We start from the raw sequence: 225,724 nt of genomic DNA on the forward strand, positions 1-225,724 counted from the left end.
CTCCGTCCGCGCGACCCCAGGACTCACCTGGGTCAGCGTCTGCCTGGGCCTCCCGGCGGTGGCGCTGTCGTTGCTCGACGCGTTCAACCCGACCGAACCGGTCGTCGCGATCTCCGGCGCCCTGCACGCGGCGTTCTACTTCTACGCGGCGTACTGCCTGCTCCGCTACATGCTCTCCGACCACGAGGTCAGCGTCGACGAACTCTTCGCGACGGGTGCCACGTTCACCTTGGTGGCTTGGGGTTTTGCCTACCTGTACGTGTTCGTCCAGGTCCTGGTCCCAGGCAGCTTCACCGCAGCCGTTGACCCAGCCAACGATCGCACCTGGATGGAACTGCTGTTCCTGAGTTTCACCACGCTGTCGAGCACCGGACTGAGCGACATCGTCCCGATCACGTCCTGGGGACGCTCGGTCGTGATGCTCGAACAGCTCGCCGGCCTCGCGTACGTCGCCATGGTCGTGTCCCGCCTCGTCGGTCTGACCATCACCAGGCGGAGCAACACCTAGCCGGACAACACCTAGCCGGACAACACCTAGCCGGACAACACCTAGCCGGACAACACCTAGACCCGAGGCCACCCGGCCAGCAGATCGGCGGCCGCGCGAGCCGCGACCTCGGGCGCCGAGGTCATCGCCGCGACCCGGTAGCTGACCAGCGCGCCCTCGTGGAGCAACAGCAGCCGATCGGCCAGCTCACCCGCGTCCGCGAGTCCCGCGGCCTTCGCCTGCGCCTCGAACTCGGACCGCATCCATCGCTTCTGGCCGACGATCACCGGCATCGCCGGATGGTCCGGCGCGGCCAGCTCCACGCTCGCGTTGATGAATCCGCACCCGTTGCGCGATCCGGCCAGCCAGTCCGTCAGCGCGGCGAACAGCACCAGGATCACCGCCTCGGGCGTGGCCGGATTCCGCGCGGCGAGTTGTTCGTCCAGGAATCGGTGCCAGGCGCGGTCCCGCTCCTCCAGGTACGCCGCGATCAGCCGATCCTTCGACCCGAAACGGTCGTACAACGTCTTCTTCGTCACGTCCGCGGCCGCGGCGATCGCATCGACTCCGATGGTCCGGATCCCCTGCTCGTAGAACAGCGTCGACGCGGCCGCCAGGATGCGCTCGCCGGCCGGGGTCAGCCGGGGCGCCGCGCGGTCCTCGCGGTCCACGATCAGTCTCACCTGGTGGTCGAGCATACTGACAGTATACCGACCGGTATGGTTACCGTCTTCCATGACCAAGCACAGGGCGCTCACGCTGGCTGCCGGGACCGGGTTCGTCGTGTTCTGGAGCTGCGGCTTCATCGGCGCGCGCTGGGGGACGCAGTACACGAACGCGTTCGACCTGCTCGCCTGGCGGTTCCTGGTCGCGGGCGCGATCGCCGCCGCGGTGCTGGCGGTCCGGCGGCCGCGGATCTCCCGCCGGGACCTCGTGAGCCAGGTGTGGATGGCGGTCCTCACCCAGTTCGTCTACCTGGGCCTGATCTTCACCGGAATCGAGCACGGCATCACGGCCGGCGTCACCGCACTCATCGGATCGCTCCAGCCGATCCTGATCGCGACCGTCGCGGGGCCGCTGCTCGGGGAACGGGTCAGCGGGCGCCAATGGCTGGGACTGCTCCTCGGTCTGCTCGGCGTCGGTCTGGTCGTGGCCGACGACCTCGGTGCGGGCCACGGTTCACCGCTCCTCTTCCTGGTCCCGATCAGCGGTCTGCTCGGCCTGGTCGCGGGGACCTGCCTGGATCGCCATCGAAAGCCGGCGACGAACTCGCTGGACGCGCTGGCGATCCAGAGCCTCGTGTCAGCAGTCCTCTTCACCGCATTGGCCGCGTCGACCCAGCGACTGACCGTGCCTGAGCAGCCGGGCTTCTACGGGGCGGTGCTCTGGCTGGTGCTGTTGGCAACCGGCGGCGGCTGGGGGCTGTACCTGGTCAACCTCAAGCTCTCCGGCGCCACGCGCATCAGTTCGCTGCTCTATCTGGTGCCGCCGACCACGATGGTGTTCGCGTTCCTGCTGTTCCACGAGACGATCGGCGCGCTCGCCGTCGCCGGCATGCTGGTGTGTGCGGCCGCCGTACTGCTGATCCGGCTCGGTGAACCAGTACGCTGCGTGGATGGCGGAACCCCGGTGGCTGGACCAGACAGAGGCGCAGGCCTGGCGTGCGTACATCGCGGCGCAGCGCGTAGTGAGCAGCCGGATCGAGCAGCAACTGCAGCGCGACGCCGGAATTCCGCACACGTACTACGAGATTCTCGTCCGGCTGTCCGAGGCGCCTGCCAACCGGCTGCGGATGAGTGAACTCGCAGTCGCCACCCAGGGCTCCCGCAGCCGGCTCTCGCACGCGGTCAACCGGCTCGAGCAGAACGGCTGGGTGAAGCGCGAGGGCATCGAGTCCGACCGTCGCGGCCAGGTCGCGATCCTGACCGAGCTCGGCCGGCAGAAGCTGGTCGACACGGCACCCGGTCATGTCGAGGAGGTCCGCAAGGCGATCTTCGACGCGCTCAGCCCCGAGCAGGTCGAGCACCTGTACGACGTCTGCGCGACACTGGCCCGGCATTCCGGTGACACCATCGACCGCGCGGCGTGGGAGCGAAACTGAGATGAGGCGTCCGGTCACGCTGATCGCGCTGACTGCCCTCGCCGCGACCGGCTGTGGTGACAGTGGTTCCCCGACCGCCGGGCCGAGCACAGCGCCGTCGTCCTCGATCTCGGTGACCGGCCCGAGCTCTCCGGCGGCCACACCTACCGATACACCTACAGACACACCCACGGATACGCCCAGCGACACAGCGACTCCGGCCGAGCCGCCGACCTCGAAACCGCCGTCCAGCGCGGCGGGCTGCGTCGACCAGAAGCTGCAGGCCCTGACCCTGCGAGAGAAGGCCGCGCAGCTGATCATGACCGGGATCAACTCCACCGGTATGACATCCGCCCAGCGTGCCGTCGTACGGCAGGAGAAGTCCGGCAGCGTGTTCCTGATCGGCGCCGGCGGCAGCCTCTCGCACACCCGTACGGCGATGGCCGCGGTGAACACGGCCGCGACGGTGAAGGGCGTCCGCCCGCTGATCGCCGCGGACCAGGAGGGCGGCCAGATCCAGCGCCTCAAGGGCTCCGGGTTCGACCGCATCCCGGCGGCCACGGTGCAGGGCACCTGGTCGAGCTCCAAGCTCACCGCACAGGCCGAGCACTGGGGCAGTCAGCTCAAGGAAGCCGGCATCAACGTCGACCTCGCGCCGGTCGCCGACGTCGTACCCAGCTCGCTCAAGTCGCAGAACGCACCGATCGGCCAGTTGGACCGTGAGTACGGCGACACGCCCGAGGAGGCCGGTCAGGGAGTAGAAGCGTTCGTCCAGGGCATGCGCAACGCGGGGATCGCGACGTCGGTCAAGCACTTCCCTGGACTCGGGCGCGTGCGCGGCAACACCGACTTCTCCTCCGGGGTCGTCGACAACGTCACCGTCCGCGGCGACGCCGGCCTGCAGCCGTTCGCGGACGGGATCAAGGCCGGTACGTCGATGGTGATGATCTCGACCGTGACGTACACGAAGATCGATCCGAAGAACCGCGCGGTGTTCTCGCCGACCGTCATCCAGGGCATGGTGCGCGGCGATCTCGGCTGGCGTGGAGTCGTGATCACCGACGACGTCGGCGCCGCGGCGGAGGTCGCCGCGGTTCCGGCCGGTGACCGCGCCACGCGGTTCGTGGCGGCCGGAGGCGACATTGTCATCAACGCCAAGGCCGGGCTGACCGGGGAGATGGTGTCGGCGCTGGTTGCCAAGGCCGAGCAGGACGAGTCCTTCGCTGCGCAGCTGACGAGTAGCGTGCGCCGTGTGCTGATACTGAAACAGGACCACGGCCTGGTGAGCTGCGGATGACGGAGGACGAGCCCGACTACCGCTTCACCCTGGCGAACGAACGCACCTACCTGGCGTACCTGCGGACCTCCCTCGCCTGTTACGCCGGCGGACTGTCCGCGGTCCAGTTCCTCGATCTCGGGCCGGACCGCTGGCCGGCCCGGATCATCGGCATCGTCCTGGTGATCGCCGGAATCGTCACGACCGCAGGAGCGTTCCGGCGCTGGCAGCTCAACCTGACCGCGATCCGTCGCGGCGGCGCACTCCCCGTGACCAAGTTGCCGTTGATGCTCGGAGCAACGATCGCCGTGGTCGGCCTGATCGGCCTGCTGTTCTCGCTCTGGCGGTGAATGTGGCGATGAGCACACCGGATCCAGGCCGCCAGCCGGAGCGAACCCTGCTCGCGTGGCGGCGTACGGCGCTCGGACTGATTGCCAACGGCGTCCTGCTACTTGCCTCCGGCCACGGCTCGTCGGACGTCCGGACCGGTCTCGGGATCGTTGTTCTCGTGCTGTCGATGGCCTGCTGGGCGGCGGTGAGCGCCGTCTACCGCCGTACCAAGGGAGGTGCGGTCCATGCTCTGGGCCACCAGAACGTGCTCCGGGTCGCGGCCGGTCTGGTGCTCGTGGTCGGGCTCTTCGACCTGTACGCCGTGATCACACGCTGAAACCGATCGGTTACTAGCCGTGCGCCGCGGAAACGCGGTTCACCCCGACGCGCTACGTTGATCGGGGCGGATGCCGCGTCAACCGCTGGTTCCCCCTAGCATGTTCACGGTTTGTCCCTCGTTCATCCGGAGCTTGAAGTGCCGTTACGTCTGCGTCCGAACGACCCGACGTTCTACGACCTTTTCACCGAGTCCGCGAACCACCTCGTCGAGGGATCGCGGATCCTGGCGGAATTGCTCGGCAGTACGGCGGGGACCGGGCTCTCGTCCAGCCACCAGATCGCTGCCCAGATGAAGGACGCGGAGCATGCGGCTGACGAGACGACCCACTCGATCATCCGCCGAGTCAACTCCACCTTCGTCACGCCGTTCGACCGCGAGGACATCTACCGGCTGGCCTCCGACCTCGACGACGTCATGGACTTCATGGAGGAGGCCGTCGACGCCGTCCACCTGTTCAACCTGGAGAAGCTGCCGGAGGAGGTGGCCGAGCAGATCGAGGTGCTGCAGCGGGCCGCCCAGCTGACCGCAGAGAACATGCCCAAGCTGCGGACCATGAAGGACCTGGCGGAGTACTGGATCGAGATCAACCGGTTGGAGAACACCGGTGACGCGGTCCACCGCCGGCTCATCGCGAAGCTGTTCAGCGGCGAGTTCGACGCGCTGACGGTGATGAAGTTCAAGACCGTGGTCGACCTGCTGGAGGAGGCGGTCGACGCCTTCGAGCACGTCGCCAACACGGTCGAGCAGATCGCCGTCAAGGAGAGCTGAGCGTGGAGTTCACGCTCGTCATCGCCGTCGTCGTCATCGCGCTCGCGTTCGACTACACCAACGGCTTCCACGACGCCGCCAACGCGATCGCGACGTCGGTGTCCACCCGGGCGCTGACGCCGCGGGTCGCGCTGGTGCTGGCCGCGGCGTGCAACTTCCTCGGCGCGTTGGCCGGCACCGAGGTGGCCGAGACGATCGGCAAGGGCATCATCACCGCACCGGCCGGTCAGCACGGCCTGGTCATCGTGATCGCGGCCCTGATCGGCGCCATCACCTGGAACCTGATCACCTGGTACTTCGGCCTGCCCAGCTCCTCGTCGCACGCGTTGATCGGCGGCCTGGTCGGGGCCGGCCTGGCCTCGACCAGCACGGTGCTGTGGTCCGGCATCGTCGACAAGGTCGTCATCCCGATGGTGCTGTCGCCGGCTGTCGGCTTTTTCGGCGCGTTCCTGCTGATGATCGCGATCCTCTGGCTGTTCCGGCACCGGAACCCGGGCAAGACCACTCGCGGCTTCCGGATGGCGCAGTCGGTGTCGGCGGCCGCGATGGCGCTCGGGCACGGTCTGCAGGACGCGCAGAAGACGATGGGCGTGATCTTCCTGGCGCTGCTCACCACGGGCCACGTGCAGAAGGGCGACGGCATTCCGCTGTGGGTGAAGATCTCGGCCGCGACCGCGATCTCGCTCGGCACGTACTCCGGCGGCTGGCGGATCATGCGGACCCTCGGCCGCCGGATCATCCACCTCGACCCGGCTCGCGGGTTCGCCTCCGAGGCGGTCGCCGCCACCGTGCTGTACGTGATGGCGATCGGCCTGCACGCCCCGGTCTCCACCACCCACACGATCACCTCCGCGGTGATGGGCGCCGGCGCTACCAAGCGCCTGTCCGCCGTGCGCTGGGGCGTCGCCAAGGGCATCGTCACCGCGTGGATCCTGACCATCCCCGCCGCCGGCATCGTCGCCGCCGGCGTCTACTGGTTGGCCCACCTGATCCTCGAGTAATCTCCCGAACCGGTTCATTTCGAGTTCACCCACCCGGCCTACGGTCGATCGACGCCGCCGATCGTCCGCGCTAGGGAAGTGGTCGCTATGGACCTTTCGTTCCTCGTCGTCGTGGTGATCGTCACCGCGCTGGTGTTCGACTTCACCAACGGGTTCCACGACACCGCCAACGCGATGGCGACCTCGATCGCCACCGGCGCCCTGAAACCGAAGATCGCGGTCGCGCTGTCCGCCGTCCTGAACCTCGTCGGCGCCTTCATCTCCACCGAGGTGGCCAAGACCATCTCCAGCGGCATCGTGGACGACGCCAAGGTGACCGTGCCGGTGATCTTCGGCGGGCTCGTCGGAGCGATCCTCTGGAACCTGCTGACCTGGTACCTCGGTCTGCCGAGCTCCTCGTCGCACGCGCTGTTCGGCGGCCTGATCGGCGCCACCTGGATCGCGTCCGGGAGCAGCGCCGTACATTTCGGCACCGTCGTCCAGAAGATCATCGTCCCGGCGATCGCGGCCCCGGTGGTGGCCGGTGCGGTCGCGCTGCTCGGGACCTACCTGGCCTACAAGATCACCGCACGGGCGCGGAAGAAGTCGGTCGACGACGGGTTCCGGGCCGGGCAGATCGCGTCCGCGTCGCTGGTCTCGCTCGCGCACGGCACCGGCGACGCGCAGAAGACGATGGGCGTCATCACGCTGGTGCTGATCACCTCCGGCAGCCTCGCCTCCGGGTCGCGGCCGCCGCTGTGGGTGATCCTGGCGGCCGGCTTGGCAATCGCGGCGGGCACCTACCTGGGCGGCTGGCGGATCATCCGGACGATGGGCAAGGGCCTGGCCGAAATCGAGTCGCCGCAGGGCTTCTCCGCGGAGACGAGCTCGACCGCCGTGCTGCTGGCGTCGTCCCACCTGGGCTTCCCGCTGTCCACCACTCAGGTCTGCTCCGGCAGCATCCTCGGCGCCGGCCTCGGCAAGCGGCTGGCCGAGGTGCGCTGGACCGTCGCCGGCCGGATGGCCGTGGCCTGGCTGCTGACGCTGCCGGCCGCTGCGATCGTGGGTGCGCTGTCCGGCCGGGTCGCCGACTCCGGCAACCTCGGTGTCGTCATCATCGCGGTCCTCGCGGTCGCGGCCGGTGGCGGCATCTACGCCGCGTCCCGGCGCCGCCCGGTGACCTCCGAGAACGTCAACGAGTACCCGAGCTCCACCACACCGTCCACCACCGCCGCTGCGGCCTGAGAGGAGTACGGCGATGCATATCAACTGGAGTGCCCTCGGTGAGGTCGCACTGGTCAGCCTGCTCTTCGGTGTCTGCCTGGCGGTGCTGTTCGCGTTCGGTGTGACCGCTATGTCGCGGCGGGCCGTGGCGATTGACGAGAAGCGGCAACCGTCCTTCGTGGACACAGGTGTGGCTGCACTGTGTTTCGCGGCCTGTCTGGCAGCAGTCCTCTACGGGCTGTACCTGATCATCCCGCAGTTCCATTGAGCTGTACGACGGGCGGTCTGGCGGCTGCCCGTCGTACAGCGGTCTTTTAGCGGTTCCAGCGGCGTACGGACTTGGCCACGTCCTTGGCGCGGATGGAGCCGAGGTTGTACTCCCAGGCGGCCAGGAGGCGGTCGCCGAGGACCTCTGGGTCCAGGTAGGTGCGTGGGCGGACAGCGACCGCCCAGGTGGCCGCGGCCGCGTGGCCTTGCTGGTGGAGCAGGTGGTCGACGGTCGCCTCGATGCGGCTCGCCTGGTTGCCACCAAGGCCGTCCGTGGCCCACACCTGCACGATCCGCGCGTCGTCGGCCGTCATCCGGGCCAGATAGGTCAGTGGGCCACGCCAGAACCCCTTGCGGCCGATGGTGTCCAGCGACTCGAGCGGGAACCAGCCGTTCTGGTTGCGCCGGCCGTTCACTGCCGACTCGATCTCCCGGGCGCGCTCCGCGGACAGCCCGCGAGTCGCCCAGTCGACGAAGAACGCCCCGGCGTCCGGGATGTGCTCGGACACGTGCGGGGCGGGTGTCAGCGCCCCCGGGTCGAACAAGTGCAGTTCTTCCGATGAATCGAACAAAACCATCCCCGCCAGCTCTAGTACGCGAGCCACCGCAGCCGCCCGCCGCACAGGGACCCCCCAGGTTCCTGTTCCGTCAACGACAGACTTCGTACCCTCGTACCGGCCCGAGGGTCAAGGTCTGGTCCGGTTTACTGACGTTTCGCTGCCCGCCGGGCGAGTTCCTCGGCGTCCAGCCGTTGGGCCTCCTCGGGAGTCGGCGCGCTGCCGCCGTACGCGGCCGGCAACCACCAGGCACCGGCCGGTTGTTCGGGGTAGGCGCGGATCGTCTCGTCCAGCATCCCCGCCATCGTGGACCGTAGGTGCGCGGTCGCCTCGGCCGGGTCGTCGTCACGCGTCACGGTGATCGGCGCGCCGATGCTGATCGAGATCGGCCGGTGCCGGGTGAAGTCCCGCGGGTGGTCCTTGGTGAACATCCGCTGCGTGCCCCACAGGATCATCGGCAGCACCGGTACGCCGGCCTCCGCCGCCATCCGCACCGTGCCGGACTTGAACTCCTTGAGCTCGAACGACCGGCTGATCGTCGCCTCCGGGAACACGCCGACGACCTCGCCCGCGGCGAGATGGTCCAGGGCGTGCTGGTACGACGCGGCACCCGCGTCCCGGTCCACCGGGATGTGATGCATTCCGCGCATCAACGGGCCGGAGTACCGGTTGCGGAACAGCACCTCCTTCGCCATGAACCGGACGAGCCGCTTGGCCGGAAGTGCGCCGTACCCGCCGAGGATGAAGTCGACGTAGCTGATGTGGTTGAGCGCGATCAGCGCCCCGCCGGTGCGCGGCACGTGCTCGATCCCGGTCCGACGGATCTTCAGGTCCAGCACCTTGAACGCGGTCTTCGCGAAAGCGACGACGGGCGGATACACAAGATCTCGCATCTCTAGAACTTACAGGCCCCGTCCATGGCATGGCCTAGGGTGTGCGGTGACAACTGGAGATCGCGGGAGCTCGCACCGTAGTGGGCTGAGAGGGCGGCTGGGATTCGAACCCGGCGCCGCCGACCGCCGAACCTGTCCGGGTAATTCCGGCGTAGGGAGCAGCAGCATGGTGAATGTCAGCACGATCCGTCCGGCCGTCACCACGGGCCCGATCTCGGGCTCGGAGAAGATCTATCGCGGAGAGCTCGGGGTACCGGCGCGCCGCGTGAATCTCACCAACGGCGAGCACTTCGACCTGTACGACACGTCCGGTCCGTACACCGACGCGTCGGCGCGGATCGACGTCCAGGCCGGTCTGCCCGCGTTGCGGCGCGAGTGGATCGCCGGACGCGAGTCGCGGACCCAGGTCGGGCACGCACGGGCCGGGGTGATCACCGAGGAGATGCGGTACGTCGCGTTGCGGGAAGGGCTCGATCCGGAGTTCGTCCGGGCGGAGGTGGCGCGCGGACGCGCGGTGATCCCGGCGAACCGGCAGCACCCGGAGAGCGAGCCGATGATCATCGGGAAGAAGTTCCTGGTGAAGGTCAACGCGAACATCGGCAACTCCGCGGTCAGCAGCTCGGTCGAGGAAGAGGTGGAGAAACTCGTCTGGGCGACCCGGTGGGGTGCGGACACCGTGATGGACCTGTCCACCGGGAAGAACATCCACGAGACGCGGGAGTGGATCCTGCGGAACTCGCCGGTGCCGATCGGGACGGTGCCGCTGTACCAGGCGCTGGAGAAGGTGAAGGGCGATCCGGCGGCGCTGTCGTGGGAGGTGTACCGCGACACCGTGATCGAGCAGTGCGAGCAGGGCGTGGACTACATGACCGTGCACGCCGGCGTACTGCTGCGGTACGTGCCGCTCACCGCGCGGCGGATCACCGGCATCGTGTCGCGCGGCGGGTCGATCATGGCCGCGTGGTGCCTGGCGCACCACCAGGAGTCCTTCCTCTACACGCATTTCGCGGAGCTGTGCGAGATTCTCCGCGAGTACGACGTGACGTTCTCGCTCGGGGACGGGTTGCGGCCGGGGTGTATCGCGGACGCCAACGACGAGGCGCAGTTCGCCGAGCTGCGGACGCTGGGGGAGCTGACGCGGATCGCCTGGGAGCACGACGTACAGGTGATGATCGAAGGCCCGGGACACGTGCCGATGCACAAGATCGCGGAGAACGTCCGGCTCGAGGAGGAGCTCTGTGGGGAGGCGCCGTTCTACACCTTGGGGCCGTTGGCAACCGATGTGGCACCGGCGTACGACCACATCACGTCGGCGATCGGCGCGGCCCAGATCGGCTGGCTGGGTACGGCGATGCTCTGCTACGTCACGCCCAAGGAGCATCTCGGCCTGCCCGATCGTGACGACGTGAAGACCGGTGTGATCACGTACAAGATCGCCGCCCACGCGGCCGATCTGGCCAAGGGGCATCCGGGCGCGCAGGCCTGGGACGACACGTTGTCCAAGGCAAGGTTCGAGTTTCGCTGGGAGGACCAGTTCAACCTCTCGCTGGATCCGGACACGGCTCGGTCCTTCCACGACGAGACGTTGCCGGCCGAGCCCGCGAAGACCGCGCACTTCTGCTCGATGTGCGGCCCGAAGTTCTGCTCGATGCGGATCACCGCCGACATCCGCGCGTACGCCGAGGAACACGGCCTGACGTCGGCGGACGCCATCGAGGCCGGCTTCGCGGAGATGTCGGAGACCTTCAAGGCAGGCGACCAGAAGCTCTACCTGCCGATCACGGACTGAGTACGGAACCCGTCCGGCCCGGCGTGAACCTGGCTCCGGGCCGGACACGGGGAGTAACTGGCTGAACCGATTCAGGTTTTGGCCTTCACTCTACGTGAATAAGACTGTAGCCTTAAGCCGTTCGGAAGGAGGTGCAGGGCATGGTCTTCGTTCTCACGGTAGATCAGCGCGGCAGCCGAAGCACGAGCGATCTCGTACCCGAGCTACTCAACTCCCTGAACCGCCGGCCGCGGCGGACCGGACTGCTGCGGAAGTTCGAGCGGACCGCCGGCGACGAGGTGCAGGGCGTGCTGTCCGAGGCCCGTCCGACCATCGACGTGATCGTCGAACTGCTCCGGTCGGACAACTGGTACGTCGGACTCGGCGTCGGTGAGGTCACCGAGCCGCTGCCACGCAGTACCCGGGCCGGAAGTGGCGACGCGTTCGTGTTCGCGCGAGAAGCGGTGACGCGGGCGAAGTCCAGTCAGCACCACGTGAACGTGGTCGGAGCGGACTCACGCAGGGCAGAGCAGGTAGAGACGGTGCTGTGGCTGATGGCGTCCGTGCTGCGGCGTCGCAGTGAACGTGGCTGGGCAGTGGCCGACCTGTTGGGCGAAGGACTCACGAGGCGGGAGATCGGCGTGAAACTCGGCATCAGCCAGTCGGCGGTGACGCAACGCGCCCAGGCCGCGGGCTTCGCCGAGGAACAGCGTGGACGGGTGCTCGCCGCGGATCTCCTCGGCGCCGGGGCAGCTGCGTGACGGCGCTGGTCCTGTCGCTGACCGGTGCCGCCCTGGTCCTCGCCGTACTCGCCTGGGTGCCCAGGTCGTCCGGCTCCACCCTCGAGATCGTCATCAGCGGGCTCATGCTGGCCTGCCTGGCCGCTGTAGGCGTGCTGCTGCTCGCCGGGCATGGCGTGTCCGGCTGGCCCGAGCGCTGGTGGAACGTACTGCTCCTGCTGGCGGGAGCGTTGGCGGTGACGGGCGGCGGGCCGCTGACGACCTCTGTGATGGCGCTGGCGGACCGAGGGAACACGCGAGCCCAGTCGACGCAGAAGGCCGGTGAGGTACTGCGTGGCGGCGCTCTGATCGGTGCACTCGAGCGAATGGCCATCTACGCTTCACTGGTCGCCGGCTGGCCGGAAGGCATCGCTGTGGTGCTGGCGATCAAGGGACTGGCCAGGTACCCCGAGCTCCGCAGTCCCGATCAGCCTGCCTCGGTCACCCCGCAAGCCGTTGCCGAACGCTTCATCATCGGCACCTTCAGCAGTGTGCTGTGGGCAGTGGCCTGCGCCGGTCTCCTACGCTCGCACTGACGTCAGGTGCGCACCACGTAGGTGTTCACGACCTTGTCGTGCCACGTCTGCCGCTGCTCGTCCCACAAGGGCCACAGCAGGTTCAGGAAGCAGGCGGTGTTGAAGAGGCTGCTGAGGAAGTCGCGAAGGAAGGAACGGCCGGCGCCGATCGGCTCTCCGGTCACGGCGTCGATCAGCTTGATGTTCAGCGCGCTCTTGCCCACGCTCTGGCCGGACTTTCCCTGCCGGAAGACCCGGTTCCACAGGCTGAGCACGATGCTGGCGACGCAGCCCACCAGGAAGAGGATGATCGCCCACCATTGCGGGTTGTCGTCCGGGTAGGGGTTGCCTTCGCGCGCCGCGACGTTCGCGATCAGAGCGCCGAACCCGATCAGGAGCGGCGCCACTGAGATCAGGCTGTCGATCAGCGACGCAGCGACCCGAGGGCCCCAGTCCGCCAGGGGAGGCATCGGCGCGCCGTAGCCGTAGCCGTAGGCGCCGTAGGGCTGCTGGCCGTAGCCGGAGCCGTACGGCTGCCCGTAGCCCGGCCCGTACGGCGCCTGCTGAGGATGGTGCTGCGACTGCTGCCCGTATCCGTAGCCTGGCTGCTGCTGACCGTACCCGTATCCCGGCTGGGCGTTTCCGTACGGCTGGTCCTGCGGCCGGTTGTCGTCAGGCGGCGTCGGTGTGCTCATCGCAATCCGTCTCCCAGTCGATCGATGCCACCGTATCGCGGGTACCGTTGGAGCGTGACCTTCGCGGTGATGCCCCGTCCATCAGGACCGGTGAAGCCTGTCGATCGCCGCGTCTGGGGCCTGGCCGGAGTGGGGATCGGCGGCTTCGCGCTGGCCGGGATCTACCGGCTGTCCGGCCTGGGTATCCCGTGCCCCCTGCACACGCTGACGGGTCTCGACTGCCCGTTCTGCGGCGCGACCAGAATGGCCGCGGCACTCCTCGAAGGCGATCTGAACGCCGCCTGGCACTTCAACGCCGCGGTCCTGATCCTCGGCCCGCTCATTGGTGTTGCCATCGGCTACGAGGTCGTCGCCTGGTTGCTGTCCCGCGCCGGCTGGCTCAACCTGCCCCGGCAGCGCCTCAGCCCACGGGCGGTGGCAATTCTCACAAAGGTTGCTCTGGGCGCCTTGCTGATCTTCGGCGTACTACGGAATTTCTGAGGCCGATCACCTGATCAGGCCGGCGCGCTGCCACGCGGCCTGCACGAAGGGCGGGACGACGAGATCGATCCGCCGGCCGAAGGCCACGTAGTTCAACATGACGTCGAACCAGACCGGCCGCGGCACCCGCAGCTTGTACTGAGTGTCCCCGTACGCGAGGACGGTCCCGTCATGCTCGGTCCACATGCGGGTCACGGCAGCCAGGCCGAAAACCTGCTGGCCGTAGCGGTTGAGCAGCAGCACCCGGTGCCGCGTCAGGACCGCCGTACCGTTGTCGATCGTGCGCCACTGCGCTGCCGCCGCATAGCCGTGGGAGTTCCCGATGGCGAGCCGGACGCCGTCGAACCGTTGCACCTCGCAAGGTTCGACCGCGTGGGCGGTCTCGCCGGGCTCCAGCGGCACCGGCGGCGGGAGAGGCTGCAACTGAACCCCCTGGCCCAATGCGCTCCACAGATTCCACGCATCCCACCAGTCCTGCTCGAACGGATTCAGCACAGCCCCTCCCCAGTCCTCAGCCGACTACCGAAGCCCGATCACCAGCGTGTTCGCGGCCTTGTCGTGCCAGCCCTGCACCCGCCCGGAGCTGTCGAACAGCGGCGACAGGTAGACGAGCAGCGCGCCGATACCACAGATGGCCGCACCGATGATCGGCAGCAGCCAGCGCATGAAGGCCGGACCGAAGCCTGGCAGTTGTCCGTCGGCGGACTTGACGACCTTGATGCCCATGATCATCTTGCCGACCGTTTGCCCCTTGAAGGCGGTCATGAGGAGTTCGTAGCCGATCGTCAACAGGCCTGTGAGCCACCACACGGTGAACAGCGCGCCGAAGAATCCGCCGAGTGCGGCCCCGGACTCCTCCGGTGAGGCGTCACTGAGTCCCTTGCTCGCGCCCCCGATGATCACGGTAGCGAGGATGGAGACGACGATGCCGAGAATCACCGAGTCGATGATGCGGGCGAGCGCCCGGGACCCGAGGGTCGCGACCTTCACCGTCCCGAGGCCGGGGATCTGGACGAGGCCGCTCTGAGCCTGAGCGACCTGGCCGTACTCGGGACCCTGCGGGTATCCACCGGGCTGGCCCGGCTGCTGGCCGTACTGCGGTTGGCCGTAACCGGGCTGGCCCGGCTGCTGGCCGTACTGCGGTTGGCCGTAACCCGGCTGACCGGGCTGCTGGCCGTAACCAGGCTGGCCGGGCTGACCGCCAGGCTGCTGGCCGTACTGACCCGGAGCGCCGTAACCCGGCTGACCGGGCTGGCCCGGCGGGGTCGCACCCGGGGTGCCGTACGGGTTCTGTCCGGGGCCTTGGGCGCCCTGTCCATAGGACGGCTGCCCACCCGGCGCGCCCGGTCCCTGGTTCCGGCCGTCCTCCGGTCCGGTGCCCGGGGGTACGTTCTGGTCGCTCACGATGGTCCTTTCGTCACAGTTCACCCGCGTTTACTGGGCAAAGGCTAGCGGTCGGAGGGCCACAGCGGTGGGCATGGCAGACGCGAAACGCCCGATCTGTGGACAGTTGCACCAATTGACATCAAATACAGCTGCGGACCGGCGATTCGCCGGCCCGCAGCTGTGGATAACTCGTACGACGATCAGACAGGATCTAGCCGAAGCGGCCGGTGATGTAGTCCTCGGTGGCCTTTTCGGCCGGGTTGGAGAAGATCTGCTTGGTCGGCGCCATCTCGATCAGCCGGCCGGGCTTGCCGGTCGCGGCCAGGTTGAAGAAGGCCGTCTGGTCCGAGACCCGGGCCGCCTGCTGCATGTTGTGCGTGACGATCACAACAGTGAAACGGTCCTTGAGTTTCTCGATCAGGTCCTCGATCGCCAGCGTGGAGATCGGGTCCAGTGCCGAGCACGGCTCGTCCATCAGGATCACCTCCGGCTCGACCGCGATCGCCCGGGCGATGCAGAGTCGTTGCTGCTGGCCACCGGACAGACCCGCGCCCGGCTTGTCGAGCCGGTCCTTCACCTCGTTCCAGAGGTTCGCGCCCTTGAGCGACGACTCGACGACCTCGGTGAGCTTCTTGCGGTCCTTGACGCCGTTCAGCTTCAGGCCGGACGCGACGTTGTCGAAGATCGACATCGTCGGGAACGGGTTCGGCCGCTGGAACACCATGCCGACAACCCGCCGTACCGCGACCGGGTCGATGCCCGCGCCGTACAGGTCCTGCTGGTCCAGCATCACCTTGCCCTCGACGCGGGCGCCGGGGATCACCTCGTGCATCCGGTTCAAGGTGCGCAGGAACGTGGACTTGCCGCAGCCGGACGGGCCGATGAACGCGGTGACCGAACGGGGCTCGACCGTCATCGACACGTCCTCGACGGCCTTGAAGTCGCCGTAGTAGACGTTGAGGCCGCTGACCTCGATGCGCTTAGCCATATCGACTCAGAACCTCTCGACTATTTCGACTTGATGGCGCTGAACCGGGCGATCAGCCGGGCCAGCAGGTTGAGGGCAAGGACCAGCAGGATCAGGGTGAGCGCTGCCGCCCAGACCCGGTCCGCGGCGTTCGGCAACGCCAACTCGGTCCGGTCCTGGTTGATCATCGTCGGCAGCGCGCCCATGAAGCCGTTGAACGGGTTCAGGTTGATGTTCTTGGAGTAGCCGACCAGGATCAGCAGCGGCGCGGTCTCGCCCATCACCCGGGCCAGACCGAGCATCACGCCGGTGATGATGCCGCCGAACGCCGTCGGTACGACGACCTTCAGGATCGTCTTCCACTTCGGTACGCCGAGTGCGTACGACGCCTCGCGCAACTCGTCCGGCACGAGTTTCAGCATCTCCTCGGTGGACCGCAGTACGACGGGAAGCATCAGCAGCACCAGCGACAGTGACACCGCGAATCCCACGCGGTTGAAGCCGAACACGGTGATCCAGACTGCGTAGACGAACAGCGCGGCGACGATCGACGGGACACCGGTGAGGATGTCGATCATGAAGCTCACGACCTTGGCGGCTCGCGTGCCCTTGCCGTACTCGACCAGGTAGATCGCGCCGAGAATCGCGATCGGGACCGCGATCACGGCGGTGATCAGGGCCATGATCAGCGTGCCCATGATCGCGTGGTACGCGCCGCCGCCGGCCCGCCGGACCGTGATGCCACGCTGCGACTGGCTCCACCAGTCCGCGCTCAGCAGCAGGTGATAACCCTTGCTGACCACGGTGAACAGGATCCACAGCAGCGGGATCATCGCGACCGCGAAGGCCAGCACGATCAGCACGGTGGCCAGCGTGTTCTTGAAGGCCCGGGCGCCCGACTTCCCGGTCAGGTCCAGGACCTTCCCGTCGTACGCCGGCTTGTTCTCTGCTACCGCGGTCATGCTGAGGCTCCTTCCGTGGCGGCGCCGGCGCGGCGGTTGCGCCGGGGCCGCTTGGTGCCGGGGGCGCTGCGGTCGACGATGATCCGCGCCGCGGAGTTGACCAGGAACGTGACGACGAACAGCACCAGGCCGGCCGCGATGTACGCGCCGGTCTTCTCCGGCGAGTCGAACTCGGCGGCGTTGTTGGCGATCTTCGACGCGAACGTCTCGCCACCGGCGAAGATCGACGAGTTCCACGGGTCGTTGCCGTTCGGCACCGACAGGATGATCAGTACGGCGACGGTTTCACCGAGCGCCCGGCCGAGACCGAGCATCGAGGCGCTGACCACACCGGAACGCCCGTACGGCAGCACCGACAGCCGGATCATCTCCCAGCGGGTGGCCCCGAGCGCCAGCGCGCCTTCGCGGTGCGCGATCGGCGTCTGCGCGAAGATCTCCCGGCTGATCGCGGTGACCACCGGAAGGATCATGATCGCCAGCACCACCGACGCGGTGAAGACCACGCCGACGTTGTCGCCCGGCGGCTTCTCGAACAGCGGGATCCAGCCGAGCGCCGTGGACAGTCCGTTGATCACGGGGCGCAGGATCGGCGCGAAGAACAGGATGCCCCACAGGCCGTAGATGATCGACGGTACGGCGGCCAGCAGGTCGACCGCGTGCGCGACCGGTGCGGCCAGCCGTTTCGGGGCGTAGTAAGTGACGAACAGCGCGACCCCGATCGCGATCGGGACCGCGATCAGCATCGCGATGATCGAGCTGATCACGGTGGTGTAGAACAGCGCCGCGATGCCGAACCGCGGCTGGTCGCCGCCCGGCTCCCAGATCCGGGAGAACAAGAAGTTGCTCTTGTCATCGATCAGCGCCGGGATCGCCAGCGCCAGCAGGAAGATGCCGACGAACGCGACGATCAGGACCACCAGGCCGCCGGAGCCGCGGGCGAGCCCGCCGAACAGCCGGTCGCCGAGATGCCCGACCGGGCCGAGCTCGAGCTTGCCGCCGGTCTCCGTCGGGGTCACAGGCGCGGTCGTCGTACCCGCATCCTCGACACCGGACTCGGTCATCACCTCGGCGTCCGCCGCGGCCGCCTCGTGCTCGGCGTGCTCCGAGGCCAGGCCGCCGAACCGCGGGGTCGGGCCGGCGTCCTCATGAACCAGATCCTCGATCCTCGGTTCTTCGGCGGCTGTGCCGTCCGGCCGGTCGGGCGGTGCCGTGCCGTCTGGACTACTCATTTCGATGCTGCTCCAAGCGCCTGAGTCGTGATGTCACGTATCGGTCTCACGAGGCGAGCCCCGGCGTGCTCCGATGACTCGGATCGGCCGGGGCTCGCATCAGTACTGCGTCTCGATCAGCTGATCGCCTGGATGGCGGCCTCGACCTTGGTCTGGATCTCGGCCGGGAGCGGCGCGTAGTTCAGGTCGGTCAGCGACGCCTGGCCGTCCTTGCTGACGAAGTAGCTCAGGAAGCTCTTCACCAGCGCGGTCTTCTCGGCCGGGAGGCCCTTGGTGCAGGCGATCTCGTAGGTGACCAGGATGATCGGGTACGCACCCGGGGCCTTGGTCGCGTAGTCCAGCTTCAGGGCCAGGTCGGACCCGGTGCCGGCCGGCTTCGCGGCGGCCAGCGCCTTGCCGGCGGAGTCGGCGGACAGCTCGACCGGGGTGCCCGAGCCGGTCTCGATCTGGGCGACGCCGAGCTTGTTGTCGACGGCGTACGACCACTCGACGTACGTGATCGAGTTCTTGCTGCTCTTCACACCCTCGGCGACACCCGCCGACTTCTCCTTGCCGGCGCCGGTGCCGGTCCACTTCTTGGCCGGCTCGCCGGTCCAGGCGCCGCCACCGGCCGCCTTCAGGTACTTGGTGAAGTTCTCGGTGGTGCCGGACTCGTCGGAGCGGAAGAACACCGAGATCGGTGCCGACGGCAACGTGACGCCCGCGTTCAGCTTGGCGATCGCCGGGTCGTTCCAGGTCTTGATCGTGCCCTGGAAGATCTTCGCGGCGGTCGGGCCGTCGAGGACCAGCTTGGTCACACCGTCGACGTTGTAGGCGATCGCGACCGGGCCGATGACCATCGGCAGGTCGACGGCCGCGTTACCCGCGCAGCGCTTCGTGGCCGCGGTCATCTCGGCCGGCTTCAGGGCCGAGTCGGAGCCGGCGAAGTCGACCTGGCCCGCGTTGAACTGCTTGATCCCCGCGCCGGAGCCGGTCGGGTTGTAGTTCACCGTGACGTCGGCGCACTTCTCGTTGTACTTGCTGATGACTTCCTCGATGGCGTTCTTCTGCGCCGAGGAACCCTCGGCGTTCAGGGTGCCCTTCGGGCACTCGGCACCGGCCGACGAGGTCGAGGAGTCGGGGCTCGACGAACCGGCCGGCTCGGGGTCACTGCCACAGGCGCTCAGGGCGAGGACGCCGAGGGAGGCCACGGCGACGGAGCCGACGCGGAACAGGCGATTGACGGACACGAGAGTGTTGCCCTTCTGCGGGAATCAGACTTCTGAACTTCCACAGACGGTAGGGAGACCAGGTGACCGACCGGTCCGTCGCTGGTGAACGAGCGGTGAACGGTTCCGGTAGCGTGCGCGACGCCTGGCGTGCCGACAGGCAGCCATTAGATGAACTGAGTTAAGAGCCATTACTCTCCGTCGATGTAAACGGCTGTTGGCTCACGTTTCGGTAACGCACAGCGCACCGGCACGGTGAACGGTAGTACCTCGTCGTGCCATCCCAAGCCGACGGGCGTCAGCTGGAGAAGTCCTCCGGGGCGACGCCGTCGAGGAACTGCCGGAAGCGTTCCAGCTCGGCCTGCTCCTCCTCGGGGGTCGCGACGCCGGCCTCGCGCAGTACCTCTTCGGTGCAGCGGATCGGCGTACCGAGACGGACCGCGAGCGCGACCGAGTCGCTCGGTCGGGCCGAGACCCGCGCGCCGTTGGCCAGCACGAGTTCGGCGTAGAACACGGCGTCGCGCAGTTCGACGATCTCGACGGCTTCGATATGCACACCGAACGCCTCGATCAGGTCGCGCATCAGGTCATGGGTGAGCGGTCGCGACGGACGCAGGCCCTGCTCCTCGTAGGCGATCGCGGTCGCCTCGACCGAGCCGATCGAGATCGGCAGGTAGCGGTAGCCCTCGGTCTCCCGCAGCATCATCACCGGGGCCCGGTTGGGCGATTCCATCCGGATCCCGATCAGTGTCAGTTCTCGCATCATCGTCATGGTGCGCCCCGAACCTCTCCTCAGACCTGCACCCGGTGGGGCGCCGGTTCCTCGGGTAGGAACATACCCGTCACCTCCAGTGTCACCCGGGTACCCCGTCGGCTGTGCCTGGATCGTCACCGAGCCGTGTCGCGGCGGCCACTCGGTGCTTCAGGGTGGCCCGAATCGCTCGTGCACCAGCCGGCCGTCGGCCAGCCGATGGGCGACCAGAAACGCACCTGTGGAGAACTTGCCGACCTTCAGCCCCAGCTCCCGCGCCAGGGCAGGCAGGACTGGCCGGTGCGAGCAGACGACCGTCACCTTGCCCGGTTTCCACACCCGCTCGGCCAGACCGCGCAGTGCGTCCGGGTCGGCGTCGTACCCGCGTTCGGAGATCTCCGGCCACAGGTGGATGCGCCGGTCCAGCAAGGCGGCGTACGGCGCGACTGTCGCGGCACACCGTTCCGCGTCGCTGCTGATGATCCGGTTGGCGCCCAGTGCCGCCAGTACGCCGGTCATTCGCTGCGCGACCGCCGTACCGTCGCTGGTGAGTGGACGGAGAGTGTCCTTGCCGTCCCAGTCCTTCCGCTTCAGAGCCTCCGCGTGCCGCACCACGACCACGGTGGCGACAACCGGCACCGCCTGCTCCAGCGCGTCCAGGATGTCCACGTCACGCGGGTAGCTGAGCTTGCCGCGGGCCTTGTCGACCGGGAGCCAGCTGACCTGGTCCACCTCGTCGTTCGGCTCGAAGTCGCTGTCACTGACAGGTACGGCGGACCAGTAGTGCACCAGCTTCTGGGCGGTCCCGCCGTTCTTGCGGATCGCGTACCGCTGCACGCCGAGCGGGGGACCGAGTGTGACCTGCAGTCCGGTCTCCTCCTCGATCTCCCGGCGTGCACCGAGCAGCACGTGCTCGTGCGCGTTGAGCTTGCCCTTCGGGAGGGACCAGTCGTCGTACCGGGGACGGTGCACCAGCAGCACCTGCCGGGTGCCGCGGCGCTCTCGCCACACGACACCACCCGCGGCGATAACCGTCGCCGGGTTACTCATGGAATCACCCTAAGACGTGGCTAACCGATCGGTTCGGACGCCCGCCGCCGCCCGCGGGTTGCGATCAGCCGTTCCTGCATGTCCCGCAGCGGCTCACCGTCCGGCCCACTGAGCCGCGCCTGCCAGGTGTCGTCCGCCTGCAGCCACCAGGAGCCGGTGCCGTCGTCCAGCGCCAGGTCGAACATCTCACCGAGCTCGTTGACGTGGTCCTGCTGCCTCAACTGCACCAGCACCTCCACCCGGCGGTCCAGGTTGCGGTGCATCAGGTCGGCCGAGCCGATCCACACCTCCGGCTCACCGCCGTTCTCGAACAGGAACACCCGGCTGTGCTCAAGGAATCGGCCCAGGATGCTGCGGACCTGGATGTTCTCCGACAGACCGGGTACGCCGGGCCGGATCGTGCAGATACCCCGGATCCACAGGTCGACGGGTACGCCGGCCTGTGACGCCCGGTACAGCGCGTCGCACAGGGCCTCGTCGACCAGGCTGTTCACCTTGATCCGGATCCGCGCCGGGCGGCCGGCGTGGTGGTGCTGCACCTCGCGGTCGATCCGATCGAGGAGCCCCCGCCGTACCGACTGGGGAGCCACCAGGATCCGCCGGTAGCCGGCGCTGCGACCGAAGCCGGACAGGTGGTTGAAGAGGAGCGCGACGTCCTCGGTGACCACCTTGTCGCTGGTCAGCAGGCCCAGGTCCTCGTAGAGCCGGGCCGTCTTCGGGTGGTAGTTGCCGGTGCCGATGTGCGCGTACCGGCGCAGGCCGTCCGGCTCGTCACGGACCACCAGCGACAGCTTGCAGTGCGTCTTGAGGCCGATCACGCCGTACACCACGTGGCAGCCGGCGTGCTCGAGCTGACGAGCCCACTTGATGTTCGCCTGCTCGTCGAAGCGCGCCTGGATCTCTACGAGGACCAGCACCTGCTTGCCGGCCTCGGCGGCGTCGATGAGCGCGTCGACGATCGGGGAATCACCACTGGTCCGGTAGAGCGTCTGCTTGATCGCCAGGACGTGCGGGTCCGCGGCCGCCTGCTCGATGAAGCGCTGGACGCTGGTGGAGAACGAGTCGTACGGATGGTGGACGAGTACGTCGCGCTGCTTGAGCGCGTGGAACATGTCCGCCGGGTTGGAGGTCTCCACCTCGGCGAGGTGCGGATGCGTCGACGGTACGAACGCGGGGTACTTCAGCTCGGCCCGGTCCAGGCCGGCGATGGTGAAGAGACCACGCAGGTCCAGCGGGCCCGGGAGCTCGAACACTTCCGCCTCGGTGACGCCCAGCTCGGACAGCAGCAGCGCCTTCACCTGCGGATCGATCGACTCCTCCACCTCGAGCCGGACCGGCGGACCGAACCGGCGGCGCAGCAGCTCCTTCTCGAGCGCGGCCAGCAGGTTCTCGGCGTCGTCCTCCTCGACCTCGAGGTCCTCGTTGCGGGTCACCCGGAACGTGTGGTGCTGGGTGACCTCCATCCCCGGGAACAGCTGGCCGAGGTGGGTGGCGATCACGTCCTCGAGCGGCACGAACCGGCCGTCGGCAACCTTCACGAAGCGCGGCAGCAGCGGCGGCACCTTCACCCGGGCGAAGTGCTCACCGCCGGTGTCCGGGTTGCGGACCACGACTGCGAGATTCAGGCTCAGGCCGGAGATGTACGGGAACGGGTGCGACGGGTCGACCGCCAGCGGCGTCAGCACCGGGAACACGCGCTCCCGGAAGAACCGGGTCATGTCCTCGCGCTCGCTGTGCTCCAGCTCGTCCCAGCGCAGGATGTCGATGCCCTGCTCGGTCAGCGCCGGCTGCACCGACTTCCGCCACGTCTCCGCCTGCCGGTCCATCAGCTCCCGGCTCCTCGCCAGGCTGCGGTCGAGAACCTCGCGGGGGAGCAGGCCGCTGGCCGCCTTCACCGCGACCCCGGCCGCGATCCGGCGCTTCAGACCCGCGATCCGGACCATGTAGAACTCGTCCAGGTTGCTGGCGAAGATGGCGAGGAACTTGGCCCGCTCGAGCAGCGGGATCCGGTCGTTCTCGGCGAGCTCCAGGACCCGCTGGTTGAACGCGAGCCAGCTCAGTTCCCGGTCGGAGAACCGGTCCGCGGGGAGGTCACCGACCGCACTGATGTCGTACGGCGGTTCAACGTCGTACTCCCTGTTGTGCGATGCCAGCAAGTCTCCAGCCACACCGCTCAGCATCCCACCCTTTGGTTAACAACGGGTAGCCGTCCGCGCGTTGCCGGATGTGACCTTTTCGAAGTCCGTCAACCGGCTCCGGGGACCGTTTCGGGCACCTGGTTGCTCCCTGGTTGCTAGCGTCACACCTTGTGAACCTACGACTGGACTCGGTACTGCGTGACACGGTGGCCGCCGCACAAGCGAACGCCCTCATCCCGCTGTACGCGCTGCCCGCCGCTGTCCGCCGACGGCTGGCCGGCGCCCCGATCCAGATCGACGGCACCACCCTGGATCCCGACGTGCAGCTGCTCCTGCGTATCGACAACCTGTTGCCACGCACAACCAAGACCGACGCGGCGACCGCCCGGACGCGCTTCCGCAACCTCTGCAAACTGATCACCGGCACCCCCGCCGACATGCTCCGGGTCACCGACCTGACCGTCCGCGGCGCCGCGGGTCAGCTGGAGGCCCGCCTCTACATCCCCCGTGGCGACGCAGGCCGTGGGCTGCTGGTGTACCTCCATGGGGGCGGCTGGGTGGTCGGCGACCTCGGTACCCATGACGCGCTGTCCCGCGCGATCGCCGCCGATGCCGGCGTACGCGTCCTCTCCGTCGACTACCGCCTCGCCCCCGAAGCCCCCGCCCCGACCGCCGCCGAGGACGCGATCGCCGCGTTCACCTGGGCCGTCGACCACGCCGAGGACCTCGGCGCGGATCCCAGCCTGGTAGCCGTCGGCGGCGACAGCGCAGGCGGCAACCTGGCCGCCGTCGTCGCCCAGCAGACGGTACGCCGCGGCCTCCCACAGCCGGCGCTCCAGGTCCTTCTCTACCCAGCCGTCGACCTGGTCGCGCGCCGCCCCAGCCGAGACCTGTTCTCCGAGGGCTTCATCCTCACCGAGGAGGACATCATCTGGTACCGCGACCTCTACACCCCGGACCCCACGCTCCGCCCTGACCCGATCGTCTCGCCCCTCCGCGCCGAAGACCTCACCGGTCTCCCACCCACCTACCTCACCACCGCCGGCTTCGACCCCCTCCGAGACGAAGGTCGCGAATACGCCACCGCCCTGACCAAAGCCGGCAACGACCTGACCCACGCCCACCACCCCACCCTCCCCCACGGCCACGCCAACCTACTAACCGTCCCCGGCGCAACCCGCCAAGCCCACACCCACCTCACAAACCACCTAAGGCAAACCCTCCACTAGCCGCCCGTGGAGAGCCGCCCGTCCGCCGAGCGCCCCCCGCTTCCTGAGCCGGGGTTGGGGAGGATTTCCTACCCAATCCAGGCAGAAACCCTCCCCAACCCGCGTTCCCCTGGCGAGAACGAAATCAGCGGCCGGGGTCGACGAGAACGGGGATGGCCTCGCGCACCTGCAGCGCGGTGGTCGGACCGGTCACCGGAATCGTGCCGGCGACGTACTGCCAGCCGGTGCCGGCAACGTTGAAACGGGCGGCGTAACTGGTCGTCAGGGTGAGCCCGACGGTGCCACGCTTCATGTACTTGTGGGTGATCTCCTTCGACGGGTACGGCTTGCCAGGCGTGCTCGTGGTGAGCGCCGGGCTACCGTCCCCGAAGTTCCAGGTGTAACTGATCGGCGTAGCCTCGACGACCACGGGGAATCCGAGCAGGGTGACAGTCGCGGTCGAAACCTTGCTGTCGTCGGTGTAGACGATGGTGTCCAGATTCACCAGAGTCCGCCCATTAGGCTGCACCTTCACCGAGAGCCCTGGGAAGGTCAGGTCCTTCGCCTCCGACCGGACCTGCTCCCACCTGACATCCTGTGGCCGCGGCACTACTACCAGGCGCGGCAACACCCGTCTCGTCGTTTTCGTGTCGTCCGGCTTGTCGGGGGTGCAGACATTAGGCCCCTCGACTTTTCCTCGCATATCCCCGGGTTTGCACATGCCGGCGTTCATTCGGAGGTCGCGTCGTGCGTCAGGTCCGCCCCGGTCTTCCTTCTGTGGCCTCTTATGCGTTGTCGTAGACGTGGGCGTCGTAGCTCCGGGTTTTTGCAGAACACTGCCGAGCCGTGATCGTTGCTCCCGCTCCGAGGCTGCGATGCGTAGTCGGTCCCGCTCCGTCGAGGCCGTGGTTTTAGGTGCCTTCTTCGTCGGTTTCGCCTTGGCCGGTTTCGGCGCTGGGGCGGCGGCGACGAGGCCGGGTGACCGTTCCAGCGTCGCGTGTGCCGCGTTCCCTATCAGGAACGTCGGCGCAGCCAGGACGCCCACAAGTAGAACGCTCGTATTACGCATCATCGGCGATCTTGGAGCTCGATCTCAAACATGACCCAGTTCCCCTTGCTCGGAGAAAGTGCGACCTGTTCCGTGTATTTCGCCGCCTTGCTGGTCGCAGGAACAGCCGATGGCGAGTCTTTGGTCGTGTACACACCGACCGTGACAGCCGCTGAGCCACGCAGACGGCCACCGTTTCCGCGAATCAATTCGCTGACCTCGGCTACACGCTCCAGGTAGTCCCCGCTAAGGCCACCATTCGCGGCGTTGACCTTCGTCGCGAAGCTCGCATATTGCTTGCAGCCCACGCAGCCAGCATCGCTCGCGGCGAGCAGTGGCGCTGCATTACCAGTCTGAGACGCATAGTTCATCAGGTCGATGTAATGACGAATGAACTCTTCCGCAGCCGCTAGCGAGAGTCCGTTCGCTGTTGTCGGCCGTACCGGCGGGGCCGGCGGAACGGTACTTGCTGGGGTGCTTGCCTGTGTAACCGACGTGGTTTGCGAGGGAGCCGTGCCTGCCGAGGACGTCTGTGGTGGGGTCGTGTTGGGGTGGCCGGCTTCGGGGCTGGCTTGGGTGCAGGAAGCGAGTAGCGCGGTGGTGGCTAGGCAGGCTAGTAGTGCGAGTGTTGGCCTGTTGCGGTGTGTCACGTTTGTCAGCCCTCCGTAGTCGACACGATCGTAACGGCGGGGTGGGGCTGGGTTCGATGTCAAAAGATGCAGTTGTGGATAACGGGTTTGAGGGCCAGGAGCCGTCCGGCTGGGGGGTTAGAGGCTCGGACGGCTCCTGGTTGATGGTGGGACGGGGTGGAGCGGGGTTTATGACGTGGAGTGAGCGGGTGACTTCGTTGTGATGTCGTTCACAGGGGGTCAGGCGGGGGCGTACTGGACGTCCAGGGCAGCGGTTTCGAAGCCCAGGGTGTTGTAGAGGGCTCGGGCTGCGGTGTTCGTGCCGTCTACGTAGAGGACTATCTGGTCCAGGTTTCGGGTGGTTTGGAGGTGGTGGAGGCCCTGGAGGGTGAGGGCCTTGCCGAGGCCTTGGCCCTGGTGGGTGGGGGAGACGCCTACTACGTACACCTCGCCTATGCCGTCTTCGACCTTGGTCCAGTGGAAGCCGGCGATCGCGCCGGTGGTGGAGTCGACGGCGAGGAAGAAGCCGTTGGGGTCGAACCACGGTTGCTGGAGGCGCTCTGCCAGGTCGGCGGCGGTCCAGCTGCCCTGCTCGGGGTGGTCGGCGAAGGCGGCCGCGTTGACCTTCAGCCACGCGGCGTCGTCCTGGCCGGGGACGAACGTCCGTACGTCGATGCCGTCGGGCCAGACGGGTTCTGGCAGCTCGACCCTGGTACGGCGGAGGAAGTAGAGCTCCCGGGTGACTTCGAGGTTGAGGCGGTGGGCCAGTTCGTCCGAACCGGGGAGGCGGCCGTGGGCCCAGACACGAGTACGGGCACCACCGTGGTCGAGGAGCATGCGGAGGAGCGCCGTACCGAAGCCTTGGCGGCGGGCGGATGGGGTGACGAAGAGTTCGGCGGAGCCGTCGGGGGACAGTGCGCCGTACCCGACCAGGTTGCGGGCGCTCTGCAGGCCGCTCACCTCGATGGTGCCCGGATCGCCTTCGTAGGCGAGGACGTGGACGTCGCCGGGGTGTTCGCCGTCGAGGTGCAGGAGGGTGCGTTCGGAGAGCGGATTGACGCCGTCGCTGTGTGCTGCGGCGCGGGCGAGTTCCGTGACGGCGGCGGCGGTGGCCGAGGGCAACGGTGAGGGTACGGCTTCGAGGGTCACCTGAATACCGTAAAAGGTCCGGTTCAGTTCATGCTCAGGTCCTGGCGAGGGCGCGTCGTCACGGGTAACTTTCCCGGAACCGCGGAGGATTTCGCGGCACCGCTACAGCGGTGACCGAGACGACGGAGTAGATATGGCCATCACAGCACGAGGCAGGGCACGGTTGGGGGGACGGCGGGCGGTCGGACTGCTCGTCACCGGGACGGCCGTGGCGCTCGCGTTGGCCGCGGGGGGATCCGTGAGCCAGGCAGGAGCCGCGACCCAGGACGCGACGCAGGCGAACAAGCCGAAGCCGACGCACAGCCAGATCCAGTTGCTCGCGATCAACGACTTCCACGGCAACCTGGAGCCCGCGACGGGGTCCAGCGGCAACATCAACGGCATCCCGGCGGGCGGCGCGGCGTACCTTGCCACCCATCTGAAGCAGCTCCGGGCGGCCGCGGAGGCGAAGGGCCAGGACTCGGTGACGGTCGCCGCGGGTGACCTGATCGGCGCCTCGCCGCTGCTGTCGGCCGCGTTCCACGACGAGCCGACGGTCGAAGCGCTGAACGGGATGGGACTCGAGGCTGCGTCGGTGGGCAACCACGAGTTCGACGAGGGCTGGCACGAGCTGCTCCGGATGCAGACCGGCGGCTGCCTGCCGGACGGCGACGGGGCGAACAACCAGAACTCCTGCCCGGACGCGGCGCACCCGTTCGAGGGCGCGAAGTACAAGTACCTGTCCGCGAACGTGTTCTTCGAGAACACCCGCAAGACGCTGTTCGCGCCGTACACGATCAAGACCTTCAAGGACGGCAAGAAGGTCGGCTTCATCGGTATGACGCTGGAGAACACCCCGAACATCGTGACCAAGGCCGGCGTCGAGGGGCTGACCTTCAAGGACGAGGTCGACACCGCGAACGCGCTGGTCCCGGTGCTGAAGAAGAAGGGCGTGGAGTCGATCGTCGTGCTGCTGCACGAGGGCGGCTTCCCGGTCGACGCGAAGGCGTACAACAGCTGCCCGGGCATCTCCGGCCCGATCGTCGACATCAACGCCGGCCTGGACCCGGAGATCGACGCGATCATCTCCGGCCACACCCACCAGGGGTACAACTGCTCCCTGCCGGACAAGGACAAGAACCCCCGCCTCGTCACCAGCGCCTCGTCGTTCGGCCGGCTGGTGACCGATGTCCGGTTGAGCATCGACAACGCGACCGGCGACGTCGACCGGGTGAACACGCTGGCCAACAACCAGATCATCACCCAGGACGTCGTGCAGGACCCGAAGACGGCGGCCCTGATCGCGAAGTACAAGCAGCTCGTCGCCCCGATCGAGAACAAGGTGATCGGTCACCTCACCACGCCGTCGGTGGTGCGGACACCCGACGACTCGCTCGAGTCGCCGCTGGGCAACCTGATCGCCGACGCGCAGCTCGCCGACCCGAGCGTCGTGACCGGAGGGAAGACGCCGGTCGTGGCGTTCATGAACCCGGGCGGTATCCGCGCGGACCTGGCGTCGAACAACGGTGAGGTCACGTACGGCAAGGCGTTCAGCGTGCAGCCGTTCAACAACTTCCTGGTCTCGATGGACATGACCGGGACGCAGATCAAGGCCCTGCTGGAGCAGCAGTTCTCCGGGGTGAACGGCCCGGACGCGCCGAAGTTCAAGGTGCTCCAGGTCGCGGGCATCACCTACACCTGGAACCCGGCCGCCGCGGCGGGCTCGAAGGTGGTGGCCGGCTCGATCAAGATCGGCGGGCAGCCGCTCGTCGACGGTACGACGTACCGCATCGTCACGAACAACTTCCTGTCGGACGGCGGTGACGGCTTCCCGGCCTTCACCACCGCGACGAACAAGTTCTTCGGTGGGCTGGACATCGACGCGTTCGCCAACTACCTGACCGCGCACGACCCGTACACGCCGGTCGCGACCGACCGCATCTCCGTCGGTTCCTGACCGCAACGGTGGACTGAACGAGAGCCGGTACGTCGCCTCCCAGGCGGCGTACCGGCTTTTTCTTCTCGTCAGTGATCCTGGTACCTTGCGTACTCAGGCACTTACGGAAGGTGAGCGATGGCGCACGTTGCTCCGACCTCGCACCGGCGGGCTCCCAGGACTTCGCATCGCGGGCATCGCAGCGCGGACGGGCCGGTGCAGATCACCAGCTGGCTCGGGCTGACGGTGGCATTCGTGGTGGGGCTGATCCTGACGGCTCAGTCGCACGTCGGGGTTCACGCGGCCGGCGTCACCCTGCTGGTGATGCTGGTGCCGATCACCGTCGGGGTGTTCGTGGCGGCGTTCCGGCAGGGCGTCGGGTCCTGGAAAGCGGCCCTCAGCACGGCGGCCGCGCTGGCCTTCACCCTGCTGAAGTTCTTCTTCTGACCAGCAACCTCAGGACTTCACTTCGGCAGGCTCGCGCGATGTGGGCGCCGGCGGGACCACGAAGCGGTAGCCGACGTTCCGGACGGTGCCGATCAGGGCCTCGTGCTCGGGGCCGAGCTTCGCGCGCAGGCGCCGTACGTGCACGTCGACCGTCCGTGTGCCGCCGAAGTAGTCGTAGCCCCAGACCTCCTGGAGCAACTGCTCCCGGGTGAACACCCGGCCCGGGTGCTGCGCGAGGAACTTGAAGAGCTCGAACTCCTTGTACGTCAGGTCGAGCGCCCGGCCGTTGAGCTTCGCGGTGTACGACGCCTCGTCGATCACGACGTCGCCGCTCCGGATCAGCGTGGACTCGGGCTCGTCGTTGCGGGTCGCGGCGAGACGGCCGATGACGAGCCGCAGCCGCGCCTCGATCTCGGCCGGGCCGGCGGTGTCGAGCAGTACGTCGTCCGCACCCCAGTCGGCGTTGACGGCGGTCAGGCCGCCCTCGGTGACGACCAGGATCAGCGGTACGTCGATACCGGTCGTGCGGATCAGCCGGGAGGCGCTCCGGACGGCGACCAGGTCGCGGCGGGCGTCGAGCAGCACGGCGTCGGCGTCCGGAGCGTCGACCAGCGCGGAGACCTCGGTCGGCAGGATCCGGATCTGGTGGGGGAGCAGAGCGAGCGACGGCAGGACCTCGGTGGAGGCCTGCAGGGCGTTCGTCAGCAGAAGCAACGTGCTCACGCTGTCTCCTTGTGCTGATCATCGGATCCGGTGGCTGCGATCCGGGCCTCGTGCACGGCAGGCCCCGGCGGCGTCGTTGCCGGGGGCCTGGGACACACTGGGTCTAACAGCAAGCTGACATAATAGCCGAGACTTAACCGATTAGTGAGGCGCGGACCAGATGCCGGAAGTGACCATCAGGTACTTCGCTGCCGCACGCTCGGCCGCCGGGGAGTCGTCGGCGACCGCCGAGGCGGGCTCGATCCGCGACCTGGTCACGACGGTGTCGGCCGACCGGCCGGAGCTGGCGCGGGTGCTGTCGATCTGCACCTTCCTCCTGGACGGAGAGCGTGCCGAGCCGGGCACACCGCTCACCCAGGGCGCCCTCGTCGACGCCCTCCCACCCTTCGCCGGCGGCTGAGCAAGGCCAGGCACGAGGACAGGCAGAAGGCCAGGCACTAGGACTCCTCGCCGGGTACATTCGTCGCCGTGGCGATGGAGTCGGGGACGCTGCTCACTACGGTGGGGCGTGCGGGGGTTCTGTTCGGGAAGGCGTGGCCGCGCCTTCTGGCGGTGTTTCTGGTGGCCCAGCTGGCGCACCGCGGCTTGCAGTGGGTAGCCGTCCAGGCAGGCGCCAGAGCTGAGGCAGCCGGCATCGCTGTACTGGCGCTGCTCGTAGTCGTCTCGCTGGCGATGTACGTGACGATGTTCCTGGTCCTCCGCGGAGAACTGCCTTTCCACCGCAGGGCAGTAGCCGAGGGCATGCTTGCCCCGGACGGTGTGGAGCCCGGCTATGAACACAGGGCGCTCGATGCGCTCGCTGCGGCGCTCCTCCCGTTCCTGGCCTTCTACGCCGCCTACAAGTTCCTGCAGAACGAGGCGCTCGACTACGAGTACCAACTGGCCGTCCACAAGGTCAACGAGACCGCCGCCACCATCCTCGGCGGCGGTACGGTTCCGCAGCCGTCGGAGGGTCTGCAGTCGCTGTCCACCTGGTTGTTCGTCGGCCTGGGCGTCACGGCGTACCTGCTCCGCTTCGCGTTCAAGAGGTGGCGGAAGGACAAGGAGGGTCCGGTCCGCAAGCTGTTCGTCACGTACCTCGAGGCGCTGTGGATCTTCGTCGTCGCGTACCAGGCCACGTCGGTGATCCCGCCGCCGATGACCTGGCTGAAGGAGCGCCAGGTCTGGCAGTGGCTGCACGACGGATACACCTGGGTGCTCGACCACGTGCTGGGCGTCAACCAGGTCCGTGAGGTCTGGGACGCCGTCACCGGGTTCCTCTCCGCCGGTATCGCCGACCTCTGGGACGCCGCGGTGCTTCCGCTGATGTGGATCACCATGACGGCGATCATCTACGGCCGCGTCGTGCGGAAGCTCGACAAACCGCGCTGGCGGTTCGACCGCATCACGCACCGCTGGCAGCAGACGCCGCGGATCGTCCGCGTCGCCGGGAACTCGGTGATGGCCGACTGGAAGGACCGCTGGACCCCTGTCCTGGAGGCGTTCCGGCTGGTGGTCCGCTCCGGCCTGCGGCCGATGCTCGGGTACTTCCTGGCCTGGGCGGTCGTCACCTTCGCCGCGAGCGGCGTGTGGATCGCCCTGAAGGTGTGGGTTCTCGGACCGCACACGCTGCAGTTCTGGCAGGTCATCGACGAGCCGCTGAACCTGATCACCGACGGCCTGAAGATCATGCTGCAGGTCAGCCTGCTCGCCGCCGCCTACGACCGGATGATCGGCGGCCTGGCCGGCTACCTGACCCCGCGGACCCGCGCGGTCCACGAGCAGCCGGCCGGCGACCACGGTGTCACCGACCTCAGCGCCGCTACCTCGGGAATGCCAGGTACTGAGGCAGTTTCGTAGCCCACGTGATCGTCGGCTGCACGCTGCCGGTGACGGACGACGGTACGACGAACACCGCGACCGTCTCGAACGGCTTCCCGGCGACCGGCTTCAGGTAGTACGGCGCCGCGGTGCCACGCCAGCTCGACGGCTTGTCGTCGGAGCCGCCAGTGCAGCCGGTCGGACGATTCTGGTAGTCGTCGGCGATCCTGGTCTCGTCCCAGATCCGGCCGTCCGGCGCCCGCAGATGGACCTGGCAGCCGCCGAGCCCTTCGAGCGCGGACAGGTCGTCGACCTGCAGCCGGAAGTACACCCGGATCCGCGTGGTGCCTTCGGGTAGCGCGTCCTGATCGAGACCCTTCTCGGACGGCTGCGGGTTCTCCTCGACGCTGGCGGCGTACCAAGTGGCTCCGTTGTACGACGTACCGCCCGCGGAGACCGTGACGGGATCGCGCGGCTCGTTGCTGTACCAGGACTTGTAGTCGCTGCGCGTGGTCCACCACCCGGCGAGCGGGATCGCCACCACGAGCGTCGCGAGCGCGGCCGTGTTCTTCCGGAACCACCCACGGCGAGCCCGGCGCGCGCCACTCACGTTTCGCTCGCAGCGGTCAGATCTACGACGTCCTGCAGTTGAGGGTCGTCGTCGCCGAGTGGCACGGTGACCTGTGGCTCGAGGTCGTTCAGGATCGACTTCTCCGTCACCAGCAATGTTGCCCCGGGCACCTTGTCGGCGGGCATCTCGACCACGAACGAGCCGCGGACCGGGATGCCGGGCGCGAACTCGGTGCCGGTCAGGTCGACCCGGTCGAGTCCGCTGCGGTTGGAGCCGAGGTACGTGATGCCGTCGGCGGACCGGATCTTGACGCCGAAGATGTGCATCGGCTCCCGTTTCGCGGTGACGCCGGCGTCGACGACCACGAAGGCGGTCAGCGAGTCGCGGTCCGGCGTGGAATGCGGGATCCGGAGCTTCTTCCCGACCCGTACGTCGTCGACGGTCAGGTCGAAGCGCGGCGTCTGCACCGCGCGTCCGACGATGCCCTTCACGGATGTCGGCTGCTGGATGTCCTGCTGTGTCGGCGTGAACCGGTACAGGCCGACGATCGCTACCAGTACGGCGAGCGTGAGGCCGACGTTCAGCAGCTTCTTCCGGGTCAGTACGGTCATTTGGCCTTCACCGCGACTGTGCTTTCGGCGGCGATCGTGTCCGGCAGCCACTTCTCGTGGTGGTCGAGGATCGACTCGTCCTCGTGCTTGTAGCCCTGCACGGTCAGCTTGACCTCGGTCGGGAACCGGCTCGCCTTCGGCAGTTTCCAGACGTACGCGACGTCCTCGGCGGCGTCCGGGGTGAGCACCGGGCTCATGGTCGCGTCGCGGAGGTTCGTGGTGCCGAGTGGCGGGTCGGTGTCCTGCACCCCGGGTACGCCGATCAGCCGGATCAGGTCCGACGGAGGTGTCGTGCCGGCGTCGTCGGTGACCTTGAGCTTGGTCACGACCGCGATCAGCACCCCGCCGTCGTCCGGGGTGAACAACGGCTTCAGGTCCTTCACGGTGACGACCCGCTGGACGGTGACCTCGAACTGGCCGGTGTCGATCGCGGTACCGGCGTCCACCTGCGGAGTCTCGTCAGCGGCCTTCTTCAGCCCGCCGAAGGCCGCCGAGATCACCAGCAGTACGGCGCCGGCGCTGATCGCCCACGTCCGCACCGAGCGGCCCCGCACCTTGAGATCCTGGAACTCCGGAAGCTCCTCCGGTTCCTGCCCCCCGCTCCCCGTTTCCTGCACGCGCGCAAGCGTATCCAGCCAAAGGGCCGAGTCAGTCGTCCGGCCGTCCGCGGAGCCGCTTGGTCTCGCCGCGGCGCTTCTTGTTGTCGAGCCGGCGCCGTACGGACCCCTTGCTCGGCTTGGTCGGCCGCCGCTTCCGGGGTGGCGGAGCGATCGCCTCCCGGATCAGCACGGCCAGCCGTTCCCGGGCGGCCTCGCGGTTGCGCCACTGCGACTTGTACTCCGACGCGGCGATCGTCACCACCCCGTCGACCAGCCGCGACTGGAGCCGCTCAAGCGCTCGGGTCTTCAGTACGTCGCTCAACGCCGACGTACCCGCCACGTCGAAGCTCAGCTCGACCCGGCTGTCCGTGGTGTTCACGGACTGCCCGCCCGGTCCGCTCGACCGTGAGAACCGCCACGCCAACTCCGCCTCGGGAATCACCACCCCCGCCCGCACAGTCACTCCACTCTCCACAGCTCCATTAGACCGGAGCACAATCACCAGATGGATGCCTGTGTCTTCTGCGGCCTGATCTCTGCCGACTCGGCCCGCTGGATCGCCAAAGAGGACGCAGCGGTCGCGTTCCTCCCGCTGCCCGGCGAGGAGATCTCCCCGGGGCACACCCTGGTTGTGCCGCGGCGTCACACCACCGCAGGTCTCCTGGACGCGCAGCCGGGCGACCTGACTCTGGTGATGGACCTGGCTCAGCGCATCGCGCAGAAGATGGTGGCCAGGCTCGGAGCGACCGGTGTGTGCGTGCTGAACGCCAGTGGGCCCGGCTCCGGCCGCAGTGTCGACCACCTCCACCTGCACGTGGTCCCGCGGTACCCGGGCGACGGTGACGACTGCCTGCCTTGGCCGACCGGGCGTTCGGTCCACCGCCTCGCTGTGGATCCGCAGGTGCTTCTCAGCACGTGAAACGGGCGGTTGAACCGTGAACGGCGCGACGTACCGTGGGTAGCTGTGAGCCTGGGCCTGTGGGTACTCGTCGCGGCGGTAGTGGCCGGCGTGGGGCTCAGTGTGCTCAAGGCCTGGGTCGACGGGCGGTTTCGCGGGAAGAGTGAGGACGACGTGGAGCGCGTGACGGCCGCGGACTTGGGTGGGGAGCTGGGCGAGCGGGCGACGCTGCTGCAGTTCTCGTCGGCGTTCTGTGCGCCGTGCCGCGTCACGCGGCGGACGCTCGCCGAGGTCGAGTGCATGGTCGACGGCGTACGTCACGTGGAGTTGGACGCCGAGTCCCACCTGGAGCTGGTACGCCGGCTCGACATCCTGCGTACGCCGACGACGCTGGTGCTCGACAGCACCGGAGCCGTCGTGAAGCGCGCCAGCGGAGCACCGCGGAAGCCGGACGTGATTGCCGCGCTGGCCGTCGCGATCGACCGCCAGCCGAGCTGACAACGTCCGGTACGTGTCACCGGATGGCCAATGAACCGGGACTTAGGCAAGACTCTCCCGGTGAGCTCCCAAGTAGCAGGTTGGTACGACGACCCTGAGGACCCGACCCAGCAGCGGTACTGGGACGGCAACGCCTGGACGGATCAGCGTCGCCCGCAGGAGGGCCCACCCCCGTTCCAGGGGCAGTTCGGCCAGCCGAAGACGCAGGACTTCCCGAAGTACGGGCAGGCCGCGGAGCACGGACAGGTGTACGGCGGCGGATCGGCCCAGTCGCCGGGTCAGTCACCGTCGCAGTTCGGCCAGCAGGCCCCGCAACAGGGCGGCTACCCGGCGTACCCGCAGAGCAGCCAGGGCTTTGGCTACCAGGCCCAGGGTTCCGGCACCACCCCGGACGGTCAGATGCTGTCCGGTTGGTGGCGCCGTGTGTTCGCGCGCATCATCGACTCGATCCTCGCCTGGTTCATCGCCTTGCCGCTGACCGGCTACTTCTACTACCAGTCCAGCAAGGTGATGAACGCCTGGGTGGAGGACGTGCTGGACGCCGCTCGTGCCGGTAGCTCGACTCCGGTCTCCGTGCCGCCCGAGGTGTTCAAGTGGGCCATCCCGGCGTCCCTGCTCGGGGCTCTGGTCATGTTCGTCTACGAGTACCTGTTCCTGGTCGCGAAGGGCCGCACTCCCGGCAAGATGGCGACGGGGATCGCGGTCCGGCTGCGGGATGCGCCGGGCAAGCCGCCGCGCGGGGCCGCCGCGAAGCGATCTGCGCTCCTCCTGGTGCTGACCATGGCGGGCTCGATCCCGGTTGTCGGCCTCTTCGCCTCCCTCGCGCTGCTGCTCAACTACCTCTGGCCGCTGTGGGACGACAAGAAGCAAGCGCTGCACGACAAGATCGCCGCGACGAACGTGGTCCGCGTCTGAATCCACGGCACGCGTCCACAGTTTGATCAGTTGTCTCACGTGATGGGACCACGGGTGGTGTGCCCGCCGAGGTTCCGTAGTCTCGTTGCGTGGTTTACACGACATGGCTGACGAAGCGACGGGCAGTGGACAACTGCCGCGTCCGCTCTTCGCTGTGTCGTCGCCGCTGACCAGGCGGCGTCCCGAGCGCTGCGGAACCGGTCGCTGAGCACGGTTCCGCGTACGTCGCCTCCCGCAGACCCGGGCGGGTTCCGGCTCGACATCCTCCTTCACCGGGAGTCGTCATGTCCGAACAACAGACGGCACAACAGGTCGATCCGCGCGGTCTCCGGTTCGCGGCCGGCGTGACCACGGTCGTCCTGGCGCTGACGCTCGTACTGAACAACCCCTGGCCGCTCGCGGTGCAAGCCGTGGTGTTCGCGATCTCGGTCGCGTTCGGCGTGAGCGCGTCGCCGTACGGGTTGCTGTTCAAGCGGCTGGTCCGGCCCCGGCTGGGCCCGCCGAAGGAGCTGGAGGACGCGGCCCCGCCGCGGTTCGCCCAGTTGGTCGGCCTCGTCTTCGCGGTCGTCGGTCTGGTCGGGTACCTGACCGGCGTGACCGTCCTGGGAGTGGTCGCCACCGGATTCGCCCTGGTCGCCGCGTTCGTGAACGCGGCCGTCGGGCTCTGCCTCGGCTGCGAGGCCTATCTGCTGATCCACCGCATTCGTACGCCAACCACCGCTACCAACTGAGAGGCAGCACACATGAGCAGGGAATCCGCGCTCGTCTCGGCCGACTGGGTCGAGGAACACAAGAACGACGCCGGTGTCGTCCTGATCGAGGTCGACGAAGACGTCTCGGCGTACGACGCCGGCCACATCGCCGGAGCGATCAAGCTGGACTGGAAGGACGACCTGCAGGACCCGGTCCGGCGGGACTTCGTCAACAAGGACCAGTTCCAGGCGCTGCTGTCCGATCGCGGCGTCAAGAACGAGGACACGGTCGTGCTGTACGGCGGCAACAACAACTGGTTCGCGGCGTACGCGTACTGGTACTTCAAGCTCTACGGCCACGGTGACGTGAAGCTGCTCGACGGCGGCCGCAAGCGCTGGGAGCTGGACAGCCGCGAGCTGACCGACGAGGTCGTGAAGCGCGAAGCCACGGAGTACAAGGCGAAGGACCCGGACCTGACCATCCGCGCCTTCCGCGACGAGGTCAACGAGGCCATCGGCGTGAAGAACCTCGTCGATGTGCGGAGCCCGGACGAGTACGCCGGCCGGCTGCTCGCGCCGGCGCACCTCCCGCAGGAGCAGGCGCAGCGCGCGGGCCACATCCCGACCGCGGCGAACATCCCGTGGAGCAAGGCGGCCAACGACGACGGCACCTTCCGCGCCGACGACGAGCTCAAGCAGCTGTACGCCGACGCCGGCGTCGACTTCGGCAAGGACACGATCGCGTACTGCCGGATCGGTGAGCGCTCGGCGCACACCTGGTTCGTGCTGCACGAGATCCTCGGCCAGGAGAACGTGAAGAACTATGACGGTTCCTGGACCGAGTGGGGTTCGCTGGTCGGCGTACCCGTTGCTCTCGGCGACGAGCCCGGGGAGGCCTGACATGTGCGGAGCGAAGCAGGGCGGACTCGACCTCAAGGGCGTGGACGTCGACAAGGAGGCCGTGATCCAGGGCCAGGTGCTGCGTGGCGAGGAGCCGGTCGGCGGCGCGTACGTGCGGCTGCTGGATTCCACTGGTGAGTTCACGGCCGAGGTGCCGACCTCGGCGACCGGGCACTTCCGGTTCTTCGCGGCGCCGGGCAGCTGGACGCTGCGGACGCTGGCCCCGAAGGCCGACCCGGTCGACCGTCAGGTGGTCGCGCAGTACGGCGAGGTCGCGGAAGTGGCCGTCACTGTCTGAGCAGTCGATCGTTACTGATGGTGCCACCCCCACCCGACGGTGGCCCACCCTGAAGTAAGCACCGAAGGGCCCGGACCTTGCGCGTCCGGGCCCTTCGGCATGCCCGGATCGCCTGCCGGTCAAGGATTTCCGGGTCATCGCGGCCGGGTTACGGGTGGGACCGGGAAATCTCGTGGAACGAGCGACGATGTAACGGTTTGGTCTCGGAGCGCGGTCGTCTCGTCACCTACCGCAGTCGGCTGAGTTGTGTCTGTGTCCTGACCCGCACTTCGGGTCACGTCATCACTCAGGGAGGAGGGGTCAATGCGACCCCGCATCGGATACAAGAAGCTCGCCGCCGTCGGAGTTGCGGCGGTAGTCGGCGTGGCTTCTACGATTGCGCTGACGTCGGGTTCCGCGTCCGCCTCGCCGGTTTTCGGCTACAGCGGCTACGCGTACGGGACCGACGTTCAATCCGGGCTGGCGAACAGTGGCCCGCAGGTGATCAGCAAGTTCGGTTGCACCACGGACGCCAACAAGGCTGACAAGAACGACATCGCCACGGCGAACGTGAACGGGCAGGCGATCGCGCGCTCGGTGAAGACCGACACGCACAGCTTCAACAACGCCAGCGGCACCGGCGTCACCAGCAACGCGGTGGCCGCCGACATCCGCGTCGGCAACCTGCTCACGCTGACCGGCGTGAAGACCACCACCACGTCGAAGTACTCGAAGGGCCAGCTGTCCTACACCGGCAGCACCACCTTCGCGGGCGTGCGGATCGGCGCGGTCACGGTGCCGTCGCTGCTGAACCCGAAGCCGAACACCAAGGTCGCCGTACCGGGCCTGGGCTACATTGTTCTGAACCGTGTCGGCGGCGTGAAGACCGCGTCCGGCATGTACTCGTACGCGCAGGCGGTCGTGCTGCACGCGACGGTGAAGAACCAGTACATCCCGCAGGGCGTCGACGTCGCGGTGCTGAAGACCCGCGCGGAGATCTCGAAGCCGGCGACCGCACTGGTCATCGGTTCGGCGTACGGCACCAAGGCCTGGGCCGACAAGCTGGTCGTCTCCGACGCCACGTCCCTTCAGACCACCTGCCAGGGCACTGAGGGCAAGACGGTCCGGGTCGCGGTCGGCGAGCTGAACATCCCGAAGGTCGCCTACGTCGGCGGTGTCTACACCACCAAGAACGGCGCCATCGGCGAGGGCAAGTCCTACATCAACTTCACCTCGCACGTCGCGGGCGTGAAGGTCGGCAGCCTGTCGATCGGCGCCATCGAGTCCTCGGCCTCCGCGTGGAAGACCAAGGACGGCAAGGCCGGCGTCAGCTCGTCCTCGACGATCGCCTCCATCAGGGTCGGCGGCAAGAGCTACGCCGTCCCGACCGGCGAGAACAAGACCCTGGACATCCCGGGTGTTGCTCGCCTGACCTTCAACCAGGTCATGCGCCAGAAGCGCTACATCGAGGTCAACGCGCTGGTTGTCGACGTCTACAGCCTGAACACCAAGGTTGTCGTCGCTCACTCGGCCGCCGGCGTCGTCAGCTGATCTCAGCAGACACGCTCTGAGTCGAACCTCACCGACCCAGAACCCCCGGCCCCCGGATCCCGCACGGATCCGGGGGCCGGTTCTTTTATGCGTCGAGGATCAGGGTCACGGGTCCGTCGTTGGTGAGGGCAACGTCCATGTGGGCTCCGAAGACGCCGCGTTCGACCTTGGCGCCCAGGGACTCGAGGGCGGTGCAGAAAGAGTTGTAGAGGGGCTCGGAGACCGGGCCGGGGGCGGCGGCGTTCCAGGAGGGGCGGCGGCCCTTGCGGGTGTCGGCGTACAGGGTGAACTGGCTGATGGCGAGGATCGGGGCCTGTTCGTCGGCGGCGGAGCGTTCGTCGTGGAGGATGCGGAGGGTCCAGATCTTCGCGGCCAGCGCGGCGGCCTTCTCGGGGGTGTCGTCGTGGGTGACGCCGAGCAGGACCACCAGCCCGGGCCCGTCGATCGCCCCGACCACCTCGCCGTCCACCGTGACCGACGCCCGGCTGACTCGCTGTACTACGGCTCTCATGACCACATCTTCTCGTGCGGGAGATCGTCCGGTCATCGGACCCTCCGACCGGCAAATATCCGTTTCGAGATGCGATCTGGCAGGATTCGTCCATGGCGTCGACTCTGATCACTGTTGCTCCCACCGGTGCCGAGACCGCGAAGGCGGACTGTCAGGCGTTGCCGACCACGCTCGACGAGCTGGTCGAGACGGCGAAGCGCTGCGAGGCCGCGGGGGCGGCGATGATCCACATCCACATTCGCGACGGTGAGCACAAGCCCACGCTGGACCTCGGCCGGCTGACCGAGACCGTCGCGGCGGTCCGGGAGAACACCGCGCTGATCGTGCAGCTCTCGACGGGCGGTGCCGTCACCGATCCGTACGAGGATCGCCTCCGCGTGCTGGACGCCGTACCCGACTCCTGCTCGCTGACCATGGGCACGGTCAACTTCGGCGACGACGTGTTCATGAACCCGTGGCCGTTCGTCACGCAGCTGTTCCAGCTCACGCAGGAGCGCGAGGTCGTTCCCGAGTTCGAGCTGTTCGACCTCGGCCACGTCGCCGCACTGCACCGGCTCCTCGACAAGTACGGCCTGCCGTACGGCGGACGCGTGCACTGCGACCTGGTGATGGGCGTCCCCGGCGGCATGCCCGGTACGGCGGACGCACTCGTCGCCGCCGTCAACGCGCTCCCCGACGCCGTCACATCCTGGTCCGCCACCGGCATCGGCCGTACGTCGTTGACCGTCGCGCTGGCCGCACTGTCGAAGGGCGGCAACCTCCGCGTCGGCATGGAGGACACGCTGACGCTGGCGAAGGGGCACCCGGTCACGCACAACGCCGAACTGGTCGAACGCGCCGCCGCCCTGGCGACCCTCGCTCAGCGCCCGCCGATGTCCCCGGACGAGGCCCGCGACCTTCTCAAGGTGAAGAAGTAGCCGGCGATCCCGGTCACGATGATCGTTGCCTCCAGCAATAGCCAGTCGCGGAGGTAGTCGCGGGCGAGCACGGTCGAGTTCGTACCTTTGCCCTGCCGCAGTAGTAGCGGCACGGCGATCAGGCTGGTGATCCCGACGTACAGCAAGGTCGTCCGCACCGCGCCGACCGTTCGGTGCCGATCGGGCCCGGCCGACCATCGAACGAAGAGCCAGCCGACGCCGACGGTCAGCGGCACCAGGAAGAAGTCGTCGGCCACGACGGCCCCGCCCAGCCAGATCGGCAGTCGGATCAGCGCTGGTAGCTCCAGGGCGCTGAGCAGCAGCCAGAGTCCCCACAGTCCGACACCGACACCGGCGACGGCCAAACCGATCCGGGTCTTCACGAGATGACCTCCAGTCGATGCACCCACTTGCTCTGCAGGACCCCGGGCCGATTGGGCGCGATGACTCGCGCAGGGAACCCGTGGTCGAGCGCAAGCTCACCGCCGTTCAGCCGGAGCGCGAGCAGTGTCAGCGGATCAGCGGCGAAATCCGGTGGCAGCTCGCTCGTCGCGTAGAACCCGCCCTTCTCCATCGAGACGACCCGCACTCTCGAATGCGCCGGGGCTCCGGACAGTTCGAGCAGGTCCCGGATCCGGATGCCCTCCCAGCGGGCGCCTTGGCTCCAGCCCTCGACGCAGGCGATCGGCAGCTCGGAGCGGCTCTGCGGCAGCGCCCGTAGTTCGTCCAGCGCGTAGGAGAGCTGCTGCGGTCCCGTGATCATGAAGCGCCAGTTCTCGTCGATTCCGGTGACGCCGGCGGCTTCCGCCGTACGGTTCACCGGCAGGCCTTGGGGTCCGATGTTCGGCTTCCGCGGCGCCAGGACGGCGACCGGACCGAACGCCGGGACCGACTGCCCGACCGACGTGATGCCGACGAGGGTCGCGGCGCCGGCCACCGTCCGGAACAGCCCGCGCCGGGTGAGCCCGGTGATTGCCGGCGGCAATGAGTCAGGCACCTTCTCGGCCGTACGCCGCCAGTTCGCGCGGATCAACGGGAGCTTGACGGCGAGGTGGACCAGCAGGGCGCCGACGATGATCCACGCCAGCGCGTAGTGGGTCTGCCGGAACGGGAACGGCCACGGGTACCACTGCAGGGTGTTGATGAAGCCGATGAACAACTCGAGTGCCATCGCCGAAACCAGCACCAGGATCGACGCCCGCTCCAGCATCGTCGCGAGCGCCTTTCGGCTCGGCGGCCACGGCGGCTTCGCGAACAGCTTCGGGTAGACCGTCCACAACTTCGCCAGCAGCAACGGAACCGCGACGGTCCCGCTCAGCACGTGCAGTCCCTGAGTCACGCGGTACAGCGAGGCCGGACGGCTGGGGATCGGCAGCCAGCTCGGGGTGTCCTGGGCGAAGTGGCTGTAGAGACCGGTCAGGAAGCAGATCGTCACAGCGACCGCGAGCCAGCGGCCGATGACCGTCGCCACCCGCGGGTGGTGCAGCGGCGACGGGAACGACTTCTCCGTCGGAGGTGCCGGGAGCTTCATGTTTCTACTACAACCCAGCCGGAGACGTGTGGACGGCGTACGGCGGTTACTGCTCGCGAACGGCGTACCCGGAACCAGTTATCCACAGGTCTGCGTCTGTACCGGAGTTGGTGGCACCGGTCGGGGCATACTCTGGGCAAACTTGATGGAAGGAGTGGCGGAGTGAAGACGCAGGAGCGGTCGTTCGACGATGACGAGCGGGCGATGGCCGATCTGGCCGAGGTCGTCGACTGGCGACCGATCTGGGGGCCGCCGGCCACCGGCATGGACGCGATCCGTGCCCTGGTCAACCGCGTCACCGATGCCACCGGCTGGCGTCCCTGGGCGCCGGGGACCATCGATCCTGATCGGTACACCTGGGGCCTGGTCACCCAGCGCGAGACGGTGATGCTCGTGCTGCCGGACGCCGTACTGCCGGAGTCGCCGCGGAGCGGCTGGTCGGCGTACGAGATCGGTTCGTCGGAGCTGCCGCAGGCCGAGGAAGGCCTCGACGCGCACTGGCCCGGCCAGCTCGAGATCGCCCGTCGCTACTGGGGTCCGCCGGTGTACGTCGGGCCCGGCGACGACCTACGCATTCCGCCGGAGTGGCGCGGCCGCCGCCGGCACTTGGCGGTCTGGCTGCGGCCCGGAGCCGAGTTCCACCTGTACGCGTCCCAGCCGGGGCCGGAGGACACCGCGGCCGGTTTCGGATATTCCGTCTATGCCAACGAGGTGGCCTGATGGCTGAGGATCAACTTGAAGCGGAAGACCTCCTGCGCATTCTGGTCAGGGAGTTCAAGCGCTACAAGGACTTCGGGCAGAACGTCTGGAACCGCCTGACGTCGCGGCAGCGACGCCGGGTGGGGATCGAGACGGGAGTCATCCGGGACCGCTGGGGCCCCGACCCTCGGTCGAACGAAGATCCCCGTGATCGCACCGCCCGGTTGGAGCGCGAGGCCGCGCGGGCGGAGGAACAGGTCCGCGATCTCGAGTCGCAGAACGAGAACCTGCGCGGCGACGTCGACCGCCTGCAGCAGCAGAACCGGGACCGCGACCAGGACCTGAACAACGACCGCGACCGGGACGGGATCGACGATCGGGTCGAGAACCGGACCGATCTCGATCGCGACCACCGCGACGACGCGACCGAGCGGCGGGACGAGGCCGCCGAGGAGCTCGACAACGCGAACGACCGCGACGGCGACGGCGTCGACGACTCGGTCGAGCGCCGCGAGGACGAACGCGCACGCGAGGACGACGAGCGCCGTAAGCGGGAAGAACGGGAGAGCCAACAGGATCGCGCGGACGGAGTCGACCCGGTCACCGCTGGGGCGGCAGCCGGCGCGGTGGCCGGGGCCTCGGAACTCGCCGACGAACAGAACGCTGGTGACCGGCAGGAGGACCTCGAGGCGGACAGGCAGTCGACGGTCGACGCGGACAACGCGCTCGACGAGTCGACGGTCGATGCGGACAACGCGGTGGACGATCCGTCGGCCGAGGCGGACAACGTGCGTCAGACGGAGCCTGCTGCGGAGCAGGAGGGCGTCGATCCGCACGTGGCGGAGGAGGGGGCGCTCGGCAACGACGAACGGTTCCAGCAGAACGACCTCGAGCAGGCCGGCCAGCAGACGGCCCCCACCCTCGACGCGGACAACGAGCTCAACGAGCCGGCAGCCGACGCGGACAACGCGCTCGACGAGTCGACGGTCGATGCGGACAACGCGGTGGACGATCCGTCGGCCGAGGCGGACAACGTGCGCCAGACCGAGCCTGCTGCGGAGGAGACCGACGTCGATCAGTCAGCCGAACAGAGCTCGCCCGGCGCGACCAACGAGCGGGTGGTCGAGTGGGACACCGAGCGGGACGGTTCGCACATTGAGCTGGACTCCGACCAGGAGTGGGACGGGACCGTCTACCAGACCGGCGAGAACGGTCCGAGTGTGACCATCAACGGCGGGCAGCAGGGACAGGAGCAGTCCGCCCCGGATGTAGAAGGCCAGGAGCAGGGCGGATCCCAGTCGGCGGAGGCGGTCAACCTCGACCGGGTCGAGGGGCAGACCTTCACCGTCGGACAGAACGGAGTCCAGTTCGCGGACCAGAACCAAGCGTCCCCCGCCACCGAGGGCCCATCGACCAGCCAGGCGCAGGGCACGCAGTGGCGTCCGCCGGAGCGGGCAGCCGAGGACCCGGCGATCGCCGAGGCACGAGAGACCCAGGGGGACAAGCAGCAGCGCGGTCCCGGCAAGGATCTCCCGCCACACGAGCAGGCGCAGTTCCACCACACTCGAGGAGACCAGGAGCCGCTCAGCAAGGTCGACCCCAAGAACGCGGCTCTCGCAACCAACGACCGCCCCGGCACTCCAGCCGCGCAACGCGGCCAGGACCGCGACCGCGGCGGCCGAGGCAACGACGGCCGAGGCGGCGACGGCGGCCGCGACTTCCGATGACCCAGCTACAACAACAGCAAGGTCCGCGGGCTATCGGCGTCCGCGGACCGTGCTGTCAGTAGACGATTGCTTGGGTGTTGTCCGTGAGGATTTCTTCGGTGAAGGCGGGGGCGCCGGCGATGCGGGTGCCGGGGCGGAGGTCGGAGTCGGTGAGGTCGCGGCGCTTGGCGCACTGGGTGCAGACGGTGAGTTGACCGCCTTCGAGGACTGCGGTGAGCAGGTCGGCGAGGGGCGCAGCGTGCGGGAGTTCGAAGGCTTCCGCGCGCCCGGGGACGGCGAACCAAACGGCCTCACCGGTCAGCCACAGGGAGACCGTGGCACCGGTCGCGACCGCGGTGGCGGCGACGGTGAAGGCCTGGTTGGCGCGCTCGGGCTCCTCGGCGCCTGCGGTCAGTTTGATCACCAGCGTGCGGGACATCACGCCACCGTAGCCGAAACCGCCGTACCCATCCTCTAGACTGACCAACGTGCTGCACGTCGTCTTCACCACGCTGCTGGTCCTGGTCTGTGTGTTCATGGGCTGGTTCTCGGCATTCGTCGTCTACCGGCTGTATCGCGGCCGTAGTGCGAACTGAGTGACCCCATGGCGTTCGAGATCCCGCAGGACCTGCACCCCGATCTGATCCCGCTCGCGTGGCTGCTCGGTCGCTGGGAGGGCCGGGGGCACGGTGACTACCCGACCATCGAGAAGTTCGAGTTCGGGCAGCAGATCGACTTCACCCACAACGGCAAGCCGTACCTGCACTACGTCAGCCAGACCTTCGTGGTCGGCGAGGACGGCACCAAGGAGCGTCCGCTCGCCGTCGAGACCGGGTTCTGGCGTCCGCAGCCGGACAACAAGGTCGAGGTCATCCTCGCGCACCCGACAGGCATCGCCGAGATCTGGTACGGCGACATCGACGGCGCGAAGATCGAGCTGCAGACCGATGTGGTGGCGCGCACCGTCACGGCCAAGGAAGTCACCGCCGGCCACCGCCTCTACGGTCTCGTCAACGGCGAGCTCCTGTGGGCCTACGACATGGCCGCCGAAGGCCAGGCCCTGCAGCCCCACCTCTGGGCGACCCTCGTCCGGTCCTAACTCTCCGACACCCAGGAGTACTCGACTTTCGGGCGGCCGCTGCGGCCGTCGTAGCGCTGCGTACGGAGCGCCTGCCCTTGATCGGCGAGGTGTTCCAGGTACCTGCGGGCGGTGATCCGCGAGGTGCCGAGCGACGTCGCCACCTCCTCCGCGGTCCAGCCCTCGCGATCGGCGAGGAGCTGTACGACGCGGTCGAGCACACCTCCCGCGAGACCCTTCGGTACCGACGAGGTCGTTGCTGGATGCAACAGCCGGTCCACCTCGTCCTGATCCGCGACGACCTGGCCGGCCTCGGCAGCGCGGCGTTGGCGTGCGTACGCCGACAGCCGGTCCCGCAAGGTCTCGAACGCGAACGGCTTCAGCACGTACTGAACGACCCCGATCCGTGCGGCCGCCTGCACCGCCGCGACCTCGCGCGCCGACGTCACCGCGACCACGTCCGTTTGATTGCCAAGGGCCCGCATCCGCCGTACGACGTCCAGCCCGTGCCCGTCCGGCAGGTGCATGTCGAGCAGTACGACGTCGACGTTGCCCCGCGCAAGCACCTGCAGTGCGCGCCCCGCCGTACCGGAGACTCCCACGCAGGTGAAGCCGGGCAGGCGTTCGACGTACGTGCGATGTGCTTCCGCTGCGACCGGATCGTCCTCGACGACGAGTACGCGTAGGTCAGGCACTCGCGCCCACCGCCCGCGGCAACCGGACCCGCACGGTCAGTGCGGGTACTTCGTCCAGCTCGGAATCCGGATCGACCATCAGTGAACCCTGCCACCGCTCGACCGTGCTCCGCACCAGCACGAGCCCCAGTCCGTGTCCCGGCTCCGCCTTCGTCGTCCACCCACGCTCGAACATGTGCGCCAACTCCACCGACCCCAACTCGGCACCCGTGTTCGTCACGATCAGGTCCACTGCGTCCGCGGTCGTCGCCGCCCGGAACTCGACCTTCCGCGGCGCCGGACCGCCCCGCGCCGCCTCGATCGCGTTGTCCAGCAGGTTCCCGACCACGGTCACCACGTCCTGCGCCGGCAGCCGGGTGTTCAGCGCTTCGTGCCCGAGGTCGAGGGTCAGTACGACGCCGCGCTCCTGCGCCTGCGACAGCTTCGCCAGCAACAGCGAGGCCAGCACCGGATCGCCGACCGTGCCGACGACCCGATCCGTCATCGCCTGTGCGAACTGCAGCTCCGACACCGCGAACTCCCGCGCCCGTTCCGGTTTCCCGATCTCGATCAGGCTGACCACGGTGTGCAGCCGATTCGACGCCTCATGATTCTGTGCCTGCAGCGATTCCGCCAAACTCCGTACGGCGTCCAGCTCGCCGAGCAGCCGCTGCAACTGGGTGTGGTCCCGCAGCGTGACGATCCGCCCGCGCCCGGACGGCTGCTGGTTCACGACGACGACTCCTTGCGCGCCGAGGTGCAGCTCGTCGTACGCCGTCCGCCCGGTCCCTAGCAACTCGGCCAGAGCTGCACCGAGAGGGAGCTCCTCCAACGGCGTACCGGGTGCAACTTCGCGCAACCCGAGGAGCTGCAGCGCCTCGTCGTTCGCGAGCTGGACCCGGCCGTCGAGGTCCAGCAGGATCAGCCCTTCGCGGGCCGCGTGCAGGACGCCTTCGTAGAAGTCGAGCATCCGCGCCAGCGACTGCGTGCCCATGCCGCGCGTCGCGCGACGGACGCGCCAGGTGACGAGCGCGTTACCCGCGATCGCGACCCCGAGCATCAGGCTCGCGATCCCTAGCATCGAGCGCAGGTCGAGCCGGGCCAGCTCCCACCAGCTCGGTGCGGCCAGGCCGGTGGCCGCCGCGTCCCGGAGCGCCTGGGCGCGGGACCGGCTGACCATCACGATCCAGACCATCGCGATCAGGACCGCGACCGTGACGCTCTGCAGCCAGAGAACCTGGCGGCGCAGCTCCCACGGACGGTGTCGCATGCGGACAGTTTGCCCCCAATCCGCCCCTGACTCGCACTGCGAACGATATGAACGAAATGCGCACTTCTCCTGTGCGTCACGTCACAGTTACCCACAACCCCTCCGCCAGGCCGATAAGGGAGTCCCACCAATGTCGAGCCCGACCGAACCTCGTCCGACTCCGGTCCGCAACGACCGGACCCATTTCCTCTACATCGCCGTCATCGTCGCCGTCGCACTCGGCATCGGTGTCGGTCTGCTGTTCCCGGACTTCGCCGTCGAGCTGAAACCGCTCGGCGTCGGATTCGTCAACCTGATCAAGATGATGATCAGCCCGATCATCTTCTGCACGCTGGTGCTCGGCATCGGATCGGTCCGTCAGGCCGCCCGTGTCGGCAGGGTCGGCGGTCTCGCGCTCGTCTACTTCCTGGTGATGTCGACGGTCGCTCTCGGTATCGGGCTGGTGGTCGGCAACCTCGTCCACCCGGGCTCCGGACTGAACCTGACCGAAAAGCTGCGTGAGTCGGGCCAGAAGCAAGCGGCCGGCGCGCACGCCAGTACGTCGGACTTCCTGCTCGGCATCATCCCGAAGACGATCGTCTCCTCGCTGACCGAGGGCCAGGTGCTGCAAACGGTGTTCGTGGCGCTGCTGGTCGGCTTCGCGCTGCAGGCGATGGGCTCCAAGGGCCAGCCGGTCCTGGACGGCATCACCCATCTGCAGCGGCTGGTGTTCAAGGTGCTGTCGATGATCATGTGGGCGGCGCCGATCGGTGCCTTCGGCGCGATCGCCAACGTCGTCGGCGCGACCGGCACGGATGCCCTGGTCAGCCTGGGCAAGATCATGCTGGCGTTCTACATCACCTGTCTGATCTTCGTGGTGGTCGTCCTCGGCACCATCCTGCGAGTGGTCACCGGGATCTCGATCTTCCAGTTGCTGCGCTACCTGGGCCGCGAGTTCCTGCTGATCGTGTCCACGTCGTCGTCGGAATCGGCGCTGCCGCGGCTGATCGGGAAGATGGAACACCTCGGCGTCGACAAGTCCGTTGTCGGTATCACCGTTCCGACCGGCTACTCGTTCAACCTCGACGGTACGGCGATCTACCTGACGATGGCGTCGCTGTTCATCGCGGAGGCGATGGACCAGCCGTTCTCCCTCGGCCAGCAGATCTCCCTGCTGCTGTTCATGATCGTCGCGTCGAAGGGTGCCGCCGGTGTCACCGGTGCGGGCCTGGCGACGCTGGCCGGCGGTCTGCAGTCGCACCGGCCGGAACTGCTCGACGGCGTCGGTCTGATCGTCGGCATCGACCGGTTCATGTCCGAGGCCCGTGCGCTGACGAACTTCGCCGGCAACGCGGTCGCGACCGTCCTGGTCGGCCACTGGGTCGGCGAGTTCGACAAGAACCAGGCCGAGCAGGTGTTCGCCGGCAACGACCCGTTCGACGAGGTCGCCTTCGCCGCCGGCGACACCCACGCCGGCGACGTCCCGGCCGCGGTGGAGTCCCGCTCAGCTGACGCCTGACCCGCCCCTCCACCCCCACGCACTGCCTGCCGGCCACAGACCGGCGGGCAGCGCGCTGTTCTTTGTGCCCCGATCAATCACTGGCCGGCTTCTTTGAGCACCCATCAACCATTTCCGGACCGGATTTTTGGTTGATCGGTGCTCAAAGTCGGCGGGCAGGGCCTTACTACTTGCCGTCCAGCAGTTCGATGACCCGTGCGAAGTCCTCCAGGTAGCCCGAATTGACGCTGATGTAGCTGGCGCCGATCTGGTCGCGGCGGCGCAGGAGTTCGTCGGCCATCTCCTGCGGAGTGCCGCGGAGCAGCATCAACGAGTCCATCGCCTCGAGCTCGTCGGGGTCGACGCCGGAGGCGCGCTTGGTCCAGGGCGGCAGCGGGCGGGTGCCGGCGGCGAGCAGGTTCATCGCGAGCTCGATGTCGTCGGCGCGGGAGCCGGCCAACTCACGCAACTCGCGCGCGACGGCCGCAACCTCCGCGCGAGGAGTGGTCGCGTCCTTGGCCAGCGAGACGATGTCGGCCCGCTCGGCCGCGAGCGCGAGCGCCTTCGGCCCGCCGGCGGCCAGCATGATCGGCGTACGGCGGTCGCCGTCGAGCTCGCGCAGCAGGTCGAGGGTCTCGATGACCTGCTCGCGCCGCTCCCGCGCCGTTCCCCATCGCAGACCGACCTCGGCCGTCTGCTGCTCCGCGACCGGACGGCCGGTGCCGATGCCGAACTCGAACCGCCCGTCGGTGAGCACGGTCAGGGTGTGCGCCTCCCAGGCGGTCTGTCGCGGCGTCCGCAACGGCGCGGCGGCGACGAAGGTGCCGACCCGGATGTCGGCGACCGCGGCCGCCATCGCCAGCGAGGAGAACGGCGCCGGGAGCTGCAGTCCGTCCGGCATCAGCACGGTCTGGAAACCGAGATCCGCCGCCTGCCGAACCGTCTTCACCCACTCCTCACCGGTCGTCGGACTTCCCGCCACACCGAACCGGAACTGCCTCGCGTTCATCGCCCTGCTCCCTCCGTCGTTGGATGACTCCAGCCTCGCGGCCGATGGGGTCTGTCCACATCCCACGAGGGGAGGCGTTCGCCGTACGCCGACCGACGTACTCTGGTGACATGTCACGTATGCGCAGCCCCCTGCTGGACCGGCCCGGCGCGGTCGAGGCCGACGGACTCGACGCCGGCGTCGCGGCGCACTATGGCTCGGACCTGCGCGAGCAACGGGCCCTGGTCGCGGGTGAGGCGTTCGTCGATCTGTCGCACCGCGACGTGGTCACGATCACCGGCCCGGACCGACTGACCTGGCTGCACGCACTGACGACGCAGTACTTCGAAGGCCTCAAACCCGGTACGTCGACGACCGCGCTGCTGCTGTCTCCGACCGGGCACGTCGAGCACGTGATGTACGGCGTCGACGACGGCGAGACGTTCTGGCTGCACACCGAGCCGGGCGCGGCCGCCGCGTTGGTGGAGTGGCTGCAGAAGATGGTGTTCATGTCCCGCGTCGAGATCGCGGACGTGACCGACGACTACGCGATCATCTGGCGGCCGGGCGCTCCCGAAGGCGAGCATCTGACCCGTAGCGGTGATGACTCGCTGGGTGGGCACGAGGTGTTCCTGCCGCGCGCCGAGCTGGCTGGGCTGGAGGGCGCCGCGGCCGGGATCTGGGCGTACGAGGCGCTCCGGATCGAGGCGGGCGCGCCGCGGTTCGGGCTCGACACGGACGAGCGCGCGATCCCGAACGAGCTCGGATGGCTCGGTGTCGGCGTACATCTGGAGAAGGGCTGCTACCGCGGCCAGGAGACCGTCGCGCGGGTCCACAACCTCGGCCGCCCGCCGCGCCGCATCGTCCGCCTGCTGCTCGACGGCTCCGTCGACCACCTGCCGGCGCACGGGTACGCCGTCCGCGTGGGGGACAAGCAGGTCGGCGTCATCGGCTCCGCGGCCCGCCACCACGAGCTCGGCCCGATCGCCCTCGCCCTGATCAAGCGCAACGTCGACCCCAGCGCCGTACTGGAGATCGTCGCTGAGGACCAGCCGACCGTGACCGCGACCCAAGAGCTCTTGGTCGACCCCGAGGCCGGCCTGCACGTCCGCGCCCGGCTGTAAGCCGCAAAACTAGACGGGTGAGCGGAGGCGGCGGCCAGGGGACGGGATGCTGGCGGGGCTGGCCAGGCCCAGAGTGCCCAGGAACCGTTCGAGGCTGAACGCGGCCATGCCGAGCGCGACCGGATTGCCGGGAACGCGGGACGCCTCGACGGTGAGGTTGGGCAGGGACCCCGGCAGGACGTGATCCGGCAGCTCTGCGCGGACCGCGGGGATCAGCCAGTCGCCCAAGGCCGCTGTGGTCCACCCGGTCAGCGTGATGTGCGCGATGTTCAGCAAATTCACCAGGTCGCCGAGCGACGCCGCCAGGTAGTGAGAGGTACGGCGGGCAAGCTCGTCCAGCGCACTGTCACCACGCGCCAGCCCGTCGGCGACGGCATCCACGAACCCGCGCTGCTGCGGCTCCCGCAGCGCGGCATGATCCTGGTCGATCTCCGACAGTGTGGTCTGCAGTCCCTGCACGCCCAGGTACGCCTCGACGCAGCCGAGCCGGCCGCACCGGCAGCGCCGGCCGTCCAGCTGGAGCAAGGTGTGGCCCCACTCGCCCGCGTTGTTCGCCTCCCCGCGGAGCAGGGACCTGTCGATCACGATGCCGGCGCCGACCCCGGTGCCGAGATTGACCACCGCCATGCTCTTGGTCACCCGGCCGACGCCGAACCACAGTTCCGACAGCGCGACGGCCTTCAGCGGGTTGTCGACGTACACCGGCAGGCCGAGGCGTTCCGCGAGCAACGCCTCGATCGTGACGTCGTGCCAGTCCCAGTTCGGTGCGAAGACCGAAACCCCGGCGTCCGGCCGGACCTGGCCGGGCATGCTCACGCCGGCGCCGATGATCTGGTCGCGCTTGATGCCGTCCGCCCCGACCGCCGCGTCGACGGCCCGGACGATGCCGTCGACGACGTACGCCGGTCCGCTCTCGTGCTCGTCGAGCGCGACCTGATGCTGTGCGAGCGGCTGGAGAGTGACGTCGTACACCGTGGCGTCGACGTACGTCTCGGCCACGTCGATGCCGAGGATGCGGCCGCGGTCGGGGTCGATCGTCAGCCGCTCGTACGGGCGGCCGACCGTGTTCTGCTCGACCGTCGCGATCCGCAGCACACCCTCGGCCAGGAACTGCGTGACGAGGGTGGCGACGGTCGCCGGGCTCAACCCCGTGCGCCGCGAGATCTCCTGCCTGGTGGACGGCCCCAGGGCGAACAGTGCGTGCAGCACCTCGAACCGGCTCTCGTTGCGCAGGTCACGAGACGTCTGCCGCGGCACGTTCATCCCCTAGGTGTTCTCGATCCGTACTGCCTGAAGCTCCGGCCTGGCCGGTCCGTCGACGCCCCGCACCAGCAGCGTCAGTCCGGACCATCCCGGCGGGATCCACAGTACGTCGGGATCGCCGCCCGAGAACGCCGGCCGGTCACCGAGCCAGACGCGTCCGAGACACTCCCCGCCGGCCCAGCCGGTGATCCGGACCTGAGTCCCCTCCGGCCGCACCAGCACCCCATTCTCCAACGTTGGAAGCTCCACGTCGAGCCAGGCCTCCTCGCCTGGCGCGAGGGTCAGCGGGAGCTCGATCTCGGGCCCGGACTCGCGGCGGAGCGCGAACGCGGTCAGCAGTTCGTCGTCCTGTACGGCGCAGGTCCAGTCCAGGATCGGGCCCAGTATGAGCAGCTCGGCACGGAGACCGCCGCCGCTCGGATTGTGCGGAACGGTGACGGAGATCTGCTGGGTCCCCGCGGGCAGGATCACCCACGGGTCCTCGGAGTGGACAGTGAGTGGCCGGCCGTCGTCCACAGTCACGGAGACGGGTTCGCGAACGCCTTCCAGATGCAGGGCCGCGGGCGTTTCCGTGTGGAGCTGGCGCGTGTAGGTGATCGGCGTGCCGACGCGCGTGCTGCTCCAGCCGGTCAGGCTCCGCAGCGGGGCCGGCTCGCCGGCCCAGTGCCCGTGGACTGTCCAGAGTGCCGAGATGTCGCGCGTCTCGATGACGGTCCACAGTGACCCGAGGCCGCGCAGCGCGCCGAGCCGCAGGGACGGCAGCCGGGTGTCGTCGAAGTTCGCGTGGCCCCAGATCTCGACGGTTGCCTGGATCTGTCCGGTGAGCCCGCGGACGTCGATGCGTTCCGTCGCACCGAAGGCCGCCAGCGTGTGGACGCGACCGCCGATCGACAGGTCCACGATGTCCGCGGCGCCCACGAGCAGCAGGTCGCCGGTCAGATCGGTGGTCGTCGTGTAGGTTCCGCGCCCGCGGTAGACGCCGAGAGACTCCAGCGTCGGCGGGAGCTCGTGAGTCCCCGCCGGCGTCGAGGGCGCGGCCGACGTACGTCGCCGGACGGTCACCGCATCGGAGACCTCGGAGACCTCGGGAACGTCGGTCTCCGGTTGCGGCTCGACGGTGACCACGACACCTTCGACGATCCGCGACGACCCGACCGGGATCTCCTCCGTGGTGCTGCCGATGACCACAGTCACCGGCACGGAGGAGCAGAACAGCAGGCCCTGCTTCGTGTCCATCAGGTCGGCCGATGCCAGCCGGAGCGTGGTGTCGCCGAGCGGCAGGTCGAGCACCATCAGCGGGCACGAGTCCGCCGCCACCGCGACCGGGATTCCCGCGACGATCGCCTGTCCGTCCTCGGCGCCGAGGTTCGGTACGGCGACCAGTCGGCCACCGCCCTCCAGGTCCAGCACCGAGTGCGACGAGCTGGTCGGAAAGTCGGTGGTCACCTTGACCGGCTCACCCAGCTTCGCCGACGCGAGCCGTGGTCCGAGCGCCTCCAGCACCCAGGCCAGCGTCTGCGCCTGAGCGAATTCCGGTCGCTCCACTCCTGTGGACGACACATATCCACCGAAGTCGTAGCCGTGGCTCATGAAGTTTCCGGGCCGGCCCCAGTTCCCGCTCGACGGGGTGTAACCGAAGTTCCATCCCGACGACTGCAGGTAGGGCGCGATCAGCGACGCGCCACTGGCCAGCAGGCGCCGCAGCGTCCGGTGCCGCCGGTTCGTCTCGGTGATCAGCAGCGGCAGCCCGCGATCAGCGAGCAGCCGTGCGTACCGCCGTACCTCTTCCTCGATGAACGGCGAGTCGTCATCGGGGTAGAAGTTGCACGCCGGTACGACGCCTTCCACGTCGCCGGTGGCGCCGAAGAGATCTCCTTGCCCGGAGCAAGCAATCAGCGGTACGCCGAGACCGTGCTTCAGCGCCTGTTGACGCAAAGCGGTGAGGTATCCGGGCCGGTCCTCGCAGTCGAAGAAGTCGAGCTCGTTCTCCAACTGGACCATGATGACGGCGCCACCGGCGCCGTACTGACGTGCGGCCAGGATCGGCAGCACCTGGTCGAACCAGTCCGTCACCTGAGCGAGGAACCGCGACTCGTTCTGCCGGACGCGCAGCGCGGGGTCCAGCCCCAGCCACGCCGGCAGCGCACCGCCGTCCCACTCCGAGCAGATGTACGGACCGGGCCGGGCGATGACGTGCAGCCCGAGCTCGAACGCGAGATCCAGGAACGCAGCGACGTCACGACGGCCCTCGAACGACCAGCGGCCGGGGGAGAGCTCGTGGAAGTTCCACGGCAGGTACACGTCGACACACGTGTAACCGGACCGGCGGACCTGCTCGAGCCGTGCCCGCCACTGCTCCGGCGGCAACCGGAAGTAGAACAGCGACGCGCACAGCAGCACCCGCGGCTCGCCGTCGATCCGGATCCCGCGCGCGTCCATTTCGACCGTCACTTGACCCCCGCACTCCCGCCGCTGATGTCCATCTCGTACAGGTACCGCTGTCCCAGGTAGTAGACCAGGATCATCGGCAAGGTGAGCAGGATCGACCCGACCATCACCAGGTTCCACGGTGGCGCCTGCAGTGCTTGCGACGTACTGGTGATGTACTGCACGCCCAGCGCCAGCGGCATCTTGGTCTCGTCGTTGAGGTAGATCAACGGGCCCATGAAATCACCCCAGGTCGCGGTCAGGGTGAAGATACCGATCGCGATCAGCACCGGGGCGAGCATCGGCAGCATGATCCGGCGGTAGATGCCGAAGAAGCCGAGGCCGTCCACCATGGCGGCCTCGTCGATCTCGCTCGGCAGCCGGGACACGAACTGCCGGACCAGGAAGACGTTGAACGCGTTGGAGAAGAAGTTCGGCACGATCAGCGGCAGGAAGGTGTTCACCCAGCCGAGTTCCTTGAACAGGATGAACTGCGGGATCATCGTGATCTGCGCCGGGATCATCATGGTCGCCAGTACGACGATGAACAGCGCGTTCTTGCCCGGCGCCCGCAACCGTGCGAACGCGTAACCGACCAGCCCGCTGGACAGCATCTGCCCGATCACCGCGCCAGTCGAGATGATCACCGAGTTCAGCAGGAACCGCTGCATCGGCAGGTCGGTGCTGAACACCCGGGTGAAGTTGTCCCAGTGGAACTCGCGGGGGAGGATCGTGAAGGTGTTCGCGTTGACGGTCTGGTCGCTGGACAGCGCGATCGACACCACGAACACCAGCGGGACACACAGCACCGCCGACACGATGATCAACGTGGCATAGGTGAACGGCGTCGCCCGGAACACGCCCATGACCCGATCGCGGCTCGGGGTCCGCTCCGGTCCCGGCTGTGGCTCCTGCTGCGGTGGTGCGGCAGCGGAGATGACGGTGGCCATCACTTCACCTCGGTCTCGTAGAACACCCAGCGCCGGGCGGTGCGGAAGGCGAGCAGCGTGAACACCAGGATGACGGCGAACAACAGCCACGACAGCGCCGACGCGTAACCCATGTGGTAGAAGGAGAACGCCTCGTTGAACAGCAGCGGAACCATCATCTGGCTGGCGTTGTCCGGCCCGCCCTTGGTCAGGATGTAGACCTGGGAGAACACCTGGAACGCGCCGATCAGCCCCATGATCAGGTTGAAGAAGATGATCGGGGTCAGCTGCGGGAAGGTGATGCTCCAGAACTGCCGGAACGCTCCCGCACCGTCCACCTCGGCCGCTTCGTAGAGCTCCCGCGGGATGCCCTTCATGGCCGCGAGTAACAGGACGGTCGCGCCGCCGGCGCCCCAGACGGACAGCAGGATCAGCGCCGGTTTCACCCAGATCGATTCCAGCAGCCACGACGGGCCCGGGATGCTGAACACCCCGAGCACGTCGTTCAGCGGGCCGGACGGGGCCAGCACCATCTTGAAGATCATCGCCGTCGCGACCAGTGGCACCAGCGTCGGCAGGTAGATCAGCGTCCGGAAAACCTTGCGGAGGCGAACCTGTTTGTTCAGCAGGTTCGCCAGCCACAGGCCGATCCCGAGGCCGAGCGGCACCGAGATCGCGGCGTAGAAGAACGTGTTCCACAACGCCTTCCAGAACACCGGATCCTCGGTCAGCAGCCGGGTGTAGTTCTCCAGCCCGACGAACTTCGGCGGGGTGAACGAGTCCCAGTCGGTCAGCGAGATGTAGATCGACGCGATCATCGGCCCGAGCAGGAACACGACGAACCCGATGATCCACGGCGACGCGAACAGGTAGAACCACAACGCCTCGCGGCGGCGTAACCTCGACATCAGGCCGGCTTGACGATGGACTCGAGTCGCTTCTGGACCGCGGTCAGCGCGGTGCGCGCGTCCTGCTTGCCCAGCCAGAAGTCGGCCAGCCCGTCGTCGAACGCCTTCTGCATCTCGTTCCAGGCCGGGATGAAGGGCGCCCGGTAGACGAAGTCGCTGGACTCGCCGAACACGTTCATGTTCACCGGCTTGGTCATCCAGGCCGGCTTCAGGAACGCCTGGCTCTTCTGCACCTCGAGGTTGGCCGGCACGTCCTGGCCGGTGGCGATGATCTGCTGCTGCGCCTCCGGCGAGGTGAAGAAGTCGATCGCCTTGAGGGCGGCATCCGGGTTCTTCGCCGTCCGGGAGACTGCCAGGCCGCTGCCGAACGCGGTCACCGCCTGCTGCTTGCCCTTCCACAGCGGCGCGATGTCCCACTCGATCTTGCTCTTCGCCAGACCGCCGATCGCCCAGAACCCGGTGGTGTTCACCGCGACCTTGCCATTGGCGAACGCCTGGTCGCCGCCGACGTCCGCGCCCATGTCGGCGTACTGCTTCTTGGTCGGTACGACGCCGTGCTTGAACACCAGGTCGCCGGTCCACTGCAACGCCTCGATCACCTCGTCGGTGGCGACCGCGGGCTTGCCGCTGTCGTCGATGATCTTGCCGCCGTTCTGGTACACGAAGCTCCACCACTGGGCCCACCAGCCGCCGCCGGCATAGCCCCACTGCTTACCCGGAACAGTCAGTTCCTTGAACGCGCCGAGCGCGTCGTCCCAGGTCCAGTCCGCGCTCGGGGCCTTGATGCCCTTGGCGTCGAACAGCGTCTTGTTGTAGTACACGATCATCGCGCCGGAGCGGTCCGGGATCGCGTAGACCTTGTCCTGGTACGAGTACAGCTTGCCGATCGAGCCGAACCGCTTCTCCAGGTCGATCCCGGCCTTCGACGCCAGGTCGTCCAGCGGCAGGAGCTGGTTCTTGCTCGAGTAGACGTTGACGCTCTCGGCCACCTGCATGATGTCGGGGCCCTTGCCGCCGGCAATCATCGTCTGGACCTTCTGCGCGTACCCGTCACCCGGGATCAGCTGCAGCGTCACCTTCAGCTCGGGGAACTTCTTGACCAGCAGGTCGATCCGCTTCTGGTACGCCGTCTTGTCGGCGTCTCCGCCCCACACCGCCATCACCAGGTTGGCGGCGGTGGCGTTACCCGACGTACTGCCCTTGGTGTCACTGTCCGCACCGCACGCGGTGAGCGTGATGACACCCGCGGCCAGACTCATCCCGAGAAATCCCCGACGCGAAACCTGCGCCTTGTCCATCGCCATCGCGCTGACCTTCCCTACGTGTTGAACCCTGAGGATTTGTGTTGATCCCTGAGGGTTTGGGTGCCGGTTAAACTAATCATTGGAATAACCCTTGGCAAGACCCCGATCCTTGAAATGCCAAACCGTGACCGGGGGCTTCTGGGGTCGGCGTGCGGGCCTGCGAGGGGAATCATTCGCAACCCGGTGTTTTGCACCTGTACAGTTCAGCCGTGACCGAACCTGTGATCCTGGCCGACGTCGTCCGTAGCGACTTCGTCGAAGGCCACCACCGCGGCTCCGTCGTCGTGACCAATCCCGACGGCACCGTCGACTGGTCCGCCGGCATCGTGGACCAGCCGATGTTTCCACGCTCGTCCAACAAGCCCATGCAGGCCCTTGGCATGCTCCGCAACGGCCTCCCGCTGACCGGCAAGCTGCTCGCGCTCGCGGGTGCCTCGCACTCCGGTGAGCAGTTCCACGTCGACGGCGTACGGCAGATCCTCGCGACCGCCGGCCTCGACGAGACTGCGTTGCAGACGCCGGTCGCGTACCCGCTGGACGACGACACCCGGGACGCCTGGGTCAAGGCCGGTCACGGCAAGGAGCGGGTCGTGATGAACTGCTCCGGCAAGCACGCCGCGATGTTGCTGACCAGCACGCTCAACGACTGGGATCTCGAGACCTACCGCTCGCCGGATCACCCGCTGCAGAAGGAGATCCGCGCCGCGATCGAGGACGCCGCGGGCGAGAAGGTCTCGTACGTCGCGATCGACGGTTGCGGCGCCCCGATCTTCGCGCTCACGCTCTCCGGCCTGGCCCGCTCATTTGGGCTGTTCGCGGCTGCGGCCGCGGACTCCCAGGAGGGGCGGATCGCCCAGGCCTTCCGCGAGTACCCGGAGTACGCCAGCGGAAGTACGCGCGACGAGGCCGAGCTGATGCGAGCCGTCAACGGCCTGTTCTGCAAGGCCGGCGCCGAGGGCGTGTACGCCGTCGGTCTCGCGGACGGCACCGGTATCGCGCTGAAGCTCGAGGACGGTACGCCGCGCGCCCGCAAGGTCGTGATGGCGGCGACCCTCCAGCGCCTCGGCATCACGAACGAGACGATCGAGAACCACCTCCACTTCGACCTCACCGGCGGAGACAACGTGGTCGGCGCAGTCCGTCCGCACGCACCGACGTTCGCCTGACCCCCCAGCCCCGTCGTTCCGGAAAGGCGGTCACCCGCGCGACACCCGGTGTTCCTAAGGTGGATGTGTGGATGCGGCGATCGTGGTCGGAGCGGGGATCGGCGGAGTGGCAGCCGCTGGGGCCTTGAGGCGGGCCGGGTGGCGCGTGCGGGTGTTGGAGAGTGCGCCCGAGCTGGGCGAGGTCGGCGCAGGCCTCGTTGTGACTGTCAACGGACAGCGGGCGGCCGAGGAGCTCGGTGCCGCGGAGCGGATCCGGCGGAGTGGGTACGACGTGCGCGCGGCCGGGACCCGGCGGTGGGACGGGAAATGGTTGCTCAAAGCGCCTGATGGTGGTGACACCGGGATGATCGGGATCCATCGGCAGCGGTTGCACCAGGCGCTGGTCGAGGCGCAGGACGCCGACCTGGTGACCGGTGCTCGGGTCACTGCGGTCGAACCCGGAGCGGTGGGTGGTGAGCGAGCCCGGGTGACGTGGGAGTCGGCGGACGGGACTCACAGTGCGCGGGCCGATCTGGTGGTCGGTGCGGACGGGATCCGCAGTACGACCAGGAACGCCTTGTTCTCCACGCGTCTGCGCTACAGCGGCTTCAGTTGCTGGCGTGCGGCGACACCCGACACCACGGTCGACGACCGGTTCGCGATGACGTGGGGGCCGCGCGCCGAGTTCGGGGCGCTGCGGATCAGCGCCGACGATGTCTATTGGTACGGGTACGTCGCGATGCCGAGCGGCCGGCCGATCGGGGACGAGGTGCGGGCGGTCCGCGAGTACTTCGCCGCGTGGGCTCCCGACGTACGGGCGTTGACCGAGACGACGGACGAGGTGATCCGGCACGACGTGTGGGTGCTGGAGCGGCCGCTGCCGCGGTACACGATCGGGCGGACCGTGCTGATCGGAGACGCGGCGCATCCGATGCTGCCGACGCTCGGGCAGGGCGCGAACTCGGCGCTCGAGGACGCGGTGACGCTCGGGCTGGTGATTCCGGCCGGTGGCGAGCTGGCGGCCGGGCTGCGGGAGTACGAGTCGCAGCGGTATCGGCGTACACAGAGGATTGTCAGCCGGTCGGCGTGGATGGGGCGGACGGGCGCGGAGGTCGGTCCGCGTGGTCAGTGGTTGCGGAACGCGATGCTGCGGATCACCCCGCCACGGGCCGCGCTCAGGAACGGCACACGGATCTTCGACTGGACTCCGCCCGGGTCATTTGGCACGCAAGCGGTCGACCGCGGGTGAGGCGATCGGAAGCGGGGCGGTCGGCGCGGGCAGGTCGTAGCCGGCGTACAGGCGGGTGCGGATCGCCTCCAGGGGGAAGGTCTCGCGGTAGATCGCGAGTTTGACGGTCACCCCCTCCAAGGTTGCTCTGAGCAACATCTCCTCGACGGCCGGGTCGGCGGCGCCGCGGGCCGCGAACACGTCGCGGATCGCGTCCTCGACCAGCGACAGGCGGCCGGATTTGGCCTGCTCGACGCGGGCGAACACGTCGTGGGTGGTCGGCTGCATCATCAGCGTGATCGCGAGCCGCTGGATCGGGAGCGTGGTCGCGGCCGCCATCAGGGCGCCGTCGATGATGCCGGCCAGTCGTTCGTCCGGAGTTCCCTGGATGTTCAGGATCCCCGCGATGCCGTCCAGCCAGCGGTCCAGGAGCTCGGCGGCCAGTTGTTCCTTGGTGGCGAAGTAGTACGAGACCAGGCCGCGGGAGACGCCCGCGGCGGCGGTGATGTCGGAGATCGACGCGGCCTCGTAGCCCTTGGCGGCGAAGGTCTCCAGCGCCGCGGACAGGATGCGTTCCCGGGAGCGCTCCCGCAGCTCCCGGTTGACGGTCGCCGATCGCGGCACTGATTCCTCTCCCGGTCGAAGCCTGAAGCGCCGGGCAACCCCCCATTCGCGTGCCCGGCGCCTCGGGCTGACCCCCCGTTGTTCCGGCCCCTCCCCAGGCGCCGTTTATAGACTGGACGTCCAGTCAACAAACGTCAAGCATCTTGCCGTTTTCTGGACACGAGCCGTGACGGGTAGACTGAAAGGGCTGCGCCCTGTGTCGAGTGGCACGTGAAACCAGCCGTAGCCACCGCCTACACACCCTCTGATGACTGGAGCGCTCCTTCATGCCTGTCCGTAACGACCTGCGCAACGTCGCGATCGTGGCCCACGTCGACCACGGGAAGACCACCCTCGTCGACGCGATGCTGTGGCAGTCCGGCGCCTTCGGAGCCCATCAGCACGTGGATGAGCGGGCGATGGACTCCGGCGACCTGGAACGTGAGAAGGGCATCACGATCCTCGCCAAGAACACCGCCGTACGGCACAAGATGGCCAACGGGGAGCAGATGACGATCAACATCATCGACACCCCCGGTCACGCCGACTTCGGCGGCGAGGTCGAGCGCGGCCTGTCGATGGTGGACGCGATCGTGCTGCTGGTGGACGCCTCCGAGGGCCCGCTGCCGCAGACCCGGTTCGTGCTCCGCAAGGCGCTGGCCCGGCAGATGCCGGTGATCCTGGTGGTCAACAAGGTCGACCGTCCGGACGCCCGGATCTCCGAGGTCGTCGACGAGACGTACGAGTTGTTCCTCGACCTGCTCGACCACGACGCCGACCAGTCCGCCCTGGACTTCCCGGTCGTCTACGCCTCGGCCCGGGCCGGCCGCGCCTCGCTGAACCAGCCCGCCGACGGCGGTATGCCGGACTCCGAGGACCTCGAGCCGCTGTTCGAGACGATTCTGAACAACGTGCCCGCCCCGGAGTACACCGAGGACGCGCCGCTGCAGGCGCACGTCACCAACCTGGACGCCTCGCCGTTCCTCGGCCGGCTCGCGCTGGTCCGGGTGCACGAGGGCACCCTGAAGAAGGGCGCGCAGGTCGCCTGGTGCCGCCACGACGGCACGATCCAGAAGGTCAAGATCACCGAGCTGCTGGTCACCGAGGCGCTCGAGCGCGTCCCCGGCGACTCGGCCGGCCCGGGTGACATCGTCGCGATCGCGGGCATTCCGGAGATCATGATCGGCGACACCCTGACCGACCCGGACAACCCCAAGCCGCTGCCGCTCATCACCGTGGACGAGCCGGCCATCTCGATGACGATCGGCACCAACACCTCGCCGCTGGCCGGCCGGACCAAGGGCACCAAGGTCACCGCCCGCCTGGTCAAGGACCGGCTCGACCGCGAGCTGGTCGGCAACGTGTCGCTGAAGGTGCTCCCGACCGAGCGCCCGGACGCGTGGGAGGTTCAGGGCCGTGGTGAGCTGGCGCTGGCCATCCTGGTCGAGCAGATGCGCCGCGAGGGCTACGAGTTGACCGTCGGCAAGCCGCAGGTGGTCACCCGCGAGATCGACGGCAAGCGGCACGAGCCGGTCGAGCGTCTGACGATCGACTGCCCGGAGGAGTACCTCGGTACCGTCACCCAGCTGCTCGCGGTCCGGAAGGGCCGGATGGAGCAGATGACCAACCACGGCACCGGCTGGGTCCGGATGGAGTTCCTGGTCCCGGCCCGCGGGCTGATCGGGTTCCGCACCGAGTTCCTCACCGACACCCGTGGTACCGGCATCGCGCACCACGTCTTCGAGGGGTACGAGCCGTGGTTCGGCGAGCTGCGTACGCGGCCGTCCGGTTCGCTCGTGTCCGACCGGGCCGGCGCGGCCACGTCGTACGCGATGATCAACCTGCAGGAGCGCGGCACCATGTTCGTGGAGCCGGCCACCGAGGTGTACGAGGGCATGATCGTCGGCGAGAACTCGCGCTCGGACGACATGGACGTCAACATCACCAAGGAAAAGAAGATGACGAACGTCCGCTCGAACGCCGACGAGTTCGAGAAGCTGGTGCCGGCCCGCAAGCTGTCGCTGGAGCAGTCGCTGGAGTTCTGCCGCGAGGACGAGTGCGTCGAGGTCACGCCGGACGCGATCCGGATGCGCAAGGTCGCCCTCACCCAGATCGAGCGCGCCAAGCTCGGCCGTAAGTCGAAGAGCTGATGATGCTGGAGCGTGCCGTGATCGACGGGCTGTTCCCGAGTGACCTCCCCGAGCCGCAGTACTGGGAGGACCGGTATCCGCAGCGGGAGCTGCCCGAGGGGGCGAAGGTCACGCGGCTCGGCCCGTCGCCGACCGGGTTCATCCACATCGGCGGCGTGTACGTCGGGATGATCGACCGCGACATCTCGTCGAACACCGGCGGGGTGTACCTGGTCCGCGTCGAGGACACCGACCAGTCGCGGGAGGTCGAGGGCGCGCTCGAGCAGTTCGCGCGGGCGTTCGAGTACTTCGGTATCAGCTCCGACGAGGACAAGGACCACGGCGCGTACGGGCCGTACCTGCAGTCCGAGCGCGAGCAGATCTACCTGACCTACGTGCGGCACCTGCTCCGGCAGGGCAAGGCGTACCTGTGCTTCGCGACGAAGGACGAGCTCGCCGACATCACCTCCCGCCAGCAGGCGTCCAAGGTCCCGACCGGGTACTACGGCAAGTGGGCGACCTGGCGCGACGCGGACCCGTCCGCCGTCGCGGCCAAGCTCGCGGAGGGTGCGCCGTACGTCGTGCGCTTCCGGACGCCGGATGACGCCGACGGGCAGCGGACCAGCTTCGTCGACGCGATCCGCGGGCGGCTCGAGCACGAGGCGAATCGCAACGACGCGGTCATCCTGAAGGCGTCGGACCAGTCGCCGCGACTCCCGACGTACCACTTCGCGCACGCGGTCGACGACCACCTGATGCGGGTGAACCTGGTGATCCGCGGCGACGAGTGGATCTCCTCGGTGCCGCTGCATCAGCAGCTGTTCGCGGCGCTGGAGTTCGAGCCGATCACCTACGCGCACATCGCGCCGCTGATGAAGCAGATCCCGGGCGGCAAGCGCAAGCTGTCGAAGCGCAAGGATCCCGAGGCGGGCGTCGACTTCTACATCGGCGCCGGCTACCCGGCCGACGCGGTCCTGTACTACCTGCGCGGCCTGGCCAACGGACGGCTCGCGGAGCTGCCGCTGGCGGAGGCCCTGACGACGCCGATCGACCTCAGCCTGTGCGGGGTCGCCGGTCCGTTGGTCGACCTGGTGAAGCTCGAGGACATCAGCGCCGACCACATCGCGACGCTGAGTGGACAGCAGATCCTCGACGCGGTGCGCGCCTGGGCCGTGGAGTACGACGCGGAACTCGTTCCCGTGCTCGACAAAGAGAAGGACCTCGCGCTGCGGGCGCTCGCGGTCGAGCGCGACGGCGTCGAGAACCCGCGCAAGGACCTGCGGAAGTGGTCGGACTTCCGGCCGGCGTACGGCTTCTTCTTCACCGAGCTGTTCGTCCCGGTGGACGGGCCGGCCGACGAGCGGCTGGTTCTGCTCGGCGTCGCGGCGGACGTCGTCACGGCGTTTGCGGCGGATCTCGTGGCGAACTACGAGCATCTCGGCGACCCGCAGGCGTGGTTCGACCAGATCCGTACTCTCGCCGGTAAGCACCGGTTCGCGCCCAACGCCAAGGAGTACAAGAAGGATCCGGAGGCGTACGTCGGCTCGATCCGCGAGGCCTCGCAGCTCGTGCGCGTCGCGATCACCGGCGCCACCCGCAGCCCCGATCTGCACGCGACCGCGCAGGCGCTCGGAGCTCCTGAGGTCCTGCGCCGGTTGCGCGCGCTGGCCTCGTAGAGCACGAACTGGAAACGGTGGCTGACGGAGCGTGCCCTGGGCTCCGTCGGTGTGATACACCATTGCTCGGCCACTGGTGGGGCAGAGGTCGGGGGAAGAAAGTTTTGATTCGTTACCAACCAGACGTGAAGTACCGACGTCTGTTCTTGTGGAAGCACTCTTTGGGGGAAGGACAAGGGAAACATGGGGATTCTGCGTAAGATCGGCGCTACCCTGACGGCCGCCGCGTTCGTGGGCGTCGGCGCTCTGTCGGCGACCACTTCGGCCGAGGCCGCGCCTCAGGTTACGGCGTCGGCGCAGAAGTCGACGACGGCTCCGGCTCCGGTGGGTCTGCCGCCGAAGGCGGCGGTCAAGACCACCGCTGCGACGTCCACGAGCAAGCTCATCGCCAAGTACAGGATCGACCGGCGGTGCCTGACCAAGGGCCGGGTCCTCTGCATCAACAAGAAGACCCGCAAGCTGGTGTACGTCGTGAACGGCAAGCCGATCCAGGTCATGGACGTCCGGTTCGGCGCGATGAAGACGCCGACCCGCAGCGGCGTCTTCAAGGTCTACCGCAAGTCGAAGAACCACGTCTCGTCGCTGTACCACTCGAAGATGCCGTACGCGATGTTCTTCAGCGGCGGTCAGGCCGTCCACTACTCGTCGGACTTCAAGGCCCGTGGCTACAACGGCGCCTCGCACGGCTGCGTGAACGTCCGCGACAAGAAGAAGATCGCCTGGGTGTTCTCCCGGGTGCACGTCGGCGACAAGGTTGTCGTCTACAGCAAGTGAGCTGAATTTCGGGCAGCGGCCGGGGAACTACTCCCCGGCCGCTGTCGCGTTCCGGAACGCCTCGTACAGTCGCGGCTCCACCAGACAGAAGGTGCCCTGGGCAACATTGGTCGGCGTACGTCGCAACGTCTGGACGGCGATGTCCGCGGCGGACTGTGCGGGCCACCCGTAGATCCCCGCCGAGACCGCGGGCAGCGTCATCGTCCGTACGCCGAGCTCGTCCGCGATCCGCAGCGCGTTGCGGTAGCACGACTCGAGCAGCGCCGGATCCCGTTGTCCCGCGGTGTAGTTCGGCCCGACCACATGGATCACGTACGTCGCCGGTAGTGCGCCGGCCGTGGTCCACACCGCCGTACCCGTGGGAGTGCCGTTCGGGTACCGCTCGATGAGCTCCGCGAGGATCTCGCGGCCGCCCGCCCGGTGGATCGCCCCGTCGACACCACCACCGCCGCGCAAGGCGTGATGAGCGGCGTTCACGATCGCGTCCGCGGGCACCGTCGTGATGTCCGCCGTGCTGAGTGCGATCTCCATGTGGAGTTCCCTCCGGTACGCTGAGGGGCCAACCGAAACGTCAGTGGGGACGTCCTACAAGTGTAGGAACGGGGCGACCGAAGGGGTGTCCGATGCGCGGGCTGTTGATTCGCAAGGTGCTGAGCGGGCTGGTTGCGGGAGGCGCGATTGCTGCACTCCTGAGTTCCGGAACGACTGCGACCGCGGCCACGCAGGACCTGAAGACGGTGCCGTTCGAGGTCAGCGGGGAGCTGCCGATCTACCCGAAGGCGCTGTGGAAGAACGGCTCCAGCGGGACGAACGTCCGCAAGGTCGAGGCGCGGCTGGTGCAGCTGAAGCTGCTCGAGAAGCGCTACCTGGACAACGAGTTCGGGACCATGACCCGGTCCGCGGTGAAGAAGTTCCAGAAGTCGAAGGGCATTCCCCAGCTCGGGTATCTCGACCAGTTCACCTGGGACCAGTTGGTGAAGGTCACGCATGAGCCGACCCAGACAGAGCTGTACCCGCCGGTGCCAGTGGTGAACGGCAAGAAGCTCGACGCGCGCTGCGCGACCGGGGTGGCGCTGTGCATCGACAAGACCACCCGCAAGCTGCGGTACGTCGTCGACGGTGTGGTGAAGATGCAGATGGACGTCCGGTTCGGCGCAGTGAAGACCGCGACCCGGGAAGGCAGCTTCACGGTCGGCTGGAAGAGCCGGAACCACGTCTCGAAGCTGTACGACTCGGCGATGCCGTACGCGATGTTCTTCAGCGGCGGCCAGGCCGTGCACTACTCGTCGGACTTCGCGGCCCGCGGGTACAACGGCGCGTCCCACGGCTGCGTGAACGTCCGCGACCTGGCCAAGATCAAGGTCCTCTTCGGCGAGGTCCACGTCGGCGACAAGGTCATCGTCTACCGCTCGTAGTTCTTACAGCGGGCGAGGGCCTCGGCGGCGGCGGATGGCGCCCCAGCCGCCGCGGCCACGGCCGGTGGCGGCGCGGAGAGCGGGACGGGCGTCCACCAGGTACACGGCGGAGGCGACGATGCCGATCAGGCCGAAGAAGCTCAGCCAGCCCTGGAACACCTGACTCAGCGTGAACACCACCAGGATCAGCACCCAGCCTGGCTTGGTGAGCTTGTCGGCGGCGATGAACACCGCCCGTGGCCGAAAGACCGCGTCGGCGAGCGCGACCAGCTTGATCGCAAGCAGCACCCACCAGACGACCGACAGCGGATCGTCGAACCCGGGGATCAGGCTCCGGAAGGTGATCATGCTACGAGCCTAACCGACAGACCGGGCGGCCCACCTCTGCTCAGTCGCAGCTGTGGACCGCCCGGTCCCAGGATTCACCCGGAGGTGGGTGAGTCATTACTGTCTGTCGTGACCAGGAAGCTCAGTCGCCGACCTTGTCCGCGGCCGACTCGGCAGCCTTGGCGGCGGCCTTCGCGGTCTTGCGGGCGCTGGTCGCGGTCGCCTTGACGTTGCGGGTCGCGCTCGTGGCGGTCTTCTTCGCGGTGGTGCGAGTGGCCTTGGCCTTGCTCACCGTGGTCTTGGCGGTGCTGACCAGGTCCTCGGTGGCCTGCTGGTGGCGGATCCGCTCGACCAGGTCCTTGCCGCGGCCGGCCAGGTCCTCGTAGGTCTCCTCGGCCTGGCCGAGGACGGTGGTGAAACCGGCCTGCGCGGTCTTCGGGAGCTCACGCAGCTTGGCCGGGGCGGTGCGCGCGTCGGCGACGATCGCCTCGAAGCGCTTGGTCAGCTCGGCCTGCGCCTTGGTCAGCTCCTTGGTGAGCCCCTGAGCGAGCTCGGTCTGCAGGTTCTTCTGGTCGAGCTTGGCGAACCGGGCGGTCACGTCCTCGCCGACGGCGCGGACCTTCTCGACCGCGAGGTCGCCGGCGCCGGCGATCGCGTAGAACGGGGTAACAGGCGTACGGGTAGCCATCAGGCTTCTCCTCGGGTGTTTTCAGCAGGTTCGTTCAGTCGGTGCTGCGTTTGCGAGCCGTGGACTTCTTCGCTGGGGGCTCTTCAGGGGTGTTCTCGCGGACGAACGACGTGTAGACGTCCAGCAGCACGCGCTTCTGGCGCTCGGTCAGTGCGGGGTCGAGCAGGACGGCGTCGACCACACCCGTGCCCTGCCGGCCGCCATCGGCGTCGTCGTCCGGATCGAGAATGCCGGCCCGTACGTAGAGGGTCTCCGCGGAGATCCGCAACGCCTTCGCGAGTTGCTGCAGTACGTCGGCCGACGGCTTCCGCAGGCCGCGCTCGATCTGGCTCAGGTACGGGTTCGACACTCCGGCCAAGTCGGACAACTGCCGCAACGACAGCTGCGCGTGCCGCCGCTGCTCGGCGAGGTACTCCCCGACGGAGCCCACCGCCCCAGCCGCCCGATCACTCAACTTGGCCATACCCTCAGTGTGCTAGCAAGCTGCTTGCAATTGCAAGCACCCACCCCGTGAGCCGCCTCACTCGTGTCCCGGGCAACTGGCTCAGGACTCGCGGTGGACCTTGTGCTGGGCGGCTTGGGCTCGGGGGCGGACCGTGATGCGGTCGATGTTGACGTGGGCTGGGCGAGTCGCGATCCAGGCGACGATGTCGGCGACGTCCTCAGAAGTCAGGGGCTCCCGTACGCCGGCGTACACGGCGTCGGCCTTGGACTGGTCGCCGTTGAAGCGGGTCAGGGCGAAGCCTTCGCTCCGGACCATGCCGGGGGCGATCTCGCTGACCCGGACCGGCTGGTCGTACAGCTCCAGGCGGAGCGTGTCGACGACGGCCTTCGCGCCGTGCTTCGCAGCGACGTACCCGCCGCCGCCCTCGTACGCGACCTGGCCGGCCGTCGACCCCATCACGATGATCGTGCCGCGCCCGGCGATCAGTGCCGGAAGCAACGACTTGGTGACCGCGGCGACCGCGATCACGTTCACCTCGTACATCCGCCGCCAGGCGTCCAGATCGGCGTCGGCCACCGGCTCCAGACCGAACGCCCCGCCGGCGTTGTTCACCAGCACCTGCAGCTCGTCCCCGACCGCCGCGGTGAGTGCGGCGACGTCCTCGGCGGACGTGACGTCGCACTGCACCGCGCGGCCGTCGATCTCCTTGGCCAGCGCCTCGATCCGGTCCAGCCGCCGCGCGGCGCAGATCACCTCGAACCCCTCACGGGCGAGGTACCGCGCCGACGCGGCCCCGATCCCGCTGCTAGCACCCGTCACCACGGCCAACCGACGATCGCTCGAAGTCATACCCCAAGTTTCTCAAAAGCCTCGGTGTGCTCGGCCGGGAGTCTCATGGGCCGTCGGGCTGACGCGATCACTCCGGCGAGCGCGACCAGACTCACCGCCAGGAACCCGCCCAGCAGACCAAGCGTCTGTACGTCGGGGTGGATCAAAGCCTGCCCGCGGAACGCCTGCACCGCCACGGTGATCATCACGCCGGTGTACCCGAACGCCGCGACGCCGACCAGGCGGTGGCGGACGCGCTCCGGCCGCAGCCACTCGACCCGCGCGGCCAGCACGCTCAGCGCGAGGACCGTCAGCAGCAGGAAGTGGATCGCGTGCAGTCCGACGAAGTGCGGGATCCGCAGGTCGCCACCGACAGTGCTCCAGTTCGTCAACGGCATACCAGGCCCGCCCACCTCGACGCCGATACCGTGGCTGCCTGCCAACGTGACCGGGTGACCGTACGCGTCCGTGACCTCTTGACGCTGACCCTGCGAGCCGACCAGGTAGAACGCGAGTGCCATACCGGCGACCGCCAGCCCGATGCCGACCCGGATTGCCCGGTTCAGCGGGGCGTCGCCGATCCGCTGGAACAGCAGCATGATCGCGACCACCAGACTGGCGCCGAACAGCCCCATGACCCCTGACATGAAGACCTTCTGCCCGACCTGGTTGAACGTGTCGGAGTTGTCGTTGAAGTGGCTGAACGTCCCGCGCGCGGCCTGTACGGCGATGAACCCGACGTCGACGATCCCGGTGATCGCGAACACGGTGCCGGTCCACCAGCCGAAGCGTTTCGCCTTACGCAGCTTGGAGAGCAGCCACGCGAGCGTCGCGCCGTACAGGACGAACGACAGGCCGAACTTGAACGGCTTGAGCCACACGGACTCGTGGAGGATCTCCCGGCCGTCGACCGCGAGACCGATGCCTGCGGTCAGGACGAGACCGGACATGACGAGCACCATCAGCATCAGCGGGCGATGCCAGGACTTCACTTCTTCGAGGACTGTACGCATGTGTTCAATGCTTTCGGCGGACGGCCCGGACCACAGTGGGCCGAGTCCGCCAATGGGGGTGGACGTAGACCCACCAAACGTCACGCCTGGCGGGTCGGTAGCGCGATGATCTGGCGGAGGTTGACCTCCCGCCGCCGGCTCACCGTGAACGTGACGACGTCGGCGATGTCCTCCGCGTGCAGCGCGCCGATCTGCTCGTTCATCGAGGCGATCAGCTCCTGACCCGGGGCGTCCAGGTGCGTCGCCAGTTCGGTGTCGGTCAGCCCGGGCTCGAGGTTCGTCACGCGGACGTCGTACGGCGAGAGGTCGGCGCGCAACGATGCGGACAGGTGCGTCAGCGCTGCCTTCGTCGCGCCGTAGACGGCGTACCCGGGGAAGACGACGTGCGCCCCGATCGACGAGATGTTCACCAGGTCGGCGGTGCGCCCCGCCTCGGCTGCCGCGATCAGGTCGGGTGTGAAGGCCCGGACCAGTCGCAGTACGCCGGTCAGGTTGGTGTCGATCATCCGGGTCCAGTCGTCGAGGCGCCCGTCCGCGATCGGCGCGGCCAGCATCACGCCCGCGGCATTCACGACCAGGTCGACGCTGCCGAGCCGCTCGTGGATCCGTGCGACTCCGGCGTCCGCGGAGTCCTGCGAGGTGACGTTCAGGCCGACGCCGAAGGTCCGCGGTCCGAGCTTGCCGGCCAGGTCGTCGAGGCGGTCCTGCCGCCGCGCGACCAGCGCGACCGCGGCGCCGGCCTCGGCCAGTTGGGTGGCGATCGCGGCCCCGATACCGCTCGCGGCGCCGGTGACCACTGCCTTGCGAATCTGTAGATCAGTCATGTCACCGATCGTGGAGCGGTCGCGGAGGCTTACCCAGTGGTCTGCTGAGCCTGGTTCTGCCAGGACCAGGTTGCGGTTCCGGGCGGCCTGGATACTGGAGGGCATGGATCGTCGCGCGGAGCTGACCGAGTTCCTCACCTCACGCCGTGCGCGGGTGCGGCCCGAGGACCTCGGCATCAAGGTGTACGGCGGGCGACGCCGAGTCCCCGGCCTGCGCCGCGAGGAGCTCGCCCAGGCGGCCGGCGTCAGCGCCGACTACTACGTCCGCCTCGAACAGGGCCGCGCCGAGAACGTGTCCCAGGAGATCCTGGACGCCGTCGCCGACGTCCTCAAGTTGACCGAGGACGAGCAGAAACACCTTGCTCTGCTGGCGAAACCGGCTCGTCGGCGGGCGAAACGGCGTACGGCGCAGCGGATGCGACCCGGCCTGCAACGGCTGCTCGACTCGATGACCGACGTACCGGCGTTCGTCCTCGGTCGCCGGATGGACGTCCTGGGGTGGAACCGGCTCGCCGCGGCCCTGATCGCGGACTTCGACAGCATGGACCCCAAGGACCGCAACATTCCGCGGATGGTCTTCCTCGATCCGGCGTCGCGCGACTTCTACCCGGACTGGGACGCGGTCGCGGAGGAGACCGTCGGCTACCTGCGGCTGTACGCCGGCCGCTACCCGGACGACCCGGAACTCGCCGAGCTGATCGGGGAACTGTCCATCCGGAGTCCTGAGTTCCGCGTGCTGTGGGCACGGCACGACGTGAAGGACAAGACCTTCGGGACGAAGACGCAGCACCACTCACTCGTCGGCGACATCACCGTGGGGTACGAGACCCTGCAGCCTCCCGGCGAGCCGGACCAGCTGCTGGTCACCTACACCGTCGATCCCGGGTCGCCGTCCGAGCAGAATCTGCGGCTGCTGGCCAGCTGGACGGCGGCGGATAGGGAGAAGTCCCGATTCCCGGCCGAAGCCCCGGAGTTACCCTGACCGGGTGACCGATTCCCCCGACCGTCCACTCCGGCGGGTTGCGATGATCAGCCTGCACACCTCACCGCTCGACCAGCCGGGGACCGGGGACGCCGGCGGGATGAACGTGTACGTCGTGGAGCTCTCCAAGCAACTGGCCGGCCTGGGGATCGAGGTCGACGTCTTCACCCGGGCGACCGCCTCGGCACTGCCGGCCCGGGTCGAGCTGATGCCCGGCGTGATGGTCCGCAACGTCGCCGCCGGCCCGTACGAGGGCCTGACGAAGAACGAGCTCCCCGCCCAGTTGTGCACGTTCGCCCGTGCCGTCCTGCGCGCCGAGGCGATCCACGAGCCCGGCTGGTACGACGTGATCCACTCGCACTACTGGTTGTCCGGCCAGGTCGGCCTGCTCGCCCGCGATCGTTGGGCGGTCCCACTGGTCCACACCATGCACACGATGGCCAAGGTGAAGAACGCCAGCCTCGCGGACGACGACGTACCCGAGCCGCCCGCGCGGCTGATCGGTGAGGAGCAGGTCGTCGAGGCCGCGGATCGGCTGCTGGCCAACACCGACGACGAGGCCCGCGAGCTGATCGACCTGTACGGCGCCCGGCCCGCGAAGGTCGGGGTGGTGAATCCGGGGGTCGATCTGGAGCTCTTCAGTCCCGGCTCGCAGATGGCCGCGCGACAGGAGGTCGGGTTGCCGGCCGATGCCGTCGTACTGGCGTTCGTCGGCCGGATCCAGCCGTTGAAGGCGCCCGATCTGCTGATCCGGGCGGCGGCGCGGATGCTCGAGCGGGACCCGTCGCTGCGGTCGCGGCTGGTGGTCGCGATCATCGGCGGGCCGTCGGGCAACGGGATGGAGCACCCGGAGTCGCACGCCGAGCTGGCGCGGGCGCTCGGGATCGACGACGTGACCCGGTTCGTGAAGCCGATGGAGCGCGCTCGGCTGGCCGACTGGTACCGGGCGGCGTCCGTCGTGTGTGTCCCGTCGTACTCGGAGTCCTTCGGGCTGGTCGCGCTGGAGGCCCAGGCCTGCGGTACGCCGGTGGTCGCGGCGGCTGTCGGCGGTCTGAGTACGGCGGTGCTGGACGGGCGGACCGGGTTCCTGGTGCGCGGGCACGCGGTGGACGACTTCGCCGACGCGCTGGCGCGGATCGCGACGGATCCGGCCGTCCGCGAGAGCATGAGCCACGCGGCGGTCGGGCACGCACGGGGGTTCGGCTGGGAGCTGACCGCGCGGAAGACGCTGGCGGCGTACCGGACCGCCGCGGAGACGATGGCGACGGAGATCGCCGCGGAGGTAGCCGGGTGAGAGTTTCTGCGGCGGACGTGATCCGCCAGGTGCTGACCGAGAACGAGCTCGAGTTCACCGAGAGTGAGCCGGGCGTCTTCAGCGCGGACCTGCCGGGGGAGCGGAAGCTGAAGACCACGGTCTCGCTGACGGTCGGCGCGCAGGCGGTGCAGGTGCACGCGTTCGTCGCGCGGCACCCCGACGAGAACCATGCGGCCGTGTACCGGTGGCTGCTGGAGCGGAACCTGAAGATGTACGGCGTCGCGTTCGCCGTCGACCACTTGGGTGACATCCACCTGGACGGACGGGTCCCGCTGCACGCGATCACACCTGGTGAGGTCGATCGTTTGCTCGGGGCGGTGCTGGAGTACGCCGACTCGTCGTTCAACACGATCCTCGAACTGGGGTTCGCGTCGTCGATCCGGCGTGAGTACGAATGGCGAGTGTCGCGCGGCGAGTCCACCCGGAATCTGGACGCGTTCAAGGGCTGGCTGGAGCCTCGATAGCATGCGGGTATGACCTATCGCCTGATCCTGCTCCGCCACGGCCACAGCGACTGGAACGCCAAGAACCTGTTCACCGGCTGGGTCGACGTCGACCTGAACGCCCAGGGTGTCGAGGAGGCGCACCGCGGCGGCCAGTTGCTGCTGGAGCGTGAACTGCTGCCCGACGTACTGCACACGTCGGTGCTGCGCCGCGCCATCCGTACCGCGAACATCGCGCTCGAGGAGGCCGGGCGCCAGTGGATCGACGTACGGCGCTCCTGGCGGCTGAACGAGCGGCACTACGGCGGCCTGCAGGGCAAGGACAAGAAGCAGACCCTCGAGGAGCTCGGCGAGGAGCAGTTCATGCTCTTCCGCCGCTCGTACGACACGCCGCCGCCGGCGATCGAGCGCGGCTCCGAGTACGACCAGGCCGGCGACCCGCGGTACGCCGGGCTGCCGCCGGAGATCCTGCCCGCGACCGAGTGCCTGAAGGACGTCGTCGAGCGGATGCTGCCCTACTGGTACGACGCGATCGTGCCGGACCTGCGCGCCGGCAAGACCGTCCTCGTCACCGCCCACGGCAACTCGCTCCGCGCCCTGGTCAAGCACCTCGACAACCTCGACGAGAAGACCATCGTCGGCCTGAACATCCCCACCGGTATCCCCCTGTACTACGAGCTCGACGACAACTTCAAGCCCGTCACCCCCGGCGGCGAATACCTCGACCCCGCCGCAGCCAAGGCCGCCATCGAAGCCGTCAAGAACCAGGGCCGCTGAGCTCCTCGAGGTCGAGCGTGCGGAGGTAGTCGAGCCTGTCCCGCAGCTGGGAATTCTGGGCGACTACCTCCGGACTGCCTTCGAGCAGCGCAAGCTCGGACCGCTGCAGATACTTCATGTGCTGGTCCACGGCCTCGAGATGCGCACGCAACTCGAGGCCGCTCAACGCTGACACGTCGGTGTTGACCAGGCGGTCGGTCAGGGATTCGTCGGGCATGGGGTGAAGATACGCGCCCGGCAGAAGTGGTGGTTACTCGCCGCGCATCGGGTCGTAGTGGTAGCCCAGGCGTACGGAGTTGACGCCGTTGAAGACGACGCCGGGGATCTTGCCGTAGCCGGTGAGGGCGGTGGCTGCGCCGTTCGCCTTGCTCATCGCATAGAGCGTGCCGGTCTGGGTGTTGTTGTCGACGCCAACGATGAGGACGCCGCCGCGGGTGCCGCAGTTCTCGACGACCAGCGACTCGAAGTTCTGCCAGCCGCCGCTGCGGATCCGCTTGAGGATCGGCTTGGTCGATGCAGCGACCGGGATCCGGACGGTCCACAGGGCACCCGCGGTCGTGGTCATCAACAGGGTGTCGTAGGTCATGGTCTCGCTGATGACCGTCATCGTCTTGAAGCCCTTGAAGCCAGGGAACGAGCCGAGGCCCCTGATGACGCCGCGGACGATCGAGTACCGGTACAGGCTGCCGTTGCTGTTCAGGCCGTACAGGTACGCGTGGCTCGGGCCGTCGACGCTGTCGTTCGACGTGGCGATGGTCTTGAAGCTCGTCCAGCCGCTGCCGACCTTCTTGAAGGTGGCGACCGGCGGGCGGTACGGGTACACGTAGGTGGTGTGCCGGTACAGGTTCCCGCCCTGCAGCAGCAGGCCGTAGTAGTAGAACTGGGTGCCCGCCGCGTTGGCGGCCATGTACCAGGTCGCGTTCGCGCGGGTGCCGACGAACTTGAACGACTCGTACGGCGCACCCTGCGGCGGCTTGCCGGCCAGGACGTCGGCTGCCTCCATGGTGCCGGCCGCGGTCGGGTAGCCGGTCGAGATCCCGCAGGCCTCGGTGGCAGCCTTCGCGGAGTTCGACTGCTTGGTCAGGTCGGACCACGGCTTCGGGTCGGTCTTGCCGGCGTTGGCAGGCGCAGAAACGACGGACGCAGCGAGCAGGCCCATCCCTGCCATCGCGAGGGCGAGTCGTTGCATTCGCATAGCGAATCCTCTTTCACGAGATGTCTTCTCGGGGGCGGATCCGAGATCGGGTCACTTCCCGTCCCATCGCGCGCCGCACACCTCGCGTTACATCGATCACCGAACGTAATCAGATCGAGATCCACCGCGTGCCGCAGGCGTGTGCTTTTGCCTCACGTCCACAGGACAAAAAAGTAGCCCGCAGCAACTTTCTGGTTGCTGCGGGCTACTTGTCGAACGTCAGTTGCCGTTGGGGTTGGGGGCGGAGGCGCCGGCGCCGGAGCCGGCGGCGGTGCCGCCGATGGCTACCGGGAGTTCGCCGGTGACGAGGTAGACGACGCGGCGGGCCATCGCGACCGCGTGGTCGGAGATGCGCTCGTAGTAGCGGCTGAGCAGCGCCATGTCGACGGCGACCTCGACGCCGTGCGGCCACTCCTCGTCCATCATCAGGCGGAACTGGTTCGAGCGCAGCTTGTCCATCTCGTCGTCGCTGGCCTCGAGCCGCCCGGCCGCCTCGACGTCGCGGGACGCGATCACGTCGCCGGCGGCGTCGACCATCTTCCCGGCCACGGACCCCATCGACTCGATCACGTCGTGCAGTTCGGCCGGGATCGCCGGCGCCGGGTACCGCATCCGGGCGATCTTCGACACGTGCGCGGCCAGGTCGCCCATCCGCTCCAGGTCGGCGACCATCCGCAGCGCGGCGACCAGCATCCGCAGCTCGTTGGCGACCGGCGACTGCCGCGCCATCAGTTCGAAGACCTTCTCCTCGACACCCTCACCGGCGGCATCGAGCTGGATGTCGGCCGCGATGACCTCTTCGGCTTTGCGGATGTCCGCCTCCAGCAGGGCCGATGTCGACCGGCGTACGGCGGTGGACACCGTCCGCGTCATCCGCTCCAGCTCGGCGAGGATGTCGTCGAGCTGCTCGTGGTACGTGTCACGCATGGTGTTCGAATCCGATCTGTGGTGTCCGGTGCCGCGGAGGGGACCAGCACGGTACCCCGCCCACCGGTGACCGTATGCCGTCGAGGTTGCCGGATGGCGACGAGTGGTGAACGACCGATGAACAGTTAGGTCGTGTCCCGGTCATCCGGTGCTCATTCGGTCTTTCCCTGCTGGTCGCCCGCGTAGCATCGTTGCCGTGGACCCCACGCTGGCTGCGGTGCTGGGCGGCGTCATCGGCGCGGCCCTGGCTCTGCTTTCGCTCGGCGCGATGATGCTTTCCGAGCGGGCCCAGCGAAAGATCCCGGAGTCCCCGGAGCCTGCGGTGCCGTCGGGCGTCGCCACGGTGCTGTCGGTACTGCGGTCCTCGGCGGTCGTGATGGGACCCGAGGACCAGGTGCTGCAGGCCAGCGCCCCCGCGCACGTGCTCGGCATCGTCCGCGGTGAGCGGCTCGTGGTCGACGACATCCTGACCATGGTTCGCCAGGTCCGCCGCGACGGCGAAATCCGCCAGCAGGACCTGGAGATCGTCCGGGGCCGGCTGGGCGCAACGCAGTACGTCAGTGCCCGAGTGGCGCCGCTGGGCAGCCAGCTCGTACTGGTGCTGGTCGAGGACCGTACGCGCGAGCGCCGCCTGGACGCGATCCGGCGGGACTTCACCGTCAACGTCAGCCACGAGCTGAAGACCCCGGTCGGCGCACTGATCCTGCTCGCCGACGCGGTCTCGGAGGCGTCCGACGACCCGGAGGCGGTGCAGCGGTTCTCGGACCGGATGCGGATCGAGGCCTCCCGGCTGAGCCGGCTGGTCAAGGAGATCATCGAGCTGTCCCGGTTGCAGGGCGACGACCCGCTGGAAAACCCCGGCCCGGTGGACATCAACGGGGTCATCGAGACCGCGGTGGACCGCTGCCGGATCGACGCCGAGGACCGGGACATCAAGATCGTGGTGAAGACCGAGCCCGAGCTCGAGGTGCTGGGCAGCGAGGACCAGCTCGCGATGGCGATCGGCAACCTCGTCGAGAACGCCATCAACTACAGCCCGGACGGCACCCGGGTCGCGGTTGCCGCGCACCCGATCGGGGATCTCGTCGAGGTCACCGTGTCCGACCAGGGCGTAGGCATCCCGAGCAGCGACCTGGAACGCGTGTTCGAGCGCTTCTACCGGGTCGACAGGGCCCGCAGCCGGGAGACCGGCGGCACCGGTCTCGGCCTCTCGATCGTCAAGCACATCGCCTCGATCCATGGCGGCGACGTACGGGTCTGGAGCGTCGAGGGCCAAGGTTCCACCTTCACCGTGAGACTCCCGTTGCGGCTCGAACCCGCACCGGGCCAGACCGACTCCACCAGCCAGGAGGAGCCGGCCGTTCCCCTGACGCCTACCCCGTCAGGTCAGAAGACAAAGGAGACAGCTTCGTGACCCGAGTGCTGGTCGTCGAAGACGAAGAGAGCTACAGCGACGCGCTGTCGTACGTACTGCGCAAGGAAGGGTTCGAGGTCGCCGTCGCGGAGACCGGGCCGGACGCGCTGGACGAGTACGACCGTGCCGGTGCGGACATCGTCCTGCTCGACCTGATGCTGCCGGGTCTGTCCGGCACGGAGGTCTGCCGGGCGCTCCGCAGCCGGGGCAACGTCCCGGTGATCATCGTCAGCGCCAAGGACACCGAGGTCGACAAGGTCGTCGGGCTGGAGCTCGGCGCGGACGACTACGTGACCAAGCCGTACAGCCCGCGGGAGCTGCTGGCCCGTGTCCGCGCCGTACTGCGTCGCGGTCAGGACGTCGAGCTGCTGCCGGACACCCTCGAGGCCGGTCCGGTCCGGATGGACGTCGAGCGGCACGTGGTGACGGTGTCCGGGACCGAGATCCGGCTCCCGCTGAAGGAGTTCGAGCTGCTCGAGATGCTGCTGCGGAACACCGGCCGGGTGCTCACCCGCGGTCAGCTGATCGACCGGATCTGGGGCGCCGACTACGTGGGCGACACCAAGACCCTGGACGTGCACGTGAAGCGGTTGCGTTCGAAGCTCGAGAAGGACCCGTCGAACCCGCAGCACCTGGTCACCGTGCGTGGCCTGGGCTACAAGTTCGAGTCCTGAGTCACACTCCCGCAGGTCGCGATGGCCTGTGGGGTTAGCTTAGGCTCTCCTTAGTTGAGGCAATCTAAGGAGAGCACTACATGTCCTGGTCCCGTTCCAAGGTCGTCAGTGCGGTCACCGCCGTACTGCTCGCCACGACCGCGCTGGCCGCCTGCGGCAGTGACGGCGACAAGCAGGCCGACGCCGGCGCGAGTACGGCGGATGCCGGGTTCCCGGTCACGCTGAAGAACACGTTCGGCGACACGACGATCACCAAGAAGCCGGAGCGGATCGTCACGCTCGGCTGGAACGCCCAGGACGTGGTCTACGCGCTCGGCGAGACCCCGGTCGGGATGCCGAAGGTCACCTACGGCCCGACCGCCGACGGTGTCACCGCGTGGGACGCGGACAAGTTCGACAAGTCGAAGACGACTTTGCTGGACACCGGCGACAAGTACCCGTTCGAGAAGATCGCGGCGCTGAAGCCGGACGTCATCCTGGCCCCGTACGAGGGCTTCGACGAGGCGACGTACAAGACCCTGAGCGGGATCGCACCGACCGTCGCGTACCCGGGTGCGCCGTGGCAGACCACCTGGCAGGACCAGACGCTGCTGGTCGGTGAGGCGCTCGGCAAGAAGGCCGACGCGGAGAAGCTGATCACCGGGATCCAGGACAAGATCAAGCAGGTCGCGACCGAGCACCCGGAGTTCAAGGACAAGACCATCACGGTCGGCTCGTTCGGCGCCGAGAACTACGTCTACATGCCGGGTGACCCGCGCGTGCAGATCCTGAACGAGATGGGCTTCAAGAACGCGCCGGGGGTGGAGGCGCTGGAGAAGACCAACACCAAGAAGGAGTTCTCGCTGGCGATCAGCAAGGAGAAGGTCGCGGACGTCGACGCCGACGTGCTGATCGCGTACGTCGACGGGATCGGGACGCAGAAGTTCCTGGCCGACCCGGTCTACTCGTCGCTGAAGGCGGTCAAGAGCGGGGGCGCGTACGCGCTGCAGGACCAGCAGGTGATCTCCGGCATGAGCGCAGTAAGTGTCCTGAGCGTCCCGTGGGTCCTCGACAAGGTGCTCCCGGGCCTCTCGAAGGCAGCCTCAGCAAGCAAGAACTAAGAGCTGGTACGGCGAACCACGGCCACTGGCTCGCCGTGCCAAGCAGAACGGGCCGTCCCGCGTCGGGGCGGCCCGTTCTGTCGTTCTGGAGGTCTACTCGGCGGCGGCCGGGGATGGCGTGTAGTGGTCGTCGGTGAGGACCGGGACGTAGGCGGAGACCGGCGCCGCGGTGCCGAAGGTGATGGTCACGTTGACCATCTGGCCCGGCTTCGCGCCGGTCACGATGATCGCCGGACCGGCCTCCTCGGCGCCCGGGGTCGGGGTCTCGGTCGGGGTTGCCGACGGCGTCGTGCTCGGGCTGGTCTCGGCGGCCGGCGCCTCGGTCCCGGTGCCCGGCAGGACGATCGCGGTGTGCGGCTCCAGCTCCAGCGGCTTGGTGAGCCCGGTGAACTTGACCTCGCTCGGCTGGTCGGAGCCGGCCTGGCCGTCGGCCGTCCCTGGTGCGGCCTGCTCGATGCTGACCACGGTCTCCGGGGCATCGCCGTTGTTGACGATCACGCTGTGCAGTTCACCCTTGCCGTCCGCGTCGGCCAGCACCAGCATGTTGCGGACCTTGACCTGGCCGGACTCGAAGTTGGTGCCCTCCGCGGCCTGGTACGGCTGCAGGGTCGGCGCGGAGAAGCTCGCGCTGCACGCCGCCAGCGCGATACTGAGAGTGGCGGCGGCACCCGCCAGCGCGGTACGCCGGGCGAACCGCGAGGACAACGTGATCGGCACTGGAATCCCTCTCGTGCAAGCTTTTCGGACCTGTCGCGGCACTGGTGTGCGGCGACTGCGGGCCGACTGTGGACCGACTGTGGACACCGTCAGGCAGCGGCCTCCGGCGCCCCACAGCGTAGCCCTCGGGGTGGGCGAGCCGGACGCCGGGATGCCGCCGGAAGGGTGCCGGAGCGATGTCCAGAGCTTCGGTGCGCGCGCGCACGAGGCATGTGAAACAGCGTTTGTCAAGGCAGGAAGTGGGCCCTGACCAGCGCAAACGCCCCGGCCAGGCCAGCGACTGCGTGGTAGTATTGGTCTTGGAAAGGGGCACGTGACATATGACTTTCACAGTCGGCGAGACGGTTGTTTACCCCAATCATGGTGCGGCCGTCATCGAGGACATCGAGACCCGCAAGATCAAAGGTGAGGACAAGGCCTATCTGGTCTTGAGGATCGTCGCACAGCACGACCTGGTCGTCCGGGTCCCCGCGTGCAACCTCGATCTCGTCGGCGTGCGTGACGTCGTGGATCAGGCTGGCCTGGAGCGCGTCTTCGACGTGCTCCGTGCACCGCACACGGAGGAGCCGACCAACTGGTCGCGACGCTACAAGGCGAACCTGGAGAAACTGCACTCCGGTGACGTGCTGAAGGTGGCAGAGGTCGTCCGCGACCTGTGGCGCCGTGAGCGTGACCGCGGTCTGTCCGCCGGTGAGAAGCGGATGCTGGCGAAGGCTCGCCAGATCCTGGTCTCCGAGCTGGCCCTGGCCGAGCACACCAACGAGGACAAGGCGGAAGCCATCCTCGACGAGGTCCTCGCTTCGTAGTCGAATCCCATGAGTAGCGCGGTCGTGATTCCCGCGGCCGGGCTAGGGCTGCGACTGGGTGGTGAGACCCCGAAGGCATTTCGAGAGGTCGGTGGCGATTCGCTGCTGGTCCACGCGGTGCGTGGACTGAAGGCAGCGACCGCCGCCGACCTCGTCTGTTTCGTGGTCGCCGTGCCGCCCGGCTCCGAGGAGACGGTCGGCAAGGAGCTCACGCCGTACGTCGGGGATGCGCGACTGATCGTGGTGGCCGGCGGTGCGGAGCGGCCTGCCTCGGTGCGAGCAGCTCTGGACGTGGTGCCGATCGACGGGATCGACTGCATCCTGGTCCACGACGCGGCGCGGGCGTTCGTCCCGGCCGATGCGATCGAGCGCGTCGTGGCGGCGGTGCGAGCCGGCGCCGAGGCCGTCGTACCGGTGGTGCCGGTGACGGACACGATCAAGCGGGTCGGGCCGACCGGTGACGTGGTCGACACGCCCGATCGGTCGACGCTGGTGGCCGTACAGACGCCGCAAGGGTTCGCTCCTGACGTACTGCGGCGCGCACATGCGGCTGGTGCCGACGCGGCCGTGACCGATGACGCGATGATGTGTGAGCGGATCGGGGTCACGGTGCGGACGGTCGAAGGTTCGCCGGACGCGTTCAAGGTGACCCGGCCGCAGGACCTGCTGCTCGCCGAGGCACTGCTCGCGGAGCGGAGGATCTCGTGAAGGTTCCACGGGTCGGCAACGGCGTCGACGTACACCCGCTGGAGGAAGGCCGCCCGATGTGGCTGGCCGGCCTGCACTGGCCGGACGAGCCGGCCGGGCTGTCAGGTCATTCCGATGGCGACGCGGCGGCACACGCTATCTGTACGGCGCTGCTCACCGCCGCGAAGCTGGGTGACCTGGGATCGAACTTCGGTACTGCCGAGCCCGAATGGGCTGGTGCGGCTGGGGTTGTGCTGGTGGCAGAGGCCGCGCGCCGGGTCCGGGCCGCCGGGTTCGAGATCGGGAACGTCGCGGTGCAGATCGTCTGCAACCGCCCGCGGATCGGCACTCGTCGCGAGGAGGCGGAGAAGGTTCTCTCCGCCGCGTGCGACGCCGAGGTTTCGGTGAGCGCGGCAACGACCGACGGCCTCGGCTTCCCCGGCCGCGGCGAAGGCATCACCGCCATCGCCACCGCCCTCATCTACTGACCCCAACCCCTCTTTGAGCACGCACCAACCAAATTCGCGCGCGATTTATGGTTGGTGGGGGCTCAAAGATGCCACGGGATCCGGAGAGAAGCGGGCGGCTCGGGGATCCAGTTCGTTGCCTTGGCGTTGGGTGATCGGGGCATAGAGCTCGGGGCGGCGGCCGCGGAGCCAGCGGCGGCCGGTCGCGAGGGGCACCAGCTCGAGGTCGAGGTCCGCAACCACCACAGCCTCGGCAGGGACCGGGGTCTCCGCGACGATGCGGCCGTACGGGTCGAGGATCATCGCGTTCCCGGTGCGCAGTTCGTCGTCGTCCCGGCCGACACCGTTGCTGAACAGCAGGAACATCCCGTTGTCGTGCGCGCGTGCCGGCAACCACCGCATCAGCCATTCCCGCCCGCTCGGCCCGTTGAAGGCCTCCTCGATCGCCGCGCGGTCCCCGCTCGTCCACACCTCGAGCGGGATCGGCTTCATCCCGTGCGGGCTGCGCGAGTTCGTCCCGCCGGTCTGGTGCGGCGCGATCAGGACCGTTGCGCCGAGCAACGCGGTGATCCGGACGTTCTCGACCAGGTTGTTGTCCCAGCAGATCAGTACGCCGGCCCGGAAGCCCCACGGCGTGTCGAACACCGTGTACGACGATCCGCTCGCGATCTCCTCGTGCTCGAACGCATGCAGCTTCCGGTGCACGTGGACGGTTCCGTCCGGCAAGCAGACGGCGTACGCGTTGAACAACGTGCCCTCGGCATCCTCGAGGAACCCGACCCCGATCCCGGCGTCCAGTTCCTTGGCGAGAGCAACAACCCGGCTGACCAGCGGTCCATCTGCAGGCTGGGCGAGTTCGTGCAGCCGGACGGGAGTGTGTCGCCGGAGATGCCAGTAGCCGAGCAAGCACATCTCCGGGAACACGATCAGCCGGGCGCCGTCGCCGACTGCCTGCCGGGCGAGACGCTCGACCGTCGCGAGATTGGCCGAGGGCTGGTCAGGGGTCGGCTCGAACTGCACGACAGCGGCGCGAAAGGACGTCATACGACCATCGAAACGCCGAGGCACCTATGACGTCCAATAGCGGTTCGCAGAGGTTCCATATCCTGGGGTTATGGATCTCCGTCTGCTGCGGGCGTTCGTCACGGTGGCCAGGCTGCGGAACTTCGGGGCCGCGGCCGTTGAGTTGTCGACCAGTCAGCCCGCGCTGACCAAGCAGATCCAGGTGCTGGAGCGCAGGGTCGGCTCGGTGCTGTTCAGCCGCGGCAGGCACGGCGCGCGGTTGACCCCGGCCGGGGAACTGCTGCTCCCTGACGCTCTGGAGTTGCTGGACCGGTCAGAGGCCTTCGAGCGACGGGCCGTTCAGGTGGCGTCCGGGACCGAGGGCTCGCTGGCGATCGGGTTCGGGTTGTCGGGGATCGAGCTGGCGCCGCGGGCGGTTGCGCTGTTCCGGAGCCGGTGGCCGGGAGTGACGATCTCGCTCGAGAACATGTCCTCGGCGGTGCAGTGCGAGCGGCTGCTGGCCGGGAGCCTGCAGATCGGGTTCGTACGGTTGCCGGTGCCGGCCGGCCTCGAGCACCTTCGGTTACGACGGGATCGCCTCACCCTCGCCGTACCGGCCGACCAGCAGCTGCCGCGTGATCTGGCCGGCTGGATCGACGGGCGGCCGCTGGTCCGCCTGACACCGGATCGTGGACCGGGACTGACCGCTCAGATCAACACGCTGTACGCCGAACTTGGTTGCCACCCGCAAATACTCCAAGAGGCCGGCGACCTGCAGACCGTCCTCGCCCTGACGGCAGCCGGTGCCGGGCCGGCCGTCGTACCGCAGACCGCCGAGCGGATCGCGCCGCCCGAGGTCCGCCTCGTCCCACTCCCCGGCCGCGCGGCCACCTGGTGGATCGGTACCGCCTGGGCCACCAGAACCCCGCTCACCGAACGCTTCGTGAAAGCCGCCGCCGAGGTGGCACGCAACCGCTGATCAGCGTCGTCTGGGGAGTGGTGGGAGTTCGTAGGAGTCCAGCCAGGCGGCGAACAGGTGGCGTAGGGACTGCTCGTCGGGGCTGAACGTGGTGGCGAGGGCGATGAAGTCGGCTGTGGTGACCGACCCGTGCCGGTGCGTCTTGGTCCAGGTACGGAGGAGGTCGAAGAACGCGTCGTCGCCGAGGTGCTTGCGCAGTACGTGCAGGGTGAGCGCGCCGCGCTTGTAGAGGCGGTCGTCGAACATCAGGTCCGGGCCTGGGTCCGACAGCATCAGGTCCTGTGGCAGGCCCTTCAACCGCGTGTGCGCCTTGGCTGCTTGCTGGTCGGCGGAGAGTCCGCGTGACTCCTCCGACCACAGCCACTCGGCGTAGCAGGCGAAGCCCTCGTTCAGCCAGATGTGCTGCCAGTTCGCCGGGGTCAGGCTGTTCCCGAACCACTGGTGCGCCAGCTCGTGCGCGACCAGCCGCTCCGACCCGTTCCGGCCGTCGACGTGGTTGCTGCCGAACACCGAGATGCCCTGCGCCTCGAGCGGGATCTCCAGCGGATCGTCGGTCACCACGACCGTGTACCCACCGAACGGGTACGGCCCGAACTGCTTGCAGAACAGCTTCATCATGTCCTGCTGGCGCCCGAAGTCGTGCCGGAACTCGCGGTTCCGCGCGGCCGGCAGCACGCCGCGGATCGTCACAGGCGACGCGGCCAGGTCCACCTCGTCGTACCGCCCGATCTGCACGGTCGCGAGGTACGTCGCCATCGGCGCGGCCTGATCGAAAACCCACGTCGTACGGCTCGCCTTCACCCGGCGTGACACCAGCCGCCCGTTCGCGACGACCTGGTACGGCGAGTCCGTGGTGATCGAGATCCGGTAGTGCGCCTTGTCGCCGGGGTGGTCGTTGCACGGGAACCAGGTGGCCGCACCGCTCGGCTGGCTGGCGACGATCACGCCCTCGGTGAGCTCTTCCCAACCGAGCTCGCCCCACGGGCTGTCCTCGGGCCTCGGGTTCCCGTTGTACTGGACGTCGACCGAGAACTCGGCGCCGTCCGGGATCGTCGTCGCCGGGGTGATGTGCAGCTTGCCGCCACGATGGACGTACCGCTGCGGCCGGCGGCCGTTCACCGACACCTTCGACACCCGGAGCCCGGACAGGTCGAGGCTGAGGCGCGAGAGCGCCTGGGTGGCGAATGCCGTGATCGTCGCCTTGCCGGTCAGCCGGTTGCTGCTGACCCGGTAGTCCAGGTCCAGCTCGTACGACTCGACCTTGTAGTCGTTGCTTCCGTGGCTGGGCACATACGGGTCAACCATCAGTCCTGCCAGGGACCGATCGGGTTCCCGGCCCACCGGGTACCCGCCGGCACACCTTCACCACGCATCACGAGAGACACCGGCCCGATGGTAGCTCCTGCTCCTACCTCGGCCGCCGGAAGGACGATGCCGTGCGGGCCGAGGGTTGCCCCGGCCCCGAAGGTGACTGTGTTCATGGAGAGAACTCGATCATGAAACAGGTGCGTTTGCAGCACACAACCGCGATTCACCGTGGCCCCGTCGCCCAGGGTGACCAGATCTGCCTCCGGCAACCAGTACGTCTCGCACCAGACGCCCTTGCCGATCTTCGCTCCGAGTGACCGCAGCCAGAGCGTGAGGACCGGCGTGCCGGCGGCGGCGTTCGCGAACCACGGCGCGGCGACCAGCTCGACGAAGCTGTCGACCACCTCGTTGCGCCAGACGAACGAGCTCCACAACGGGTACTCGACGGCTCTCGTCCGGCCGACGATGACCCATTTCGCGACCGTCGCCATCCCGCCCGCGACCGCGCCGGCCGCGAGGATGACCGCGCCGGACAGCAGCATCGTCCACCACGGACCCAGCCAGAGGTCGAGCGCCTGCAGCGCGAACAGCACGCCGAGGGCGATGAGCACCGTGCACATCATCGGGACGAACCGGCACAGCTCGACGAGCGCGCGGGCGACCTTGAGCTTGTACGGCGGGTTGAACGTGCGGCTCTGATCACCCGAGACGGTCTGCCGGCGCAGCTTCACCGGTGGCGAACCGAGCCACGACGTACCGGCCTTGGACTTCTTCGGGGCCGCGGACAGCACGGCGACCAGGCCGTTCTTCGGGACGCTCCGCCCGGGCGCGGTCATCCCGGAGTTGCCGAGGAAGGCACGCTTGCCGACCTTCGCGCCGGCCACGTGCAGCCAGCCGCCGCCGAGCTCGTACGACGCGATCATTGTGTCGTCGGCCAGGAACGCGCCCTCGCCGACGGTGGTCATCTTCGGCAGCAGCAGGACCGTCGACGCCTCGACGTCGCGGCCGATCTTCGCGCCCAGCGCGCGCAGCCACCACGGGGTCAGCAGGCTCGCGTACAGCGGGAAGAGCAGTGTGCGCGCGGAGTCGAGGAGCCGCTCGGTCGCCCAGACCTGCCACCCGATCCGGCTGCGGACCGGGTAGTGGCCGGGCTTGATCCCGATGCCGAGGAGCCGTACGCCGATCAGCGTGAGGACCGTGATGGTGGCGAACCCGACCAGCGTCATCAACGGGATCGCGCCCAGCGCGTGCAGCGCCGCGTCCGGCAGTGTCTGGGTGCCGCGCAGCGCGTAGCCGAGGACGACGAACGCCGTAGCGGCCCCCGCGACCGGGATCAGGGACATGAGCGCGGACTGGGCGCCGTACGCCGCAACCCACCACGGAGCGCGCGCGGGACGGTGGTCCGGCCACGGGTGCCGCGCGCGACCGATCCTTGCCGCGGGCGAGCCGGACCAGCGCTCGTTGTCGGGCACCTTGCCGGAGACGGCCGAGCCGGCCATGATCTCGGCGCTCCGGCCGATCTCTGCGCCCGGGAGCAGCGTGCTGCGGGAACCGACGACCGCATCGGGGCCGACGGAGATGTGTCCGACGTGCAGCCGATCGCCGTCGATCCAGTAGCCGGCCAGGTCGACCTCGGGCTCGATCGAGGCGCCGCGGCCCATGGTGAGCATGCCGGTCACCGGTGGCAGCGTGTGCAGGTCGACGCCGCGGCCGACCTTCGCGCCGAGCGCGCGGGCGTAGTAGGCGATCCAGGGCGCGCCTGCCAGATTGGCGGCGCCGGCCGCGTCGGCGAGGTTCTCGGCGGCCCAGAGCCGGACGTGGACGCTGCCGCCTCGTGGATAGGTGCCCGGTTTCAGGCCGCGGAGCAGGATCCGGGCGCCGACGACCGCGATGCCCATCCGGCCCGCCGGGCTGATCAGGATCAGCCAGCCGGCCAGGATCCACCACCAGGACACGGTCCGCGCCCAGGGGAGCGGCTCGATCAGCGCGGCGAGGAGGTTGTTCAGCGTGAACACGTAGACCAGCCAGCGGACACCGACGACGGTCTGCAGGATCAGCGTCAGCGCGGTCTGCAGGAGTTGCGTGCTCTTCGGCGTCGGCCGGATCTCCCGCAGCTCGACCGGCTCGAGGGCTGCGGGCTTGAAGTCGTCGAGCCGCTCGGCGAGCGCCCCTAGGCGCGGGTACTCATAGATGTCGCCGACCGTGACGTCCGGAAACCGCTCGCGGAGCGCCGAGACCAGCTGCGCCGCGGCGAGGCTTCCGCCGCCGTGCAGGAAGAAGTCGTTGTCGGGTCCGGTGACCTTGGCGCCAAGGATCTTCGTCCAGCGTTCGGCCAGCCAGCCTGCGGTGCCGTCCAGCTCGACGGCCGGGCTGTCGCCGTCCATTCCGGGCAGTGGCCAGGGGAGCGCGTTGCGGTCGACCTTGCCGGAGGTCCGGGTCGGCAGTGTGTCGACGACCGCCAGCAGCGGCACGAGCGCGGCGGGCAGCGCTTCACGCAGACGCTCGGTGGCCTTCGCGTTGTCGAAGGTGGCGGCCTCGTCCGGTACGACGTACCCGACGAGGAGCTGATTGCCCGCGGCGCTGTTGCGTACGGCGGCCGCGGCGCCGGAGACACCAGGGAGGGCCTGCAGAGCGGCGTCGACCTCGCCGAGCTCGATCCGGCGGCCGCCGAGCTTGACCTGCTCGTCGGCGCGTCCCTGGAACAGCAGGCCCAACGGGTCGGACCGCACCAGGTCGCCGCTGCGGTAGGCGCGGTCCCAGCCGAGGGCCGGCATCGGGGCGAACTTCTCGGCGTCCTTGGCCGGGTCGAGATACCGGGCCAGGCCGACGCCGCCGATGATCAACTCACCGATCTCCCCGTCGGCGACTTCATTGCCTGCGGCATCTACAACGGCGAGGTCCCAGCCGTCCAGCGGGAGGCCGATCCGGACCGGCCCTTCGCCGGTGAGGCGGGCGGCGCACGCCACCACGGTGGCCTCGGTCGGGCCGTAGGTGTTCCAGACCTCGCGGCCTTCGATCGCCAGGCGTTCGGCCAGCTCCGGCGGGCAGGCCTCACCGCCGAAGATCAGCAGCCGGACCTGATCCAGGGCGTCCGGTGGCCAGAGCGCGGCCAGCGTCGGCACGGTCGAGACGATAGTGATGCCCTGGGCAACCAACCACGGGCCGAGGTCCATACCGGTGCGAACCAGTGAACGTGGTGCGGGCACGAGGCAGGCGCCGTACCGCCAGGCCAGCCACATCTCCTCGCAGGACGCGTCGAACGCGACGGACAGGCCGGCCAGGACCCGGTCGTCGGGCCCGATCGGCTCGTCCTGCAGGAACAGGCGGGCCTCGGCGTCGACGAACGCGGCCGCCGATCGGTGCGTGACGGCGACACCTTTCGGTACGCCGGTCGAGCCCGAGGTGAAGATGATCCACGCGTCGTCGGTCGGCTCCGGGCCGGTGCTGCCGCGCGGCGAATTCGTCGTACTCGTGGCATCCATGCGAGCCGAGTACGGATAGTCGAAGGCGCCGTTGGCCGCGTCGTTGTCGGCCAGCGGCGCCTGCTGCGGACGGGTGATCGTGAGCTCGAGCTCGTCGCCGACCGTGGCCGCGACGGCTGCCTCACCGAAAACGAGTTCGGCACGCTCCTCCGGGTCGTCGGCGTCGACCGGGACGTACGCCGCGCCTGCTTGCAGGGTGCCGAGAATCGCGACGTACAGGTCGTTGTGCCCCGACGAGATCCGGATCCCGACGCGATCGCCGGGTCCGATACCCGAGGCGGTCAACCGGCCCGCGAACTTGGTGGTCTGCGCCAGCAGTTCGCGATAACTCAGGCTGACGCTGCCGTCGTCGAGTGCGGGTTCGTCAGCGTACTTGGCGGCTGTCTCCTCGAGCACATCCACCAACGTCCGCGAGGCTGTCGCCAGGTCCCCGCGTCGCAACGTCACGGGCGGATACTACGCCGCCCAGTTACGGCTTGGATAACTCGAAGCGAACACGTGGGGATGCCCATCAATCGCTTGCTCACACCCAGGAGTGCCTCACACGGGGACGTTGATGGAGTTGTCGCGGGTCGTGGTGCGGGGCGGCTTGGTCATGCCGGCGACGGTAAGTCCGGTCGCCGGGGACCCCTCCCGAACTCAGTCCAGTAGGTCGAGGTCCGCGGGGACCAGTGTGGTGCTCAGCAGCAGTTCCCGGAACATGTTGTCGTTCAGGGCGTTGCCGACCGGCTCACCGACCTCTTCACGAGTCAGGCCGGGTACGCCGTCCCGCGACAGCCGACTGCGGACGTTCGAGACCAGGTGCTCGACCCGCTTGGCGGTCCAGCTCTCCGTCGGCTGCAGCTCGGCCAGCTGGTCCGCGGCCTGTCGCCAGGACAGCGGCAGCGGGTGCAGGTCGTGCAGCAGGTAGCGCTGGCCGACCACGATCAACGCGAGCTTCTCAGCCGGAGACAGCTGCCAGACGCGCGGCGGGTGCGTTGACTCACGTGGCCGCGGTACGGGGCGAGTCCCGCTGTCGCCCACGACGTACACCTCCAGGAGGTGCTCGCGCCCGCTGGAGCCCTGTACGAACAGCGGTGTGTAACCAGCCGCGAGAGGTATCGGGTCCTCGCCGGCGAACAGCGTCCGCTGACGTGGGAACCGCACGGGCAGTCGCCCGGTCACTGCGACGTACCACTGACCGCTGCGGTGGCTGATCGAGCCGTGCATCCGGCTGACGCGCGGATCGTCCTCGCCGATGCAGACATGCACCTCGGGACGGTTGCGTCCGAACAGGATCGTCCGGTGTGGTCCGGCGTCGAGGCTGACACCACCTGCGACGCTCAGCACGAAGATGGTGCCCGGCTTCGCATCAGGTACGCCGCGGGACAGGCTGGCCTGGTTCGGAGGGAGACGCTCCATCTCAGGCCTTCGGCAGCTTCGTCGCGACTGCTTGACCTAGCTTCGTGGCCAGTCCGCACAATGAGGTCTGCGTACCGGGGCCTCTCGCGATGACGGTCACCAGTTCGACAGTATCGGCGTACTGCCGGAACACGATCAGCACCGCACAGGTCCCCGGGCCGTCGTCCTCGCTCGAGACGAACGCGGACCGGCCGGACATCGTCGCCGGGCGCCCGTCCGACGCGTCCAGCGGCTGGTCCCGGTCGAACCGGACGTCCACCGACAGATCGCTGGTCGTACTCTCCCAACCGCACGACCAGCCGCCGAACGACGTGTCCGGATGCTTCGCGTCCACCGCCGGGATCAGCTCGAGCGCCTGGTTGTCCAGCAGCGTGCAGGCGTCGAGATGCGCCAGCGACGCGGCCGGCAACGGCTGCGCACGGCGGGGGATCGGCCCGGCCTTCATGACCCCGATCGCCTTCTGCGTCACGGCTTCCGCCATCGCGCACACGTCCATCCCGGACCCGTCGGTGTGCCGGGCCTCGACCACTACATGCGTACCGTCCGACAGCACGAGTACGCGTTCGCAGTCGCCGTCGCCGGCCCGCCCACGGACGACCTTGTTCAGGTTGCCGGTCAACTTCTCCACCGCACCCTGAGGCAGTTCGTTGTCTGCTTCGTCGAGTTCCGCCCGTACGTCGACCTGCTGGCCGCCGCTGCCGTTCACCACCACGTCACACCGGTCGAAGTTCCCGTACGCCGGTTCCAGCGTCGCCTCCCCGAACTTGCTCAGCGACGCCGCGTCGATCAACGCACAGGGATCCGCCGTCAACGGATCACCCACCGGACCGGCGACAGCCGTCGTGGGCGCGGCCGACGGCTCCGACGGCCCCGACACCGCCCGTCCGATCAGAACCGCCAGTACGGCGACCACCGCGACACCGGCAGCCGCCGCGGGGATCACCCATCGTCTGCGTCGCCTGTTGACGGGCGCGGCCGCCGTACCGCCGAGTTCGTTCACGACCTCGGCGACCGACGGGCGGTCGGCTGGTTCTACAGCGAGCATCCGCGTGATCAGCGGCGTCAGCTCGCCACCGCGCCGCAACGGCTCCAGTTCACCGCGTGCAGCGCGCCGCAGGACCGCCAGCGGGTTCGGGTCGTCGCCGAACGGCGAGTGGCCCTCCAGCGCCGTGTAGAGCACCGCGCCCAACGAGAACACGTCGGAGGCGGTCGTCGGTTCGTTGCCGTTGGCTACTTCCGGTGCCAGGTGGGCCGGCGTACCGACGGTCGAGCTGTCCGTCAGCGTCGCCTCGGCCCACAGTCGCCGCGAGATGCCGAAGTCCGCGAGTTTCGCCGTACCGTCCGCGGTGACCAGGATGTTGGCCGGCTTGAGGTCCCGGTGGATGATGCCTGCCGCGTGCACGGCCTGCAGCGCCGACGCGATCTGTCCGCCGATCCGCGCGACCTGGTCGGGTGGCAGCTTGCCCAGTTCGTCCAGGCTCCGCGACGGCAGGTACTCCAGGACCAGCCAGTGCTCGTCCCCGTCCGTCACCACGTCGAAGATCGTCACCACGTGCGGGTCGTGCAGCCGGGCACCGGTCCGCGCCTCACGGCGCAGCCGGCGTCCGTCCGGGTCGTCCACCCCGGGATGCGCGCGTTTCAGCGCGACCACCCGGTCCAGCTGCTGGTCGTGGGCACGCCACACCGAGCCCATACCGCCCGAGCCGAGCGGTTCCCCCAACAGGTAGCGGCCCCCGATCAGCCGGGTCGTCACTTCACCAGGTCCGCCGATACCGCGAAGGTGTCACAGGCCTTGTTCTCACCGATGTTGAAGCCGTTCTGGATCCAGAAGCCCTGGCTGGTCGCCAGACCGTGCGTCCGCTCGTCCTCCGGTGTGTCGGCCGACTCACCGAAGCTGTTGCTGGACTGCTCCTTGAACTCCTGCAGCCGGTCGGTCAGCGGGTACGACTTCGCCACGGCCTTGCTGAACACACCGGCGAAGCAGGACGCCTGCAGTTCGTTACGCCGCGAGCTCTCCAGCTTCTGCTCCGGATGGTCCTGCACATACACGGCACGGGCGTAGAACAGCCCGGTGACGCCCTGGACGTGGTGGCCGTACTCGTGCGCGATCGTCATCAGGTACGCCAGGTCCTGCTGCGGACCGAAGGCACGGTTCATCTGCTTCACGTCGGTGTACATCACCTGGTTGCCGTAGCAGTAGAACGCCAGCACCCGTCCCGACAGCGGTGCGAAGTTGCCGCACGGCGTCTGGACCGGCTGGTCGAACACGACCAGGCCCGGGTCCGGCTTCTCCTCGCCGAGCTCCTTGAAGATCGGCCGCCACGCGTCGTTCAGACACTTGAAGAGCCGCTGGTAGTAGACCTTCTGCGACGCCAGGCTGCCGCTGCCGAGGTTGGCCGCCGGGCAGTTCTGCTGCGGCAGCGCACCCGTGCGGTAGATGTCGGCGTTCAGCAGGAAGTCCTCGGCGGTGCCCTTCTCGGGTGTGGTCGTCGGCGTCGGCACGATCGACGGCCCGGTCACCTTGGGCTCGGCCGTGTCCGTGGTGCTGTCGGAGCCCAGCAGGGCGGCCAGCACGGCCACCGACACACCGATGAAGGTGAGGAAGATGAAGCTGACCAGGACCAGGCGCAGCGCGCCGCCGCGCTTCCGTGGCGGCTGGAACCCGTTGAACTGACCCGGACCGCCGTAGTACGGCTGGAACTGACCTGGGAACTGCTGACCCTGGTACTGCTGCCCTTGATACTGCTGCCCTTGGTACTGCTGACCGGGGTACGGCCGGCCCGGGTACGGCGTACCTTGCGCCGGACCCTGCGGATACTGACCCTGCTGCGGCGGCCACGGCGCGGCCTGCGGTGGTGGCAGCACACCAGGCGGCGGGCCGAGTGGCCGGCCCTGCGGTGCACCCTGCGGTGGGCCGCTGTACCCGTACGGGCTGCTCACAGGTCTGGCCTCCAGTGGTCGGGTCACGCGGTCGGTCGAGTTCGCTGCACGAACCGGCACGAGACTACCCTCGACCCATGTCACCGAAGCGCCGCCTCCTCCCGGCTGCCCTGCTGATGTCCCTGACCGCCCCGTTGTTCGTTGCCCTGAGCACTGTGGCCGCCGACGCGGTGGCCCCGATGGCAGGGGACCAGATCACCGCGTACTCCGCGGACGCGACGCTCACCAAGGACGGTGAGCTGCAGGTCAAGGAGACGGTCGACCTGACCGCAGGCGGTACGACGTTCAGCCGCACGCTGGCCACCCGGGTCCGGTCGGACTCCGAGCGGGACCGCACGTACGAGCTGAAGGACGTGTCCGCGACCGTCAACGGACAGCCTGCCCAGGGCTTCCAGAACGACAGCACCGACGACGGCCGCAAGCTGACGCTGAACGTGTCCGGGCAGTCGAAGATCGTCTACAGCTACACCGTGGACAACGTCGTCGCCGACTCGACCGAGGGCCGCCAGGTGAGCTGGCCGATCGTGCAGGGCTTCGCCACCTCGATCCCGAAGGCAAGCCTGACCGTCGGCGTCCCGTTCGCGACCTGGGTGACCTGCTTCGCCGGCCGCACCGGTTCGAGTCTTCCGTGTACGTCGTCCCAGCTCGCCGAGTCGGCCGCGCTGCAGATCGAGCAGAACGGCGTACCCGCCGGTGGCCGGGTGACGTTCCTGACCGGGCTGAGCGACCAGGCGACCGTGCAGGCGAACGCGCAGTACTCCACCCGGTGGACGCTCGGGAGGGCGTTCACGGTCGACAAGACCACCGTCGGGCTGGCAGTGATCGTGTTCGGGCTCGGACTGCTCGGTGCGGTCGGCCTGTGGTTCTTCCGCGGCCGGGACGCCGCGAAGGTCGGTGACGGAGCGCCGGAGCGCCCGGTGCTCGACAGCGCCGACGGCCCGCAGTTCGCCGCTCCTGACGGGATCCGGCCCGGCCAGGTCGGCACCGTGGTGGACGAGACGGCCGACGTCGTCGACATCACCGCAACTTTGCTGGACCTTGCCGTGCGCAACTACCTGACGATCGTCGAGCAGCCGCGCGAGTCACACTTCGGCAAGCTCGACTGGGAGCTGCGGCGGCTGCACCCGGGCGGTCCGGAGCTGCTGGCGTACGAGAAGGCCCTGCTGGACGCGGTGTTCGCGGACGGCGACTCGGTGCTCGTCTCCGCGCTCGGCCCGTCGCTGCGGCCGCGTCTCAACCTGGTCCGCGAGCAGCTGTACGCCGACGTCGTCACGCAGGGCTGGTTCAACAACCGCCCGGACGCGGTCCGGAACCGGTGGACCACCGCTGGCGTGGTGCTACTCGGTGCTGGCGTCGTACTGACCATCGTGCTCGCGATCGTCAGCAAGTTCGCCCTGGTCGGTTTCGCCGTCATGGCGGCCGGTCTGGTGCTCGCTCTAGTCGGGCAGGCCGCACCGGCTCGCACCGCGCGCGGTGCCGCCGTACTGGGCCGCGTGGCCGGTCTGCAGAACTACCTGGCCAACGAGACCTCGTCCGACCTGCCGCAGAGCCACCGGCTCGAGTTCGCGTCCCGCTGCCTCCCGTACGCCGCTGTGCTCGGAATGACCGAGAAGTGGGCGCTGGAGATCGCCGCCACCGATGACGACGACGACCCGGACGAGGGCATCGGCTGGTACTCCGGTCCGGAGAACTGGCACCTGTCCGACATCGGAGAATCGCTCAGCAACTTCGTCACCTCCTTCGGCGGCACCCTGACCACCGCCCGCCGCCTCTTCGGCTGACACCGCCGACCCGGCCCCACAGCAACCACCCCGCCCACACGCCCGCACCGCCCACCGCGCACCGGAACGGATAACCCCCCGGGTGCAGGGTTCTCTGCTCGTGTAGCAGTAGAGAACCCCCAACGCGAGGGGATAACCGGCACTGCTGTCCGATGTGTGGGCGGCGCGCCGGCCGGCGTACGCCGTCGTGGCGGGAAAGAAACCGTCGCTAGGTGCAAGTTTGTTTCCCCGCTGTCCGAGGCCGACCCGGATCGGGCAGCAAAGCGACAGCCCAAGGTCTCCACCCACCACGTCCCGGGCAGCAGAGCTCCCCAAACCAGTTTGGGGACGATTCACCTGCCGTTTCCGGGATGCACGGCTCCCCAGTCCCGGACGAAACGCTCCCCAAACCGGTTTGGGGAGCCACAGCAGCCAGGAGCTTGCGGGTGGTGGTCAGCTCGACAGGTAGAGCACCGGCCAGACACCGTACGCACGACCACACTCACGCTCGGGTGCACTACCCAGCCACCCGGCACCTCCTGTCGAGACTGCATACCCAGCCGTTCACCACCCGCCCCGGCACACAACCACCCACACATCAGCCACAAGAGCCGGAGAGCCCGTCGTAGGCTCGACGGGCGGTGGCTCTTCGGCGGGACGGCTGGTAGGTGGGGAGTGGGGGCAGTCGCTGGTGGCTGGAGACAGGTAATAACAGGTGGCAACCCACCATTACTTGTCTCGCGGGTTAGTTCACTCGGACGTCGGCTGCGGTGAAGGTGTTGCAGGAGTCCGGCTTCTTGGTGTTGTAGCCGGTGATCGACCACTGGTAGTTGCTGACCCGGTTGCCGTGGTCGTGGACCCGCGGCCGGGAGTAGTCGTCACCCGAGTGCGAGATCAGGAACTTCCAGTTGTTCAGCAGTACGCCGTTCATCGGGATGTACGGCGCGTTGGCACCGAGGTAGACCGCGCCGAGACAGGTCGCCTGCAGTTCGCGGCGGCGGCTCTCGGTCAGCTTCTGGTTGGGCGTCATGCTCTTCTGCCGGGCCATCGACGACGCGAGGATCCCGCTCAGCTTCTGGATGTGGTGGCCGTACTCGTGCGCGAACGTGTTCAGCATGGCCGCGCGGGTGTAGACCGGGTTGGACTTGTAGTACCCGTTGTCGACGGTGAACGGCAGGTAGATCGTCTCGTTCGCGCCGCAGTACGCCGCCCGCACGCTGCGCTGCACGCCGCAGGGGGAGGGCGCCTTACCGACGTACACGACGGCCTTCGGGTTGCGGAACGGCAGGTTCGCCTTCTTCATCGCCAGCCACCAGGTGCGGTTCAGGCAGGGCAGCAGGCGGTTGTAGTACTGCTGCGCGGCCGGGACGGTGACCGGTGCGAACGGCGGCTCCGCGCACTTCGACGCGGCGAGCGGGCCGATCGCGTAGAGCCGGCTGCCCTTGACGACCTCGTCGGCCGTCGGGCCACGCGGCGTCGACGGGGACGGTGAGGGGGACGGGCTCTCGGACGGGGACGGGGACTCCGAGACTGTGGTCGTCGGAGTCGTCTTCGCCTCGGGCTCGTCACCGCCGAGGCCGCGGATCAGCAGTGTGATGCCGGAACCGACCACGAGGACCGCGAGCACGACCAGACCGATCAGGAGCGTGCGGGAGATCTTCTTCTTCCGCCGGCGACGGCCGCCGGGTGGCTGCGGGATCGGGATCGGCGGGTACTGCCAGGTGGGTGCTTGCTGGACAGGCTGGCCCATCGGGCCGATCTGACCGCCGTGACCGCCCTGGGACGCGGCATGGCGGGGGCCGGTCTGCTGTTGCTGCGGCGGGAGCGCGTTGCTCCAGGGGGACGACTGCTGCTGTCCCTGCTGTTGACCCTGTGGGCCCCACAGGTACGAGCCCTCGGAGTGCGGGCCGGTCTGCTGCTGGCGGGGCTGCTGCTGCGAAGGCGACGACTGCCAAGCGCTCGACTCGGACTGCGATCCACCGCTCTGAGCGTTCCCGGTCTGCAGAGGCCACGACTGATTCCCCCACGACGCCCCCGACTGAGGAGCGTTGGGCTCGGAAGGCCTGGACGGGCTCGCACCCGACTGCGGGTTCTGACGACCCTGGGGACCCTGCGGGGGACCTGACTGCCACGGGCTGGGAGGGGTGGCGCTGGGCTGGGGTGCCGGCGGGCCAGACTGCCAGGGAGCAGGCCGGTTCGGACCAGGCTGGCTTGGGCCGGGCTGGTTCGGGCCGGGCTGGGTGGGGCGTGGTTGGGCTGGGCCGGGCTGTGCTGGACCGGCCTGTGCTGGACCGGCCTGGTTCGGTCCTGGTCGACCAGGGCCGGGCTGGTTCGGGCCCGGCTGAGGGCGGTTGGGTTGGGGCTGGCCGGGGGCGGGCTGGTCGGGGTGTTCTCGGCGGTTGGGGTCCCAGCCGCCGTCGAACCAGCTGCTGGGGGGCTGTTCGGACGGGGCCGGGTTGCTGAACTCCCGCTTGGCGTCGGAGTCACCCGTCCACCACGTGGCCGGCTGACCTCCCCCAGGACGCTGCTCCCCAGGACGCTGCTCCCCAGGACGCTGCTCCCCAGGGCCGCCGCCACGAGGGCCGGTCTCGTGGTCCCGGGTTCCGAACCAACCACCATTACCGGGTCCTTGGCCTGCGCGCGGCTGGCCTGGAACGGGCTCCTGCGGGCGCTCCGGCTGATCGTCAGCCGGGTCGCTCCCCGGGGGCTGGTTCCTGTTGTCCGACATCGATGCTCCTCACGACCTTGCTGGCTACAGCTCTGCAGCTCGTTGGTGGGGCGCCGAAGCCGCCTCCCCCTACTTATCTTCCGCGACATACTTTGCGCGATACGGACCCACCAGGCTAGCTACTCCGGCCAGTCGTTTCGAAGTAGACCAGTGACGGCGCTCACTGCACCTTCGCCGCCGATGCGGCAAAGGTGTTGCAGGCGCTCGGGTTACGGGCGTTGTACCCGCGGGTGGCCCAGTACTGGTGGTTGTTCGCGTCGCCGTGGTCGTTCCCGAGGTCGGTCACGTGCCCGATCAGCCAGCGCCACTGGAACAGCGACTGCCCGGTGATCGGATAGGTACGCCGGTTGGCGCCGATGAAGATGTCCGAGAAGCAGGACGCCTGCAGCTCCAGCCGGCGGCTGTCCTGCAGCTCCATCGCGTACGTCGGCCGCTCGTACCGGATCCGCGCGTACGCCTGCAGGATCCCCATGTTGTTCTGGACGTGGTGCCCGTACTCGTGCGCGAACTGGTGCAGCATCCACATCCGCGCCCACACCTTCTGGTAGGACTGCGGGTAGCGGTTGTAGTTGCCGAGATCCTCGCTGAGGTTCATGTAGATGGTGTCGGTGCTACCGCAGAAGAACGGCGGACCGGAGTCGCTGTGGGTCCCGCACGGTGTCGTGATCGTCCCGCTGAACATCTGCACGGTCGGTGCTCGGAACCGCCCACCGGCCTTGGTCACCAGCGGCGCCCATGCCCTGTTCAGGCAGCCCCACAGGTTCTTGTAGTTGGCCCGTGCGCCGGCCACTGTGCTCTGCCGCGCCTTGGACTCCTTGCAGCTGACCGATCTCATCGCGCCGGCCTTGTACAGCCTGTTCCGCAGCACCAGGTCGCTGTCGGTCGGACCTGGGTTGGTCGTCGGCCTAGTGGTCGCGGTCGCGGTCGACCGGGTCGCGGTCGGCCGCGGCGCCTGCGTGGTCGGCCGGGCGGTCGTCGGCTCGGCCGTCGGTACGGCGCTGGTCGGCCCGCCGGACGGCTCCTCGGTGGGCTCGTTCGTCGGGCTGTACGACGTGGTGGGCGTCGGCTGCGCGTACGACGGGTCGCCATTGTGTTTCAGCACGTAGGAGACGGTCTTGAGTGCGATCACTCCGGCCACCAGCACGCCGAGCAGCACGCACACAGCGATCACCCCGCCGCGCCGCTTCTTCGGCAGCTGCGGTCCACCAGGCGGAGCACCCCACCCGAACTGCGGCTGCCCGGGACCCGGCATCGGCTGGCCCTGGAACGACTGCCCGTGGAAAGGCTGCCCCGGCCCCGGAAAAGGAGGCCCTTGAAAACCCAGTCCCTGCTGCCAGGGCGGAGGTGGCTGCTGCGGCGGGTACTGCTGCCCCGGAGGAGGTCCCCATTGGTTGCCTGACACACCCAGGACGCTACCGGAGCCAGGGCTCAACTTACCCGGGCAGGTGAGGCCGACCAGGTGTTGCAGCTGGCCGGATTGCGGCTCTGGAAGGCCGCCCGGCTCCAGGCTCCGTGGTTGGTGGTGCTGCCGTGGTCCCGCGGGTACGGCGGACGATCGCCGCTGTTGTTCACGTCGTACAGCCACATCTGGTACGCGTATCCGGTGATGCCGTAGCTGTTGCGGTTGGCACCCAGGAACACGTTGCCGAGACAGGAGGCCTGCAGTTCGAGCCGGCGACTCAGCTGCAACGCTCCTGCGGCAGAAGCGTCGTACCGGAGCCTTGTGTAGGCCACGCCGAGCCCGGTCATCCACTGCACCGCGTGCGCGTATTCGTGGGCCATGGTGAACGTGCCGACCATCCGGCCGAACGTCGGGTTCTGCTTGTAGAACGAGACGATCGACGGCGACTCCATATAAATGGTGTGCGTCGTCGGGCAGTAGAACGAGCGCCCGACGCCGCCACCGCACGGTGTGTTCACCGAACCGCCCCAGACGACCAGACCGGGTGACCGGAACGGGCCGCCGGACGCTGCGACCTGCTTCGGCCAGGCCCGGTCCAGGCAGGTCTTGATCGTCTTGAAGTACGCCAGCGACTGCGAGCCGTTGCCGAGACCAGTCTTCGCCTGCTTGCAGTTCACGGTCCGCATGACACCGGTCTTGTACAGCCGGTGGGTCGCGTTGTACGTCGCCGGGTTCACGGTCTGCGCCGGCTTCGGCGGCGTGACCTTCGTCGTGGTCCTGGTTGTCCGCGTGGGCCGCGGAGCGGCAGTTGGCGGAGGAGGCGGGACGCTACTCGGAGCTGTAGTCGGCTCAGGGGTCGCTGACTCCGTGGCGACCGGTGCGGCTGTGGCAGGTCCGTCGCCGCCGCCCTGTGTGAGTTTCACTGCCAGGAACACGCCGCCGGCCGCGACCACCGCTAGCACTGCGACGACCAGTAGCGCCGTACCGCCGGACCTCTTCCGCGGCTGAGGCGGCAACGGACCCCATCCGTACTGCGGGCCGGGCGGCGGCGGGGGAGCGTAGTACTGCGGGGGCATGGAGTACTGAGGAGGCGGAGGCCCACCCTGGTAACCCTGCTGTGGTGGCGGGCCGAATTGTCCGGGTCCCGGTCCCCATTGGTTGCCTGACACTCCGCAGACGCTATCGTGCCCCGTGTCAACCTGACCCTCTTTCTACGGTGTGATTGGGCGATGCGTCTACGTCTCCTCGGGCTATCCCTGTGTGCCCTCGGCCTGCTCGGCCTGTCCACTGTCCCAGCCGGTGCGGCCGGCGCGGACGCAACCAGCGCCGCCGCCGACCCGGTGGTGACCAACTACGACAGCCAGGTCCGCGTCGAGCGTGACGGTCTGCTCCGGGTCGCCGAGACCTGGAAGCTCAGCAATGTCACCGGGACCTTCACCCGGTTCGTCGTCACGCGGGACCACCTGCCGGACGACATCGACCACGTCCAGGAGATCGGCGACCTGCAGGTCAAGGTGGGCGGCCAGGACAAGAAGGCCGAGCTGAAGACCGAGGGCGACGTCACGTCGATCGCCGTACCGGACATCAGCGGCGCGACGACGCAACTCGACGTCACCTACACCGTGAAGGGCGCGGTCGCGAAGACCCTGGACGGGACCGAGGTGCGGTTCGCGCCGCTGACCGGGATCAACCTCCCGATCCAGACCGCGAACATCGTCTTCAGCGTCCCCGAGGTCTCGCACGTCTCCTGCTTCGCCGGACCGATCGACAGCAACATCCCGTGCACGCTCGCGCAGATCGGCGAGACCTCCGGCCCGACCTTCCAGCAGACCGCGCTGCCGCCGGGCAACACGGTCAAGATGGCGGTCGGCTTCCCGAAGGGCCAGATCGCGGACAACTCGATCATCGAGTACCGGCACACCTTCAAGCGGGCCTTCTCCACCGACGCGGCGCAGCTGATCACGGCGCTGGCGGTGCTGCTGCTCGGCGCGATCGCGCTGTTCGTGCTGTACCGGCTGCGTGGCCGGGACCAGGTCGACCCGCGGCGCGTCGTACCGGCGTCGCTGTTCAGCCTCGGCGCCGACACGCGGATCGACTTCACGCCGCCGTCGGACCTGCGGCCCGGTGAGGTCGGCACGCTGATCGACGAGCGGATCGACCCGGTCGACGTGACCGCGACGATCATCGACCTGGCCGTTCGCGGTCACATCCAGATCGTCGAGCTCGAGCACAGCACCGAGTTCGCACGGCCGGACTGGGAACTGCGCCGGGTCTCCAACGCCCCGGCGGAGGAGCTGCAGCGCTACGAGAACGTCCTGATCCGCGCGATCTTCGGCGACGCCGACTCGGTGCTGGTCTCCGAGCTCGGCAAGCAGGTCCGGGCGAACCTCGCCCAGGTCCAGGACGCCCTGTACGACGGTGTCGTCAAGCGCGGCTGGTTCACCGAGCGCCCGGACCGCACTCGGTCGCTGTGGGCAACGATCGGCATCGTGACCACTGTGGTCGGCGTCATCGCGACCGTCCTGCTGGCGCTGCTGTCGACCTGGGGCCTGCTCGGCCTCGCGATCACGCTGGTCGGCGTCGGCCTGCTCGTGGTCGGCCGCTACATGCCGGCCAAGGCCCCGGCCGCCGGCCGTGTGCTCGGCCAGGTCGCGGCGATCCGCGGTGAGCTGCTGGAGATGGATGTCAGCGAGCTGCCGACCGACCAGCACGCCGAGCTCTGCTCGCGCGCTCTGCCGTACGCCGTCGTACTCGGCGGCTCGGACCGCTGGATCGACGCTCTGGTCGCGACCGACTCCACGCCGGACGAAGCGGACGAGGGCTTCACCTGGTACCGCGGCCCGAGCGGATGGCACCTGCAGTACCTGCCGGACTCGCTCCGCAACCTCACCACCAACCTGACGGGCGCACTCTTCGCCCGCTGATCACCGCAGTGAACAGGGCCCGCCACGCCGCCCCGGCGTGGCGGGCCCTGTCGTCTGTCACCAGTTGTGCTGGGGATCCGTTGGCGTCGGCAACGGTGTGCCTTCGGGGTGGATCACGTAGACGAGCCCGCCCGAGTGCGGCACCCACGCGTTCTCGAAGGCTTCCCGGTCGTACGTCGTCCGCACCTGGTCGTTGCTCGCGATCAGGTGGGACGCAGGATCGTTGACGATCACGTTGCCGCTCTGGTCGAACCCGACGATCACCATCAGGTGCCCGTTGGTCCCATAGCCCGCACCGGGTAGCTCGCTCTTCTTGAACGACAGCGACGCGACCAGTGGGATGCCGGCCTTGATGAACTGTTCGGCCTCGGTCAGGGACCGTAGCCGCGTGACGAAGGCGTCGAGCCCGCGTGTTCCGGCGTACGCCGTGTTGAACGGCCAGTTGCCCGCGCCGTCGTACGCGTAGTCGAAGACGGACCGCGCCGAGTGGTCCACCTGCGGATCGGAGTAGGACGGATCCACCCACGCGGTTTCGGCCGCGGTCGGTCCGGCGCCCCAGTAGTCGAGCACCATCGCGGTCGACGTCGCCGAGCACCACGCCTCACCGCCGCCGTCCCACTGCGGGTACTGCCCGACATGCGTCTCCTGCGAGTACGTCGGTACGTCGAGGACCATGCCCTCCGCGCCGCCGAGGGGGCTGACGGCAACCTTCTTGTCGGACGGCAGCCGGGAGGCCATCGCTCCGACGGACCGGACCACGGGCGACTGCGTCGTACCGCTCAGCCGGTACAGGGTGACCTTGAGCTGCCAGCGGTCGAGCCATTGACCTGTGGCGGACTGGAAGGTGTCGACGGCAACGGATCCGTTGGCGTCGCCCTGGCTGGGCACCGAGGTCCGGTGGATGTCGCCGGCTCCAGTGTCATCCCCACTGGACCAGCGGCCGAGCACGTACCACTTGGTGGTCGTGCCGAGGTTCGTCGTACCTGCCATCGACACCTCGACCCAGGTGCCCGGTGGGGTGGTCGCGTTCCAGGACGCGACCAGCTCGGTCAGCCCGAAGCCGGTGCTGACCTGCGGCGAGACCCAACTGGTCTGGTCGTAGGACTTGGCGGTGCCGTCGCCGAACGGGTCGACGTACGACGTGGAGCCGGTCGCCGTGCCGAACCTGAGGGCGCCGTCGGCGACCGTGGTGCCGGACTGCTGGCCGGCGAGGAAGTCGGCGCTGGATGTCCAGGTTCGGTAGGCGACCTGCCGTGCAGGGGAGACCTTCACGGCTTCGCTCGGCAAGCTGCCGGCGCTGAGCACAACCACACCGAGAACCAGCGCGGTGACAGAACGGGCGGAAGTCATACTCCGACGGTAGTCCGGGCGGCAGTTGCTGTCATCAAGACGGCGTGCCGTGGACAAAAACTTACGAACGCTTGTCCCACTCGCTGTAGAGCATCGCGAACACCAGTTCGTCGGTCCATTCGCCCTTGAGGTACTCGTTCTGCACGAAGTGCGCCTCCTGGCGCAGACCGAGCCGCTCCAGCAGTTTCACCGAGCCGGTGTTGCGGGCGTCGAGCCGCGCGATGATCCGGTGCAGGCCGAGCTCCTCGAACCCGAGCCGCAGCAGCTCGACCGACGCCTCGGCGGCGTACCCGTGGCCGTGCGACTCCGGGTGGAAGACGTACCCGATCTCGCCGGTGCGGTGCTCCACGCTGTTCATGAACAGCGTCACCTCACCCAAGTGCTGACCGGTGTCCCGCAGGATCACCGCGACGGTGAGCGCTTGACCGTCGGTGTCCATCGGGACATCGGCCAGCCGGCCGGTGAGGGCCTCCTTGACCTGCTCCGGCGTCCGCACGTCGTACAGCAGAAAACGTGTGACGTCAGGGTTCGACTGCAGTTTCAACAGGTCGTCGTAGTCGTTCTCGACGTAGCGTCGAAGGGTCAGGCGGTCAGTCTCGATCGGCAGTGAGTAGGTCACCGATCGAGACTATGCGACCGCGGCAACCAGTTATCCGTTCGCCAGCGCTGTCAGCCGGGACATGTCGCCGTTGAAGTGACTCTGGTCGATCGGCGACGAGGTGAACTGCCAGAACGTGTAGAACGGCCAGCCGCCGGGCAGCGTCCCCACGGTGGAGGAGTAGCGCGCGACCCAGAGCGGGTTGGTCGAGCTGAAGGCGGTCGAGTTGCCGGTGCAGGTGCTCCACCAGTTGTAGTTGGTGTAGATGACCGCGTCGCGTCCGGTGCGGGACTTGTAGGTGTTGACGAAGTCCCGGATCCAGCTGACCATCGCGGACTGGCTCAGTCCGTAGCAGGTCGCGCCGTACGGGTTGTACTCGATGTCGAGTGCGCCCGGCAGCGTTTTGCCGTCACGGGACCAGCCGCCGCCGCTGCTGGCGAAGTAGTTCGCCTGCGTCGCGCCGCTGGAGTTGTTCGGCAGCGCGAAGTGGTACGCGCCGCGGATCATGCCGACGTTGTAGGACCCGTTGTACTGCTGGGCGAAGTACGGGTTCTTGTACGACGTGCCTTCGGTCGCCTTCACGTACGCGAACCGCTTGCCTTGACCCCACCAGTAGGCCCAGTCGACGTTGCCCTGGTGACTGGACACGTCGATGCCTTCGACGGTCGCCGTGATCCCCATGTCGGTGGGCGCGGCGCTGGTCGTGGTGGTGTTGTTCGTCCATCCCATGTAAGCGTCGCCGGCCTTGGTGATGCCGTGCTGGCGGGCTTGTGCGGTGGGCTGAGGGGTGGAGCTTGCTTGGGCGGAGCCGGTCGAGGCCAGGATCAGGCCAAGAGCGACGGCGGCACCCGTGAAAAGGGCGGACTTCACGGTTTCCTCCAGAGCGATGAGGGGCGGACAGAGCGCTCGGCGATGGTCTTACCCGCATCCGGCAAGAACCAACCCTTACAGCGGTTTGTTCGGTGATTATTTACCGACGTCACCTCCCGTTACCCTTGACCGGTGACACTTCGCTTGTACGACACCGCAACAGCAGCAGTGCGAGATTTCGAGCCGGTCCACCCGGGCAAGGTCGGGATCTACCACTGTGGGCTGACGGTGCAGGGTGCCCCGCATGTCGGGCACATCTACAAGGAAGTGGTCTTCGACGTCCTGCGGCGCTGGCTGGAGCGGTCCGGCTACGAGGTCACCGTGATCGCGAACGTGACCGACATCGAGGACAAGATCCTCGCGAAGTCGGCCGACCGCGGTATCCCGTGGTGGGCGCACGCCTACGAGTTCGAGCGTGAGCTGCACTGGGCGTACGACGTGCTCGGCTGCCGCCCGCCGACGTACGAGCCGCGCGCCACCGGGCACATCCCGGAGATGCTCGAGATGATCGCCGACCTGATCGAGCGCGGGCACGCGTACGTCGCTCCGGACGGATCCGGTGACGTCTACTTCGACGTGCAGTCCTGGCCGTCGTACGGCGCTCTGTCGCACCAGAAGATCGCGGACATGGAAGCCGCCGAGGACGCGGACCCGCGCGGCAAGCGGGACCCGCGTGACTTCGCGCTCTGGAAGGGGTGGACCGACGCCACGCCGCGGACCGCCTCCTGGCCGGCGCCGTGGGGCCGCGGCCGCCCTGGCTGGCACATCGAGTGCTCCGCGATGGCCGGCAAGTACCTCGGCGACGAGTTCGACATCCACGGCGGCGGCCTGGACCTGCGGTTCCCGCACCACGAGAACGAGCTGGCCCAGTCGACCGCGGTCGGGCAGAAGTTCGCCCGGTTCTGGATGCACAACGCGCTCGTCACCACGGCCGGCGAGAAGATGTCGAAGTCGATGGGCAACAGCGCCGTCGTGCGGAACGTGGTCGAGCGGGTCCGCCCGATCGAGCTGCGGTACTACCTGGTGCAGTCGCACTACCGCTCGGTCGTCGAGTTCTCGTTCGAGGCGCTCGACGAGGCCGCGAAGAGCTTCCAGCGGATCGAGGGCTTCGTGACCCGGGCCGTCGAGGTGACCGGTGGCGTCGAGCCGGACCGCGAGCTGCCGGGTGACTTCGTGGCCGCGATGAACGACGACCTGGGTACGCCGGCCGCCATCGCCGTACTGCACAACACCGTGCGCGACGGCAACAAGCTGGTGGCCGACGGCGACTCGGAGGCGCTACGCGAGGTGCTGGCGTCGGTGCGCGGGATGCTCGGCGTGCTCGGGCTGGACCCGCTGGCCGAGCCGTGGGTGTCGCGGGCCGGCGGCAGCGACGAGCTCACCGAGGTGGTCGACGGCCTGGTGAAGGCGCTGCTCGAGCAGCGGCAGGCCGCACGCACACGCAAGGATTACGCCGCCGCGGACGCTGTCCGCGACCGGTTGAAGGCGCTCGGCGTCGTCGTCGAGGACACTCCGCAGGGGCCACGCTGGTCCCTCGCGACCACTACCACCGACGAAGGAAACTGACGTGCCAGGCAACAGCCAGCGCAAGGGCGCCATCCGGAAGAAGCCGCGGGGGAACCCGACGGCCGGGTCCGGCGGGCGGGTCCGCCGCGGACTCGAGGGCAAGGGGCCGACGCCGAAGGCCGTGGACCGGGTCAAGCACCCGGCGCACAAGCGGGCGAAGGCGGCCGAGCGGGCCAAGGAGCGCGAACGCACCCGCCGCCCGGCGGCGCGCAAGGACAACGACTCCGCGGTCGAGTGGGTGTACGGGCGGAACCCGGTGGTCGAGGCGCTGCGGGCCGGCGTACCGGCCGCGGCCCTGCACGTTGCCGAGGGCACCGAACGGGACGCCCGGCTGCGCGAGGCGTTGCTGGTCGCGGTCGAGACCGGGGTGTCGGTGCTCGAGGTGCCGCGCGCGGAGCTCGACCGGGTCACCGCGGGCGGCTCGCACCAGGGCGTCGCGCTGCAGATCCCGCCGTACGAGTACGCGCACCCGGACGACCTGCTCGACCGGGCGCACGCCGCCGGCGAGGTGCCGCTGATCGTCGCGCTCGACGGCGTGACCGATCCCCGCAACCTCGGCGCGATCACGCGATCCGCCGCGGCCTTCGGGGCGCACGGCGTCGTCGTACCGGAACGCCGTACCGCGTCGATGTCGGCCTCGGCCTGGAAGACCTCGGCCGGCGCCGCGGCCCGGATCCCGGTCGCCCGCGCTGGCAACCTCAACCGGGCCCTCAAGTCCTACAAGGACGCCGGCCTCCTGGTCATCGGCCTCGACATGAACGGCGCCGTGGACCTCCCGTCCTTCGAGGCCGCCACCGAGCCGATCGTCCTGGTCATCGGCTCCGAGGGTAAGGGGCTAGCCCGCCTGGTCCGGGAGAACTGCGACCTGATCGTCTCGATCCCGATGACCAGCGCCACCGAATCCCTCAACGCCGGCATCGCCGCCGGCGTAACCCTCTACGAAATCTCCCGCCGCCGCGCGAGCTGAACACGAGTGTGGGGCCGGGAAGATCTCCCCGGCCCCACAGTCATGTCTGGATCAGTAGACGCTCACGCCGTAGCGGGAGAGTACTTCGGTGACGGGCTGGAAGTAGGTGGTGCCGCCGGAGGAGCAGTTGCCGGAGCCGCCGGAGGTGAGGCCGAGGGCCACCGAGCCGGCGAACAGTGCGCCGCCGGAGTCGCCGCCTTCCGCGCACACCGTGGTCCGGATCAGGCCGGAGACGGAACCCTCGGCGTAGTTCACCGTGGCGTTCGTCGCGGTCACCGAGCCGCTGTGCACACCGGTCGTGCTGCCACTGCGCTTGACCGCCTGGCCGACGTAGGCGTTGCCGGCGGACGTGATGTCCTGGGAAGAACCGTTGTAGAGGTCCACGGTCCCGGGGTGGTTCGTGTACGACGTGCTGTACTTCACGATCGCGTAGTCGTTACCCGGGAAGCTCGACCCGTACGTCGTGCCGAGCAGCGTGGTCTTGCTGGAGTTCGAGTACCAGCTGGATGCGATGTTCCCGCAGTGTCCTGCGGTCAGGAAGTAGTACGTGCTGCCGCTGCGCACGTTGAAGCCGAGCGAGCAGCGGTACTGCCCGCCGTAGATGGCGTCGCCGCCGGCGATGTACTTCGTCAGCTTGCCGGACATCTTCTCGAGCTTGATCCGGTCGCCGAACTGCTTGGTGACGCTGGTGAGTTTCGACATCTTCGCGCCGGTGACGGTTTCGTCGTACGACACGATGATCCGGCCGTCGGGGTCGGTCTGCCACGCCGTACCCGGGATCGTCGCGTCCTTGACGAGCGTGGACGTGATCGCGGCGGCGGACAGGGTGGACGGATTGACCGGTGCGGCCGAGGCCTGCGTTGCCAGAAGTCCGGCGGCGGCAAGCCCGGCCGCGGCCAGGAGTGCGGTGGTACGGCGGAGCGGGGACAGATTCATGGTTGAAGCCTCCTCACGATGAGGACGCCGTCGGGGCGGGGCGTCCTTGACTTAACCGTGAGCAGTCCTACCCATTCTCTCCCTGAGTATTCAGACAATCTCAGAGCGTAGGGGAAACCTCCGCTCAGTAGATGTAGACCCCGTACGCGTTGAGGGCTTCCACGACCGGCTGGAAGTAGGTCACGCCGCCCGAGGTGCAGTCGCCCGAACCGCCGGAGGTCAGGCCGAACGCCCACTGCCGGTAGAACAGCGGACCGCCCGAGTCGCCGGGCTCCGCGCACACGTTGGTGCGGATCAGGCCGGCCACGCGCCCGTCACCGTAGTTCACGACCGCGTTGAGCCCGGTCACGCGGCCGCTGTGCAGGCCGCTGGTGGCACCTGAGCGGTACACCAACTGGTTGAGACCCGGTGTCATCGCCCGGGTGATGTCCTGCGAGTGCCCGTTGTAGAGGTACACGCTGCCGCCCGGCACCTTCAGCGGGATGTCGGTGCGGTACACGACCAGGGCGTAGTCGTTCCACGGGTAGCTGGCGTGGTGGACCGCGCCCGTGAACACCTTGTGGCCCGGATCCTGGTACCAGCGGGCCGCGTCGACACCGCAGTGACCGGCAGTGAGGAAGTAGTACTTGCCGCGTCGCTGCACGTTGAAGCCGACGCTGCACTTGTACTCGCCGCCGTACGTCGCCATGCCGCCGCTGATGTACTTCTGCAGCTTGCCGGGCAGCTTCTCGAGCTTGACGTTCGACCCGAGCTGCTTGGTCAGGCCGGTCAGCTTGCTCAGCTTCGTACCGGTGACCGTGGGGTCGTACGACACCAGCACGGTGCCGTCCGGCCGTGTCATCCACGCCGTACCAGGAGTGTGGATCTGGTCGTTCAGCGTCTTGGTGATCGCCTTGGCGGAGAGGCGGGGCGGCTTCACCGGATCGGCCCCGGCCGGCACAGCGGCGGTGAGGGCGAGAGCGGCAGCCGCCACCATGGCCGCGGTTCGTCGGAGAGTTTTCATAGGATCAGCCTTCCGGGGCGTACGGCGCTGATGCGCGGTATGGCAGCAAGAGGACGGTTTCCCCACCCTAAAGGGCCGGGCGGTTCAGTCGAGGCGCAGGGAGTGCAGTACGAACGAGGCCAGTTCGCGGTACGCCTCGGCGTCGTTCAGCCCGGTACGGCGGGCGATGTCGCCGCGCTGGATCGCCTGCATGGTGTGCGCGATCATCTCGGCCGCGAACGCGATATCGACCTGCCGGAACATCTTGTTGTTGATGCCGTCCTCGATCAGCGTCCGGACCCGCTCGGCGGCGATCCGGGTGTTCCGCTCGTACACCGACCGGGCCGGCGCGAAGGTCGCCACGTCGTCGAGGAAGGTCCGGCTGGCCGGCCGGAGCGCGTCCGCGACCGCGTTCAGGTACGCCGCGATCCGCCGGTCGTGCCGGGTCTGCCGGGCCACCGCCGACTCCACCTGCGCGGTGGCGTTCTTGAAGTAGTGCTTCACGACCTCGACGGCGAGCTGCTCCTTGCTCGGCGCCAGCGCGTAGAGGGTCGTCTTGCTGCAGCGCAGCTCGGCGGCCAGGTCGTCCAGGGTGAACCGGCTGAACCCCTGCTCGAGGAACAGGGACAGGAGTCGGTCGAGCAGCTCGGACTGCCGGCGGGTCCGCCGCCCCGGAACGACTGTTGTCATATCGAGACAGCATAGAACGATACTGAGTTGCGTGCTTCAGTATCGTTACGAGTATCATTTCGTCAGCTGTTGAGAGGGGTGCCTGATGGCTGTCGATCGTCTCCTGCCTACTGACGAATCCGTTGACCTGCTCGCCCTGGTCCGCGACCTGTGCGAGCACGAGCTCACGCCGTACGCCGCTCAGGCGGAGGAGAGCGAGACCTTCCCGCGGGACGCGTTCCGGACGCTCGGTAAGGCCGGTCTGCTCGGCCTGCCCTATCCGGAGCAGTACGGCGGCGCCGAGCAGCCGTACGAGGTGTACCTGCAGATGCTCGAGGAGATCGCCGCTGCCTGGATGTCGGTCGGCGTCGGTGTCTCGGTGCACACGATGACCACCTACGCCCTGGCGACGTTCGGGACCGCCGAGCAGCGCCAGCAGCTGCTGCCGGACATGATCGGCGGCGAGCACCTCGGTGCGTATGCGCTGTCCGAGCCGCAGGCCGGCTCCGACATCAGCTCGATGACCACGCGGGCCGTCCGGGACGGCGACGACTACGTCCTGAACGGGACCAAGGCCTGGATCAGTCACGGCTCGCACGCCGACTTCTACACCACCTTCGCCCGGACCTCCGACGAGCGCACGCACGGGATCTCCGCGTTCCACGTGCCCGCGTCGGCCGAGGGGCTGAGCTTCGGCGCCCCGGAGCGGAAGATGGGCCTGACCGGGTCGACCACCACGCTGGTCAACTACGACAACGTCCGGGTCCCGGCCGCGAACCTCATCGGCTCCGAAGGGCAGGGCATGCGGATCGCGCTGTCCGCGCTGGACTCCGGACGGCTCGGGATCGCCGCGTGTGCGATCGGCCTTGCGCAGGCGGCGCTCGAAGCTGCGGCGACGTACGCGAAGGAGCGGCAGCAGTTCGGGCAGGCGATCGCGGAGTTCCAGGGCGTGCAGTTCCTGCTCGCCGACATGGCGGCCGCGGTCGAGTCCGGGCGGTCGACGTACCTGCAGGCCGCACGCCGGCGTGACCTCGGTCGGCCGTTCACGCAGCAGGCGGCGATCGCGAAGCTGGTCTGCACCGACGCGGCGATGAAGGTGACCACGGACGCGGTGCAGGTGCTCGGTGGGTACGGTTACACCCGGGAGTTCCCGGTCGAACGCTACATGCGCGAGGCCAAGGTGACCCAGATCTTCGAAGGTACGAACCAGATCCAGCGGCTCGTGATCAGCCGTGATTTGCTGAGGAGCGTTTGATGAAGTTCAGTCCGTCCGATGTCGCCCTGGTCACCGGTGGCGGTTCCGGGCTCGGAGAGGCGACCGTACGGCGGTTGGCTGCGGACGGACTGGGCGTCGTGATCGTCGACCTGCCGTCGTCCGCGGGGAAGGCGGTCGCGGACGAGCTGGGTGATCGGGTGGTGTTCGCGCCGACCGACGTCACCGACGAGACCGCGGTGACCGCCGCGCTCGACGCGGCGGAGGCGCTCGGCACGCTGCGGGTGGTGGTGAACTGCGCCGGCGTCGCCACCCCCGGCCGGGTCGTCGGGCGGAAGGGTGCGTTGCCGCTGGCAACGTTCCGGCAGGTGATCGAGATCAACCTGATCGGCACCTTCAACGTGCTCCGGCTGGCCGCCGAGCGGATGGTCGCGCTGGAGCCTTCTGCGGACGGTGACCGCGGCGTCGTCATCATGACCGCGTCGATCGCGGCGTACGACGGTCAGGTCGGGCAGGCGGCGTACGCGTCCAGCAAGGGCGGCATCGTCGCACTGACCCTGACCGCCGCCCGCGACCTCGCGGACAAGGGCATCCGGGTCGTCACGATCGCCCCCGGCACGATGGAGACCCCCATGCTCGCCGGCCTCCCCGAAGAAACCCGCACAGTCCTCGAACAACAGGTCCCCCACCCCTCCCGCCTCGGCAGGCCCTCCGAGTACGCCGCCCTCGTCCGCCACATCCTCGACAACCAACTCCTCAACGGCGAAACAATCCGCCTGGACGGCGCCCTCCGCATGCCACCCCGCTGATGCGCTTCGCCGAGGTGCGGTGGGTGAGGAACCTTCGGGAATTGGGGGATGGGCCGGTCTCCAGGTGGTTGCTTTCGGCCCTCATCGAATAGGTCTCGCTCCTTTCGGGGTCGCCCGAAAGGGGGTGCGGCTGCCGTGGTTCGACCGGCACTCTCGAAGTGTTCGAGCCAACCACGAAAGGTACGGATCATGAACATTCGCAGGGTTTTCTACAGTGTCCTGGCCGGCGGAGCGATCGCGGCGGGTGGCCTCGCCGTACCGGCGGCCCAGGCGGTCGACGCTCCGGTGGCCACGACGACCTCGACAGCTGTTGCCGCCGACAACTGGGAGTACGTCGGTGACTTCTTCTGGCAGTCGGACTGCCACGCAGCCGGTGCCGCCGGCGCCAAGTGGACGAAGTACAAGTGCATCAACGGCTCGGCTGTTCCGGGCGACGACTACGAGCTGTGGGTCGTCTACAAGTAGGTCCGGTCGAAGTTCGTGTCCGGGGTGGATCGGGGATCGCCCCGGACACGAACTCGAACCTCACAGCGCTGAGCTGAGCTTGAGCCAGCAAACACCGTGCGCAGGGACGACGTGCACGCGCTCGGTCGTGGGTGTGCCGGTCCACAGGTCGTGCGACGGGGTGGGAAGTTCGGCAGGAAGCAGAACCTCTCGAGGCGCGGCTCCGGTCCAGAACAGTGCTGCGTAGGAGCAGTTGTCGCCTTGTGCGGTCCAGACGATCAGCTCCCCGTCGTCCAGTGGTTCGCGGATGATTTCGCGGCCGTTGTACGACATGGTGAGCAGCTCGGCGAGGGCCGGGTTCTTCAACAGGGCAAGGGTTTCCGGGGATGTGCTGGGCAGGTCGCCGCCCATCATGAGCGGAGAGCGGGCCATGACCCAGAGGGTGAGCAGGGTCTTCTGTTCGTCGACGGCGAGGCGGCTGTCGCGGTCGTCGCCGCGTTCGGCGCGGATGCCGATGTGGCCGAGTGGCAGCATGTCCGCGTCCGCCCAGCCGCCGGGCTGCTGGAACGGCGCCCACCGTGCCAGTCGCGCGAACTGCGCGTGCACGTCCTCCCACCGGTCCCACAAGTCGTCGGAGATCCGCCAGAGCTGTGCATTGGCACGCAGATGCTCGACGTGATGCGTCGACAACCGCGTGCCGGGTGACAAGGACAGGACGATGTCCCGCCCGCTCCGTGCGATCGCCTGCGCGTACGCCGCGATCTCGCGATCGTGGTACGGCGCGAGCATGTCGTCCGCCTTCACGAAGTCCACACCCCACTCGGCGAACTGCGCGACCTGGGCGTCGTAGTACGCCTGCGCGCCGGGATGGTCATGGTTCAGCCCGAGATTGTCCGGGTTCCACGCGCAGACGTGATCGGGATCCGCGATCTCCCGCGCCGTCCACTGCGTCCCGTACACCGGCAGGTCGAGCTCGACCGCCCGCCGCGGGATGCCGCGCATGATGTGCAACCCGAACTTCAGCCCGAGCTCGTGCACCTTCGCGGCCAACGGCCCGAAGCCGGCGCCGCCCGCGGCCGAGGGGAACCGCAGCGGCGCCGGCAGTTGGCGGCCGTAGTCGTCCAGGACGACCGGTGCATTCTCGTTGTAGCCGTGCGATCGGGCGGTCGGGTCGTACCAGGCGATGTCCACGACGACCGTGTCCCACCCGAACGGCAGCAACTGGTCGTGCATCACCTGCGCGTTCGCGAGCACCTCGGCCTCGGTGACCGTCGTGCCGAAGCAGTCCCAGCTGTTCCACCCCATCGGCGGGGTCGAGGCGCTCACCATTCCGCGAAGGATCCGTCGTCGTGCCGCAGCACGGGTGATCGCCAGCGATGCGGCTCCGCGGCGGCTGCCCGTACGACGTCCTCGTTGACCTGGATGCCCAGGCCCGGACCGGTGGGGCGTTGCACATGCCCGTCGGTGAACGCGAAGACGTTCGGATCCACCAGGTAGTCGAGCAGCGCGTTGCCGCCGCCGTACTCGATGCCGAGGCTCTGCTCCTGGATCAGGAAGTTCGGGATCGCGAAGTCGAGTTGCAGGCTCGCGGCCAGCGTGATCGGCCCGAGCGGGCAGTGCGGGGCGACGCTCACGTCGTACGCCTCGGCCATCGCGGCGATCCGGCGTACTTCGGAGATGCCGCCGGCGTGCGAGATGTCAGGCTGCGCGACCGCGATGCCGGTGGTCAGCACGTCGCGGAAATCCCAGCGGGAGAACAACCGCTCGCCGGTGGCGATCGGGATGCTGGTCGATTCGGTGATCCGGCGCAGGTCGCGGGCGAACTCGGGCAGCACCGGCTCCTCGACGAACATCGGCAGCAGCGGCTCGAGCAGGGGCAGGATCTGCCGCGTCGCCGCCGTACTGAACCGGCCGTGGAAATCGAGCGCGATGTCGATACCGTCACCGAGTGCGTCGCGCAACGCCTCGACCCGGCTCACCGCGGCCCGGAGCTGAGCAGGCGAGGGGATCGGCGGCAGCGCCTCGGACAGGTTGAGCTTGAGGGCCGTGAAGCCCTTCTCCACCTTGGCTTCGGCCTCGTCGACCAGCTGCGCGTTGTCGCGGCCGTGGACCCACGTGTAGACGCGCGCCCGATCCCGGACCGGCCCGCCGAGCAACTCGTGCACAGGGACCTCGTGGTACCGACCCTTGATGTCCCACAGCGCCTGGTCGATCCCGGCGAGCGCACTCGACAGCACGGGACCGCCGCGGTAGAAGCCACCCTTCGCCATCACCTGCCAGTGCTCCTCGATCCGCAGCGGATCCGCGCCGACCAGGTGCTCCATCAGGGCCGCGACCGCGCCCTGGACGGCCTCGGCGCGGCCCTCGACGATCGGCTCACCCCACCCGCTGATCCCTTCGTCGGTGTCGATCCGCAGGAACTGCCACCGCGGCGCCACCAGGAACGTCTCGTATCCGACGATCTTCACATTGCCTCATTCGGTTGCCGGTCTGGGGCGGACAGGAGCGCGGCGACCAGTTGGTCGGTCTGGCGCAGCACCAGGGCGGCGGCGCCGGACGCACCGGCGCGGGCGCCGAGGTCGAGCTCGGCCGCGACGACGTCGACATCGCGGGTGAGTGCCATCGCCGTACGGCGCAGGGTGGCGCGGATCGGATCCAGGATCAGGTCGCCGGCCCGCGCGAGCTCGCCGCCGACGATGATCCGCTCCGGGTTCAGCAGGTTGCAGATGTTCGCGAGCACCCGCCCGGTCAGCTCACCGGCATCACGCAGCACCTGCACGGTTTCCGGCTGACCGTCGGCGGCGGCTGCGAGCAACTCCTCGAGACCGGCGTCCTCGCCGAGCACCGGCGCGAGAGCCGTGAGTACGGCGGGAAGCGACGCGTAGTGCACCAGGCAGCCGCGATTCCCGCACGGGCAGAGCGCACCGTTCGAGTCCGCCGACAGGTGGCCGATCTCGCCGCCGCCACCGCGGGCGCCGCCGTGATGAAGGTTGCCGTCGACAAGCAACCCGGACCCGATCCCGGTCGACAACCCGAGATAGAGCACGTCGCGAACGTCCCGCCCCGCGCCCCAGGTGAACTCGGCCACCGCCTCCAGCCGCGTGTTGTTCTCCACCAGCACCGGTACGTCGAGACGCCGGCCGAACTCCGCCGCGACGTTCACCCCCGCCCAGGCCTGACCGGGCAGCGACGGACCGACCACACCGGTCTGCAGGTCGAGCGGCCCGGGCACGCCGATCGCGACGCCGACCAGGTTGTCGCGACCGCGACCGGTCTGCTCCAGCAGGCCGTCGAGCAGCTCGATCCCGGCCGCGAGCCGCTCCTGCCACGGGGTGTCCCGACCCACGCGGACGCCGTCGCTGGCCAGCGTCTCGCCGGACAGGTCGGTGAGATGGCACCAGACGCGTTCGAGGGTGAAGTCGAGGCCGGAGGCCGCGCCGGCCGCCGGGTTGGCCCGCAGGAAGCCACGAGCCCGGCCGTCGACCTCGGACGCGTCGATACCGGCCCGCGCGACCTGGTCGCCGACCACCTCGATCACCACGCCGCCGGTGATCAGGTCGGCCACGATCGTCGACACCGTCGTCCGGGACACACCGCAGATCCGCGCCAGCTCCGCCCGGTGCAGTGCTCCGTGCTCCATCAGCGCGGACAGCATCCGTTCGGAGTTCGTGCGCCGCAGCGCTCGTAGAGATCCGGTGTCCTTGGCAGCCACGACGAAAAGTATTGACGAACTCCGAACCGCCGTCAACAAAACTGACAAACTGCGTTCACACTCTTGACACAAACGGCGAAATGCTCGAACAATTCCTGCCACAGCCCGGGGACCACCCCGGGCCCGGCGACCGGACGAACGACATGGACGCTGAGCTCGACAACGCGCCGCTGGTGGTGGTGACCGGCGGACTGGGGCGCGTCGCCACGGTCGTACTGCCGTGGCTGCGCAAGCACTACAGGGTGCGGCTGATCGACAGCGCCGTACCGGCGCGGCGAACTGCCGGGCTCGTGCAGGCCGACCTGGGCGATCCAGAAGAGACCCGCGACGCCTTGGCCGGAGCTGACGCCGTCCTGCACCTGGCCGGGAACAGCAGTCCCTGGCAGACGTGGGACAGCGTGTACGCCGCCAACGTGTGGACGACCCAGGTTGTACTCGAGGCCGCCGCGGCGCACGCCGTACCGAAGCTGGTGCTGGCCAGTTCGCTGCACGCGCTGGGTGAGTACAACCGGCCGCAGTACTGGCCTGTCGATCCACGGCTCGACCCGCGCCCGTGTTGTCCGTACGGACTGGGCAAGGTCGTCCTGGAGGCACTCGGCCGGACCCATGCCGAGCGCACCGGTACATCGGTCACCTGCCTTCGTCTGGGACTGACCGGTTGGCCGCCGACCGAACGGCGCTACCTCGGGCAGTGGCTGTCCGACGACGACGCCGGCCGGCTGATGCTCGCCGCCCTGCAGGCGCGAGAGCGGTACGGCGTGCATTTCGGTGTGTCCGCGAACACCCGCAACTACTGGGACACCACCTCCGCCCGGCACGAGCTGGGCTATCGACCTGAAGACGACAGCGAAGCCCTGGCGGACCGGGCCGGCCCCTCCTCCGGCCCGGTCTGCCGGCTGTTCGACCCCGAGACATCCGATTGAGAGGCTGGCCATGACCACAACGAACGCAGGGCTCTCCCGCCGCCGGTTCCTGGCGCTCGGCAGCGCGGCCGCCGGCGGTGCGCTGGCGGTGGGCTGCTCACCCGCGTCCTCCACGAATACTCCGGCCGCCGCTCCCGGCACGGGCTCGGCCGCCAAGGGCACTGTGACCGTCATGTCGCAGTCGGGCGAGTTCGGCCCGAAGGAGGCGAAGGCCGCCGGGCAGGCGCTCGGTGTCACCGTGAAGACCGTCGAGTACGACCTGACCAAGCTGACCGCGATGCTGGCCAGCGGCAACCCGCCGGACGTGGTCCGGGGCATGGGTGCGCTCGACACGCCGTACCTGGTGGCGCGGCAGGTGGCGGAGAACCTGGATCCGTACTTCGCCAAGAGCACGCTGATCAAGGCCGACGACATCGACCCGGTCAACGACCTCTGGCGGTTCGACGGCGAGAAGCAGGGCAGTGGTCCGCGGTACGGCTTCGCAAAGGACTATTCGCAGGACTGCACGATCTGGTTCAACAGCGCGCTGTTCGACCAGGCGAAAGTGACCCATCCGAGTGCGACGACGCCGCTGCTGCTCGACGAGCTGCTCGACGAGGGCAAGCGCTTGGTGAAGCGGCAGGGCGCCAAGGTCAGCGTCTACGGCCTGAACCCGAACGGGCTGGGCCTGTTCACGCAGCTGAGCTGGCTGACAGACCTGGCCGGCGGGAAGCTGACGTCCGACGACCTGGCCTCGGTCGACTTCAGCAGCTCGGAGGCGCAGCGTGCGCTCACCTGGTACCTGGACTACGCGAAGGCGGGCATCGGGCCGACCGTGCTCAACCCCGACCCGAACGGCTGGGACGGCCCGACCTTCCAGGCCGGCCGGATGGCGGCCACGCTCAGCGGCTACTGGCTCGGTGGCCTGTTCGCCGGCGACCCGAAGTCCGCCAAGGTCGCGGGCTTCGCGCCGGCGCCGCAGTTCGACACCGGCCGGCGGATCAGTCCATGTTTCGGCGCGACCGGCTTGTGGATCCCCAAGGCGAGCAAGAACAAGGACGCCGCCTGGGCCGTGCTGGAGTGGTTCATGGCCGGCGACCCTGCCAAGGCGCGGGCGGCCGGCGGCTGGGGCATCCCACCACTCAAGTCGCTGCAGAAGCTGATGCCGCAGAAGCTGCCGTACCAGAAGCAGGCCTACGAGGTGCAGATGGCCGAGCAGCAGCACTTCTCGGTCACGTCCGTCACACCGTACGTCCGGCAGGACGCGATCAACGCGGTCATCACCCGGGAGTTGCCCAAGGCAATCAAGGGCTCGATGTCGGCCGGTCAGTTCGCCGATACGCTGAACTCGCAGATCAACGCGCAACTCGCGGACGGAAAGAAGCGGTTGCGGTGAGCTCCGCTCTGACCGACGTACGGCGTTCCACCGTCGCGGAGGCCGCGGTCGAGCGCCCGGACCGGAAGAAGAAGCCGCCGACCCTGCGCAAGGCGCGCACCTTCTACCTGTTCGTCGCGCCGTGGGTTCTCGGGTTCGTCGGCCTGACCGTGTTCCCGCTCGGGTATGCGTTCTGGCTCAGCCTGACGGACTCCGACGGCCTGTCGCCCCGGACGCACTTCGTCGGCTTCCAGAACTACGTCGACATCTTCCACGACCCGCTGACCCTGAGCTCGCTCGCCAAGACCGGCATGTTCGCGCTCGTCACCGTTCCGTTGTCGATCCTGGCCGGGCTGCTCCTGGCGGTGATGGTGAACCAGCCGATCCGGGCGCGGGGGCTGTACCGGGCGCTGATCTATCTGCCGGCCGTCGTGCCGCCGGTCGGAGCGGCCCTGACGTTCCGGTTGATCTTCGACCGCGACGCCGGCGCGGCGAACGGCATCCTGAGCACCCTCGGTGCGAACCCGATCACCTGGCTGGTGGATCCGAACGTCCGCTATGTGCTGTATGCCCTGGTGCTGTGGGGCTGCGGCGGATCGATGATCATCTCGCTGGCGGGATTGCAGGACATTCCGCGGGAGCTGCTCGAGGCCGCGCAGGTCGACGGGGCGTCGTACTGGCAGTCGTTCACCAGGATCACCATCCCGCTGCTGTCGCCGGTGATTCTGTTCCAGGTGATCACCGGCATGATCGGCTCGCTGCAGTCGTTCGCACCGTTGCTGTTGTCGTCGGGCTCGCTCAGCGGCGCCGGTGCGGTGCCTCAGGGCAACTACCTGTACATGATCCACGTCTTCGCCCAGTACTTCAGCGCGTCCCGCTTCGGCTACGCGTCGGCGATGTTGTGGCTGCTGTTCGCGGTGATCCTGCTCGTCACCCTGCTGATCATCAAGGTGAGCGCCCGGACCGTCTTCTACACCGTCGAACCGGAAGGGACCTCGAAATGACGCGGACCTACCGGTGGGCGCTGTCCCTCGTACTGCTGGCTGTCGTCCTGGTGATGATCAGCCCGATCCTGTGGCTGGTGTCGAGTTCGCTGAAGTCGTCGGCGGACATGGCGTCGTTCCCGCCGACCTGGTGGCCGTCGCAGCCGCGGTTCGAGAACTACACCGAGGCGATCACCAGCGTGAACTTCCTCGGCGCCGCGCAGAACTCGCTGACCATCGCGTTCATCAGCACGACGTTGACCACACTGAGCTCGGCCTGGGTCGGATTCGGGTTCGCGCGGCTGACCGCGCCCGGCAAGAAGCAGTTGTTCGTCGTGCTGCTCGCGACGATGATGTTGCCGGGGATCGTCACACTCGTTCCGACGTACCTGATCTTCGCGAAGCTGCACATGGTCAACACGTACTGGCCGTGGGTCGCGTGGGGGCTGGGCGGCAGCGCGTTCCTGATCTTCCTGTTCCGGCAGTTCTTCGCCGGCATCCCGCGGGAGATGGAGGAGGCCGCGATCATCGACGGCTGCGGGTACGTCGGGATCTTCTGGCGGATCTTCCTGCCGCAGTCCTGGCCGGTGATCGCGGCCAGCGTGATCCTTTCCTTCACGCACGCCTGGGGTGACTTCGTCGGCCCGGCCATGTTCCTCAGCCAAGACAGCACGACCCTGGCTGTGGCGATGGCCACCGGCTACGTCAACGACAAGGGTCTCCCGATGAACAACCTGGTCGCCGCCGGTGCCGTCATGTACGTCCTCCCCGTCCTGATCCTCTTCCTGTTCATGCAACGCCGCTTCGTCAGCGGCTTCTCGACGTCAGGGATCAAATGATGAGACTACGAATCATCGGCGCTGCCGTGCTGTTGCTCGCGGCAAGCCTCACCAGCGTTCCCGCCCACGCACAGGCGGCGAGTCCAACGTGTACGTCGGCGCCGCAGCGACCTGCTGGGATGCGGTTGAGCTGGCACGACGAGTTCGGTGGGCAGGCGTTGGACCGGCGGTCGTGGAGCACGGTGATGGACTTCCCCGGACGGGCGGGCGGGCATTTCCACAACACGTCGTACGGGAGTTACGCCGTCGACGAGAACGTTGTGCTGTCCGATGGGAAGTTGCGGCTGGTGACCGACAACAAGCCGGTGGTCGGCACGGATCCGGCCGGGACCTACCAGTACACCGAGGGGTTCATCTCCTCGCACGACAAGTTCTTCCAGACGTACGGGTACTGGGAGATCTGCGCGAAGTTCCCGGCCGGCAAGGGGTTGTGGCCGGCGTTCTGGCTGATTCCGCAGGACCGCAGCTGGCCGCCGGAGATCGACGTCGCCGAATGGTTCGGGAGTATCGAGAGCATGCACAGCGGCCTGGCGTCGGGCACCTGGCCGGACGTCCGCTGGGACAGCCATTGGGCGACCGGACTCAATCCCACGACCGGCTGGCACACGTACGGCGTGCTGTGGTCACCCGGCCGCATCACCTTCACCGTCGACGGCAGACCAACGTCGACCATCACCGGCGCCCAGGTCCCCGACAAACCGATGTACGTCGTCCTCAACAGCGGCACCTGGGCCAACCCCGACCGCGGCGGCCCACCCGACGCCACCACCCCGTTCCCCAACTCCTTCGACATCGACTACGTCCGGGCCTATCAGTCGAAATAGCCCTGTGGACAAGGGCTGATCCGGATCGAAACACCCGTACCTTCTCTGGCGACCAAAACGAAGGTGGGTGTCAGACAAATATGTACTATTCTGAGGCCATGGCTGAAGTTCCGATCCGGATGTTGAACCAGGAGACGGCCCGGGTGCTGGCCCGGGTCAAGCAGGGCGAGGAGATCGACATCACCGAACGCGGCGTGGTCGTCGCGCGACTGGTGCCAGCTGAGGCATCGCCAACGGCGTGGCTGCTCGCCACAGGGAGTTTCCGGCCGGCTCGGCTGACTAGAGCCTTCTCACGACCGAAGGGCGAGGTGCGGACCGATCACGAGGCCGGTGCACTCTTGGAGCAGATGCGTGACGAGGAGCGCTACTGATGATTTACCTGGACACAGCGGCGTTGGTGAAGCTCGTCCGACGTGAGGCCGCGTCGGACGAGCTCGTCGATTGGCTCAACGAGCAAGTCGATCGGATCTTCGTCTCGTCGGCTTTGGTGGAAGTGGAATTGCCTCGTGCCCTCCGGCGATCTGAGCCGGCCCTTCTCGCATCCGCCCCATCCGTCCTGGCCCACGTTTCCGTGTATGACGTCGACGAGACGGTGCGCAGCACTGCGGCCTCCTATCAGGACCCGTGGATCCGCTCGCTGGACTCGATCCACCTCGCGACGGCGGACGCCGTGCTGGGCGACGATCTCACTGCCTTCGTCACCTACGACCGTCGGCTCCTGGCCACCGCGAAGGCGATCGGGCTGCCCGTCGTCAGCCCTGGGATGTCGTGAGGTTCAGCGTTCACCGCGGTGAGGGAGTGAGGGGACCGGCTGGGTCGAAGAGGTCGCTGGGTTGGTTGGGGTGATGGACGCCCTGCCTGATCAGGTCGAGGGTGATGGCGTCGGCGCGGCGTTGGGTGGTGCCGTCGTCGGTCGGGAAGGAGTGGTCCACGGTGCAGTAGTCGGCGATGAGCCACACCGGGTAGGACTTCTCGCGGCCGTGCAGCGTGACGACGTAGATCCGCTGGTCGGGCTGTCTGCACCCCGCGAAACGGGCCGGCTGTGGACCTTCCGGTGAGGCGTTGACTCGCTGCGCGAACGCCCCGGCGGGCTTGGCGGCGAGCCGGGATCCCGAGACCAGCGAGCCATGCCAGTACTCACAGATGTTGGCCGACGTGATCGTGTCCTTCGCATTCAGGCCTGTGCCTCTCGGTCCGAGGTCGGTCGGCGAGCAGCCGTAGTAGTCCGTGCCGGTGATCGGGCGGGCCGAGTCCAGAATGCGGCGGCGGAGCGCGTCGTCCTGGGTCAGCACGCTGATCTTGGTGCCGCCGACCAATCGGGTCTCCTCGGTCCAGCCGGCGTCGTACTGCTTGGTCCCAGGCGCCTGGACGTCGTTGAACCACAGGTACGGCGCACGCCGCCCCAGCGGGAGTACGGCGTCCTCGCACGTGTAGGAACTCTTCCCGAGCCAGTCGTTGAACCGTCCGATGGTGGGAAGCGCAGCATTGCCGAACGTCGTACAAGGTGCCGGCCCGGAGATGTACTGCGTCCACGAGTCCGGGACCTGGACCTGCGCGGTCTTGTACGACTCCCAGTGCCAGCCGGACTCGGGTGTGCCGGGCCGGGCGACCTGCGGGTCGGTTCGGAGTTCGCCCGTGAGCGAGTGGCTCGCGGTGATCGCGGTCGCGACGGCCGCGCAGGCCAGCACGGCGGCGCCGATGGTGCGACCGGTACGGCGGCGGCGCAGGCGGTGCTGGACAGTCGACAGCAGGTGCTCGTCCGACGGCGCATCCACCGCGTGCTTCGACAGGCTTTCCACGATCAGGTCTTCGGTAGCGTCCATCTCAGGTGGCCTCCTCGGCCGTGGTCAGCGTGGTCCGCAGAGTGGCCAGCGCCCGATGGATCTGCGAGCGGACGGTGGCGGGCGAGCAGTCGAGGATGCCGGCGATCTCGGCGTCGGGCAGGTCCTCGTAGTACCGCAGGATGACGGCGGCTCGTTGCTTGGTCGGCAACGTCGCACAAAGCGTCCAGACCGCGTCGTGCTCCGCCTGGGCGTCGGCATGATCGGGCCGGGACGCCGTCTGTACCGGATCCGCGGTGGGCGTCTCGCGCCGGAGGAACCGGCGCCAGCGGGAGATGTCGGCGTTCACGATCGACCGGCGGACGTACGCCTCGGGATCCTGACCGCGGCAGATCCGGGCCCACCGTGAGTACGCGGCGAGCAGCGCGTCCTGCACGGCCTCCTCGGCGCGCGCGTGGTCGCGGGTGAGCAGGTAGGCGAACCGCAACAGCGCGGCTCCCCGCTGCGCCACCCACTCGTCGAACTCCGGCGTCTCCATCCGGCACCTCCCACACCCACATCACGCCGGCGAGGCCCGGAACGTTGCAGGGGGGTCAGTCAGGTTCGGGAAGCGTCGGTGTCGGCAGCGCCAGTTTCTCGTCCGGCTTCGCGGCCAGTACGTCGTTCACGTACGAGCGGGCCGCCTCCAACGTGTCGACCTCGTGCCCGGCCTGCTCCGACAGGAACCACCGGTGCTCGAGCACCTCGTGGAACACCTCGGCGGGCTCGAGCTTCCCGCGCAGGTTGCGCGGGACCGACTGCACGACAGGCTCGAAGACCTCGGTCAGCCACTGGTGGGCGACGATCTCCTCGTCCTCGTTCTGCTGGTCGGTCGAGGCGGCGAACGAGTCCAGGTCGTTCAGCAGCCGGCGAGCCTGGTTCTCCTCGACGTCCAGCCCGGTCAGTCGCAGCAGCCGCCGGGAGTGGTGACCGGCGTCGACGACCTTCGGCTGGATCCGGACCTGGCTGCCGTCCCAGTCGGTGATGATGTCGATCTCGGCGACGTCGAAGCCGAGCTCGTTCAGCCGCCGGATCCGGGTGTCCAGCCGGTGCATCTCGTCGTTCGCGAACTCCTCCGGTGCGGTCAGCTCGGCCCAGAGCGCCTCGTACCGCTTCTGGATCGACTCGACCGTCTCCTGCGGGTCGATCGCCTCGTCGAGCAGGCCGCCCTCCTGCAGGTCGAGGAGCTCACCGAACAGATTGATCTCCGCGGTGTAGAGGTCGTGTGCCCGCTGCCCGTCGGAGATGTCCTGGTGCAGCTCACCGGTCTCGGCGTCCACCAGGTACGCCGCGAACGCGCCGGCGTCCCGGCGGAACAAGGTGTTGGACAGCGAGCAGTCGCCCCAGAAGAACCCGTTCAGGTGCAGCCGGACGATCAGCGCGACGAGCGCGTCGATCAGACGGTTGACCGTGTCGGGCCGCAGGGTGCTGGAGAACAGGGCGCGATACGGCAGCGAGAACTGCAGGTGCCGGGTGATCAGGATCGAGTCGATCGGCTCACCGTTGCGGTCGACCCGGTCGGTGATCACGCCGACGGGCTCGACGGACGGCGTCTCCAGCCGCTCGAGGTCGCGGAGCAGGCGGTACTCGTGCATCGCCAGGTGCTCGAGGACCTCTTTGATCGCGTACACGCTGCCGTTGACCCGGACGAAGCGGACGACGTGCCGCGAGATACCGCGCGGCAGCGCGACCAGCTGATCTTCGGGCCAGTCCTCCAGCGGGATGTCCCACGGGAGCGACAGCAGACCGGTGTCCGGGCGGGTGGCAACGAATCGAGGCACGGCTCCCAGTGTGTCAGGAATCCCGAGAGGGTGCCTGAGAGTTCAGTCAGATACGCAAGTGCTTGCAAATTCTTGCGTGAATAGGCGTAGAGTTTGCGTCATGACACGACGACTTGCAGAGGTGGCCAAGAAGGTCGGGGTCAGTGAAGCCACGGTGAGCAGGGTGCTGAACGGGAAGCCCGGTGTGTCCGAGGCGACCCGGGAAGCCGTCCTGACCGCGCTCGACGTGCTCGGGTACGAGCGGCCCACGCAGCTCCGGGGTGATCGCGCCCGGCTGGTCGGGCTGGTGCTGCCCGAGTTGCAGAACCCGATCTTCCCGGCGTTCGCCGAAGTCGTCGGCGGGGCGCTCGCGCAGCAAGGTTTCACGTCGTTGCTCTGCACCCGCACGGTCGGCGGTGTGTCCGAGGCCGACTACGTGGACCTGCTCCTCCAGCAGCAGGTGTCCGGGGTCGTGTTCGCCGGCGGGTTCTACGCGCAGGCGGACGCGCCGCACGGTCACTACGAGCTGATCCAGGAGCGGAAGCTGCCGACCGTACTGGTGAACGCGGCCGTCGATCACCTCGGCTTTCCGCAGGTCTCGTCGGACGACTACGTCGCCGCGGAGATGGCGATCGGCCACCTGCGCGCCCTCGGCCATCGGCGGATCGGGATGGTTCTCGGCCCGCGCGACCACATCCCGTCGCGGCGGAAGCTGGAGGCGTTCATGGCCGCTGAGGAGGCGGATCCGGGGCTGGTCGAGCACACGATGTTCTCGCTCGAGGGCGGGCACGCGGCCGCGACCAAGCTGGTGAACTCCGGTGTCACCGGTATCGTCTGCGCCAGCGACATCCTCGCCCTCGGTGCCATCCGCGCCGTACGCCGGGCCGGCCTGAGCGTCCCCGACGAGGTCTCGGTGATCGGGTACGACGACTCCGCGATGATGAACTGCACCGATCCGCCGCTGACCACGGTCCGGCAACCGATCGACGCGATGGGACGCGCCGCCGTCGACATGCTGGTCGCCCTGATCGAACGCGCCGTCGTCCCCGCCGACGAGCTTCTCTTCGAGCCCGAGCTCGTCGTCCGCGCCTCCACCGCACGGGCGCGCATCTAGTCCACGCCGTACCGAGCAGCCGCTGACCGATGAGGTCGGCGGCTGCTGTCGTTTGTCCTCCGGCAGGCAATCTCCCACATGCAGTCATGTTTTTGCAATCATAGATCGAAGTATTGCGTTCATGCGTCCAGTTCCCTACGGTGTCGGCACCAGGAAAGGGAGAGGGTGGAGATGACCACAACGCGCCGCGGGCTCAGCCTGCTGTTGGTGATGGGACTCGGGCTGGTGGCCGCGTCCTGCGGATCGGACGACAAGAAATCGGCGGGGGCGGCCGACGGTCCGGTCACGATCACGGTCGGCTGCGAGCCGCCGAAGAGCAACCCGAAGGAACGCGAGGCCTGGGAGGCCGATGTCGCCGCGTTCCAGAAGGCGCACCCGAACATCACGGTCGAGGGCAAGGACGCGTTCCCCTGCATCAACCCGGACACCTTCCAGGCGAAGCTGGCCGGCGGGACGCAGGAAGACGTCTTCTACGTCTACTACACCGACGTCCGGAAGATCATCGAGAAGAAGCAGGCCGCGGACATCAGCCAGTACGTCGGCAGCGTGAAGCCGGTGAACGACCTGCGCAAGGACGTGATGAGCGTCTTCAAGGACGCCGACAAGACGTACGGCCTGCCGCGGAACAACTACAACATGGGCCTGGTCTACAACCGGAAGCTGTTCACCCAGGCCGGTCTCGACCCGGTCAACCCGCCCAAGACCTGGGAGGAGGTCCGCGCGGCCGCCAAGAAGATCGCCGCGCTCGGTCCGGGGTACGTCGGCTTCGGTGAGTACTCGGCCGGCAACACCGGCGGCTGGCACTTCGCCGCGGAGCTGTACGCACGCGGCGGGTCGATGGTCAGCGACGACGGGAAGACCGCCGCGTTCAAGAGCGACGAAGGCAAGGCGGTCCTCGAGAACCTGAAGAAGATGCGCTGGGACGACAACTCCATGGGCAGCAAGCAGCTGCTGCAGTGGGAGGACCTGATGCGCATGATGGGCGGCGGCAAGCTCGGCATGATGATCGGTGCGCCGGACGTCGTGCAGTCGGTGAACAACGACTTCAAGGGTAAGTTCGACGACTACGGCGTCACCGCCGTACCGGAGTCGAACGGGAACTCGTCGCTGAGTGGCGGCGACGGGTACATGTTCAACCCGAAGGCGTCGCCGGAGAAGATCAAGGCGGGCTTGCTGTGGCTCGAGTTCCACGAGCTGACGCCTGGCCAGGGCCAGTTCAACTACGCGCGGTCGAAGGCGCAGGGCCGCCCGGTCGGGCTGCCGATCCCGGACCTGTACGGCGACAGTGCCCCGGGCAACGAGATCAACGCGCTGCGCAAGCAGTACGCCACGGTCCCGGTCGACAACTTCACGCCGTACGTCGAGGCGCAGGGCGGCATCACCAACAAGCTCGAACCCCCGAAGGCGCAGGAGCTGTACGCCGTCCTCGACGTCGCGATGTCCGCGGTGCTGACCCGCAAGGACGCCGACATCGACAAGCTGCTGAGCGACGCAGAGTCCAAGGCCAACAAGATCCTGGCGAAGAACACCTGATGGTCGACGACATCACAACAAACACACGCCGTCCACGCTCCGCGGGGACGGCGTGTGGTGGGGGAGACAAGACGGCGGTCGAAGCGCAGCCGCCGAGCGGTGGCGGACGCCGTGGAGCGGCGGGTGGTGGGGGAGACGAGACGCCGGTCGAAGTGCAGGCGCCGAGCGGTGGGAGACGCCGTGGAGCGGCGAGTGGCGGGGGAGACAAGACGGCGGTCGAAGTGCAGCCGCCGAGCGGTGGTGGCGGACGCCGTGGAGCGGCGGGTGGTGGGGGAGACGAGAAGCCGCCGAGCGGTGGGAGGCGCCGCGGGGCGGCCGGTCGGCCTGGCGGCCGCGGGCCGCTGCAGAGGGAGTCGAACGGCTCTGATGATCTCCTCCTCCCCGACGGCACGGGTGCGCTGCGGAGGGCGGTGGGGCGAAACCTCACGGCGTACGGGTTCCTGTGCGCCGCCCTGATCTGTTTCGCGTTGTTCTCCTGGTATCCGATGATCCGGGAGATCGTGCTGAGCTTCCAGCAGAACAACTTCGTCGACCCAGGCGAGTGGGTCGGGTTCGACAACTTCCGCGCGGTGATCGCGGACCCGGCGTTCCGGTCCGCGTGGCTGAACACCGCGGCGTTCAGCGGGCTCGCACTGGTGATCGGGTACGCCGTACCGTTCGTGCTCGCCGTGGTGCTCAACGAGCTGAAGCACGCGAAGGCGTACCTGCGCTTCGTCGTCTACCTGCCCGTGATGCTCCCACCAGCGGTCGCCGTACTGCTGTTCAAGTGGTTCTACGACCCCGGAGCCGGCCTGTTCAACCAAGCGCTCGACGCGGTGCATCTCCCGCCGTTGAGCTGGCTGGACTCGACGAGTACGGCGCTCGTCAGTCTGGTGATCGTGTCGACGTGGATGAACCTCGGCACCGGCACTCTGATCTACCTCGCCGCGTTGCAGAGCATCCCCGGCGAACTGTACGAGTCGGCCGAGCTCGACGGAGCGGGCCTGTTCAAGCGGGTCTGGCACGTGACGATCCCGCAGACCAAGTTGATCCTGCTGGTGATGCTGCTCCTGCAGGTCGTCGCCACGATGCAGGTCTTCATCGAGCCGTACCTGCTGACCGGCGGCGGTCCGGAGAACGCGACCGTCACGGTCGCCTACCTGATGTACCAGTACGCGTTCAACTTCGGTGACTTCGGCGGCGGCTCCGCTCTCGGTCTGATGCTGATGATCGTCCTGCTGGTCTTCTCCACGATCTACCTGCGCGTGTCCCGCGAGGAGGCCGAGCGATGAGAACCCTGGTGTCACCCCTCGCACTCCGCACGCCGCACGGCCGGATCATGTACTGGACGATCCTGACGGTCACAATCGTCGGCTTCACCGGCGCATTCGTCTTCCCCTTCTACTGGATGGTGAGCGGCGCGCTCAAGTCGCCGGACGAACTCGCGCAGATCCCACCCAGCTTCTTCCCGAAGTCGGTCGACTTCAGCGTCTACAAAGAGGCCTGGGACCAGCTCCAGTTGGGCGTGTTCCTCAAGAACACTGCCGTGTACGCCGGTGGCGCGTGGCTGTTCACGCTGGCAGTCGACGTGTCGGCGGCGTACGCGCTGTCGAAACTGCGGCCCGTCCTCGGGAAGCTCGTGCTCGGCGCGATGCTGGCGACGTTGATGATCCCGCCGATGGTCCTGCTGCTGCCGACGTACCTGGTGGCGAAGGACCTTCCGATCCTGCACGTCGACCTGCTGAACACGCCCTGGGCGATCTGGTTGCCGGCGGCAGCGAACGGGTTCTTCGTGTTCCTGCTCAAGCGGTTCTTCGACTCGATCCCGAAGGAGCTGCTCGAAGCGGCCGAGATCGACGGCGCGTCACCGCTGCGGATCCTCTGGTCGATCGTGCTGCCGGTGTCGCGGCCGATCATCGGGGTGGTGTCGATCCTGTCCGTGGTCACGGTCTGGAAGGATTTCGTCTGGCCGCTGCTGGTGCTGCCGGAGACGGACAAGATGTCGATCAGCGTCGGCATCGCGTCGCTGTCGGCCCAGATGCCGCAGAACGTCCTGATCGCGTCGCTGGTGATCGCCAGCCTGCCCACGATCCTCGTGTTCTTCGTTTTCCAGCGCAGCATCATGGCCGGGCTGACGGCCGGAAGCCTGAAAGGTTAGGGAGATTCGATGGCCGACGAATGGTGGCGTGGAGCTGCGATCTACCAGGTGTACCTGCGGAGTTTCGCGGACGGCAACGACGACGGCATCGGCGACCTCGCCGGTCTGCGCGCGAAGCTGCCGTACCTGGCGGAGCTCGGGATCGACGCGATCTGGCTGAACCCGTGGTACCCGTCACCGATGGCCGACGGCGGGTACGACGTCGCCGACTACCGCGCGATCGACCCGGCGTTCGGCACCCTCGCCGAGGCGGAGGCGTACATCGCGGAGGCGCACGCCCTGAACATCCGGACGATCATCGACATCGTGCCGAATCATGGGTCGAACCAACAGGACTGGTTCGTTCAGGCGCTGCGGGCCGGTCCAGGATCCCCCGAGCGTGAGCGGTTCCTGTTCCGGCCGGGCCGGGGTGACGGACCACCCAACGACTGGCAGTCGATCTTCAACGGACCGGCCTGGTCGCAGGTCGAGGACGGCGAGTGGTACCTGCACCTGTTCGCCCCGGAGCAGCCCGACTTCAACTGGCGCAACCCCGAGGTCGTGGAGGAGTTCCACGACATCCTCCGGTTCTGGCTGGACCGCGGCGTCGACGGGATCCGGATCGACAGCGCCGCCGTACTGTTCAAGGACCTGGACAGTGCCGAGGAGTCGTACACCGACCACGACGAGGTGCACGAGGTGTATCGCGGCTGGCGGCGGATCTCCGACTCCTATGACGACCGGTTCTTCGTGGGTGAGATGTGGATGCCGGACCAGGAACGGTTCGCGCTGTACCTGCGACCGGACGAGATGCAGACCGCGTTCAACTTCGACTTCCTGTCCCGCCCTTGGGAAGCCGCGGAACTGAAGGCGTCGATCGACCTCACGCTGTCCACCCATGTCCCGATCGGCGCACCGCCGACCTGGGTCCTGTCGAACCACGACGTCACGCGACCGGTCACGAAGTACGGGCGCGCGGACACGTCCTTCTCGCACCAGGACCGCAAGCACGGGATGCGGACCGATCTCGTGCTCGGCGAACGTCGCGCGCGGGCGGCGGCCCTGTTGGCGATGGCGCTGCCGGGTGGTCTGTACGTCTACCAGGGCGAGGAACTCGGGCTGCCCGAAGTGGAGGATCTGCCCGACGAGCTGCTGCAGGACCCGATCTTCACCCGCTCGAAGGGCGCCGACCGCGGCCGAGATGGTTGCCGTGTGCCCCTACCGTGGTCCGGCAAGGAGCCGCCGTTCGGTTTCGGCAGCGGTACGCCGTGGCTCCCGCAACCACGTGACTGGAAGAACCTCACTGTCGAGTCCCAGTACGACGACCAGAACTCGATGCTCACCCTCTACCGCACCGGCCTTCACCTCCGCCGCACCCTCCTGGGCGACGGCGCACTGACCTGGCTCGACTCACCGCCCGACGTCCTCACATTCCAGCGCGAGAACCTCACCTGCATCACCAACCTGAGCCACATCGCCGTACCCCTCCCGCCCCACGAGGAGGTCCTGCTGAGCAGCATCCCCTTGGACAACGGCGCGCTCCCACCGGACGCCACCGCCTGGGTCCGGTGAACAAGAAAGTGGGGGCCTCGGACAAGGCCCCCACTTCTCAGCTGAGCGGACGGAATCTCCGCAGTCGCAGGCTGTTCGACACCACGAACACTGAGCTGAAGGCCATCGCAGCGCCCGCGAGCATGGGGTTCAGCAACCCGGCAGCTGCCAGGGGAAGGGCCGCCACGTTGTAGGCGAAGGCCCAGAACAGGTTGCCCTTGATCGTGCGGAGCGTGCTGCGGGACAGCCGGATGGCGTCCGCGGCCGCGCGCAGATCGCCGCGCACCAGCGTCAGGTCACTTGCCTCGATCGCCACATCGGTGCCCGTACCCATGCTCAGCCCGAGATCAGCCTGAGCAAGGGCGGCCGCGTCGTTGACGCCGTCTCCGACCATCGCGACCACGCGACCCTCGTCCTGCAGCTTCTTCACCGCGTCGACCTTGCCGGCCGGCAAGACCTCGGCGATCACCTCGTCGATCCCGACCTCGGCGGCGACCTTCATCGCCACGGCTTCGTTGTCCCCGGTCAGCAGCACCGGCCGCAGGCCCAAAGACTTCAGCTGAACGATCGCCTCCACGGACGTGGGCTTCACCGTGTCCGCGACGACCAGCACAGCCCGCGCCTGCCCGTCCCAGCCGACTGCGACCGCCGTACTGCCCTCGGCCTCGGCGTGCTCCTTCGCATGCGCGAGCTCCTCCGGCAGGTACTGGCTCCACTCCTCCAGCAACTTCGTCCGGCCGACGAGTACAGCGTGCCCGTCGACGATCCCCTGCACACCAAGGCCTTCGACGTTCCCGAAGTCCTCGACCTCCGGCAGCTTCCCCGCCTCCGAGGCGGCCCGCGCCACGGCCTGCGCGATCGGGTGCTCGCTCGAGTGCTCGAGCGCCCCGGCCAACCGCAGTACCTCGGCCCGGTCCTGATCCGGAGCAAGCAGTACGTCGACCAATTCCATCCGGCCCGTGGTGACAGTTCCCGTCTTGTCCAGTACGACGGTGTCGACCCGCCGCGTGGACTCGAGCACCTCCGGACCCTTGATCAGGATGCCCAGCTGAGCGCCCCGGCCCGTCCCGACCATCAACGCGGTCGGCGTGGCCAGACCCAAGGCACACGGGCAAGCGATGATCAGTACGGCGACCGCGGCCGTGAACGCGACCTCCAGCGGCGAACCGTTGCCCAGCCAGAAACCTAGCGTTGCCAGCGCCAGCCCGATCACGATCGGCACGAAGATCCCGGACACCTTGTCGGCCAGCCGCTGTACGGCGGCCTTCCCGTTCTGGGCGTCCTCGACCAGCCGCGCCATCTGCGCCAGCTGCGTGTCCGAACCGACGCGAGTCGCCCGCACCACCAGCCGGCCACCCGCATTGACGGTGGCGCCAACGACCGCGTCGCCGGGAGCCACCTCGACCGGCACGGACTCGCCGGTCAGCATCGACGCGTCGACCGCGCTGCTGCCGGTTACGACCGCGCCGTCTGTGGCGATCTTCTCGCCCGGCCGGACGACGAACTCGTCACCCACGACGAGTTGGTCGGCCGGGATGCGGGTCTCGGTCCCGTTGCGCAGGACGGCGACGTCCTTCGCTCCGAGCTCGAGCAGGGCCCGCAACGCGGCCCCCGAGCGGCGCTTCGCCCGTGCCTCGAAGTACCGGCCGGCCAGGATGAACGTCGTGACGCCGGCCGCGACCTCGAGGTAGATCTCCTCCGCGCCACTCCCGCGGGACGGGATCAACGTGAACGGCATCTTCATCCCGGGCTCACCGGCCGAGCCGAGGAACAGGGCGTACAGCGACCACAGGAACGCGCTCACCACGCCCAGCGAGATGAGCGTGTCCATGGTGGCGGCGCCGTGCCGCAGGTTCGTCCAGGCGGCCTTGTGGAACGGCCACGCCGCCCACGTCACCACCGGGAACGCCAGCGTCAGGGACGCCCACTGCCACGACTCGAACTGCAAGGCCGGGATCATCCCGAACGCGATCACCGGGACCGCGAGCACGATGCTCGCGATCAGCCGCTCCCGCAGGGGTTTCAGTTCGTCCGGTTCGTCGGCCGAGGCTTCGACGGCCGGCGTCGGCAGGCTCGCGGTGTACCCGGTCTTCTCGACCGTGGCGACCAGGTCGTCGGTGGAGATGCCATCCGCGTACGTCACCTTCGCCTTCTCGGTGGCGTAGTTGACGGTCGCGGTGACACCCTCCATCCGGTTCAGCTTCTTCTCCACCCGGGCGGCGCACGAGGCGCACGTCATACCACCGATGATGAGTTCAACGGACTGACCGGGCTCGGTGCTGGTCATGATGATGTGCCTCCTCTCAGTGGCCGTGGGGCGTTTCGGCGTGCCCGGGGGTCGTCGTAGCGGTCGGTAGGGCGGTCGGCGGGACGATTGCGGTCCCAGTGGAGCTCACCTTCACGGTGAACTCGGCGGTGTGGACCTTGCCCGCGTGCTGGAAGTCCAGGAACAGGCTGTACGTACTGGCGGTCGGGAAGGTCGTGGCGAACGTGATCCCCGGCCCGCCCTTCATCCCCGCCGTCGCTTCCTGCGCCGGATGAGTGTGGAGGTAGGCGAGGTCCCCGCTGCGTAGCGAGACCAGGTGCCCGAAGGCGCCGAGGTACGGCTGCAGGTCGGTGACGGGCTTGCCGCCCCGGGTGATCGTGAACGTCAGCTCCGACTCCTTACCGGCGATCGGGGTGCCCTGCAGTGTCACGTCGTACCCGTCGAAGCTGTAGACGCTCGCCGGTTCGGCGACCGGGACCGGGACGTACAGACCGGTCACGTTCACATCCGTGCCGAGGGTGATCGTGCTGTCGTGGCCCGCCGGCTGGAAGTCGGCGTACAGCCGCCAGGTCCCGCCGGCGGTGAACGTGAACGGGATGCTCCACGTCCCGTCCGCCGCCAGCGTGGGATGCACGTGGTGGAACCCGGACAGGTCCCGGCGGACCACGATCAGGTGCAGGTCCTTCTCGTGGGTCTTCGTGTACTTCGTGACCGGTTTGCCGTCCGGTCCTTGGATCGTGAAGCGCAACTCGGTCTGCGTGCCGCTGGTGAAGAACGTCTTCGCCGGCGCGAACGTGTAGCCCGCGTCGGACACCGCCAGTCCGGGCAGTTGCCCGGCCGACTCGTGTCCACCGTGTTCCGAGGTGCCTGCAGTCTGCTCCATGCCACCCATCTCCTCTCCGTGGGCCGGTGCCGCGGAGGTTTCGTCGGCCGCCGCGATCGGATCGATCGCGGAGCCGATGCCGTACGCCGCCCCGAAGGCCAGCACCACCGCACCGGCGAACGCGCCGAGCCGGAGCGCGACGGCCCGGCTCACGACGCCGCCAGTTCGTAGCCCGCCTCGTCGACGGCGTCGCGGACGGCGGCCTCGTCGAGAGCGGACTCACTCGTCACGTGCACCGCGGAAGTGCCACCCGCGACGAGGTCGATCTTCACGTCCTGGACACCGACGAGCTTGCTCAGCTCCTCGGTGACAGCCGAAGTGCAGTGGCCGCAGGTCATACCGGAGACGGAGTACGTCGTAGTGGTGCTCATATCGATGCTCCTTGCTCGAAACGGGGTGATTGCTGGAGATGATTCAGCTGGACGAATGGTTCAACTGGACGAATGGTTCAGCCGGACGAACGTGGTTCAGCTTCGGACGAGGCGGGCGATCGCGTCGGAGGCCTCGCGGACCTTCTCGTCGGCCTCGGGCCCGCCCTTCTGCGCGGCCTCGACCACGCAGTGCGAGAGGTGCTCGTCGAGCAACTCCAGCGAGAACGACTGCAACGCCTTCGTGGCCGCCGACACCTGGGTCAGGATGTCGATGCAGTACTTGTCCTCCTCGACCATCCGCTGCAGGCCGCGGACCTGCCCCTCGATCCGCCGCAACCGCTTCAGATGACTGCTCTTCTCCGCGGTGTATCCGTGCACATGTCCCTCATCGCTGGCCATCTCGCGTCCTCTTCTCGCCTCAGCTACCCCTCCGGGGTATCTCCACGCCTCAGAAGTTACCCCCTATGGGTATAGAACGCAAGTCCTCCGGCAATACCGGCTGGGGGTATCTGGAGATGTCATCGCGAAGTACGACCAACCCACCGCAAAACCGCCATGCACAGGGGCTTGAACAGGGTCTGGTGGGGGTGGCACAGGTTGTTGCCTGTGCACCGCCACCGCCTGGGTGCACTGGCTTGGTCGCGGGGCGTGTGGGCGGGTGGGTGAACAAACCTGTCACGCTGTGCGTCTGCTCACTGACGAGAGGGGTTTGGATGTCCGACGTGGCCATCAGTACGCGCGGGTTGCGCAAGACGTACCGGACTCGGCGGGGGCGCAAGGTGGTGGCGGTGCAGGGGCTGGATCTGGAGGTTCCGGCCGGTGGGGTGCACGGGTTCCTCGGGCCGAACGGGTCGGGGAAGACCACGTCGATCCGGATGCTGCTCGGGCTGGTGCGCGCCGACGCGGGGACGATGACCGTGTTCGGCCGGCCGGTGCCGGCGCAGTTGCCGGACGTGGTCGGGCGGATCGGCGCGATCGTCGAGTCGCCGAAGTTCTTCCCGGCGTTCACCGGGGAGAAGAACCTCGAACTGCTCGCCGAGGCCATCGGCGCCCCGCGCGCCCGGGTCGGTGAGGTGCTGGAGCAGACCTCGCTCGGCGAGCGAGGGAGGGACCGGTTCCGGTCCTACTCGTTGGGTATGAAACAGCGGCTGGCGATCGCGGCCACGCTGCTCAAGGAGCCCGACCTGCTGATCTTCGACGAGCCGACCAACGGCCTCGACCCGGCAGGTATCCGGGAGATCCGCGAGACCATGCGCGGTCTGGGCGAGCAGGGCAAGACGGTCCTGGTCAGCAGCCACATCCTGGCCGAGGTCGAGCAGGTCGCCGACACCGTGTCGATCATCGGTCACGGCCGCCTGCTCGCGTCCGGCACAGTCGCGGAAGTGATCGGCGGGGGTACGGCGCCGACAGTGAAGGTTGCTGTCGGCGACCATGAAGCCGCGACCCGCATCCTGGTCGCCGCCGGTCTGACAGTTCGTGCCGACGGCAAGTATCTGCTCGTCGAAGGTGCGCCGGATCCCGCCGACGTGACGCGGCGCCTCGCCCACCAGGAGCTGTACGTGTCCGAGCTGGCCCCGGTCCGCGCCGACCTCGAGTCGGTCTTCCTCGAGCTCACCGAAGGCGAGGGTCTGTGATGGTCCGCCTGACCAAGGTCGAGCTCCGCCGGTTGATGGCACGCCGCTTGACGGCGGTCGGTCTCGCCGGCCTGTTCCTGATCACGATCCTGCTGCTGGTCGCCACCTGGTTCGACGCGCGGCCATTGTCCGCCGTCGAGCAGCAGCAGGCCCAGCAGCAGTACGAGATGGCCCACAAGGACTGGGGCGAGCACGCGCAGGAGATGCGCACGCAGTGCGAGGCGGACTGGAAGACGCAACCCGACCCGAAGCCGAAGCTCGAGGAGATGTGTGTCTACTCCGAGCCGAAGCCGGAGGATTTCGGCAAGCCGCCGACCGTGTTCGCCCAGATCATGCCGGAGCTGTTGCAGGGTTCGTCGTACTTCCTGGCGTTCGCCGCGTTCCTGATCGGCGCCAGTTTCCTCGGCGCCGAGTTCAGTTCCGGTGCCATCGGCAACTGGTTGACGTTCGAGCCGCGCCGGCTCCGGGTCTACGGCAGCAAGTTGCTCGCGGCCGCGACCGGTTTCGTGCCGATCGCCGCGGTGGTGCTGGCGGTCATCCTGTTCGGAACGTTCCTCATCGTCGACAAGCTGGGCGACACCGCGAGTACGACGGGGAAGGTCTGGGGCGACCTGTCCGCGATCGGCGGTCGCGCCGTACTGACGACCGCACTGGCCGCGGCACTCGGCAGCGTCGTCGGACTGCTGCTCCGGCACACCGCTGCCGCGATCGGTGTCGTGATGGCGTACCTGGTCCTCGCGGAAGGCGTTTTCGCCGCGTTCCTGGAGAAAGCCCAGCCGTGGTTGGTGAAACTCAACTTCGACGCCTTCGTGCGGCACGGCGCGCAGTACTCCGTGACGGAATGCAAGACCGGAAGTGACGGCAGCTACATCTGCGACTACGTGCAGAAAACGCTTTCGTTCGAGCACGGCGCTTGGTACCTGGCGATCTTCACCGTGGTCGTGGTCCTGCTCGGCGGCTGGGTATTCCACCGCCGGGACGTCAACTAGCGGCGCGCCGCCGTCGCCGTACTGCGCCGATCAGGACGATCCCGAGCGTGGCCACGGCGGCGGCCGCACCGACCGCCAGTCCGCGGAGAAGTCCGGGCGGCACGAACGTGCAGTCCACCCGGTCCGCGGTGCCCGTCAGCGGGACAGCGATCAGGCCGCCGAAGTTCCGCGGGGTCTGCGGCTTGCCGCCGGCGACCTTGCAGGTCCAGCCGTCGATCTTCGGTACGCCGACGACCGCCCAGCCCTTGCTGCCGGCGGGCAATGTCGCGTGGAGGGAGTGACCGCCGGTCTCCACGTCCGTCGCCCCGGTCGTCCGAAGCTTCTCGACCGCGCTGCTCAAGGCCTGCTGGTCGAGGCAGCCGAGGGCGTTCCGCGGCGGAATGCCCTGTGGGGCGTCGCCGAAATTGACCTCGACCAGCACGACCCCGCTCGCCGGCACGGTGCCGAGCCCGATCATCGCGCTGCTGGTGTTGATCCCGGGCCGGCGCGACGAGCTCAGTTCGTGCCACTCGCCGTCGGCCAGCCGGGCGCGGCCGCCGACCCGTGGCATGTACAGGTACGCCGTGCTGCCCGCCCTGCATGCCGCGACCAGTTTGACGTCACCGGTCGCGAACCGGGTGCCCTTGTACTTCGGGACGTCGTACACCTTGGTCCCGAGCAGGCGCTCCTGGGCGGCGTACGCGTTCGGGGCGTTGGTGTCGACCGGGACCGCCGCATCGAGCCGGCGCCGTACCGTGACCAGCGGCGGGACCGTCGCCCGGGTGACCTGCGGGTTGCCGTCGACGAGCCGCATCCGGGCGCCGACCGAGAAGATCGTGTCGGTCACCGGGTTGTCGAGCGTCCGCGCCGCCCGACCGTACCCGGACCAGCCGAAGCCGAGTGCGGTCATCATCTCGTTCACCGAGTGCGGCAACAGGCTGCTGTACAGGCCGGCGCCCTGGCCGCCGAGCAGAATCGGGTCGTTCGGCGTGACGGACGTCCCCGGCTCGGTCCGGTACGCCGGCCACCCGTCGGCTGCCCGCAGCGCGTCGTACCGCGTGGTCTGCAGATCGTTCCACGGCGCAACGGAAGTGCTGAGCACCTTCGAGCGCTGCTCGTCGGTGATCACCGCGGTCCAGGTGGTCTCCACTGCCACGACCACCAGCAGTACGGCGAACGCGGCGACGACCGGCCACTTCACCCGGCGTGTCCTCGGGAACTGGCGCAAAGTCCAGATGGTGCCGAACGCAACCACTGTCACCGCCCCGGACGCGATCAGCACCTCTGTCCAGTGCTCGGTCAGCAGCGGACTGCCGTCGGACAGTACGGCGATCAGCGCCAGCAGGACCGCTCCGCCCAGCAGGGCGATCGGACCGGGCAGCTTGTGAGCGACCGAGACCCACGCGACCACGACGAGCACGCCGCAGAGCACGAACGCCTCGCGGTACTGGCTGCCGTTGGGGGTGTCGAACGCGTGCCAGAACTCCTGCGTCGGCGCCCAGCGGAACGACAGCGCCGTCAGGACGGTCGTGATCACCCAGACGCCTTTCGGACGCCAGGGGACGAACTTGTTGAACGGCATCGTCAGCGCGAGCAGGAGGGCGATCGTTCCGACGTACAGACTGGCGGTCCGGCCGACGCCCTCGGACAGCGGCAGCAGCCGGGACAGGAACACATCCCACGCCGAAGGATGGAAGATCCCGGACGGGGACGGCGTTGCGGCGCGGTTGGTGGTGACGATCGGTAGCAGGATGGGCGCGACCAAGGCCATGCCGAGCGCGAACGAGACGCCGTGCCGGACGACCGACCGGAGGCGCAGCGACCAGCTGAGGTCGCTGGTGAGCAGCCGGGCGAGCAGGTAGATCCCACCCGCAATCGTTGCCATGTAGGCGGTGTAGAAGTTGGACAGCCAGAAGACGGCGACCACCAGCACACTCAGCACCCGGTTGGTCCGGCGTAGTGACCATTCGGCGACCAGGAAGAACATCGGCAGGGCGATGAGGCCGTCCAGCCACATCGGCACGTAAGCTCCGTCGTCGAGTGCCCAGCCGCAGACGCCGTACGACACGCCCAAGATTGCTGCAACCCAACGGGGGCCCGGATGCATCTTGAGAAGTACGGCGGCCATCGCGGCCGCGGCCAGGCTCAGCTTGAGTGTGGTGACGACGTAGACGGCGAGGTCGATCTGGTCGCGGGGGAACAGACCCACCAGTAGGGACAATGGGCTGCCGAGATCGACCCCGACGTCCGCGAGGAAGCCGACGCCGAAAGCGCTCTGCCAGTTGAACAGCAGGTCGCCCTGAGCCTGGCCGTGCAGGACGTCCCAGAGATGGGCGAAGAAGGGGATGTACTGGGTACCAAGATCGTTGGTACTGCGGGACAGCGAACCGAAGGGAAAGGTACCGCGGATGATTCCGGAGGCGGCGAACACAGCCGCCACCACGACAGCGGCGACGGCGGCCGGCAGCAGTGCCGAGCGCCGTCGGGCAGACCCTTCGTCAGCGCCTCCCTCGGCGCCTCCGTCGGCACTGTCCTCGGAAACCATTGGCCGCCCCTTCGTTCCGCTCACCCGGTCGCCAAAGCTAGCGGGTAGTTCTGGTCTGGACAAGAATCGCATCATGGTCGACGTACGGGGCGGACGGGGACAACGATGCGGTTGAGTCTGGTGGTGCCGTGTTACAACGAGGTCGAGGTGATCTCGCGGTTCCATCAGGCGCTCAGTCGCGAGCTCGAGGAAACCGGGCGGCCGTACGAGATCGTGTACGTCGACGACGGTAGTGCTGATGGGACGCTCGAGGCCCTCGTCGAGTTGGCAGCGGCCGACGAATCGGTCCGGTACCTGTCGTTCAGCCGGAACTTCGGCAAGGAGGCCGCGATGCTGGCCGGCCTGCGGTACGCGACCGGCGACGCCGTGGTGATCATGGACGCGGACCTGCAGCACCCGCCGGAGCTGATCGGCCGGATGCTCAAGGAGTACGAGCGCGGGTTCGACCAGGTGATCGCGCGCCGCAACCGGACCGGGGACCCGGCGACCCGGACGCTGTTCGCGCGGGCGTACTACTGGTTGATCAACAAGTGGGCCGACGTCGAGCTGATGGACGGGGTCGGCGACTTCCGGATGCTGTCCCGGCGCGCGGTCGACGGCCTGCTCGAGCTGAACGAGTACAACCGGTTCTCGAAAGGGCTGTTCGCCTGGATCGGGTTCGAGTCGCTCCTGTTCGAGTACGACAACGTGAAGCCGCCGGTGGACCGGAAGAGCCGGTGGACGTTCCGGCGGTTGCTGGAGTACGGGCTGGACGGGCTGCTGTCGTTCAACAACAAACCGCTGCGGGCAGCGATCTACATCGGCCTGCTGCTGACCGCGGTGGCCGCCGGCTACGCGATCTGGGTGATCGTGGCCGCGATCGTGCACGGGGTCGAGATGCCCGGGTACGTCACGCTGATCGCCGCGATCACCGGGCTCGGCGGACTGCAGATGGTGATGCTCGGCGTGATCGGCGAGTACATCGGCCGGATCTACTACGAGACCAAGAAGCGCCCGCACTACTTGCTGAAGCAGACCAACATGGACCCCGCTGACCGGCTGGAGCGGCGTACCTGAAACGGGCACCGGCCCCAGGTGGACAAACCACCCGGGGCCGGCAGGACAGCTACTGCTGAGGATCAGGCGGTGAGCCGCTCCTCGGTGGACGTCGAGAACAGGTGCAGCTTGTCCGGGACGGCCGCGAGGCGGATGGTCGAACCCTTCTCGACCGGCATCCGGGCGTCGATCCGGGCGACGATCTGCTGGTGCTCGTTGTTGTGCTCCGCGGTGCCGTACAGGTACGCGTCGGCGCCGAGCTCCTCGACCACGGCGACCTTCACCGGCAGGCCCTCGTCGGCGACCTTGAAGGCCTCCGGGCGAACGCCCACGGTCAGGGTCTTGTCGCTCCCGGCCTTCTCCAGCAGGCTGCGCTGAAGCGGGATGACGTAGTCGCCGACCTTCGCACCGCCGTCGGTGATGTCGGCGGTGAGCAGGTTCATCGCCGGCGAGCCGATGAAGCCCGCGACGAACTTGTTCTTCGGGTTGTCGTACAGGTTCAGCGGGGTGTCGACCTGCTGGAGCAGACCGTCCTTGAGGACCGCGACCCGGTCGCCCATCGTCATGGCCTCGACCTGGTCGTGGGTGACGTAGACGGTGGTGACACCGAGACGCTGCTGCAGCTCGGCGATCTGGGTACGGGTCTGGACACGCAGCTTGGCATCGAGGTTCGACAGCGGCTCGTCCATCAGGAAGACCTGCGGGTTACGCACGATCGCGCGGCCCATCGCGACGCGCTGGCGCTGACCACCGGACAGGGCCTTCGGCTTGCGGTCGAGGTACTCCTCCAGGCCGAGCAACTTGGCGGCCTCGCCGACCCGCTTCGCCCGGTCCTCCTTGGAGACGCCCTGCATCTTCAGCGCGAAGCCCATGTTGTCCGCGACCGACATGTGCGGGTAGAGCGCGTAGTTCTGGAACACCATCGCGATGTCCCGCTCCTTCGGCGGACGGTGCGTGACGTCGCGGTCGCCGATGTAGATGGAACCCTCGTTGACCTCTTCGAGGCCGGCGAGCATCCGGAGCGAGGTGGACTTGCCGCAACCCGACGGGCCGACGAGCACCATGAACTCGCCGTCCTCGATCTCGAGGTTGAGCTTGTCGACGGCGGGGGTGTCACCACCCGGGTAGATCCGGGTTGCCGACTTGAACGACACAGTAGCCATGACTGATCTTTCCCTTCACCGGCAGGAACGTGCCGGACGATCCGAGTAAAGGTTCCCCCAGGCGGGGGAGTCCGCCTATCCTCGCCCGGCCCAGCTCGTCCTGACAAGGTTTACGGCGTGTGACGTGTCCGTTCTGTTCACGTTGTGGACACCATCGCGCATCCTGCAAGTTCTTGCAGGATCTTGCTGAAAAGTCAGGGGCGCCTGGGTACAGTGCCGGGCGTGAGCAGCAGAGCACGGCTGGCGGACATCGCGGCCAAGGCGGGGGTCAGTGAGGCGACGGTCTCGCGGGTGCTGAACGGGAAGCCGGGGGTGGCCGAGGACACGAAACAGTCGGTGCTGACGGCCCTCGACGTACTCGGGTTCGAACGGCCGTCGCGGTTGCGGCGCCGGTCCGCGGGACTGATCGGGCTGGTGATGCCGGAGCTGATCAACCCGATCTTCCCGGCGTTCGCGCAGGTGATCGAGTCGGCGTTGTCGCAGCGCGGATTCACCCCGGTGCTGTGTACGCAGTCGCCGTCCGGCGCGACCGAGGAGGAGTACGTCGAGATGCTGCTCGAGCGCGGCGTCTCCGGGATCATCTTCGTCTCCGGTCTGCACGCGGACACCGGCGCGGACCACGAGCGCTACCAGGCCCTCGTCGAGCGCCGGCTGCCGGTGGTGTTCGTGAACGGCTGGCTGCCGTCGGTCGAGGCGCCGTTCGTGTCGTCGGACGAGTACGCCGCGATGGAGCAGGCGGTCACCCACTTGGTCGCCCTCGGGCACCGCCGGATCGGTTTCGCGTCCGGGCCGGAGCGGTTCATCGTCGTCCAGCGGAAGCTGGCCGGGTACCGGATCTCGATGAAGGCGCAACTCGGCCTGTCCGACGACGACCTGGACCCGATGGTTGCCTTGAGCATGTTCGGTGTCGAGGGCGGCGAGGCGGCCGGCCGGCAGTTGCTGGACGCCGAGGTCACCGCGGTCGTCTGCGGCTCCGACATGATGGCGCTCGGCGTCATCCGCGCCGCCCGTCAGCGGGGTCTTTCGGTTCCCGGGGACTTCTCGGTGGTCGGGTACGACGACGCGCCGATGATGGAGTTCACCGACCCGCCGATGACGACGATCCGCCAGCCCGTACAGGCGATGGGCCTGGCCGCGGTCCAGTCCCTCCTCGAAGAGGTACGCGGCCACACCACCCCCCGCACCGAGTTCCTCTTCCGTCCAGAACTCGTCGTACGTGGCTCGACCGGCCCGGCCCACTGAAACGCAACTTTGTGCACCCACCAACCAAATCCGGGGCGGAATTTTGGTTGGTGGGTGCACAAAGAAGGCTCCGGCCCGGAAACCGTCCCCTGCCGGGCGGCTCCGGGCCGGAGGTTCGGGGCCTACTTGGAGGTGTGGAAGGCGGCCTTGCTGGTGGCGGTGAACCCGTTGGCCCAGAGTTGGTTGACCTTGGAGCGTTCGGTCGAGTTCGGGTAGGCGTTCGTGCAGGACGGGCCGGGGCCGCCGCCGGACATCAGTTCGGAGCAGGGGCCGGAGTAGTGGTCGGGCAGGCCGAGGACGTGGCCGGTCTCGTGGGCCACGATCCGGGTCTTGTTGTACTGCTGCGACTGGGCGTAGTCGATGAAGATGTAGCCGCTCCCGTGCCCGTCGGTGGACGCGTAGGAGCCACGCGAGTCGTTGCCCTCGGTGTAGTAGAAGTCGTAGTTGCTGCCCTCGACGAGCTTCACGCTGCTGACCGACGAGTTCCAGATCTGCGTGCTGGACGAGATCTGGGACGCGAACGTCGGCGCGTCGACGGCGTACGTGACGGTCACCGCGGTGACCTTCCGGCCGGCCTTGGTCTGTTGCGCCATCTTGGCCCGGGCGGACTTCATCACGGCGTCGTAGAACGCCTTCGTGGCGGCTTCGTCCTGCGGCGAGCCGACGTACGCCGCGCGGGTGGCGGCGGTGGAGACGTGCGGGTCGGCGGCGGGCGCGGCAGTCGAGGGGGACGCTGCCAGCGCGGGGACGGCCAGCGCGGCGGCGGCGAGCCCCGCGAGGCTGGAGAGGATACGGCGATGCGACATGGAGGGCCTCACTCCGAATCGGTGGCGGATAGCGACGGGCGGATTACCGATCGCCACCATCGGATGCTCCCAAGACTCCCGATTTTCCGCATCGCTTCCCGCAAAACCCTCGGGTTAACCCGCGAATGCGGTGGCCCGTTCTATGCCCGACATAACCGCCGGGTTATGAGCTCAGCGGTCGTGCGCCGCGAGGAACGTCCGCAGATCATCCGCGATCCGGTCGGGGTACTCGCCGTTGACCGCATGTGACGCGTCCGGATACAGCACGACGGTCTTGGTCCGGAGCGCGCGTTCCGCCGTACTCCGGGCCTTCGGCGGGTCGTGCATCACCGAGCGGCCGGCGATGATCGCCAGGACCGGCATAGGTAGTGCGCCCAGCTGAGCCTCGGTGATGCGGTGCGGTGACGGCTGCTTGATCGTGTAGTTCTTCATGCCGGCCTCGATCATGTCGGCGATCGGGACGTGCTCCACGGGCGCCCCGCCGGCGGTGTACGAGTTGAAGCTGTCCCGCCAGGATCGCGGCAGCCACTTGACCGTGGCCGCGACGGAACGAATCACGGTCTTCAGCGGCAGGCCGTCGTACACGAAGGGCGCGTCCAGGGTGGTGACGGTGGCGATCCGGTCGGGCCGGCGTACGGCGAGATTCATCGCGGTCCAGCCGCCGATCGACAGCCCGAGCAGGTTGAACCGCTGCTCCTGCAGGGCCACGAGGGTCTGGTCGAGCCAGACCGCCTTGTCCTCGTCGGAGGTGATCGGTTTGCTCTGGACGCTCATCCCGGGCTCGCCGAGCAGGTCGATCGCATACACGTCGGTGATCGCGAGCAACGACTTCAGGTTGTCGGCCCAGACCGGCGTTCCGGACGACGTACCGGGCAACAGAACGAGCGGGTGCAGGCTGCTCTTGGCGCCGGCGTACTGGTAGACGCGGACGACGCCGTAGTCCGTGCCGACGTCGCGGACCGCGGTCGGGGTGGGCAGGTCCTGCATCGCTGCGTCGTACTTCGAACGGTAGTCCTCGTAGCCGGCGGCGCTGTTCCAGCGGCCGACTGGATTCCTTGGCATGGGACTCTCCTAACCGAGTGGTAGGTGATCTAACCATACGGTAGGTTGAGGGCATGCCTTCAGCGCGCGGCCGGAACCTGACGTTCACCGAGGAGGCCCGCCGGGCGCAGCTGGTCGACGTCACGATCGAGTTGGTCGCTGAACGTGGGTACGCCGCGGCCTCGCTCGGGCGGATCGCGGAGAGTGCGGGAATCACGAAGGCGGGAGTGCTGTATCACTTCCCGTCGAAGCAAGCGCTGGTCGAGGCTGCGCACGAGCACGTCGTGTCCGCGTTGGTGGCAACGGTCGGGGCGGCCGTTGAAGCGGCGGGGCCGGCGGAGGGCCCGGCGGCGTACATCCGGTCGATGGTCGGGCACCTTCGGGAGCGGCCGCGGCACGTGCGGATGCTGATCGAGGCGATCACCTCCGGTGCGTCGCTGACAGACTCGAAGGAGCGCTGGTCGGCGGTCGCGGAGCTGGTCTCCGCGGCGCGCGCTGCCCGTGGGGTGACGGGGGAGGTGGATGTGCGGTCCGCTGCATTGCTGATCGGCGGCGGTATCGACGCGATCGTGGCGGAGTCGCTCAGGGACTCGGAGTACGACGCTGTGGCAGCCGCCGAACTGCTCGTCGAAGTGGTGGAGCGCGGCCTGCTGTCCTAGTAGTTCGGGTGGTCAGGCCTCGCCGGGGATGCCGACGTTGAGGAGGCGGGCGCCGGGGCCTCGGGTGGAGAGGCGGTCTTCCTTGTTGTAGAGGTTGCAGCGCTGGAGGCTGAGGCAGCCGCAGCCGATGCAGGAATCGAGGTCGTCGCGGAGGCGTTCGAGCTCCTCGATGCGTTCGTCGAGCCGGCTGCGCCAGGTCTTCGAGAGCTTGCTCCAGTCGGCGCGCGTCGGCGTACGGTCCTCAGGAAGCGAGTCCAGTGCCTGCTTGATCTCCGCGAGCGCGAGACCGACCCGCTGCGCCGCTTGCACGAACGCGATCCGCCGCAGCGTGCTGCGCTGGTACTGCCGCTGATTACCGGCCGTACGCCGGGACGCGATCAGGCCCTGGTCCTCGTAGAAGCGCAACGCCGACGCCGCCACCCCGGACCGATGCGCGATCTCCCCGATCGAGAGCCAATGCTCCTTGCTGGGGACGTTCTCCTCACCCATACCCGCCACCCTAGAACCCCGCCCCAAAAACTCAACTACGCTTGAAGTACGGGGAAAGACCAGTCGTGTGGGTGGTCTGGCGGTCGGGTGCGTGGTCGGGGGAACGGTCACGATCGGTTATACTTTTGGGGTGTCGGTGCGCGCGTCGCGTCACCAGAGATGTTCCAGGCGCTCCGACCCGTCGGTTTCGGCATCCGCTGAAAGTCCGGCGACATGGGTGCAACGCGATAGCACCCGCAGGTCGATGCCCGTCTCCTGCTGAGCACGTTGTTGTCCGGTCATGTTCGTGACCGGCGCTCTCGTGCGGCTGCGATCCGGCAATTCGTCCGTGAATCCGAGAGAGAGTTTGCGTGACCCAGCACCACCCCCACGACCCCGAGTCCGCCGACGGGCGGATCAAGAAGCCACGGCACAAGAAACACCAGAACCAGTCGTACGGCGAACGCCTCGCGGCGGACCCGACCTATGTCGCACCACGCACGGACAGCGCGCCGGTGAAGGGGTACCGCTCCGAGCAGCCCCGCAACGACCGCGGCCAGCGCTCGACCGACCGTAACCGCGACGAGCGGAACGACCGGTCGTACAACCGCGACGACCGCCCCGCCGCGCGCACCAACCGCGACGACCGCCCGGCGTTCCGCCGCGACGAGCGTCCGCAGTACAACCGCGACGACCGTTCGTCGTCGAACCGGGGCGACCGCCCGTCGTACAACCGCGACGAGCGTCCGTCGTACAACCGGGACGACCGGTCGCGTTTCAACCGGGATGACCGTCCGCAGGGCAATCGCGACGAGCGTCCGTCGTACAACCGGGACGACCGGTCGCGTTTCAACCGGGATGACCGTTCGCAGGGAAGCCGCGACGAGCGTCCGCGGTTCAACCGTGACGAGCGCCCGTCGTTCAACCGCGACGACCGTTCCTCCTACAACCGTGACGACCGGTCGCGTTTCAACCGGGATGACCGTTCGCAGGGAAACCGCGACGAGCGTCCGCGGTTCAACCGCGACGACCGCTCGCAGGGCGGCCGCGGCGAGCGTCCGGCGTACAAGCGCGACGAGCGTCCGGCGTACAACCGTGACGACCGTTCGCAGGGCGAGCGGACCGACCGGTCGCGCTTCAACCGCGACGACCGGCCGCAGTACAACCGGGACGAGCGGCCGCGGTTCAACCGTGACGAGCGGCCGCAGTACACCAATGACCGTCCGCGGTTCGACCGGGACGACAAGAGCTATCGGAGGGACCAGCGAGTGGAGAACCGGGACGACCGGCGGAGTGAGCAGGCGGAACAGCCGGTGGATCTCGGTACTGTTGCTGAAGACAACCAGTTCGCCGCGCTCGGCCTCGCGCCGCGGCTCGTGCAGCGGCTGGCCCGGGACGGGATCACCGCGCCGTTCCCGATCCAGGCCGCGACCATCCCGGACGCGCTGGCCGGCAAGGACGTGCTCGGCCGCGGTCAGACCGGCTCCGGCAAGACGCTCGGCTTCGGTCTTCCGACGTTGATGCGGCTGTCCGGCGGCCACACCGAGTCGCGCCGCCCGCGCGGCATGATCCTGGTGCCGACCCGTGAGCTCGCGATGCAGGTGCACGACGCACTCGAGCCGCTCGCGCACGTGATGAACGTGTCGCTGAAGCTGATCGCCGGCGGTCTGCCGTACCCGAAGCAGATCGACGCGCTCCGTCGCGGCGTCGACCTGCTGATCGCCACCCCGGGCCGCCTGATCGACCTGTGCGAGCAGGGCGCGGCCGACCTCGGCGCCGTGGAGGTCGCGGTGCTGGACGAGGCCGACCACATGTGCGACATGGGCTTCATGCCGGCCGTCACCACGCTGCTCGACATGACGCCGCCGGAAGGCCAGCGCCTGCTGTTCTCGGCGACGCTGGACAACGACGTCGACAAGATCGTCCGTACCTACCTGAAGGACCCGGTGCAGCACTCGACCGAGTCCGGTCAGGCGTCGGTCAGCACGATGGAGCACCACCTGCTGGTGATCGAGCCGGCGCACAAGCAGTCGCTGACGGCCGAGCTGGCCAGCCGGGACGGCCGGACCATCGTGTTCGTCCGGACCAAGCTGGGCGCCGACCGCATCGCGACGCAGCTGCGGGACCGCGGCGTGATGGCCGCGGCACTGCACGGCGGCCTCACCCAGGGCATGCGGAACCGGACGCTGGACCAGTTCAAGGACGGTTCGGTTCCGGTCCTCGTGGCAACGGATGTCGCGGCCCGTGGCATCCACGTCGACGACGTCGGCCTGGTCGTCCAGGCAGACCCGCCGGCCGAGCACAAGGACTACCTGCACCGCGCCGGTCGTACGGCGCGTGCCGGTGGCAAGGGCGCCGTCGTCACCCTGCTGCTGCCGCACCAGCGCCGCGGCATGATCCGGATGGCCGAGTCCGCCGGCGTCAAGGCCGAGCCGGTCCGGGCCCGTCCGGGCGACGAGCTGGTCACCGAGCTGACCGGCGGCACCAAGCCGTCCGGCTACCCGGTGAAGCTTCCGGCCCCGAAGCCGCAGCGCTTCAACAAGGGCGGTGGCAAGCGCTTCGGCAGCACCCGTCCGGGTCGCGGCCACGACAGCCGGGGCGGCAACGGCCCGCGTCGCGGTGGCAACAGCGGCCGTCGTACCGACGGAAAGTCCTACCAGCACTGAGTAAACAGGCCCTGATTCCCCTGTAAAACAAGGGGGATCAGGGCCTTCTCATGTCAGGACTGCCCAGAGCCGGGCGAGAATGGTCGAGATCTCGTCGGCGTCGAGCGGGATGAGCTCCAGCATCAGCTCGTTGTCGGCCATCCGGTCGGTCATCACGTAGATGGGTGGCGTGCCGGCCTCGAGCTCGGTGGCGACGCGTTTGGCGTCGGAGACCTTCAGCAGAACCCGCGACACCTGCAGGCCGGTCGGGTCCGGGACCACCTCGGCCGTGACGCCGGGGATCCGCGCGACCGCGGCGACGAACGCATCCACCTTGGCGAGCTCGTCGGCCTCCCACTTCATCCGGTCGAAGGCCTGCCACTCCTCGAGTGCCGCGAGGACGCCGACGATCGCTTCCTTCGTCGGCTTCATGACCCGCCCGATGCCCTTCTCCTGCGCCCGCAGCGCCTGCACCAGCGACCAGCTTCCGGCCGCCATTCCAGCGGTCGGCGAGCCGAGGTACTTCTGCCCGCTCACCAGCACCAGATCCGCGCCGGTCGCGAGCAGGTCCGCGATCCGCGGGAACTGCGCCGCGCCGTCGATGATCGCCGGTACGCCGCGACGGTGCGCGGCCCGGATCGCGGCCACGAGATCGATCGGCGCACCCGTCGTCAACCGCGACGACACCAGCATCAGGCAGGCGATGTCGGGCCCGTCGAGTTCGGCCTCCAGGTCGGCGATCGGGCAGCCGTCCTCGTCGCCGGCCAGGTCCACGTGCGCGCCGGCCAGCCGGATGGCCTGCAGGTTGGAATGCCCGTAGTCGATCACGTGGCAGGCCGGCAGGACGACGCGGTTGTGCATGTCCGTTGTGTCCGGCAACGCCGCCGTCCGCCGGGGGTCGCCGCCGGTCATCGTGGCCGCGACCGCGAGCGTGATACCGGCCGCGGTGCAGTGCACGACGGCGCCCGCCTGGGCGCCGGTCACCTGCGCGATGGCTTCGCTGGCGCGGTCGCCGAGCTCGTCCATCACGAAGAACTCAGGCAGTGCCTGTGCGACGGCCGCCGCCACCCCGTCGGAGCTCCTCGACACCCCCAGCGGGGTGTACGTCCCCTTGGCGTTGATCACCACACTCAACCGATAACGATCGTGAATGCTCATGGTGTTGCTGAGCGTAGTGGTGACGGACTGCAATTGGCGAGAGCCTGAGAGCAGTCGAGATCTTGACCGAAAGCTACTCGTGAGTCATTCTCACTTTCACCGACCTGAGGAGGGAACCGTGCCCCGCCCCGCACTCCGAACCCGCCTTCGTACGACGCTCGCCGTGGCAGCCGTCACCGCCGTCCTCGCGGCCCTGCCCGCGCCGACCCAAGCGGCACCGCGAGTGGTGTCGCAAGCCGTTGCCGCGAGCCCCGGTGACTATTGCCTCGAGCAATGTCGCGACATCCTGCCGCCGGGTCAGAACGGTAACGCCACGTTCACGGATCTCCTTGCTTTCAAGGCGTTAGGGGTCCGGCCGGCGCACTTCAGCGACACGGTGAAGCCGTATCAGGACCTGGTCTGGAACGCACAGGGCATCACCGACGCCGGCCTCGCGCCGTACTACGACGACTCGTCGTTCGGGGTGAAACCGGATGACGTGGCAAGCACGGTGAAGCCGCGCAGTGATGTCACGATCGTCCGGGACAAATCGCGCGGAATCCCGCACATCACCGGCACTACCCGGCTGGGCACGATGTTCGGTGCCGGGTACGTCGGCGCACAGGACCGGCTGTTCGTCATGGACGTGTTCCGGCATCTCGGGCGCGGCCAGTTGACTCCGTTCGCGGGTGGGGCGGCGGCGAACCGCGAGTTCGAGCAGGAGTTCTGGCGGACCGCGCCGTACACCGAGGCCGACCTGCAGCGGCAGTTCGACGACGCGGACGAGTTGTACGGCGCCGACGGCGTGAAGATGCAACAGGACATCCAGGCCTGGGTCGACGGCGTGAACCACTACATCGACACGGTCGGCATCGCATACCCCGGTGAGTACATCGCCCTCGGTCTCGATTGGCCGACGCCGCACTGGAAGGTGACCGACGTGGTCGCCACCGCGGCCGTGGTAGCGGGCATCTTCGGCACCGGCGGCGGCGCGGAGGTCACGTCCGCGCTCGCGCTCCTCGAAGCACAGGCGAAGTACGGCGTTGCCCAGGGCACCAAGGTGTGGGAGTCGTTCCGTTCCCAGAACGACCCGGAGGCCAGTACGACGGTGCACAACGGCGCGACCTTCCCGGACGGCACCACCGGCCCGAACCCGTCCGGCCGCGCGCTGCCGGACCGCGGCTCGGTCACCCCGGAGCCTGAGGTGGTCGACCAGACGGTCGGCAAGACGGCAACCGTCGCGCCGGCGCCGAAGGGCGCGGAAAGTCTGCGCGGAATGTTCGATGGCGGACTCTTTCCGGAAGGTTTCGGAAAGAAGGGCATGTCGAATGCCTTGCTGGTTTCCGGCGCGCACACGCGGTCCGGCAACCCGATCGCGGTCTACGGCCCGCAGACCGGGTACTTCGCCCCACAGTTGCTGCTCCGCCAGGAACTGCAGGGTCCTGGAGTCAGCTCGCGCGGGATCGCGTTCGCCGGCCTGAACTTCTACACGCTGATCGGTCGCGGCCCCGACTACTCGTGGAGCGCCACGTCCGCGGGGCAGGACATCACCGACACGTTCGCCGTACCGCTGTGTGAGCCGAACGGCGGGACGCCGACCAAGACCTCGCAGTACTACGTTTTCCGTGGTCAGTGCGTGCCGATCGAGCGGCTCGAGCGACACAACGCGTGGTACTCCAGCCTGGGTTCGTCGGAGCCCGCCGGGTCGTACACGTTGGTTGCCCTGCGCACCAAGTACGGAATCGTCACGCACCGCGGAACGGTCGGCGGAAAGCCGGTGCTGTTCACGAAGAACCGGTCGACGTACGGCAACGAGGCGGGGTCGGCGCTCGGGTTCATGCAGTTCAACGACCCCGACAAGATCCACTCGGCCGCCGACTTCCAGAAGGCCGCGGCGAACATCGGCTACACGTTCAACTGGTTCTACACCGACAAGAACTCGATCGCGTACTTCAACTCCGGCGACAACCCGGTCCGCGCGGACGGCGCCGACCCGAACCTGCCGAGCTGGAGCGCGTACGAGTGGCAGGGCTGGAACCCGGCCACGAACCGCGCGACCTATACACCGTCGGCCCAGCATCCGCAGGTGGTGAACCAGGACTACCTGACCAGCTGGAACAACAAGCAGGCGCCCGGGTTCTCCGCTTCGGACGGGCAGTGGGGCTACAACGCGGTCTACCGGAGTCAGCCGCTCGACGACCGGATCAAGGCGGTCATCGGCAACGGCCAGAAGTTCACCCGCGGGAAGCTGGTCGAGGCGATGGAGGACGCGGCCACGGTCGACCTCCGCGGCGACCAGGTCCTGCCCTATCTCCTGAGAGTCCTCAAGTCCGCGCCGATCACCGATCCGGCCGTCGCCGACGCGGTCACGAAGCTGACCGCCTGGGGACAGGCCGGCGCGCAGCGGAAGACCCCGAATGCGTCCTCGAAGACGTACGTCGACGCCGACGCGATCCGGATCCTCGACGCCTGGTGGCCGCTGCTCGTCCCGGCCGAGTTCAAGGATCTCGGCCCGGACCTGTACGGCGCCCTGGTCGCGAACCTGAAGATCGACGAGCGGCCGGGCGCGCAGGGATCCGCGTTCCAGAGCGGCTGGTGGGGCTTCGTCCAGCGGGATCTGCGGAAGGTGCTCGGCGACCCGGTGCAGGCGTCCCAGCCGGTGACGTTCTGCGGTGGCGGGGCGCTGGCCGCGTGCCGGTCGGTCCTCACCGAGACCTTGCTGGCGGCAACCAGGGTGCCGGCGTCGACGACGTACCCGGCGACCGCGGACTGCGCGGCGGGTGATCAGTTCTGCGCCGACCAGATCGCGCACAACCCGATGGGCGGCATCACCCAGGACCGGATCGCGTGGGTGAACCGGCCGACGTACCAGCAGGTGGTGGAGTTCCCGGCGAAGCGGGGTGACGACGTCAGCAACCTGGCGGTCGGGAAGACGGCAACCGCGAGCAGCTACGAGAAGGGCTGGTACAACTCCCCGCCGGCCCAGGCGGTCGACGGGAAACTGGACACCCGGTGGGCGAGTGTCTGGTCCGATCCACAGTGGCTGAAGGTTGACCTCGGCAACGAGCAGACCGTCAGCCGGGTGGTGCTGCGGTGGGAGGCGGCGTACGCGAAGGGCTACCGCGTGGAGGTGTCGCGGGACGGGTCGACCTGGCAGCAGGTGTACGCGACGACGGCAGGTGACGGTGGGGTGGATGTGGTGCGGTTCGGCGCTGTACCGGCCCGGTATGTGCGGGTGACGGGGACCCAGCGCGCGACGTCGTACGGGTATTCACTGTACGAGCTGCAAGTCTTCAGATGGTGATACCCCGGGGCCTGTCAGGATTAGGCCATGAACCAGAACTTTCCCCCGAACCCGCCGTATCCGCCGCAGCAGCCCGGTTACCAGCAGGGGCCGCCGCCCGGGTATCAGCCGGGGCCCTCGCAGGGGTATCAGCAGGGGTACCAGCAGGGTCCTCCGCAGCAGGGTCAGCCGCAGCAGGGCTACGGCCAGCAGGGCGGCTATCCGCAGGCTCCGTCGAACGTGCCGCACGTCGCTCCGCAGGGATCGCCGTACCCGGTGCTGGTCTCGACCATGAACGACCTGCCCGGGTACACCGCGGAAAACGTGTTCGGCGAGGTCTTCGGGCTGACCGTGCGGAGCCGCAACATCGGGTCGAACTTCACCGCGAGCTTCCGGTCGCTGGGCGGTGGCGAGGTGCCGGAGTACACCCAGATGCTGGCCGAGTCGCGGCACGTCGCCGTGATGCGGATGTGCCAGATGGCGCAGCAGATGGGCGCCAACGCGATCCTCGCGATGCGGTTCGACTGCAACGAGATCGCGCAGACCATGAGCGAGGTGGCCGCCTACGGTACGGCGGTGGTCGTCCGGAAGACCGAGCCGCCGCGGCCGACCGACACGACTCCCGACGAGGACGATGCCAATGACAGCTGACCTCAAGTTTCCGCCCGGTTTCCGGTGGGGGGTCTCGACGTCGGCGTACCAGATCGAGGGTGCCGTGGCCGAGGACGGCCGCGGTCCCTCCACCTGGGACACGTTCTGCGCCGAGCCCGGCCGGATCCGGGGCGGCGACACCGGCGCGGTCGCGTGCGACCACTATCACCGGTACGCCGAGGACGTCGCGCTGATGCGTGAGCTGGGGGTGGACACCTACCGGTTCTCGTTCTCCTGGCCGCGGATCCAGCCGTCGGGACGCGGGCCGGGAAACGCGGCCGGCCTGGACTTCTACGACCGGCTGATCGACACGCTGCTCGGCGCCGGGATCCAGCCGGCGCCGACGCTGTACCACTGGGACACACCGCAGCCGCTCGAGGACGCGGGCGGCTGGCTGTCCCGCGACATCACCGACCGGTTCGCGGAATACGCCGGAATTCTGGCCGCGCACTTCGCGGACCGGGTGCCGATGTGGATCACCATCAACGAGCCGATGGTGCTGACGCTGATGGGCTACTCGCTCGGCGCGCATGCCCCCGGCAAGGAGTTGCTGTTCGACGCGCTCCCGGTCGCGCACCATCAGCTGCTCGCCCACGGCCGCGCGGTGCAGGCGCTGCGAGCGGCCGGCGCCCCGAGCATCGGCATCGCGTCCAACCACGCGCCGACCTGGCCCGCGAGCGACAGTGCGGAGGACAAGGAAGCGGCCGCGCTGTACGACAACCTGATCAACTGGTTGTTCGCCGACCCGATCCTGCTCGGGGAGTACCCGTCCGGCATGGGCGACGCGATGCCCGGCCCGGTAGCCGACGACCTCGCGGTGATCTCGACGCCGCTCGATTTCTTCGGCATCAACCACTACGCGCCGGTCTCCGTCGGCGCCGCCACCGGGCAGGCCGACACCGCGGCCACCGACGGCGTGCTGCTGCCGCCGGGCCTGCCGTTCGAGCCGCGGACCTTGCCCGGGTACCCGACCACGGACTTCGGCTGGCCCATCGTGCCGGATGCTTTCGGCGAGATCCTGCGGATCTTCAAGCAGCGGTACGGCGACAAGCTGCCGCCGATCTACATCACGGAGAACGGGTGCGCGATCAACGACGAGCCCGTCGACGGGGTGGTGTCGGACCAGCGGCGGATCGACTACCTGGACGGGTATCTGCGGTCGTTGAAGGTCGCGATGGACGACGGGATCGACGTCCGCGGGTACTTCCAGTGGTCATTGATGGACAACTTCGAATGGGCGGCCGGATACTCGCAGCGGTTCGGGCTCGTGCACGTCGACTTCGAGACGTTGGAGCGGACGCCGAAAGCGTCGTACCACTGGTTCCGTGACCTGATAGCCCAGAGTCGATCGGTTCCGGGTCGGCCATGATTCCCGAGCCGGGCGTGGTGCCGTCCGCGCTGGCGGAACCGACTGTCCGGGTGCGGGGCGGCTGGACCGCGGCCGTCGTACTGGCGAACGTCGGGGTGTTCGCGGCCTGGCTCGGCCCGATTCAGGTACTGCTCGCGAAGCAGTCCGAGACTGTTGCTCCAGGCAACAAGGAATACGTTTTCGGGTTGGTGACCGGCGTCGGCGCGGCGGTTTCGGTGGTTGCGAACCCTGCTTTCGGTGCGATGTCCGACCGGACCACGTCCCGTTACGGACGCCGGGTCCCGTGGGTGGTCGCCGGTGCGGTCGGTGGCGCGATCGGGCTCGGCATCTTGTCGGGCGCGCACGTGATCGCGTTGATGCTGATCGGCTGGTGCCTGATGCAGCTGTTCGGCAACGCGTTGCTCGCCGCGGCGACCGCCGTCGTCCCCGACCGTGTCCCGGTCACGCAGCGCGGCGCCGTCGGCGGATGGGTCGCTATCTCTCAAGTCCTCGGCGCATTGGTCGGGACAGCGTTGGCCGCCGCGTTCAACAGCTTCACCCTCGGGTACATCGCCTGCGCCGTCTTCCTGCTGTTGTCCGTCGTGCCGTACCTGCTTCGGAGCGGCGATGCGACGTTGACGGAGCGACCGGCGTTCGTGTTCGGCGAGTTCGTGAAGAGCTTCTGGATCAGCCCGCGGCGCTACCCGGACTTCGGGTGGGCGTGGCTGACGCGGTTCCTGTTCAACGTCGGTAATGCGTTGGGGACGTTGTACCTCTTCTACTACCTGCAGGACGAGGTCGGTGTCGCTGAACCGGACACCGGCGTACTGATCCTGACGGCGATCTACAGCGTGTGCGTGCTGGTGACCGCGATCAGCTTCGGCCGTTGGTCGGACCGGTCGGCGCGGCGCAAGGTGTTCGTCACCGCGTCCGGGTGGGTGATGGCGGCGGCCGGCGTCGTACTCGCGATCTGGCCGACCTGGCCGGGCGCGATCCTCGGAGCGACCGTCCTCGGCGCCGGCTTCGGCGTCTACCTGTCCGTCGACTTCGCGCTGCTCACCCAGGTCCTCCCCAGCGCCCGCAACCGCGGCAAGGACCTCGGCGTCATCAACATCGCCAACTCCCTCCCCCAGGTCCTGGCCCCAGCCATCGCCGCCCCCATCGTCAAACACCTGGGCGGCTACCCGGTCCTCTACCTCCTGGCCTCCGCGGTAACCCTCCTCGCCGGCGTACTGGTCACCCGAATCCGTTCGGTCAGCTAGGCGGCCGCCTCTGGCTTGCAGCCGCTCGCTCCTGTCACGATGAGGCGTGAGCGGACCATGACGAACCGCCGGGAGCGATCGCTGCTGATCCAGCGCCTTGCAGCGCTCGGCGCCGTCGACGGCGATGCGGAGGACGAGCGCCTCCGACGGTCGACGCTCGTGCTGTCGACCTCGCTGATCTGCGTCCTCACGCCACTCTGGGTCGTCACCTACCTCGCCCTCGGCCTGCCGATCCCGATGTCGATCCCGTTGGGCTACCTGGTCGTCACGATCCCCTCGCTGGTCTGGTTCGCCCGGACGCGGCGATACGTCCCGTTCCGGACGTTCCAGCTGACGCTGATGCTCCTGCTCCCCTTCGCCCTCCAGTGGTCGCTCGGCGGGTTCGTCGCGTCGAGCGCCGTGTCGCTCTGGGGTCTCTGGCCGGCACTCGGCGCGGTCTTGTTCGTGGGGGCGCGCGGGGCAGTGGTCTGGTTCGCCGGATACCTGGCCCTCTTGGCCATCTCTGCCGTAATCGAGCCCATCCTCGAACCGGCTGCGATTCCGGATGCCGTGCAGACCGCGTTCTTCGTCGGGAACCTGACGGGCCCGTCGCTGGTGGCCTACCTGCTCCTGCAGTACTTCGTTCGCGAGCGCGATCGGGAGCATCAACGGTCGGAACGTCTGCTCCTGAACGTCCTGCCGGCCGCGGTCGCGGCCCGACTCAAGCAGCGTGAGGGGGTCATCGCCGACCGCTTCCCCGAGGCAACCGTGCTCTTCGCCGACATTGTGGACTTCACGCCGCTTGCGGTCGGGTTGCCGCCGGAGGACGTGGTCAGGTTGCTCGACGAGGTCTTCACCGCTTTCGATCGGCTCGCCGATGACTACCGCCTGGAGAAGATCAAGACCATCGGCGACGCCTACATGGTGGCGGGCGGCGTTCCGACGCCGCGAGACGATCACTGCGAGGCTGTCGCCGAGATGGCGCTTGCGATGCTGCAGGTGTGCCAGGGGCTGACAGACCTCCACACCGTGAGGATGCGGATCGGCATGGACACCGGTCCGGTCGTGGCCGGCGTCATCGGGCAGCGCAAGTTCAGCTACGACCTGTGGGGCGATACGGTCAACACGGCGAGCCGGCTGGAGAGTCATGGTGTGCCCGGCTCGATCCAGGTCTCGTCACGGGTCTACGACCGCCTGTCGGATCGGTACAGCTTCGAACAGCGCGGCCTGATCGAGCTGAAGGGCAAGGGTCCGACACCCGCCTGGCTCCTACTGGGACCGCGGGCGTGATCGGCCGAGGGCCTCAGTCAAAGCGCGGGCGGTAGCACCATTGGCGGGTACGGCGATGTGCTCGAGGTCCAGCCAGTCCGCCATCAGGTGGAGCTCCGCGGCCAACTGCTCGGCAAAGTCGGGGGCGTTCGGCTCGGGGGTGAGGGTGGGGACGACGAGCGTGGAGGTTTGACGGTCGGCTTTGAGGTCTACTCGGGCCACCAGTTGGTCGCCCAGGAGGAACGGCAGGACGTAGTAGCCGTGGATGCGTTGTGGGGCAGGGGTGTAGATGCTGATCCGGTAGAAGAAGTCGAACAGGCGATGGGTGCGGTCGCGGTTCCAGATCAGCGGGTCGAACGGCGAGAGCAGAGCCTGCGCGTCGATCGGGCGGTCCTTCGCCTCGTGCCAGCGGTACGCCTGTTGCTTCACGCCCTCGACACGAACCGGGATCAGCTCACCGGCCTCGACCAGCTCGCCGACCACCTCGCGACCAGTTGCTGCGGGCAACGGAAAGTGCCCCCGGCCGCTGACACCGCACAGCTCCTTCAGCGTCGCGATCCCCAGACCACGGGCCGCGATCCGGACCAGCTCACGACGAGCCTCGTCGGCGGTCGGCTCCGGAGCGTCGAGTACGTCGGCAGGCAGCACGCGCTCGGTGAGGTCGTAGATCCGCTCGAAGTGCCGCCGGCCCGCGATCGTCACCAGGCCCGCGCAGAACAGGTACTCGATCGCGATCTTCGCGTCCTGCCAGTTCCACATCGTGCCGGTCGTCGGATCCGGATGCGGCTCGGAGCGCTTCCGCCGTACGCCGTCCGGGTTCGCCTCGCCCGCCGTCAGCGGCCCCTGCTCCGTCACCATCCGCAGGACCTGGTCGACGTACCCGGGCCGCTCCGCCGTCAGCCGGCGCATTCCCTCGACGACCGACCACGGCGCGGTCATGTCCGGGCTCAGCTCCTCGTCCCACACCTGCCGCTCGGCCGCCCGCATCCGCCACCGCATCAAGGGGTACGTCGTCAACGGGAGCAGTGCAGCCTTGTGGCCCCAGAAGTACTCGAACAACTCCCGGTCCGCGCCCCAACTCAGCTTGTCCAGACCCGCTCGCGAGTACCTCCCAACCCGCGAGAACACCGGCAGATAATGCGACCGGCACAACACGTTCACCGAGTCCAACTGCAGCACGCCTGCGCGCTGGACAGCCTTCCGCACACGCCGTACATCCCCGCGTCCTCGCGGCTCTCCGAACCCCTGCGCCCCCAACGCAATCCGCCGCGCCTCACCCCCCGAAACCTCATCTCCAACGGCAGCCATGCTTCGAACATATAGCGAACCAGTGTTACGCAGGCACCAGTTGGGAGTCGTAGGAGAGGGTCAGGCGGCGGTAGGCGGCGCTCAGGAAGGCCAGGAGTACGACGATCAGCATCAGGAGGCTGGCCGCGACGAAGGCCAGGGCGATGCCGCGGGCCTGGCCGTCTCCGAGGAGCCAGCCGAAGGTGGTGCGGCCCGCTGCCGAGTCCATGTAGGGGATCAGCAGGAACTGTGCCGCCGGGCCGATGGCGAAGGCGGCGATCGGGGTGGACGCGGTCTCGATGCTCTGTGCGAACCCGAACACCCGGCCCTGCTTCTCGAACGGGACCATCCGCTGCAGGATCGTCTGCTCGGCCGCCTCGGCGACCGGGACCAGCAGCATGAAACCGAACATACCGAGCACCAGCAGCGACTGCCACTCGCGCGCCGCCGTACTCAGGCCGACGACCGCGATCCCGACGTTCGCCAGCATCAGCAGCCGCAGCGGCGAACGGCCGAGGCCGAAGCGGGCGACGACGGCGCCGCCGGCGATGAAGCCGATGCTGGTGATGCCGAGGACGATGCCCCAGGACTGTACCGAGAACAGGTTCAGTCCGTACGGGTCCATCAGCGCCATGAAGACGCCCATGATCAGGTTGTTGAACGTGCTGAACAGGACGAGCGGCAGCAGCCCGGGTACGTCGCGCATCGTCTGCCAGGCGCTCCGGATGTCGATCCGGGTCCGCTCGTGGTGCTCCGGCCGCGGCTCGTCGAGGTGGATCGCGAGCAGCAGGTGGACGAGTACGGCGGCCGTGAACACGACCGCGATCGCGACCGTGCCGCCCATGCCGACGAAGCCGACCGACAGGCCGCTGAGGACGCTCGTGATCAGGTGCGCGACGCCGTTCACCGTGCCGACGAGACCGTTCGCCTTGTCGCGGCGGTCGGCCGGGACGAGCAACGTCACCGCGGTCGAGAGCGCGATGCTGCGGAGCTGGCCGGCGGTGCTACCGACCAGGACCAGGAGCGCGAACGCCCAGAACCACGGCCCGTGCCAGTTGGTGAGCTGCCGGCCGACAACGACGTACAGGATGCCCGCGAGCGCGAAGGCCACGCCGGTGATCGAGGTGGACAGCGCCATCGCAGTCTTCTTGCGGTGCGAGTCCACGACCGCGCCGAAGATCGTCCCGGAGGCGGCGCCGATCAGCATCGAGACACCGGAGACGAGCGATGCTGCGAGCACCGAGTGCGTCACCAGGTACACCCAGAAGGCGAAGCCGAAGCTCAGGAACGTGGTCGTCACGTTCGCCACCAACGTGTTGATCAGCAACCGCCTGAATGTCGTCGTCATACCCCTACGTCGGACGCGACCTCAAGAAATTGACATGACCTCGCGAAGCGTCTCGAAATCGTCCGGTTCGAGCGGGACCAGACCGCGGCGGAGCTGGTAGCCCCAGTTCGGCGCCTGGGTCAGCTTCAGGTCGACCTCGCGGAGCGCCGCGCGGTGGACGGGCAGGAACTGGATCCGCCGCCGCCACGGCTGGATCGTGCCGCGGGCACCCATCGACATCGGTTCTGCCTGGTACGGCGCGGTGTCGGCGACCACCCCGAGCGCGGTGAACGCCCGGAGCGGTTCCTTGGACCCGTACCGCTCGGTGGGGGAGTAGATCACGAACCCGTCACCCTCGCGCAGCCGCGCGACGCCGTACCGCTTGCCGTGATTGAGCTGGATGAAACCGCCCTCGACGGCCCGCCGGGTGTGGTCCGCGGAGACCACACCCAGCCAGGCCCTGTTCAGATCGTTCATGCACCTAGTGTCAGGCGGTATATACGACATCTTTCGTCATAATTTTCCGGCGGAGTTTGGCGAGCAGCGGCCAGGCGATCATCAGCAGGATCACGGCGTAGATCACGTACGCGACCGGCCCGCCGATCAGGCCCGAGACGTCGCCGTTGGACAGCTGCAGCGCCATCCGGGCCTGCCGTTCGGCGATCGGTCCGAGGATCACGCCGATGATCAGCGGGAGTACGGGCAGCCCGAAGCGGCGCATCGCGAACCCGAGCAGGCCGAGCACGAGGAGCAGCAGCAGGTCGAGCGGCTGCGCGTTGACGGCGTACGCGCCCATCGAGGCGAAGAAGATGATCCCGGCGTACAGGTACGGGCGGGGGATCTGCAGCAGCTTCGCCCAGGCCGGCGCGAGCGGCAGGTTGAGCAGCAACAGGAACAGGTTGCCAATGAACAGGCTCGCGATCAGCGCCCACACCAGCTTCGGTTCGCGCTGGAACAGCAGCGGTCCGGGCTGGATGCCGTACGACGTGAACGCGGCGAGCATCACCGCTGCAGTCGCGTTCGTGGGCAGACCGAGCGCGAGCATCGGGACCAGCGTGCCGGCGGCCGACGCATTGTTCGCTGCCTCCGGTCCCGCCACGCCCTCGATCGCACCGTGCCCGAACTCCTCCGGGTGCTTGGACAGCTTCTTCTCGGTCGCATACGAGAGGAAAGTCGGGATTTCCGCGCCGCCGGCCGGCAGCGCTCCGATCGGGAAGCCGTACGCCGTACCTCGTAGCCACGGCTTCCACGAGCGACGCCAGTCCGACTTGCCCATCCACGGCCGCCCGACCGGGATCACCGTGCCGGGGTTCCGCCGCAGATGCGCAGCGACCCAGAGCGCCTCGCCGACTGCGAAGATGCCGACGGCAACCACCACGACATCGATGCCGTCGGCCAGCTGCGGGATCCCGAGCGTGAGCCGCTGCTGGCCGGTCACCTTGTCGATCCCGACCAGCCCGATCACCAGCCCGAGCAGCAGCGCCGCGAAGCCGCGGATCCGCGACGACCCGAGGACCGACGTGGCACCGGCGAACGCGAGCAGCATGATCGCCAGGTAGTCCGGCGCGCCCAGGCTGATGGCGAACTTCACCACCTGCGGCGCGACCAGCACCAGCAACAGCGTCCCGATCGTCCCGGCCACGAACGATCCGATCGCGGCCGTCGCCAGCGCCTGCGCGGCCCGTCCGGCTCGTGCCATCTTGTTGCCCTCGATCGCCGTCACCACCGATGACGACTCCCCGGGCGTGTTGAGCAGGATCGAGGTGGTCGAGCCGCCGTACATGCCGCCGTAGAAGATGCCGGCGAACATGATGAACGCCTGCACCGGCTCCATCCCGTAGGTGATCGGCAGCAGCAGCGCCACCGTCATCGCCGGCCCGATCCCGGGCAGTACGCCGACCGCCGTACCGACCGTGACTCCTAGCAGTGCCAGCAACAGGTTGATCGGCGTCAGCACGTCGCCGAACCCGTTCAGCAGGTTCGTCAGGTTGTCCATCACAGAATCCCTTGCAGTACGCCGGCCGGCAGGTTGACCCCGAGCCCGATCGCGAACGCGTAGAACGTGATCAGCGACAGTGCGACCGCGATGAACACGTTCCGGATGTGGTGCCGGCTGCCGAGCGCGAACGCCGACCCCCAGAACAGCAGGGTCCCGCTGATCACCCAGCCCAGCGGCTCGATCAGCACCAGGTTCACCACGAACGCGGCGATCAGCAGCAGTACCGTGCGCCAGTCGACGGACGACGTGACGTCGACGTCCTCGCCTTCCTCGGCCGCACCGGTGCCGCCGCGGGCGACGTCGACGGCGTACAGCACGGCGACCACGAGCAGCAGTACGCCGAGCACGATCGGGACCGGCTTCGGGCCGATCGGATCGTTGCTGTTGGCAATGTGCTGGATCCGGGCGGCGTCGACGATCACCAGGGCGCCGACCACCGCCAGGAAACCACACACTCCGTACTGCGCTGTGTCCCGCCGAGCCTCGCGTGGAGTCTCGGCGGTGCTCATGCCGCCAGGCCCAGTTTCGTCAGGATGTCCGCCACGGCCTTGTCCTGTTCGGTGAGGAACTTCCCGAACTCGTCACCGGTCACGAACGCGTCCGTCCAGCCGTGCTTCTGCAGCTCGGCCTTCCACTGCGGCGAGTCGTGCATCTTGGTCAGCGCGTCGATCCAGACCTTCTTGTCCCCGTCGCTGATCTCCGGCGGCGCCACGATGCCGCGCCAGTTCGTGAACACCAGGTCGATCCCGGAGCCCTTCAGCGTCGGCACGTCCTTGAGCGCGTCGATCGGCTTCTCGCTGGTCACCGCGAGTACGCGGACCTGACCGCTCTCCACCTGGTCCAGGAACTCGCCGAATCCGCTGGCCCCGAACGCGATCTTGCTACCGAGCAGCGCGGGCAGCAACTCGCCGCCACCGTCGTACGAGACGAAGTTGACGTCCTTCGGGTTGATGCCGACGGCCTGTGCGAGCTGCATCGGCAGCAGGTGGTCCGGTCCGCCCGGCGACGAGCCGCCGCCGACGGCCAGTCCCTTGGGGTTCGCCTTCCAGGCGGTGACAAGGTCCTGGATCGTCTTGTACGGCGAGTTCTTCGGCACCACGATCGCGCCGGCCTCCTCGATCATCTTGGCGATCGGGGTGGTCTGGGTGAGCGTCGCCTTCGACTTCGACGTGTACGTCGCGCCGACCACGCCGAGCCCCATCTGCATCGCGAGCTTGCCGTTGCCCTTCTCGTTCACGATCCGCTGCAGGCCGACCGTGCCGCCGGCGCCGGGCAGGTTGAACACCTGGACGCCGGTCGCGATCTTGGCGTCGTCCATCACCTTCGCGGCGGTCCGGGCGGTGGTGTCGTACCCGCCGCCCGCGGTGTTCGGCACCATCAGCCGCAGGCCGGTGGCCGGCTTTCCGCTGTCGGCGTTCGATGTGTCGGATTTTTCCGCGGTCGCGCCACACGCGGTCGCGGTCACCAGCGCGACCAGCGCCGTGGTGACCCAGAGCATCGGCCTAGACCTCATCGGCGGAGTCCTTTCGGGAATGGTTCAGGTGCCGACGATCGTGGACCTCCTGTGGTACGGGCGTCTGCGTTGTGGCCGCAGCGGTGGTTGAGTTCATTGTGGTCACAGGCGGAACCTGGTTGAAGTGTGGCACTTGGCCGCTGGAGCGGTGATCATGCGGCAGGACGTGCGAGGAGGTGAACATGGCGGTGCGACTGGGACGAAGGCCGACCCTGGCCGGCCAGCTGCTGGTGCTGCAGCTGGCGATCGTGGTGATCGTGCTCGTGGCCGTCGCCGCGGTCTCGCTCGCCCAGTCGGCCGCCACGTTCAACCGGGTCGAAGGCCGCCGGGTCACCTTGCTGGCCGAGCAGTTGTCGTCGAACCCCGCGCTGCGGTTCAACATTCGCAACCCGGCGCCTGCGGAGATGCTTGCACCCACGCTGCAGACCAGCCTCGCGCAGTCCGGCGTCACCTCGATCACGGTCGCGAACGCCGACGGAAAGGTGATCGCGGCAACCAATCCGACCCTGATCGGGACGAAGCTCACGCTCGGTGTCCCAGAGGTTGCGGACGGTCGAGGCTGGTCGGGGCAGCTGCGCGGCGACGGCGGGATGGAGCTGGTGGCCCAGGTTCCGGTGCTGAGCGAAGGCAGGGACAAGAACGGCAAGCTGGACGGGACGCTCGGCGACCACATCGGGACCGTGATGGTCGGTGAGCGGGCTCCGTCCGTACTGCAGCGGTTGCGCGGCGCGTCGTCGTACCTCGCGATCTATCTCGGAATCGCCTGTGTGCTGGGGCTGCTCGGGTCGTGGCTGCTCGCCCGGCGCATCAAACGGCAGACGCTCGGGCTCGAACCACGGGAGATCGCGGGACTGGCGGAGCATCGGGAAGCCATGCTGTACGGGCTTGCCGAGGGAGTCGTTGCCTTGGACCCGCATCTGCGCGTGACGCTGGTGAACGACGTCGGCCGGCGACTCCTCGATCTCCCTTCCGATGCGGTGGGAAAGTCCTTGCGGGAGCTGGGTGTCGAAGGACGGCTGCGAGAAGTGCTGGCCGGCGAGGACGAGGCGCGCGACGCGGTCGTCGTACGGCGTGGTCGGGTGCTCGTGATGAACCGGATGAGTGTCACCAAGGACGGGCGGTCGCTCGGATCCGTCACCACGCTGCGGGACCGGACCGAGCTGGCGCAGCTGGAGCGCGAATTGGGGTCGTTCCGTTCGTCCGCGGAGCTGCTGCGGGCGCAGACGCACGAGTTCGCGAACCAGCTGCACACGATCTCGGGGCTGATCCAGATCGGTGAGTACGACGAAGTGGTCACGTACGTCGGCGCGCTCAACCGCTATCGTGAATCGCTCGACCTGACCGTGACCAGGCGGGTCCACGACACCACGGTCGCCGCCCTCCTGATGGCGAAGTCGTCGCTCGCGGCCGAACGCCGCGTCGAGCTCCGGGTGTCCGAGCGGACCACGCTGCTGCGCCTCGATCCGGCGCTTTCCGCCGACATCGCGACCGTCCTCGGCAACTTGGTCGACAACGCCGTCGACGCGGCCGCGCTGTCCGGTACGCCGCTGTCGCCCGCATGGGTCGAGGTCGAGCTTCGGCAGGACGCGACGAGTGTGGAGATCGTGGTCCGCGACTCCGGGCCGGGAGTCGCACCCGAGCTGGCGCAGGAGGTGTTCGCGCACGGATTCACCACCAAGGCCGCGGCCGAGGGCGAACGCGGGATCGGCCTCGCGATGACCCGCCTGATCTGCCGGCGCCGCGGCGGCGAGGTGGCGGTCACCAACCTCGCCGAGGGTGGTGCGGCGTTCGTCGCGCGGATGTCCACCCAGCGCACGCCGGAGGGAGCCCGATGATCAAGGTGCTGGTCGTCGACGACGACTTCATGGTCGCCCGCATCCACCGCGGGTTCGTCGACCGCGTGGACGGCTTCGAGGTCGTCGGTACGGCGAACACCGGCGACCAGGCCGTGGCGGCGCTCGGTGAGCTTTCTCCTGACCTGGTTCTTCTGGACCTCTACCTCCCCGACATCTTCGGCCTCGATCTGATCGCCCGCCTGCGTGCCGTCCAGCCCGACGTCGACATCCTCGTGATCACCGCCGCCCGCGAGGCGGACGCGGTCCGCGGGGCTGTGCGGCAGGGTGTCGTGAACTACCTCCTGAAACCCTTCGGTTTCGAGGACCTCCGGGCGCGGCTCCGCGAGTACGCCCGCCGCCGCGCCAGCGTCCCCGACCAGGTCACCTCCCAAGCCGACGTCGACCGGGTCCTGGCGCCCGCCCGCCAGCTGGTCAACCGGCTCCCCAAAGGACTCAGCCAGGAAACCGCCGACCTCGTCACCGCCGCCCTCCGCGCCGCCCCCGACAACCTCTCCGCCGCCGAGTGCGCCGAGAAGGTCGGCATCTCCCGCGTCAGCGCCCGCCGCTACCTCGAGTTCTTCGCCGCCCAAGGCCAGGCCGAAGTATCCCTCCGCTACGGCACCACCGGCCGCCCCGAACGCCGCTACACCTGGCGAACCTGACCCCCACCCCACCCGCCCGCGCCCCGTACACCCACCCCACCCACCCCACCCGCCCCGTACACCCACCCCGTACACCACCCCGTACACCCACCCCCGGCCGCCCACGCCGCCCGGGCCGCGCCCCGCTCGGTCCCGCTCTTGGCCGACCCGCATTTGCTGGGTCAGCCACCGCATTTGATGGGTTGACCAGTCAAATGGGGGGTTCCACACCCTTAACCAGGGTGGTTAACCCCCCACTTGGCTGGTCAACCCATCAAATGCTGATGGGCTGGTCGTCGAGTCGTTGGCTCGATGGGTGCGGGAGCGGGCGGGGTGCGGTCAGCGGGAGGCGGCGGCGTACGGGCGGTCGAAGATCTCGCCGAGGGTCAGTCCTCGACCAGTTCGACGGATGCGGCGTGGCGTTCGGCCAGGGCGTGGTAGACGGCGGCGTTGTGGTCGACGAAGAGTTTTGCGGTGCCGTCGAGCGGGATGATCTTCTTCGCGGGGCTGCCCATCGCGACCGACTCCGGTGGGATGACCGCGCCGGGCGTGACCGTGGACCCAGCGGCGACCAGTGACCGTTTGCCGACCACCGCGCCGTCCAGCACGATCGCGCCGTTTCCGACCAGCGCCTGCTCGCCGATCGTGCAGTCGTGGACCAGGCACTGGTGACCGACCGTGGCGTTCGGCCCGATCTCGCAGCCATTGTGGCCGACGTGGATGACCGTGTTGTCCTGGATGTTCGCGCCGGCGCGGATCGTGATCGTGCCCAGATCGGCCCGGATCACCGCGCCGTACCAGATCGACACCCCGGCCTCGACCACCACGTCACCGACCAGCGTGGCGGTCGGCGCGATCCACGCGTCGGGATGGACGGTCGGACGCTTACCTTCGAACGAGTACAGCGGCATGCGCCACACCCTAATGCTCAGCTGATCGTGATCCCGCTGATCGGCGTACCGGGAGGCAGGTCGCGGATCTGGGTGTGGATCTGCCCGAGGATGTTGAGCGACACCACGAAGTCCAGGACCTCGACGTTGTCGAGCGTGAGTTCGCCGCCGAGCTGCGGCGGATGGGTGAACGAGTAGACCTGATCAGGACCCGGTACGACGCCCTGGTTCGCGGCGCCGAACACCAGGCCGGCCAGCAGGTACTGGTCCTGGCCGTCCTCCGTGTTCAGCGCGTCCCGCAGCTCGTCCGCGCTCGCCCAGGTGAGCTCAAGCGTCCCCTCGAGCGTGTCGAGCCACCAGAACCCGTCAGCCGCTTGGAAGAACACGTCCCCGAACGGCGACGTGAACACCGGCACCAACCCGTCGAGTTCGAGGAAGGTCCAGGATTCGAGCGCACGCGCGTACTGCTCGTCGGAGAACGACCGGGTCAGCTCCATGCCGTGAGCCTAGGCGCGAGCGGGGGCCACGTGTCCAACTAGGGTGAGCGGATGCTCAAACCAGTCGCCGGGTTCGCAGCGTTCGGACTGTTCTGGGGTGCGTGGGGAGCGATCCTGCCCGCGATCCGGGCCGGCGCCGGTGTGAACGACGGAGAGCTCGGTGTGGCGTTGCTGATGATCGGGCTCGGAGCGCTGGTGTCGATGCGGTTCACCGGCTACCTGATCGACCGGTACGGCGGCGTCGTGCTTCCCGTGGTGACCGTGTTGTTCGCGCTCTGCGGCGTACTGCCTGCCCTGGCCGGTTCGGTCGTCACGCTGAGCGCGGCGCTGTTGTTGCTCGGAGCAACTTCTGGTGCGACGGACGTGGCGATCAACACGACCGGATCCCACACCGAACACGAGACCGGACGGCCGGTGATGAACCTCGCCCACGGCATGTTCTCGGTCGCGGTCGTGGTGGCGAGTCTCGGTACGGCGGGACTTCGGGCGGCCGGTGTGAGGGCACTGCCGGTGCTGGCCGGTGTGGCGACTCTGATCGTGATCACGGCGGCTGCCGTCCTTGCGCCGGGAGCAACCAAGGTCACCGGGACCGCCAGGACGCACACCGGAAAGTCGAGAGCCAGGCTCGAACCGGTGCTCCTCGTGTTCGGCGTGCTGTGTGCACTGGCCTACCTGGTCGAGAACGCGTGGCAGAGCTGGAGCGCCGTACATCTCGACACCTCACTGAACGCCTCGGCCGGCCTCGCGTCCACTGCTCCCGCGGTCTTCGCTGCTGCGGCCGCCACCGGCCGCTTCGCAGGTAACGCTCTGCTCGCCCGGGTCCGCCCGGTGCGGCTCTTGGTCGTCGGCGGTGCCGTCGCAGCCGTCGGCTCACTCGTCGCGGCCACCGCGAACAATCCCTGGACGGCACTCATCGGGATCGGCGTCGCCGGCCTCGGTACGTCGGTCTGCGCGCCGACCGTCATCGGGATGGCGGGCGCCTGGGCGGGACCCGGGCGGCGCGCCGGAGCGATCTCCACGGTGACCACGATCGCCTACGTCGGGTTCCTGATCGGCCCGGCAGCGGTCGGCGCGGTCTCGTCCGCCTGGTCGCTGCCGGTCGCCCTGGGCGCGGTCGCCGTCATCGCGGTCGTCGTCGCCGGCCTCGCACCGGTCGCCGACCGTGTCGCCAGTCCCCGAGCGAGCCGCCAACTGGACTGAGTGCGGCCCCGTCGACGTACGTCGAAAGGGATGTGAAAGGCCCTACTGCAACGGTTACGGTGGCTGAACCGATCGAGGAGGGTGGCATGACGGAGATCGCGAAATCCGGGGCTGCGGTGATCAGCCGGGCGGACCGGCGGGACGACGGCGAGGAATGGACCGAGAACTACACCGAGCTGCCGGGTGGTGCCGGTGTCTCGCTGATTCTCGAGTCGACCACGCAGGAGGGCGTCGGTCCGCGGCTGCACCTGCATCCGTACGCCGAGACGTTCATCATCCGGCGGGGTTCGGCGACGTTCACGGTGGACACCGAGGAGATCGTCGGCAAGGCCGGCCAGATCCTGGTCGTCCCGGCCGAGACCCCGCACAAGTTCCGCACCGGCCCGGGCGGCTACGAAGCGGTGCACATCCACGCCAACCCAACCTTCGAAACCACCTGGCTGGAGTAGTTAGGCCCTACTCGGCCTTCGGGGGAGCGAACGCGGCCAGCAGGGTCGCGGTGATGTACGGCGCTGCCTGGTCGGACGTGATGCGCCCGGCCTGGATCTCGCTCGCGGCGCCGTGCATCACGTTGTGCATGACGCTGACCAGCCACGACGTCGGCAGGTCGGTACGGAAAACGTTTTCGGCACGGCCGCGTTCGAGCAGCCGTTCCACGCGCGCCATCGGATCGGCGTGCAGTTCTCGCACCCGTCCGGGCGGCAGCGCGTCCTGAGCCGCGAGCAGCAGCGCCCGGTACTGGTCGACCAGGTGCCAGCTCGACTCGATCAACCGGGTCAGCGCGTCGCGCGGATCACCGGTCAGATCGACCTGCCCGAGGGTCTCCTCGCCGGTCGCGATCGCCTGGACGAAGACGGCGTCGACCAGCTCGGCCCGGGAGGGGAAGTGGCCGTACAGGGTCACTCGCCCGACCCCGGCCGCCTTCGCGATCTCCGACGTACTCGCCGCCGGATCCCGGCCCAGACACTCGGCGGCGGCGGTCAGGATCGCCGCGATGCTCCGTTGCGCGTCCGCGCGCCGGGTGGTGACAGTCATCGGACCTCCATGATCTCGAACACCACTGTACGAATTCCTCTTGTCGAACACCAGTGTACGAGTTACGGTACCGACTGTAATCCGTACACACCTGTTCAAGTTAAGGACGAGATCATGACTCAACCCGACCCCCGGCGGTGGCGGCTGCTGGGGCTGCTTGCCGTCGCGCAGTTCATGCTGATCCTCGACGTCACCGTGGTGGCGATCGCGCTGCCGAACATCGAGACCGACCTGCACCTGCAGCGCGAGACGCTGACCTGGGTGGTGAGTGCGTACACGCTGATGTTCGGCGGCCTGATGCTGCTCGGCGGTCGCGCCGCCGACCTGTTCGGCTCGCGCCGCGTCCTACTGACCGGCCTGTTCGTGTTCACGCTGGCCTCGCTCGTCACCGGTCTCGCCAATGGGCCTGAGGTCCTGCTGGGCGGCCGCGTCGCGCAAGGCATCGGGGCCGCGATGCTCTCGCCGGCGGCGCTGTCCGTCGTCACCAAGACGTTCGACGGGGACGAGCGCAACAAGGCGCTCGGGATCTGGTCCGCGATGGGCGGTGGCGGCTCCGCGATCGGCGTACTGCTCGGTGGTCTGCTCACCGCGGGTCCCGGCTGGCAGTGGGTGTTCTACATCAACCTGCCGATCGGCCTGGTCGTGTTCGCGCTGCTGATCCGGATGCTTCCCGCCGACACGCCGAGCGAGCAGCCGGGGCGTCTCGACGTACCGGGTGCGCTGCTGGTGACCGCCGGCACGGGTACGGCGATCTACGCGCTGATCAACGCCGGCGATCGCGGCTGGCTCTCGCTCGCGACCCTCGGCACGCTGGCCGGGGCCCTCGTTCTGTACGGCGTCTTCGCCTGGGTCCAGCGCACCGTACGGTCGCCGCTGATGGACCTGCGGATCTTCACCCGCCGGCCCGTCACCGCCGGTATCTTCATGATCCTGGTCGCGACCGCCCTGATGATCTCGATGTTCTTCCTGGGCTCGTTCTACCTGCAGCATTTCAAGCAGTACGGCGCTCTGCGCACCGGACTGTTGTTCCTGCCGGTGGCGATCGCGGCGATCGTCGGCGCGCAGATTGCCGGGCATGTCGTCGGCCGGGTCGGCGCACGGCCGATCGCGATGGCCGGGTTCCTGATCACCGCGGCCGGCGTGGCTGTCCCCGCGATCTGGGAGGGTGCTGCCGTGGTCGTGATCGGGATGACCGTCGGGACGGTCGGGCTGGGCGCCGCGTTCGTGGCGTCGTCGACCACGACGTTCGCGCAGATCGACTACCGCGAAGCTGGTCTGGCGTCCGGGCTCCTCAGCACGTTCCACGAGTTCGGCGCCTCCCTCGGCGTCGCTGTGGTGTCGAGCATCGCGGCCGCGAGTCTTGCGGGGACCGTGTCGACAGGATTCACTCGTGGGTTCACCTTCGCCGCGGTCACCGCCGCGGTGGCGGCCGCCCTCGCGCTGGTCGTCGTACCGGCGTTCAAGCCTTCGACTGGAGAAGTACATGCCCACTGAGATTCGCCGCGCGGTGGTCGCGGACGCGGAGATCGTGCTGACGATGATGCGTGAGCTGGCCGACTACCAGGATCAGGGCGCCTACCTGACGGCGAGCGTCGAGGACTGGCAAGGGTTCCTCGGCCGCGAGGACGTGATCGTGCTGATCGCGGAGGTCGGCGGCGACGCGGCCGGGTACGTTTCCGCGCTGCGGCGACCGTATCTGTGGGTCGGCGGGGACCAACTGGCGTTGGACGACCTCTATGTTCGGGAGCATTTCCGCGACGCCGGCGTCGGACGGAAACTCATGCTGGAGCTGGCCCGGCACGCGTTGCCGGACCGGCTACCGATCGGCTGGGGTCTGCGTCTGGAGAACACGGCCGGATACCGCTTCTACGAACGCCTCGGCGCCAAGATGGTCACCAAGACCGCAGCCGGCTGGTCTCCCGAGGCGTACGAGCGTCAGCTGAGCGAGTAGGTGGCCGCGACCGGGAAGTGGTCGGACGCGAAGCTCACCGGAACCGACGCGGCGGTCGGCACCAGTTGCGCACTGTGCAGGTGGTAGTCGATCCGCTTCGTCGGCAACGGCACGGGGCTGGTGAGCCCGAGTCCGAGGCCCTTCTGCGGCCAGGTGTCCGTCCAGTTCGTCGTCAGAGTCTTCATTTCGGTCGACGTCGGTACGGCGTTCAGGTCGCCGACCAGGAGCGTCGCCTCGGGAGCGTCCTTCAGCAACGCGACGATCGCATTCACCTGATCGATGCGCTCGTCGTCATTGGTCGTCGTGAGGTGCGTGTCGGCGAAACGCAACGGCGTACCGTTCACGTCGATCAACGTCTCGAGCAGACCGCGCTGCTCACTGCCCGCATGCAGCGGCAGCAAGGTGTTGCGGGAGTCGACGATCGGGTACTTCGAGAGCACGAGCGTCCCGTACTGACGACGGGGCTTGCCGGGCTCGGCAGGATCCCAGTCCAGGTTGGCGGCGAAGACGTAGTTCATCTGCAACCGCGCCGCCAACCAGGCCGGCTGGTCCACCCAGTTGCTGCGGGCATCGAAGTACTTGTCGACCTCCTGCAGACCGACGACCGCGGCCCCGGCCGCCTCGATCGTCTTCGCGACCCGCTCGAGATCGAGCTTGCCGTCGACGCCCGCGCCGTGATGCATGTTGAACGTCAGGGCAGCAAACATTCCCGATCGCATACCCCAGTATCTCGGGGCGCCGGGATTATTTACATCGCTTCGGTTGCCAGGTCCTGCCAGGCTTCCCAGGTCTTCAGGCGGTCGGCGTACACCTGCTGGAGCATCGGGTAGCCCTGGGTTCCGAAGAAGATGCGGAGTGGTGGTGTGGGGGTGTCGGCGAGCTCGAGGATCGCGCGGCCGGCCGCGGCGGGGTCGCCGAAGTCGGCCGAGGCCACGTACGCGGACAGTGCGTCGCGCAGGTCGTCGTACAGCGGGTTCGGATCCGAGCGGACTCCGCCGGTGACGCCATCGGTCGCGTAACCGCCAGGCGCGACCACCGTGACCTTGATGCCGAAGCCCGCGACCTCTTGGGCGAGCGTGTGCTTGTTCGACGGCCGCGAACACAGCTGCCTTGTCGGTGACGTCGAGGGTGAGTGGGAGTACCGCGTCGCCGTACGTCGCGGTCAACTCGGTGACATTGCTCCGCGGTCCGTCGCGGCCACCCGGTCCCCACGGGACAGGGCGGCCTCGACACAGTGCTTGATGGTGCCCTCGCTTCGCTCGGTCACGTCCGGCCGAGGCCGCGAGAGGAGCCGGTGACGAACCAGACCTTGCTCATGGCTTGACGTTGTGGTTGCCAGCGAAAACGTTTTCTGGATCGTATTCGCGCTTCACCGCCGCGAGCCGCTCGTAGGTCTCGGCGGGGTAGACCGCGGCGACATCAGCGTCTTCGGCCTCGGACAGGAAGTTCGCGTACGCGCCGCTGACCTGCGGGCTCAGGCGATCCCACAGTTGCTGCCGCGCCGGACGCGTCGCCTCGATCACCGGCGGCGGACCGACGGTCATGGTGACGAACATCAGCTCCGCCTGGCGGTGCGCGTACGCCGTCGCGTCGTCGGCGACCTGCGCCACGGCCCCGCCGACGCTGCGGACTGCGATGACCGGAGAGCCCTGCGAGGTGCCGGCCTCGGCGAGGATCCGCAGTACCTCGGGCACGGAATCCTTGTCGACAAAGGCACTCCGGGTGGCGAACTGGATGCCGGGCGGCGGTACGACGCCGTCCACGAGCACCTCGGCGTACGGCGTCAGCGTGACATCGTCGGCGATCACGGTGCCGAGTGCGCGGATCGGATCGATCGCCTGCGCGGCGAGTTCGGCATCGTCGCCGTCGTACGCGACCTGGATCTCCAGCGGCGCCTCGGGACCGCCGAGGAACGGGTTCGCGAACGACGCGATCGAGGTCAGCTCCACGGGCGCGGTGCGCAGGTACTCCGCCCAGCGGGGCAGCACCTCGGCGATCTCGTTCGGGGGAAAGACGATCTTGCCGAAGTGGATGTCGGTCGTCGGGTGCGCCGCGAACTCGAACGCGGTCACGATCCCGAAGTTCCCGCCGCCACCGCGGATCGCCCAGAACAGCTCCTGGTTCTCGTCGGCCGACGCCCGTACGACGTCACCCGCGGCGGTCACGAGCTCCGCGGCGACCAGGCTGTCCAGCGCGAGACCGTACTTGCGGACCTTCCACCCGATGCCGCCGGTCAGCGTCAACCCGCCGACCCCGACGCTCTTGGTGTCACCCGACGAGATCGCCAGCCCGTGCGGCGCCAGCGCGGCCGCGACCTGCCCCCAGGTGGCGCCGCCACCGATCCGGACGACGTACTTGTCCTTGTCCACGACCTCGATGCCCGCCAGGTTGACGAGATCGATCACCACCCCGCCGTCGTTCGTCCCGAATCCTGGGAACGCGTGTCCACCGCCGCGCACCGCGAGCGGCAGCCCGCTGCCCGCGGCGTACCGGACGGCCTTCTGGACGTCCTCGACGGTCGTCGGCCTGAGGACGTACGCCGGACTGCCCCCGACCAGCACGGTCTTGCTCGCGGCGTCGTACCCGGGGTCCTCCGGCCCGACGATCTCTCCAGCGAATCCTTCGACTATTGCGCTCATGACGTTCCTTTGCGTTTGCCCTCATCGAACAAACACCTGACGCCCGCCGAGCGCCCGATGTGACGTGAGCAAGCCCACATCACAAAACGCGGGGCTACTTCGTCTGTTCTCGGCTGTGGTGTCGATTCCGCGGTGGTCCGGTCGACGCAGTGGTGACGGTTCACCTCTGTGAAAGGACTTTCGACATGAGTACTGTGACGCTCCCGGCCGCCCGTATCTCCCCTCGCGCCATGCTGACCGGCGGAGTTGTCGCCGGGCCGCTGTACGTCGCGGTGTGGCTGACCCAGGCGTTCACCCGCGACGGTTTCGACATCACCCGCCACCCCGCCAGCCTGCTCGCGAACGGTGGGCCGGGGTGGATCCAGACGGCGAACTTCATCGTCAGCGGCCTCCTGACAATCGCCGGCGCTGTCGGCCTCCGCCAGACGCTGCGGGCCGGTGGTTCGTCCGTGCGCGGGCGGGTGTGGGGTCCCCGGCTCGTCGGCGCCTACGGTTTCGGTCTGCTACTCGCGGCCGCGTTCCCCGCAGATCCTGCGGCCGGGTTCCCGGTCGGCACGCCGGCCGACTACGCCGAGATCAGCACCCGGGGCATGGGTCACTTCGTGGCCGGCACCATCGGGTTCTCCGGCCTGATCGCCGCGTGCCTGGTGTTCGGCGCGCACTACCGCGCGATCGGCCGCCGTACCCTCGCCCGCTTCTCGGTGGTGACCGGCATCCTGTTCTTCGCCGCGTTCGCAGGTCTCAGCGCCGGCGCCGGCAGCCGCCCTACCATCATCGCCTTCGACCTCGCGGTGATCCTCGGCTGGACCTGGATCACCACCGTCTGCCGCGACAAGCGCTAGAGCATGTCTCCCAACCCCACGCCTGACGCATGCGGATCGTCACCAGCCCGCGCCGCCACCCACCCGGGGTTGGCGGTGGACAGATGACGGGTGGTGGGAGGGTGGGGTGATGATCTATCGGTTCTCGGTGGGGCGGTTGGAGTGTGTGGTGGTGAGCGACGGCCAGCCGGGGCCGCCGTTCGAGCCGCGGCTGGAGGATTTCTTCACACCTGAGTCGGGTGTGCCGGACGACGTACTGCGGGACTCGTGCCAGGGGCGTTCGACGCTGACCTGCGGGTACAACTGCCTGTTCGTGAGCACCCCGGACGGGACAGCGGTGATCGACACGGGGCTGGGGGCGAGCTTCCTCGGGTACGGCGAGTACATCGAGCCGCTCGTCGGACAGTTGGACAGCGGAATGAGCAGCGCCGGACTGTCGCAGTCGGAGTTGGCTGCGGTCGTGTTCACGCATCTCCACCAGGATCATGCGCGCGGAGCCATCTGGTCGGGCGAGCTGACCTTCCCCGCGGCGACCGCGTTCGCGCATGCGTCGGAGGTCGCGTTCTGGTCAGGCTCCGTCGACCTTCCGTCGGCGCAGCCGCACCTCGAGGCTGCTCGAGAAACCATCCGCATGTTCGGCGAGAAGCTGCGGCCGTTCGAGTACGACGCCGAGATCCTGCCAGGCGTACACACGCTCTCCGCCCCCGGCCACACACCCGGCCACTCCGCCATCCTCCTGCAGTCCCAAGGCGAACGCCTGCTCTGCGTGGGCGACACCTTCTACGACCCGCTCCAACTCATCAACCCGGCCTGGGCCACCCCGTGGGACCTGGACGCACCGGCGTCCATCACTACCCGCCGCCAACTCCTGTCCCGCGCCGCCGACGAACACCTCCTGATCCACGCCTACCACCTCCCGTTCCCAGGCCTCGGCCACGTCCAACGCAACGGCCCCACCTACAGCTGGCACCCCCTCGACGTACCGAACAACGGGTAGTGCTCCAGCGCGGCCCCCCACGCCCGCCGTCCTGACGACTGGCCAGCGTTCCAGAGGTGGACCACTACCCGTCCTTCGGTACGCCCCTCGCCCACCTTCCGCGGCTACCGCACCGCGTCCTCAGCACACCGCCCCGCCCGCACGCTGTGTGGTGTCGCGGTGGTGGGTTAGGGGAGGCAGGTGCGGAGGGCGGTGATCAGGTGGGCGGCTCGGGGGTCGCCGTGGCCGAGCATGCGGTTGGCGGTGTAGGCGAATGCGACGCCGTACTCGTCGTCGCCGAAGGCGAACTGACCGCCGGCGCCGTCGTTGCCGAAGCTGCGTGGGCCCAGCGTCGGCCGGAAGGGGGAGTCCAGCAGGAACCCGGACCCCCAGCGAGCGCCGGCATCAAACCCCAGGAACCCCGCACCGGAAGAGACCTCACGCACCGCATCGCCGACCGTGTCAGGAGTCAGCAACCGCGGCGAGTCGTCGATCCCGGTGACTGCGGCGGCGTACACCCCAGCCAGCCCACTAGCGGACGCAACCGCGCCCGCCCCGGGCAACTCCATCGCGTGCAAATCGGGGTCGTTCCAGCCATGAGGTACGTCGAGGCCGGGGAACTCGAGCGCCCCGTTCATCGTCACGATGCGCATCAACAGATGCTCGGGATCCAACCCCGGCGGCCGCCCCTCGGCCTCCTCCAACCGTGCGACCGTCGACACCTCCGCTGCAGCCAGCCCGATCCACGCCCGGAGCCCGAGTGGATCGCCGATGACAGTGCGGAAGTACGCCCCGGGCAGTTGCCCCGTGATCCGCCGTACCACTTCACCGAGGACGAAGCCGAACACATGCCCGTGATACTCGTACGCCGTCCCCGGTTCCCACAAAGGCTTCTGCTCTTCAACAGCCGCGATTACCGGTGTCCACGCCGCGATCTCGTCGAACGTCAACGTCTTGTCCAGCACCGGAATCCCCGCACGGTGCCCGAGCATCATCCGGCACGTGATCGCGTCCTTGCCCGCAGCAACGAACTCCGGCCAGTACGCACCGATCGGTGCGTCCAGGTCGAGCCGCCCTTCCTGTGCCAGCAGATGTACGACGACACTCACCAGCCCCTTGGCACAGGAGAACACCGGTACGACGGTCTCCCGCTTCCACGGCCGCCCCGGCGCTGCATCGCCGTCCCAGAGCTCGACCACCTGTCGCCCGCCGGCGTACACGCTGACCGCCGCACCCAACTCCGGAAACAACGAGAAGTTCTCCGCGAAGGCATCCGCAACCGCCCCGAACCCCTCGTCCACCCAACCTGAACTCATGGGCAGGACGATAGGTCCGAGGCGACTCTGCGGGCGATCGAATTACGGAAAGGTCCACTTCTGGTTGAGGCCGTTGTTGCAGGTGTAGAGGATGAGTTTGGTGCCGTTCGCTGAGGAGGCGCCGGCGGCGTCGAGACAGAGGGGTACGGCGGCGTTGACGAGGGCCCCGTTCGGTTGGGGGATCCAACGTTGACCGGGGGAGTTGTCACAGGTCCACAGCACGGCAGGGGTCTTGAGGGCGGTGCCGCGCGCGGAGAGGCACTTGCCCATCGTGCGCACGGTTCCGTCCTCTGTGGACGGCGTCCACTGCTGGTTGATTGCGCCCTTGCACGTGTAGAGCGTGGTCGGCGTACCGTCCACGGTCGAGGCCTGGTAGACGTCGATGCACTGGCCCGCGATCCCGGTGGCCGGCCCGGTGTCCTGGTACACCCCGAACTCCCAGAACGAGTAGTAGCTTCCGGCCACGGCTCGCTGCGTCGCGACCATCCGGACGTACCGCGCGTAGTTCGGTGTGAACGTGACGACGTCCGTCCCGCCGTCCCCGCTCACCGTCGACGCCACAGTCCTCCAGGTGCGCCCGCTCGCCAACACCTGGATCTGGTAGGACTTCGCGTACGCCGTCGACAACCAGTTCATCATCACCCGGTTGACCACCTGGACGGACCCGAGATCGACCTGGAACCACTGCGGATCCGTGCGCGCACTCGACCATGCGGTGCTCATCGAACCGTCCACGGCCTTCGACGCCTCGCGCCCGGCAAGGTAGGTGCTAGAGGCAACCGCAGGACGACCGCGGGCAAGGTTCCGCTTCGTAGCAAAGGCGGCTGTGTACGTCGTCGGTGTCGCCGGTGCAACCAGATTGTGGTCACGCGCCCCACCGTCCGACCACAACCCGAACCGGTAGAGCTGGTTGGCCACGTTCTGCACCGGATCCGTCGCCACCGAAACACTCGATCCGACGATCGTCGTGACCGGGAGCGGACTCTTCCCGCTCTTGGCGAGGACCGTCACCGGCAACCCGGTCGGTGTGGTCGCGAACGTCGTACCGACCGTCTTCGGATCGAGCCGCACGCTCTTCACGTCTGTCAGCCCTTGAGCGTCCCGCGCCGTCAGCTTCAGCTCGAGGTAGGACGGATACTCGTGATCCGGCGCCGTGAACGAGCTGGTCGCCCCGGTCACTGTTGTGATCGTATGCGTGTGGCAGTCACTCGGGCAGTGATGCATGATCAGCGACCACGTCAACGCGGACCCGGGCAACGTCCCCTGCTCTGGGTCGGTCGCCGAACCCGAGAAGTTGATGGTGTCGCCAACCTTCCACGTGGTTGCCGGACCGGGAGAGGTGATCGTCGCGGTGGGTGCGGTGTTCGCGACGTTGATCTGGGTGCTCGTCGTACTGCTCGCTGTCCCGTCGGACACCCGCAGTCGCACAGACACCGTGTCGCTGACCGTGTACGTGTGCTGCACAACGGCGGCCGTCGAGTCGTCGTACGCCCCGTCGCCGTCGAGGTCCCACGCGTACGTGAGCGGATCGCCGTCGGCGTCGTCGGACGCGGTCCCGTCGAACGTCACCGTCAACGGCGTCGGCCCGCTCGACGGGTCGGCGTGGATCACGGCGGTCGGCGGATTGTTCGTGCCGTTGTAGACGTAGCGGAGGATCCGGCCGTTGTCGTAGTCGACCGTGAAGAGGTCGCCGCCGGGGCCCGTCTGCAGGCGAGTGGCGCCGTACCCGGAGGCGAAGAGCTGGATCTTCGCCGGATCCGGAAGGCCGTTGCTCCCCGGCATCATCGCCCACACGCACCTGCGGCTGTAGTCGGTGAAGAACAGCGAGCCGTCGTATGCCGCCGGGTAGTTCCCGCCCTTGTAGAACGAGAGCCCGGAGATGGACGAACTGCCGGTGGAGCACGTCCCGGCGACCTGCTCCGTGTGCTTGTAGGTGTAGTACGGCGACGCGACCGCGGACGAGCCTGCCGCGTACAGGTTCTCGCAGATGTTGACGTTCGCGCCGTCGTACCCGGGCTGGCGGCCGGTGCCTTCGTAGCACGGCCAGCCGAAGTTCGTGACGCCCGCCGTCGGGGCGACGACGCGGTCGATCTCTTCCCAGCTCTGGTACCCGACGTCACCGATCCACAGCTCGCTCGTCCCCGGCCGGAACGTGAACCGCATCGGGTTGCGCAGACCTTCCGCGACGATCCGGCGGGCGTTCAGATCGGGGCTGCTGATCAACGGGTTGTTCGGCGCGGCCTGGCCGGTGTCGGGGTCGATGCGGATGATCGAGCCGTCCAGACCGGTCGGATCGCCTGTGGTCCGTAGGTCCTGCGCACGCAGCGCGCCGCCTTCGGCAGTCGGCGGAGTGAGCGTCGCACCGACCGGAGCCGGCCCGTCGCCACACGGGTTGTCGGGCGTCAGGTCGGAAGCGGGGAAGCTGTCCTGCCCGTAGTCGATGTAGTTGAAGCTCCCGCCGTCACCACCGCCGGCGTACAGGAAGCCGTCCGGGCCGAACTCGATCGAGCCGATCGAGTGGCTCGGGTAGACCTGGCACCAGTCCTCGACGAGCACCTGCTCGGCGCCGTTCGCGTTGAGTACCGAAAGTCGCGCGCTGGCCTGGCAGCCGTCACCGGTCGGACCGGGCGGCGACGGACACGGGTCGGCGTCGGTGCCCGGCGTACCCCACTTCGGCGTCGGCCCGCCGATCAGCCCGTCGTGCGTGTACAGCACGTAGATCCGTGGATCTGCAGGGAAATCGGGATGCAGCGCCAGTCCGAGAAGGCCGCGGTCCCAGTAGTTGTAGACCTCGGTCCGCAAGTCGGCGTACACGCTGGGCGTCGGATCGTCGAGCGAGTCGAAGACCTTGATCAGGCCGCTCTTCTCGGCGACGAACACCCGGCCGTCCGGCGAGAACGCGACGTTCGTCGGACTGGTCAGTCCGCTGAACGCCACTTGCTCACTGAAACCGGTGGGCGTGACAGCAGCCTGTGCCGGACCGATCGTGACGAACGGCAACAGCAGTACGACGCACAGTGCGGGCAGCGCAGAGCGCAGCCAACGGGCAGAAATCCTCACGAAGCCCCCAGGACCAAGGTCCGGTGCCCGACCCCTCACAACCCCCTGCGGGCACTCGGATCGCGCCAGCATGACCGCCGCTCCTGGCACGCGCAAGCCCCGGCCTGTATTCGTTTCAAACAATCCACCGGACGGTCACTCGGCCGGTCTGATCGGGCACACTGGGCTGATGATCCGTAGCATCCGGGAGTTGCCGGCCGGGCCGGGTGTCTATCGGTTCCGCGATGACACCGGGAAGATTCTGTACATCGGCCGCGCCCGAAATCTGCGGCGGCGCGTGCAGTCGTACTGGGTGAATCTCGGCGACCGGCCGCATCTGCAGGCGATGGTACGGCGGATCGCCCGGGTGGAAGGTGTTTGGTGCGATTCCGAACACGAAGCGGCGTGGCTCGAACGCAATCTGCTCGAACACTCCAAGCCGCGCTGGAACCGTACCGAGGGCGGCGCGGAGGTCGTCGGCTACATCCGGCTCGCCGACGGATCCAAGCCAGGCTTGCGTTTCGAGCACATGGTCAGCGGTAGCGGGCCGCATTTCGGGCCGTACCTCGGTGGGTTGCGGATCCGGCAGGCGATCTCGGGGCTGCATCGGGTGCTGCCGTTGCAGTACACCGTGGCGGGTGACGGTTCGGCGGAGGAGTTCGGTCGGTTGTTCGGCATCGGGCCCGCGGATCGGGAAGCGTTGGCGCGTACGGCGATCGCCGTACTTCTGAAGGAACCAACCGCGGTCGAGGCGTTACGGAGCGAGCTGGTACGACGACGTGACCGGGCTGCGGGTGAATTGCGGTACGAGTTCGCGGCGAAGGTGCAGGGGGAACTCGAGGCGCTCGAGTGGATCTGTTCCGAGCAGAAGGTTGCCTGGATGGAGCCGCGGGACGCGGACGTGTACGGGTGGGCGGACGGCGTACTCGTGCGGTTCGAGCTGAGGAGCGGGCGGATGTGCACCTGGACGCAGCGCGCGGTGGGCGAGGCGACAGCGCGAGAGCGAGTGGCGGCGACGCCTGCGTTGTGGCAGCCGTTCGCCCGGCGCAACGCCGAGCTCGCCGCACGACTGCTCAAGGTGACTTCCTGATTACCTAGCATGGTGTCCCATGACGCAGCCGCCTGGTCCGCAAGGTCAGCCTTATCCGCCGGGGCCACCGCCGTACGCGCCGATTCCCCCCAAGCGATCGAAGGGGCCGCTGCTCATCGTCGGCGGTCTTGTCCTGTTTCTCGTCGTACTGATCGTCACCGGCCTCGTCCTGTTCGTGAACCGCGGCGAAGACAAACCGGTCAGCCACGAGTCCACTCCGCCGGCCCGGACCAAACCGTCCGATCCGAAGGCGGTCGAGTTCCGCCGTGTGCTCAGCTCGAAGCCCGGCCACTGCGCGACCCCGTCGCCGGCCGGTACGGCGTGTGACGACCAGGGCAACGTCTACACGCTGGGCAAGGTCGAGCTCGACGGCAGCAACGTGTCCGAGGTGAAGGCCGGATTCGACCCGGCGCAGGGCACCTCCTGGTACGTGAACCTCACCCTCGATCCGGAAGGCACCAAGCTCTTCGGTGAACTGACCGCCAGCATCGCCAAGCAGGAGCCTCCGGCCAATCTGCTGGCGATCGTCGTCCACGGCGAGGTGGCCGCGGCGCCGGCCGTGCAGTCCGCGATCACCGGCGGCGAGGTCCAGATCTCCGGCGGCTACACCCGCGACACCGCCGAAGCCCTTGCCAAGAAGATCACTGGCTAGCCTCAGCGGTTGGTGACTTCGAAGGCGACCACTGCCGCGGCGACGGCGACGTTCAGCGACTCGACGCCGGAGTGCAGCGGGATCTGCAGGTCGGAGTCGGTCGCGACCGTGATCCCGTTGGTCTCGCCGCCGAGCACGTACACCGCGCGCGGTGCGAGCTCGGTCTTGAACAGCGAGTCCTGCGAGCGCGCCGCCAACCCGTACACGTGGTACCCGGCGGTCCGCAGTACGTCGACCGCTGCCTTCGCCGTCGACGTGTTCACGATCGGCGCCTGGAACGCGACGCCCGCCGACGCCTTGATCACGAGCGGCCCGACGTGCGGCGTACCGGCCCGGGGGAGGATCACACCGTCGAACCCGGCGCCGGTCGCGGTCCGCAGAATCATTCCGACGTTTCCGGGATTGGTCACCCCGTCGAGCAGGAAAACGTTGGTCGGCCGTTTTCCGCGGGCCCGCACGAACTCCTCCAGCGGCGTCATCCGGGGCGCGTCCACGTCCGCGACCACGCCCTGGTCGTGCTTACCGTTCCCGGCCAGCCACTTCACCCGGCTGGCGGTCGCCCGCTCGACCGGCGTCCCGTACCGCTCCGCCGCGCGCAGGATCTCCTGCATCGAGTTGCCGGTCGCGTTGTCGGCGAGCACGACCTTCGCCACCGACAGGCTCGGATCGTGCAGCGCCTCCAGCACAGGCTTGCGCCCGTAGACCGTGATCCACTTGTCGCGGGGCGATTTCTTCGAATCCACCCGCCTACCGTAGCGCCGGGTTCGTCGCCTTACCGTCCAGCCAGAGCATGTTGCTCGGGTCCGAGTGCGTGCCCGTGGTGCCGACGTGCTTGTCGCCGATCTGCGCGCCGTTCTTGATCACGTGCACCAGCGCCATCCCGTGGCCGCGGCCGAGCTCGTAGTCCGCCTTCAGCCAGTCGAGGATCGTGCCGGCCTTCACGTCCGCGGCGCCGTACCCGCGCTGATGAGCCTCGTCGACCAGCTCCCGCGGGGTCTTTCCGGTCTTTTCCTCGATCTTGTCCAAGTACGCCTGGAACGACATCGTTTTCCTCCTCGGGTGGTGGTCGTACACCCCTGCGTCGGGCGAACACCGCGGAAATCGACACCAACAATCAGGAAACTTTCCGCAACACCGCGAGCACAGAGTCCGCCGAGAGGTCGATGTCGGCCGGCCCGGTGGTCCAGTTGGAGACCGAGATGCGCATCGCGGCCCGGCCCTGCCAGGTGGTGCCCGACATCCAGCAGGTGCCCTCGTCCTGGACCTCGGAGACCACCCGCCGGGTGACCGCGTCGTCGTCCCCGAAGCGGACCAGGACCTGGTTGAGGACCACGTCGTTCAGCACCTGCACGTCGTTGGCCGCGAGGATGCCCGCGAACCGCTGCGCCATCGCGTGGCAGCGGTCGACGATCTCGGCAATCCCGGTGCGACCGAGCGCCCGAATCGCGGCGTACACCGGGATGCCCCGAGCTCGTCGCGAGAACTCCGGGTTGAAGTCGAGCGAGTCGCGTTCGCCGTCCTCGTCCTGGATCAGGTAGGCGGCGCGGATCGACATCGCCGCGCGATGGGCGTCGGGGTGCGCGCACAGGACGAGGCCGGAGTCGTACGGCACGTTGAGCCACTTGTGCGCGTCGCTCGCCCACGAGTCGGCCAGTTCGATCCCGTCGACGAGCACGCGCAGTTGCGAGCTGACCGCCGCCCAGAGGCCGAAGGCGCCATCGACGTGCACCCAGGCCTGGTGTGCGTGCGCCAGGTCGCAGACCTCGGTGATTGGGTCAGATGCCCCTGTGTTCACGTTGCCGACCTGCGCACAGACAATCTGTGGGCCATCGTCGTTCAGCGCGTTGGCGAGGGCGTCTGGGCGCATCCGGCCTTGGCTGTCGACCGCGATCGGCACGATGCAGCTCGTCCCCAGCCCCAGGAAGCGCAGCGCCCGGTCGATCGTGTCGTGCCGCTCCGCCCCGGCCAGCACGCGGATCGGGGGAGCGCCGATCAGGCCGTCGCGTTCGACGTCCCACCCGGCTCGCCGCAGTACCTCGTGCCGCGCGGCCGCCAACCCGGTGAAGTTCGCCATCTGCGCGCCGGTCACGAAACCCACCGACGTACCGCGCGGCAGCCCGAAGAGCTCGACCAGCCAGCCCGCGGTGATGTCCTCGACCACGGCGGCCGCCGGTGATGCGGCGTACAGACCGGCGTTCTGGTCCCACGTCGTCGTGAGCCAGTCCGCGGCGAGCGACGCCGGCGTGGCACCGCCGAACACGAATCCGAAGAACCGGCCGCTCCCGCTCGGCAGCAGCCCGTGCTCGACCCCCTCCGCGAGCCGCGCGACCACTTCCCGCGGATCCGTCGGCCCACTCGGCAGCGGTCCACCGAGCGTCTCGTGAAGCTCCTCGGCACTCACCCGAGGACCGACCCGCCGCTCCGGAAGCCCCTCCAGGTACGCCGTCGCGCGGTCATATGCCTCTTTGAGCGGCCCCTCCCAATCAACCATGCCTCTTTTCTACGCCTAGGGGCCGTAAAGTGCGCCCATGCAAATCCGGAGCCGATGGTCGGCGATCGTCGGCTACTCCCTGGTCGGCGCGGCGACCCAGCTGGTCTGGCTGAACTTCGCGGGCGTCACCACCGTCGCCGCCTCCCGGTACGGCGTGTCCGAGAGCGCGATCGGTTGGCTCGCCCAGGTCTTCCCGCTGCTGTACGTCGTACTCGCGATCCCATGCGGTCTCGCCCTGGACCGCTGGTTCCGGGGCGGGCTGCTCGCAGGCGCCGTACTGACTGCTGTCGGCGCCGTGGCGCGGCTGATCGGTGCTGACTTCGGCTGGCTGCTCGCGGGTCAGATCCTCGCGTCGATCGCGCAGCCGCTGGTCCTGAACGCCGTCACCGGCATCACCGGCCGGTACCTGGAGGAGAAGGACCGGCCCACCGGTATCGCGATCGGCACCGCCAGCATCTTCGCCGGCATGGTGATCGCCTTCCTGCTCTCCGCTGTCTTCACGACGTCCTCGTCCATCCCCGCCATGCTGACCGTCAGCGCCATCTTCTGCGTCCTGGCGGCGATCGTCCTGGCGGCTGCCCTCCGCGGCCCCGTCGAATCCCACACCACCGCAGCTCGACGCCCCGACCGTGGTGCGTTGGCGGCCGCCTGGGGCGACCCATTGATCCGCCGCCTGTGCGTGCTCGCGATCTTCCCGTTCGGCGTTTTCGTTGCCATGAGCACCTTCGCGCAGGCGCTCCTCGAACCAGCCGGTGTCAGCGGCGGCACCGCAAGCACGATCCTCCTGCTGCAGGTCATCGCCGGCGTCGTCGGCAGCGCCACCATCCCGATCCTCGTCGTACGCCGCCGCGCAGAATCCGGCCTCCTCGTCGTCAGCCTCGCCGTCACCGCCGCAGCCTGCGTACTACTCGCCCTCGCCCCAGGGGCAGTCACTGGCTTCGTGGCGATCACCGTGATCGGCCTGCTCCTTCTCCCGGCGTTGCCGATCGTGCTCGAGCTCGTCGAGCGCCGTACCGGAGAAGCCGAAGGGACCGCCGCCGGACTGATCTGGATGGCCGGCAATCTCGGCGGCCTGGTCGTCGCGGTCGTTGTCGGCCTGCTGGTCGATCACCCGTTGGCGGCGTTCCTGGTGATGGCTGTGATCGCGCTCATCGCCGTACCGGGCGCTCGCGCTCTTCGTCGCCCGATCGCCGAACTCCGATCGCAGTCGCAACCGTAGCGATCAACCCGCCGGCGCCGGCGACGACAAACGTCGTACGGGCGTCTGTGTGCTGGAGGAGCAGCCCGCCGCACACGTACGAGATTCCGGCCGCGAGACCGATCGCGCCGTACAGATTGCCGAAGACACGGCTGCGCAGGTGCGGCGGTACGATGCGTTGCAGGTGGGTGTTGACGCCGACGTCGACGCCCGCGATCCCGAGGCCGCGAATCACCTGCAGCGCGAGCGCCGCCCAGATCGCCCAGGCCAGCCCGGTGACCAGGTTGCCGAGGCTGCTGACGGCGAACCCGAGGAGTATGAGGGCCGGCATCTTCAGGCGGCCCGCGTACCGCGCCAGGATCGCGAATCCGACGATCAGCCCGATGCCCACCCCGGCGTACAACGTCGCCGACGCCGAATCGCTCCCGTGCAACTCGTCCTTCGCGAGGAACACCATCGCTACGTCGTCCACCCCGTTGAACGCGACCGTGGCGAAGAACCCGATCCCGATGACGCGGATCTGAGCTGTTGTGAGGATGTAGCCCAGCCCGTCACGCGCGTCCTTGAACACACTGTTCAGAGTCGGCTCGGACGGTGGGATCTTCGGCAGCCTGGCGAGCAGGCCCGCCGAAATGAAGAATGTCGCCGCGTCGATCAGCAGGATGCCGCGTACGTCGGTGAGCAGGAACAACCCCGCCGCGATGATCGGACCGACCGCCTCCAGCCCGTTCGTCCCTGCGCCGAGCGCCGAGTTGGCCGCCTCGAGCTGCTCGTCCCGCACCAACGCCGGCATCGCACTCCGCGAAGCCGCCTGAAACACCTGCGCCGTGACGCTCCTGACCGCCACCATCACCAGCAGCACCGTGAGCGGCGGCAGGACGAGGGCCATTGCGACCGTCAGCACGCCCTGGACGACGTCGCAAGCCACCATCACCCGCTTTAGATCGAACCGATCGCCCACCACCCCCGCGAACGCCCCGAACAACCCCGGCACAAAGTCCCCCGCCAACAGGAGAAGCGCCACCGCGATCGCGGCCCCCGTCGACGCCTGCACATACAACAGCAACGCGACAAGCCCCAGCGAGTCCCCCAAGAAGGACACCGCGCGAGCCCGCCACAACGCCCGAAACGCCCCCGACCCCCGCAGCACTCCCCACACAATCCTCTAGTATGTATCCGCACACCGGCCGGTGTGGCGCAACTGGCAGCGCACCGCTCTTGTAAAGCGGGGGTTAGGGGTTCGAGTCCCCTCACCGGCTCTCTGACTGGGAAGATAAGTGGTCGCTTATTTCTCTGGCTGACCACCGACCCCACGCTGCACCGCTCGATCGGCTCCTTCATCCGCTGGATGGTCACTCGGCGGCTGACCGGCCAGCTCACCATCCTCACCAGACGGCCCGGTTTACCGTCCCCGTTCCTCGGTGACTAGGAGCACTACGACCAGCTGAAACGATGCCTCAACGATCAAGAACTTCCACTCGAAGTACCGATCACCGGCGCACTGATCGGGCTCTACGCCATTCCCATCTCCCGCCTCGTCGAGCTGACCACCGACCGCTTCCACCGTGACGGAGGAAGCTCCTACCTCACCATCGAACGCAATCCCGTCCTGCTGCCGCCTAAGCTCGCACACCGCCATGCTCGACGCAGCGACCGAGCTCCCGCCCGTCGTGATCAGCGACCTGTTCGGAATCTCACCCAGGACCGCCTACGACTGGGCCCGCTACGCACAAGACAGCTGGGCCGACGACCTTGTCGCCTGCCAGGACACTGAATAGCCAGCATTCACCAGAGGTTTGGCCGGCTGTGGACTGGCCGAGCTCGGCTCCCGACTTCCCCGAAATTGGCATGAACGGATGACGGGGAAGCACGCGATTGCTTAGTCCTAATTGGCTGGCGCCGCTCGCATCTTGGTTTGTAGGGTGTTCGTTCCGCTGCGCGGTCCACAGACCTTGCGAAAGGCGTCGACGTGAACGACGGCAGGCTTGGCAACATCGAGGCCATCGTCCCGGCGTCCCTGGCGGACCGGATCCGCTCGTATCACTCCGCCGGCTCAGCATGGCTGCAGGATCTGCCGGACCTGATCGCAAGCTGTGTGACCCAGTGGGATCTCACGTTGCTGCCAGCGTTCGAGCCGGGTGGCGATTCGAGCTGGACGGCGCCGGTGAAGCGGAGTGGCGGAGACCTGGCGGTACTCCAAATTACGGTTCCGCTGCCGGTCCACCACGATCACATCCTTGCCCTGCAGGCATGGTCAGGGCGAGGCGCGGTGCGGCTTTTCGCCCACAACCCAGCGATCCGGGCCACCTTGATGGAGTGCTGCGTCCCGGGTATCGACGCAGCGGATCTGTCGCCGGACGAGGCCGATGACGTCGCCGTCAAGGTCCTATCGCAACTGTGGGCGGTCACTCCTCCGGCTTCGGGGCTTGAACCCCTCACCGCGGCCGCCGTGCAGCGTGCGCGAGTCATGGAAGCTCGTGCCGACCAGTTTGGTGACGTTGTTGATCCAGGGCCGTTCCGCGAAGCAGCCCAGATGTTCACCTCGCTGCCTGCATCATCGGCTCGTACTGTCCTGCTCCACGGCGACTTCCATCGCCGCAATGTCCTTCTGTCGGGACGAGGCTGGCTGGCCATCGACCCCTCGTCGATGGCCGGCGACCCGTCGTTCGACGTCGCGATGTTCCTCCAGCACGACATGCACAACCCCGCCATGACCACACGCGTCGACGCACTGGCCGACCGGCTCGGGCTCGAACGCCAACGCACGAGGGCATGGCTGTTCGCTCTAGCAACCCAAGCGGCATCCTGGCACCTGTCCATCGGAGACAGGCCGACGCACGACGCATACAGCCGCGCTGCGTCCACGCTGCTGTGATACCGACTCGCTGGAGTTGCCGTCAGGCCGCACTCACCGCGGACGACTCGTAATGAGCAGTCGCCCGTGGATGTAGACCGCGATGACCAAATCAGTGGCTCGGACTGCCTTCGGCTGCCAGGGTTGGTCGGATGCTGCTGATACTGACTGGTTCGAGTTGCTCGGGTAAGACGACGCTGGCGCGCGCGTTGGGCGACCGGGTGCCGGGCGTGGTTATCCATGATCACGACGAGATCGGCGTACCAGAGGATGCGGACACGCAGTGGCGAAATCGGACGACAGAACAGTGGATCCGCCAAGCCTTGGAGCATCAAGACCGTGGGCTGGATGTTGTCTTGACCGGGCAGTCCCCGCTCGGTGAGGTCTTGGCCTCGCCCTCAGCGCCTCAGCTCGATGGCATCGCGGTGTGCCTCGTGCACGTCGCCGACGAGGAGCGACGGCGGCGCCTCGACCGACGAGACGACGGTCGCTGGCCACCCGCAGTCCTCGACTCTTTCGTCGGTTGGGGTGCCTGGCACCGTGGGCACGCTGAAGACCCCCGCTACCGGCCTGACGTGATCATTGACGGTAGCTGGGCGGAGATGGCCTGGGATCGATGGTCGACGTGGACCAAGGAAGATCGCCGTTGGGACACCTACTTACTCGACACCACGGGACGATCCATCGCTGAATCTGTCGACGACCTTGAGCACTGGGTCATGGGTCAGCGCGCAGCCCATCGATCCGGACAGCTCGCGCTCTCCAAAGGCTGGGTTGACGTCGAACCCTGATCCGAGCGGGTGCTGTCGTTGCCAACAGGCTCGCCCAACTGCGCCACGGATCGGCCGGACACGGATCACACCCCTAGGAATAGCGCAGACTTCAAGTATGGACACTCCACCAGTCCATCGGTTCTGCCCGCTCCGCGCCGCGCCGCTGCCGGTGGCAAGCCCGCGGATTGTTGTGTGGCCGCGTTGGACGGGCTGGCGCAGCTGGAGCAGCGATGAGTCCCGCGCGTCGTCGGACTGAGATCAAGCAGGTGCGGATCCCGGCCGACCTGGCCGGGCCGGTCGAGGTTGCGCTGGCGAGATCGGTCGACCAGATCCCCGGCCCGCGGGCGATGCCGGGCGGATCACGGTATGAGGTGAAGTTGGACGGCTACCTTCACTGAGCTCGTCAAGCATGCAGGTTGCGAGAGTGGCCTTATGCGCTTTTGTGGAGTGGAGTCGTTAGATCGGCGGCTTTCGCAGAGAGTGTTCCGGGGGATTCTTAGGTGCGCCGGACTGTCTTGATTGGGGAGCGGGAAGGGAACGGGCCGCTGCCGTAGATGTTGATTTCCTCGATGGTGCCGTCGGTATTGCGGATGATGTGGCGGGCTTGGGCCCAGCTCGGGCCGCGGCGAGCTCATCGCCGCGTTCCTCGAGCTGCCGGCGCAGCGCGAGGAGTTGTTGCGCGCGGTCGGCGAGTGCCTGCTGGAGGCTGCGGATGTCGTCGGGTGCGCCCAGCCCACTGTGGAGAAAGAGGTCCTCGCCAAGGCTCTCTGACAGCCGGTTTTCCAGGGTCCGGACGTGCTGCTGCAGGGCGAGTCGTCACGAGCGGATGAGGATCGACCACGAGCTCGCCGGCTACTAGGAGATGTCGATCTGCCGTGGTACCGCGGCCCGTTCCCCGTTCACGTCCTCGGGCACTGAGGAAGCTGACTTGGACCAGCGGCAATGAGCACAGGTCCGGGGGAATAGCGCAGGTTTCGATATGGCCTACTCCCAGCGCACCGGCCGGACCTACGACCGGACGACCTCCCGACCCTGCCGGACAGCCTCAGCTGACCACCTCGTCGATGTCTCGTGTGATGTCTCACGACATCGGTGACAGTTCTGCATCAGGACATCGGTGGCCCTCGATGTGTCATCGTCGGTGACGATTCGCTTGGTCGGTCAGCTGGTGGCACCGGCGGCGTCGATGATCACGCCGGTGACCGCGTCCGGGTCGGAGATCATCGACAGGTGCGGCGCGTCGACCATGGTGATGTGCGCGCCGGCGCGCTGCGCCATGATTTGCTGCCCCGCCGGTGGCAACACCTTGTCCGCCGTACCGATGAGGTCCCAGGACGGGATGGTCTTCCACGCCGGAACACCAGCGAGGGTCTCACTGAGCGTGCTGGCGGTCAGTGGCCGCTGGGTGGCGGCTAGGACGGCGGCCTGCTTGGTAGGGATACCACCGGCGAAGAGGCCTGCGAACTGATTCGGCTTGATGTAGACGTCGGCGTTGACGACGTTTCCGCCAGCGTCGTGGATCGGCACCGTGACGATCGAGCTGTTCGGGTCCAGTTCGGAGCCGGGCACTGCGGCGGCCAGCGAGCCTACGCTGTCGCCTTGGTCGGGGATGAAGGCATCCACGTAGACGAGGGCCTTGACGTTCGGGTTGCCTGTGGCAGCGCTGGTAGTCACCATGCCGCCGTAGGAGTGCCCGACGAGCACGACCGGGCCAGGGATTGTGGCCAGCAGATCACGCACGTACTGCGCGTCGCTTGCGAGGCCGCGCAACGGATTTGCCACGACATCGGCGGTGTACCCGGCGCTCTGCAGCTTTGAGGTGACGGCAGACCAGCTCGAGCCGTCGGCCCACGCGCCGTGCACGAGCACGATCGTCGGTTTGACCTTCGCGTCGTCCTGCGTGGTTTGCGCGCTACTGACCGTGGCGCTACCGACGCCCAGCGCGAGCACGCCGGCGGTGAGAGCCGCGACGGCCAGGGGCAGTGACTTCTTCGATGTACGCATTGCAGGTCCTTTGCAGGGGTTCGTTGTCCGCTCAGCGGGCTCGCCGGGCGGGGGTTTCAGCGGCGGCGCCGAGCTTGGACTGGAGCTTCGGCAGCGCGCGCCGTGAACAGCTCGGCGTGCGTCCAGAAGGGGCGTGTGGGCCGCCCGTCGAGGACACCGTCGGTGGTGTCGGAATCGACGCTAGGGTCAGACGGAGTGGCCGGCCCCGTTGCGCGCGTTATCCTGCACACCGTGCAGAGACCTGTGCACGAATGGTCGACCTACGGTCAGACCCCTGCGCGGTAGGCACTCCAGTGATCGATCTCTGCGAGCGCGCAGGGCCCGCGAGTATCATTCTCAGCGAGCCGGCGCCGCCTGTCGCGCCCGGTCCGCACGCCCCTGAGCCCGCGGCCCGCGAGTACGGAGGACTACGCCGTGATCCAGATTGTCGACTCGCGCACGATTGCGGCCGGCATGCGGGCCGAGTCCATGCATGCAGTGGCCGCCAGGATCATTCCGGTGGAGCTGGATTTCCCGGAGCCGGGCCCTGTCGTACGAGGGAGGCTAGCCGACCTTGGTGGGCTGCGGATCTCCTCGATCCGATCCAATGTCACCAAGGTTGAGCGCACCCCGATCCTGGCGCGCGACGATCTGGCACCCAGCCTGATGCTCGGTCTGCAAGTCAGCGGATCCAGCCTCGTCGTTCAAGATGGCCGCGAAGCCGTTGTGCGCCCCGGGGACCTTGTGGTGTACAGCTCGACATCTCCATACACACTGGTCGACTCCGAGGGTTACCGACAACACCAGTTCCGCATGCCGTTGGAGAGGCTGGCCCCGCCGAGGGATGTCGTGCGGCAGGTGACGGCGACGCGGCTCAGTCCTGGGCATCCGGTTGCAGACCTGGCCGCAGGCTACTTCCGGCACCTCGCCGATCGGCCGGGAGCGTTCGCCGACGCCGGGGCCGACGCGGTCAGCCAGTCGTCCATGGAACTCATCCGGGCAGTGATCAGCACGCATCTCGACGTCACCTCGGCGGCGACCAAGGCATCATTGGAGGCCACGTTGCAGCTGCGGATCTTGGAGTACGTGCGTGCGCACCTGGGTGATCCGAGCCTCAACGCCGCTCGAATCGCTGCCGAACACCACATCTCCCGCCGCCAGTTATACAACGTCCTCGCCGCGGGCGGCATCTCGCTCGGTGACTGGATCCGCAATCAGCGGCTGGAGGGATGCCGAGACGACCTCGGCAGTGGCCTGTCACAGCGCGTCACCATCGCCTCCGTGGCCCAACGCTGGGGATTTCGCGACCCATCGAGCTTCGGGCGCCTCTTCCGCGCCGAGTACGGGCTCTCACCACGGCAGTGGCGTCAGACCGCGACCAAGGCGCAACCTGCCCTGGCGAGCGACCCCACTCCAGCACGTCTGTGAGGATCGTCAACTGAGGCAGCCCCAACGCTGCAACCCAGTTGTAGAACATAAGTTCGATTAATGTCATGATGAGTTAATGGTGGGACGCTTCAATGTCCGGCCCGGTGAAAGCGGGGACGGCGACTGGCTGGTTTGGGACAACGCAGGTCCACGGTGCCGAGCGCCCCGGCGTCCACCAGACCGCTGAATGCAGCCGCGGCTTCGGAGCCGATCTCGGCCTGGATATGGAGGGCCTCACTGGCCGTCGACGAATGGGCGAAGCACATGGCGACTCCTCGAGCGATGTCTGGGTCCTTGACCTCCACGGTGGCCCTGGCCGGGTCCGGTTCGCGCCCGTGGTTGTCCCGGGCAGACCCTGGCCCGTGGGTTGCTCGCCGCCTGTGTCCTCGAAGGGATGCGCGCGGGCGCCGAGCATGCAGCCGGCGAAGAAGGCGAATAGCAGCGGCCACAGCGCGAGCCACGCGGCTCGGTCGGCAGCCCGATCAGCCTGCCGCAACCCGTCCCACCGTGAGACCGACCGTTGACGCCACGATGTTGTCGGCCATCACCGGTGTGGACGGCGTGCTCAGGTGGAGCGACGCGTTCTGACAGGCCATCGCGGCCCCAGCCAGTACGGCGATCAGGACCTCGCCGCCCGAGCCAGGCCAAGATGTGCTGCGGAGCGTCGCAGCGGCGGTCGCGGTGAGAAAGGCGAACTGCAGCCAAGGAACATGCCGGCCCAGTCTTACGGCGCCCGACGTGAGCCATCGACCGCGACCGTGAGTGCCGCCGTCACCCCGATGAACACCACCTGCAAGCACCGTGGACGAGCGGACCGGTCGATGCACGCAATGTCTGCTGCGAGCACGACGACGTTGCCGGTGACATGCGCAGTGAAGAGGCCCTTCAACAGAACGAACGACGCTCCCGGAGTACCAGAACGAGACACCCTGGGACGCCGTACAGGTCGCGCGACCGGGCCGCTGGCCCTGGCGCCAGTCCTCGGTACGGCGATGACGCGGCCGTCGTCGTTGCGTCGGGACCTGGACCGGAAGGTTGCCGCGGGCTACGCCTGGGAAGACGCGGCACCCGCCCATCTGGATTCCACTCGTCTCTCAGCTGACCTGTCCGGCGAGGATCGGACCCAGTACCTGGACCGGAGGTATGCCGCCGGGCCAGGCCCGTAGGGCGCGTACGCTGCGTAGCCGCACCAGGTAAGTCGGACGCCTGCCAATTTGAGCTCTAATGGATCAGGGCCTTGGCAGCGGGTCGGCGCTCGGGCGACGGCCTCGTCGCAGCCCGAGAGCACGGATCGCGTTACGTTGCTGTTATCAGGCCGGATGGGCTGTCGAGTGGTCGCGGCGGCGCTGGATGCCGAGGGTGATCCCTAGGCCTACGCCACCCAGCGCGATGGCGCCCAGTGCACCGAGCGCGGCTGAACTCACGTCGACGGCGGGTTCGGGCTGCGCGGCCTCGGGTGTGGGCATGAGCGGGTGATCCAGTCCGACGTGCACGTCACCTGGCTCGGGTGAGACGTACACGTCACCTGGCTCGGGTGAATATTGCGCCATCGCCGGCGCGGCGGTTGTCATGAGGGCGAGGCTGATTGCGGCGCCTGCCGCCAACTGGGCGAGCCGGGTGGTCATGGACTGCTTCGTGGTGCGTGCGGCGTTGGTCATGGCTTCCTCTCCTCTGTCGGCGGGATCTTCGTGATCGACGATCCAGATGCGCCTCGAGGTGTTGGCACTGTTGTCGCGCGCGCCGGTATCGGATCGGCGCAGAGCGGTATCAGCGTGGTATCAGTCGCCTTGACGGGTGCCTGAGAGTGGTGGACTGTCGAAAACGTGGTGATCGCCGTACTCGGCCCACTAACCATCGAGGGGGAGTGGAGGAACCTCGCACGACGCGATCGCGTCGTCCTGGCCGCACTCGCGGTGCATCCGGGAGAGGTTGTCAGCGCTGGGGTGCTCGCTGACGCGCTGTGGGGAGAACGACCGCCCGCCTCGGCGGTCAAGGTGATCCAGGGTTGTGTGGTCCGGCTTCGGAAGTTGCTCGGCAGCCATTCGATCGAGACGTCACCGGACGGTTACCGGTTGACCATCCCGCACGACCAGATCGACAGTCAGCGCTTCGAGCGTGCGGTCGGACGGGCTGGTGCGCTGCTGGCGGTCGGCGAGGCAGAACGTGCGGCGGTCGTGCTGGCCGACGTACTGACGCTCTGGCGCGGTAGGCCGTTCGAGGAGATCGCGGAGTGGGACAGCGCCCGGATCGAGCTGGCCCGGCTGACTGAACTGCGGCAGTTCGCGCAGGAGTTGTACATCGAGTCCGCGCTGCGGTCCGGCGGCCATGACGGGGTCTTGAGCCAGGCCAAGGCGTTGACCGCGGAGGCGCCGCTGCGCGAGCGGAGATGGGCCCTGCTCGCGACGGCGCAGTACCAGGCCGGCCGGCAGGGAGAGGCGCTGGAGACTCTGCGACGGCTGCGTGTGGTCCTCGACGACGAACTCGGGCTCGACCCGAGTCCGGCGATCGACGCGCTCGAGCAGGCGATCCTGCGCCAGGATCGGGCGCTGTCGAGTCCGAGCGCCCTGCCGGAACCGAGCGCGGCCTGTCCCTACCAGGGGCTGAGTCCGTACGACGTGGACGACGCCGAACTGTTCTTCGGCCGCGACACCGAGGTCGCTGCCGGATTGCGGAAGTTGTCCGATCACTCGATCCTCGCTGTGGCCGGTCCGTCCGGCTGTGGCAAGTCCTCACTGATCAGAGCAGGTGTGGCCGCAGCGTTGCGTGCCGACGGCGGCCATATCGTTGCGATCACACCGGGGCTCCATCCGATGAAGGCGCTCACTGCCGCGCTGCCGGGCGTTGGGCCACGGCCGACTCTGGTCGTCGATCAGTGCGAGGAGGTCTTCTCGCTGTGTCAGGACGAAGGGGAGCGGCGGGCGTTCTTGTCCCGGTTGACCGAGCAAGCCACGGATGCGGCCCTGATCCTGGCGTTCCGAGCCGACGGGCTGGCAGACATTTCTTCCTATCCGGGCTTTGCCCATGCCGTGGAAGAAGGGCTGCACCTGCTCACTGGTATGTCCGAAGCAGAGCTCCGAGCCGCGATCACCGAGCCCGCGCGACTCGCCTCCCTGATCGTCGAACCTGGACTGGTTGACCTGCTGGTGGCTGAGGCTGCGGGTCGGCCGGGTGCTTTGCCGCTGCTGTCGCACGCCCTGGCCGAGACCTGGCAACGCCGGGAAGGCCGGACCCTGACTGTCGCTGGCTATCGCGCTTCTGGTGGCATCCAGGGCGCAGTGGCACAGTCGGCGGAGCAGGTCTATGCACAGCTCACCCCCGGGCAACGGCCTATGCTCAAGGCATTGCTGTTGCGTCTTGTGGCGTCCGGGCCTGACAGACAGCCCGTGCGCAGCCGGTTGCCGCGGCGTTCGGTCGTCACCGGCCCGGAGTCGGATCAGCTCGTGAACCGGCTGATCAGCGCTCGCCTGGTGACCAGCGACGACGGCGTCGTCGAACTGGCGCACGAGGCGCTCGCGCGGGCCTGGCCCCGGCTGCGCGGCTGGCTCGACGACGACCTTGAAGGCCAGCAACTCCTCCATCACCTCACCCAGGTAGCCGACTCCTGGGATTCCCTGGGGCGTCCGGACAGCGAGCTGTACCGCGGCGTCCGCCTCGCGAAGGTATGGCAGTGGCGCGACCAGGCGGCACCCGACCTGACCGCTACGGAACAAGATTTCCTCTCTGCGAGCAGACAGCTCGCTGATGCGGAGTTGCGTGCGGCCGAGAACCGGGCCAGGCACGAAGCGAGGATCAACCGGCGGCTGCGTGCCGCGCTCGCCCTGGCCGCCACCCTGCTGGTCGGTGCCTTGATCGCCGGTGTCCTGGCGGTCGGCCAGGCACAGCGAGCCGATCGCCAGGCGGCTGCCGCGGAACAGTCCGCGACGATCGCCGCGGCCGGCCGGGCCGGTGCGAAGGCCGTCGTACAAAGCGACATCGACACCTCACTCCTCCTCGCGGTGGCCGCGGTCCGGATGAACCCGTCGCCCGAGTCGCGAGCGAACCTGCTCGCAGCGCTCGCGAAACACCCGCAGCTGATCAGCTCCCTCGAGACCGAACGGGTGGATTCCTACGGTCTGGAGGTCAGCGCGGATGGACACCAGGCATTCATCTACACCGCGACGAACCATGTACTCAGCTACGACCTGACCACCGGAAACGCCATCGCGTCGTACGAGCCGCCGAACCGCTCGGGTGGAGCACGTCACCTGGACCTCCTGGGCCCGATGGCACGCAGCCCTGGTGGTCGGGAGCTCGCGGTCGGCACGCCGCCACCAACCACAGAACCAGTCCTGTTGCTCGATCCCACGACGCTCCAGCCGACCGGCCAGCGACTGCCGGGCTTCACCAAGACGCCTGCTCGTGCGACGCACGTCGGGTACAGCCACGACGGACGCTCACTCGTAGCGATGATCCAGTACTACGGCAACGGCGCGACCAGCGACTTCAGCGCCGGTGCAGTGTTCGTCTGGACCATCACTCCTGGCGCTTCGCCCGCTTTGCGAAAGGTCGTGCCACTACCCGCGGGAGCTGTTCAGGATGTCGTACTCAGTCCGGCCGGCGATCGGTTCTATCTGACGAAGCCGGTGGCCGCCTACGAAGTTGCCACCGGCAAGCAGCTCTGGTCGAGGGCCGATCTTGCCTTCGTCGACGCCGACGTCAGTCCCGACGGGAAGTCACTCGCGCTCGCGTGGGAGGCCAAGGACACCTCCAGCGCTGAGTACAGCGATGTGCTGGTGCTCGACGCGTCGACGGGAGCAACTGTGCATCGCTTGAGCAAACACACGAGCGAACTCCGTCATGTGCGGTTCTCCCACGCCGGCACGTGGTTGGTCTCGACCGGAGCCGACAATCGCGCCGTGGTGTGGGACACCGCGAGCGGAAGTCCGTTGGAGGAGATGCCGATCTTCGACGGTGACACTCTGACGGCGGCGTTCAGCCCGGATGACGACACGCTCTACACCTCGGGGGGCGATGGTGCCATCCGGAGCTGGGATCTGCCAGGGCGACATCGCTACCTCAGCTGGACGCGGAGGGCGCAGAACTTCCAGTCCGGATGTCGCGTCATAGCTCCCGGCGGGCGCCGCTACTTCCGGCTTCTCGACTACGATGCGGGCTACTTGGACCCAGGTGATCCCGTCGGAGGCTTTGTCGACAGCACCACCGGAAAGGTCGTCCCCTTCGATGCAAGCCAGATCGGCGTCTCGACACGATCCTGCGGCACCTGGCACCCGGATGGAGCCCGGTTCGCCATGGGCGATTCGAACGGGAAGGTCTTTGTCGAGGATGCCCGGACCGGTCGCTTGCTGGCCAACCGGAAGGTGACCGCCTCCAGTGTGCTGGATCTCGACTACAGCGGACTGGACGGCAGCCGCCTGGTCGTTGGTGACGAGTCCGGCCTCGCCAGGATGCTGGATGGAGCCACCCTCCGCGATCTCAGCAAGCCCGTTCAGGTTGGTGGTCCTGTCGCCTTCCTGTCGGCGAGCCCGGACAATCGGTCCGCCTTCGTGGTGATCGGAGGCCGCCACATCTCCGACCGGCTTGACGTTGACTCCAATCGTTGGGCGTTGGTCGACTTGACGGCCGGCCGGGTGGTCCGGCGTGGGAGCTTCTCGATGAGCGTCCCGAGCCTCGTCGCGTTCGCCCCGGACGGGACGCGGGTGGCCGTCGGCAGTGAGAAGGGAGAGGTGCTGGTCGTGGATCCAGCGACCGGCAAGGACATCGCGGCACCGCAGCTCGTCCATCAAGGCTTTGTCAACGGCATCGCCTTCTCGCCCGACAGTTCGCTGCTGGTCTCGGCCGGCTTCGATGCCGGGGTGAGTCTCTTCGACGGCAAGACCGCGGCGTTGCTGGGCTCAATCGCGACGCCCCACCAGCAAATGGTCACCGCCGATTTCCTGCCAGACGGCCACACTATCGCGATCGCCGCGTACGACGAGGGTGTCTATCACTGGGACACCCGGCTGGAGCACGCCGTCGACACCGCCTGCCGGATGACTGGGCGCGATCTGACCGCAGCGGAGTGGCGGGAGAACTTCGGCGATCGGCCCTATAGGACGACCTGCTAAAAGGGCGCCGCCGCTTGGCCGTCCGCCAGCGGACCCGCCGCGCACGAAGGATTCGTCCCGGCTCGCTCATCGCTGGCTTTCCTCGCACGGTCGGTCGGGCGTGGAGCCCGGACCGTGCGCTTCGTCGATGGAACGAACCGAGACGGATCCCTGGTCGTGCGTCAGTTGGGCTGGGTGCCCGTCACCGTGACCTCGGCCAGACTGATCACACCGGCGCTGGTGGCCGGCGACTGCACCTTGACGTAGCGGGCCACGGTGTTGGTCGGCAGACTGGTGACCGCCCCCGGCGTCGCCCCGAGGTTCAGCTTGGTCACCGTGGAGTCGGCCATCAGCTGGGCGTAGGTCCGGCCCGACATGCTGGCGGTGGAGAGGAACACCACCGCGTTGTTCAGCTTGTCGGCCGAGGCGTCGGTCCGGTTGTGCACCGTGACGTTGCCGACCCGGGAATTGGTCAGCAGGTCGACCTGCCACCACGGCTGCGAACTGGACGCCGTCCGGCTCACCGACCCGGCGGCGAAGACGCCGTTGGTGTTCCCATCCACGGCCCGGGCGGCGGTGCCGACGTCGGTCGACGACTGCGTGGCCGGCCGGTTGGTGGACAGGTTCACTGCGCCGGTGGTGCCGCCGACCTGCACCTCGGCCAGGTTCAGCGTGGTGAAGATGCTCGACAGCTGCACCCGCACGTACCGGCCGGTGGCGTTGCCCGCGTTCAGGGTCAGGCTGTTGGTGGTGGACGAGAACGCCGAGAACGACATCTCCTTCACCGAGTCGTCGGCCTGCAGCGAGGACATCGACCGGCCGGTCATGTCGGTCGAGGAGATGAACACCGAGCCGCTGCCCATCCGGTTCGAGTCGGTCCGGCTCCACACCGTGACCGTGGAGACGGCCGCCGCGGAACCGAGGTCGACCTGCCACCACGGCTGGATGGAGGTGTTGGTCTGGGTCACCGAGCCGCTCGCGAACACGCCGTTGGTGTTGCCGTCGACCGCCCGGGCCGCCACCGCGGTACCGCTGGTGCTCGACTGGGTGGCGGTCTTGCCCCGGGCCAGGTTCGGACTGGTGACGGTCACCGTGGTGGTCGACACCGCGCTGTCCACCTTGCCGTCCCGCACGACCAGGCTGAAGGTCAGCGTGGCCGGTGTGGCCGGGGCGGTGAAGGTCGGCTTCGCCGCCGTCGTACTGGACAGCGTTACCGCCGGTCCACCGGTCTGGGTCCACGCGTAGGTGAGGTCGTCGCCGTCGGCGTCGCGGCTGCCGGAGCCGTCCAGCGTCACCGTGATACCCGTGTTGACCGACTGCGCCGTACCGGCGTTCGCGACCGGCACCTGGTTGACCGGGGTGGTGGTCACCGTGGTGGTCGCCGCCGCGCTGTTGGCCTGGCCGTCCCGCACCACCAGGCTGAAGGTCAGCGTGGATGCCGAGGACGGGGCGGTGAAGGTCGGCTTCGCCGCCGTCGTACTGGACAGCGTCACCGCCGGTCCACCGGTCTGGGTCCACGCGTAGGTGAGGTCGTCGCCGTCGGCGTCGGTGCCGGACCCGTTCAGAGTCACGGTCGTACCAACCACGACCGACTGCGGCGCACCGGCGTTCGCCACCGGGAGGCGGTTGCTCGACTCCGACAGCGGCCGTGGGGTGCAGTTGCTCATCGAGACCGTGAAGGGCTCGAGGTCGTTGTTCGTCTCGATCATGGCGCCGTCCTCGGAGCCGCTGAGCGAGATGGTGTGCGCCTGACCGGCGTACACGAGCGTCTCCCGCCACACGTCCGTACCGCGCTCCCACTCGATGATCAGGGCCCGGCCAGTGACCACGCGGACGGTGCACCCGTCGGCCCAGGCACCCATGTACGGGTAGAGCGGAACGCCCGACTCCGAGTAGACGGTGCGCGCGTTGTAGCCGGCGCGGCCGTTGCCCTGGTAGGCCGTGCCGACCGGCCAGGTGATCACGCCGCCGTACCAGTCACCGGGATCCTCGCCGGTTCCGGCGTAGCGCCAGCGGGCGTTGACCCAGGAGACCGGGTCGCAGGTGGTGGGGTCGGTACAAGCGGGCGGCGGCGGCGGGCCCGGCTCGCCGGGCACGAAGGCGTACTCGAACGGCGAACCGCTCTGCACGCTGACGATGCTGCTGCTGCTCAGGGTGCTCGACACGGTGTAGCTGTCGCCGGTCTGCAGCGCGGCCAGCGACGAGTGCGAGCCGTCGGCCGGGCCCGCGTAAACCGTGGCGCTGCCGGACGTGACGGTGATCTTCCAGCCCGCCACCTTGGACACCGGGGCGTAGACGTCGTGGGAGACGGTGTAGCCGTAGCGGGCCCGGACCGGCTCGGCGGCGGCCGGCCAGACTGCCGTGTTGCTGGTGTCCGACGGGCCCCACGGGCACGGGCTGCTGGTGCAGTTCCAGGTGGCCAGCACGGAGCTGTCACCGGAGGCCGGCGGCGGGTCGGTCGGGGTGCCGGGGGTGATCGTGTACTCGAACGACCCACCGTCCTGCACGCTGACGATGCTGCTGCTGCTCAGGGTGCTCGACACGGTGTAGCTGTCGCCGGTCTGCAGCGCGGCCAGCGACGAGTGCGAGCCGTCGGCCGGGCCCGCGTAAACCGTGGCGCTGCCGGACGTGACGGTGATCTTCCAGCCCGCCACCTTGGACACCGGGGCGTAGACGTCGTGGGAGACGGTGTAGCCGTAGCGGGCCCGGACCGGCTCGGCCGCGGCCGGCCAGACTGCCGTGTTGCTGGTGTCCGACGGGCCCCACGGGCACGGGCTGCTGGTGCAGGACCACGTCGCCACAACGGAGGACGCAGGATCACCCTCGGCTGCCTGCGCGGGCGAGGCGGTGAGGCCTAGCACCATCACGACCGCAGTAGTGAGAACGAAAAATGCGGTCGCGAAGCGTTTCGACATGCCGGCCCCCGGATTATGACTCTCCCCTTGCGGCAAACCGTAGCTCAAGTCGCTCTCTGTCAACCGAAAAAGAAGCGAAAAGACGCGACGGCGAGCCATTTGTTATGGACTTCATCACGCTATGGAAAACTCCCATTACTCATTGATGAGAAATGGGGGGATCGCGAGGCTCGGTGCCGGTTTCGCTGAACGGCGCCGGTGCGCGCTCGAGCATCCGCCTGCAGGTGAGCCGAACGCTGTCACGCCGGCCGCAACGCACACTGTCGCCGCCAAAGCGGCACCGGATGAGATTGAGCCGACCGGATCGGCCACCACGATCGATCCATCGAACCCGTGACCGACGACGACAACGAACGGGTTGTCGCGGCGATCGATCGGATACCTCGATCGACTCCAAGACGGGCATTCATCCAGGCTGGCTTGTAAAGCGGGGGTTGGGGGTTCGAATCCCCTGACCGGCTCTCCGACCTGGGAAGATAAGTAGTCGCCTATGATCTTCGGAGCGGCTACTCAAGGTTTACTCGGCTGGCCTCCGCGGAGCACCCGTCGCCGCGCTGTTGCGTTGGGACCAGTCCTGAGGGAATCGCCGTCCCGGCGCTACTCGGTGGGCCGGGGCGCGCGAGACCCAGTTCTCGTGCTAGACCGCACTCGACGTGTCCCGGCTCGACCGAGCTGTACCCCGTGGCCGCTGACAGCGGCCCAATGGCTGCGCGGGTGATGTGACCGCTCCGATAGTGCAGACCGCCGCGAAGCGTGCGGGAGCGCCGCGACGCGCGGACGGTCGTAGCCGTGGAATTCGGCCATCTGCTGTCCTTGCGGACTGGACGGCGGCCCCACGCTGTTGGAGGGCTATACCTCCATAGGACAACCGGAACCAGCCACCGTCAACCTGCCATCGTTGTCATCCGGAGCGCGAAGGCTGACGTGAGGTATTCCGGGTACCGCTCAATGATTTGTTGCCTGAACCGCCTTGATCTGACCGCGGACCGTTGAATCGTCAATGGCCGGAGCGCCGGAGCGCCGCTCTGACAAGGACTCTGGCAAGGAACGGGCGATGCTTGCCGTAGGCGCCGCACTACGGCTTGCGCCAGTCGTCCGTGGTGAGGTGGCTGCCGGCCATCGGTCCCATTTGGAGCATTCCGCCGTCGACGACGATGCTGGCGCCGGTGAGGTACGACGCTTTGGGCGAGGAGAGGAACGCGATTGTCGCAGCGATCTCCCTGGCATGGCCTGGTCTGCCGAGGGGAACGCCGGGCCGGTGTTTGCGTCGTGGGTCTTCGTCGGTCTGCCCGGTCATCGGCGTAGCGATTTCTCCCGGGGCGACGGAGTTCGCGGTGATTCCATGTTCACCGAGTTCGATGGCCAAAGTCTTGATCAGCAGGCCCAGCCCGCCTTTCGCGGCGTCGTACGGCGCGGCACCGACACGCGGCTGATGTTCGTGGACGCTGGTGACCGCGATCAACCGGCCGCCGCGCCCGGCCGCGATCATCCGGCGCGCGGCGCGTTGCAGGCAGAGGAACGCGCCGTCGAGGTCGACACTGATGACCTTGCGCCACTCCTCGTAGTCGAGGTCGACGGCCAGTTTGCTGGTTCCGGTTCCGCTGTTGGCAACCAGGACGTCGACGCCACCCAGTTCGTCGGCGAGTTCGTCGATCACGTTGGCTGCGTCCGGCAGGTCCTCCAGATCGAGGCGAGCCACCGATGCCTGTCTTCCGAGCTCGCGGATCTCCGCCGCGGTCTCTTCGGCACCGGGCTGATCGGCGTGCCAGGTGACGCCGACATCGAAGCCGTCCTTGGCCAGTTCCACGGCTGTGGCACGGCCGATACCACTGTCAGATCCTGTGACGATCGCGTAGGGCATGCCCGGCCGGTTCCCTCGCGCGTCGGCGGGAAACAAGTCCGTGAACCGTGTTGTCAAAGGCAACTCTGATGCCGGTTGGTCAACGTCCTCGAGTGTCAGGGTGCGGTATCGCTGCGGCCCGTTTCGGAGGAACGGGGTCGGGCACCGGATGCCTCAGTCCAGCGAACCGACCAGAGGATGTGGCCAACGATGCAAAGCAGAGTCAGGATGGCGAGCGATCGCGCTTCCCTGCCGGTGCCGGAGTTCGACCTCCTCCCGGCCCGATGCCTGCCGTCACGCATCCAGGCTCTGGACGTCCAGCAGGTGGAGCAACTGATCGGGTACGAACGCAACCACGCGCAGCGGCTCGAGGTCCTGAACGTGCTCGAGCACAGACGCGTTCAACTCCGATGAGGTCACACGACAGACGCGGGCGGCGGGTGCTGACCGCGATGGGTTTGCGGCCGGGTACTGCGGCGGGGAGGAGGTCGTGTGGACGGGAAGATCCGGGTGGCGACGCTCAACGTCTGGGGCCGGCACGGGGACTGGACGACGCGACGGCGAGCGCTGCGGGAGTGCTTTCGGTCGTTGCACCCGGATCTCGTGGCGCTGCAGGAGACGATTGTCGACGGCACCGGTGATCAAGTGCGTGAGATCTTCGGCGAGGACTATCACGTTCTTCATCAGGGTCGTCGTACACCGGTCGGACTAGGGTGTTCGATCGTCAGCCGGTGGGCGCCGGACCGGGTCGAGGAGATCGACCTGGTGGTTACCGGACGAGTCGATGCGCACGACTTTCCCGGACGATCGACCGCAGCGGAGTTCGCCACCGAACTGGGGCCGGTGCTGTTCGTCAACCACAAGCCGAACTGGCAGGTCGGGTACGAACGAGAGCGGGAACTGCAAGCGCTGGAGGTTGCCCGCTGGATCGAGCGACTCGTTGAGGACCGCGACGACGTGCACGTTGTTCTCGGCGGTGACTTCGATGCAAGGCCGGAGACCGCGAGCGTACGGTTCCTGACCGGGCGGCAGTCGCTGGGCGGCCTGAGCGTGAGCTACCAGGACGTCTGGGAGTTCGCCCGGCCAGGAGAGAGCGGCCACACATTCACCCTCGACAACCCGCTCATCGTGGCAGAGGCCGACTGGGCCCGCATCCCGCCGCGGCGCATCGACTACCTCATGGTTCGGTGCGACGATCGTGGGCCGACCCTACGGATCCACTCGGCCGACCGGTTGGCTGATCAGTTGGTCGACGGCACCTTCGGCAGTGACCACTTCGGAGTCACAGCCGACCTTGGGCCGGTCGACTGACGACCGGTCCCGAGGAACCGCTGCAGTCCCCGTTTCGCGCTTGATGGCGCGGGAACCCGGCAGGGACGGGCGAGCCGAAGGAGAAGATGATGAGCCAGGCAGGCGAGGACGACTACCGTCCGACCCTCGACGACGTGGACCCGAGTGCGCTGGCGGTCAACTCCGTGGACGACGACGTACGTGTCGCCGCGGACCCGTCGGAGACCGACATCGTCGACTCTGCCGGCGAGACGCACCGAGTCGACCAGGATTCCAACGGCGGCGAGGTCCTGCCACCGGACGGGACGGTCAGGTCAAGGGATGAGGAGTAGGCATGCGGGCGCTGGTTCTGAACTGCACGCTGAAAGCGTCGCCGGAGCCTTCGAACACCGATCAGTTGACCGACGTGGTGGTCGAGGCGTTGGAGAAGGCGGAGGTGGAGGTGAGCCGGATCCGGTTGGCCGATCGCAACGTCAAGCCTGGGGGGTGAGTAGCGATGAGGGTGCCGATGGACGCGATGCTGAGCGAGACCGACGACCAGGACCGGCCGGTCGCCTACGACCGGGTTGCCGGTGTTGTTGTCACCGGCAATGAAGCCGGTGCGCATCATGTGACCTCCGAGATCTGCGGTGGTTTGATGGACATCGGTTACACCATCCCGGGCCAGGCGTGGACGTACTGGAACAAGGGGCCCGGTCCTGGTCCGAGCTGTTCGGAGACCGACGAGGGCCACGAATGGTCGGCGAAGACAGGTCGCGCGATGGCGAGCAACCTGATCGCGGTCGCCGAGGCGTTGTCGGAGCACCCGGTCCCGTCCGTGCCGAGCTGAGCACCCGCAGCGGATGGGACATGCACGGACCGGCCTGGCGTAGGCACCTCGCTGGGTAGGGGGCGGAGAACTGTCGGGTGTGGGTTCTGGTGGGGACGAGCTGGGCACCGGGTGGGGGCGGTGTGGAATCCGGAGGGGGCCATGAAGGACACCTTGGCGAGGGCCGAGTATTTGCGGTCGGTGTTCGCCGGCACGGCTGCGGGGACGGTCGGGCTGGAAGAAGAACTGCTGCTGGTGGATCGCCGGAGCTGGCTGCCTGCGCGGGCGTCTGAGGTGCTGGCTCTCGTGGACGACGCCCGGATCAAGCAGGAGTTGCCTGCCTGCCAGGTGGAGATCGCGACCTCGGTGCACAAGGATCCGGACGTCGCTGTCGCGGAACTGCGCAGTTGCCGGTCGCTGCTGGCGGACGGCTGTGGCTCGGGCCTGGCTGTGGTCGCTGCGCCGGTTCACCCATTGGTCGACGGACCTGTGGAGTTGTCGGCAACGGCGCGAGCAGTCGGTCTCGACGACCGGTACCGTGAGGTGATCCGTCGGCAGCTGGTGTCGTCGTTGCAGGTGCACCTGGCGTTCGGTGACGCCGACTGCACGTTGGCGGTCTATCACGCGTTGCGAGATCTGCTGCCGGAGTTGGCCGCGCTCGCAGGCGCCGCACCATTCGTCGGCGGACGCGACAGCGGCCTCTGCTCAGTGCGTCCGGTGATCGCCGCGCAGTTGCCGCGCCAGGGTGTGCCGCCGATCATTGCTTCGTGGGAGCAGTTCGCCGCCGACCTGTGCTGGGCGGTTCGCGGGCGCGCCGTCGACGACCCGTCGGAGTGGTGGTGGGAGCTCCGGCCACATGTCCGCTTCGGCACGCTCGAGCTCCGGGTCCTCGACGTACAGGCGACGACGGATCTGACGAGCGCGATCGTTCGGTTCGTCTATGCACTGGCCGCCAGGCTGGCCGAGCTGCACTACCTCGGTGAACTGCCGGCGCCGGCGCCGTCCTGGCGGATCGCGGAGAACCGCTGGGCAGCGCTCCGGGACGGCGTCCGGGGTGAGCTTCTCGACCTTCGTACCGGCGTCGCCCGCCCGACCCGCCGACGCCTGCATGAACTCATCGATGCCGCCGAGGGGCATGCGCCGGGTGGATTGGCCGACGCACGGGAACTGGTCGAGAACCCTCCGGTGGATCACCTTCGAATGCTCGGTCCCGACCGGGTCGTGCCGTGGCTCGCGGAGGTGTTCACCGCATGAAACTGGTGACGCTTCCCGGGGTCTTCGCGCCGATCTCCGACTCGTGGATGCTCGCCGACGCGATCCGCGAGGAGCGACTGGACGCGCAGTCGCGCGTGCTCGACATCTGCACGGGTAGTGGCTTGCTGGCGCTGACCGCGGCGGACTGTGGTGCGGCCGCGACTGCCATCGACGTATCACGGCGCGCGCTGCTCACCGTCCAGCTCAACGCGTTCCGGGCCGGCCTGCACGTGCGGACGCTTCGTGGCAGGACGTTCGGGCCGGTCGCGGGGGAGCGGTTCGATCTGATCGTCAGCAACCCGCCGTACGTGCCGTCCTTCCGTCCCGGTGTGCCGGCCTTCGGCGCCCGCCGGGCCTGGGAGGCGGGGTACGACGGGCGCATCGTGCTCGACGCGCTCTGCGATGGCGCGGCCGCTCATCTTCGCCCGGGGGGAGCGCTACTGGTGGTGCATTCGTCGCTGATCGGGATCGAGCGGACGATCGAGCGGCTGCGGCGTACCGGCCTCGTGGACGTCGAAGTCACGGCCAGGGTCCGAGGTCCGCTAGGGCCGTTGATGCGCGCGCAGCAGAAAGCCGGGCTGATCGCCGCGGACATCGAGGAAGAGGACGTGGCGATCGTCCGCGCGTGTGCGCCGCCGGCCGGCTGATCGACAGTGGACGGGGGGCCGTCCTGCTCGGGGTGGGTCAGTCGGCGACTTCGCGGTATCGGACACGTTCGTAGCGGAAGAAGCTGAACATGAGGACGACGAAGGCTGTCGCGCCGACCGGGTAGGCGATCGGCAGCGCGTCGCTGCCGACGACGCGTACGACGAGCAGCGTCGTACCGATGCCGGCGATCGCCGCGGTGATCAGAGCCGCGGTGGTGGCGATCGAGAACACCTCGGGACGCTTCTTGGTACCCAGCATCGCGAGCGCCTCGGTGGTATCGGGAGGATCGTCGTGCCGGCTGTACTTGCCGAAGTAGGCGGCGTGGTCGGTGTCGAGATTGCGGTAGTACCGGCGGATCCGGGCGATCGACTGCTGGTACATGAGCCCCTGCAGACCGGTCTCGACGAGCCGGATCGTGGTCACCACACCGAGTCCGAACAGCAGCGGCAGGAGGGCGGAGATGAATGGCCAGAACACGTTCTCGTCGTGCACGGTGAAGCCGATCGCGACCATTGAGCTCGACATGGCCAGGATGAACGAGGTCAAGCGGTTGCCGGCCTCGGAGATCGCCGTCCCGGCCGCCGATTGCAGGACGTAGTGCTCGGTGGTGAGCGCCCCGAGCAAGGTGGCACGTTCTTCGCTGTCCATGGCGGCCCGGTACCCAGTCATCGAGATCTCCGAGCCGAGCTGGCTGGATCGCGTACGTGCCGGTGCTGTGGGTACCGGCGAAGGCCGCGCTCGACCTGGGAGGCGCTGATGGCGACATGTGAAGTGTGTGGCAACGAGTACGACGGGCGTTCGTGGTGATCACGCCCGACCGGCAGGAGCATGTCTTCGACAGCATCGAATGTGCGGCGCACGCCGGCGCCGACGCGGTCAGCGACCGTGCATGATCCACGATGGGTTTGGGGTTCATCCCCCGGACCCCCGGGGGCACCGCTCTCCCCATGCGGTGGGCGCGGATCGCTGAGCGGGCTGGGGATATCGCGGACCACGGTCATCAACGCGGTGAGCTCTGATGCGCCGCCGAGGTATGCGCGCAGGCCGGGTCCGACGTCGTTCACGGTGTTCAAGCCTGCGGTGCGGGCGCTTAGTCGGAGGTGCCGGACATGCCGGCGACGGTGCTGGCTGAGCGGGTGGCTGGACGGGGTCGATCCGGTGGTTCCGCGAGAACGTTTGCGTCCCGGCCACACGATCCGGCTGACCGGATCGTGTGGCAGCCCGGTGATGCCGCGTAGTGCGACCTGTGTTTCCCGCCGCGCACGATCCCGCTCGAGGACGGCACCGCGAAGCTGTTGCCGGTGCTGGTGATCGCCGCCGCGCACTCACGGTTCAGCACCGGGCGGATGATCCCGACCCGGAAGACCTGGTCAGTTGAGGAGCCCGTCGATGGGGGCGTTGTCGACGTAGATGCGTTGGTCGGTGAACTTGCCGTCGGCGAGGGTGAAGATCGAGCAGGCGTTGATCTTCATGACGGTGTCGTCGTGGAAGCGCCAGATGCTCGTGACCTCGAAGATGACCACGCCGTCGTCTTCCTGCCAGACGTTGATCAGCGGGTGGGCCAGCGACGCGACCTTGCCGAGCAAGGTCGTCATCTGGTCCAGCATGGCGACCCGCCCGTTGATCGTCGGGGCGTTGGCGAAGGTCAACGAGACGTCATCGGCATAGTAGGAGCCGAGCCGGTCGAAGTCCTTGGCCTCCATGGCGTCGAAGTAGTCGGTCAGGAGGTCGATGGTGGGCTGGTCGGCTCGAGGCATGACAGCTTCCTTCGCTGGTGATGACGGACTGGTCCACTCGTCAAGCAGGGCTCAGGCTGTCGGGCCATCGCCATCTCCGCCGGAAAGCCTTCGGACTCCACCACCGGACCGGTCAACCCGCCACGAGTGCAACCCCGACCTTTGAAGAGGCACTAGATCGCAAACTCGACGCGGGCACGTTCAGCCTCACAGCAACTCACCGCTTTACTCACCGGATTGAATGAACATACCGAGCACAGTCACCAACAGCTGCTCACGATCGGGACTGCTCGATGGATGTCGGGACGCTGTCAAGACGAGCGCTCGCGCTGCCGGCCGGTCTCGATCGAGGTCGGGCCGGAGCGCGCCAGCCGTCATACCTTCAGTCGACTGACTGCCTTCTCGAATGTCCCACGCTCGTCCGGCTTCGGGGCGTAGCAGACGATCTCGTCGAACCCGATGTCCCGATAGCGCTCAGTCAGCCTGGGCAATGCGTCAGCGTCGGACCACGGCTGCAAGGACCCGTACGCGAGCAGGATGCGGCGAACAGTGCCGGGTTCGCGATCCCGTTCCAGGCAGAGTCGGTCGAGCGCGCGCATGCGTTGGATCGACGCGTGATAGAAGTCTTCTTCAGCCGCCTGGCCCGCGAACGTGACCCACGCGTCGGCGTAACCGGCTACCACCTCGAGACTCGCCGAGGCATTCGCGGCGACGATCAGCGGGATGCGCTGCTGTACGGGCGCCGGGCTCATCGCGGCGTCGTGATACGAGTAGTACGCGCCGTCGTGGTCGCTCGCATCGCCGGAGAGCAGCCGGTCGACGATTCTGACGAACTCATCGAGCCGCGCCGACCGCTCCTTCGCCGGCCACGGTGGCACGCCTGCCATCGCATGATCCGTCGGCCACATGCCGGCACCGACGCCGAGCTGGAAGCGACCGGCCGAAATGTGGTCCAGCGTGACGGCCTGCTTGGCCAGGAGCATCGGACTGCGGAACACCACGTTCGCAATCAGCAGGCCGACCGAGATCCGGGTCGTCGTCGCAGCCCATGCTGCGAGAAGCTCCGGACCGGCGTGCACAGGAGTCGACGGGTCCCGAGGATGGCGGATGTTGTCTCCAGTCCACAACGCGTCGAAGCCGACATCTTCGGCTGTCGCAGCCCATTCCGATGCTTCGTCCCATGTCGCGGGATTCACCTTGAGTCCGTACCGCATATGTCCCACCCCCGTCTGTGCACGTGATCCATTGGATTGCGCCCTGTGCGCCTGATCAAGGGCTGCGTCAATACGCGGCATCGAGCTTCGCGCGCTGCTCCGTGGTCAGCTCGAGATCGACAGCTGCGAGGCTCTCGTCGAGCTGTGCCACCGAGGAAGCGCCGACAAGCGGAATGACCGGGAGGTCTCCTCCGATCAGCCAGGACAGCACCACCTGGTTCGCGGTCGCACCGGTCTCTTCGGCTACCTCGCGGAGCGCCGCGAGCCGCACCGGCGTGCCCGAATGATCGAACTCGGCGCCCAGCGGCTTGTCGGTGCGTACGTACGCACCGGACAGCAACGGCGAGTAGGCGACCAGCGTCAGCTCGGGATTGGCCCGCAGGTAGCTGAGCAAGTCCCCACCGACCACGCCGACGTTGCCGTCAGGCGAGCGCAGGGTCGGCAGGTCGGTGCGCCGGCGAAGGTAGGTGTGATGGTATTGAAGAACCTCGTACGTCGGCAGCCCGGCAGAAGCCGCCAGGCTCAGGGACTGTTCGAGTCGCCACGCCCAGTGGTTGCTCGCACCGAGCAACCCCACGGCGCCGGATCCAACCAGCTCCGCGAACCCCTCGACCGTCTCCTCTACCGGCACCTCAAGATCGTGGATGTGTGCGTAAAGGAGGTCAAGTCGCTCGACGCCCAGCAGTTCGCGGCTGCGCTCCGCAGATTCACGGATGACTTTCGCCGACAGACCTTCGATGTCAGGGGTGAATTCCCGCATCGGGACGTTCGGCCGCCCGCCGAGCTTCGTCGCGATGACGACCTCGTCGCCGATGCCGCGGCTGCGCCGCCATCGCCCGAGCAACTGTTCGCTCTCGCCGCCCTGCGTGCCGCTGAGCCAGAACGCGTAGTTGTTGGCAGTGTCAACGAATGTGCCGCCGGCCTCGACGTATCGGTCCAGGATCGCGTACGCCGTCGTCTCATCTGTGGCGGTACCGAACAGCATGGCGCCGAGGCTGAGAACGCTCACCTCGCGTCGCGTCTGCGGATCGTTGCCTATCGTGCGGTATCTCATGGAAGGTCCTTTCAGCGGCCCGTCGCCGGGCGATTGAACAGAGTGAACCTCCTAGAGAAGGCTCTAGGTCAAGCGCATCAGCGCAGATCGAGGATCGATGCCGGCGCCCGGCGGACGCCGATGGACAGGGTGTCTACGGTCAGCCGCTGCAGCGCCACCTCCGCCGCCGCGAGATCCTGCACGCCGAGACCGATCAGCTTCGCGATGGAGATCTGGGTTTCGTTCTCGGGATGCGGCCACCCGGCACGATCTCTCCCAACTCCGCTCTGATGCTTGCTTCGGTGATGACTTTCGCCATCACCACACTAGAAGGGGTTCCAGCGGGTCAGGACGAGGATGAGGACGCAGACGGCTACGTAGATCGCGTTGATCAGCAGGACCGGCGAGGGACGGCGGGCGATCGGCTCCTCCGGCAGACCGGTGTGCGAACGCAGCCGGAGCGTCTCGAACACGGCAGCGACGTTGGCCAGCTCCTTGTCCGCGATACCGCCGACAACATGCCAGTCGTCACCTGCCTCCAGGCTGAGCCCGTCCTCCTCGACCTCGACCGAATCCACGACCCGCCACGACAGGCGCCGCTCCAACCAGCCAGTGCGAATCCACAGGTCGGTCGCGGTGGCAGTCACCCGGAAGAGCGCACGTGAGCCGAGTGAGTGCACCAGCGGTGCACCGATGCCGGTCACCAGGACAGCGGCGCACCAGTCTCCCCAGGTTGCAAAGGTTCCGACGGCGAGCGGGGCGACGAGCAGTACGGCGACGAGCGCCGGGAGATTCCACCAGGACCGCGCCCGGAGTGGCACCTCCCACGGCAGCGTCGGGACCTCCCGCGCCGGCTCGATGGGTGGCGGGGCGGGTGCGTCCTCGGCCGGCTTGAAGTCCTTCGGCAGGCGGCTTGCGGTTTCGTTGTACCAAGGCAGCTGTCTGGGTGCCCGGAACGGGCTGGTCGGCCGCAGCGCATGGGTACCGATCATCAGCGTCGGCCAGCTGCCCTCAGCGAGGTCCCCGACGAGCAGTGCGTCGCCTCGGTACCGCCTGAGGGTTTTCGCCCACTCTTGTGTGAGTTTGGCCGGGGCAGCGGTATGGGCGGGGACGAGGTCGTCGGGTTCGGTGTGGAGAAAGCCCAGCAGGACCGTGCCGTCGGCGGACCGAACCGTGAACGCGTCGGAATAGTGCCGATCGATCCGAACGGGCATGGCCGGGCCGCTCCAGGACGTCCGTGGACGGGCTCTGCGGAGGCGGAGGTCACGGAGGACGAACAGGAAGGACACGGCCCAGGCAGCACTGGCCACCGAATACCAGTACGTGTTGTCGGCCGGCTCTGCTCGGAGCCGGAGCCAGTGTGGGTCGGCCGGGTCGACCAGCACCGGTACCTGCGTGCCGGTGTCGTAGTCGTCCAGCGGAAGCACGCTGCGGGTGGCGCCGTCGGGCAGTTGGAGTACGACCTCGCCGTCGTCGTTGATGCCTTTCACGACGGCGATCTTCTCGACGGCACGTCGTACATGCGTTTCCTCGCGTTGGTCGAGCGCATGCATCACGCCGAGCCCGGCGGCGCCGACCAGCACCAGACCGGCTGCCACGAGGAGCCGGATGGTGACGCCGAGCGGTGCGGCCGCCGGAACCTGGACCTGGCCGCGCGGCATCCGCGCGGACAAGGACCGCTGGCTGCGGCGGCTCAAGAAGATCCAGATCAGCAGGAGCGCGCTCAGCACGCCGTAGATACTCCAGGCGACCTGTGCGCCGGCGACATCGTCGTACCGGAGTTCCAGGACGAGGAACAGCACACCGGCCAGGACTGCGGCGCTCGGTTGCCACCACAGCAGGGCGAGTGACGCGAAGCAGGCGACGACAGCCAGCGAGAACGCCCTATCCGGGCCGCAGACCGTGGGGTTCTCGACGGAGCAGGTGCCGGAATCAGCGACGGTCGACGCCACGATCGCCCCGAGCCAGAGGGCAGGCAGCAGCCAGCGATAGGTCCAGCTCGGTACGACGGTGCGAGCCCAGCGGGCCGCGAGAGCGCCTGTCATTCGAGAACTGTAAGGTCAGCGGGCCCTTTCCACGCGGCCTTCGTCCCAGACCGGCTCGTCGGGTTCGTAGACCGAACCGTCGGCGCCGAAGACGGCGCAAGCGGTGCCCGCGCGACAACGCAGCACCGAGCCGTCACTGTTACAACGACTGCAGGTCGCCAACGCACGCAACCGTGAACTCGCCGAAGGCAAGCAGCGACGCGGTCGGCAACTCGCGCAGGCCCTCGGCGAGTTACGAGCGATCGGAATGACAGCCGGACTGCCGGCTGATTCGTGCTCAAGAACACTTGCACTGGGCAACGTCTTGGACAAGGGCCCTGAATCCCGACCTCCAGGTCAGCCTCGGCGGCATGCCCGCCTTGAACGAGCGCGAACTAGGATGATTGTCGGTGTCGAGAGGGGCCGCCAATGTCGCAACCACGGGTTCGGGGCAAGATCGAGGTCTACCGGGTCGTCGAACGCGCCGCCCACGGCCGGCTGGGTGGGGCGGCATGAGGCGCCGCGAAGCCAGGCTCGATCGGAGGGTGGCCGCGTTGTTGGCGGCCAAAGCGTTCACCGAGATTCGCTATCTGGCCGGGGACGTCCGGCGCAGGTCGGAAGACAGCTCCTCTGATGAGGATCTGGACCGCATCAGGTTCCTGGCCGATCTGTGCCACAACATGCCGGGGATCGCCCAGCCACGTCGCTGGCAGCAGTCCCGCAGAGGCGCCTCCCCCACTAGCCTTGAGCAGGCGATGGCGAAGCGGCCGATGAGCTGGATCTGGAACACCAGCAGCCACGAAGGGCGCGCATGGATGCTGGCCCACATCGAACAAGAAGTGCGAACCTGGACGCCACCGCCGCTGCTACCGTTGCATCGCAAGGGCCCGGCGCCGATGATTCCGCGGCACCGGGCCGGCGTTCTACTGGGGCGCTGGCCGGTCCGAGCCCCCGCCGGGCGCCAGCCGCTGTCTGCGGCAGCACACGTTCTCAAGGCCCTCGATACCGATGCGGTCTGCGCCCTGCACGAGGAGGCCGGACGGCTCCGGCTCGGCCTCGGCAAAGGCGGGCCGTGGCTCCGGGCCCACCTGGATCCCGACGGCGTCCACTATCTGGTGCCGGATCCGGCGGACTACTACTGGCCCGGCAACCCAGACGGTCGAGGTGGCGAGATCCGCTGGTGGCAGTGCACCGCACTCCTGCGGATGTATGACGGCGAACAGGTCAGCAGCATGGTCTCCGTGCTCCCAGAGACCTTCACAGCGTTGCCCTCGACCCTGCCCCGAAGGGAACAACTCCGACTCGTCCACCTCGCTCGTGCCACCGAGCGAGACACCGACCTCTGGGGCCGGGACCACGAGGCCGAATGCGACCCACAACTCTGCGGCTACGTCGCCGAAGCCACCGACAACCCTCCGCCGGCCAACTGACGAGGCAACTCTGCTCACCGCTGTCTGCAGAGGACGCCAGACATCCGCGCACACGACCTCGGAGATCGGCGACCACACGCCGACAGATCTGCGGAGCAGACACACCGCACGGGTGGGCCGCGAGCACCTGTCTCGCCGCGACGCAGCATGTGATCATTTGCAGGTGATCCCACGACCGTTCTTCGATCGACCGATCCAGACCGACCCACTCTTCTGGGTTGGGATCGTCGGAGGGCTGACGATAAGCGTCATCGTTGAGGTGCACCAAGATGCCTCGACCGGGGACTTCATTTGGGGGGTTCTCACGGGCACCTTCTTCTTCACGTGGTGGATCGCTGGGCTTCTCCTGTCGACGATCCGACACCAGTTCCGCCGCCGTCGGGCGACGAAGCAGTCCGAGGACCAGGTCGCGACGGAGTGAAGCATCGGCAGTCGGCTTTGCCAACCAGACTGTGGACGGCTGTAGACCACCTGGCGTGGTTCTGGCGGCCAGCACGCTCATTGCTGGAGGTGGCAGCGTGGCCGTGTAGACCAGGGTCGACGGCGGATCAGCAACTTTAGCCAGCGCAATCGCCCATCGCGATCGGATCGTCGTTCTCGGCCGGGTGGCGCCGTTCGGCATCGGCGTTGTGATTGGTGGTGGTGCCAACGCTGCCCTTGCCGCTCTGGCGGTGAGAGCCGGCCGTCGCGCATTCGGTCCACCTCCCGAATCGTGGGCCGGGCCAATGGACAGCACTGCCAACGCCTGGGACCCGAACGGCGATTGAGGCACTCAGCCGTCGGCGACGGTGGCAGTCGATAGCGACGCATCAGGCCTTCGCGTTCGTGCGAGGTGCGGGTGCCGTTGTCGAGGTCGTGTGGGTGTAGCCCTCGCCCAGGCCCGCCGAGGAAATGTTTCCGGCGGCGCGGACTTACGCCGAGCTGGTAGCGCCTGGAGGCTTGGTCCCGCGGTACCGATGGGCTGTGGGGGCATGCCGAAAGAGTTCGGGCGGAGCAGCATGTAGTTATGGCGGCGAGGGATTTGGTGTTCGGGGTGGGGGACAGGGTTCGGACTTGGGGCCGGTTCGTGGCCGGGGCGGACGGTGATTGGTTGGACCTGGCCCGCGTGCATGATTTGACGTGGAAAGCCCCGGGTTGGAAGTCGGATCGGTCGGTTCGGTTGATCGGGGCAGATGGCGAGGCAGTCGCTGCCGGCATCGCAGCGAACCGAGGTCTGGGCTACGTCTCGGTGGTTGGGATCTGGGGCGACGAGAGCATCGAGGTCGAGGTGCTGTCGGCGGAGATCCCTGCTCGGGAGGCGCGTGCAGCTCGGAGGGACCCGCCGTGCCCGCCGCCGCCCGGTGGCTGGCGGCACGGCGTGGTCGAGCTGGACGTTGACCTCCGCGACCGCGAGTCGTCCGGACCGATCGTCAACCTGGCGATCTTCCGTCCCTCCCCGGACCAGGAAGTCTTGGTCGTCGCTGCCACCGATGTGGACGCGGTGATCCGGCGGTTGTCGCCGAAACTGCCACGACAGTTATGCGTGGTGCCCAGCCGGTTCACCCGCGCTCAGATCGACGAGGTGTACGACGTCCTGCACGCCAATGGGCGAGACTGGCGCCTGGAATCCTTCGGCACCGGCTCGGATGAGCAGGCTCAGCCGTTCATCGCGGCGAGGATGTTCCGGGTTACCGCTGAGATGGCTGAATGGGCCGACGCGCTGCCCGAGGGACTGGTCCGCCTCGAGCCGACGCTGAGCCCGGCATGACAATGCGGTCGAGTAGCTGACCCGTGATCACCGCCGCGATGATGCGCGACCTCCTCCGGTTTGCTGTGCCTCCGGTTGCGGGACCGTGCGGTTGTCGTTCTGCGGACTGCGGTCAGTACGTTCTGTCGGTGGAGTGTTGCTATTTGGGCTGCGCGAGGCACCAGTCGATGGCGGTGTCGTGTCCGGATCTGTCGGTGTTCCAGTCTGGATCCATTCGCTGGTCGGGGAAGACGGCGGCGGTATCGGCGTCGGAGAAGCGGTAGTGCCGGGTTGCGCAGTGCGCACGCAGGCCCGATCGGGGTAGATCGAAGGTGCCAAGTTCCTGGTAGCCGACGGGCCGGGCGCCGGTGGGCTCGCCGACAAGGATGGCTTCGGTTTCGCGGCGGAAGTCGGTGGCGGTGACCATTGCGGCGGAGTAGGTGTTCCTGCCGATCAGTACGTACAGACCGCCGGGTCGGTTGATGGTCGGCAGCCTCCAGATCGGGTAGATGAGGTTGTGGCGGGCGAGGGTGTAGTCGCCGCCGCCGTTGTCGCGAAGGTCGAGGATCAGTCGGGCTGGTGCGGTGTCTTGCAGGTGCGCAATCAGTTGTCCAGCGGCCTGTTCGAGGCCGTCGTAGCGGCGGAAGTTCGCGTAGGTCGCGCCTGTTGTGGGAAGTGCGGTGTAGGCGAGCGGTTCGTCGGGGTTCCGCATCCGGAGCGGGGCGTCCGCCGACGGCGGCGGCCACGACGGTGCCGTCCCAGGTGGTAGGGATGCCACCTCGGCTGTGAAAGACGCGTCGTTCTGGCCGACGAAGCTGAACTCGCCGGCGGCGGTGTCCGGCAGGCAGTTGAGGGCAGCGAGCACGTCGGCGCGGGTGAGTCGATCCGCACTGCGGGCCCGCTCGTGCCAGGCGTTCTCGCCCTGTGGAATGAGTGGCTGGAGTCGCCGGTCTATCTCCTCGACGGCGATGCCACCGATCGCAACCAGTCGGGCACCGAGCACTCGAGGGTTGTCAGTGAGTGCCTTCACTACCCGCAACTGGTCGCCGTACCAGAACAATTCCAGCGGAAAGCGTCGGTAGTGATCGTCGGTCTCGACGCTGGTGTGGCCGTCGCCGATCATCGCTGCTATCTCGTCGAAGCCGACCAGGATTGCGGTGCCGGACAGAGCTGGGATCCGGTCGTGGAGGCGGGCCACTGTGGCGTCGAACTGTTCCGGTGAGATCGTGTGGAAAGGGTTGCGATGCCGCTCGAGGAGGCCGCTGGCGAGGGCATCGAGGTCTGCGTGCCAGTCGTCCGGCTCCATGAGCCGCAACCTCTCGGCAGCGGTCGGTCCTGGTCGATCGTCTGCCGCTGTTGCGGCGAACATTTCGGACGGTCTGCTCGGGTCCTTCGTCGTGTCTGCCATCTGTCCTCCAACCTCTACTGAGTGGCTTCCGGACGCATTCAGTGCCGCATCGGCAGGTCGACTCCCCGGCTCGCCGCCGTGCCGGTGGATCGTGAGAGACATGTTTCGAGAGTAATCTCTCGGATTGTCCTCGACAACACGATCAGTCCGCAGACCGGGCAGTCACCGTAGTAGGCATAGCGTTCGCGGCGACCTTGGTAGTCGCTCCACCAAGCTCCCAGCCGTTCGACTGGATTCACGGGCTCAGCGCCAGGCCGTGAGTGAGCGTTCCAAGCTGGCTACTAGTCGAGCGGGGCCTCCGGCCAGACGGCCGAAGTCAGGCACTCGAGCACTGCGGTTCAGGGGATCAGTCCGACGGCCGTTGGCACCGCGGCGGGCCAATCACCACCATTCCTTGCGGGAAAGGCGATCCTGACGGCCACTTCGCGTGTCCTGCAGGCAGATGGCCGGCGTTGCAACAAGGTGCAATCGCGGCGCGTTCTGTCCCTCGCGCACGTTATGCTCGCGCACGATCTCGAGGCCCATCGAGGTCGCTCATGTCTTGAGGGGGATTCCCAGTATGAAACTGCAGCGCTTCGCGCTCGCCTTGGCCGGGGTCGGCATGCTCGCCGCCACGGCCGCCGCCGGCCCGGCCACCGCCGCCGTCCGGTCCGACCCGACGCCTGCGATCGCCAACCCGGCCCAGGGCAACCTGAAGACCACGCCGAACACCAAGCTCGCCTCCGGGGGATGCGTGCAGGACGTGGGCTTCAACACCCCGAAGCCGGGGATCAACGACGTCCTGGTCACGCCAGGCAAGCCGCCGCGCGGTGAGTTCTTCACCGAGTTCCCGTTCGTCGGCACCCGTCTCAACACGACGTGGTACGGCGTGCAGACCGACGCGCACTTCTACTACCACAGCCTGTTCGTGCAGAACGGCACGCTGTACCGCGGTGTCACCTACTTCGACACCGACAACGCGCGGCCGACGTACGCACGGATCGGCTCCGGCTGGACCAGCTTCACCCAGCTCGTGACGTCGAACTACGCGATCACCGCGCCGAACCGCTCGTACCTGTACGGGCTGAGCACCAACGGCAGCCTGTACCGCTACGCGGCGTCGGGTGCCACCTTCCGGGCGCTCGGCCACTTCCCGGGCTTCAAGGGCTTCAAGGCGATGACCGTTGTCTCCGAAACCCCGACCTACGACACGCTCCTGATGACCACCAAGGCGGGCGCCCTCTGGACGGTCCGGATCCCGGCCGCGGCCTCGACCAAGCCGATCCTGAAGCTGGTCCGTAGCGCGGGCTTCGCGGCGTACGAATCGCTGGCCGCCAGGGAGTGCGGCGCCAGGGGCGGCACGCTGGTGACCGGTTTCGACAACGAGACCGACTCGGCGTACCAGTACGCGATGAGCAAGTTCAACGGCTCGAAGACCGCGGTCACGTCCTACGGCCGGGTCACCGGCGGCACCATCCCGGGCACCGGCATCTTCTCGGTCACCGGCCACTGGAACCAGTTGGTGGGGGAGTGATCCTGCAGTAGTGCAGAGCCGCGGGCGCCGCTTGATGCGGCGCCCCCGGCTTGTTTCAAAGGTCCTTCTGGTAATCGATGGCTCGGGTCACGATGTGGTAGCCGGGTTGTTCGTTGATGCCGATCATGTGGTTGTTGGACTCGGCGTTCCAGTTGTCGAGGCATACTCGCCGGCACGCCGGATGATTTGGAAGGAGAACCCGTGGTCCACGAGAACCTGGAGTCGACGTACCTGGCGTACCTCGACGTATTGAACGGCCGGCGGTTCGACGAGCTGGACCGCTATGTGTGCGACGAACTCGTCTACAACGACAAGCTGCTGACCCGCCAGGAGTACGCCGACATGATCGCGGAGGATGTTCGTGCGGTCCCGGATCTACGCTTCGAGGCTCACCTGCTGTCCACTGGTGGTGACATGGTGGCCTGCCGGCTCTGGTTCGACTGCACCCCGACAAGTACATTCCTCGGCCTAGAACCGACAGGGAGGGCGGTCTCCTTCGCCGAGCACGTCTTCTACCGGTTCGAGGGCGGACGGATCGCGCACGTCTGGTCCCTCATCGACCGCGATGCGGTCGCGTCCCAATTCAGCGGTTCGGGTCAGATTCTTCCGTCGCGATAGGCCTGGTAAGCGGTGGGCACCTTCGGTCGGAAGCCGAGGCTTCGAGCGAGGGAGATGTCCATGTGGCCTTGCCAGGGGTTGGACAGGGGCTCGCCGGAGGACTCATAGGTCGAGCCGACGAGTTGGGCCATTTCGTAGGCGGTGAGGGGTGAGTCGTCGGCAATGTTGACCGTTTGGCCGTCCAGTTCGCCGGTCAGGGCGAGGTTGATCGCGGTTGCGATGTCCTCGTGGTGGATGACGCTGAGTTTGCGCGCAGGATGCCATCCCATTTCGGCCAGTTGGTTCCGGGCCGCTTCGAGATGACCGTCCTGGTCGCCGTACACGAAGGGGAAGCGCAGGATCACCCAGTTCAGCCCGCTCGCGCGGACTTCCGCCTCGGCCTGGATCTTGCTGGCCGGGTAAGCGTGCGTCGCGGTCGTCGCGTCGGTCTCGCGACCAGGATGGGTGAGTTCTGGACCGTAGACGTTGGAGGTGCTGGCCAGCAGGAATCGGGCCTGGGGACTGATGGCTTGCGTTGCGGCGATCAGGTTGCGGGTCCCGTCCAAGTTGACCGCCCAGATCCGGGCTTCGTCCGTGGTGCGGAATGCGGCGGCCAGGTGAACGACGGCCGTGACGCCGACCAGGGCTTTGGAAAGCGTCTCCGGATGCAGCACATCTCCCTCAACTGGCTGAATCCCTTCCGGAATGGTCTTACCGGGACGCACGAGCGCTCTGCAGTCGGTACCGTTCGCGGCGAATCGCTTCAGCAGACGTGAGCCGACCAGGCCGGTGCCACCGGTGACGAGGATCGTCATGGTTACTTGATCTCCGTTCTGTGGTTGACAAGACGTTCGGTGGCTTCGCTGAGTACGCGCTGGGCGGTTGCCAGGTCGGTCGGATCGACTCCGGCGAAGGCGACGGTGGTGATCAGCTCGATCGGATCCGGGATCGTGCTCCAGAGATCGGTGCCGGCCGCCGTGATGCGCAGGACCTTCTGGCGCTGGTCCGCGTCGTCGGCAAGCTGTTCGATCAGCCCCTTACGGACGAGAACGCCGGTGATCGTGCTGAGTGTCGCTCGCTCCACTTCGAGCAGGCGGGTGACCTCACGCTGGTTCAACGGACCGTTGATGGCGAGCAACTGGAGCACGTACCACTGGGTGTGCCCGAGATCGTAGGGACGCAGCACCGAATCCATCAGAGCCCGGCTGGCCAGGAAGTATCGCTTGGCCCAGGCCCCAGCGCCGTCCAGATCAGGGGTTCGTATTCTGTTAGCCACCTGACAATCTTGTCAGGTGGCTAACAATTAATCAAGGGACCAACACTCGGGCGGCCGGCGCCCGCCGGCCGCCCGCTCGCATTATCTGAGCCCGAAGGCCCGGACGATCGTCTGGCTGATGCCGCCGCCGTTGCGCTGCTTGGCGGTGACCCGCACCGACACCTGCCCGGCCCGCGGCGGTGCCTGCAGCCGCGTCTCCCAGCTGCCCTTGCTTTCCTTCAGTTGCAGCCGTTGCCAGGTCGCCCCGTCGTCGTACGAGACCTCCAGCCCGACCGAGACCACGGCGTCCTGCCGGGCATTGCTGCCCAGCACCACGGGCTTGACGGCGAAGACCGAGTTCCGCTTCGCCCGCCCGGCCGCGTCGACGTCCACGCCGTAGTCGAGCTGGGCCAGCGGCAGCGGCTGGTTCTCCGCCTCCCCGGACGTGAAAGTCCACTCGGTGTGCGTGCTCGTCGAGTACGGCGTCAGCTCGGCGTTCCCGACGGTGTCGGCAACCAGGCGGTACGGCCGCTTCTCCGGCGCCAGGTCACCCACGCCGAAGTCCGGCCGCGGACCGTTCCCGACCAGCTTCTCCTCGCCCTGGTACAGCGCGAAGCTGCGCGTCATCAGCGAGTCGCCGCTGTGCGCGGACCCGCCGTCACCGAACCCGGCGATCATGCCGCCCATCGCGTTGCCGACCCGGTGCGGGAGCTCGAACTCGAGCATCCGCGGCCGCACGATCGGACCGAACCAGCGCTGGCTCTGCACGCTGCGCGGCTGGTAGCTCGTGATGTCGGTGAATGTCGCCCAGCCGTTGATCGAGGCGTACTGCTGCCACTTCGCGCCTGCCGACACCCAGTCCGTCCGGTGCCCCACCGCGGGCTTCGCCGGGAACCGCGGTACCCGGATCGACCCGTACACGGCGTACGGGAAGGAAGCCGGCCAGTACTCGTACGCCGGGCTGTCCTCGCGACTCTCCAGGACCTGCTGCCCGTTCGGGGGAGCGAAGTCGTTCTCGATCCGGGCGAGGCTGCCGGGGTCCGTGGCCGCGGACGGGTCGTCCGGGACCTTGCCCTGGTGGTAGTCGACCAGGTCGTACAGGTACGACGGCACCGGGTTGGCCGCGACGGTCAGCTCGGTCCGGTGCGTGGTGAGCTTCTTGATCAGGGCCTCGCCGTCGTCGAGGGTGAGCGACGCCGTCGGGATCGGGCCGGGGGTCCGGCCGTCGGCTCCGCCGTACCAGTCGTTGTAGCGGCCGATGCCGTCGTTGACCACGAGCAGCATGGCCGCGCCGGCGGCGTGCGCCGCGGCGGCCCGGTCTGCTGGCGGTACGTCGATGCTGTTGCGGATGACGACCGCCTTGCCGCGCGCGTCCAGACCGGCGTACTCGGCGGGCGTGCCGGTGCCGGCGAAGACGGCCTGGACGCGCGTCGTGCCGGCGCGGAACGCCGGGGAGCCGGGCTGGACGAGCAGCGAGTCGTCGAGGCTGCGGCCGTCGTAGCTGATCGTCAGCGGTGTCTGCTCGGCCCGGAACCGGGTGGTCAGTACGAAGCTGCCGGTGCGGACCTTGTTCTTCGTCGGCAGCGCCCAGAAGCTGTCGTAGTCCGGCGGCGGCATGAAGATCTCGTGCAGCGCCGCCCTGTCGTCGGGGGTCGGCTGCGCCGAGGTGAAGGACCGGAAGAGGTCGAACCTGCTCGTGGTGACGGTCGTCGGCTTCGGCGTGTCGACCTTGATCGGACGGCTCCGCGACGCGTCCAGGACGACGGTCCGGTCCGCGGTCAGGTCGACCTCGGGCGCGGTCAGGAAGGCCAGACCGAGCGAGTGCGGGCCGTGGCTGCCGGGCACGTCCAGGGTCGAGACGATCGTGTACGAGCCCGGCGCCCAGCGGCTGGTGAGCTCGCCGTCTGTTGCCCACAGCACGGTGGATTTCCCGTCCGCGCCGGTGACCTCGACCTCACCGCTGACCGGCTTGCCGGCCTGGTCCTTCAGCTGGACGTTCAGGTTGTACTTCTTCGGCTCGACGGCTAGCCCGACGGCCGTGTGCACAGTGCCGGTCGAGGAGGTCGCGATGACCTGGGCCGCGTACTGGCCGGGAGCCAGGCCGTTCGGGTCCGCCGTGAAACCGACCGCTGCGGTGCCCTTCGCGGGCACTGTCACCTGGTCCGCGGCGAGGCGGAAGATGCCGGCGTGGTCGGTGGACAGCCGCAGCGTGAGCGGGTTGTCCGTGGTGTTGCGGTAGCTGATCTGCCGCTTGACCGGCGTCCGGGCCGGCTTCGGCGACCACTGGACGAGCCCGGCGTCGACCGATCCGCTGGCGGTGAGCTGACCGTGCAGCGAGGCTGCCGCGACGTCGACCCGCCCGGTCCCAGCCTGGTACGGCGTGTACGCGGGCGTCAGCTTGCTGGTGCTCATCAGTGCGTCCTTGAGCTGCTGCCCGGTCCAGTCCGGGTGTTGCGCGGCGAGCAGTACGGCCGCACCGGTGACGTGCGGAGCCGCCATCGACGTACCGCTGTCGGTCCGGTAGTAGCCCTCGCCGCCGTCGTTCGTGTACTGCGACCGCGCGGCCAGCACGTCGACGCCGGGTGCGGTCAGGTCGGGCTTGAGGCCGTCGTCCATCAGCCGCGGGCCGACGCTGGAGAAGTCGGCCAGCTGGTCCGAACCGTCCACCGCGCCGACGGTCAGGGCGGCGTCCGCGGTACCCGGTGAGCTGACGCTGTACGGGCTGCTCCCCGAGTTGCCCGCGGCGATCACGAACAGGACACCGGTCTCGGCGCTCAGCTCGTTGACGGCCTGACTCAGCGGATCGTCCTGGGTGTGCCAGGCCGGCGTCCCCAGGCTCATGTTGATCACCTTGGCGTGCTCGGTCCGCGCCGCCCACTCCATCCCGGCGATGATGCCGGAGATCGGGCCGGAGCCGCTGTCGCCGAGCACCTTGCCCACGATGAGATCGGCGTCCGGTGCGACGCCACGCTCCTTGCCGTCCGAGGCCGCGCCGGTACCGGCGACGGTCGACGCGGTGTGCGTGCCGTGGCCGT

217 protein-coding genes and 1 tRNA gene (2 of these 218 cut by a window edge) are annotated in these 225,724 nt (G+C 68.1%); 110 read left to right on the forward strand and 108 right to left on the reverse strand.

Translation table 11 applies throughout. The annotated features are described in order from the left end of the window. Positions 1–508: the 3' portion of a potassium channel family protein gene (locus EV137_RS22015; RefSeq protein ID WP_134130561.1), read on the forward strand. Its footprint begins 158 nt before the window's first position; the window shows 508 of its 666 coding nt (coding positions 159–666); the start codon falls outside the window, past its left edge; its stop codon occupies positions 506–508. Positions 509–564: 56 nt separating this feature from the next. On the opposite strand, the gene EV137_RS22020 is transcribed toward EV137_RS22015, so the two are convergent. Continuing rightward, positions 565–1,170, reverse strand: coding sequence for a TetR/AcrR family transcriptional regulator (locus tag EV137_RS22020; RefSeq protein WP_238175482.1), 606 nt, complete (start codon positions 1,168–1,170; stop codon positions 565–567). Between the two features lie 52 nt (positions 1,171–1,222). Here EV137_RS22020 and EV137_RS22025 point away from each other — a divergent pair, with 52 nt between their 5' ends. The 9 genes from EV137_RS22025 to EV137_RS22065 all read left to right on the forward strand — a co-directional run bounded on the left by EV137_RS22025 (position 1,223) and on the right by EV137_RS22065 (position 7,753). Then, a complete protein-coding gene (locus EV137_RS22025; protein WP_166679968.1) occupies positions 1,223–2,287 on the forward strand; it encodes a DMT family transporter in 1,065 nt (354 codons plus the stop codon). After that, a complete protein-coding gene (locus tag EV137_RS40670; protein ID WP_238157118.1) occupies positions 2,175–2,588 on the forward strand; it encodes a MarR family winged helix-turn-helix transcriptional regulator in 414 nt (137 codons plus the stop codon). Before EV137_RS22025 ends, EV137_RS40670 begins: the two co-directional genes overlap by 113 nt. A gap of 1 nt (position 2,589) precedes the next feature. Further along, positions 2,590–3,864, forward strand: a complete 1,275-nt coding sequence (locus EV137_RS22035) for a glycoside hydrolase family 3 N-terminal domain-containing protein (protein ID WP_134130565.1) — start codon at positions 2,590–2,592, stop codon at positions 3,862–3,864. Then, positions 3,861–4,193, forward strand: coding sequence for a YidH family protein (locus tag EV137_RS22040; protein ID WP_134003187.1), 333 nt, complete (start codon positions 3,861–3,863; stop codon positions 4,191–4,193). The genes EV137_RS22035 and EV137_RS22040 overlap by 4 nt, the downstream gene beginning before the upstream one ends. A gap of 8 nt (positions 4,194–4,201) precedes the next feature. After that, positions 4,202–4,510 (forward strand): DUF202 domain-containing protein, encoded by a 309-nt coding sequence (locus EV137_RS22045; RefSeq protein ID WP_134130566.1) that lies wholly within the window; start codon positions 4,202–4,204, stop codon positions 4,508–4,510. A gap of 138 nt (positions 4,511–4,648) precedes the next feature. Next, positions 4,649–5,281: a DUF47 domain-containing protein gene (locus EV137_RS22050; RefSeq protein ID WP_133787172.1), complete on the forward strand. Its 633-nt coding sequence runs from the start codon at positions 4,649–4,651 to the stop codon at positions 5,279–5,281. 2 nt (positions 5,282–5,283) lie between these two features. After that, a complete protein-coding gene (locus EV137_RS22055) occupies positions 5,284–6,282 on the forward strand; it encodes an inorganic phosphate transporter (protein ID WP_134003191.1) in 999 nt (332 codons plus the stop codon). Positions 6,283–6,369: 87 nt separating this feature from the next. Beyond that, positions 6,370–7,506 carry an inorganic phosphate transporter gene (locus EV137_RS22060; RefSeq protein ID WP_134003193.1) on the forward strand — a complete coding sequence of 379 codons (1,137 nt, stop codon included), beginning with the start codon at positions 6,370–6,372 and terminating at the stop codon, positions 7,504–7,506. A gap of 13 nt (positions 7,507–7,519) precedes the next feature. After that, entirely contained in the window at positions 7,520–7,753 is a 234-nt protein-coding gene (locus tag EV137_RS22065) for a hypothetical protein (RefSeq protein WP_134130567.1), read from the forward strand. Positions 7,754–7,799: 46 nt separating this feature from the next. Here the strand turns inward: EV137_RS22065 and EV137_RS22070 are convergent, their stop codons facing one another. Together EV137_RS22070 and EV137_RS22075 are read right to left on the reverse strand one after the other, a co-directional pair. Continuing rightward, positions 7,800–8,330, reverse strand: a complete 531-nt coding sequence (locus EV137_RS22070; RefSeq protein ID WP_238175483.1) for a hypothetical protein — start codon at positions 8,328–8,330, stop codon at positions 7,800–7,802. Between the two features lie 125 nt (positions 8,331–8,455). Further along, a complete protein-coding gene (locus EV137_RS22075; RefSeq protein ID WP_134130568.1) occupies positions 8,456–9,202 on the reverse strand; it encodes a lysophospholipid acyltransferase family protein in 747 nt (248 codons plus the stop codon). A 166-nt stretch (positions 9,203–9,368) separates the two neighbouring features. On the opposite strand from EV137_RS22075, the gene thiC reads away from it, so the two are divergent. The 3 genes from thiC to EV137_RS22090 all read left to right on the forward strand — a co-directional run bounded on the left by thiC (position 9,369) and on the right by EV137_RS22090 (position 12,285). After that, positions 9,369–10,991: a phosphomethylpyrimidine synthase ThiC gene (gene thiC, locus EV137_RS22080; protein WP_134130569.1), complete on the forward strand. Its 1,623-nt coding sequence runs from the start codon at positions 9,369–9,371 to the stop codon at positions 10,989–10,991. 140 nt (positions 10,992–11,131) lie between these two features. Beyond that, positions 11,132–11,731, forward strand: a complete 600-nt coding sequence (locus EV137_RS22085) for a transposase (protein WP_134003199.1) — start codon at positions 11,132–11,134, stop codon at positions 11,729–11,731. After that, positions 11,728–12,285 carry a hypothetical protein gene (locus tag EV137_RS22090; RefSeq protein ID WP_134003201.1) on the forward strand — a complete coding sequence of 186 codons (558 nt, stop codon included), beginning with the start codon at positions 11,728–11,730 and terminating at the stop codon, positions 12,283–12,285. The genes EV137_RS22085 and EV137_RS22090 overlap by 4 nt, the downstream gene beginning before the upstream one ends. Positions 12,286–12,287: 2 nt before the next feature. Here EV137_RS22090 and EV137_RS22095 read toward each other — a convergent pair whose 3' ends face one another. Then, positions 12,288–12,959, reverse strand: a complete 672-nt coding sequence (locus tag EV137_RS22095) for an RDD family protein (protein ID WP_134130570.1) — start codon at positions 12,957–12,959, stop codon at positions 12,288–12,290. A gap of 54 nt (positions 12,960–13,013) precedes the next feature. On the opposite strand from EV137_RS22095, the gene EV137_RS22100 reads away from it, so the two are divergent. Further along, a complete protein-coding gene (locus tag EV137_RS22100) occupies positions 13,014–13,439 on the forward strand; it encodes a DUF2752 domain-containing protein (RefSeq protein WP_238175484.1) in 426 nt (141 codons plus the stop codon). Positions 13,440–13,445: 6 nt separating this feature from the next. Here the strand turns inward: EV137_RS22100 and EV137_RS22105 are convergent, their stop codons facing one another. The 9 genes from EV137_RS22105 to EV137_RS22145 all read right to left on the reverse strand — a co-directional run bounded on the left by EV137_RS22105 (position 13,446) and on the right by EV137_RS22145 (position 23,172). After that, positions 13,446–13,934: a hypothetical protein gene (locus EV137_RS22105; protein WP_134130571.1), complete on the reverse strand. Its 489-nt coding sequence runs from the start codon at positions 13,932–13,934 to the stop codon at positions 13,446–13,448. 24 nt (positions 13,935–13,958) lie between these two features. Next, on the reverse strand, positions 13,959–14,843 hold the full coding sequence (locus tag EV137_RS22110; protein WP_134003207.1) for an RDD family protein: 885 nt from the start codon (positions 14,841–14,843) through the stop codon (positions 13,959–13,961). A gap of 193 nt (positions 14,844–15,036) precedes the next feature. Next, positions 15,037–15,813: a phosphate ABC transporter ATP-binding protein PstB gene (pstB, locus tag EV137_RS22115; RefSeq protein WP_134130572.1), complete on the reverse strand. Its 777-nt coding sequence runs from the start codon at positions 15,811–15,813 to the stop codon at positions 15,037–15,039. Positions 15,814–15,833: 20 nt separating this feature from the next. Further along, the gene (pstA, locus tag EV137_RS22120; protein WP_134003211.1) at positions 15,834–16,754 is read right to left on the reverse strand and encodes a phosphate ABC transporter permease PstA; all 921 of its coding nucleotides are present in this window, start codon (positions 16,752–16,754) and stop codon (positions 15,834–15,836) included. Next, a complete protein-coding gene (gene pstC / locus EV137_RS22125; RefSeq protein ID WP_445991794.1) occupies positions 16,751–17,983 on the reverse strand; it encodes a phosphate ABC transporter permease subunit PstC in 1,233 nt (410 codons plus the stop codon). The genes pstA and pstC overlap by 4 nt, the downstream gene beginning before the upstream one ends. Positions 17,984–18,099: 116 nt before the next feature. Then, a complete protein-coding gene (gene pstS, locus EV137_RS22130) occupies positions 18,100–19,212 on the reverse strand; it encodes a phosphate ABC transporter substrate-binding protein PstS (RefSeq protein ID WP_134003213.1) in 1,113 nt (370 codons plus the stop codon). 277 nt (positions 19,213–19,489) lie between these two features. Continuing rightward, on the reverse strand, positions 19,490–19,963 hold the full coding sequence (locus EV137_RS22135; protein WP_131345129.1) for a bifunctional nuclease family protein: 474 nt from the start codon (positions 19,961–19,963) through the stop codon (positions 19,490–19,492). A gap of 150 nt (positions 19,964–20,113) precedes the next feature. Beyond that, complete coding sequence (locus EV137_RS22140) at positions 20,114–20,992, reverse strand: NUDIX hydrolase (RefSeq protein ID WP_134003215.1); 879 nt, start codon at positions 20,990–20,992, stop codon at positions 20,114–20,116. 20 nt (positions 20,993–21,012) lie between these two features. Next, positions 21,013–23,172, reverse strand: coding sequence for an RNA degradosome polyphosphate kinase (locus EV137_RS22145; protein WP_134130573.1), 2,160 nt, complete (start codon positions 23,170–23,172; stop codon positions 21,013–21,015). Positions 23,173–23,300: 128 nt separating this feature from the next. Here EV137_RS22145 and EV137_RS22150 point away from each other — a divergent pair, with 128 nt between their 5' ends. Further along, positions 23,301–24,359, forward strand: a complete 1,059-nt coding sequence (locus EV137_RS22150) for an alpha/beta hydrolase (protein WP_238175485.1) — start codon at positions 23,301–23,303, stop codon at positions 24,357–24,359. A gap of 124 nt (positions 24,360–24,483) precedes the next feature. Here the strand turns inward: EV137_RS22150 and EV137_RS40675 are convergent, their stop codons facing one another. The 3 genes from EV137_RS40675 to mshD all read right to left on the reverse strand — a co-directional run bounded on the left by EV137_RS40675 (position 24,484) and on the right by mshD (position 27,164). Beyond that, positions 24,484–24,843, reverse strand: coding sequence for a PKD domain-containing protein (locus tag EV137_RS40675; RefSeq protein ID WP_166679969.1), 360 nt, complete (start codon positions 24,841–24,843; stop codon positions 24,484–24,486). 563 nt (positions 24,844–25,406) lie between these two features. Continuing rightward, entirely contained in the window at positions 25,407–26,036 is a 630-nt protein-coding gene (locus EV137_RS41505; RefSeq protein WP_238175486.1) for a DUF6318 family protein, read from the reverse strand. A 219-nt stretch (positions 26,037–26,255) separates the two neighbouring features. Next, a complete protein-coding gene (gene mshD, locus EV137_RS22165; RefSeq protein ID WP_134130576.1) occupies positions 26,256–27,164 on the reverse strand; it encodes a mycothiol synthase in 909 nt (302 codons plus the stop codon). A gap of 133 nt (positions 27,165–27,297) precedes the next feature. On the opposite strand from mshD, the gene EV137_RS22170 reads away from it, so the two are divergent. Both EV137_RS22170 and EV137_RS22175 read left to right on the forward strand, forming a co-directional pair. Further along, complete coding sequence (locus EV137_RS22170; RefSeq protein ID WP_134003225.1) at positions 27,298–29,100, forward strand: bifunctional metallophosphatase/5'-nucleotidase; 1,803 nt, start codon at positions 27,298–27,300, stop codon at positions 29,098–29,100. A 117-nt stretch (positions 29,101–29,217) separates the two neighbouring features. After that, positions 29,218–29,526 carry a hypothetical protein gene (locus tag EV137_RS22175; RefSeq protein WP_134003227.1) on the forward strand — a complete coding sequence of 103 codons (309 nt, stop codon included), beginning with the start codon at positions 29,218–29,220 and terminating at the stop codon, positions 29,524–29,526. A gap of 9 nt (positions 29,527–29,535) precedes the next feature. Here the strand turns inward: EV137_RS22175 and EV137_RS22180 are convergent, their stop codons facing one another. Beyond that, positions 29,536–30,249 carry a response regulator transcription factor gene (locus tag EV137_RS22180; protein WP_134003229.1) on the reverse strand — a complete coding sequence of 238 codons (714 nt, stop codon included), beginning with the start codon at positions 30,247–30,249 and terminating at the stop codon, positions 29,536–29,538. Positions 30,250–30,409: 160 nt separating this feature from the next. Here EV137_RS22180 and EV137_RS22185 point away from each other — a divergent pair, with 160 nt between their 5' ends. Together EV137_RS22185 and EV137_RS22190 are read left to right on the forward strand one after the other, a co-directional pair. Beyond that, complete coding sequence (locus EV137_RS22185; protein ID WP_133787192.1) at positions 30,410–30,649, forward strand: MoaD/ThiS family protein; 240 nt, start codon at positions 30,410–30,412, stop codon at positions 30,647–30,649. A gap of 74 nt (positions 30,650–30,723) precedes the next feature. Then, entirely contained in the window at positions 30,724–32,088 is a 1,365-nt protein-coding gene (locus EV137_RS22190) for a hypothetical protein (RefSeq protein WP_238175525.1), read from the forward strand. Here the strand turns inward: EV137_RS22190 and EV137_RS22195 are convergent. Genes EV137_RS22195 through arfB form a run of 4 tightly spaced genes read right to left on the reverse strand, consistent with a single transcriptional unit; the run spans position 32,051 to position 34,293 of the window. Continuing rightward, positions 32,051–32,659, reverse strand: a complete 609-nt coding sequence (locus EV137_RS22195; protein WP_134130577.1) for a hypothetical protein — start codon at positions 32,657–32,659, stop codon at positions 32,051–32,053. The two genes, EV137_RS22190 and EV137_RS22195, sit on opposite strands and share 38 nt — an antisense overlap. After that, positions 32,656–33,231, reverse strand: a complete 576-nt coding sequence (locus tag EV137_RS22200; RefSeq protein ID WP_134130578.1) for a hypothetical protein — start codon at positions 33,229–33,231, stop codon at positions 32,656–32,658. The genes EV137_RS22195 and EV137_RS22200 overlap by 4 nt, the downstream gene beginning before the upstream one ends. After that, positions 33,228–33,848, reverse strand: a complete 621-nt coding sequence (locus tag EV137_RS22205) for a hypothetical protein (protein WP_134130579.1) — start codon at positions 33,846–33,848, stop codon at positions 33,228–33,230. The genes EV137_RS22200 and EV137_RS22205 overlap by 4 nt, the downstream gene beginning before the upstream one ends. A 31-nt stretch (positions 33,849–33,879) precedes the next feature. Next, on the reverse strand, positions 33,880–34,293 hold the full coding sequence (gene arfB, locus EV137_RS22210) for an alternative ribosome rescue aminoacyl-tRNA hydrolase ArfB (protein ID WP_238157124.1): 414 nt from the start codon (positions 34,291–34,293) through the stop codon (positions 33,880–33,882). Positions 34,294–34,335: 42 nt separating this feature from the next. Here arfB and EV137_RS22215 point away from each other — a divergent pair, with 42 nt between their 5' ends. The 7 genes from EV137_RS22215 to EV137_RS22245 all read left to right on the forward strand — a co-directional run bounded on the left by EV137_RS22215 (position 34,336) and on the right by EV137_RS22245 (position 39,561). Beyond that, positions 34,336–34,749, forward strand: coding sequence for an HIT family protein (locus EV137_RS22215; RefSeq protein WP_134130580.1), 414 nt, complete (start codon positions 34,336–34,338; stop codon positions 34,747–34,749). Positions 34,750–34,794: 45 nt separating this feature from the next. Continuing rightward, a complete protein-coding gene (locus EV137_RS22220; RefSeq protein ID WP_134130581.1) occupies positions 34,795–35,226 on the forward strand; it encodes a TlpA family protein disulfide reductase in 432 nt (143 codons plus the stop codon). Positions 35,227–35,286: 60 nt separating this feature from the next. Next, on the forward strand, positions 35,287–36,141 hold the full coding sequence (locus EV137_RS22225) for an RDD family protein (RefSeq protein ID WP_166679970.1): 855 nt from the start codon (positions 35,287–35,289) through the stop codon (positions 36,139–36,141). 284 nt (positions 36,142–36,425) lie between these two features. Continuing rightward, entirely contained in the window at positions 36,426–36,872 is a 447-nt protein-coding gene (locus EV137_RS22230; protein WP_134130583.1) for a DUF4395 domain-containing protein, read from the forward strand. 12 nt (positions 36,873–36,884) lie between these two features. Further along, positions 36,885–37,733 (forward strand): sulfurtransferase, encoded by an 849-nt coding sequence (locus tag EV137_RS22235; RefSeq protein WP_133787201.1) that lies wholly within the window; start codon positions 36,885–36,887, stop codon positions 37,731–37,733. A 1-nt stretch (position 37,734) separates the two neighbouring features. After that, positions 37,735–38,031, forward strand: coding sequence for a DUF1416 domain-containing protein (locus tag EV137_RS22240; RefSeq protein ID WP_131294190.1), 297 nt, complete (start codon positions 37,735–37,737; stop codon positions 38,029–38,031). A 303-nt stretch (positions 38,032–38,334) separates the two neighbouring features. After that, on the forward strand, positions 38,335–39,561 hold the full coding sequence (locus tag EV137_RS22245) for a choice-of-anchor P domain-containing protein (protein ID WP_134130584.1): 1,227 nt from the start codon (positions 38,335–38,337) through the stop codon (positions 39,559–39,561). Positions 39,562–39,646: 85 nt separating this feature from the next. On the opposite strand, the gene dtd is transcribed toward EV137_RS22245, so the two are convergent. Beyond that, positions 39,647–40,072: a D-aminoacyl-tRNA deacylase gene (gene dtd, locus EV137_RS22250; protein WP_134130585.1), complete on the reverse strand. Its 426-nt coding sequence runs from the start codon at positions 40,070–40,072 to the stop codon at positions 39,647–39,649. Positions 40,073–40,164: 92 nt separating this feature from the next. Here dtd and EV137_RS22255 point away from each other — a divergent pair, with 92 nt between their 5' ends. After that, positions 40,165–40,989 carry a beta-keto acid cleavage family enzyme gene (locus EV137_RS22255; protein WP_134130586.1) on the forward strand — a complete coding sequence of 275 codons (825 nt, stop codon included), beginning with the start codon at positions 40,165–40,167 and terminating at the stop codon, positions 40,987–40,989. Here EV137_RS22255 and EV137_RS22260 read toward each other — a convergent pair. Further along, positions 40,932–41,372, reverse strand: coding sequence for a hypothetical protein (locus EV137_RS22260; RefSeq protein WP_134130587.1), 441 nt, complete (start codon positions 41,370–41,372; stop codon positions 40,932–40,934). The two genes, EV137_RS22255 and EV137_RS22260, sit on opposite strands and share 58 nt — an antisense overlap. Continuing rightward, positions 41,369–42,520 carry a molybdopterin-dependent oxidoreductase gene (locus tag EV137_RS22265; RefSeq protein ID WP_134130588.1) on the reverse strand — a complete coding sequence of 384 codons (1,152 nt, stop codon included), beginning with the start codon at positions 42,518–42,520 and terminating at the stop codon, positions 41,369–41,371. Before EV137_RS22265 ends, EV137_RS22260 begins: the two co-directional genes overlap by 4 nt. 162 nt (positions 42,521–42,682) lie before the next feature. Between EV137_RS22265 and EV137_RS22270 the strand changes: the two genes are divergently transcribed. Together EV137_RS22270 and EV137_RS22275 are read left to right on the forward strand one after the other, a co-directional pair. Further along, positions 42,683–43,240 (forward strand): hypothetical protein, encoded by a 558-nt coding sequence (locus EV137_RS22270; protein ID WP_238175487.1) that lies wholly within the window; start codon positions 42,683–42,685, stop codon positions 43,238–43,240. After that, the gene (locus EV137_RS22275; RefSeq protein ID WP_134130589.1) at positions 43,240–44,946 is read left to right on the forward strand and encodes a hypothetical protein; all 1,707 of its coding nucleotides are present in this window, start codon (positions 43,240–43,242) and stop codon (positions 44,944–44,946) included. The genes EV137_RS22270 and EV137_RS22275 overlap by 1 nt, the downstream gene beginning before the upstream one ends. Before the next feature lie 55 nt (positions 44,947–45,001). On the opposite strand, the gene EV137_RS22280 is transcribed toward EV137_RS22275, so the two are convergent. After that, a complete protein-coding gene (locus tag EV137_RS22280) occupies positions 45,002–45,364 on the reverse strand; it encodes a DsrE family protein (RefSeq protein WP_134130590.1) in 363 nt (120 codons plus the stop codon). A gap of 165 nt (positions 45,365–45,529) precedes the next feature. Here EV137_RS22280 and EV137_RS22285 point away from each other — a divergent pair, with 165 nt between their 5' ends. Continuing rightward, on the forward strand, positions 45,530–46,024 hold the full coding sequence (locus tag EV137_RS22285; RefSeq protein ID WP_133787209.1) for a heme-binding beta-barrel domain-containing protein: 495 nt from the start codon (positions 45,530–45,532) through the stop codon (positions 46,022–46,024). Here the strand turns inward: EV137_RS22285 and EV137_RS22290 are convergent. Further along, a complete protein-coding gene (locus EV137_RS22290; protein WP_134003258.1) occupies positions 46,021–46,698 on the reverse strand; it encodes a response regulator in 678 nt (225 codons plus the stop codon). The two genes, EV137_RS22285 and EV137_RS22290, sit on opposite strands and share 4 nt — an antisense overlap. Next, the gene (locus EV137_RS22295) at positions 46,691–47,947 is read right to left on the reverse strand and encodes a sensor histidine kinase (RefSeq protein WP_134003260.1); all 1,257 of its coding nucleotides are present in this window, start codon (positions 47,945–47,947) and stop codon (positions 46,691–46,693) included. The genes EV137_RS22290 and EV137_RS22295 overlap by 8 nt, the downstream gene beginning before the upstream one ends. A 130-nt stretch (positions 47,948–48,077) precedes the next feature. Between EV137_RS22295 and EV137_RS22300 the strand changes: the two genes are divergently transcribed. Then, on the forward strand, positions 48,078–49,445 hold the full coding sequence (locus EV137_RS22300) for a cation:dicarboxylate symporter family transporter (RefSeq protein ID WP_134130591.1): 1,368 nt from the start codon (positions 48,078–48,080) through the stop codon (positions 49,443–49,445). Between the two features lie 166 nt (positions 49,446–49,611). Here the strand turns inward: EV137_RS22300 and EV137_RS22305 are convergent, their stop codons facing one another. Next, entirely contained in the window at positions 49,612–50,433 is an 822-nt protein-coding gene (locus EV137_RS22305) for an LLM class flavin-dependent oxidoreductase (protein ID WP_134130592.1), read from the reverse strand. A gap of 110 nt (positions 50,434–50,543) precedes the next feature. Here EV137_RS22305 and ygfZ point away from each other — a divergent pair, with 110 nt between their 5' ends. Then, positions 50,544–51,536 carry a CAF17-like 4Fe-4S cluster assembly/insertion protein YgfZ gene (gene ygfZ / locus EV137_RS22310; RefSeq protein WP_134130593.1) on the forward strand — a complete coding sequence of 331 codons (993 nt, stop codon included), beginning with the start codon at positions 50,544–50,546 and terminating at the stop codon, positions 51,534–51,536. Between the two features lie 9 nt (positions 51,537–51,545). Here ygfZ and EV137_RS22315 read toward each other — a convergent pair whose 3' ends face one another. Genes EV137_RS22315 through EV137_RS22335 form a run of 5 tightly spaced genes read right to left on the reverse strand, consistent with a single transcriptional unit; the run spans position 51,546 to position 58,367 of the window. Then, positions 51,546–52,799 carry an ROK family transcriptional regulator gene (locus EV137_RS22315; RefSeq protein WP_134130594.1) on the reverse strand — a complete coding sequence of 418 codons (1,254 nt, stop codon included), beginning with the start codon at positions 52,797–52,799 and terminating at the stop codon, positions 51,546–51,548. Between the two features lie 3 nt (positions 52,800–52,802). Beyond that, positions 52,803–55,250, reverse strand: coding sequence for a beta-galactosidase (locus tag EV137_RS22320; RefSeq protein ID WP_238175488.1), 2,448 nt, complete (start codon positions 55,248–55,250; stop codon positions 52,803–52,805). Next, the gene (locus tag EV137_RS22325; protein WP_134003269.1) at positions 55,247–56,176 is read right to left on the reverse strand and encodes a carbohydrate ABC transporter permease; all 930 of its coding nucleotides are present in this window, start codon (positions 56,174–56,176) and stop codon (positions 55,247–55,249) included. Before EV137_RS22325 ends, EV137_RS22320 begins: the two co-directional genes overlap by 4 nt. Further along, positions 56,176–57,063 carry a carbohydrate ABC transporter permease gene (locus EV137_RS22330; RefSeq protein WP_133787217.1) on the reverse strand — a complete coding sequence of 296 codons (888 nt, stop codon included), beginning with the start codon at positions 57,061–57,063 and terminating at the stop codon, positions 56,176–56,178. The genes EV137_RS22325 and EV137_RS22330 overlap by 1 nt, the downstream gene beginning before the upstream one ends. Continuing rightward, positions 57,063–58,367 carry an ABC transporter substrate-binding protein gene (locus EV137_RS22335; RefSeq protein ID WP_134130595.1) on the reverse strand — a complete coding sequence of 435 codons (1,305 nt, stop codon included), beginning with the start codon at positions 58,365–58,367 and terminating at the stop codon, positions 57,063–57,065. Before EV137_RS22335 ends, EV137_RS22330 begins: the two co-directional genes overlap by 1 nt. A gap of 209 nt (positions 58,368–58,576) precedes the next feature. On the opposite strand from EV137_RS22335, the gene EV137_RS22340 reads away from it, so the two are divergent. Continuing rightward, entirely contained in the window at positions 58,577–59,533 is a 957-nt protein-coding gene (locus EV137_RS22340) for an asparaginase (RefSeq protein ID WP_134130596.1), read from the forward strand. A gap of 67 nt (positions 59,534–59,600) precedes the next feature. After that, the gene (locus EV137_RS22345) at positions 59,601–60,761 is read left to right on the forward strand and encodes an FAD-dependent oxidoreductase (RefSeq protein ID WP_134130597.1); all 1,161 of its coding nucleotides are present in this window, start codon (positions 59,601–59,603) and stop codon (positions 60,759–60,761) included. Here the strand turns inward: EV137_RS22345 and EV137_RS22350 are convergent. Beyond that, positions 60,729–61,364 carry a TetR/AcrR family transcriptional regulator gene (locus EV137_RS22350; protein ID WP_134003277.1) on the reverse strand — a complete coding sequence of 212 codons (636 nt, stop codon included), beginning with the start codon at positions 61,362–61,364 and terminating at the stop codon, positions 60,729–60,731. The two genes, EV137_RS22345 and EV137_RS22350, sit on opposite strands and share 33 nt — an antisense overlap. A gap of 266 nt (positions 61,365–61,630) precedes the next feature. Here EV137_RS22350 and typA point away from each other — a divergent pair, with 266 nt between their 5' ends. The 3 genes from typA (at position 61,631) to EV137_RS22365 (ending at position 65,922) form a co-directional block, all read left to right on the forward strand. After that, on the forward strand, positions 61,631–63,493 hold the full coding sequence (gene typA / locus EV137_RS22355; RefSeq protein ID WP_133787222.1) for a translational GTPase TypA: 1,863 nt from the start codon (positions 61,631–61,633) through the stop codon (positions 63,491–63,493). Positions 63,494–63,495: 2 nt separating this feature from the next. Continuing rightward, on the forward strand, positions 63,496–65,148 hold the full coding sequence (locus EV137_RS22360) for a glutamate--tRNA ligase (RefSeq protein ID WP_134130598.1): 1,653 nt from the start codon (positions 63,496–63,498) through the stop codon (positions 65,146–65,148). A 183-nt stretch (positions 65,149–65,331) separates the two neighbouring features. Continuing rightward, positions 65,332–65,922: a L,D-transpeptidase gene (locus tag EV137_RS22365; protein ID WP_134130599.1), complete on the forward strand. Its 591-nt coding sequence runs from the start codon at positions 65,332–65,334 to the stop codon at positions 65,920–65,922. Positions 65,923–65,949: 27 nt separating this feature from the next. Here EV137_RS22365 and EV137_RS22370 read toward each other — a convergent pair whose 3' ends face one another. Then, positions 65,950–66,453 carry a macro domain-containing protein gene (locus EV137_RS22370; protein WP_134130600.1) on the reverse strand — a complete coding sequence of 168 codons (504 nt, stop codon included), beginning with the start codon at positions 66,451–66,453 and terminating at the stop codon, positions 65,950–65,952. A gap of 92 nt (positions 66,454–66,545) precedes the next feature. On the opposite strand from EV137_RS22370, the gene EV137_RS22375 reads away from it, so the two are divergent. Further along, entirely contained in the window at positions 66,546–67,337 is a 792-nt protein-coding gene (locus EV137_RS22375; protein WP_134130601.1) for a L,D-transpeptidase family protein, read from the forward strand. A 3-nt stretch (positions 67,338–67,340) separates the two neighbouring features. On the opposite strand, the gene EV137_RS22380 is transcribed toward EV137_RS22375, so the two are convergent. The 6 genes from EV137_RS22380 to EV137_RS22405 all read right to left on the reverse strand — a co-directional run bounded on the left by EV137_RS22380 (position 67,341) and on the right by EV137_RS22405 (position 71,462). Continuing rightward, on the reverse strand, positions 67,341–67,685 hold the full coding sequence (locus tag EV137_RS22380; protein WP_134130602.1) for a DUF2516 family protein: 345 nt from the start codon (positions 67,683–67,685) through the stop codon (positions 67,341–67,343). Between the two features lie 121 nt (positions 67,686–67,806). Next, positions 67,807–68,352: a hypothetical protein gene (locus EV137_RS22385; protein ID WP_134130603.1), complete on the reverse strand. Its 546-nt coding sequence runs from the start codon at positions 68,350–68,352 to the stop codon at positions 67,807–67,809. A gap of 34 nt (positions 68,353–68,386) precedes the next feature. Further along, complete coding sequence (locus tag EV137_RS22390) at positions 68,387–68,815, reverse strand: helix-turn-helix domain-containing protein (protein ID WP_134003289.1); 429 nt, start codon at positions 68,813–68,815, stop codon at positions 68,387–68,389. 81 nt (positions 68,816–68,896) lie between these two features. Next, positions 68,897–69,646: an SDR family NAD(P)-dependent oxidoreductase gene (locus tag EV137_RS22395; protein WP_134003291.1), complete on the reverse strand. Its 750-nt coding sequence runs from the start codon at positions 69,644–69,646 to the stop codon at positions 68,897–68,899. After that, the gene (locus EV137_RS22400; protein WP_134130604.1) at positions 69,643–70,638 is read right to left on the reverse strand and encodes a hypothetical protein; all 996 of its coding nucleotides are present in this window, start codon (positions 70,636–70,638) and stop codon (positions 69,643–69,645) included. The genes EV137_RS22395 and EV137_RS22400 overlap by 4 nt, the downstream gene beginning before the upstream one ends. An 80-nt stretch (positions 70,639–70,718) precedes the next feature. After that, positions 70,719–71,462, reverse strand: coding sequence for an SDR family oxidoreductase (locus EV137_RS22405; RefSeq protein ID WP_134130605.1), 744 nt, complete (start codon positions 71,460–71,462; stop codon positions 70,719–70,721). A 103-nt stretch (positions 71,463–71,565) separates the two neighbouring features. On the opposite strand from EV137_RS22405, the gene EV137_RS22410 reads away from it, so the two are divergent. Genes EV137_RS22410 through EV137_RS22425 form a run of 4 tightly spaced genes read left to right on the forward strand, consistent with a single transcriptional unit; the run spans position 71,566 to position 74,979 of the window. Continuing rightward, positions 71,566–72,444, forward strand: a complete 879-nt coding sequence (locus EV137_RS22410) for a helix-turn-helix domain-containing protein (protein WP_134130606.1) — start codon at positions 71,566–71,568, stop codon at positions 72,442–72,444. Between the two features lie 43 nt (positions 72,445–72,487). After that, on the forward strand, positions 72,488–73,738 hold the full coding sequence (gene mshA, locus EV137_RS22415) for a D-inositol-3-phosphate glycosyltransferase (RefSeq protein ID WP_134130887.1): 1,251 nt from the start codon (positions 72,488–72,490) through the stop codon (positions 73,736–73,738). Then, a complete protein-coding gene (locus EV137_RS22420) occupies positions 73,735–74,223 on the forward strand; it encodes a type III secretion system chaperone family protein (RefSeq protein ID WP_134003299.1) in 489 nt (162 codons plus the stop codon). Before mshA ends, EV137_RS22420 begins: the two co-directional genes overlap by 4 nt. A 9-nt stretch (positions 74,224–74,232) precedes the next feature. Further along, positions 74,233–74,979, forward strand: a complete 747-nt coding sequence (locus EV137_RS22425) for a phosphoglyceromutase (protein ID WP_133787231.1) — start codon at positions 74,233–74,235, stop codon at positions 74,977–74,979. Here the strand turns inward: EV137_RS22425 and EV137_RS22430 are convergent. The 3 genes from EV137_RS22430 to phoU all read right to left on the reverse strand — a co-directional run bounded on the left by EV137_RS22430 (position 74,960) and on the right by phoU (position 77,101). Next, on the reverse strand, positions 74,960–75,196 hold the full coding sequence (locus EV137_RS22430) for a hypothetical protein (RefSeq protein ID WP_134003301.1): 237 nt from the start codon (positions 75,194–75,196) through the stop codon (positions 74,960–74,962). The two genes, EV137_RS22425 and EV137_RS22430, sit on opposite strands and share 20 nt — an antisense overlap. Before the next feature lie 33 nt (positions 75,197–75,229). Further along, entirely contained in the window at positions 75,230–76,174 is a 945-nt protein-coding gene (locus tag EV137_RS22435) for a hypothetical protein (protein WP_134130607.1), read from the reverse strand. A 219-nt stretch (positions 76,175–76,393) separates the two neighbouring features. Further along, positions 76,394–77,101 carry a phosphate signaling complex protein PhoU gene (gene phoU / locus EV137_RS22440; RefSeq protein WP_134003305.1) on the reverse strand — a complete coding sequence of 236 codons (708 nt, stop codon included), beginning with the start codon at positions 77,099–77,101 and terminating at the stop codon, positions 76,394–76,396. 196 nt (positions 77,102–77,297) lie between these two features. Between phoU and EV137_RS22445 the strand changes: the two genes are divergently transcribed. The 3 genes from EV137_RS22445 to EV137_RS22455 all read left to right on the forward strand — a co-directional run bounded on the left by EV137_RS22445 (position 77,298) and on the right by EV137_RS22455 (position 80,289). Next, positions 77,298–78,515 carry a sensor histidine kinase gene (locus EV137_RS22445; RefSeq protein WP_134003307.1) on the forward strand — a complete coding sequence of 406 codons (1,218 nt, stop codon included), beginning with the start codon at positions 77,298–77,300 and terminating at the stop codon, positions 78,513–78,515. Then, complete coding sequence (locus EV137_RS22450; protein WP_133787236.1) at positions 78,512–79,189, forward strand: winged helix-turn-helix domain-containing protein; 678 nt, start codon at positions 78,512–78,514, stop codon at positions 79,187–79,189. The genes EV137_RS22445 and EV137_RS22450 overlap by 4 nt, the downstream gene beginning before the upstream one ends. A gap of 80 nt (positions 79,190–79,269) precedes the next feature. Further along, positions 79,270–80,289: an iron-siderophore ABC transporter substrate-binding protein gene (locus EV137_RS22455; RefSeq protein WP_134130608.1), complete on the forward strand. Its 1,020-nt coding sequence runs from the start codon at positions 79,270–79,272 to the stop codon at positions 80,287–80,289. A gap of 93 nt (positions 80,290–80,382) precedes the next feature. Here EV137_RS22455 and EV137_RS22460 read toward each other — a convergent pair whose 3' ends face one another. Further along, on the reverse strand, positions 80,383–81,006 hold the full coding sequence (locus EV137_RS22460; protein ID WP_134130609.1) for a hypothetical protein: 624 nt from the start codon (positions 81,004–81,006) through the stop codon (positions 80,383–80,385). A gap of 320 nt (positions 81,007–81,326) precedes the next feature. On the opposite strand from EV137_RS22460, the gene EV137_RS22465 reads away from it, so the two are divergent. Genes EV137_RS22465 through ispF form a run of 3 tightly spaced genes read left to right on the forward strand, consistent with a single transcriptional unit; the run spans position 81,327 to position 82,987 of the window. Beyond that, positions 81,327–81,812 carry a CarD family transcriptional regulator gene (locus EV137_RS22465; RefSeq protein ID WP_134130610.1) on the forward strand — a complete coding sequence of 162 codons (486 nt, stop codon included), beginning with the start codon at positions 81,327–81,329 and terminating at the stop codon, positions 81,810–81,812. Between the two features lie 9 nt (positions 81,813–81,821). After that, positions 81,822–82,520: a 2-C-methyl-D-erythritol 4-phosphate cytidylyltransferase gene (gene ispD, locus EV137_RS41110; RefSeq protein WP_134130611.1), complete on the forward strand. Its 699-nt coding sequence runs from the start codon at positions 81,822–81,824 to the stop codon at positions 82,518–82,520. Continuing rightward, positions 82,517–82,987, forward strand: coding sequence for a 2-C-methyl-D-erythritol 2,4-cyclodiphosphate synthase (ispF, locus tag EV137_RS41115; RefSeq protein WP_134003315.1), 471 nt, complete (start codon positions 82,517–82,519; stop codon positions 82,985–82,987). The genes ispD and ispF overlap by 4 nt, the downstream gene beginning before the upstream one ends. Positions 82,988–83,032: 45 nt before the next feature. On the opposite strand, the gene EV137_RS22480 is transcribed toward ispF, so the two are convergent. After that, the gene (locus tag EV137_RS22480) at positions 83,033–84,010 is read right to left on the reverse strand and encodes a nitrilase family protein (RefSeq protein WP_134130612.1); all 978 of its coding nucleotides are present in this window, start codon (positions 84,008–84,010) and stop codon (positions 83,033–83,035) included. Positions 84,011–84,080: 70 nt separating this feature from the next. On the opposite strand from EV137_RS22480, the gene EV137_RS22485 reads away from it, so the two are divergent. Further along, positions 84,081–84,947: a LysR family transcriptional regulator gene (locus tag EV137_RS22485; protein ID WP_134130613.1), complete on the forward strand. Its 867-nt coding sequence runs from the start codon at positions 84,081–84,083 to the stop codon at positions 84,945–84,947. On the opposite strand, the gene EV137_RS22490 is transcribed toward EV137_RS22485, so the two are convergent. From EV137_RS22490 to EV137_RS22510, 5 genes are all read right to left on the reverse strand, one after another. Then, complete coding sequence (locus EV137_RS22490) at positions 84,948–86,252, reverse strand: M1 family metallopeptidase (protein WP_134130614.1); 1,305 nt, start codon at positions 86,250–86,252, stop codon at positions 84,948–84,950. Continuing rightward, positions 86,252–90,184 (reverse strand): Pls/PosA family non-ribosomal peptide synthetase, encoded by a 3,933-nt coding sequence (locus EV137_RS22495; protein ID WP_134130615.1) that lies wholly within the window; start codon positions 90,182–90,184, stop codon positions 86,252–86,254. Before EV137_RS22495 ends, EV137_RS22490 begins: the two co-directional genes overlap by 1 nt. A 192-nt stretch (positions 90,185–90,376) precedes the next feature. Continuing rightward, positions 90,377–91,138, reverse strand: coding sequence for an FHA domain-containing protein (locus EV137_RS22500; protein ID WP_134130616.1), 762 nt, complete (start codon positions 91,136–91,138; stop codon positions 90,377–90,379). Between the two features lies 1 nt (position 91,139). Beyond that, a complete protein-coding gene (locus tag EV137_RS22505; RefSeq protein WP_134130617.1) occupies positions 91,140–92,891 on the reverse strand; it encodes a serine/threonine-protein kinase in 1,752 nt (583 codons plus the stop codon). Then, positions 92,888–94,138, reverse strand: a complete 1,251-nt coding sequence (locus tag EV137_RS22510; RefSeq protein WP_238175490.1) for a neutral zinc metallopeptidase — start codon at positions 94,136–94,138, stop codon at positions 92,888–92,890. The genes EV137_RS22505 and EV137_RS22510 overlap by 4 nt, the downstream gene beginning before the upstream one ends. Before the next feature lie 17 nt (positions 94,139–94,155). Here EV137_RS22510 and EV137_RS22515 point away from each other — a divergent pair, with 17 nt between their 5' ends. After that, positions 94,156–95,859 carry a DUF2207 domain-containing protein gene (locus tag EV137_RS22515; protein ID WP_134003329.1) on the forward strand — a complete coding sequence of 568 codons (1,704 nt, stop codon included), beginning with the start codon at positions 94,156–94,158 and terminating at the stop codon, positions 95,857–95,859. A 724-nt stretch (positions 95,860–96,583) separates the two neighbouring features. Here EV137_RS22515 and EV137_RS22520 read toward each other — a convergent pair. From EV137_RS22520 to EV137_RS22530, 3 genes are all read right to left on the reverse strand, one after another. Beyond that, the gene (locus tag EV137_RS22520) at positions 96,584–97,588 is read right to left on the reverse strand and encodes a neutral zinc metallopeptidase (protein ID WP_134130618.1); all 1,005 of its coding nucleotides are present in this window, start codon (positions 97,586–97,588) and stop codon (positions 96,584–96,586) included. A 1,138-nt stretch (positions 97,589–98,726) separates the two neighbouring features. Then, on the reverse strand, positions 98,727–99,818 hold the full coding sequence (locus tag EV137_RS22525; protein ID WP_238175491.1) for a neutral zinc metallopeptidase: 1,092 nt from the start codon (positions 99,816–99,818) through the stop codon (positions 98,727–98,729). A gap of 176 nt (positions 99,819–99,994) precedes the next feature. Next, on the reverse strand, positions 99,995–101,044 hold the full coding sequence (locus EV137_RS22530; protein WP_134130619.1) for a neutral zinc metallopeptidase: 1,050 nt from the start codon (positions 101,042–101,044) through the stop codon (positions 99,995–99,997). Between the two features lie 153 nt (positions 101,045–101,197). Here EV137_RS22530 and EV137_RS22535 point away from each other — a divergent pair, with 153 nt between their 5' ends. Continuing rightward, positions 101,198–102,892, forward strand: coding sequence for a DUF2207 domain-containing protein (locus EV137_RS22535; protein WP_134003335.1), 1,695 nt, complete (start codon positions 101,198–101,200; stop codon positions 102,890–102,892). A 57-nt stretch (positions 102,893–102,949) separates the two neighbouring features. Here EV137_RS22535 and EV137_RS22540 read toward each other — a convergent pair whose 3' ends face one another. The 3 genes from EV137_RS22540 to EV137_RS22550 all read right to left on the reverse strand — a co-directional run bounded on the left by EV137_RS22540 (position 102,950) and on the right by EV137_RS22550 (position 105,710). After that, on the reverse strand, positions 102,950–104,242 hold the full coding sequence (locus EV137_RS22540) for a C39 family peptidase (protein WP_134130620.1): 1,293 nt from the start codon (positions 104,240–104,242) through the stop codon (positions 102,950–102,952). A 61-nt stretch (positions 104,243–104,303) separates the two neighbouring features. Beyond that, positions 104,304–104,861, reverse strand: a complete 558-nt coding sequence (locus EV137_RS22545; RefSeq protein WP_134003338.1) for a GNAT family N-acetyltransferase — start codon at positions 104,859–104,861, stop codon at positions 104,304–104,306. 30 nt (positions 104,862–104,891) lie between these two features. Next, the gene (locus EV137_RS22550; protein WP_238175492.1) at positions 104,892–105,710 is read right to left on the reverse strand and encodes a lysozyme; all 819 of its coding nucleotides are present in this window, start codon (positions 105,708–105,710) and stop codon (positions 104,892–104,894) included. 132 nt (positions 105,711–105,842) lie between these two features. On the opposite strand from EV137_RS22550, the gene cysS reads away from it, so the two are divergent. Next, positions 105,843–107,276 (forward strand): cysteine--tRNA ligase, encoded by a 1,434-nt coding sequence (gene cysS / locus EV137_RS22555; protein WP_134130621.1) that lies wholly within the window; start codon positions 105,843–105,845, stop codon positions 107,274–107,276. Position 107,277: 1 nt separating this feature from the next. After that, positions 107,278–108,243, forward strand: a complete 966-nt coding sequence (gene rlmB, locus EV137_RS22560; RefSeq protein WP_134003342.1) for a 23S rRNA (guanosine(2251)-2'-O)-methyltransferase RlmB — start codon at positions 107,278–107,280, stop codon at positions 108,241–108,243. Between the two features lie 51 nt (positions 108,244–108,294). On the opposite strand, the gene EV137_RS22565 is transcribed toward rlmB, so the two are convergent. The 3 genes from EV137_RS22565 to EV137_RS22575 form a co-directional block, all read right to left on the reverse strand. Further along, positions 108,295–109,179, reverse strand: a complete 885-nt coding sequence (locus EV137_RS22565; protein WP_134130622.1) for a S1 family peptidase — start codon at positions 109,177–109,179, stop codon at positions 108,295–108,297. 124 nt (positions 109,180–109,303) lie between these two features. Continuing rightward, positions 109,304–110,182 carry a S1 family peptidase gene (locus tag EV137_RS22570; RefSeq protein ID WP_134003346.1) on the reverse strand — a complete coding sequence of 293 codons (879 nt, stop codon included), beginning with the start codon at positions 110,180–110,182 and terminating at the stop codon, positions 109,304–109,306. Between the two features lie 84 nt (positions 110,183–110,266). Next, the gene (locus EV137_RS22575; protein WP_130383294.1) at positions 110,267–110,851 is read right to left on the reverse strand and encodes a TetR/AcrR family transcriptional regulator; all 585 of its coding nucleotides are present in this window, start codon (positions 110,849–110,851) and stop codon (positions 110,267–110,269) included. A gap of 85 nt (positions 110,852–110,936) precedes the next feature. Here EV137_RS22575 and EV137_RS22580 point away from each other — a divergent pair, with 85 nt between their 5' ends. The 3 genes from EV137_RS22580 (at position 110,937) to EV137_RS22590 (ending at position 113,317) form a co-directional block, all read left to right on the forward strand. Beyond that, on the forward strand, positions 110,937–112,085 hold the full coding sequence (locus EV137_RS22580; protein WP_134130623.1) for an acyl-CoA dehydrogenase family protein: 1,149 nt from the start codon (positions 110,937–110,939) through the stop codon (positions 112,083–112,085). Next, positions 112,085–112,852 (forward strand): 3-hydroxyacyl-CoA dehydrogenase, encoded by a 768-nt coding sequence (locus tag EV137_RS22585; RefSeq protein WP_134130624.1) that lies wholly within the window; start codon positions 112,085–112,087, stop codon positions 112,850–112,852. The genes EV137_RS22580 and EV137_RS22585 overlap by 1 nt, the downstream gene beginning before the upstream one ends. 189 nt (positions 112,853–113,041) lie before the next feature. Next, the gene (locus EV137_RS22590; RefSeq protein ID WP_134130625.1) at positions 113,042–113,317 is read left to right on the forward strand and encodes a hypothetical protein; all 276 of its coding nucleotides are present in this window, start codon (positions 113,042–113,044) and stop codon (positions 113,315–113,317) included. A 60-nt stretch (positions 113,318–113,377) separates the two neighbouring features. On the opposite strand, the gene EV137_RS22595 is transcribed toward EV137_RS22590, so the two are convergent. The 3 genes from EV137_RS22595 to EV137_RS22605 are packed head-to-tail and all read right to left on the reverse strand — an operon-like array spanning position 113,378 to position 117,008. Further along, complete coding sequence (locus tag EV137_RS22595; protein ID WP_202871072.1) at positions 113,378–114,625, reverse strand: alpha-galactosidase; 1,248 nt, start codon at positions 114,623–114,625, stop codon at positions 113,378–113,380. After that, a complete protein-coding gene (gene dgoD, locus EV137_RS22600; RefSeq protein WP_134130626.1) occupies positions 114,619–115,764 on the reverse strand; it encodes a galactonate dehydratase in 1,146 nt (381 codons plus the stop codon). Before dgoD ends, EV137_RS22595 begins: the two co-directional genes overlap by 7 nt. Continuing rightward, entirely contained in the window at positions 115,761–117,008 is a 1,248-nt protein-coding gene (locus EV137_RS22605; RefSeq protein ID WP_134130627.1) for an ROK family transcriptional regulator, read from the reverse strand. The genes dgoD and EV137_RS22605 overlap by 4 nt, the downstream gene beginning before the upstream one ends. 63 nt (positions 117,009–117,071) lie before the next feature. Here EV137_RS22605 and EV137_RS42040 point away from each other — a divergent pair, with 63 nt between their 5' ends. The 8 genes from EV137_RS42040 to EV137_RS22640 all read left to right on the forward strand — a co-directional run bounded on the left by EV137_RS42040 (position 117,072) and on the right by EV137_RS22640 (position 122,703). Continuing rightward, positions 117,072–117,191, forward strand: a complete 120-nt coding sequence (locus tag EV137_RS42040) for a CxxxxCH/CxxCH domain-containing protein (protein ID WP_133787268.1) — start codon at positions 117,072–117,074, stop codon at positions 117,189–117,191. Further along, positions 117,152–117,931, forward strand: a complete 780-nt coding sequence (locus EV137_RS22610) for an NAD-dependent epimerase/dehydratase family protein (RefSeq protein ID WP_166679971.1) — start codon at positions 117,152–117,154, stop codon at positions 117,929–117,931. The genes EV137_RS42040 and EV137_RS22610 overlap by 40 nt, the downstream gene beginning before the upstream one ends. A gap of 10 nt (positions 117,932–117,941) precedes the next feature. Next, a complete protein-coding gene (locus EV137_RS22615; protein WP_134130629.1) occupies positions 117,942–119,306 on the forward strand; it encodes an ABC transporter substrate-binding protein in 1,365 nt (454 codons plus the stop codon). Then, entirely contained in the window at positions 119,303–120,289 is a 987-nt protein-coding gene (locus tag EV137_RS22620) for a carbohydrate ABC transporter permease (protein WP_134003364.1), read from the forward strand. Before EV137_RS22615 ends, EV137_RS22620 begins: the two co-directional genes overlap by 4 nt. Beyond that, positions 120,286–121,107, forward strand: a complete 822-nt coding sequence (locus tag EV137_RS22625) for a carbohydrate ABC transporter permease (protein WP_133787272.1) — start codon at positions 120,286–120,288, stop codon at positions 121,105–121,107. The genes EV137_RS22620 and EV137_RS22625 overlap by 4 nt, the downstream gene beginning before the upstream one ends. After that, positions 121,107–121,931: a glycoside hydrolase family 16 protein gene (locus EV137_RS22630; RefSeq protein ID WP_166679972.1), complete on the forward strand. Its 825-nt coding sequence runs from the start codon at positions 121,107–121,109 to the stop codon at positions 121,929–121,931. The genes EV137_RS22625 and EV137_RS22630 overlap by 1 nt, the downstream gene beginning before the upstream one ends. A 98-nt stretch (positions 121,932–122,029) precedes the next feature. Next, positions 122,030–122,302, forward strand: a complete 273-nt coding sequence (locus tag EV137_RS22635; RefSeq protein ID WP_133787274.1) for a type II toxin-antitoxin system Phd/YefM family antitoxin — start codon at positions 122,030–122,032, stop codon at positions 122,300–122,302. After that, the gene (locus EV137_RS22640) at positions 122,302–122,703 is read left to right on the forward strand and encodes a type II toxin-antitoxin system VapC family toxin (protein WP_134130631.1); all 402 of its coding nucleotides are present in this window, start codon (positions 122,302–122,304) and stop codon (positions 122,701–122,703) included. Before EV137_RS22635 ends, EV137_RS22640 begins: the two co-directional genes overlap by 1 nt. 10 nt (positions 122,704–122,713) lie before the next feature. Here EV137_RS22640 and EV137_RS22645 read toward each other — a convergent pair whose 3' ends face one another. From EV137_RS22645 to EV137_RS22655, 3 genes are read right to left on the reverse strand one after another with little or no spacing between them, the layout of a single operon-like run. Next, positions 122,714–123,754, reverse strand: a complete 1,041-nt coding sequence (locus EV137_RS22645; RefSeq protein WP_134130632.1) for a hypothetical protein — start codon at positions 123,752–123,754, stop codon at positions 122,714–122,716. Position 123,755: 1 nt separating this feature from the next. Continuing rightward, a complete protein-coding gene (locus EV137_RS22650) occupies positions 123,756–124,250 on the reverse strand; it encodes a SigE family RNA polymerase sigma factor (RefSeq protein ID WP_134003371.1) in 495 nt (164 codons plus the stop codon). A gap of 55 nt (positions 124,251–124,305) precedes the next feature. Beyond that, positions 124,306–125,553: a DUF4032 domain-containing protein gene (locus EV137_RS22655; RefSeq protein WP_370343369.1), complete on the reverse strand. Its 1,248-nt coding sequence runs from the start codon at positions 125,551–125,553 to the stop codon at positions 124,306–124,308. Positions 125,554–125,632: 79 nt separating this feature from the next. Between EV137_RS22655 and EV137_RS22660 the strand changes: the two genes are divergently transcribed. From EV137_RS22660 to EV137_RS22680, 5 genes are all read left to right on the forward strand, one after another. Beyond that, positions 125,633–126,625 carry a LacI family DNA-binding transcriptional regulator gene (locus EV137_RS22660; RefSeq protein ID WP_134003373.1) on the forward strand — a complete coding sequence of 331 codons (993 nt, stop codon included), beginning with the start codon at positions 125,633–125,635 and terminating at the stop codon, positions 126,623–126,625. Between the two features lie 171 nt (positions 126,626–126,796). Continuing rightward, complete coding sequence (locus EV137_RS22665) at positions 126,797–128,158, forward strand: ABC transporter substrate-binding protein (protein ID WP_134130633.1); 1,362 nt, start codon at positions 126,797–126,799, stop codon at positions 128,156–128,158. Next, positions 128,158–129,429: a carbohydrate ABC transporter permease gene (locus tag EV137_RS22670; RefSeq protein WP_238175493.1), complete on the forward strand. Its 1,272-nt coding sequence runs from the start codon at positions 128,158–128,160 to the stop codon at positions 129,427–129,429. The genes EV137_RS22665 and EV137_RS22670 overlap by 1 nt, the downstream gene beginning before the upstream one ends. After that, complete coding sequence (locus EV137_RS22675) at positions 129,426–130,295, forward strand: carbohydrate ABC transporter permease (RefSeq protein ID WP_134130634.1); 870 nt, start codon at positions 129,426–129,428, stop codon at positions 130,293–130,295. The genes EV137_RS22670 and EV137_RS22675 overlap by 4 nt, the downstream gene beginning before the upstream one ends. Positions 130,296–130,304: 9 nt before the next feature. Next, a complete protein-coding gene (locus tag EV137_RS22680; RefSeq protein ID WP_134130635.1) occupies positions 130,305–131,846 on the forward strand; it encodes a glycoside hydrolase family 13 protein in 1,542 nt (513 codons plus the stop codon). Between the two features lie 37 nt (positions 131,847–131,883). Here EV137_RS22680 and EV137_RS22685 read toward each other — a convergent pair whose 3' ends face one another. The 4 genes from EV137_RS22685 to EV137_RS22700 all read right to left on the reverse strand — a co-directional run bounded on the left by EV137_RS22685 (position 131,884) and on the right by EV137_RS22700 (position 135,744). After that, positions 131,884–134,112: a heavy metal translocating P-type ATPase gene (locus tag EV137_RS22685; RefSeq protein WP_134130636.1), complete on the reverse strand. Its 2,229-nt coding sequence runs from the start codon at positions 134,110–134,112 to the stop codon at positions 131,884–131,886. A 16-nt stretch (positions 134,113–134,128) separates the two neighbouring features. After that, positions 134,129–135,127, reverse strand: coding sequence for a DUF8832 domain-containing protein (locus EV137_RS22690; protein WP_134130637.1), 999 nt, complete (start codon positions 135,125–135,127; stop codon positions 134,129–134,131). Next, positions 135,124–135,345: a heavy-metal-associated domain-containing protein gene (locus tag EV137_RS22695; protein WP_134130638.1), complete on the reverse strand. Its 222-nt coding sequence runs from the start codon at positions 135,343–135,345 to the stop codon at positions 135,124–135,126. The genes EV137_RS22690 and EV137_RS22695 overlap by 4 nt, the downstream gene beginning before the upstream one ends. Before the next feature lie 96 nt (positions 135,346–135,441). Continuing rightward, a complete protein-coding gene (locus tag EV137_RS22700) occupies positions 135,442–135,744 on the reverse strand; it encodes a metal-sensitive transcriptional regulator (RefSeq protein WP_202871073.1) in 303 nt (100 codons plus the stop codon). Between the two features lie 314 nt (positions 135,745–136,058). On the opposite strand from EV137_RS22700, the gene EV137_RS22705 reads away from it, so the two are divergent. Further along, entirely contained in the window at positions 136,059–136,979 is a 921-nt protein-coding gene (locus EV137_RS22705; protein WP_134130639.1) for an ABC transporter ATP-binding protein, read from the forward strand. After that, positions 136,979–137,968, forward strand: coding sequence for a DUF2705 family protein (locus EV137_RS22710; protein WP_134130640.1), 990 nt, complete (start codon positions 136,979–136,981; stop codon positions 137,966–137,968). The genes EV137_RS22705 and EV137_RS22710 overlap by 1 nt, the downstream gene beginning before the upstream one ends. Here the strand turns inward: EV137_RS22710 and EV137_RS22715 are convergent. Then, entirely contained in the window at positions 137,961–140,492 is a 2,532-nt protein-coding gene (locus tag EV137_RS22715) for a YfhO family protein (protein WP_166679973.1), read from the reverse strand. The two genes, EV137_RS22710 and EV137_RS22715, sit on opposite strands and share 8 nt — an antisense overlap. 105 nt (positions 140,493–140,597) lie before the next feature. Here EV137_RS22715 and EV137_RS22720 point away from each other — a divergent pair, with 105 nt between their 5' ends. Beyond that, complete coding sequence (locus tag EV137_RS22720; protein WP_134130642.1) at positions 140,598–141,548, forward strand: glycosyltransferase family 2 protein; 951 nt, start codon at positions 140,598–140,600, stop codon at positions 141,546–141,548. Between the two features lie 62 nt (positions 141,549–141,610). On the opposite strand, the gene EV137_RS22725 is transcribed toward EV137_RS22720, so the two are convergent. Continuing rightward, on the reverse strand, positions 141,611–142,690 hold the full coding sequence (locus tag EV137_RS22725) for an ABC transporter ATP-binding protein (RefSeq protein WP_134003402.1): 1,080 nt from the start codon (positions 142,688–142,690) through the stop codon (positions 141,611–141,613). A gap of 222 nt (positions 142,691–142,912) precedes the next feature. On the opposite strand from EV137_RS22725, the gene EV137_RS22730 reads away from it, so the two are divergent. Then, the gene (locus EV137_RS22730) at positions 142,913–143,932 is read left to right on the forward strand and encodes a LacI family DNA-binding transcriptional regulator (RefSeq protein ID WP_134130643.1); all 1,020 of its coding nucleotides are present in this window, start codon (positions 142,913–142,915) and stop codon (positions 143,930–143,932) included. Between the two features lie 122 nt (positions 143,933–144,054). Here EV137_RS22730 and snpA read toward each other — a convergent pair whose 3' ends face one another. Both snpA and EV137_RS22740 read right to left on the reverse strand, forming a co-directional pair. Beyond that, the gene (gene snpA, locus EV137_RS22735; protein ID WP_134130644.1) at positions 144,055–144,738 is read right to left on the reverse strand and encodes a snapalysin; all 684 of its coding nucleotides are present in this window, start codon (positions 144,736–144,738) and stop codon (positions 144,055–144,057) included. A 171-nt stretch (positions 144,739–144,909) separates the two neighbouring features. After that, positions 144,910–145,800 carry an alpha/beta fold hydrolase gene (locus tag EV137_RS22740; RefSeq protein WP_134130645.1) on the reverse strand — a complete coding sequence of 297 codons (891 nt, stop codon included), beginning with the start codon at positions 145,798–145,800 and terminating at the stop codon, positions 144,910–144,912. Positions 145,801–145,853: 53 nt separating this feature from the next. Here EV137_RS22740 and EV137_RS22745 point away from each other — a divergent pair, with 53 nt between their 5' ends. Continuing rightward, positions 145,854–146,438: a TetR/AcrR family transcriptional regulator gene (locus tag EV137_RS22745; RefSeq protein ID WP_134130646.1), complete on the forward strand. Its 585-nt coding sequence runs from the start codon at positions 145,854–145,856 to the stop codon at positions 146,436–146,438. Positions 146,439–146,450: 12 nt separating this feature from the next. On the opposite strand, the gene soxR is transcribed toward EV137_RS22745, so the two are convergent. Next, entirely contained in the window at positions 146,451–146,927 is a 477-nt protein-coding gene (soxR, locus tag EV137_RS22750) for a redox-sensitive transcriptional activator SoxR (protein ID WP_133787295.1), read from the reverse strand. A 350-nt stretch (positions 146,928–147,277) separates the two neighbouring features. Between soxR and EV137_RS22755 the strand changes: the two genes are divergently transcribed. Then, positions 147,278–149,572, forward strand: coding sequence for a DEAD/DEAH box helicase (locus EV137_RS22755; RefSeq protein WP_238175494.1), 2,295 nt, complete (start codon positions 147,278–147,280; stop codon positions 149,570–149,572). A gap of 48 nt (positions 149,573–149,620) precedes the next feature. Here the strand turns inward: EV137_RS22755 and EV137_RS22760 are convergent, their stop codons facing one another. Next, on the reverse strand, positions 149,621–150,709 hold the full coding sequence (locus EV137_RS22760; protein WP_134130647.1) for an aminotransferase class V-fold PLP-dependent enzyme: 1,089 nt from the start codon (positions 150,707–150,709) through the stop codon (positions 149,621–149,623). A 118-nt stretch (positions 150,710–150,827) separates the two neighbouring features. Between EV137_RS22760 and EV137_RS22765 the strand changes: the two genes are divergently transcribed. Genes EV137_RS22765 through EV137_RS22785 form a run of 5 tightly spaced genes read left to right on the forward strand, consistent with a single transcriptional unit; the run spans position 150,828 to position 158,501 of the window. Beyond that, positions 150,828–153,992, forward strand: a complete 3,165-nt coding sequence (locus tag EV137_RS22765; RefSeq protein WP_238175495.1) for a penicillin acylase family protein — start codon at positions 150,828–150,830, stop codon at positions 153,990–153,992. Positions 153,993–154,019: 27 nt separating this feature from the next. Then, positions 154,020–154,622, forward strand: coding sequence for a YbjQ family protein (locus tag EV137_RS22770; protein WP_134130649.1), 603 nt, complete (start codon positions 154,020–154,022; stop codon positions 154,620–154,622). After that, a complete protein-coding gene (locus EV137_RS22775) occupies positions 154,612–155,991 on the forward strand; it encodes a GH1 family beta-glucosidase (RefSeq protein WP_134130650.1) in 1,380 nt (459 codons plus the stop codon). The genes EV137_RS22770 and EV137_RS22775 overlap by 11 nt, the downstream gene beginning before the upstream one ends. After that, a complete protein-coding gene (locus EV137_RS22780) occupies positions 155,988–157,232 on the forward strand; it encodes an MFS transporter (protein WP_134130651.1) in 1,245 nt (414 codons plus the stop codon). Before EV137_RS22775 ends, EV137_RS22780 begins: the two co-directional genes overlap by 4 nt. Positions 157,233–157,289: 57 nt before the next feature. Next, entirely contained in the window at positions 157,290–158,501 is a 1,212-nt protein-coding gene (locus EV137_RS22785) for an adenylate/guanylate cyclase domain-containing protein (protein ID WP_134130652.1), read from the forward strand. Here the strand turns inward: EV137_RS22785 and EV137_RS22790 are convergent. From EV137_RS22790 to EV137_RS22815, 6 genes are all read right to left on the reverse strand, one after another. After that, positions 158,481–159,686 (reverse strand): winged helix-turn-helix domain-containing protein, encoded by a 1,206-nt coding sequence (locus EV137_RS22790; protein WP_238175496.1) that lies wholly within the window; start codon positions 159,684–159,686, stop codon positions 158,481–158,483. The two genes, EV137_RS22785 and EV137_RS22790, sit on opposite strands and share 21 nt — an antisense overlap. A 127-nt stretch (positions 159,687–159,813) precedes the next feature. After that, on the reverse strand, positions 159,814–161,115 hold the full coding sequence (locus tag EV137_RS22795) for an MFS transporter (protein ID WP_134130654.1): 1,302 nt from the start codon (positions 161,113–161,115) through the stop codon (positions 159,814–159,816). A gap of 21 nt (positions 161,116–161,136) precedes the next feature. Further along, on the reverse strand, positions 161,137–161,571 hold the full coding sequence (locus tag EV137_RS22800; protein WP_134130655.1) for an EVE domain-containing protein: 435 nt from the start codon (positions 161,569–161,571) through the stop codon (positions 161,137–161,139). A gap of 10 nt (positions 161,572–161,581) precedes the next feature. Beyond that, complete coding sequence (locus EV137_RS22805; RefSeq protein WP_134003430.1) at positions 161,582–163,090, reverse strand: tripartite tricarboxylate transporter permease; 1,509 nt, start codon at positions 163,088–163,090, stop codon at positions 161,582–161,584. Further along, a complete protein-coding gene (locus EV137_RS22810) occupies positions 163,090–163,602 on the reverse strand; it encodes a tripartite tricarboxylate transporter TctB family protein (protein WP_134003433.1) in 513 nt (170 codons plus the stop codon). The genes EV137_RS22805 and EV137_RS22810 overlap by 1 nt, the downstream gene beginning before the upstream one ends. Further along, positions 163,599–164,606: a Bug family tripartite tricarboxylate transporter substrate binding protein gene (locus tag EV137_RS22815; protein ID WP_134003435.1), complete on the reverse strand. Its 1,008-nt coding sequence runs from the start codon at positions 164,604–164,606 to the stop codon at positions 163,599–163,601. Before EV137_RS22815 ends, EV137_RS22810 begins: the two co-directional genes overlap by 4 nt. A 182-nt stretch (positions 164,607–164,788) precedes the next feature. Between EV137_RS22815 and EV137_RS22820 the strand changes: the two genes are divergently transcribed. Beyond that, entirely contained in the window at positions 164,789–166,441 is a 1,653-nt protein-coding gene (locus EV137_RS22820; RefSeq protein WP_134130656.1) for a sensor histidine kinase, read from the forward strand. Next, on the forward strand, positions 166,438–167,103 hold the full coding sequence (locus EV137_RS22825) for a response regulator (RefSeq protein ID WP_134130657.1): 666 nt from the start codon (positions 166,438–166,440) through the stop codon (positions 167,101–167,103). Before EV137_RS22820 ends, EV137_RS22825 begins: the two co-directional genes overlap by 4 nt. 365 nt (positions 167,104–167,468) lie before the next feature. On the opposite strand, the gene EV137_RS22830 is transcribed toward EV137_RS22825, so the two are convergent. Continuing rightward, complete coding sequence (locus tag EV137_RS22830) at positions 167,469–167,993, reverse strand: gamma carbonic anhydrase family protein (protein ID WP_134130658.1); 525 nt, start codon at positions 167,991–167,993, stop codon at positions 167,469–167,471. Between the two features lie 17 nt (positions 167,994–168,010). Next, positions 168,011–168,469, reverse strand: coding sequence for a T6SS immunity protein Tdi1 domain-containing protein (locus EV137_RS22835; RefSeq protein ID WP_134003441.1), 459 nt, complete (start codon positions 168,467–168,469; stop codon positions 168,011–168,013). Between the two features lie 51 nt (positions 168,470–168,520). Here EV137_RS22835 and EV137_RS22840 point away from each other — a divergent pair, with 51 nt between their 5' ends. Both EV137_RS22840 and EV137_RS22845 read left to right on the forward strand, forming a co-directional pair. Beyond that, positions 168,521–169,669 carry an MFS transporter gene (locus EV137_RS22840; protein ID WP_134130659.1) on the forward strand — a complete coding sequence of 383 codons (1,149 nt, stop codon included), beginning with the start codon at positions 168,521–168,523 and terminating at the stop codon, positions 169,667–169,669. Between the two features lie 86 nt (positions 169,670–169,755). Beyond that, positions 169,756–170,118 (forward strand): cupin domain-containing protein, encoded by a 363-nt coding sequence (locus tag EV137_RS22845; protein WP_134130660.1) that lies wholly within the window; start codon positions 169,756–169,758, stop codon positions 170,116–170,118. A 7-nt stretch (positions 170,119–170,125) separates the two neighbouring features. Here the strand turns inward: EV137_RS22845 and EV137_RS22850 are convergent, their stop codons facing one another. Continuing rightward, on the reverse strand, positions 170,126–170,704 hold the full coding sequence (locus tag EV137_RS22850) for a TetR/AcrR family transcriptional regulator (protein WP_134130661.1): 579 nt from the start codon (positions 170,702–170,704) through the stop codon (positions 170,126–170,128). A gap of 114 nt (positions 170,705–170,818) precedes the next feature. Here EV137_RS22850 and EV137_RS22855 point away from each other — a divergent pair, with 114 nt between their 5' ends. After that, entirely contained in the window at positions 170,819–172,198 is a 1,380-nt protein-coding gene (locus tag EV137_RS22855) for an MFS transporter (RefSeq protein ID WP_134130662.1), read from the forward strand. Further along, a complete protein-coding gene (locus tag EV137_RS22860; protein WP_134130663.1) occupies positions 172,188–172,655 on the forward strand; it encodes a GNAT family N-acetyltransferase in 468 nt (155 codons plus the stop codon). The genes EV137_RS22855 and EV137_RS22860 overlap by 11 nt, the downstream gene beginning before the upstream one ends. Here EV137_RS22860 and EV137_RS22865 read toward each other — a convergent pair. From EV137_RS22865 to EV137_RS22875, 3 genes are all read right to left on the reverse strand, one after another. After that, on the reverse strand, positions 172,640–173,362 hold the full coding sequence (locus EV137_RS22865; RefSeq protein WP_166679974.1) for an endonuclease/exonuclease/phosphatase family protein: 723 nt from the start codon (positions 173,360–173,362) through the stop codon (positions 172,640–172,642). The genes EV137_RS22860 and EV137_RS22865 overlap by 16 nt on opposite strands. Before the next feature lie 41 nt (positions 173,363–173,403). Then, positions 173,404–173,691 (reverse strand): SDR family oxidoreductase, encoded by a 288-nt coding sequence (locus EV137_RS41120; RefSeq protein ID WP_202871074.1) that lies wholly within the window; start codon positions 173,689–173,691, stop codon positions 173,404–173,406. A 277-nt stretch (positions 173,692–173,968) separates the two neighbouring features. Then, on the reverse strand, positions 173,969–175,294 hold the full coding sequence (locus EV137_RS22875) for an FAD-binding oxidoreductase (RefSeq protein ID WP_134130664.1): 1,326 nt from the start codon (positions 175,292–175,294) through the stop codon (positions 173,969–173,971). Positions 175,295–175,479: 185 nt separating this feature from the next. Here EV137_RS22875 and EV137_RS22880 point away from each other — a divergent pair, with 185 nt between their 5' ends. Together EV137_RS22880 and EV137_RS22885 are read left to right on the forward strand one after the other, a co-directional pair. Further along, on the forward strand, positions 175,480–176,136 hold the full coding sequence (locus tag EV137_RS22880) for a DUF998 domain-containing protein (RefSeq protein ID WP_134130665.1): 657 nt from the start codon (positions 175,480–175,482) through the stop codon (positions 176,134–176,136). A gap of 109 nt (positions 176,137–176,245) precedes the next feature. Next, positions 176,246–177,112, forward strand: a complete 867-nt coding sequence (locus EV137_RS22885) for an MBL fold metallo-hydrolase (RefSeq protein WP_134130666.1) — start codon at positions 176,246–176,248, stop codon at positions 177,110–177,112. Between the two features lie 167 nt (positions 177,113–177,279). Here EV137_RS22885 and EV137_RS22890 read toward each other — a convergent pair whose 3' ends face one another. Both EV137_RS22890 and EV137_RS22900 read right to left on the reverse strand, forming a co-directional pair. After that, positions 177,280–178,407, reverse strand: a complete 1,128-nt coding sequence (locus tag EV137_RS22890) for a serine hydrolase domain-containing protein (protein ID WP_134130667.1) — start codon at positions 178,405–178,407, stop codon at positions 177,280–177,282. Between the two features lie 42 nt (positions 178,408–178,449). Then, positions 178,450–181,467 carry a PQQ-dependent sugar dehydrogenase gene (locus tag EV137_RS22900; protein ID WP_202871075.1) on the reverse strand — a complete coding sequence of 1,006 codons (3,018 nt, stop codon included), beginning with the start codon at positions 181,465–181,467 and terminating at the stop codon, positions 178,450–178,452. A 169-nt stretch (positions 181,468–181,636) separates the two neighbouring features. On the opposite strand from EV137_RS22900, the gene EV137_RS22905 reads away from it, so the two are divergent. After that, entirely contained in the window at positions 181,637–182,536 is a 900-nt protein-coding gene (locus EV137_RS22905) for a GIY-YIG nuclease family protein (RefSeq protein WP_166679975.1), read from the forward strand. 19 nt (positions 182,537–182,555) lie between these two features. Continuing rightward, on the forward strand, positions 182,556–183,188 hold the full coding sequence (locus EV137_RS22910; protein WP_134130669.1) for a SecDF P1 head subdomain-containing protein: 633 nt from the start codon (positions 182,556–182,558) through the stop codon (positions 183,186–183,188). Between the two features lie 2 nt (positions 183,189–183,190). Here EV137_RS22910 and EV137_RS22915 read toward each other — a convergent pair whose 3' ends face one another. The 3 genes from EV137_RS22915 to EV137_RS22925 form a co-directional block, all read right to left on the reverse strand. Then, positions 183,191–183,931 (reverse strand): TrmH family RNA methyltransferase, encoded by a 741-nt coding sequence (locus EV137_RS22915; RefSeq protein WP_134130670.1) that lies wholly within the window; start codon positions 183,929–183,931, stop codon positions 183,191–183,193. A gap of 4 nt (positions 183,932–183,935) precedes the next feature. After that, on the reverse strand, positions 183,936–184,232 hold the full coding sequence (locus EV137_RS22920; RefSeq protein ID WP_134003469.1) for a DUF4287 domain-containing protein: 297 nt from the start codon (positions 184,230–184,232) through the stop codon (positions 183,936–183,938). Positions 184,233–184,302: 70 nt separating this feature from the next. Then, entirely contained in the window at positions 184,303–185,679 is a 1,377-nt protein-coding gene (locus tag EV137_RS22925) for a pyridoxal phosphate-dependent decarboxylase family protein (protein WP_134130671.1), read from the reverse strand. A 37-nt stretch (positions 185,680–185,716) separates the two neighbouring features. On the opposite strand from EV137_RS22925, the gene EV137_RS22930 reads away from it, so the two are divergent. Continuing rightward, the gene (locus tag EV137_RS22930; RefSeq protein ID WP_134130672.1) at positions 185,717–186,898 is read left to right on the forward strand and encodes an MFS transporter; all 1,182 of its coding nucleotides are present in this window, start codon (positions 185,717–185,719) and stop codon (positions 186,896–186,898) included. Here EV137_RS22930 and EV137_RS22935 read toward each other — a convergent pair. Then, on the reverse strand, positions 186,828–187,979 hold the full coding sequence (locus tag EV137_RS22935; protein WP_238175497.1) for an MFS transporter: 1,152 nt from the start codon (positions 187,977–187,979) through the stop codon (positions 186,828–186,830). The two genes, EV137_RS22930 and EV137_RS22935, sit on opposite strands and share 71 nt — an antisense overlap. Positions 187,980–188,063: 84 nt before the next feature. Here EV137_RS22935 and EV137_RS22940 point away from each other — a divergent pair. The 5 genes from EV137_RS22940 (at position 188,064) to EV137_RS40700 (ending at position 190,902) form a co-directional block, all read left to right on the forward strand. Further along, positions 188,064–188,136, forward strand: a tRNA-Thr gene (locus EV137_RS22940). A gap of 378 nt (positions 188,137–188,514) precedes the next feature. Further along, positions 188,515–188,655, forward strand: a complete 141-nt coding sequence (locus EV137_RS40695) for a helix-turn-helix domain-containing protein (protein ID WP_166679976.1) — start codon at positions 188,515–188,517, stop codon at positions 188,653–188,655. 191 nt (positions 188,656–188,846) lie between these two features. Continuing rightward, positions 188,847–189,752: an aminoglycoside phosphotransferase family protein gene (locus EV137_RS22945; protein WP_134130673.1), complete on the forward strand. Its 906-nt coding sequence runs from the start codon at positions 188,847–188,849 to the stop codon at positions 189,750–189,752. Between the two features lie 131 nt (positions 189,753–189,883). Next, complete coding sequence (locus EV137_RS22950) at positions 189,884–190,522, forward strand: P-loop nucleotide/nucleoside kinase family protein (protein WP_134130674.1); 639 nt, start codon at positions 189,884–189,886, stop codon at positions 190,520–190,522. A 212-nt stretch (positions 190,523–190,734) separates the two neighbouring features. Then, positions 190,735–190,902, forward strand: coding sequence for a hypothetical protein (locus EV137_RS40700; protein ID WP_166679977.1), 168 nt, complete (start codon positions 190,735–190,737; stop codon positions 190,900–190,902). Positions 190,903–191,665: 763 nt separating this feature from the next. Here the strand turns inward: EV137_RS40700 and EV137_RS22955 are convergent. After that, on the reverse strand, positions 191,666–192,508 hold the full coding sequence (locus tag EV137_RS22955) for an alpha/beta fold hydrolase (RefSeq protein WP_134130675.1): 843 nt from the start codon (positions 192,506–192,508) through the stop codon (positions 191,666–191,668). 414 nt (positions 192,509–192,922) lie between these two features. Here EV137_RS22955 and EV137_RS22960 point away from each other — a divergent pair, with 414 nt between their 5' ends. Then, entirely contained in the window at positions 192,923–193,915 is a 993-nt protein-coding gene (locus EV137_RS22960) for an AraC-like ligand-binding domain-containing protein (protein ID WP_134130676.1), read from the forward strand. Positions 193,916–194,397: 482 nt separating this feature from the next. Here EV137_RS22960 and EV137_RS22965 read toward each other — a convergent pair whose 3' ends face one another. After that, on the reverse strand, positions 194,398–194,742 hold the full coding sequence (locus EV137_RS22965; RefSeq protein WP_134003517.1) for a hypothetical protein: 345 nt from the start codon (positions 194,740–194,742) through the stop codon (positions 194,398–194,400). A 483-nt stretch (positions 194,743–195,225) separates the two neighbouring features. Then, positions 195,226–195,573, reverse strand: coding sequence for a hypothetical protein (locus EV137_RS22970; RefSeq protein WP_134003518.1), 348 nt, complete (start codon positions 195,571–195,573; stop codon positions 195,226–195,228). A gap of 165 nt (positions 195,574–195,738) precedes the next feature. Here EV137_RS22970 and EV137_RS22975 point away from each other — a divergent pair, with 165 nt between their 5' ends. Then, entirely contained in the window at positions 195,739–200,019 is a 4,281-nt protein-coding gene (locus EV137_RS22975) for an nSTAND1 domain-containing NTPase (RefSeq protein WP_134130677.1), read from the forward strand. A gap of 161 nt (positions 200,020–200,180) precedes the next feature. Here the strand turns inward: EV137_RS22975 and EV137_RS22980 are convergent, their stop codons facing one another. Together EV137_RS22980 and EV137_RS22985 are read right to left on the reverse strand one after the other, a co-directional pair. Next, positions 200,181–202,913: a PKD domain-containing protein gene (locus EV137_RS22980; protein WP_134130678.1), complete on the reverse strand. Its 2,733-nt coding sequence runs from the start codon at positions 202,911–202,913 to the stop codon at positions 200,181–200,183. A gap of 1,075 nt (positions 202,914–203,988) precedes the next feature. Next, the gene (locus EV137_RS22985; RefSeq protein ID WP_134003524.1) at positions 203,989–204,774 is read right to left on the reverse strand and encodes an SDR family oxidoreductase; all 786 of its coding nucleotides are present in this window, start codon (positions 204,772–204,774) and stop codon (positions 203,989–203,991) included. Positions 204,775–204,981: 207 nt separating this feature from the next. On the opposite strand from EV137_RS22985, the gene EV137_RS22990 reads away from it, so the two are divergent. The 7 genes from EV137_RS22990 (at position 204,982) to EV137_RS23015 (ending at position 208,752) form a co-directional block, all read left to right on the forward strand. Next, positions 204,982–205,167 carry a DUF8129 domain-containing protein gene (locus EV137_RS22990; protein ID WP_134003526.1) on the forward strand — a complete coding sequence of 62 codons (186 nt, stop codon included), beginning with the start codon at positions 204,982–204,984 and terminating at the stop codon, positions 205,165–205,167. A 78-nt stretch (positions 205,168–205,245) separates the two neighbouring features. Next, positions 205,246–206,064 (forward strand): endonuclease/exonuclease/phosphatase family protein, encoded by an 819-nt coding sequence (locus EV137_RS22995; protein WP_166679978.1) that lies wholly within the window; start codon positions 205,246–205,248, stop codon positions 206,062–206,064. Positions 206,065–206,153: 89 nt separating this feature from the next. Next, positions 206,154–206,375, forward strand: a complete 222-nt coding sequence (locus EV137_RS23000) for a hypothetical protein (RefSeq protein ID WP_134130680.1) — start codon at positions 206,154–206,156, stop codon at positions 206,373–206,375. A 2-nt stretch (positions 206,376–206,377) separates the two neighbouring features. Continuing rightward, positions 206,378–206,533: a flavodoxin family protein gene (locus EV137_RS41125; protein ID WP_202871076.1), complete on the forward strand. Its 156-nt coding sequence runs from the start codon at positions 206,378–206,380 to the stop codon at positions 206,531–206,533. A gap of 6 nt (positions 206,534–206,539) precedes the next feature. Further along, positions 206,540–206,872 carry a flavodoxin family protein gene (locus EV137_RS23005; RefSeq protein ID WP_202871077.1) on the forward strand — a complete coding sequence of 111 codons (333 nt, stop codon included), beginning with the start codon at positions 206,540–206,542 and terminating at the stop codon, positions 206,870–206,872. Between the two features lie 141 nt (positions 206,873–207,013). Continuing rightward, a complete protein-coding gene (locus tag EV137_RS23010) occupies positions 207,014–208,105 on the forward strand; it encodes a carboxylate-amine ligase (protein ID WP_134130681.1) in 1,092 nt (363 codons plus the stop codon). Beyond that, positions 208,102–208,752: a HemK2/MTQ2 family protein methyltransferase gene (locus EV137_RS23015; protein WP_134130682.1), complete on the forward strand. Its 651-nt coding sequence runs from the start codon at positions 208,102–208,104 to the stop codon at positions 208,750–208,752. The genes EV137_RS23010 and EV137_RS23015 overlap by 4 nt, the downstream gene beginning before the upstream one ends. Before the next feature lie 37 nt (positions 208,753–208,789). On the opposite strand, the gene EV137_RS23020 is transcribed toward EV137_RS23015, so the two are convergent. The 5 genes from EV137_RS23020 to EV137_RS23050 form a co-directional block, all read right to left on the reverse strand. Then, complete coding sequence (locus EV137_RS23020; protein WP_134130683.1) at positions 208,790–209,422, reverse strand: hypothetical protein; 633 nt, start codon at positions 209,420–209,422, stop codon at positions 208,790–208,792. 701 nt (positions 209,423–210,123) lie between these two features. Continuing rightward, positions 210,124–210,510, reverse strand: a complete 387-nt coding sequence (locus tag EV137_RS23035; protein WP_134130684.1) for a nuclear transport factor 2 family protein — start codon at positions 210,508–210,510, stop codon at positions 210,124–210,126. Between the two features lie 353 nt (positions 210,511–210,863). Beyond that, the gene (locus tag EV137_RS23040) at positions 210,864–211,703 is read right to left on the reverse strand and encodes an LLM class flavin-dependent oxidoreductase (RefSeq protein WP_166679979.1); all 840 of its coding nucleotides are present in this window, start codon (positions 211,701–211,703) and stop codon (positions 210,864–210,866) included. Positions 211,704–211,770: 67 nt separating this feature from the next. Continuing rightward, positions 211,771–212,757, reverse strand: coding sequence for an aldo/keto reductase (locus EV137_RS23045; RefSeq protein ID WP_134003542.1), 987 nt, complete (start codon positions 212,755–212,757; stop codon positions 211,771–211,773). 305 nt (positions 212,758–213,062) lie between these two features. Continuing rightward, positions 213,063–214,781, reverse strand: coding sequence for a hypothetical protein (locus tag EV137_RS23050; protein ID WP_134130686.1), 1,719 nt, complete (start codon positions 214,779–214,781; stop codon positions 213,063–213,065). 491 nt (positions 214,782–215,272) lie between these two features. Here EV137_RS23050 and EV137_RS23055 point away from each other — a divergent pair, with 491 nt between their 5' ends. The 3 genes from EV137_RS23055 to EV137_RS23070 all read left to right on the forward strand — a co-directional run bounded on the left by EV137_RS23055 (position 215,273) and on the right by EV137_RS23070 (position 217,937). Further along, on the forward strand, positions 215,273–216,190 hold the full coding sequence (locus tag EV137_RS23055; RefSeq protein WP_134130687.1) for a hypothetical protein: 918 nt from the start codon (positions 215,273–215,275) through the stop codon (positions 216,188–216,190). Positions 216,191–216,353: 163 nt separating this feature from the next. Then, the gene (locus tag EV137_RS23060; protein ID WP_134130688.1) at positions 216,354–216,611 is read left to right on the forward strand and encodes a hypothetical protein; all 258 of its coding nucleotides are present in this window, start codon (positions 216,354–216,356) and stop codon (positions 216,609–216,611) included. A gap of 738 nt (positions 216,612–217,349) precedes the next feature. Then, positions 217,350–217,937 carry a hypothetical protein gene (locus tag EV137_RS23070; protein ID WP_134130689.1) on the forward strand — a complete coding sequence of 196 codons (588 nt, stop codon included), beginning with the start codon at positions 217,350–217,352 and terminating at the stop codon, positions 217,935–217,937. Positions 217,938–218,076: 139 nt separating this feature from the next. On the opposite strand, the gene EV137_RS23075 is transcribed toward EV137_RS23070, so the two are convergent. Next, a complete protein-coding gene (locus EV137_RS23075) occupies positions 218,077–219,039 on the reverse strand; it encodes a S41 family peptidase (protein ID WP_134130690.1) in 963 nt (320 codons plus the stop codon). An 844-nt stretch (positions 219,040–219,883) separates the two neighbouring features. Here EV137_RS23075 and EV137_RS23080 point away from each other — a divergent pair. After that, a complete protein-coding gene (locus tag EV137_RS23080) occupies positions 219,884–220,837 on the forward strand; it encodes a hypothetical protein (RefSeq protein ID WP_134130691.1) in 954 nt (317 codons plus the stop codon). A 201-nt stretch (positions 220,838–221,038) separates the two neighbouring features. Next, positions 221,039–221,455 (forward strand): ester cyclase, encoded by a 417-nt coding sequence (locus EV137_RS23090; protein WP_134130692.1) that lies wholly within the window; start codon positions 221,039–221,041, stop codon positions 221,453–221,455. Here EV137_RS23090 and EV137_RS23095 read toward each other — a convergent pair. From EV137_RS23095 to EV137_RS23105, 3 genes are all read right to left on the reverse strand, one after another. After that, on the reverse strand, positions 221,434–222,249 hold the full coding sequence (locus EV137_RS23095) for an NAD-dependent epimerase/dehydratase family protein (protein ID WP_134130693.1): 816 nt from the start codon (positions 222,247–222,249) through the stop codon (positions 221,434–221,436). The genes EV137_RS23090 and EV137_RS23095 overlap by 22 nt on opposite strands. A 2-nt stretch (positions 222,250–222,251) precedes the next feature. Continuing rightward, positions 222,252–222,620 carry a MarR family winged helix-turn-helix transcriptional regulator gene (locus EV137_RS23100; protein ID WP_202871078.1) on the reverse strand — a complete coding sequence of 123 codons (369 nt, stop codon included), beginning with the start codon at positions 222,618–222,620 and terminating at the stop codon, positions 222,252–222,254. A 171-nt stretch (positions 222,621–222,791) separates the two neighbouring features. Next, on the reverse strand, positions 222,792–225,724 hold the 3' portion of the coding sequence (locus tag EV137_RS23105; RefSeq protein ID WP_134130694.1) for a S8 family serine peptidase. The gene runs 826 nt beyond the window's last position; 2,933 of the gene's 3,759 nt are visible here — the last part of the coding sequence; the start codon falls outside the window, past its right edge; it ends in the stop codon at positions 222,792–222,794.

Origin of the sequence: Kribbella pratensis, assembly GCF_004366075.1 — a bacterium.
GTDB lineage: Bacteria > Actinomycetota > Actinomycetes > Propionibacteriales > Kribbellaceae > Kribbella > Kribbella pratensis.

Coding starts and splice junctions, on each gene's coding strand:
- EV137_RS22025 (WP_166679968.1), top strand. CDS start 1,223: ATGACCAAGCACAGGGCGCTCACGCTGGCTGCCGGGACCGGGTTCGTC.
- EV137_RS22035 (WP_134130565.1), top strand. CDS start 2,590: ATGAGGCGTCCGGTCACGCTGATCGCGCTGACTGCCCTCGCCGCGACC.
- EV137_RS22040 (WP_134003187.1), top strand. CDS start 3,861: ATGACGGAGGACGAGCCCGACTACCGCTTCACCCTGGCGAACGAACGC.
- EV137_RS22045 (WP_134130566.1), top strand. CDS start 4,202: ATGAGCACACCGGATCCAGGCCGCCAGCCGGAGCGAACCCTGCTCGCG.
- EV137_RS22060 (WP_134003193.1), top strand. CDS start 6,370: ATGGACCTTTCGTTCCTCGTCGTCGTGGTGATCGTCACCGCGCTGGTG.
- EV137_RS22065 (WP_134130567.1), top strand. CDS start 7,520: ATGCATATCAACTGGAGTGCCCTCGGTGAGGTCGCACTGGTCAGCCTG.
- EV137_RS22070 (WP_238175483.1), bottom strand. CDS start 8,330: ATGGTTTTGTTCGATTCATCGGAAGAACTGCACTTGTTCGACCCGGGG.
- EV137_RS22075 (WP_134130568.1), bottom strand. CDS start 9,202: ATGCGAGATCTTGTGTATCCGCCCGTCGTCGCTTTCGCGAAGACCGCG.
- thiC (WP_134130569.1), top strand. CDS start 9,369: ATGGTGAATGTCAGCACGATCCGTCCGGCCGTCACCACGGGCCCGATC.
- EV137_RS22085 (WP_134003199.1), top strand. CDS start 11,132: ATGGTCTTCGTTCTCACGGTAGATCAGCGCGGCAGCCGAAGCACGAGC.
- EV137_RS22095 (WP_134130570.1), bottom strand. CDS start 12,959: ATGAGCACACCGACGCCGCCTGACGACAACCGGCCGCAGGACCAGCCG.
- pstB (WP_134130572.1), bottom strand. CDS start 15,813: ATGGCTAAGCGCATCGAGGTCAGCGGCCTCAACGTCTACTACGGCGAC.
- pstA (WP_134003211.1), bottom strand. CDS start 16,754: ATGACCGCGGTAGCAGAGAACAAGCCGGCGTACGACGGGAAGGTCCTG.
- pstC (WP_445991794.1), bottom strand. CDS start 17,983: ATGAGTAGTCCAGACGGCACGGCACCGCCCGACCGGCCGGACGGCACA.
- EV137_RS22135 (WP_131345129.1), bottom strand. CDS start 19,963: ATGACGATGATGCGAGAACTGACACTGATCGGGATCCGGATGGAATCG.
- EV137_RS22140 (WP_134003215.1), bottom strand. CDS start 20,992: ATGAGTAACCCGGCGACGGTTATCGCCGCGGGTGGTGTCGTGTGGCGA.
- EV137_RS22145 (WP_134130573.1), bottom strand. CDS start 23,172: ATGCTGAGCGGTGTGGCTGGAGACTTGCTGGCATCGCACAACAGGGAG.
- EV137_RS22170 (WP_134003225.1), top strand. CDS start 27,298: ATGGCCATCACAGCACGAGGCAGGGCACGGTTGGGGGGACGGCGGGCG.
- EV137_RS22175 (WP_134003227.1), top strand. CDS start 29,218: ATGGCGCACGTTGCTCCGACCTCGCACCGGCGGGCTCCCAGGACTTCG.
- EV137_RS22185 (WP_133787192.1), top strand. CDS start 30,410: ATGCCGGAAGTGACCATCAGGTACTTCGCTGCCGCACGCTCGGCCGCC.
- EV137_RS22190 (WP_238175525.1), top strand. CDS start 30,724: ATGGAGTCGGGGACGCTGCTCACTACGGTGGGGCGTGCGGGGGTTCTG.
- EV137_RS22200 (WP_134130578.1), bottom strand. CDS start 33,231: ATGACCGTACTGACCCGGAAGAAGCTGCTGAACGTCGGCCTCACGCTC.
- EV137_RS22215 (WP_134130580.1), top strand. CDS start 34,336: ATGGATGCCTGTGTCTTCTGCGGCCTGATCTCTGCCGACTCGGCCCGC.
- EV137_RS22230 (WP_134130583.1), top strand. CDS start 36,426: ATGTCCGAACAACAGACGGCACAACAGGTCGATCCGCGCGGTCTCCGG.
- EV137_RS22235 (WP_133787201.1), top strand. CDS start 36,885: ATGAGCAGGGAATCCGCGCTCGTCTCGGCCGACTGGGTCGAGGAACAC.
- EV137_RS22240 (WP_131294190.1), top strand. CDS start 37,735: ATGTGCGGAGCGAAGCAGGGCGGACTCGACCTCAAGGGCGTGGACGTC.
- EV137_RS22245 (WP_134130584.1), top strand. CDS start 38,335: ATGCGACCCCGCATCGGATACAAGAAGCTCGCCGCCGTCGGAGTTGCG.
- dtd (WP_134130585.1), bottom strand. CDS start 40,072: ATGAGAGCCGTAGTACAGCGAGTCAGCCGGGCGTCGGTCACGGTGGAC.
- EV137_RS22255 (WP_134130586.1), top strand. CDS start 40,165: ATGGCGTCGACTCTGATCACTGTTGCTCCCACCGGTGCCGAGACCGCG.
- EV137_RS22265 (WP_134130588.1), bottom strand. CDS start 42,520: ATGAAGCTCCCGGCACCTCCGACGGAGAAGTCGTTCCCGTCGCCGCTG.
- EV137_RS22275 (WP_134130589.1), top strand. CDS start 43,240: ATGGCTGAGGATCAACTTGAAGCGGAAGACCTCCTGCGCATTCTGGTC.
- EV137_RS22280 (WP_134130590.1), bottom strand. CDS start 45,364: ATGTCCCGCACGCTGGTGATCAAACTGACCGCAGGCGCCGAGGAGCCC.
- EV137_RS22285 (WP_133787209.1), top strand. CDS start 45,530: ATGGCGTTCGAGATCCCGCAGGACCTGCACCCCGATCTGATCCCGCTC.
- EV137_RS22295 (WP_134003260.1), bottom strand. CDS start 47,947: ATGCGACACCGTCCGTGGGAGCTGCGCCGCCAGGTTCTCTGGCTGCAG.
- EV137_RS22300 (WP_134130591.1), top strand. CDS start 48,078: ATGTCGAGCCCGACCGAACCTCGTCCGACTCCGGTCCGCAACGACCGG.
- EV137_RS22305 (WP_134130592.1), bottom strand. CDS start 50,433: ATGAACGCGAGGCAGTTCCGGTTCGGTGTGGCGGGAAGTCCGACGACC.
- ygfZ (WP_134130593.1), top strand. CDS start 50,544: ATGTCACGTATGCGCAGCCCCCTGCTGGACCGGCCCGGCGCGGTCGAG.
- EV137_RS22315 (WP_134130594.1), bottom strand. CDS start 52,799: ATGAACGTGCCGCGGCAGACGTCTCGTGACCTGCGCAACGAGAGCCGG.
- EV137_RS22325 (WP_134003269.1), bottom strand. CDS start 56,176: ATGGCCACCGTCATCTCCGCTGCCGCACCACCGCAGCAGGAGCCACAG.
- EV137_RS22330 (WP_133787217.1), bottom strand. CDS start 57,063: ATGTCGAGGTTACGCCGCCGCGAGGCGTTGTGGTTCTACCTGTTCGCG.
- EV137_RS22335 (WP_134130595.1), bottom strand. CDS start 58,367: ATGGCGATGGACAAGGCGCAGGTTTCGCGTCGGGGATTTCTCGGGATG.
- typA (WP_133787222.1), top strand. CDS start 61,631: ATGCCTGTCCGTAACGACCTGCGCAACGTCGCGATCGTGGCCCACGTC.
- EV137_RS22360 (WP_134130598.1), top strand. CDS start 63,496: ATGCTGGAGCGTGCCGTGATCGACGGGCTGTTCCCGAGTGACCTCCCC.
- EV137_RS22365 (WP_134130599.1), top strand. CDS start 65,332: ATGGGGATTCTGCGTAAGATCGGCGCTACCCTGACGGCCGCCGCGTTC.
- EV137_RS22370 (WP_134130600.1), bottom strand. CDS start 66,453: ATGGAGATCGCACTCAGCACGGCGGACATCACGACGGTGCCCGCGGAC.
- EV137_RS22375 (WP_134130601.1), top strand. CDS start 66,546: ATGCGCGGGCTGTTGATTCGCAAGGTGCTGAGCGGGCTGGTTGCGGGA.
- EV137_RS22380 (WP_134130602.1), bottom strand. CDS start 67,685: ATGATCACCTTCCGGAGCCTGATCCCCGGGTTCGACGATCCGCTGTCG.
- EV137_RS22385 (WP_134130603.1), bottom strand. CDS start 68,352: ATGGCTACCCGTACGCCTGTTACCCCGTTCTACGCGATCGCCGGCGCC.
- EV137_RS22390 (WP_134003289.1), bottom strand. CDS start 68,815: ATGGCCAAGTTGAGTGATCGGGCGGCTGGGGCGGTGGGCTCCGTCGGG.
- EV137_RS22395 (WP_134003291.1), bottom strand. CDS start 69,646: ATGACTTCGAGCGATCGTCGGTTGGCCGTGGTGACGGGTGCTAGCAGC.
- EV137_RS22400 (WP_134130604.1), bottom strand. CDS start 70,638: ATGCGTACAGTCCTCGAAGAAGTGAAGTCCTGGCATCGCCCGCTGATG.
- EV137_RS22405 (WP_134130605.1), bottom strand. CDS start 71,462: ATGACTGATCTACAGATTCGCAAGGCAGTGGTCACCGGCGCCGCGAGC.
- EV137_RS22410 (WP_134130606.1), top strand. CDS start 71,566: ATGGATCGTCGCGCGGAGCTGACCGAGTTCCTCACCTCACGCCGTGCG.
- mshA (WP_134130887.1), top strand. CDS start 72,488: ATGATCAGCCTGCACACCTCACCGCTCGACCAGCCGGGGACCGGGGAC.
- EV137_RS22425 (WP_133787231.1), top strand. CDS start 74,233: ATGACCTATCGCCTGATCCTGCTCCGCCACGGCCACAGCGACTGGAAC.
- EV137_RS22430 (WP_134003301.1), bottom strand. CDS start 75,196: ATGCCCGACGAATCCCTGACCGACCGCCTGGTCAACACCGACGTGTCA.
- EV137_RS22435 (WP_134130607.1), bottom strand. CDS start 76,174: ATGCGAATGCAACGACTCGCCCTCGCGATGGCAGGGATGGGCCTGCTC.
- phoU (WP_134003305.1), bottom strand. CDS start 77,101: ATGCGTGACACGTACCACGAGCAGCTCGACGACATCCTCGCCGAGCTG.
- EV137_RS22455 (WP_134130608.1), top strand. CDS start 79,270: ATGTCCTGGTCCCGTTCCAAGGTCGTCAGTGCGGTCACCGCCGTACTG.
- EV137_RS22465 (WP_134130610.1), top strand. CDS start 81,327: ATGACTTTCACAGTCGGCGAGACGGTTGTTTACCCCAATCATGGTGCG.
- ispD (WP_134130611.1), top strand. CDS start 81,822: ATGAGTAGCGCGGTCGTGATTCCCGCGGCCGGGCTAGGGCTGCGACTG.
- EV137_RS22480 (WP_134130612.1), bottom strand. CDS start 84,010: ATGACGTCCTTTCGCGCCGCTGTCGTGCAGTTCGAGCCGACCCCTGAC.
- EV137_RS22485 (WP_134130613.1), top strand. CDS start 84,081: ATGGATCTCCGTCTGCTGCGGGCGTTCGTCACGGTGGCCAGGCTGCGG.
- EV137_RS22490 (WP_134130614.1), bottom strand. CDS start 86,252: ATGGTTGACCCGTATGTGCCCAGCCACGGAAGCAACGACTACAAGGTC.
- EV137_RS22500 (WP_134130616.1), bottom strand. CDS start 91,138: ATGGAGCGTCTCCCTCCGAACCAGGCCAGCCTGTCCCGCGGCGTACCT.
- EV137_RS22515 (WP_134003329.1), top strand. CDS start 94,156: ATGTCACCGAAGCGCCGCCTCCTCCCGGCTGCCCTGCTGATGTCCCTG.
- EV137_RS22520 (WP_134130618.1), bottom strand. CDS start 97,588: ATGGGCCAGCCTGTCCAGCAAGCACCCACCTGGCAGTACCCGCCGATC.
- EV137_RS22525 (WP_238175491.1), bottom strand. CDS start 99,818: ATGCCGGGTCCCGGGCAGCCGCAGTTCGGGTGGGGTGCTCCGCCTGGT.
- EV137_RS22530 (WP_134130619.1), bottom strand. CDS start 101,044: ATGCCCCCGCAGTACTACGCTCCCCCGCCGCCGCCCGGCCCGCAGTAC.
- EV137_RS22535 (WP_134003335.1), top strand. CDS start 101,198: ATGCGTCTACGTCTCCTCGGGCTATCCCTGTGTGCCCTCGGCCTGCTC.
- EV137_RS22540 (WP_134130620.1), bottom strand. CDS start 104,242: ATGACTTCCGCCCGTTCTGTCACCGCGCTGGTTCTCGGTGTGGTTGTG.
- EV137_RS22565 (WP_134130622.1), bottom strand. CDS start 109,179: ATGAATCTGTCCCCGCTCCGCCGTACCACCGCACTCCTGGCCGCGGCC.
- EV137_RS22570 (WP_134003346.1), bottom strand. CDS start 110,182: ATGAAAACTCTCCGACGAACCGCGGCCATGGTGGCGGCTGCCGCTCTC.
- EV137_RS22575 (WP_130383294.1), bottom strand. CDS start 110,851: ATGACAACAGTCGTTCCGGGGCGGCGGACCCGCCGGCAGTCCGAGCTG.
- EV137_RS22580 (WP_134130623.1), top strand. CDS start 110,937: ATGGCTGTCGATCGTCTCCTGCCTACTGACGAATCCGTTGACCTGCTC.
- EV137_RS22585 (WP_134130624.1), top strand. CDS start 112,085: ATGAAGTTCAGTCCGTCCGATGTCGCCCTGGTCACCGGTGGCGGTTCC.
- EV137_RS22590 (WP_134130625.1), top strand. CDS start 113,042: ATGAACATTCGCAGGGTTTTCTACAGTGTCCTGGCCGGCGGAGCGATC.
- EV137_RS22595 (WP_202871072.1), bottom strand. CDS start 114,625: ATGGTGAGCGCCTCGACCCCGCCGATGGGGTGGAACAGCTGGGACTGC.
- EV137_RS22610 (WP_166679971.1), top strand. CDS start 117,152: ATGGACGCTGAGCTCGACAACGCGCCGCTGGTGGTGGTGACCGGCGGA.
- EV137_RS22615 (WP_134130629.1), top strand. CDS start 117,942: ATGACCACAACGAACGCAGGGCTCTCCCGCCGCCGGTTCCTGGCGCTC.
- EV137_RS22625 (WP_133787272.1), top strand. CDS start 120,286: ATGACGCGGACCTACCGGTGGGCGCTGTCCCTCGTACTGCTGGCTGTC.
- EV137_RS22630 (WP_166679972.1), top strand. CDS start 121,107: ATGAGACTACGAATCATCGGCGCTGCCGTGCTGTTGCTCGCGGCAAGC.
- EV137_RS22635 (WP_133787274.1), top strand. CDS start 122,030: ATGGCTGAAGTTCCGATCCGGATGTTGAACCAGGAGACGGCCCGGGTG.
- EV137_RS22640 (WP_134130631.1), top strand. CDS start 122,302: ATGATTTACCTGGACACAGCGGCGTTGGTGAAGCTCGTCCGACGTGAG.
- EV137_RS22645 (WP_134130632.1), bottom strand. CDS start 123,754: ATGGACGCTACCGAAGACCTGATCGTGGAAAGCCTGTCGAAGCACGCG.
- EV137_RS22650 (WP_134003371.1), bottom strand. CDS start 124,250: ATGGAGACGCCGGAGTTCGACGAGTGGGTGGCGCAGCGGGGAGCCGCG.
- EV137_RS22660 (WP_134003373.1), top strand. CDS start 125,633: ATGACACGACGACTTGCAGAGGTGGCCAAGAAGGTCGGGGTCAGTGAA.
- EV137_RS22665 (WP_134130633.1), top strand. CDS start 126,797: ATGACCACAACGCGCCGCGGGCTCAGCCTGCTGTTGGTGATGGGACTC.
- EV137_RS22670 (WP_238175493.1), top strand. CDS start 128,158: ATGGTCGACGACATCACAACAAACACACGCCGTCCACGCTCCGCGGGG.
- EV137_RS22675 (WP_134130634.1), top strand. CDS start 129,426: ATGAGAACCCTGGTGTCACCCCTCGCACTCCGCACGCCGCACGGCCGG.
- EV137_RS22680 (WP_134130635.1), top strand. CDS start 130,305: ATGGCCGACGAATGGTGGCGTGGAGCTGCGATCTACCAGGTGTACCTG.
- EV137_RS22685 (WP_134130636.1), bottom strand. CDS start 134,112: ATGACCAGCACCGAGCCCGGTCAGTCCGTTGAACTCATCATCGGTGGT.
- EV137_RS22695 (WP_134130638.1), bottom strand. CDS start 135,345: ATGAGCACCACTACGACGTACTCCGTCTCCGGTATGACCTGCGGCCAC.
- EV137_RS22700 (WP_202871073.1), bottom strand. CDS start 135,744: ATGGCCAGCGATGAGGGACATGTGCACGGATACACCGCGGAGAAGAGC.
- EV137_RS22705 (WP_134130639.1), top strand. CDS start 136,059: ATGTCCGACGTGGCCATCAGTACGCGCGGGTTGCGCAAGACGTACCGG.
- EV137_RS22710 (WP_134130640.1), top strand. CDS start 136,979: ATGGTCCGCCTGACCAAGGTCGAGCTCCGCCGGTTGATGGCACGCCGC.
- EV137_RS22715 (WP_166679973.1), bottom strand. CDS start 140,492: ATGGTTTCCGAGGACAGTGCCGACGGAGGCGCCGAGGGAGGCGCTGAC.
- EV137_RS22720 (WP_134130642.1), top strand. CDS start 140,598: ATGCGGTTGAGTCTGGTGGTGCCGTGTTACAACGAGGTCGAGGTGATC.
- EV137_RS22725 (WP_134003402.1), bottom strand. CDS start 142,690: ATGGCTACTGTGTCGTTCAAGTCGGCAACCCGGATCTACCCGGGTGGT.
- snpA (WP_134130644.1), bottom strand. CDS start 144,738: ATGTCGCATCGCCGTATCCTCTCCAGCCTCGCGGGGCTCGCCGCCGCC.
- EV137_RS22740 (WP_134130645.1), bottom strand. CDS start 145,800: ATGCCAAGGAATCCAGTCGGCCGCTGGAACAGCGCCGCCGGCTACGAG.
- EV137_RS22745 (WP_134130646.1), top strand. CDS start 145,854: ATGCCTTCAGCGCGCGGCCGGAACCTGACGTTCACCGAGGAGGCCCGC.
- soxR (WP_133787295.1), bottom strand. CDS start 146,927: ATGGGTGAGGAGAACGTCCCCAGCAAGGAGCATTGGCTCTCGATCGGG.
- EV137_RS22760 (WP_134130647.1), bottom strand. CDS start 150,709: ATGAGCATTCACGATCGTTATCGGTTGAGTGTGGTGATCAACGCCAAG.
- EV137_RS22770 (WP_134130649.1), top strand. CDS start 154,020: ATGAACCAGAACTTTCCCCCGAACCCGCCGTATCCGCCGCAGCAGCCC.
- EV137_RS22775 (WP_134130650.1), top strand. CDS start 154,612: ATGACAGCTGACCTCAAGTTTCCGCCCGGTTTCCGGTGGGGGGTCTCG.
- EV137_RS22780 (WP_134130651.1), top strand. CDS start 155,988: ATGATTCCCGAGCCGGGCGTGGTGCCGTCCGCGCTGGCGGAACCGACT.
- EV137_RS22785 (WP_134130652.1), top strand. CDS start 157,290: ATGACGAACCGCCGGGAGCGATCGCTGCTGATCCAGCGCCTTGCAGCG.
- EV137_RS22795 (WP_134130654.1), bottom strand. CDS start 161,115: ATGACGACGACATTCAGGCGGTTGCTGATCAACACGTTGGTGGCGAAC.
- EV137_RS22800 (WP_134130655.1), bottom strand. CDS start 161,571: ATGAACGATCTGAACAGGGCCTGGCTGGGTGTGGTCTCCGCGGACCAC.
- EV137_RS22805 (WP_134003430.1), bottom strand. CDS start 163,090: ATGGACAACCTGACGAACCTGCTGAACGGGTTCGGCGACGTGCTGACG.
- EV137_RS22810 (WP_134003433.1), bottom strand. CDS start 163,602: ATGAGCACCGCCGAGACTCCACGCGAGGCTCGGCGGGACACAGCGCAG.
- EV137_RS22815 (WP_134003435.1), bottom strand. CDS start 164,606: ATGAGGTCTAGGCCGATGCTCTGGGTCACCACGGCGCTGGTCGCGCTG.
- EV137_RS22820 (WP_134130656.1), top strand. CDS start 164,789: ATGGCGGTGCGACTGGGACGAAGGCCGACCCTGGCCGGCCAGCTGCTG.
- EV137_RS22825 (WP_134130657.1), top strand. CDS start 166,438: ATGATCAAGGTGCTGGTCGTCGACGACGACTTCATGGTCGCCCGCATC.
- EV137_RS22830 (WP_134130658.1), bottom strand. CDS start 167,993: ATGCCGCTGTACTCGTTCGAAGGTAAGCGTCCGACCGTCCATCCCGAC.
- EV137_RS22835 (WP_134003441.1), bottom strand. CDS start 168,469: ATGGAGCTGACCCGGTCGTTCTCCGACGAGCAGTACGCGCGTGCGCTC.
- EV137_RS22840 (WP_134130659.1), top strand. CDS start 168,521: ATGCTCAAACCAGTCGCCGGGTTCGCAGCGTTCGGACTGTTCTGGGGT.
- EV137_RS22845 (WP_134130660.1), top strand. CDS start 169,756: ATGACGGAGATCGCGAAATCCGGGGCTGCGGTGATCAGCCGGGCGGAC.
- EV137_RS22850 (WP_134130661.1), bottom strand. CDS start 170,704: ATGACTGTCACCACCCGGCGCGCGGACGCGCAACGGAGCATCGCGGCG.
- EV137_RS22855 (WP_134130662.1), top strand. CDS start 170,819: ATGACTCAACCCGACCCCCGGCGGTGGCGGCTGCTGGGGCTGCTTGCC.
- EV137_RS22860 (WP_134130663.1), top strand. CDS start 172,188: ATGCCCACTGAGATTCGCCGCGCGGTGGTCGCGGACGCGGAGATCGTG.
- EV137_RS22865 (WP_166679974.1), bottom strand. CDS start 173,362: ATGTTTGCTGCCCTGACGTTCAACATGCATCACGGCGCGGGCGTCGAC.
- EV137_RS22875 (WP_134130664.1), bottom strand. CDS start 175,294: ATGAGCGCAATAGTCGAAGGATTCGCTGGAGAGATCGTCGGGCCGGAG.
- EV137_RS22880 (WP_134130665.1), top strand. CDS start 175,480: ATGAGTACTGTGACGCTCCCGGCCGCCCGTATCTCCCCTCGCGCCATG.
- EV137_RS22885 (WP_134130666.1), top strand. CDS start 176,246: ATGATCTATCGGTTCTCGGTGGGGCGGTTGGAGTGTGTGGTGGTGAGC.
- EV137_RS22890 (WP_134130667.1), bottom strand. CDS start 178,407: ATGAGTTCAGGTTGGGTGGACGAGGGGTTCGGGGCGGTTGCGGATGCC.
- EV137_RS22905 (WP_166679975.1), top strand. CDS start 181,637: ATGATCCGTAGCATCCGGGAGTTGCCGGCCGGGCCGGGTGTCTATCGG.
- EV137_RS22910 (WP_134130669.1), top strand. CDS start 182,556: ATGACGCAGCCGCCTGGTCCGCAAGGTCAGCCTTATCCGCCGGGGCCA.
- EV137_RS22920 (WP_134003469.1), bottom strand. CDS start 184,232: ATGTCGTTCCAGGCGTACTTGGACAAGATCGAGGAAAAGACCGGAAAG.
- EV137_RS22925 (WP_134130671.1), bottom strand. CDS start 185,679: ATGGTTGATTGGGAGGGGCCGCTCAAAGAGGCATATGACCGCGCGACG.
- EV137_RS22930 (WP_134130672.1), top strand. CDS start 185,717: ATGCAAATCCGGAGCCGATGGTCGGCGATCGTCGGCTACTCCCTGGTC.
- EV137_RS40695 (WP_166679976.1), top strand. CDS start 188,515: ATGCTCGACGCAGCGACCGAGCTCCCGCCCGTCGTGATCAGCGACCTG.
- EV137_RS22950 (WP_134130674.1), top strand. CDS start 189,884: ATGCTGCTGATACTGACTGGTTCGAGTTGCTCGGGTAAGACGACGCTG.
- EV137_RS40700 (WP_166679977.1), top strand. CDS start 190,735: ATGAGTCCCGCGCGTCGTCGGACTGAGATCAAGCAGGTGCGGATCCCG.
- EV137_RS22955 (WP_134130675.1), bottom strand. CDS start 192,508: ATGCGTACATCGAAGAAGTCACTGCCCCTGGCCGTCGCGGCTCTCACC.
- EV137_RS22970 (WP_134003518.1), bottom strand. CDS start 195,573: ATGACCAACGCCGCACGCACCACGAAGCAGTCCATGACCACCCGGCTC.
- EV137_RS22980 (WP_134130678.1), bottom strand. CDS start 202,913: ATGTCGAAACGCTTCGCGACCGCATTTTTCGTTCTCACTACTGCGGTC.
- EV137_RS22985 (WP_134003524.1), bottom strand. CDS start 204,774: ATGCCCTACGCGATCGTCACAGGATCTGACAGTGGTATCGGCCGTGCC.
- EV137_RS22990 (WP_134003526.1), top strand. CDS start 204,982: ATGGCGAGCGATCGCGCTTCCCTGCCGGTGCCGGAGTTCGACCTCCTC.
- EV137_RS23000 (WP_134130680.1), top strand. CDS start 206,154: ATGAGCCAGGCAGGCGAGGACGACTACCGTCCGACCCTCGACGACGTG.
- EV137_RS41125 (WP_202871076.1), top strand. CDS start 206,378: ATGCGGGCGCTGGTTCTGAACTGCACGCTGAAAGCGTCGCCGGAGCCT.
- EV137_RS23005 (WP_202871077.1), top strand. CDS start 206,540: ATGAGGGTGCCGATGGACGCGATGCTGAGCGAGACCGACGACCAGGAC.
- EV137_RS23010 (WP_134130681.1), top strand. CDS start 207,014: ATGAAGGACACCTTGGCGAGGGCCGAGTATTTGCGGTCGGTGTTCGCC.
- EV137_RS23015 (WP_134130682.1), top strand. CDS start 208,102: ATGAAACTGGTGACGCTTCCCGGGGTCTTCGCGCCGATCTCCGACTCG.
- EV137_RS23020 (WP_134130683.1), bottom strand. CDS start 209,422: ATGACTGGGTACCGGGCCGCCATGGACAGCGAAGAACGTGCCACCTTG.
- EV137_RS23035 (WP_134130684.1), bottom strand. CDS start 210,510: ATGCCTCGAGCCGACCAGCCCACCATCGACCTCCTGACCGACTACTTC.
- EV137_RS23040 (WP_166679979.1), bottom strand. CDS start 211,703: ATGCGGTACGGACTCAAGGTGAATCCCGCGACATGGGACGAAGCATCG.
- EV137_RS23045 (WP_134003542.1), bottom strand. CDS start 212,757: ATGAGATACCGCACGATAGGCAACGATCCGCAGACGCGACGCGAGGTG.
- EV137_RS23050 (WP_134130686.1), bottom strand. CDS start 214,781: ATGACAGGCGCTCTCGCGGCCCGCTGGGCTCGCACCGTCGTACCGAGC.
- EV137_RS23055 (WP_134130687.1), top strand. CDS start 215,273: ATGAGGCGCCGCGAAGCCAGGCTCGATCGGAGGGTGGCCGCGTTGTTG.
- EV137_RS23075 (WP_134130690.1), bottom strand. CDS start 219,039: ATGATCGGCGACGGCCACACCAGCGTCGAGACCGACGATCACTACCGA.
- EV137_RS23080 (WP_134130691.1), top strand. CDS start 219,884: ATGAAACTGCAGCGCTTCGCGCTCGCCTTGGCCGGGGTCGGCATGCTC.
- EV137_RS23095 (WP_134130693.1), bottom strand. CDS start 222,249: ATGACGATCCTCGTCACCGGTGGCACCGGCCTGGTCGGCTCACGTCTG.